The sequence below is a fragment of the Roseovarius indicus genome, assembly GCF_008728195.1.
Lineage (GTDB): Bacteria > Pseudomonadota > Alphaproteobacteria > Rhodobacterales > Rhodobacteraceae > Roseovarius > Roseovarius indicus.
Map to the genome: position 1 here is coordinate 4417207 of NZ_CP031598.1, position 230686 is coordinate 4647892.

180 protein-coding genes, 1 tRNA gene and 2 rRNA genes (1 of these 183 cut by a window edge) are annotated in these 230686 nt (G+C 65.2%); 103 read left to right on the forward strand and 80 right to left on the reverse strand.

Features of this window, described 5'->3' with window-relative positions:
* Positions 1–54 precede the first annotated feature (54 nt).
* The gene (locus RIdsm_RS21340; RefSeq protein ID WP_064261880.1) at positions 55–429 is read right to left on the reverse strand and encodes a cupin domain-containing protein; all 375 of its coding nucleotides are present in this window, start codon (positions 427–429) and stop codon (positions 55–57) included.
* A 168-nt stretch (positions 430–597) separates the two neighbouring features.
* Between RIdsm_RS21340 and RIdsm_RS21345 the strand changes: the two genes are divergently transcribed.
* Both RIdsm_RS21345 and betA read left to right on the forward strand, forming a co-directional pair.
* Complete coding sequence (locus tag RIdsm_RS21345) at positions 598–972, forward strand: cupin domain-containing protein (protein WP_057818318.1); 375 nt, start codon at positions 598–600, stop codon at positions 970–972.
* Complete coding sequence (gene betA / locus RIdsm_RS21350; RefSeq protein ID WP_057818316.1) at positions 969–2681, forward strand: choline dehydrogenase; 1713 nt, start codon at positions 969–971, stop codon at positions 2679–2681. Before RIdsm_RS21345 ends, betA begins: the two co-directional genes overlap by 4 nt.
* On the opposite strand, the gene RIdsm_RS21355 is transcribed toward betA, so the two are convergent.
* The 5 genes from RIdsm_RS21355 to RIdsm_RS21375 all read right to left on the reverse strand — a co-directional run bounded on the left by RIdsm_RS21355 (position 2678) and on the right by RIdsm_RS21375 (position 9547).
* Positions 2678–3871, reverse strand: a complete 1194-nt coding sequence (locus RIdsm_RS21355) for an iron-containing alcohol dehydrogenase (protein ID WP_057818314.1) — start codon at positions 3869–3871, stop codon at positions 2678–2680. The two genes, betA and RIdsm_RS21355, sit on opposite strands and share 4 nt — an antisense overlap.
* 22 nt (positions 3872–3893) lie before the next feature.
* A complete protein-coding gene (locus RIdsm_RS21360; RefSeq protein WP_057818312.1) occupies positions 3894–5330 on the reverse strand; it encodes an amidase in 1437 nt (478 codons plus the stop codon).
* A 12-nt stretch (positions 5331–5342) separates the two neighbouring features.
* A complete protein-coding gene (locus RIdsm_RS21365; RefSeq protein ID WP_057818310.1) occupies positions 5343–7418 on the reverse strand; it encodes an ABC transporter permease in 2076 nt (691 codons plus the stop codon).
* Positions 7415–8482 (reverse strand): quaternary amine ABC transporter ATP-binding protein, encoded by a 1068-nt coding sequence (locus tag RIdsm_RS21370; protein WP_057818309.1) that lies wholly within the window; start codon positions 8480–8482, stop codon positions 7415–7417. Before RIdsm_RS21370 ends, RIdsm_RS21365 begins: the two co-directional genes overlap by 4 nt.
* A 120-nt stretch (positions 8483–8602) precedes the next feature.
* Entirely contained in the window at positions 8603–9547 is a 945-nt protein-coding gene (locus RIdsm_RS21375) for an ABC transporter substrate-binding protein (protein ID WP_057818308.1), read from the reverse strand.
* 412 nt (positions 9548–9959) lie between these two features.
* Here RIdsm_RS21375 and RIdsm_RS21380 point away from each other — a divergent pair, with 412 nt between their 5' ends.
* Together RIdsm_RS21380 and RIdsm_RS21385 are read left to right on the forward strand one after the other, a co-directional pair.
* On the forward strand, positions 9960–10748 hold the full coding sequence (locus tag RIdsm_RS21380; RefSeq protein WP_057818307.1) for an MBL fold metallo-hydrolase: 789 nt from the start codon (positions 9960–9962) through the stop codon (positions 10746–10748).
* Positions 10741–11517 carry an SDR family NAD(P)-dependent oxidoreductase gene (locus RIdsm_RS21385; RefSeq protein ID WP_057818306.1) on the forward strand — a complete coding sequence of 259 codons (777 nt, stop codon included), beginning with the start codon at positions 10741–10743 and terminating at the stop codon, positions 11515–11517. Before RIdsm_RS21380 ends, RIdsm_RS21385 begins: the two co-directional genes overlap by 8 nt.
* 16 nt (positions 11518–11533) lie before the next feature.
* On the opposite strand, the gene RIdsm_RS21390 is transcribed toward RIdsm_RS21385, so the two are convergent.
* The 4 genes from RIdsm_RS21390 to RIdsm_RS21405 form a co-directional block, all read right to left on the reverse strand.
* Positions 11534–12451 carry an alpha/beta hydrolase gene (locus RIdsm_RS21390; protein WP_057818305.1) on the reverse strand — a complete coding sequence of 306 codons (918 nt, stop codon included), beginning with the start codon at positions 12449–12451 and terminating at the stop codon, positions 11534–11536.
* Positions 12448–13374 (reverse strand): DMT family transporter, encoded by a 927-nt coding sequence (locus RIdsm_RS21395; RefSeq protein ID WP_057818303.1) that lies wholly within the window; start codon positions 13372–13374, stop codon positions 12448–12450. Before RIdsm_RS21395 ends, RIdsm_RS21390 begins: the two co-directional genes overlap by 4 nt.
* A gap of 61 nt (positions 13375–13435) precedes the next feature.
* Complete coding sequence (locus RIdsm_RS21400; RefSeq protein WP_057818301.1) at positions 13436–14626, reverse strand: aminomethyl transferase family protein; 1191 nt, start codon at positions 14624–14626, stop codon at positions 13436–13438.
* Positions 14623–15777 (reverse strand): aromatic ring-hydroxylating oxygenase subunit alpha, encoded by a 1155-nt coding sequence (locus RIdsm_RS21405; protein WP_057818299.1) that lies wholly within the window; start codon positions 15775–15777, stop codon positions 14623–14625. The genes RIdsm_RS21400 and RIdsm_RS21405 overlap by 4 nt, the downstream gene beginning before the upstream one ends.
* A gap of 95 nt (positions 15778–15872) precedes the next feature.
* Between RIdsm_RS21405 and RIdsm_RS21410 the strand changes: the two genes are divergently transcribed.
* Positions 15873–16769 carry a LysR substrate-binding domain-containing protein gene (locus RIdsm_RS21410; protein ID WP_057818297.1) on the forward strand — a complete coding sequence of 299 codons (897 nt, stop codon included), beginning with the start codon at positions 15873–15875 and terminating at the stop codon, positions 16767–16769.
* Between the two features lie 76 nt (positions 16770–16845).
* The gene (locus RIdsm_RS21415) at positions 16846–18051 is read left to right on the forward strand and encodes an aromatic ring-hydroxylating oxygenase subunit alpha (RefSeq protein ID WP_057818295.1); all 1206 of its coding nucleotides are present in this window, start codon (positions 16846–16848) and stop codon (positions 18049–18051) included.
* 106 nt (positions 18052–18157) lie between these two features.
* On the opposite strand, the gene RIdsm_RS21420 is transcribed toward RIdsm_RS21415, so the two are convergent.
* Positions 18158–19375 carry an aromatic ring-hydroxylating oxygenase subunit alpha gene (locus RIdsm_RS21420; RefSeq protein ID WP_057818293.1) on the reverse strand — a complete coding sequence of 406 codons (1218 nt, stop codon included), beginning with the start codon at positions 19373–19375 and terminating at the stop codon, positions 18158–18160.
* Between the two features lie 56 nt (positions 19376–19431).
* Positions 19432–20838 carry an aminotransferase gene (locus tag RIdsm_RS21425; protein WP_057818291.1) on the reverse strand — a complete coding sequence of 469 codons (1407 nt, stop codon included), beginning with the start codon at positions 20836–20838 and terminating at the stop codon, positions 19432–19434.
* Positions 20839–21001: 163 nt separating this feature from the next.
* On the opposite strand from RIdsm_RS21425, the gene betI reads away from it, so the two are divergent.
* A complete protein-coding gene (gene betI / locus RIdsm_RS21430; protein WP_057818289.1) occupies positions 21002–21679 on the forward strand; it encodes a transcriptional regulator BetI in 678 nt (225 codons plus the stop codon).
* On the opposite strand, the gene RIdsm_RS21435 is transcribed toward betI, so the two are convergent.
* From RIdsm_RS21435 to RIdsm_RS21485, 11 genes are all read right to left on the reverse strand, one after another.
* Complete coding sequence (locus RIdsm_RS21435; protein ID WP_057818288.1) at positions 21660–22367, reverse strand: DUF5995 family protein; 708 nt, start codon at positions 22365–22367, stop codon at positions 21660–21662. The two genes, betI and RIdsm_RS21435, sit on opposite strands and share 20 nt — an antisense overlap.
* A complete protein-coding gene (locus RIdsm_RS21440; protein ID WP_143100454.1) occupies positions 22364–23287 on the reverse strand; it encodes a carotenoid biosynthesis protein in 924 nt (307 codons plus the stop codon). The genes RIdsm_RS21435 and RIdsm_RS21440 overlap by 4 nt, the downstream gene beginning before the upstream one ends.
* Before the next feature lie 134 nt (positions 23288–23421).
* Positions 23422–24729, reverse strand: coding sequence for a hypothetical protein (locus RIdsm_RS21445; protein ID WP_057818284.1), 1308 nt, complete (start codon positions 24727–24729; stop codon positions 23422–23424).
* An 87-nt stretch (positions 24730–24816) separates the two neighbouring features.
* The gene (locus RIdsm_RS21450; protein ID WP_057818282.1) at positions 24817–25605 is read right to left on the reverse strand and encodes an outer membrane lipoprotein-sorting protein; all 789 of its coding nucleotides are present in this window, start codon (positions 25603–25605) and stop codon (positions 24817–24819) included.
* On the reverse strand, positions 25602–27920 hold the full coding sequence (locus RIdsm_RS21455; protein ID WP_143100452.1) for an efflux RND transporter permease subunit: 2319 nt from the start codon (positions 27918–27920) through the stop codon (positions 25602–25604). Before RIdsm_RS21455 ends, RIdsm_RS21450 begins: the two co-directional genes overlap by 4 nt.
* Positions 27921–28036: 116 nt before the next feature.
* Complete coding sequence (locus RIdsm_RS21460) at positions 28037–29464, reverse strand: C69 family dipeptidase (protein ID WP_057818277.1); 1428 nt, start codon at positions 29462–29464, stop codon at positions 28037–28039.
* 24 nt (positions 29465–29488) lie between these two features.
* Positions 29489–31546 carry a dipeptide ABC transporter ATP-binding protein gene (locus RIdsm_RS21465; RefSeq protein WP_082647451.1) on the reverse strand — a complete coding sequence of 686 codons (2058 nt, stop codon included), beginning with the start codon at positions 31544–31546 and terminating at the stop codon, positions 29489–29491.
* 2 nt (positions 31547–31548) lie between these two features.
* A complete protein-coding gene (locus RIdsm_RS21470) occupies positions 31549–32505 on the reverse strand; it encodes an ABC transporter permease (protein WP_236553357.1) in 957 nt (318 codons plus the stop codon).
* Entirely contained in the window at positions 32486–33430 is a 945-nt protein-coding gene (locus RIdsm_RS21475) for an ABC transporter permease (protein WP_057818275.1), read from the reverse strand. The genes RIdsm_RS21470 and RIdsm_RS21475 overlap by 20 nt, the downstream gene beginning before the upstream one ends.
* 60 nt (positions 33431–33490) lie before the next feature.
* The gene (locus RIdsm_RS21480; protein WP_057818273.1) at positions 33491–35041 is read right to left on the reverse strand and encodes an ABC transporter substrate-binding protein; all 1551 of its coding nucleotides are present in this window, start codon (positions 35039–35041) and stop codon (positions 33491–33493) included.
* Positions 35042–35154: 113 nt separating this feature from the next.
* Complete coding sequence (locus RIdsm_RS21485; protein ID WP_057818271.1) at positions 35155–37170, reverse strand: CocE/NonD family hydrolase; 2016 nt, start codon at positions 37168–37170, stop codon at positions 35155–35157.
* A 141-nt stretch (positions 37171–37311) separates the two neighbouring features.
* Here RIdsm_RS21485 and RIdsm_RS21490 point away from each other — a divergent pair, with 141 nt between their 5' ends.
* A complete protein-coding gene (locus RIdsm_RS21490) occupies positions 37312–38124 on the forward strand; it encodes a helix-turn-helix domain-containing protein (protein WP_057818270.1) in 813 nt (270 codons plus the stop codon).
* A gap of 10 nt (positions 38125–38134) precedes the next feature.
* On the opposite strand, the gene RIdsm_RS21495 is transcribed toward RIdsm_RS21490, so the two are convergent.
* The 5 genes from RIdsm_RS21495 to speA form a co-directional block, all read right to left on the reverse strand.
* Positions 38135–38932 (reverse strand): hypothetical protein, encoded by a 798-nt coding sequence (locus tag RIdsm_RS21495; protein ID WP_151175232.1) that lies wholly within the window; start codon positions 38930–38932, stop codon positions 38135–38137.
* On the reverse strand, positions 38881–39723 hold the full coding sequence (speB, locus tag RIdsm_RS21500) for an agmatinase (protein WP_057818266.1): 843 nt from the start codon (positions 39721–39723) through the stop codon (positions 38881–38883). The genes RIdsm_RS21495 and speB overlap by 52 nt, the downstream gene beginning before the upstream one ends.
* The gene (nspC, locus tag RIdsm_RS21505) at positions 39720–40889 is read right to left on the reverse strand and encodes a carboxynorspermidine decarboxylase (RefSeq protein WP_057818264.1); all 1170 of its coding nucleotides are present in this window, start codon (positions 40887–40889) and stop codon (positions 39720–39722) included. Before nspC ends, speB begins: the two co-directional genes overlap by 4 nt.
* Positions 40890–41100: 211 nt before the next feature.
* Positions 41101–42309, reverse strand: coding sequence for a saccharopine dehydrogenase family protein (locus tag RIdsm_RS21510; RefSeq protein WP_057818262.1), 1209 nt, complete (start codon positions 42307–42309; stop codon positions 41101–41103).
* An 11-nt stretch (positions 42310–42320) separates the two neighbouring features.
* On the reverse strand, positions 42321–44222 hold the full coding sequence (speA, locus tag RIdsm_RS21515) for a biosynthetic arginine decarboxylase (protein WP_057818260.1): 1902 nt from the start codon (positions 44220–44222) through the stop codon (positions 42321–42323).
* Positions 44223–46454: 2232 nt separating this feature from the next.
* On the opposite strand from speA, the gene RIdsm_RS21525 reads away from it, so the two are divergent.
* Positions 46455–47501: a phosphotransferase gene (locus RIdsm_RS21525; protein ID WP_057821222.1), complete on the forward strand. Its 1047-nt coding sequence runs from the start codon at positions 46455–46457 to the stop codon at positions 47499–47501.
* Positions 47495–48718 carry a GNAT family N-acetyltransferase gene (locus RIdsm_RS21530; protein ID WP_057821220.1) on the forward strand — a complete coding sequence of 408 codons (1224 nt, stop codon included), beginning with the start codon at positions 47495–47497 and terminating at the stop codon, positions 48716–48718. Before RIdsm_RS21525 ends, RIdsm_RS21530 begins: the two co-directional genes overlap by 7 nt.
* A 7-nt stretch (positions 48719–48725) precedes the next feature.
* Here the strand turns inward: RIdsm_RS21530 and RIdsm_RS21535 are convergent, their stop codons facing one another.
* A complete protein-coding gene (locus RIdsm_RS21535; RefSeq protein ID WP_074940237.1) occupies positions 48726–50294 on the reverse strand; it encodes an asparagine synthetase B family protein in 1569 nt (522 codons plus the stop codon).
* A 306-nt stretch (positions 50295–50600) separates the two neighbouring features.
* On the opposite strand from RIdsm_RS21535, the gene RIdsm_RS21540 reads away from it, so the two are divergent.
* Both RIdsm_RS21540 and RIdsm_RS21545 read left to right on the forward strand, forming a co-directional pair.
* Positions 50601–51710, forward strand: coding sequence for a glycosyltransferase family protein (locus tag RIdsm_RS21540; RefSeq protein ID WP_057821216.1), 1110 nt, complete (start codon positions 50601–50603; stop codon positions 51708–51710).
* 13 nt (positions 51711–51723) lie between these two features.
* Positions 51724–52692: a glycosyltransferase family 2 protein gene (locus RIdsm_RS21545; RefSeq protein WP_057821214.1), complete on the forward strand. Its 969-nt coding sequence runs from the start codon at positions 51724–51726 to the stop codon at positions 52690–52692.
* Here RIdsm_RS21545 and RIdsm_RS21550 read toward each other — a convergent pair.
* Positions 52689–53456: a WecB/TagA/CpsF family glycosyltransferase gene (locus RIdsm_RS21550; protein WP_057821212.1), complete on the reverse strand. Its 768-nt coding sequence runs from the start codon at positions 53454–53456 to the stop codon at positions 52689–52691. The genes RIdsm_RS21545 and RIdsm_RS21550 overlap by 4 nt on opposite strands.
* A 187-nt stretch (positions 53457–53643) precedes the next feature.
* On the opposite strand from RIdsm_RS21550, the gene RIdsm_RS21555 reads away from it, so the two are divergent.
* The 8 genes from RIdsm_RS21555 to RIdsm_RS21590 all read left to right on the forward strand — a co-directional run bounded on the left by RIdsm_RS21555 (position 53644) and on the right by RIdsm_RS21590 (position 71756).
* Complete coding sequence (locus RIdsm_RS21555) at positions 53644–55086, forward strand: hypothetical protein (RefSeq protein ID WP_057821210.1); 1443 nt, start codon at positions 53644–53646, stop codon at positions 55084–55086.
* A 409-nt stretch (positions 55087–55495) separates the two neighbouring features.
* Complete coding sequence (locus tag RIdsm_RS21560) at positions 55496–61876, forward strand: type I polyketide synthase (protein ID WP_236553401.1); 6381 nt, start codon at positions 55496–55498, stop codon at positions 61874–61876.
* A 5-nt stretch (positions 61877–61881) separates the two neighbouring features.
* Positions 61882–62895: a glycosyltransferase family 2 protein gene (locus RIdsm_RS21565; protein WP_057821206.1), complete on the forward strand. Its 1014-nt coding sequence runs from the start codon at positions 61882–61884 to the stop codon at positions 62893–62895.
* The gene (locus tag RIdsm_RS21570) at positions 62892–67499 is read left to right on the forward strand and encodes a MupA/Atu3671 family FMN-dependent luciferase-like monooxygenase (protein WP_057821204.1); all 4608 of its coding nucleotides are present in this window, start codon (positions 62892–62894) and stop codon (positions 67497–67499) included. Before RIdsm_RS21565 ends, RIdsm_RS21570 begins: the two co-directional genes overlap by 4 nt.
* Positions 67496–68230, forward strand: a complete 735-nt coding sequence (locus RIdsm_RS21575) for a 4'-phosphopantetheinyl transferase family protein (protein WP_074940234.1) — start codon at positions 67496–67498, stop codon at positions 68228–68230. The genes RIdsm_RS21570 and RIdsm_RS21575 overlap by 4 nt, the downstream gene beginning before the upstream one ends.
* A complete protein-coding gene (locus RIdsm_RS21580; RefSeq protein WP_236553400.1) occupies positions 68227–69213 on the forward strand; it encodes a hypothetical protein in 987 nt (328 codons plus the stop codon). The genes RIdsm_RS21575 and RIdsm_RS21580 overlap by 4 nt, the downstream gene beginning before the upstream one ends.
* Positions 69210–70901: a hypothetical protein gene (locus RIdsm_RS21585; protein ID WP_057821200.1), complete on the forward strand. Its 1692-nt coding sequence runs from the start codon at positions 69210–69212 to the stop codon at positions 70899–70901. The genes RIdsm_RS21580 and RIdsm_RS21585 overlap by 4 nt, the downstream gene beginning before the upstream one ends.
* Before the next feature lie 12 nt (positions 70902–70913).
* Positions 70914–71756 carry a glycosyltransferase family 2 protein gene (locus RIdsm_RS21590; protein ID WP_057821198.1) on the forward strand — a complete coding sequence of 281 codons (843 nt, stop codon included), beginning with the start codon at positions 70914–70916 and terminating at the stop codon, positions 71754–71756.
* A 33-nt stretch (positions 71757–71789) separates the two neighbouring features.
* Here the strand turns inward: RIdsm_RS21590 and RIdsm_RS21595 are convergent, their stop codons facing one another.
* Complete coding sequence (locus RIdsm_RS21595) at positions 71790–73001, reverse strand: glycosyltransferase (protein ID WP_057821196.1); 1212 nt, start codon at positions 72999–73001, stop codon at positions 71790–71792.
* A 175-nt stretch (positions 73002–73176) separates the two neighbouring features.
* Here RIdsm_RS21595 and RIdsm_RS21600 point away from each other — a divergent pair, with 175 nt between their 5' ends.
* On the forward strand, positions 73177–74544 hold the full coding sequence (locus RIdsm_RS21600) for an oligosaccharide flippase family protein (protein ID WP_057821194.1): 1368 nt from the start codon (positions 73177–73179) through the stop codon (positions 74542–74544).
* Positions 74545–74548: 4 nt separating this feature from the next.
* On the opposite strand, the gene RIdsm_RS21605 is transcribed toward RIdsm_RS21600, so the two are convergent.
* From RIdsm_RS21605 to RIdsm_RS21615, 3 genes are all read right to left on the reverse strand, one after another.
* Positions 74549–75811, reverse strand: a complete 1263-nt coding sequence (locus RIdsm_RS21605; RefSeq protein ID WP_057821192.1) for a GumC family protein — start codon at positions 75809–75811, stop codon at positions 74549–74551.
* A gap of 70 nt (positions 75812–75881) precedes the next feature.
* Complete coding sequence (locus RIdsm_RS21610) at positions 75882–76757, reverse strand: CpsD/CapB family tyrosine-protein kinase (RefSeq protein ID WP_177228422.1); 876 nt, start codon at positions 76755–76757, stop codon at positions 75882–75884.
* 152 nt (positions 76758–76909) lie between these two features.
* Entirely contained in the window at positions 76910–77578 is a 669-nt protein-coding gene (locus RIdsm_RS21615) for a sugar transferase (protein WP_057821188.1), read from the reverse strand.
* A 742-nt stretch (positions 77579–78320) separates the two neighbouring features.
* Between RIdsm_RS21615 and RIdsm_RS21620 the strand changes: the two genes are divergently transcribed.
* On the forward strand, positions 78321–79604 hold the full coding sequence (locus tag RIdsm_RS21620; RefSeq protein ID WP_057821186.1) for an NAD(P)/FAD-dependent oxidoreductase: 1284 nt from the start codon (positions 78321–78323) through the stop codon (positions 79602–79604).
* Positions 79605–79607: 3 nt separating this feature from the next.
* On the opposite strand, the gene RIdsm_RS21625 is transcribed toward RIdsm_RS21620, so the two are convergent.
* Complete coding sequence (locus tag RIdsm_RS21625; protein ID WP_057821184.1) at positions 79608–80327, reverse strand: haloacid dehalogenase type II; 720 nt, start codon at positions 80325–80327, stop codon at positions 79608–79610.
* Between the two features lie 59 nt (positions 80328–80386).
* A complete protein-coding gene (locus tag RIdsm_RS21630; RefSeq protein ID WP_057821182.1) occupies positions 80387–81268 on the reverse strand; it encodes a LysR family transcriptional regulator in 882 nt (293 codons plus the stop codon).
* Between the two features lie 101 nt (positions 81269–81369).
* Here RIdsm_RS21630 and RIdsm_RS21635 point away from each other — a divergent pair, with 101 nt between their 5' ends.
* The 14 genes from RIdsm_RS21635 to RIdsm_RS21700 all read left to right on the forward strand — a co-directional run bounded on the left by RIdsm_RS21635 (position 81370) and on the right by RIdsm_RS21700 (position 98195).
* Positions 81370–82590 (forward strand): pyridoxal phosphate-dependent aminotransferase, encoded by a 1221-nt coding sequence (locus RIdsm_RS21635; protein ID WP_057821180.1) that lies wholly within the window; start codon positions 81370–81372, stop codon positions 82588–82590.
* 17 nt (positions 82591–82607) lie between these two features.
* Complete coding sequence (locus RIdsm_RS21640; protein ID WP_057821177.1) at positions 82608–84797, forward strand: dehydrogenase E1 component subunit alpha/beta; 2190 nt, start codon at positions 82608–82610, stop codon at positions 84795–84797.
* A complete protein-coding gene (locus RIdsm_RS21645; RefSeq protein ID WP_057821176.1) occupies positions 84794–85837 on the forward strand; it encodes an ACP S-malonyltransferase in 1044 nt (347 codons plus the stop codon). Before RIdsm_RS21640 ends, RIdsm_RS21645 begins: the two co-directional genes overlap by 4 nt.
* Positions 85834–87330 (forward strand): L-piperidine-6-carboxylate dehydrogenase, encoded by a 1497-nt coding sequence (gene amaB / locus RIdsm_RS21650; RefSeq protein WP_057821173.1) that lies wholly within the window; start codon positions 85834–85836, stop codon positions 87328–87330. The genes RIdsm_RS21645 and amaB overlap by 4 nt, the downstream gene beginning before the upstream one ends.
* 394 nt (positions 87331–87724) lie before the next feature.
* Positions 87725–87970, forward strand: a complete 246-nt coding sequence (locus tag RIdsm_RS21655) for a type II toxin-antitoxin system CcdA family antitoxin (protein WP_057821171.1) — start codon at positions 87725–87727, stop codon at positions 87968–87970.
* Positions 87971–87981: 11 nt separating this feature from the next.
* Positions 87982–88281, forward strand: coding sequence for a CcdB family protein (locus RIdsm_RS21660; protein ID WP_057821169.1), 300 nt, complete (start codon positions 87982–87984; stop codon positions 88279–88281).
* Positions 88282–88409: 128 nt separating this feature from the next.
* Positions 88410–90818 (forward strand): GcvT family protein, encoded by a 2409-nt coding sequence (locus RIdsm_RS21665; protein WP_057821167.1) that lies wholly within the window; start codon positions 88410–88412, stop codon positions 90816–90818.
* On the forward strand, positions 90819–92363 hold the full coding sequence (locus RIdsm_RS21670) for a trimethylamine methyltransferase family protein (protein ID WP_057821165.1): 1545 nt from the start codon (positions 90819–90821) through the stop codon (positions 92361–92363).
* Positions 92364–93038: a TetR/AcrR family transcriptional regulator gene (locus RIdsm_RS21675; RefSeq protein WP_057821163.1), complete on the forward strand. Its 675-nt coding sequence runs from the start codon at positions 92364–92366 to the stop codon at positions 93036–93038.
* The gene (locus RIdsm_RS21680; protein WP_057821161.1) at positions 93035–94285 is read left to right on the forward strand and encodes a sarcosine oxidase subunit beta family protein; all 1251 of its coding nucleotides are present in this window, start codon (positions 93035–93037) and stop codon (positions 94283–94285) included. Before RIdsm_RS21675 ends, RIdsm_RS21680 begins: the two co-directional genes overlap by 4 nt.
* A 12-nt stretch (positions 94286–94297) precedes the next feature.
* A complete protein-coding gene (locus RIdsm_RS21685) occupies positions 94298–94564 on the forward strand; it encodes a sarcosine oxidase subunit delta (protein WP_057821158.1) in 267 nt (88 codons plus the stop codon).
* Entirely contained in the window at positions 94561–97341 is a 2781-nt protein-coding gene (locus RIdsm_RS21690) for a 2Fe-2S iron-sulfur cluster-binding protein (RefSeq protein ID WP_057821156.1), read from the forward strand. Before RIdsm_RS21685 ends, RIdsm_RS21690 begins: the two co-directional genes overlap by 4 nt.
* Positions 97334–97642 (forward strand): hypothetical protein, encoded by a 309-nt coding sequence (locus tag RIdsm_RS21695; RefSeq protein WP_057821154.1) that lies wholly within the window; start codon positions 97334–97336, stop codon positions 97640–97642. Before RIdsm_RS21690 ends, RIdsm_RS21695 begins: the two co-directional genes overlap by 8 nt.
* The gene (locus tag RIdsm_RS21700) at positions 97635–98195 is read left to right on the forward strand and encodes a hypothetical protein (RefSeq protein WP_057821152.1); all 561 of its coding nucleotides are present in this window, start codon (positions 97635–97637) and stop codon (positions 98193–98195) included. The genes RIdsm_RS21695 and RIdsm_RS21700 overlap by 8 nt, the downstream gene beginning before the upstream one ends.
* Positions 98196–98789: 594 nt before the next feature.
* Here RIdsm_RS21700 and pcaG read toward each other — a convergent pair.
* Genes pcaG through pcaC form a run of 3 tightly spaced genes read right to left on the reverse strand, consistent with a single transcriptional unit; the run spans position 98790 to position 100521 of the window.
* Complete coding sequence (gene pcaG / locus RIdsm_RS21705; RefSeq protein WP_151175233.1) at positions 98790–99410, reverse strand: protocatechuate 3,4-dioxygenase subunit alpha; 621 nt, start codon at positions 99408–99410, stop codon at positions 98790–98792.
* Positions 99410–100138, reverse strand: coding sequence for a protocatechuate 3,4-dioxygenase subunit beta (gene pcaH / locus RIdsm_RS21710; RefSeq protein WP_057822108.1), 729 nt, complete (start codon positions 100136–100138; stop codon positions 99410–99412). The genes pcaG and pcaH overlap by 1 nt, the downstream gene beginning before the upstream one ends.
* Positions 100135–100521 carry a 4-carboxymuconolactone decarboxylase gene (pcaC, locus tag RIdsm_RS21715; protein ID WP_057822111.1) on the reverse strand — a complete coding sequence of 129 codons (387 nt, stop codon included), beginning with the start codon at positions 100519–100521 and terminating at the stop codon, positions 100135–100137. Before pcaC ends, pcaH begins: the two co-directional genes overlap by 4 nt.
* 206 nt (positions 100522–100727) lie before the next feature.
* On the opposite strand from pcaC, the gene RIdsm_RS21720 reads away from it, so the two are divergent.
* Genes RIdsm_RS21720 through RIdsm_RS21745 form a run of 6 tightly spaced genes read left to right on the forward strand, consistent with a single transcriptional unit; the run spans position 100728 to position 108619 of the window.
* A complete protein-coding gene (locus RIdsm_RS21720; protein ID WP_057820185.1) occupies positions 100728–102818 on the forward strand; it encodes a 3-hydroxyacyl-CoA dehydrogenase NAD-binding domain-containing protein in 2091 nt (696 codons plus the stop codon).
* A gap of 17 nt (positions 102819–102835) precedes the next feature.
* Entirely contained in the window at positions 102836–104014 is a 1179-nt protein-coding gene (locus RIdsm_RS21725) for an acetyl-CoA C-acyltransferase (protein ID WP_057820187.1), read from the forward strand.
* 4 nt (positions 104015–104018) lie between these two features.
* The gene (locus RIdsm_RS21730) at positions 104019–105215 is read left to right on the forward strand and encodes an acyl-CoA dehydrogenase family protein (protein ID WP_057820189.1); all 1197 of its coding nucleotides are present in this window, start codon (positions 104019–104021) and stop codon (positions 105213–105215) included.
* A 2-nt stretch (positions 105216–105217) separates the two neighbouring features.
* Positions 105218–106312 carry an acyl-CoA dehydrogenase family protein gene (locus RIdsm_RS21735; protein ID WP_057820191.1) on the forward strand — a complete coding sequence of 365 codons (1095 nt, stop codon included), beginning with the start codon at positions 105218–105220 and terminating at the stop codon, positions 106310–106312.
* Positions 106266–107849: a class I adenylate-forming enzyme family protein gene (locus RIdsm_RS21740; protein WP_236553384.1), complete on the forward strand. Its 1584-nt coding sequence runs from the start codon at positions 106266–106268 to the stop codon at positions 107847–107849. Before RIdsm_RS21735 ends, RIdsm_RS21740 begins: the two co-directional genes overlap by 47 nt.
* Positions 107846–108619 (forward strand): IclR family transcriptional regulator, encoded by a 774-nt coding sequence (locus RIdsm_RS21745; RefSeq protein ID WP_057820195.1) that lies wholly within the window; start codon positions 107846–107848, stop codon positions 108617–108619. The genes RIdsm_RS21740 and RIdsm_RS21745 overlap by 4 nt, the downstream gene beginning before the upstream one ends.
* 12 nt (positions 108620–108631) lie before the next feature.
* On the opposite strand, the gene RIdsm_RS21750 is transcribed toward RIdsm_RS21745, so the two are convergent.
* The 5 genes from RIdsm_RS21750 to RIdsm_RS21770 form a co-directional block, all read right to left on the reverse strand.
* Positions 108632–110794, reverse strand: a complete 2163-nt coding sequence (locus RIdsm_RS21750) for a histidine kinase N-terminal 7TM domain-containing protein (protein WP_057820197.1) — start codon at positions 110792–110794, stop codon at positions 108632–108634.
* A gap of 46 nt (positions 110795–110840) precedes the next feature.
* Entirely contained in the window at positions 110841–111245 is a 405-nt protein-coding gene (locus RIdsm_RS21755; RefSeq protein WP_057820199.1) for a response regulator, read from the reverse strand.
* 5 nt (positions 111246–111250) lie between these two features.
* Positions 111251–114913, reverse strand: coding sequence for a PAS domain S-box protein (locus RIdsm_RS21760; RefSeq protein ID WP_177228454.1), 3663 nt, complete (start codon positions 114911–114913; stop codon positions 111251–111253).
* A gap of 190 nt (positions 114914–115103) precedes the next feature.
* On the reverse strand, positions 115104–115502 hold the full coding sequence (locus RIdsm_RS21765) for a response regulator (protein ID WP_057820203.1): 399 nt from the start codon (positions 115500–115502) through the stop codon (positions 115104–115106).
* A gap of 55 nt (positions 115503–115557) precedes the next feature.
* Positions 115558–118698: a PAS domain-containing sensor histidine kinase gene (locus RIdsm_RS21770; RefSeq protein WP_160325888.1), complete on the reverse strand. Its 3141-nt coding sequence runs from the start codon at positions 118696–118698 to the stop codon at positions 115558–115560.
* A 458-nt stretch (positions 118699–119156) separates the two neighbouring features.
* Here RIdsm_RS21770 and RIdsm_RS21775 point away from each other — a divergent pair, with 458 nt between their 5' ends.
* The 8 genes from RIdsm_RS21775 to RIdsm_RS21810 all read left to right on the forward strand — a co-directional run bounded on the left by RIdsm_RS21775 (position 119157) and on the right by RIdsm_RS21810 (position 131520).
* A complete protein-coding gene (locus tag RIdsm_RS21775; RefSeq protein WP_057820207.1) occupies positions 119157–120125 on the forward strand; it encodes a response regulator in 969 nt (322 codons plus the stop codon).
* 113 nt (positions 120126–120238) lie between these two features.
* Positions 120239–122230 (forward strand): PAS domain-containing hybrid sensor histidine kinase/response regulator, encoded by a 1992-nt coding sequence (locus RIdsm_RS21780; protein ID WP_160325889.1) that lies wholly within the window; start codon positions 120239–120241, stop codon positions 122228–122230.
* A 133-nt stretch (positions 122231–122363) separates the two neighbouring features.
* On the forward strand, positions 122364–123332 hold the full coding sequence (locus tag RIdsm_RS21785) for a response regulator (protein ID WP_057820211.1): 969 nt from the start codon (positions 122364–122366) through the stop codon (positions 123330–123332).
* Positions 123333–123344: 12 nt separating this feature from the next.
* On the forward strand, positions 123345–123710 hold the full coding sequence (locus RIdsm_RS21790; RefSeq protein ID WP_057820213.1) for an Hpt domain-containing protein: 366 nt from the start codon (positions 123345–123347) through the stop codon (positions 123708–123710).
* Positions 123711–123869: 159 nt separating this feature from the next.
* Positions 123870–126056: a caspase family protein gene (locus RIdsm_RS21795; protein ID WP_057820217.1), complete on the forward strand. Its 2187-nt coding sequence runs from the start codon at positions 123870–123872 to the stop codon at positions 126054–126056.
* A gap of 12 nt (positions 126057–126068) precedes the next feature.
* The gene (locus RIdsm_RS21800; protein WP_074940643.1) at positions 126069–127124 is read left to right on the forward strand and encodes a S1 family serine peptidase; all 1056 of its coding nucleotides are present in this window, start codon (positions 126069–126071) and stop codon (positions 127122–127124) included.
* Between the two features lie 21 nt (positions 127125–127145).
* On the forward strand, positions 127146–128069 hold the full coding sequence (locus RIdsm_RS21805) for a rhodanese-like domain-containing protein (RefSeq protein WP_057820223.1): 924 nt from the start codon (positions 127146–127148) through the stop codon (positions 128067–128069).
* Between the two features lies 1 nt (position 128070).
* Positions 128071–131520: a CHAT domain-containing tetratricopeptide repeat protein gene (locus RIdsm_RS21810; protein ID WP_057820225.1), complete on the forward strand. Its 3450-nt coding sequence runs from the start codon at positions 128071–128073 to the stop codon at positions 131518–131520.
* Here the strand turns inward: RIdsm_RS21810 and gap are convergent.
* The 9 genes from gap to RIdsm_RS21855 form a co-directional block, all read right to left on the reverse strand.
* A complete protein-coding gene (gene gap / locus RIdsm_RS21815; RefSeq protein ID WP_057820227.1) occupies positions 131517–132554 on the reverse strand; it encodes a type I glyceraldehyde-3-phosphate dehydrogenase in 1038 nt (345 codons plus the stop codon). The genes RIdsm_RS21810 and gap overlap by 4 nt on opposite strands.
* Positions 132555–132664: 110 nt before the next feature.
* Positions 132665–134302, reverse strand: a complete 1638-nt coding sequence (locus RIdsm_RS21820) for a dihydroxyacetone kinase subunit DhaK (RefSeq protein ID WP_057820237.1) — start codon at positions 134300–134302, stop codon at positions 132665–132667.
* Between the two features lie 12 nt (positions 134303–134314).
* Positions 134315–135310, reverse strand: a complete 996-nt coding sequence (locus RIdsm_RS21825; protein ID WP_057820241.1) for an ABC transporter ATP-binding protein — start codon at positions 135308–135310, stop codon at positions 134315–134317.
* The gene (locus RIdsm_RS21830) at positions 135303–136400 is read right to left on the reverse strand and encodes an ABC transporter ATP-binding protein (protein ID WP_057820242.1); all 1098 of its coding nucleotides are present in this window, start codon (positions 136398–136400) and stop codon (positions 135303–135305) included. Before RIdsm_RS21830 ends, RIdsm_RS21825 begins: the two co-directional genes overlap by 8 nt.
* A gap of 9 nt (positions 136401–136409) precedes the next feature.
* Complete coding sequence (locus RIdsm_RS21835) at positions 136410–136598, reverse strand: hypothetical protein (RefSeq protein ID WP_057820243.1); 189 nt, start codon at positions 136596–136598, stop codon at positions 136410–136412.
* Complete coding sequence (locus RIdsm_RS21840) at positions 136595–137533, reverse strand: carbohydrate ABC transporter permease (protein WP_057820244.1); 939 nt, start codon at positions 137531–137533, stop codon at positions 136595–136597. Before RIdsm_RS21840 ends, RIdsm_RS21835 begins: the two co-directional genes overlap by 4 nt.
* Entirely contained in the window at positions 137530–138477 is a 948-nt protein-coding gene (locus RIdsm_RS21845) for a carbohydrate ABC transporter permease (protein WP_057820245.1), read from the reverse strand. The genes RIdsm_RS21840 and RIdsm_RS21845 overlap by 4 nt, the downstream gene beginning before the upstream one ends.
* A 112-nt stretch (positions 138478–138589) precedes the next feature.
* Complete coding sequence (locus tag RIdsm_RS21850; protein ID WP_057820246.1) at positions 138590–139912, reverse strand: ABC transporter substrate-binding protein; 1323 nt, start codon at positions 139910–139912, stop codon at positions 138590–138592.
* 294 nt (positions 139913–140206) lie between these two features.
* Positions 140207–141232, reverse strand: coding sequence for a LacI family DNA-binding transcriptional regulator (locus RIdsm_RS21855; RefSeq protein ID WP_074940641.1), 1026 nt, complete (start codon positions 141230–141232; stop codon positions 140207–140209).
* A gap of 175 nt (positions 141233–141407) precedes the next feature.
* Between RIdsm_RS21855 and RIdsm_RS21860 the strand changes: the two genes are divergently transcribed.
* Positions 141408–142775: an aspartate aminotransferase family protein gene (locus RIdsm_RS21860; protein ID WP_057820249.1), complete on the forward strand. Its 1368-nt coding sequence runs from the start codon at positions 141408–141410 to the stop codon at positions 142773–142775.
* Between the two features lie 32 nt (positions 142776–142807).
* Here the strand turns inward: RIdsm_RS21860 and RIdsm_RS21865 are convergent, their stop codons facing one another.
* Positions 142808–143743 carry a MurR/RpiR family transcriptional regulator gene (locus RIdsm_RS21865; RefSeq protein ID WP_074940638.1) on the reverse strand — a complete coding sequence of 312 codons (936 nt, stop codon included), beginning with the start codon at positions 143741–143743 and terminating at the stop codon, positions 142808–142810.
* A gap of 80 nt (positions 143744–143823) precedes the next feature.
* Between RIdsm_RS21865 and RIdsm_RS21870 the strand changes: the two genes are divergently transcribed.
* The 12 genes from RIdsm_RS21870 (at position 143824) to RIdsm_RS21925 (ending at position 156959) form a co-directional block, all read left to right on the forward strand.
* Positions 143824–144945, forward strand: a complete 1122-nt coding sequence (locus RIdsm_RS21870) for an ABC transporter ATP-binding protein (protein WP_082647519.1) — start codon at positions 143824–143826, stop codon at positions 144943–144945.
* Positions 144942–145868, forward strand: coding sequence for an ABC transporter permease (locus RIdsm_RS21875; RefSeq protein WP_057820251.1), 927 nt, complete (start codon positions 144942–144944; stop codon positions 145866–145868). Before RIdsm_RS21870 ends, RIdsm_RS21875 begins: the two co-directional genes overlap by 4 nt.
* 73 nt (positions 145869–145941) lie before the next feature.
* Positions 145942–146718: an ABC transporter permease gene (locus tag RIdsm_RS21880; protein WP_057820352.1), complete on the forward strand. Its 777-nt coding sequence runs from the start codon at positions 145942–145944 to the stop codon at positions 146716–146718.
* 32 nt (positions 146719–146750) lie between these two features.
* The gene (locus tag RIdsm_RS21885) at positions 146751–147782 is read left to right on the forward strand and encodes an ABC transporter substrate-binding protein (protein ID WP_177228453.1); all 1032 of its coding nucleotides are present in this window, start codon (positions 146751–146753) and stop codon (positions 147780–147782) included.
* A gap of 65 nt (positions 147783–147847) precedes the next feature.
* Positions 147848–149083 (forward strand): serine hydrolase domain-containing protein, encoded by a 1236-nt coding sequence (locus RIdsm_RS21890; protein ID WP_057820252.1) that lies wholly within the window; start codon positions 147848–147850, stop codon positions 149081–149083.
* Positions 149084–149109: 26 nt separating this feature from the next.
* On the forward strand, positions 149110–150768 hold the full coding sequence (locus RIdsm_RS21895) for an amidohydrolase (protein ID WP_057820253.1): 1659 nt from the start codon (positions 149110–149112) through the stop codon (positions 150766–150768).
* Between the two features lie 186 nt (positions 150769–150954).
* Positions 150955–153819 carry a monovalent cation/H+ antiporter subunit A gene (locus tag RIdsm_RS21900; RefSeq protein ID WP_057820254.1) on the forward strand — a complete coding sequence of 955 codons (2865 nt, stop codon included), beginning with the start codon at positions 150955–150957 and terminating at the stop codon, positions 153817–153819.
* Position 153820: 1 nt separating this feature from the next.
* Positions 153821–154171, forward strand: coding sequence for a Na+/H+ antiporter subunit C (locus RIdsm_RS21905; RefSeq protein ID WP_057820256.1), 351 nt, complete (start codon positions 153821–153823; stop codon positions 154169–154171).
* A complete protein-coding gene (locus tag RIdsm_RS21910) occupies positions 154168–155823 on the forward strand; it encodes a monovalent cation/H+ antiporter subunit D (RefSeq protein ID WP_057820257.1) in 1656 nt (551 codons plus the stop codon). The genes RIdsm_RS21905 and RIdsm_RS21910 overlap by 4 nt, the downstream gene beginning before the upstream one ends.
* 1 nt (position 155824) lies before the next feature.
* Positions 155825–156328 (forward strand): Na+/H+ antiporter subunit E, encoded by a 504-nt coding sequence (locus tag RIdsm_RS21915; RefSeq protein WP_057820258.1) that lies wholly within the window; start codon positions 155825–155827, stop codon positions 156326–156328.
* Positions 156325–156594 (forward strand): K+/H+ antiporter subunit F, encoded by a 270-nt coding sequence (locus RIdsm_RS21920; protein ID WP_057820259.1) that lies wholly within the window; start codon positions 156325–156327, stop codon positions 156592–156594. The genes RIdsm_RS21915 and RIdsm_RS21920 overlap by 4 nt, the downstream gene beginning before the upstream one ends.
* Positions 156591–156959, forward strand: a complete 369-nt coding sequence (locus tag RIdsm_RS21925) for a Na+/H+ antiporter subunit G (protein WP_057820260.1) — start codon at positions 156591–156593, stop codon at positions 156957–156959. The genes RIdsm_RS21920 and RIdsm_RS21925 overlap by 4 nt, the downstream gene beginning before the upstream one ends.
* 3 nt (positions 156960–156962) lie before the next feature.
* Here RIdsm_RS21925 and RIdsm_RS21930 read toward each other — a convergent pair whose 3' ends face one another.
* The 3 genes from RIdsm_RS21930 to RIdsm_RS21940 all read right to left on the reverse strand — a co-directional run bounded on the left by RIdsm_RS21930 (position 156963) and on the right by RIdsm_RS21940 (position 159836).
* Positions 156963–157664, reverse strand: coding sequence for a GntR family transcriptional regulator (locus tag RIdsm_RS21930; protein ID WP_057820261.1), 702 nt, complete (start codon positions 157662–157664; stop codon positions 156963–156965).
* Complete coding sequence (locus RIdsm_RS21935) at positions 157661–159025, reverse strand: formimidoylglutamate deiminase (RefSeq protein WP_057820262.1); 1365 nt, start codon at positions 159023–159025, stop codon at positions 157661–157663. The genes RIdsm_RS21930 and RIdsm_RS21935 overlap by 4 nt, the downstream gene beginning before the upstream one ends.
* A gap of 79 nt (positions 159026–159104) precedes the next feature.
* Positions 159105–159836, reverse strand: coding sequence for an SOS response-associated peptidase (locus RIdsm_RS21940; RefSeq protein ID WP_235608003.1), 732 nt, complete (start codon positions 159834–159836; stop codon positions 159105–159107).
* Positions 159837–159893: 57 nt separating this feature from the next.
* Here RIdsm_RS21940 and RIdsm_RS21945 point away from each other — a divergent pair, with 57 nt between their 5' ends.
* A complete protein-coding gene (locus RIdsm_RS21945) occupies positions 159894–160877 on the forward strand; it encodes a LysR family transcriptional regulator (protein WP_057820264.1) in 984 nt (327 codons plus the stop codon).
* Here RIdsm_RS21945 and glmS read toward each other — a convergent pair.
* The 3 genes from glmS to RIdsm_RS21960 form a co-directional block, all read right to left on the reverse strand.
* Positions 160868–161350 carry a methylaspartate mutase subunit S gene (gene glmS, locus RIdsm_RS21950; RefSeq protein WP_057820265.1) on the reverse strand — a complete coding sequence of 161 codons (483 nt, stop codon included), beginning with the start codon at positions 161348–161350 and terminating at the stop codon, positions 160868–160870. The genes RIdsm_RS21945 and glmS overlap by 10 nt on opposite strands.
* A gap of 108 nt (positions 161351–161458) precedes the next feature.
* The gene (locus RIdsm_RS21955; RefSeq protein WP_160325891.1) at positions 161459–162133 is read right to left on the reverse strand and encodes a GntR family transcriptional regulator; all 675 of its coding nucleotides are present in this window, start codon (positions 162131–162133) and stop codon (positions 161459–161461) included.
* A 5-nt stretch (positions 162134–162138) separates the two neighbouring features.
* Entirely contained in the window at positions 162139–162921 is a 783-nt protein-coding gene (locus RIdsm_RS21960; protein ID WP_236553385.1) for a maleate cis-trans isomerase family protein, read from the reverse strand.
* A gap of 132 nt (positions 162922–163053) precedes the next feature.
* Here RIdsm_RS21960 and RIdsm_RS21965 point away from each other — a divergent pair, with 132 nt between their 5' ends.
* Together RIdsm_RS21965 and RIdsm_RS21970 are read left to right on the forward strand one after the other, a co-directional pair.
* Positions 163054–164196, forward strand: a complete 1143-nt coding sequence (locus RIdsm_RS21965; RefSeq protein WP_057820267.1) for a M24 family metallopeptidase — start codon at positions 163054–163056, stop codon at positions 164194–164196.
* A 124-nt stretch (positions 164197–164320) separates the two neighbouring features.
* Positions 164321–164974 (forward strand): lipoate--protein ligase family protein, encoded by a 654-nt coding sequence (locus RIdsm_RS21970; RefSeq protein ID WP_057820268.1) that lies wholly within the window; start codon positions 164321–164323, stop codon positions 164972–164974.
* On the opposite strand, the gene RIdsm_RS21975 is transcribed toward RIdsm_RS21970, so the two are convergent.
* The 7 genes from RIdsm_RS21975 to RIdsm_RS22005 form a co-directional block, all read right to left on the reverse strand.
* Entirely contained in the window at positions 164944–165879 is a 936-nt protein-coding gene (locus RIdsm_RS21975; protein WP_057820269.1) for a 3-hydroxyacyl-CoA dehydrogenase NAD-binding domain-containing protein, read from the reverse strand. The genes RIdsm_RS21970 and RIdsm_RS21975 overlap by 31 nt on opposite strands.
* Positions 165880–166620, reverse strand: coding sequence for an SDR family NAD(P)-dependent oxidoreductase (locus RIdsm_RS21980; protein ID WP_057820270.1), 741 nt, complete (start codon positions 166618–166620; stop codon positions 165880–165882). It abuts the gene before it with no gap.
* A gap of 39 nt (positions 166621–166659) precedes the next feature.
* Positions 166660–167469 carry an SDR family NAD(P)-dependent oxidoreductase gene (locus RIdsm_RS21985; RefSeq protein WP_244955844.1) on the reverse strand — a complete coding sequence of 270 codons (810 nt, stop codon included), beginning with the start codon at positions 167467–167469 and terminating at the stop codon, positions 166660–166662.
* A complete protein-coding gene (locus tag RIdsm_RS21990) occupies positions 167466–168605 on the reverse strand; it encodes an aromatic ring-hydroxylating oxygenase subunit alpha (RefSeq protein WP_057820271.1) in 1140 nt (379 codons plus the stop codon). The genes RIdsm_RS21985 and RIdsm_RS21990 overlap by 4 nt, the downstream gene beginning before the upstream one ends.
* A gap of 125 nt (positions 168606–168730) precedes the next feature.
* Positions 168731–169741 (reverse strand): GlxA family transcriptional regulator, encoded by a 1011-nt coding sequence (locus RIdsm_RS21995; protein WP_057820276.1) that lies wholly within the window; start codon positions 169739–169741, stop codon positions 168731–168733.
* A 52-nt stretch (positions 169742–169793) separates the two neighbouring features.
* On the reverse strand, positions 169794–170963 hold the full coding sequence (locus RIdsm_RS22000; RefSeq protein ID WP_057820278.1) for a pyridoxal phosphate-dependent aminotransferase: 1170 nt from the start codon (positions 170961–170963) through the stop codon (positions 169794–169796).
* A gap of 65 nt (positions 170964–171028) precedes the next feature.
* The gene (locus RIdsm_RS22005) at positions 171029–172000 is read right to left on the reverse strand and encodes an NAD(P)H-binding protein (RefSeq protein ID WP_057820280.1); all 972 of its coding nucleotides are present in this window, start codon (positions 171998–172000) and stop codon (positions 171029–171031) included.
* A 286-nt stretch (positions 172001–172286) separates the two neighbouring features.
* On the opposite strand from RIdsm_RS22005, the gene RIdsm_RS22010 reads away from it, so the two are divergent.
* From RIdsm_RS22010 to RIdsm_RS22080, 15 genes are all read left to right on the forward strand, one after another.
* Positions 172287–173021, forward strand: coding sequence for an urease accessory protein UreD (locus RIdsm_RS22010; RefSeq protein WP_236553386.1), 735 nt, complete (start codon positions 172287–172289; stop codon positions 173019–173021).
* A 4-nt stretch (positions 173022–173025) separates the two neighbouring features.
* Positions 173026–173328: an urease subunit gamma gene (locus tag RIdsm_RS22015; RefSeq protein WP_057820282.1), complete on the forward strand. Its 303-nt coding sequence runs from the start codon at positions 173026–173028 to the stop codon at positions 173326–173328.
* An 11-nt stretch (positions 173329–173339) separates the two neighbouring features.
* On the forward strand, positions 173340–173645 hold the full coding sequence (locus tag RIdsm_RS22020) for an urease subunit beta (RefSeq protein WP_057820284.1): 306 nt from the start codon (positions 173340–173342) through the stop codon (positions 173643–173645).
* Positions 173642–173950: a hypothetical protein gene (locus tag RIdsm_RS22025; RefSeq protein ID WP_057820286.1), complete on the forward strand. Its 309-nt coding sequence runs from the start codon at positions 173642–173644 to the stop codon at positions 173948–173950. Before RIdsm_RS22020 ends, RIdsm_RS22025 begins: the two co-directional genes overlap by 4 nt.
* A gap of 6 nt (positions 173951–173956) precedes the next feature.
* Positions 173957–175717 (forward strand): urease subunit alpha, encoded by a 1761-nt coding sequence (gene ureC, locus RIdsm_RS22030; RefSeq protein ID WP_057820288.1) that lies wholly within the window; start codon positions 173957–173959, stop codon positions 175715–175717.
* 63 nt (positions 175718–175780) lie between these two features.
* Positions 175781–176314 (forward strand): urease accessory protein UreE, encoded by a 534-nt coding sequence (gene ureE / locus RIdsm_RS22035; RefSeq protein WP_057820290.1) that lies wholly within the window; start codon positions 175781–175783, stop codon positions 176312–176314.
* Positions 176304–176951, forward strand: coding sequence for an urease accessory protein UreF (locus tag RIdsm_RS22040; protein ID WP_057820293.1), 648 nt, complete (start codon positions 176304–176306; stop codon positions 176949–176951). The genes ureE and RIdsm_RS22040 overlap by 11 nt, the downstream gene beginning before the upstream one ends.
* Positions 176948–177598 carry an urease accessory protein UreG gene (ureG, locus tag RIdsm_RS22045; RefSeq protein WP_057820295.1) on the forward strand — a complete coding sequence of 217 codons (651 nt, stop codon included), beginning with the start codon at positions 176948–176950 and terminating at the stop codon, positions 177596–177598. Before RIdsm_RS22040 ends, ureG begins: the two co-directional genes overlap by 4 nt.
* A gap of 102 nt (positions 177599–177700) precedes the next feature.
* Positions 177701–178744, forward strand: a complete 1044-nt coding sequence (locus tag RIdsm_RS22050; protein ID WP_057820297.1) for an efflux RND transporter periplasmic adaptor subunit — start codon at positions 177701–177703, stop codon at positions 178742–178744.
* 11 nt (positions 178745–178755) lie between these two features.
* A complete protein-coding gene (locus tag RIdsm_RS22055; protein WP_057820300.1) occupies positions 178756–181821 on the forward strand; it encodes an efflux RND transporter permease subunit in 3066 nt (1021 codons plus the stop codon).
* Positions 181822–181931: 110 nt separating this feature from the next.
* Positions 181932–183725 carry an autotransporter assembly complex protein TamA gene (locus RIdsm_RS22060; RefSeq protein ID WP_057820302.1) on the forward strand — a complete coding sequence of 598 codons (1794 nt, stop codon included), beginning with the start codon at positions 181932–181934 and terminating at the stop codon, positions 183723–183725.
* Positions 183725–188056: a translocation/assembly module TamB domain-containing protein gene (locus RIdsm_RS22065; protein WP_057820304.1), complete on the forward strand. Its 4332-nt coding sequence runs from the start codon at positions 183725–183727 to the stop codon at positions 188054–188056. The genes RIdsm_RS22060 and RIdsm_RS22065 overlap by 1 nt, the downstream gene beginning before the upstream one ends.
* A gap of 368 nt (positions 188057–188424) precedes the next feature.
* Positions 188425–188826 (forward strand): hypothetical protein, encoded by a 402-nt coding sequence (locus RIdsm_RS22070; protein WP_057820306.1) that lies wholly within the window; start codon positions 188425–188427, stop codon positions 188824–188826.
* 229 nt (positions 188827–189055) lie between these two features.
* Positions 189056–189730: a hypothetical protein gene (locus tag RIdsm_RS22075; protein ID WP_057820308.1), complete on the forward strand. Its 675-nt coding sequence runs from the start codon at positions 189056–189058 to the stop codon at positions 189728–189730.
* Between the two features lie 25 nt (positions 189731–189755).
* Positions 189756–190184 (forward strand): YybH family protein, encoded by a 429-nt coding sequence (locus RIdsm_RS22080; protein ID WP_057820310.1) that lies wholly within the window; start codon positions 189756–189758, stop codon positions 190182–190184.
* Here the strand turns inward: RIdsm_RS22080 and RIdsm_RS22085 are convergent.
* Positions 190181–190585 (reverse strand): c-type cytochrome, encoded by a 405-nt coding sequence (locus RIdsm_RS22085; RefSeq protein WP_057820313.1) that lies wholly within the window; start codon positions 190583–190585, stop codon positions 190181–190183. The genes RIdsm_RS22080 and RIdsm_RS22085 overlap by 4 nt on opposite strands.
* A gap of 93 nt (positions 190586–190678) precedes the next feature.
* Between RIdsm_RS22085 and RIdsm_RS22090 the strand changes: the two genes are divergently transcribed.
* The gene (locus RIdsm_RS22090; RefSeq protein ID WP_057820315.1) at positions 190679–191341 is read left to right on the forward strand and encodes a DNA-3-methyladenine glycosylase I; all 663 of its coding nucleotides are present in this window, start codon (positions 190679–190681) and stop codon (positions 191339–191341) included.
* 169 nt (positions 191342–191510) lie between these two features.
* Here RIdsm_RS22090 and RIdsm_RS22095 read toward each other — a convergent pair whose 3' ends face one another.
* Complete coding sequence (locus RIdsm_RS22095) at positions 191511–193085, reverse strand: lysine--tRNA ligase (protein WP_057820317.1); 1575 nt, start codon at positions 193083–193085, stop codon at positions 191511–191513.
* Between the two features lie 122 nt (positions 193086–193207).
* Between RIdsm_RS22095 and RIdsm_RS22100 the strand changes: the two genes are divergently transcribed.
* Together RIdsm_RS22100 and RIdsm_RS22105 are read left to right on the forward strand one after the other, a co-directional pair.
* A complete protein-coding gene (locus tag RIdsm_RS22100; RefSeq protein WP_057820320.1) occupies positions 193208–193633 on the forward strand; it encodes a tellurite resistance TerB family protein in 426 nt (141 codons plus the stop codon).
* Between the two features lie 64 nt (positions 193634–193697).
* Positions 193698–193934 (forward strand): Lrp/AsnC family transcriptional regulator, encoded by a 237-nt coding sequence (locus RIdsm_RS22105; protein ID WP_057820322.1) that lies wholly within the window; start codon positions 193698–193700, stop codon positions 193932–193934.
* Between the two features lie 197 nt (positions 193935–194131).
* Here the strand turns inward: RIdsm_RS22105 and ade are convergent, their stop codons facing one another.
* Positions 194132–195826 (reverse strand): adenine deaminase, encoded by a 1695-nt coding sequence (ade, locus tag RIdsm_RS22110; protein ID WP_057820323.1) that lies wholly within the window; start codon positions 195824–195826, stop codon positions 194132–194134.
* 163 nt (positions 195827–195989) lie between these two features.
* Between ade and RIdsm_RS22115 the strand changes: the two genes are divergently transcribed.
* The 4 genes from RIdsm_RS22115 to RIdsm_RS22130 are packed head-to-tail and all read left to right on the forward strand — an operon-like array spanning position 195990 to position 199907.
* On the forward strand, positions 195990–197426 hold the full coding sequence (locus RIdsm_RS22115) for a UbiA family prenyltransferase (RefSeq protein WP_057820324.1): 1437 nt from the start codon (positions 195990–195992) through the stop codon (positions 197424–197426).
* Positions 197423–197854: a GtrA family protein gene (locus RIdsm_RS22120; RefSeq protein ID WP_057820327.1), complete on the forward strand. Its 432-nt coding sequence runs from the start codon at positions 197423–197425 to the stop codon at positions 197852–197854. The genes RIdsm_RS22115 and RIdsm_RS22120 overlap by 4 nt, the downstream gene beginning before the upstream one ends.
* A complete protein-coding gene (locus RIdsm_RS22125; protein WP_057820330.1) occupies positions 197851–199173 on the forward strand; it encodes an FAD-binding oxidoreductase in 1323 nt (440 codons plus the stop codon). Before RIdsm_RS22120 ends, RIdsm_RS22125 begins: the two co-directional genes overlap by 4 nt.
* Complete coding sequence (locus tag RIdsm_RS22130; protein WP_057820331.1) at positions 199170–199907, forward strand: SDR family oxidoreductase; 738 nt, start codon at positions 199170–199172, stop codon at positions 199905–199907. The genes RIdsm_RS22125 and RIdsm_RS22130 overlap by 4 nt, the downstream gene beginning before the upstream one ends.
* Positions 199908–199910: 3 nt before the next feature.
* Here the strand turns inward: RIdsm_RS22130 and RIdsm_RS22135 are convergent, their stop codons facing one another.
* Entirely contained in the window at positions 199911–200975 is a 1065-nt protein-coding gene (locus tag RIdsm_RS22135) for a tetratricopeptide repeat protein (RefSeq protein WP_057820333.1), read from the reverse strand.
* A 340-nt stretch (positions 200976–201315) separates the two neighbouring features.
* Between RIdsm_RS22135 and RIdsm_RS22140 the strand changes: the two genes are divergently transcribed.
* A complete protein-coding gene (locus RIdsm_RS22140; protein WP_177228452.1) occupies positions 201316–202725 on the forward strand; it encodes a hypothetical protein in 1410 nt (469 codons plus the stop codon).
* Positions 202726–202801: 76 nt separating this feature from the next.
* On the opposite strand, the gene RIdsm_RS22145 is transcribed toward RIdsm_RS22140, so the two are convergent.
* The gene (locus RIdsm_RS22145) at positions 202802–203788 is read right to left on the reverse strand and encodes an SUMF1/EgtB/PvdO family nonheme iron enzyme (RefSeq protein WP_057820337.1); all 987 of its coding nucleotides are present in this window, start codon (positions 203786–203788) and stop codon (positions 202802–202804) included.
* 15 nt (positions 203789–203803) lie between these two features.
* Positions 203804–205540 (reverse strand): hypothetical protein, encoded by a 1737-nt coding sequence (locus tag RIdsm_RS22150; RefSeq protein WP_057820359.1) that lies wholly within the window; start codon positions 205538–205540, stop codon positions 203804–203806.
* Between the two features lie 420 nt (positions 205541–205960).
* Here RIdsm_RS22150 and RIdsm_RS22155 point away from each other — a divergent pair, with 420 nt between their 5' ends.
* The 11 genes from RIdsm_RS22155 (at position 205961) to brxC (ending at position 216470) form a co-directional block, all read left to right on the forward strand.
* A complete protein-coding gene (locus tag RIdsm_RS22155; RefSeq protein ID WP_057820361.1) occupies positions 205961–207097 on the forward strand; it encodes a tyrosine-type recombinase/integrase in 1137 nt (378 codons plus the stop codon).
* A 130-nt stretch (positions 207098–207227) separates the two neighbouring features.
* Entirely contained in the window at positions 207228–207440 is a 213-nt protein-coding gene (locus RIdsm_RS22160; RefSeq protein WP_057820339.1) for a helix-turn-helix transcriptional regulator, read from the forward strand.
* Complete coding sequence (locus RIdsm_RS22165) at positions 207437–207955, forward strand: bifunctional DNA primase/polymerase (protein ID WP_057820341.1); 519 nt, start codon at positions 207437–207439, stop codon at positions 207953–207955. Before RIdsm_RS22160 ends, RIdsm_RS22165 begins: the two co-directional genes overlap by 4 nt.
* Entirely contained in the window at positions 207945–209546 is a 1602-nt protein-coding gene (locus RIdsm_RS22170; RefSeq protein ID WP_057820343.1) for a phage/plasmid primase, P4 family, read from the forward strand. Before RIdsm_RS22165 ends, RIdsm_RS22170 begins: the two co-directional genes overlap by 11 nt.
* Positions 209547–209682: 136 nt before the next feature.
* Positions 209683–210180, forward strand: a complete 498-nt coding sequence (locus RIdsm_RS22175; protein WP_143100543.1) for a helix-turn-helix domain-containing protein — start codon at positions 209683–209685, stop codon at positions 210178–210180.
* A gap of 272 nt (positions 210181–210452) precedes the next feature.
* Entirely contained in the window at positions 210453–211214 is a 762-nt protein-coding gene (locus RIdsm_RS22180; protein ID WP_143100542.1) for a hypothetical protein, read from the forward strand.
* A complete protein-coding gene (locus RIdsm_RS30415) occupies positions 211214–211423 on the forward strand; it encodes a hypothetical protein (protein ID WP_057820346.1) in 210 nt (69 codons plus the stop codon). Before RIdsm_RS22180 ends, RIdsm_RS30415 begins: the two co-directional genes overlap by 1 nt.
* Before the next feature lie 120 nt (positions 211424–211543).
* Positions 211544–211744 (forward strand): ribbon-helix-helix protein, CopG family, encoded by a 201-nt coding sequence (locus tag RIdsm_RS22185; RefSeq protein WP_201455598.1) that lies wholly within the window; start codon positions 211544–211546, stop codon positions 211742–211744.
* Between the two features lie 12 nt (positions 211745–211756).
* Positions 211757–212569 carry a hypothetical protein gene (locus RIdsm_RS22190; protein ID WP_057820348.1) on the forward strand — a complete coding sequence of 271 codons (813 nt, stop codon included), beginning with the start codon at positions 211757–211759 and terminating at the stop codon, positions 212567–212569.
* Positions 212556–213101: a hypothetical protein gene (locus RIdsm_RS22195; RefSeq protein ID WP_057820349.1), complete on the forward strand. Its 546-nt coding sequence runs from the start codon at positions 212556–212558 to the stop codon at positions 213099–213101. Before RIdsm_RS22190 ends, RIdsm_RS22195 begins: the two co-directional genes overlap by 14 nt.
* Positions 213102–213110: 9 nt before the next feature.
* Complete coding sequence (brxC, locus tag RIdsm_RS22200; protein ID WP_074940632.1) at positions 213111–216470, forward strand: BREX system P-loop protein BrxC; 3360 nt, start codon at positions 213111–213113, stop codon at positions 216468–216470.
* Positions 216471–216510: 40 nt separating this feature from the next.
* Here brxC and istB (RIdsm_RS22205) read toward each other — a convergent pair whose 3' ends face one another.
* Both istB (RIdsm_RS22205) and istA (RIdsm_RS22210) read right to left on the reverse strand, forming a co-directional pair.
* A complete protein-coding gene (gene istB / locus RIdsm_RS22205; protein WP_057822083.1) occupies positions 216511–217293 on the reverse strand; it encodes an IS21-like element helper ATPase IstB in 783 nt (260 codons plus the stop codon).
* 24 nt (positions 217294–217317) lie between these two features.
* A complete protein-coding gene (gene istA, locus RIdsm_RS22210) occupies positions 217318–218871 on the reverse strand; it encodes an IS21 family transposase (protein ID WP_057822085.1) in 1554 nt (517 codons plus the stop codon).
* A 308-nt stretch (positions 218872–219179) separates the two neighbouring features.
* Between istA (RIdsm_RS22210) and RIdsm_RS22215 the strand changes: the two genes are divergently transcribed.
* The gene (locus RIdsm_RS22215) at positions 219180–222524 is read left to right on the forward strand and encodes an Eco57I restriction-modification methylase domain-containing protein (protein WP_074940845.1); all 3345 of its coding nucleotides are present in this window, start codon (positions 219180–219182) and stop codon (positions 222522–222524) included.
* Complete coding sequence (pglZ, locus tag RIdsm_RS22220) at positions 222521–224098, forward strand: BREX-1 system phosphatase PglZ type B (protein WP_143100595.1); 1578 nt, start codon at positions 222521–222523, stop codon at positions 224096–224098. Before RIdsm_RS22215 ends, pglZ begins: the two co-directional genes overlap by 4 nt.
* A gap of 4 nt (positions 224099–224102) precedes the next feature.
* On the opposite strand, the gene istB (RIdsm_RS22225) is transcribed toward pglZ, so the two are convergent.
* Together istB (RIdsm_RS22225) and istA (RIdsm_RS22230) are read right to left on the reverse strand one after the other, a co-directional pair.
* The gene (gene istB / locus RIdsm_RS22225) at positions 224103–224873 is read right to left on the reverse strand and encodes an IS21-like element helper ATPase IstB (protein ID WP_151175226.1); all 771 of its coding nucleotides are present in this window, start codon (positions 224871–224873) and stop codon (positions 224103–224105) included.
* A 12-nt stretch (positions 224874–224885) separates the two neighbouring features.
* A complete protein-coding gene (gene istA / locus RIdsm_RS22230; RefSeq protein ID WP_151175227.1) occupies positions 224886–226415 on the reverse strand; it encodes an IS21 family transposase in 1530 nt (509 codons plus the stop codon).
* Positions 226416–227412: 997 nt separating this feature from the next.
* Here istA (RIdsm_RS22230) and brxL point away from each other — a divergent pair.
* Positions 227413–229452 (forward strand): protease Lon-related BREX system protein BrxL, encoded by a 2040-nt coding sequence (gene brxL / locus RIdsm_RS22235; RefSeq protein WP_201455599.1) that lies wholly within the window; start codon positions 227413–227415, stop codon positions 229450–229452.
* Between the two features lie 285 nt (positions 229453–229737).
* Here brxL and RIdsm_RS22240 read toward each other — a convergent pair.
* From RIdsm_RS22240 to RIdsm_RS22250, 3 genes are all read right to left on the reverse strand, one after another.
* Positions 229738–229814 (reverse strand) — tRNA-Met (locus RIdsm_RS22240).
* A gap of 79 nt (positions 229815–229893) precedes the next feature.
* Positions 229894–230008 (reverse strand): 5S ribosomal RNA (rrf, locus tag RIdsm_RS22245).
* A gap of 81 nt (positions 230009–230089) precedes the next feature.
* Positions 230090–230686, reverse strand: a 23S ribosomal RNA gene (locus RIdsm_RS22250); it runs 2842 nt beyond the window's last position.

Below are 230686 nucleotides of genomic sequence, written 5' to 3' on the forward strand. Positions count from 1 at the left end.
TGCAATGTCAGGGGCCTCGCACCCCCGGTTCCGGGATGCGGCCGGACCGGATTTTTATCCCGCCATACCCGGCGCTTCCTCCGACGCCTCGGCATATACGGCGATGATACAACCGGTTTCGGTGTGCGAGGTGTGCTCGGTTCCCCCGTCCAGCCAGACCACGTCACCGGTCTTGTAGACGGTGCCGTCATTGTCGATCAGCTCGCCCTCGACAATCAGGAATTCCTCTGCGCCGCCATGGCGGTGCGGGGTCGATCGCGACCCCGGTTCCATGCGGTAGATGTAGAATCCGACATCCCGCTTGGTGTGCGGATTGAGCTTGATATAGGACGTGCCCGCCTCCGGCCCGCCAGTGGTGGTGTAGGGCGTATAGGCCGCGTCGTCGCGGATGTTCGCGGTCTTCCGCTCGCTGGGCTGGATCGGTTTCATGGGCGCTCCTTTGTCTTGCAGACGTGATACCTGCCCTGACTGTACTAAAAGTTTGAGTGAGCGCTCAATATAATTTTTCTCCCGCAACCATCGCCAGACCATGACAGGCCCGTGCGGTTCCCCTAAGCTCCCCCTGACCGGACCAATCACCCAAGGAGGCGGCCGCCGATGATCCGCGCAATCGACCTGACCGACGCCGAAACCCACGCGATCGCTGCCGGGCCACGGCAGATGACGATGAGCAGCCCCGATGTCGCCGCGCCCACAGAATGGGAGAACCTCGTCGTCGACCGCCCCTCTCCCCATGTCCGCGCGGGCACGTGGAAATGCGAGCCCTATACCGACCAGATCACCGATTACGAATTCGACGAGTTCATGTACCTGATCGCCGGGCATATCGAGCTGATCTATCCCGATGGCTCGCGTGACAAGTTCGGGCCGGGTCAGGCATTTCTGCTGCCGCAGGGCTTCACCGGCACGTGGCACCAGCCCGAGACGGTCATCAAGTATTTCGTCATGACCGGCCGGCAGGACACCGCATGAGCGACTACGACTACATCATCGTCGGCGCCGGTTCCGCCGGGTGCGTTCTGGCCAACCGCCTCGGCGAAGACCCCGGCACGCGCATCCTCGTCCTCGAAGCCGGGGGTGACGACCGGTCGCTGATCGTGCGGATGCCCGCCGCGCTCACGATGCCGATGAACACCAAGCGGTTCAACTGGGGCCTCAGCACCGAGCCCGAACCGCATCTCGACGGTCGGCGGGTGAACCTGCCCCGCGGCAAGGGGCTGGGCGGCTCTTCCTCGATCAACGGCATGTGCTGGGTCCGCGGCAACCCGATGGATTACGAACTCTGGGCGGCCCGCGGCGCAACCGGTTGGGGCTGGCGCAGCGTCCTGCCATACTTCCAGCGGCTCGAGAATGCCTCCGACCCCGGCGACCTGCGCGGGCGCGACGGGCCGATCCACGTCACCCGCGGCTCGGAGGCGAACCCGCTCTTCACCGCTTTCGTCGAGGCGGGCGTACAGGCGGGATACGCCCGCAGTGCCAATATGAACGACCGCCAGCACGAAGGGTTCGGCCCGATGGAGATGAACGTCGACAACGGCGTCCGCTGCTCCGCCGCCCGCGCCTATCTCCGCCCTGCCATGGCCCGCGGGAACGTCCGCGTGGTGACCTACGCACAGGCCACGCGCATCCTCTTCGACGGCACACGCGCAACCGGCATCGAGTATCGCCATAACGGCCAGCTCAAGACCGCCACGGCCGGGCGAGAGGTGATCGTCTCCTCCGGCTCCATCATGTCGCCCGCGCTGCTCAAGCGCTCCGGCATCGGCAACCCCGAAGAGCTGAAAGAGGCCGGGATCACGCCGAAACACACCCTCCCCGGCGTTGGCGAAAACCTGATGGACCATCTCGAGGTCTACGTTCAACAGGCCTGCACCCAGCCCATCACCCTCTTCAGCGCCCAGTCGCCTCTCTCCAAGGCCAAGATCGGTCTGGAATGGCTGCTCACCCGTGGCGGCCTCGGCGCCTCGAACCATTTTGAGGCCGGCGCCCATATCCGCAGCCGCGCGGGCATCAGCTATCCCGACCTGCAAATGCACTTCCTGCCCATCGCGATCTCCTACGACGGCAACACGCTGGCCGAAGGCCACGGCTACCAGGTGCATGTCGGCCCGAAACGCTCGAAAAGCCGCGGCTGGGTCCGGCTCGACCCGGCAAACCCCGACGGCCCGCCCAAGGTGCGCTTCAACTACATGAGCCACCCCGACGACTGGACAGAGATGCGCGCCGCCATCCGCTTCACGCGCGAGGTCTTCGCGCAAGCCGCCTTCGCCCCCTACCGCGACGAAGAACTGGCCCCCGGCCCCGACGCCCAATCCGACGACGCGCTCGACGCCTTCATCAAGGAAAAGGTCGAAAGCGCCTACCACCCCTGCGGCACCTGCCGGATGGGCACCGATCCGCTGGCCGTGGTCGACCCAGACTGCCGGGTTCACGGTCTCGAAGCCCTGCGCGTGGTCGACAGCTCGATCATGCCGCAGGCCACGGCCGGCGATCTCAACGCGCCGACGCTGATGCTGGCGGAACGGGCGGCAGACCTCATCCGCGGCCGCGACCCGATGGTCATCGACGACGCGCCCCTTCCCGTCGATCCGGAATGGAAAACCCGTCAGCGCTCGCAGGAAATTTCGCTCGACCTGGCGACATCCGGCGGCACCGACGAAAGCTTTTTCGACCTCGGTTAACCGGGCCGCGCCTGTGTCAGGGCGGCCTCGATCAGCGCTTGGATCTCCGCCTCCGTGGCCTGCCGCGGGTTGGTGGTCGCCGCCACGTCCTGGATGGCCTTCCCGGCAATCCGCGCCGCGCAATCGTCGGGCACGCCGATCTCTTTCAGCGACCGGGGAATGCCCAGCCCGTCGAGAATTCCCTCGACATGGCTAGCGAACTCTTCGCCAGACAACGCCCCAAGCCCCATCGCCTCGGCCATCCGCGCGGGCTTGTCGCCGAGAACGGGCAGGTTGAACCGCACCACCTGCGGCAACACGACCGCATTGGTCAACCCGTGCTGGGTGTCATACTCCGCCCCCACCATGTGCGAGATGGCGTGCACCATGCCCAGCCCCTTCAGGAACGCAATCCCGGCAAGGCACGACCCCGCCAGCATCCCGCCGCGCGCCTCAAGGTTCTCGGGCTCTTCCACCGCCACTGGAAGCCACCGGGCAATCAGCGTCAGCGCCTGCAGGGCCAGCCCGTCGCATAGCGGGTTGAAGCCCGGCACCGAATAGGCCTCGATCGCATGGGTCAGTGCGTCCGCCCCGGTCCACGCCGTCAGGTTGCGCGGCAAGCCGACCGTCAGCGCAGGATCGAGCAGCGCCAGGCTCGGCTTCAACTCCGGATGCCAGACGCACAGCTTCATGCCGCGCCCCACATGGGTCACCATCCCGGTGCTTTCCGTCTCGGCCCCGGTCCCGGCAGTCGTCGGAATGCAGATAAGCGTCGGAAACGCGGGCTGGCCGCGCATGTCCGGCGGCGTCTTGTCGAAATCGAAATCCCACAGGTCAATCTCGTTCGCCGCCGTCAGGCAGACCGACTTGCCGCCATCCATCGCGCTGCCCCCGCCGATGGCGATCACCGCGTCATGCCCGCCCTCGCGAAACATTGCCCGGCCTGCACCGATCTCGTCGTCGCGCGGGTTCGGCGAAACATCCGAGAACACGGCCGAGCCAAGCCCGGCACCTGCAAGAACCTCCTGCAACTGCCCGATGAAGGGCAGGTCACGGCTCCCCCGGTCGGTCACGATCAGCGGGTTTTTCAGCCCCATCGCCGCACAGCGCTCGCCCATCTCGGCCAGCCGGCCCGGGCCATAGGCAATCGGCACCGGAAAGCTCCAGTCCTGTGGGGCAAGCAGGTCGTCTTCGATCGGCGCAACGGTCATTCGGTGGGTCCTTTGCTGAGGGTCATGGAAATTCGGGCGGACGACGGTCACTCCACGGTGCCGCCTCTTCAAGCTGCCGGGCCAGCCGCAGCATCACCGCGTCTTGGCCGACATGGCCCACCATCTGAACTGCCAGCGGCAAGCCGGTGGGAAACTGGTAAAGCGGCATCGACATGGCGGGCTGGCCGGTGACGTTGAAAATCTCCGTGTAGGGCGCAAACCGGAACGAGCGCTCGGCCCAGCCATCGGCATCCCTCTCGATCAGCTCGCTCAGAAGGCCCGTCGGCAAGGGTGGCTCGGTCAGCGCCGGCAACAACAGCACATCCAGATCGTCCATCGCCGACGCGATCTTCCGGCGGATCGCGGTCATCCGCATCCGCGCCTGCACCATGTCGACCGACGAAAGCCGCCTTGCCTGGTCGACCGACCAATGGATCAGCGGCCCAAGCTCGTCCTCCGTGGCCGGGCGGCCAATGGCCGCGGCGCGGGCGTCGACCACGGCCGCTATCTCACTCGCCCAGAAAGGCAGCGAACAATCGAACGGATCGACATCGTCGGGCCAGTGAAACTCGTCCGTCTTGTGCCCAAGCTCTTCCAGCAACGCGCGGGTCTTGGCGACAGCCTCATGCGTCGCCTGGTCCGGCGCATGCCCCGCCGGCGAGCTCACCACCACGCCAACGCGCAATCCCTCCGGCGCCTGTGACAGCGACGCCACCAGGTCATCCGGCACCGCCCGCCACGGCACCGGCTGCCCCGCTTCCGGGGCTGCGGTCGCGGCAAGCATCCCCGCGGAATCCCGCACCGACCGCGATACCACGTGATCGACATTGATCCCGCCCACCAGCGGCCCCATCGGCGACCCGCTGGCAATCACCCCGCCCGACGGCTTGAACCCGAACAGCCCGCAACAGGCCGCCGGCACCCGGATCGACCCGCCGGAATCGCTCGCATGCGCCATCGGCACCATCCCTGCGGCAACTGCGGCCGCCGCCCCGCCGCTCGACCCGCCCGGTGTGCGCGTCAAATCCCACGGGTTGCGCGTCGGCCCGAACAGCTCGGGCTCGCAGACGTAATCCGTGGCAAATTCCGGCGTGTTCGTCCGCCCGGGAATGACCAGCCCCGCCGCCCGCCAGCGCCGCACCAGCGCGCTGTCTTCGGTCGCCACCGGCGCCTCGGCGAAGAAGCGGCACGCATGGGTCGTCCGAAACCCGGCCACGTCGACATTGATGTCCTTGGCCAGAAATGGCACCCCGGCGAAAGGCGCCGCCTTGTCGACGGTCTCCGCCGCCTCCCGCGCCGCCGCATCGTTCCGTGCCACCACGGCGTTGAGCGACGGGTCAAGCCGGTCGATCTCGGCCAGCGCGACATCGAGCAGCTCGGCCCCGCTCACCTCGCCCGACCGCACAAGCGCGGCCAGCCCGGTCGCATCCTGCCTGCGATATTCCTCGGATGTCAGCACCGCATCACCTGCCTACTCGGACGACAGCCCCAGTTCCTTCTGGCGTTTCTGGCTCCACGCCTGCGTCATCCGGTCGGCGATCATGGCGATGATCGCCATGCCTAGCCCGGCCACGATGCCGACACCGAAATCACCGTCGCCCAGCCCGATATACACCCGCTGGCCCAGCCCGTTCGTGCCCACCAGCGCGGCAATCACCAGCATGGCAATCCCGAACATGATCGTCTGGTTCAGACCCAGCATCATCACCGGTAGCGCCAGCGGCAGCTTGACCCGCCACAATAACTGCGACCGCGTACACCCGATCGCCGTCGCCGCCTCGATCACATGCGCGGGAATGCTGCGCAGCCCGTGCTCGGCATAGCGGATCGCCGGCACGATGGCATAGGCCATGATCGCCAGAAGCGCCGTGAACTCGCCGATCTTGAAGATCATCAGGAACGGGATCAGCAACACGAAAAGCGGCATGGTCTGAAGCGTGTCGTTGAACGGGCGCAGCGCGGCAGAGAGCCCGTCGAACTCCGACGCCAGAATCCCCAGCGTCGCCCCGATCGCGAAGGACAGCAGAACCGCCAGCCCGCAAAGGTAGATCGACAGCAACGCCTGCGGCCAGACGCCCGAAACGATGATGAAGCCCAGCCCGATGACCGTACCCAACGCCAGTTTCGGCCCGGCCAGTTGCCAGCTCAGCAACGTCGCCATCGCCAGCAGCGTGAGCCAGGGCAGGCGTGTCAGCCCGAAGTACAGCAACGTCGCGCAAAACGCCACGAACAGCGCCGCGCCGATCCCCTGCCGCCAGGCCGACCACAGAACCAGCGCCACCGCGGCGGCCACATAGGCAAGTTTCAGCGTGGTGGTGAACTCGAACCCCCAGGTGTAGGGCGAGATGGTTTCCGTCAGCCCGATCTTCACCGGCAGCATGACGAAGAAGAACGCCGCGGTCTTGATCATCGAAATCAGGTCGGCGTACTCGACCACGATATAGGTGACCGCATCGTTGAGGTACCGGGCCGGGAAGATCTCCCATGACCGCGGATACTCGTTCAGGAACGGCAGCATCTGCGCAAGCAGCGCGACGCCAACACCCAGCGCCGCCGCGATGATCCACACCCGGTGCCGCGACACGAAACTCTCGTCGAGCACCGGTTCCTTCGGCTCGGCGGTGGCGGCGGCCGCCGTGATCCGGTCCATCACCATCGCCATCAACGCGATCACGATCCCCGCCAGAAGGCTTTCGCCGAACTGCGCCTTGCGCATAGTCGACAGCACCTCCCACCCGATATCGGCCGTTCCGCCGATGATCGATGCGATGATCACCATCGAGAACGCCGCCATCGTCGTCTGGTTCACCCCCAGCAGGATCTGCCGCATCGCGCTCGGCACCCGGACCCGCCAGAAAAGCTGCGGCCCCGTCGCGCCCGACATCAGCCCCGCCTCGATCACCTCCTGCGGCACGCGCCGCAGGCCCAGCATGGTGTTCCGTACCGTTGGCGGGAACGCGTAAAGCACACTCGCGATCAGGCCCACCACCGGGCCGAACCCGAAAAGCAGAAGGATCGGCAACAGATAGGCAAAGGCCGGCACCGTCTGCAGCAAATCCATCGTCGGCCGGATCATCCGTTCCGCCCGTTCGGAATAGAACGCCAAGGTCCCCAGCGCGAAGCCCACGAACACCGCCAGCGGCACCGAAATCGCCACCAGCGCCAGCGAGTTCATCGACTCGTGCCAATAGCCGATCACCACCATGTAAAGCACCGACAAGAACGAAAAGACCGCCAGCTGCCAGCCCGACACGGCAAAGGCCGCAAAGGTCACCAGCGTCAGCGTCACCGACCACGGCAACCAGTTCAGAAACTCGCGCACCGCCGTCATCGGCACGTCAAGCGCGGCGGAAAACGCCCGGAAGAACGGCCCGAACATGTCGACGCACCAGTCCATGAAGCTGTTGAGAAGCGGCGTGATCGGCACGACCCAGTCCTCGGGATAGGCCACCAGCCAGCCGGCCGAACCCTGCACCGCGAGAAACACCAGCGTCAGCGCAATCAGCGCGCACCACGCTAGGGTAAAGGGGCTCTGAAGCTTGCTCACGCCGGCACCTCCGCCCCTCGGTTCGTATCCTGATGCGCCAGCGCCGCGATCACGCTGGAGGAGGTCACCACGCCAAGGACCGAACCATCGCGCATGATGCGGATGCCCTCCTTGTGCGAGGCCAGCAGCGGCAGAAGCTGCTCGACACTGCAATCGCTGTCTTGCTGCGGCATGCTGTCCTGCGGGGAGGCCTCGCGGTCGATGACGTTCTCGGCCTTGAGCACGCGCACCATCGGCACTTCCTCGGTGAACTCCGCCACGTAATCATCCGCCGGGTTCACGATCAACTCGGCCGGGGTACCCATCTGCACCACCATGCCGTCGCGCATGATCATCATCCGGTCGGCGATGCGCAGCGCCTCGAGGAAATCGTGGGTGATGAACACGATGGACTTCTGAAGCGAGCGCTGGATGCGCAGGAACTCGTCCTGCATCTGCCGCCGGATCAGCGGGTCGAGCGCCGAGAACGGCTCGTCGAGGAACCAGATTTCCGGCTCGATCGCCAGCGACCGGGCAATGCCCACCCGCTGTTGCTGACCGCCCGAAAGCTGCCTCGGGAACGCGGTCTCGCGCCCTTCCAGCCCCACAAGCTCGATCACCCGCTGGGCCTTTTCGATCTGTTCCTTGCGCGGAAGGCCCTGCAAAGACAGCGGAAACGCGATGTTGTCGAACACGCTCAAGTGCGGCATCAGACCAAAATTCTGGAACACCATGCCCATCTTGTGCCGGCGGATATCGATCAGGTCCTTGTCGGACTTCTTCAGCAGGTCCTCGCCATCCAGAACCACCTCGCCATGGGTGGCCTCGATCAGCCGCGACAGGCACCGCACGACGGTCGACTTGCCAGAGCCGGAAAGCCCCATGATGACGAAGATCTCGCCCACGTGGACGTCGAAATTCACGTCGGCCGCCGCCGGGATCGCCCCATCGTCGCGCATCCGCTCCGACAACTCGCGCACACCCGTCTTGCCGACCTCCGACTTGAAGTAGGGCGCCGATGAGCCCCTGTAGACTTTCCACAGATGCCTGCACGACAGCTTCACATCGTTTTTCTCGTCGCCCATTGCCCGTAATCTCCCCGCGCGGCTTGTTCCGGTCCGCTTTCAAAAGAACATGGCCCGGCCCAAAGGCCGGGCCATTCTGTCAGGCCCCGCCAGTGGCAGGGCCGGTTCCGACGATACCAATCAGTTCTTGGCCGCTTCCGCCGCCTCGACCCAGGGGGCCCAGGTTTCTTCGTTGGCGTCGACCCATTCCGCGATCACGTCTTCAAGCTCGCGGCCCTTCTGGTCGATTTCGTTCATCAGCGTGTTCTGGGTATCGTTGTCGATCGAGAACGCTTCGAACAGCGCCGCGGCGCCCGGCCAGGTACTGGCGAAATCCTTGTTCGCGACCTTGTCGATGCTGGCCTGCTGGAAGCCGCAGGCATTGCCTTTGCTCTGCCCCGATTCCTCGACGCATTCGCCGTCGGCCTCGTCCCACTCGACCCAGTTGAACTCGTTCTCGGCAAAAAGCCAGTGCGGCTGCCAGAACATCATCAGCATCGGCTTCTCCGCCGCGACGGCCGACTTGATCTCGGCGATCATGGCGCCTTCGCTGCCGCCGGCGACCGGCTCGAACGGAATGTCGATCTGGCCGACCACGTCCTTCGACCGCGTGCCCCAGTCAGCCGGGTAGGTGATCAGCCGTCCCTTGGGAAACGTGTCGGGCGAGGCGAAGGCCTGCGCGCAGTCATAAAGCGCCTCGTAGCTCGGCAGGCCCGGGCACTGCTCTTCCATGTAGGGCGGGTAGATCCAGCCCTCCTGCGGCGTCAGGCCAAGCTGGCCCACGACGACGATATCGCCCGACTCGACGGCCTTGGGATAGATGTCGCCCACGTTGTTCGTCCAGACTTCGGGCTGAACATGCAGGTCACCCTGCGAGATGGCCGCGTATTGCGGCACGGCCCCGGCGGTGACGTATTCGACCGAATAGCCGGCCTTTTCGAACAGCGACCCGAGGATATGGGCCGAGATGTGCTGACCCGTCCATTCGTTGATCGGAATCTTGATCGGATCGCTCGAGTCGGCATAGGCGCTGCCGGCCCCGGCAAGCGCGATACCGGCGGCAAAGAACAGTGACTTCATCTTCATGTCTTGATCTCCCTAGTGGTCTGAAGCAGTTTTTTGTTGTTCTGGCTTTCGCTCATGGGCGTATGGAACCACACATCCCGCAAGTATTCATCCCAAAAATCGTGGAAATTCAGGGGGGCGGCCGGGCCACGCGGGTCAGCGCCCGCTGATTGGGCTGATTGCCGCGATCCCCTTGCGTTACATGGCCAGGGCCGTGCGATACCGTGCGGACCGACCGTGAATTTTTCAGCTTAAAGTGTTGTTCAGCGGGGATTTTCCCGCCTATCGGGAAGCCCGCTTCCTTTCGCCGCACCGGCCCGGACACATGATTCGCGGACCCGCCGCACGGGAGGCCCGACCTAAGTGGTGGCGAAGCCCACGGCCCCGCGCTAGGTTCGCCCGGCAAACCATTCCCGCGGAAAGGATCAATCCGATGGCGCTGCGCGTAGCGAAAGACTGGTATGGCGTCGAAACGCTTGGCGAGGGTGTCTCGCGCATTCACGAAATCCACGTCGCGGACTGGCTGCGCTGCAACATCTGGCACGTGCAGGGCCGCGACCGCGACCTGATCATCGACACCGGCATGGGCCTGCGCCCGCTGGTCGAAGAGGTCGCCCGCCTCGGCGACCGCCCGATCACGGCGATCATGACCCACAGCCATTTTGACCATTCCGCCGGTCTGCACCAGTTCCACGACCGTTGCGGCCACCACACCGAGGCCGAGATCATCGCGCACCCCGACGCCGCCAACACCGTGGCCGACACCGGCTATGTCCGCGCCGAGACCTTCACCGCCCTGCCCTGGGAAGGCTTCAGCCACGATCAGTTCGAGGTGAAGCCCGCCCCCCTGACCCGCCTGCTCGACGAAGGCGACGTGGTCGACCTGGGCGACCGGGCCTTCAAGGTCTTCCACCTGCCCGGCCACTCCCCCGGCTCGATCGCGCTTTACGAGGCCGCGACCGGCCTGCTCTTCAGCGGCGACGTCGTCTATGACGGTGCGCTGATCGACGATCTCTACCATTCGGAGGCCGAGGTTCTGAAAGAGTCGCACGCCCGGTTGCGGGAATTGCCCGTGACCCGCGTCCACGCCGGCCATTTCGAGTCCTTCGGGCAAGACCGCATGATCGAAATCATCGACGAATACCTCGCAGGCGGCCGGCGCGTGGGCGATCCCGACGCATGGATCGCGGGCGAAATGAACAAGGAGTCAAAGAATGGCTGAAGCACCTCAAAGAGTGGCCGTCGTCACCGGCGGGCTGGCCGGGATCGGGCTGTCGATCGCGAAGAAACTGAACGCCGACGGGCACAGGGTGGCCATCGGCGCGCGGCGCGGCGACGACCCGGCCATGCACGAGATGGCGGCGAAAGAAGTCGGGCCGGATACGTTCGTCGCAAAGCTCGACGTCTGCGACGAGACCTCTGTCGAGACCTTCTGCAACGCCGTCGAAACCACATGCGGCCCCATCGACATCCTCGTCAACGCCGCCGGCATCACCATTCACCACACCGTCACCGGCCATGACCTGAAAGCCTGGACCGACGTGATCGACACCAACCTCACCGGCCCGTTCCTGACCACGCGCGCCACCCTGCCGGGCATGATCGAACGCGGCTGGGGCCGCATCGTCAACATCGCCTCGACCGCCGCGAAATCCGCCGTGGCCGACCACCCGGCCTATTGCGCCTCCAAGGCCGGGCTGCTGGGCCTCACCCGCGCCGTCGCGCTGGAAGGCGCGCCGCACGGGGTCAGCTGCGTCTCGGTCAGCCCGACCTGGGTGGAAACCGAAATGCTGCGCAGCAGCGCCGCGATCATGGCGAAGGAACACGGCCACAGCGTCGACGACGAGATCACGGCACTGGCAAAGGCCAACCCCCAGAACCGCCTCGTCCAGCCCGAGGAAATCGCCGCGCTTGTGGCCTTCCTGTGCTCCGATGCCGCGCCGGCCCTGACGATGGAGGACATCTCGGTCAATGCCGGCGCGCATTGGTGAGATGCCGGGCATGTCCTCAGCCCCCGCTCATGTGTCGCGCCAGGTGCGCGCCGCACCGGCTTAGCGATTCCGCGGCCTCGGGTAACTCGTCGTAGAACTCGAAGACGTGCCAAAGCCCGTCATACACATCCAGATCGACCGATACCCCGGCCGCCCGCATCCGTCGGGTCACCTCGATGCTCGGGCTCATCAACAGGTCGCGCGTGCCGGTGGTGACAAGCGTCGGCGGAAACTCCGGCCCGAAGCCCCCGCCAATGGGTGACACGCCCGGCGCCTCGCGCCGCGTCTCTCCCGCATACATCTTCGCGGCGGCCTCGACGAAGGCCAGGTCGAGCGTCGGGTCGCGCCCGTCATTGGCCTGCACGCTGTCCCCGCCATGGGCCAGGTCGCACCACGGCGACAAAAGCACCGCCGCCACCGGCAGGAAAAGACCCTCGGCGCTTGCCCGCTGCATCAGCGCCAGCGCCATGTTGCCGCCCGCGGATTCTCCGGCGATGCCGAACGCCCCCGCCTCACGGCAGAGTACATCATAGACCGCCGCCCCATCCTCGATGGCCGCCGGATAGGGATGTTCGGGCGCCAAACGGTAATCCACCGCCACCACCCGCGCCCCGGAATGACGGCACAGCCCGGCGCTGACGATCAGGTCTTCCCGCGCGCTCCCCGTCACGTAGCCACCGCCGTAGCAGTAAAGCACCGTGCCGATGGGCTCGCCCCCGGGCGGCAGGATATCTAGACAGGGCACACCGCCGATCTCGACCTCCGCCACCGTCACGCCATACCCCGCCACGGCCCGCTCTGACCTCGGCAGGAACTCGTCCTTCGCCATCTTCCGATACGCCCCAACGGTGTCCGGCCCCAGCGGCCCCAGGTCGTCCGGCACCGGCTGTTCCAGAAAGGCGCGCGCCGCCTCACTCATGTAATCGCGGCTCATGCCGTACCCTCCACTTGCGCGCGGCGGCCGCGCCATGTCATCAGCACCGGTTCGATCAAGCCCGCCGACATGATCAGCGGCAAACCGATCATCTCGCGGATGCCGAACCGCTCACCCGACCAGATCGCCGCCGACACCGCGGCCACGACAACCTCGGTCATGAACAGGAACCCCACCACCCCGGGGTTGAGCCGGGTCGGCGCGAAGATCGTGGCAAACCCGCTTGGCAGGATCAGCAGGATCGTGATCGGCAGGAACCAGATCAACACCTTGCCGATGTCGCCCGCCTCGGGCGGCACGACCCGGCCCTGGGCGGTGCCCATCAGCGCAACAACGAGCGATACGATCGCCGCGACCACGAAAAAGTTGACCGTGTGCGTGGCGGCCCGCACGCGCCCCCCGCCGGTCAGGATCAGGGTGCACCCCAACGCCCAGAACATGCCCGAGACCAGCCCGCACCAGTCGCCCGCATTGCGCGGCCACGGTATGCCGGTATCCTGCGCGAAGATCACGGTCATGCCCACGATGCCAAGCCCGATCGCCAGCCAGCGCGACCACGTCATCCGGTCCCCCAGGAACACCCAGCCCAACAGGAAGCCCCAGATCGGCATCAGGTAAAAAAGAAGGATCGCGCGGACGACCTCGGTATAAAGCAGCGAGGCCGCGTAAAGGGCAAAGGCCACACCGCCCAGGATACCCCCCAACAGCGCCCGCCCGCCCCGGGCATAATCAAGCCGAAGAAACCAGATCGCCGGCAGGCTCAGGATCGCGGGCACACCCGTGAACAGCGCCATGGCCCATGCGGCCTCGACCCCGCCCTGTTCGACAATGCGTAGCGGAAGCCAGTAGACGCCCCAGCAGAGCCCCGCGAAAAGCCCCGCGAGCACTGCGATCCTGTCCGATCCGGTTGCCGCGCGGTCCATCCTTGCCGGCCTCCTGTCACCCCGTCGTCCGGGGCGGTTCCATACCGCCCCGTCCCAAGCTTTACGCCGCCCGCTCGGGGATATCCACCAGCTTCCCGCGCGGGATCTCGCAGGCCTTGTCGTAAAGCGGCGTCTCGGCCAGCGTCGCGGCATACATCTTGCCGTCATTGCCCTCGACCAACAGCTCGGTGCCCGGCCCGGCCTCGGCCGTGTCCATCAGCGCATAGCCGATCCCGTGCCCGAGATAGGGCGAGGTCACGCCCGCGGTGACCCGCCCGGCCACTCGGCCGTTCCATTCGACCCGGCCGTTCACGCGCGGCTCGCCCTCGGGGCACAGGATCCCGTGCAGGCGCTGAGCCTTGTCGGCTTTCTCCAACGCCGCCTTGCCGATGAAATCGGCCTTGTCCATGTCGGCGAACCGGCCCAAGCCCACGTCGAAAGGCGTGGTTGTTTCGTCGAAATCCGACCCGGCGTTGAGGATACCCGCCTCGATCCGCCGGATATTCATCGAATCCAGCCCGAACATGCGCAGCCCATGCGGCGCGCCCGCCCGCTCCAGATGCGCCCAAAGCTCGGCCGGGTCGTGATGCGGCTCGGTGTAGAACTCCCAGCCCAGCTCGTTGGTATAGCCGGTGCGGGTGATAAGAACGGTCTGCCCGCCGAAATCCACCCAGGCGCTGCCGAAATAGCCGAAGCGGTCGGGCAGGCCATCCTTCGCCGCCGCCTCGAGAATCTCCATCGCGGCGGGCCCCTGGATCTGGCTGACATTCACCTGGGGGTCGATGATCTTCACATCCATCCCCTTGGCATGCGCCCGGGCCCAGTTGACGAAATCGCCATCCGCCTGCACGTACCAGAACCGGTCCTCGGCCAGCCTTACGAACACCCCGTCCACGATCAGCCCGCCATCGTCAAAACAGGCGATGCCATAGCCACACCGCCCCGGTTTCACCTTCGCGATGTTGTTGATGAAAAGGTAATCCATCAGCTTCTCGGCATCCGGCCCGACAAACTCGATCGGCCATTCGCCGGTATGCAGGCAAGCCGCCTTCGTCCGCAGCAGCCAATACCCTTCGTCGGTCGGCAGGTCGTCCATGCAGACGCACATGAACCGGCGGTTATAGACCGTGTAATGCGGCCCGTGCTTCGCCTCGATGTCATGATAGACATGCCGGCGCATGTTGAAATCCCACCCCGCACCGGGGCGCGAGGTGATCAGGTCACGGGTTTTCCCGTCGCTCGAAGTCATCATTGGTCCGCATCCGGATCAAGATTGGCACCAAGCGCGTCGGCCACCAGTTTCTGGAAATGGTGCACAGCATGCTCGCTCAGCTCGGTCTTGCCGGAATCCACCACGAACCGGCCCTGGTTATACCCGGAAGATTTCAGCCCCTTCTGCACGCTCTCGCACAGGCCGATATCCTCGGGCTGCAGCACGTCGATCTGGTAGTTGATCGCGTCGCGCAGCTGCTGGGTCACCTCGCCATCCTTCACGAACCAATCCTGGTACTCGACGCATTGGTCGGGGGCGGTGGGGTTCATCTGCAACACCGACAGGTTCGCTTCGCCCGGATAGGCCCAGATGGTGAAGTTGGGCCAGACATACCAGCCGGCATAGCCGAAATCGACATCGCCCGGCGTGAAGCTGAACGCGCGGGAATTGACCGAGCGGGGCTTGCCCGCGCACTGGCTGGAATACAGCCCGCAGGTCACTGTGCGATAACTGTCCATGTCCACCAGGTCGACGAAATCCTTGTGCGCCGGGTGGCAGTGATAGCATTCGAGGAAGTTGTCGATCATCACCTTCCAGTTGGCTTTCACGTCATAGCTGTCGCGCTGCGCGAATTGCAGGTCGTCGACCGAAGGCACGAAATGCCGGATTTCCTTTTCGAGGTCGCCCATCTGCTCGGCGAAAGGCGTCGCCCCGGGGTCGAGGTTGACCAGAACGAGCCCGCAGAACACCTCGACCTGCACCGGCCGCAGAGAGAACTCCTCGCGCTTGAAGCCCTTCACCTCTTCCGTGTTCCGCGCCGACTTGAGCGTGCCGTCGAAATCGAACGCCCAGGCGTGATACGGGCAGGTGATGATGTTCTTCTTCCCCGTCCCCGACAGCAGCTCGTGCCCCCGGTGCGGACAGACGTTGTAGAACGCCCGCAACTCGCCCGTGCGGGTGCGCGCCACGAAGATGTTCTGCTCGTGAATGCGCACCGTCAGGAACTGGCCGGGCTCGGCAACCTGGCTCACATGGCCGGCATAGTTCCACGTCTTGTAGAAGATCGCCTCTTTCTCATGCGCCCAGATTTCGGGGTCATGATAAAAACGCGCCGGAAGGGTGTAGGATTCCGCCGGATCGGCGCGAAACGGCGCGTCGCCGGGCATCAGGTTGAGAAGGGGTAGGTTCATCGGTGGCTCCTGCTTCCTTGTCTAGTGACATTAGACAGAATAATCATGGATCCTGACAAACGCTGATTTCTACCGCTCTTGAACAAGCCCTGCTAATGCTACGCCGCAATCTCCCCCCGCTCGACCTGCTCCTCCCGTTCGAGGCCTCCGCCCGGCTGGGCAGTTTCACCCGCGCGGCCGAAGAACTTTCGGTCACCCAGTCGGCCGTCAGCCAGCGCGTGCGCAAGCTGGAAGAGCTGTTGGAAATCAACCTCTTCGAACGCCGCCACCGGGCCATAGAGCTCACCCCGGAAGGCCGCGAACTCCTCAACGGCGTCAAGGTGGCGCTTCAGCACCTCACCTCGGCCACCCACAGCCTGCGCCAGCGCGACACCCGGCGTTTCCTCAAACTCGCCTGCGACACCTCCATCGGCCAGCACTGGCTGCTGCCCCGCATCGCCGCCTTCCTCACCCCCGAATCGCCCTTCGCCATCGACCTCAACGTCAGCGACAGCGAGCAGGAGGTGCTGGGCGCCGACGTGGCCGTGCTGCATGGCGACGGGCAATGGCCGGGCTTCGTGGCGCGCCGGCTCTTCAGCGACCTCGTCTTTCCGGTCTGCTCGCCCGACTACCTGCGCCAGCACCCCATCGCCACGCCGCAGGACCTTCTCACCGCCGAGCTGATCGACCTCGATTACGTCCACTGGAACTGGATGAACTGGGGCATCTGGCTGACCGAAACCGGGCTCGACCCGACAGCGGCGCGCATCCTGATCCGCACCAATTCCTACACGGCGCTTCTCGACGCGGCCAAGGCCGGCATCGGCGTGGCGCTGGGCTGGGGCAACCTGGTCGAAGACGCCCTGACCAGCGGCGCACTCGTCCGCCCCGTGCCGGAAACCGTCGACACCGCCTACGGCTACTACGTCCTGCTTCGCCAGGGCGCCGGCGAAGACGCCCACAAACTCGCCCAACACCTCTTCCGCGCCTCCCGCGCGCCGCGGCCGGAATGACACAAAGCCCTGCCATGAAGGCGTTTGACAAAGATTCTGCTTGAAAATTAGTTTGAGCGCTCATTATAATTTAGACATGCAGAACACATCACAAGATCAATCCCCTCCCAAGAACTGGGACCGTTCGGGTCTACCCGGCTGGGCCTATTTCTCGGACGAACTGCTTGAACTGGAAAAGGAAGAGCTTTTCCGCAAGCACTGGCAGCTGGCCTGTCACGTTTCCGACGTGCCCGAGCCCGGCAACTACATGACCTTCGATGTGGGCGAGGAACGCGCCCTCATCGTGCGCGGGCGCGACAACGTCGTGCGCGCCTTCCACAACCTCTGCCGCCACCGCGGCAGCCGCGTGGTGGCCGACGACAAGGGCACCTGCAAATCGGCGCTCGTCTGCCCCTATCACGGCTGGGTCTACAATCTCGACGGCACCCTGCGCGGCGCGGCACAGCCGAAAAGCTTCCCGCCGCTCGACCCCGTGAAATGGGGGCTGAAGCCGCTCGACATGGAAATCTGGCAGGGCTTCATCTTCGTCCGGTTCAAGGAAAGCGATCAGCCCTCCGTGGCCGATATCCTCGGCCGCTTCGACAAGGAGGTCGAACCCTACGACCTCGCCAACATGATCCCGGCGGAAACGCTGGTCTGGGCCGACGAAACCGAGGTGAACTGGAAAGCCATCCGCGACGTCGACAACGAGGGCTATCACGTCCCCATGGCCCACCCCGCCCTGCAGGACCTCTACGGCAAGGGCTATTTCGACGAGCCGTTCGAGGGCGGCGCCGCCCGCTCCTATGCCCCCTTCAACGAGGGGCCGGGCTCGCTCTGGTCGGTCCGCGCCTACAAATCCACCCTGCCCGAGGCCGACTGGCTGCCGGAAAGCCACCGCACGGCATGGCTCTATTACGGGATCTTCCCCAACACCGTGATCGGCATCTACCCGGACTCGATGATCTTCTACCAGGAATTCCCCGACGGCACCGGCAAGAGCCGCCTGCGCGGCGCGTCCTACAAGTACAAGGACGAAAGCCGCGAGATGCGGCTGGCGCGCTACCTCTCGGGCCGGATTGACCGGATCACCGCCGAGGAAGACCAGATGCTCACCATCTGGTCCTGCGAGGCGGCGCTCTCCTCGGCCTATGACGGGATCATCCTGTCGGATCTCGAATACGGCGTGAAAACCTATCACGACCAGCTGCGGAACCTGTTCCCCGTGCTCACGCTCGACGAACCGCCCGCCCCCGGCACCATGGCCGAGGTCAATGCCGAGATGCTGGCCGAGCGAGACTGAGCCACCCCAAAGCCCAAAAGCAAAGCGCGGCGGCCGATATGGCCCGCCGCGCTTTTTCTTTGCCTACATGCAGACCGGGCGGTGCCGACCGCCCGGCCCCATCAGCCTATTCTGCAAGCGGCGCCCTGCGGCTGGCCCGGCTCGCCGCGCCCTCGCTCTTCGGCGCCTCGCCCAGCTGCTCGCGCACCCATTGCTGGAACAGGAACACCTCGTATTCCTCCTGCATCAGAACGCCATTGTGAAAGGCGCTGGAGCGCATGCCCTTCTGGTTCAGCTCGCTCGCCGCGCCATCCTGCTCCATCACGAGGATACCGAACTGGGTGATCTTGTCGGCGTCGAAATCCGGCCGCGCCAGCGTGTCGGGGTGGAACAGCCACTCCGCCGTCAGCTCCATCGTCTCGGCCGTCTTCGGCGTGATCTTCACCAGCCGCACATAGTCGGCGTGATGCGCGATGAAGACCGAGGGCGTCACCGTCACGTAACGCATCCCGACCTCCACATCCGCATCGGTCAGCCCCGGCAGGCGTCCCTGTGCCTCACCATCCATCGACCACGTCTCGGCCCCCGCGCGCAGCCCGCCCGAGTGGTGCGGCGCCAGGTCCTCGGCATGCTCTGCCCACTCCGGATCATCCCGCCGCGCCATGATCGCCCGGCCATAGATCGGCACCAGCTCGCACAGCTCGGGGTGGATGTTGGGACAGTGCAGGCACTCGTTGTAATTCTCCCAGAAGACCTTCCAGTTGCAGTGCAGCGTCTTGGAATAGACATGCCCCACCCGCAGGTCCTCCAGCGGCCAGTTGGCGACATAGGCGGTCTCGGCCCCGTAAAGCTCGTCGAAGGACGGCGCATCGGGGTCGAGATTGACGAAGACGAACCCGCCCCATTCTTCCACCCGCACCCGGTGCAGCGGATGCTCGGCCCGGTCGAACCCGGCCACCTTCCGCATCGGGCCGGTCGCCCGCAGCCGCCCGGTCAGATCATAGACCCACTGGTGATAGGGGCAGGTGATCATCGCCTTCTTCAGCGTCCCCTCCGCCTGCGGGCAAAGGATCGAGCCGCGATGCCGGCAGGTGTTGAAGAACCCTTGCAGTTCCCCCTCCTGGTCGCGAAGCAGCAGGATGGGCTGCCCCGCCACCTCGAAGGTGCGGAAGGCGCGCGGCCCGTCCAGCGTCTCGGCCCGACAGAGGTAGACCCAGTTTCGCCCCCATATCTCCCGCACTTCGCGCTCGAAATGCGCAGGATCCAGGTACCACGACGCAGGCAGCGATGCCTGCGCGCGCGTGAGACCGTTGAAGCCCTCTTCCAGAACGGCATTGTCCTCCATCGGGCGACCTCCTTTTCAGGGTATGTGTGGTGGGGTGTCCGCGCACGCGGCGCGGGTCAGAGCATTTCGTCCTGCACCTGCTGAACCGCCGTTTCGAGAATGTCGAACATCTGGTCGACCTCGTCCAGCGTGATGATCAGCGGCGGCGAGAAGACGCACTGGTTGATCAGCGGGCGCACGATCAGACCCATGTCCTCGCATTTCTCATCGACGCGGGCCCCGAACTCGGTGTCGATCGCCAGCCGCTTCGACTCGGGCGTGCCCGGGGCGGCGACGCCCTCGACACAGCCGATCAGCCCCACGCCGCGCGTGTCGCCGATGATCTCGTGCCGGCCCAGCGCGTTCAGCCGCTCCTGGAAATGCGGGGTGATCTCGCGCACATGCTCGAGAATGCCCTCGCGCTCGAAAATCTCGATATTCTTCAGCGCCGCGGCGGCACAGACCGGGTGGCCCGAATAGGTATACCCGTTCGAGAACATGATATGCTCGCGGTCATCCGCCGAGATATCGTTCCACAGCCGGTCTGACAGGATCATCGCGCCCATCGGCAGGTAGCCCGAGGTCAGGCCCTTCGCACAGGTGATGATGTCGGGCGTGATGCCGAACACATCCTCGCTGGCGAACCAGTGGCCCAATCGCCCGAAGCCCGTGACCACCTCGTCCGAGATGTAAAGCACGTCATACTTCCGGCAAACCTCCAGCGTCCGCTTGTGATAGCCCGGCGGCGGCACGATCACCCCGCCCGAGGCCAGCACCGGCTCGGCAATGAAGGCGCCCACGTTCTCGGGGCCGGCGTCCAGAATGGCCTGCTCCAGCTCGTTCACCTTGGCATCGCACCAGTCTTCGACGCTCATGCCCTCGGGGCGCACATAGGGGTTCACGTTGCCAATCAGGCGTACCAGCCGGTCCTCGAAATCGAGCCGCGACTTGGTGCGCTCCTTCCCGGTGACCGAGGCCGCCAGGTAGGTCGACCCGTGATAGCCCTTCTCGCGCCCGATGACGATCTTCTTCTCGGGGCGGCCCTTCATGTTGTTGTAGAACTGAACGAACCGGATCGCGCTGTCGACGGCCGACGACCCTCCGGTGGTAAAGAACACGCTGTTCAGGTCGCCCGGCGCCATCTCGGCAATCCGCTTGGCCAGCAGTGCCGACGGCTCCGCCGCAAAGGCCCAGGGCGAGGTATAAGGCAGGCGCATCGTCTGCTCGGCGATTGCATCCGCCATCTCGCGCCGGCCATAGCCGATCTGAACGCACCACATGCCGCCCGGCCCGTCGATGTATTTCTTCCCATCCGGGTCATACAGGTAGATGCCCTCCGCCCGCGCGGCGATGGTCCGGTCGGCGTCGGCGGTGCCGATCGATTCCCAAGGGTGAACGAAATGCTCGTTATCCCATTCCTGAACGGCCTCTGCGGGGATGGCCGCGTTGTGGCCGGGATCTGCGTTGATGGTCTGGTCGGTCATAGGAGTCCATTTCTAGCGGCCTGCGCCGCATTTTCTGCTTGTCCGCACTCTACCCTAATTATTTTGAGCGCTCAATCAAATTTTTTGTCCGATCCGCCCTTCCCCGGGTTGCTGTCCCGCCCCGACCGCGCAATACTAAGGCCATCCGTGAAGGAGAGAGGCCATGGCAGCTCAGGAGGGCGCAACCCGCCCGCGCAAGGAACGCAAGGAAAACGCCGACAAGCGGCGCGGGCAGATCATCGACGCCACCTTCCGCTCGATCGTCAAGAACGGCCTGTCGGGCACCACGCTGGCCAGCGTCTCGAACGAGGCCGGTCTCTCGCAGGGGGTCGCGGTGTTCTACTTTCAGAACAAGCAATCCCTGCTCGGCGCCGCCCTCCGCCATCAATACGACGTGTACCAGGAGGGCTGGCAAAAGGCCGTCGCCGATGCCGGCTCCGACCCCGCAGACCAGATCACCGCCCTCGTCAAATCCGACTTCACACCGGAATCGTGCAACGAGGAAACCCTGATCATCTGGCACGCCTTCTGGGGCGAATCCAAGGCCCGCCCGCTCTATGGCGAGATTTCCAAGTCCTACGAACAGGAACGGGCCCACGCGATGTGCAACGCCTGCGCCGCCCTGCTTCAGGCCGAAGGCCGCCCCGTCACCGGGGCCGACGACATCGCCGCCGGCATCGACGCGATGACAGACGGGCTCTGGCTCGCCATGTACCTCTCAAGCGCCCCGGTCGATTACAAACAGCCCATGCGCCTGGCCGCCATGTACCTCGCCTCGGCCTTCCCGGCCCATGCCGAAACCTTCCGCAAGGGCTTCGGCGTCAAGGCTCCGCAGGCCTGAACGTCTCCACCCGGGCCCGCGCCTCCGGCGTCTCCGCCACAAGCGCCTCACCGTCGTCATAGGCGCGCCGCCGCCAGCCTTCCATCACCGGCACCCAGATGCGCCGCAGCACGATCAGCCCCCGCCCGTAACCTCCCAGCACAGCCCACCGCCAGCCCGATTGCCTCTGCCGGTGCCAGTCGACATAATCAAGCGCCGCCTTGAGAAAGGCCCGCGCCGAAAGCGACCCGACAAACTGTTCCCGGTCGATCACCGGGATCGTCAGGCGCCCCGCCTCGACCTCCCTCAGAACCTGCGCAATCGCGATCCCCAGATCGTGCCGGATATGCGCCCTTGCCCCCAGCGAGATCAGCGCAAGATGCGCCGAGATCGGCGACCGCATCGTCAGCCGCCGCGCCAGCCGGTGATACATCCGCCATTGCCTCGGCACCTGCCGCACGGGCGTCTCGAGATGCCGCAGCACCCCCTCCTCGTAAAGCGCGTAAAACCGCGGGATCACCGCATGGGCAAACTCCGGCGCCTCGCTCTCCGCCAACTCCGCAAGCCAGTGCCGCGTCGTTTGCACATAAAGCCCGGCAAACAGCGAATGCACCCGGCCATTCCGGTCGTCTTCCATGTCAAGAAAGCGCTGCATGTCCGCCTCGATCCGACCAAGGATCGCCTCGGCCCCGCAGCGCTCTGCCGTCATGACGCCTGCCGCCGGCCCGGCGACACCGGCCGCTCGACCGGCACGCCCCGCGGGCGGCACGCGGCCCAGATCCCGCCCAGCGCCAGCGGCACCATCGTCAGCAGGCACACCGTCGCCGCCCCGCTGAACAGCGCATCAACCGCCACATCGCCGCCGTTCACCTGCGCCACAAGCCCCACCGCCGTGCCGGTGAACGGGTTCAGCAGATACTCCCCGGCAAAAGCCGCATAGGCCAGCGGCACCGACAGCCAGAACGCCCGCCCTTCGGGCTCGGCAGGCCATCCCTCCGGCGTCCGGCGCCGCAGGTACACCGCGAAGCTCTGGAACATCAGCCATGTCACCCCGAACCAGCCAAGGTAATTGCTGACCGGCACGCCGAAATGCGGCCCCCCGTCGATCCAGACCCAGCGCTGCTCGACCGTCGAGCGCAGGATATCCATCGACAGGTCCCACGTCACCATCGCCCCCGCCGCCAGCAGCGGCACCGCGAACAGCCCCACCCGGTCCGGCCGCGCGCCCCGCCGGCCAAGCAACAGCGTCGCCAGCGACCACGACAGGTACGCCATCAGGAAATAGGCCGGCAGCACGAAGACCGGCACATGCCACAGGAAGGGCGCCATCACCTCGGTGTAGTGGTACCGCCCGAAGGGAAAGCCCGTCAGAACGCTGACCGTCTCGAAGACCCAGGCGATGACGAACACGATCAGCGTGAACCGCCACAGCGCCTCGCCCCCGTAGCGCCGTCGTCCGTGCAGGATGACGAAGGCGATCATCGCCGTCGCGACCAGCGCCGGCGAATACTCCTTCAGCCACCCGCCGGGCGCCCCCAGCGCATATAATGCGTTGCCGGTCCAAGCAGCGAACGCCAGAAAAAGGAACAACCCGGAACGGCCAGGCGCGCCGCGAAATGCTCTTTTCACAATGTATCCTCCAAGTTCGGCCGCATCCCCACGGTCCGTGCCAAGAGAAAGGTATCAGGTTACCCTACGTCAATTTCAGCCCCCGGTCCATCCTTCGCAGGCCCTGGCCCGCCCGAACGTCCCGGCATCGGGCCTCAGAAGAAGTAGGTGAGTTTCAACTCGTAATAATCGTCCCGCGTCAGCAGTGAGAGCGGGTCGAAAAAGCCACCAAAATCAACCTGCGTGGCCGAAAAACTGATCTGCGTGCTGTCGGTCAGGCGCGACGAGATATCCAGCATGTAGACATCCCCCCCGTTGCCCATGTCAAACAGACCCGACAGCGTGATCGACGACATCAGCCGGTTGTTGAAATCGTAGCGCGCACTGACAAAGACATCGTCGTCGAACACCGTGAACGGCTGCAGGTTCGACCGGTCGTCATAGGTGTATTCCGCCGCCAGCGTCAGCGCGCCGGGCGTGCCGAAGGCCTGGTTGAACCGGTATTCCACCCCCGCAACCCCCAGGAAGTAATCCTCGTTCTGGGCAAAGCGCTGCGCCCCCTCGAACTTCCAGACCCAGTTGCCGGTGGCATAGGCCAGCTCGACACCGACCTGCTCGATCTCCTGGTAATAGGGCACCGCGCCCACGCTCGCGCCCGATAGCAGGAACAGCTGCGTCGGCAACGGCGCGTTCAGAAAGACCTGGCCCGCCAGCGGCAATTGCGACCCGGGCCGCAGCCCCGCATAGCTGGCAAGGATGCTCCGGTTGACCGCGTTACAGGTCGGCACGCTGACCGGGAACCGGCGATTGGCACAACCCGGCAGGAAGACCGGCGTCCGGTCAGTCCCGTTGAAATACGAAACCGCGTAATCCAGCGACCCGTTCCCGATACCCACCGTGTTGGTGTTGCGGAACGCGAAATCGATCTTGTCCGAGGACTTCTCGAAAATGGCCACATCGTCATCCGGCACCACGATGAACCGCGGCCGCGACGAGGTCGTGCCCAGGTCCGGCTCGCGGAAGCCGAACAGCCCGTAGAAACTGAACGTCCCAAGCGCACCGCTCTCGAAGTTCACGTTCACCATCGGCTGACCCAACTTGCGGGTCTCGTCGAACCGGCCGAAATTGTCGTTCTGGTTGATGATGTTGACGGGGTTGTACGACTCCGCCACCCCCCAGAACACGATATCGCTGCCTACCAGAACGCTCCACCGGTCGCCGCCGGTCAGCAGATAGGCCTTCTGGATGTCGACAAGCTCGCTGCCCGTCCGGCTGTCGGCCCGCCCGTAAACCTCGAACTCCGCCTCGGCAAAGCCGAGATCGGTGCGAAACCCGAACCGGCCCTCGGGAATATACGACGTCCCCGACGATGGCTGCCCGAAGAAAAGCCCGTCATCCTCGTAATACCGCGCCGTGAGGCTCAGTTCCCCGCTGAAAGAAAGCTCCTCGGCCTGACCGGGCATACCAACGCCCGCAACACATGCAACCAAACCCAGTAATTTGAGTGATTTGAACATTGTTGTCCCTCCGTTCTCTTTCACGTCCCCGTATCATTGCGTCAGCGCATGCCGACTGAACTCCCTTTCCGATAACCCCACGTTGAAACGATAGTTGGACCAGTTGAGCACCGTGCTCTTGCCCGTCAGGTGGTTGACCATCACCATCCGCGACGGGCGCCAGTACCGGCCCTGGTATTGCCGGTACCCCCCAAATGTCAGTGTCTTCAAAAGCTGCCCGCGACGGTCATAGAACTGCACCGCCTGGTAACGATAGGCGCTGGTGTCGATCCACGCCACCTGCCGGGAATAGCCCGAGCGGTGCTTCGGCACCCGCGAAAGCACGTGGCACGTCCCCTGTCCCGTGGGGCACCCGCCATCGGAAACCCAGGTATGGCTGTAATTGCCCGCCTCCTGGTCGACCATGTCCTCATACGAGAACTCGCTGCCCACGAACGATCCGCTGCGCCCGGCCCCGGTCACCTTCTTCACCCGGCCGACCGACGGCAGGTAAAGCCACTGGTCATCCGCCCGCCCGGCGTAACTATGCGTCAGCAACGAGGTATCGCGGATATCGCCGGGCCATTCGAACTCCAGAATGGTCATCTGCGCCGAACCGCCCCGCCCTTCCCGCGTCTTGGTGGTGAAGCGTCGCTTGCTCTGCTGGCCCCGCGACGTCTTGAGGATCATCTCGCCATCGACAACCAGGTCGCCGAACCCGTCATCCGCCCGGTCGGCCATCTGCGCGATGCGCGTGCCCTTCTGCGCGGCAGTCTCGGCCATGGCGCCGGTCGCCACGACCGCCGCGAAGAGACTTACCAGAATGCAGTGCAAGACCTTCATGACCTGGCCTTTTTCAATACCGCCGGCAAAAGCACCAAGTCCGTCACCAGCGCAAGCGCGACGACGACGGCGCTCAGGCTGCCGATATGCTTGTTAATCGCAAATCCCGATTGTGTCATTATGACAAATCCGCTCATTATGGCAATCGATGTGACCATCAGGGCGGTACCAACCTTCCGGAATGTGTCCCTCAGAGCATCCTCACGCCCCAATCCGGTGCGCAACGCCCGCTGATAGTGCATCAGGACATGCACCGTATCATCGACCACGATCCCGAAGGTCATCGTCGTCACCACGGTCGAGCCAAGGTTCACGTCGCCGTTCAGCCACCCCCAGAACCCGAACCCCAGAAGCGCCGGCAGGACGTTGGGCACAAGGCTCAGCGCCCCGAGCTTCAGGTCGCGCAGCGTCAGCATCAGGATCCCCGACACCAGCACCAGCACGGTCAGCATCCCCCAGATCATCGCCGTGTTGTTGCGCCGCGACAGCTCGGCAAAGGCCACGCCGACACTCACGGCCTTGGTCGCGATCTCGGGCGTATTGGCCTCCATCCACCCCTCGGCCTTCAGCGCGAACCGGTGAATGTCCTGCCCGCTGGCATCTTCCAGCACCGCGATCAGCCGGGTCTTCGTCCGCCCGATATCGAGCATCTGGTTCATGTCCTGCCCGGGCGGCAGCGACAGCTCGTACAGCATCATCGCCTGCGCGTTGGCCTCCTGGCTGTCGGCAATGCGATAGGCGTTGGGGTCGTCGCCCCCCAGCGTCCGGTTCAGCCGCTTCAGCACGTCGGTGATCGAGCCCACGAACACCACCTTCTCCTGCGTCCGCAGCCAGTCGGCGAACCGGTCCGCCTCCCGCAAAAACTCGGGCGAGAACACGCTCTCCCCCTCCGGGCTCTCCAGCGAGAATTGCACCGTCTCCATCCCCGTCAGGTGCCGCTCGATCGCGTCGCTGTCGCGGCGGAACTCGAAGCTTTCGTCGAAATACCTCAGCGGATTGTCGTTGAATCGGATCTGGCTCAACCCCGTCGCCGCCACGGCGATCAGCGCCGCGAAGACGATCAATATCGTGCCGGCCCGCGCCTGCGTGCCCCGCGCCAACGCCTCCAGCCACTTGGCCGGCACCCGCACGGGCCGAAACCGGAAATCCGGGCACCGCTTCATGATCGCCGGCAATATCAGCGCGGTCAGCAACCAGCCCACGATGATCCCGAAGGCCACGATATTGCCCATCTCGGCCAGCGGCGGCGATTCCGAGAAGTTGAGGCACAGGAAACCCGCCGCCGTGGTGATATTGGCCACCGCCACCGCCGCGAGGTTTTCCTCGAAGGCGCCCTGTACCGCCCGGTCGCCCGCCACCCCCGCATTCAGCCGCCGCGTCCAGGACAGCACCAAGTGCACGCAGGACGCCGCCACCAGCACCATCACCGCCAGCGGGCTCGTCGCCGTCGCGGGAATAAGCTCGATACCCGCCCAACCGGCAAACCCCATCGTCGCCAGCGTCCCGCTGAAGGTGATCAGCGCCGTGCCCAGCCACCCCGCGACCGACCCCAGCCCGAGGATCATCAGCAGCGTCACCACCACGAACGCCACCGGGATCAGCGTGAATAAATCCCGCTTCGTCGCCTCGTTGAACGTCAGGTCGCCTATGATCCCGCCGCTCAGCAGGATATCAAGCTCGGGCGCCGCCGCCTGCCAGGCGGCCTTCATCTCCCGCGCCTGCTCGGCGGCGTCGTGCACCACCCCGTCCTGCCCGTTGGGCAGGGCCAAGTTGACATGAATACCCAGCGCCCGCCCGTCTTCCGAAACCAGCCGGTTGACCAGCTCGGGCGAGGCCAGCGCAATCCGCCCGATCCGCTCGGCCGCCGCCGCGTCGATCTCGAGGTCCGGCGGGATCAACTCCTCGACGATGATCTCGTCACCCTGGGCCCGGCTGTGGCTGTAATTCGCCAGCGACTCCACCCGCAGCGCATAGGGCAGCTGCCACGCATCTTCGGTAAACGCCTTCAGCTGCTCCAGCATCTCGGGCGTGAACGCGCTGTCTTCACTCACCAGCGCAAAGAACACCGTGTCCGCATTGGCATAGGTATCCTCCAGCCGCAGCACGGCGTCGATCTCGGGGTTGTCCCCGCCGAAGAAATTGCGATTGTCCGACGCCAGCTCGAGGTTGCGCAGCCCAAGCGCCACCAACCCGATCAGCACCACCCCCAGAAGAAACGCCAGCAGGTCATACCGCACCAGCCAGCGCGCAATAGCCTTGGCCAGCGGATGCGCCCCGCTGTCCTCCATTTCGTCTGGCGGCAAATCTCTCGTCATCAAACCGCGGGCAAAAAAGGGCACCCCGAAACGGGGCTTTCCTATTTGTTGCCCACAGAACCGGCCTTTGGGAAGGGTCTTCCGCAGGTCAGAAGGTCACAGAAGGCCCAGAATGCCTACCAAAGCTGCTCCGGCGCCATCGGCTTGCCCTTGAGATTGAGACGTTCCGCCACCCGAAGCCGCGCCTGCGCCGCATCCGCCAGCGCCACGCAATCGTCCATCGCCACCCGCAGGCAGCGATGGCTGAACTCGCCCATCACCTGCGCGGCAAGCTTCGCCTCGCCCGCCTCGATCAGGATCTCGGCACTCCGCAGCACATCCGGCACCTCCGCGTTGACCTTCGCCTCCAGCGCCCGCCAATGGTCCCAGACCTCCGCCAGGATGCTGTCCTGCGCCTGAAACGCCAGGTGCATCAGCCGCTTGAACTGGTAAACCGCCGAATCCGACGTCTCCACCCCCTGCGGCACGTGCGACACCGTGTCGGGGCTCTTCTCTTCCTTCCGGCAATCCAGGAACCGCGCGCTTTCCCCCGTCGTCAGGTAGCGATGCTGCACATAGGCATCCGGCACCGAGGTCTGCCCCAGGAACACCGGCATCAGCGGCGCCGTCACCGGCCCCACCGCCGCATGCCACATCATCCGCAGCGCATCGTCGCTCGGGTGCACCAGCGGCACAACCTGCCCGTAACCGGCGGTATCCCCCGTCAGCCGTTCCGTCTGGATCGACCAGAGCACATCCTCCAGCGTCACCTTCTCCGGCCGCGCCGCCCGCGCCTTCATCTCGTCCTCGACCCAGGCCACGCCATCCCAGCGCAGCTTGCCGTCGCCATAGATGTCATTCACGTTGAACGGCCCCTCGCCACGCGTGTACCAGCCCAGCTCGACCGCCGTGTCGATGAAATGGGCGGGAAAGCGGAAATCCTCATTCGGCGCGTCGGGGATCTCCCCGATATACCCCGGCCGCGACGCCCGGATGCTGTCCGGCCCCAGCCGCTCGGCACACCAAAGGCCCTTGCCCCCCGCAAACTCGATCACCACCCAGGCCTCCTCCGGATCGGCGATCATGTGGGAATTGCCGCCATAGGTCGAATAGCCATGCTCCGCGATCAACTGGCCGATCAGCTCGACCCCCTCCCGCGCCGTGCGCGCCCGGTCCACAACGATCCGCGCCAGGTCCGAATAATTCGGCCCCGTCTGATCCTTCGGCGTCATCTCGATCAGGTCCTTGCGCGACGGCGACCAGATATCGCGCACGGCGACGCCGCATTCGTTCAGCCCGCCGTTGGTCAGCGGCGCCGGCACGCCAAGGTAGTAGCTATAGCTCACCCGCAGGTTCCGAAGCGTCTCGGCCGCCTGCGGAATCTCGGTCAGGGTCCCCGGCATATCCGCCTGCGGTGTCACCCCCACGGTGATCGTGCTGCCCGCCTCATGCGACTTGCGCGGGTTGATCTCGAGCCAGTGGCTCGACGGCTCGTCCCCATACCCGGCCAGGTAGGCCACCCCGTCAGCGGTCAGATTTCGCCCGATATAGATGCCGTAGCTCATGAAGGTCAGTCCCGAAAAGTTATGTCAGTGAAGCGGAAAGAAGCAGGCGTGGCTGTGCCCGTCGGCCCGGGTCTCGTGCCCCGGCTTTTCGGCCCGGCACCTGTCCTGCGCATAGGGGCAGCGTGTCGCGAAATCGCAGCCCTTGGGCCGGTTGAGAAGGCTCGGCACCTCGCCCTTGACGGCCACATGCGTCAGCCGCTTGTCGGGGTCAGGCTGCGGCACGCCTTCCACCAGCGCCTGCGTATAAGGGTGCAGCGGCTTCGAGAATATCTCCGACGCCCGCCCCTCTTCCACGATCCGGCCCAGATACATGATCGCGATCCGGTCGCTGATATGCCGCACCACCGGAAGGTTATGGGTGATGATGAGATAGCCCAGCCCATGCTCGGCCTGAAGGTCGGCCATCAGGTTCAGCACCTCGCCCTGCACCGATACGTCAAGCCCGGCGGTTGGCTCATCCGCAATGATCAGCTTGGGGTTCAGCGCCAACGCGCGGGCCACGCCCACCCGCCGTGCCTGCCCGCCCGACAATTCATGCGGATAGCGCGTCAGGAACGGCTTCGGCAAGCGCACCATGTCGGCCAGCCGTTCCGCCTCGGCATCCAGGTCGACGCCCTTGACCCCATGCACCTGCAACGGCTCGGTGATCAGCGCCCTGACCGACTTGCGCGGCGAGAGCGAGCCAATCGGATCCTGGAACATCATCGCCATGTCCCGGCGCAGCGGCTTGAACCGCGCCTCGGGCATGTTCCTGATCTCCTGCCCCTCGAACCGCACGGTCCCGCCCTCGGCATGTTGCAGGTTCAGCACCGTCCGCCCCAGCGTCGTCTTGCCCGAGCCGCTTTCGCCCACCAGCCCTACGGTCTCGCCCGGCCTGACCTTGATGCTCACATCAAGCACGGCATCCACGAACGGGTCCTCGATCCCCCGCATCTTCGCCTTGACCGGACCCACCGTCCGGAACCTCACGTTCAGGTCTTCCACCTCCAACAGCGGCGTGCCATCAGGCTCCCGCTTCTCGGCCACCGAACTCTCACCGCTCCGCACGGTCAGCACGTCCAGAGGCGGCGGCCAGTCCGGGTCACGCAACGGCCCCTCAAGCAGGTGACAATTCGCATACCCGCCCGACGCCCGCATCGCCTTGGGCGGCTCGACCGTCCGGCACTCCGGCATCCGCCGCTGACAGCGGCTCGCGAAAATGCACCCCTGCTGCGGCTTCGTCAGGTCCGGAATATCGCCGGGAATAACAGGCAGCTTGCGCGACACGTCGGAAATCCGCGCCGGGTCACACTCCAGCAACGCCCGCGTATAAGGATGCTGCGCATTGTGGAAGATCTCGTGCACCGTGCCGACCTCGACCACCTCGCCCGCATACATCACCACCACGTCGTCACACAGCTCGGCAATCAGCCCGAGATTGTGCGACACCAGCACGATCGTCGCCTCCAGATCGCTCTGCAACTCGCGCAGCAGGTTGATGATCTGCGCCTCCATCGTCACGTCCAGCGCCGTGGTCGGCTCGTCCGCCAGCAACAGCTTCGGCCCGGTCAGAAGCGCCATGGCGATGCCCGCCCGCTGCCGCATCCCGCCCGAGAAATGGTGCGGGTACTGGTCGATCCGGCTTTCCGGGTCCGGTATCCCCACCTTGCGCATCATCTCGACCGCCGCCTTGCGCTTTTCGGCCTTGGTCATGTTCCGCCGCCGGTACAGGATATCGAACATCTGCCGCGCATAGTTCAGCACCGGGATCTGGCTGGTCATCGGGTCCTGGAACACGACCGAGATATCCTCGCCCCGCGTCGCCCGCATCGCCGTCGGCCCCATCCGCAGCATGTCGTCATCCTGAAACAGGATTTCGCCGCCCATCACCTCGGCATTGCCCGCCAGAAGGCCCAGAATCGACCACAGAACCGTGCTCTTCCCCGACCCGCTTTCGCCGACGATCCCCATGATCCGGCCCTTGCTGACCGGGAAGGTGATGTCGCGCAGCGCCTTCACCCGGCCCCGCGCTGTGCGGAAGTCGACCGACAGGTTGCGGATATCGAGAAGGGTTTCGGGGGCGGTGCCCATGTCCCTGGCCATGTTCAGCGTCCTTTGCCCATGCGGGGGTCGAAGACGTCGCGCAGCGCCTCGCCCAGGAAGGTGAAACCCAGCGTCGTCAGGATCAGCGGAATGCCCCCCGCCACCACCATCCACGGCGTGTCGCGGATCACGAGATACCCTTCGTTCAGGATCGTCCCCCAGCTCGCCGTGGGCGGCAGCACGCCCAGCCCGATAAAGCTCAGCCCCGCCTCCACCGTCACCACCACCGGCACGTCCATCGCCGCCAAAATCAGCAGCGGCCCAACCACGTTCGGCATGATGTGATGCATCAGGATCCGCCCCGTCGAGGCGCCGAGCGACCGCTCCGCCATGATGAAATCGGTATTGCGTAGCGTCATCGTCGCCGTCCTTGCCACGCGGGCATATTGCGGAATCGACGTCACGATCACGATGGTCAGCACGATCGCCAGGCTCGGCCCCGTCAGCGCCACCGTGGCCAGCGCCAGAACGATCGTCGGAAACGCCCGCACCGTGTCGAACATCAGCAACAGGAAGTTATCCAGCCACCGCGGCCCATACCCCGCGATCATGCCCAAAATCAGCCCCACCACCAGCGAGATCGACACGCCGATCGCCGCCACCTTCAGCGCCACCCGGCCCCCGTAAAGGATGCGCGAATAGGTATCGCGGCCCAGCTGATCGGTCCCCGCGAAGTGATCCAGCGTCGGGTAGGACAGCCTTGCGGGAATATCCAAGGCGTTGGGGTCATGCGTGGCAAAGAAAGGCGCGAAGATCGCGCTGGCAAAGAACATCACCACCAGCACCAGCCCGATGACCCCCTGCCAGTTGGTCAGGAACATCTTCAGCTTCTCGCGCCGCTCGCGCGACGCGGATTCCCGCATCTCGTCTGCCGAGGCATGCTCGGGCAGGCCGGAACTGTCGAGCGTCGGCTCGCCGACATCCTTGTCGGAGGGGGGCTCAGAGGGATTCGCGGACACGGGGATCAAACCAGGCAATAAGGAGGTCGGACATCAGGACGATGGCGATATACATGGCCGTGGCCACCAGCACCGCGCCCTGCACGACGGGAAAGTTGCGCGCCATGACGGCGTCGTAGATCAGCTTGCCGATACCGGGCCGGGAAAAGATGATCTCGGCAAAGACCGTGGCCGAGATCAGCCCGCCGAACCCCATCCCGATCAGCGTGATCGTCGGCAGGATCGCCACGCGCAGCGCATAGCCGTAAACGATCCGGCGGGGGCGCAGGCCGAACGCCTTCGCCGAGCGGATGTAAGGCTCCGCCATCACCTCCAGCATCGAGGCCCGCACCATCCGGGCAAGATACCCCACCCAGCTCAGCCCCACGGCGAAGGCCGGCAGGATCAGGTGGCTCAGCTGGTCCATCGCATCGCCGGGCTCGCCCGCGCCGATGGCCGGAAGCCAGCGCAGCTCCACCGCGAAAATCAGCAACGCCCAGATCGACACAAGAAAGGACGGCACCGCAATCGTGCCCACCGACATCACCCCGGTGATCCGGTCCAGCCAGCTATTGGGTCTCACCGCCGCAAGGCAGCCCAGCGGCAGCCCCAGCAGCACCGCCCAGCCCATCGAGGCACAGATCAGCGCCAGCGTGAACCCGATCCGGTCGCCCACCACGGCGGTCACGTTCCGGTCGGAAAACACGTCGACCCCAAGGTCGCCGGTCACCGCGTTGCCCACGTAGATCAGGAACTGCCGCCACACCGGCTCGTCCAGGTGCATCTTCGCGGCATAACGCGCGATGGCCTCGGGCGTCGCCCGCGGGCCAAGCGCAATGGTCGCCGGATCGCCCGGGATCAGGTGCAGCAGCGAAAACAGCACCAGCACGACCAGCACGATCACCAGCGCGGACAGGCCGAGCCGTTTGATGAGATAGAAAAGCACGGGAAAATCCCCCAGCCGAGCTGGCCCCGCGCCGCACCGGGCTGCACGGGGCCCTCGACATTACATCTGCTCGAACCGGCGGTAGTTCAGCTCGCCCGACGGCGCGGTGTTGATCTTGATATCCGCACTGTGAAGATAGGATTCTGGCTCATGGTTGATCCAGACATAGGCGCCCGTGTTCTCCATGATCTCCTGCATGCGAAGGTAGATTTCCTCGCGCTTGGCCGTATCGGTCTCGGCGATGCCTTCCTCGTACAGCCGGTCGAACTCCTCGTCCGTCCACCGCTCCCAGTTCCAGATGCCGACCTGGCTCGAAACGAACCACTGGGTCGACTCGTAGGGGTCGGGCGTGGTCGCATAGCGCATCAGCCACAGCTCCAGCTCCTGCCAGGTGTCGCCCTTGCTCTCCATGCCCATTTCCCAGAACGGGCCGCTGTCGACCGGAAGCACCTTTACGGTGATGCCCACGGCCGCCAGGTTCGCCTGGATGATCTGCGCGGTCAGCATCCGCTCCTGCTGGTTCAGCGTCCGCAGCGTCAGCTCCAGCCCCGAAACGCCCGCCTCGTCCAGAAGCGCCTTCGCCTTGGCCGGGTCATAGCTGTAGTTGGTATTCGGCCGCTGGCCCAGAAGACCCGGGCAGACAATGCCGTTCGACTTGGTCGAGGTGCCCGAATAGGCCCCCTGCAGGATCGACTCGACATCGACCGCGTGCTGGATCGCCTGACGCACCTTGAGGTCCTGCAGCTTGGGATGCTCGGTGTTCATGCCCATCCACAGGTACTGAAGCTCGCCCGCCGTGGTGATGCCGGCATTCTCGGGCATGTTCTTGGCATACCGCGCCAGCGTATCCGGGCTCAGCTCGGTACAGTCCATCTCGCCCGCGTCGAACGCCAGCTCCGACGCCTTCACCTCGGTGATGACATGCGCCTCGACCCGCTCGAAGCCCGGCGCCGGGCCGGTCCATTCGGGGTTCAGCTCGAACACCACCCGCTGACCGGGGGTCGCGCTATAGGTGTACGGGCCACAGACCGCCGGGAAATCGATGGTGAACTTGCCACCCGCATCCTTGACCGCCTGTTCACAGACAATCGCCCCCGGGCCGTGGCACAGCGTCACCATGAAGAACGGCGCGAACGGCTTGTTCAGCACGATCGTCCCGGTCAGGTCGCCGGTCACTTCGACATGGTCCATGGCATCGAAATACCCGGCCCAGTCGCTGTCCTTCATCCGCTCATACGAGAACTTGACGTCCGACGCCTTCAGCGTGCCGTACCCGTTCGACCATTGCAGCCCCTCGGCCAGCTCGAAATCGATCCGCGTGGGCTCGCTCTGCTCAAGCTTGGTCACGTAATAGGTCGGCCGCCAGGTGAACGTGTCGCCGTCCTGCACATACTCGGCCAGGAACGGAAGGCACTGCTTCTGCGCTTCCACCTCGCTGCCGCCGACCATGAAGCCCGGGTCGAGCACGTTGTTGTCGCCGTCGATGCGCACGCGCAGCACCTTGCCCATCTCCGCCCGGCCCATGGTGGGCCAGCCGGTCGTCATCGTCGCCGCGCCAATGGCGGCCGTCGAGGCAAGGAAGCCCCGGCGCGAAAGTGTCGGTTTGGTCATTGAGTTCTCCCTGGTAAGGTCTTTTGTTGCGGCAAGTCTAGCCACAGGGCGGTGACGCAATCCATTTCGCACCACTTCGCGAAGTGACGCAGTCAAAGCTTCGCTTGGTGAAGCTACTGGAAATCCCGCGGAATCGTCTCCTCCCAGGTCAGGTCCTCGATCAGCTCGTCGCCCTCCCACGCGCGCATCCGGGCCGAGATCCGGAAATCCTTGGAACAGCAGGTCAGCTTGGTCTTCGTCTCGGTCCGCACGTTCCAGTCGCCGCGCGACAGATCGAAATACCATTCCGTCTCGCCCGTCGTCGTCTCCGGGTCGTCGCCGATCACCGAATACCGCTCGTAGCCCTGCTCGCCCACGATCAGGTCGTTATCGACATAGCGCACCCGGCCGCCGCCATTCGCGATCTGCATCTCGACCTTGCCGGTGCCCGCGTCCTCGACAATGCGGTGGTACACCTCCCCCGGCTCCAGCTGCTCGACCGGATGCGGCGGCGGAAGCTGCGCCGGCGCAAACTCCGCCAGCGCCTCGTCCTGCGCCGAGGGCGTGCGCAGCGGCAGCTCGAGATAACTGCCCTCGGTATGCACCGTCATCGTCACCGCCTCGGGCGCGGTCCAGATCATCGGGAAATAGCTGGTCGACAGCGCCAGCCGCAGCCTGTGGCCCACAGGGAAATTCTGCGCCACATGCTTCATCGGAATGGTGATCTCGTACACCTTGCCCGGCTCCAGCATCTCGGGCGTCTCGTGGCTGTCGCGATGCGTCAGGTTGAACACCCCGAACGAAACCCGTGTCGACGCGCCATCAGGCGCCACGTCACAGATCCGCGCGCCCAGCGTGGCAACCGGTCGGTCGACCGACACCTGCAACACCACGTTGGCATCGCCCGCGAACTCCAGCGGCTCCTCCAACGGCGCGGAGTCAAAACACAGGCTGCCGGAATCCTCGCGCCGCTGGTCGATCGGCGCATCGCCGGGCGTGGAATAGGCACACCAGATGCCCGACCCCATGCCGACCCAAAGCGGCGAATGATGCTCCAGCTTGCCTTGCGCCCCCGGTACCTCCGTCGAAAGCGACCCGTCGGCACCAAGGTGAAACGGCGTCCGCTCGATATTCGGCGAAGGCCAGGATGGCTCCGCCACCCAGCGGCCCGGCCGATCCTTGTACCAGCCCGAGGGCGGCACGCTGTCCTGCATGTAGTGCCGCACCTGCGGTTCCTCCATGATGCCGGTCTCCTGCCCCTTCAGCCAGTGATCCCACCAGCGCAGCTCTTCGCTCAGGAAATCCATCGCCGGCCCGGGCTGCCCGATATGCGGATACCGGTGCGCCCAGGGCCCCACCAAGCCCTTGCTCGGCCCCGGCAAGTTCTCGACCAGCCGATAGACCGACCGGCAATAGCCATCGGCCCAGCCCGAGACCCCGTAAACCGGGATCTGCACCTTCGACCAGTCCTCGCAGATCGAGCCGTGCTTCCAGTAATCGTCCCGCCGCTGATGCTCCAGCCACGTCTTCAGCCACAGCCCGCTGCCCCGCAGCCGCTCGCGCCACATCTCGCGCCAGCTCTCGCCGACGTTCGCCGGGTCCGGCGGCAGGGTGTTCAGCCCGAACATGATCGACGCCCAGCCCAGCTGCTCGGTCAGCATGCAGCCGCCCATGTAGTGAATGTCGTCGGCATAGCGGTCATCGGTCGAACACAGCGTGATGATCGCCTTCAGCGCCGGCGGCTGCAAAGCGGCAATCTGCAACCCGTTGAACCCGCCCCAGGAAATCCCGATCATGCCGACATTGCCGTCGCACCACGGCTGCTCGGCCAGCCACGCGATCGCGTCGCACCCGTCCTGGAGCTCCTGCTCGGTGTACTCGTCCACCATCAGCCCTTCCGAATCCCCCGCCCCGCGCAGGTCGAGCCGCACCACCACGTAGCCATGCGCCGCCAGGTGCGGCTGCATCGTGGCATCCCGCTCGGCCGTCCCGTCGTTCTTGCGATAGGGCAGGTATTCGAGGATCACCGGAACCGGCTGATCCACCGCCGTCTTGGGCCGCCAGATCCGCGCCGCCAGCTTGCAGCCATCGGGCATCGGGATGATCGTATGGGGGATAACCTCGATCTCTTGCGGGTATTCGTTCTTCATCTCTGGCACTCCCTGTCGCGCGCATATACCGGCCCTGGCCGGCCCTTTTTCCGGCCCGAGCCTCTTCGACATCGGACCGTATTCCAATTTCGCGGGGCTTCGTGACTTGACACGTTTCCCACTTCAGTATGCGATAGAGACATGGCTACCGACTTCAGCGCCAATCTCAACCTCCTGTGCAGCTACCAACGCTCCATTGCCGAGGTATGCCGCCGGCTCAATGTGAACCGGCAACAATTCAACCGCTACCTCAATGGGCAATCTCGGCCCTCGCGGCACAACATGCGGCGCATCTGCGATTATTTCGGCGTCACCGAATCCGAAATCCTGGTGGAACACGCGCAGTTCGAGCAGATGATCACCCTGCGCCGCCGCCCCGTCGAACGGACCGAGCTGGAACGCCCGCTCTCGCACCTGCAAACCCTCTACCAGCACTCGCAGGACCTGCAGAAATACGTGGGCTTCTACTACCGCTACTTCTATTCCTTCGGCAACAAGGGCATGGTCTTCCGCACGCTGGCCACCATCTACCGCGCCGAGGGGCGCTATTACTGGAAGAACATCGAAATCCTGCGCGACCAGACCACCGGCCGCACCACCGGGCTCAACAAGTACGAGGGGCTCGTCTTCTTCCTCGCCGACCGCGTCTACATCATGGAATACGAAAGCCTCGAGGTGAACTCGATCACCCAGATGACGCTCTATCCCAGCTACCAGCACCGGCTCGACTGTCTCTATGGCATCCAGACCGGCGGGCCCACCCGCCGCGGCCGCAAACCCGGCGCCTCCCGCGTCGCGCTGGAATTCCTCGGCCGCAACATCGACGTCAAACAGGCCCTCCGCCAGACAGGCCTCTACGACCCCTCCACCGGCGTCCTGCGCGACGACATCGCCAGCGCCATCGTCAACACCATCGACCCCGGTGATTTCGTGCTGGAAATCGAGGCGCCCTGACATACCGCCATCAATCGCACACCCGGTTCTCAGGTCCATGCGCCACGATGATATTGCCCAGCGCCTCCTCCAGCTCCGCAATCGGCGCCTCCCAGTCGGAGGTCGGCTGGTCGACATTCGGCCAGTGCCCGGGCAGGTCCCGCCCGGTGTTGTAAAGTACGCGAAAATGCGACCTGTCCGACAGGACGCCACGCATCACGCAATAATGCGTCTCGCTGTCCTTGCTGTAGGCGGGCAGCCCCTTGGTGCAGTGGATCTTGACGGGATACGCGAACACCTTTTGCTCCTCCAGAAGGTAGGCGAAGCGTCGATCATCCCGGTGCCCGGGCAACTCTCGCAAGCCGGGGCGTCCGCTTGGCTGTGACTCTTCCGTCCAGTCGTCCACGTCGCCCGTGAAATCACCACCGACAATGAGTTGTTCAATCACGTAATCGGAAGCCCTGCCGAGCGGAAGGTCGAAAGTGGATGGTGCGGACGCTTCCGCAAACTCATTGATGGTGAAACCTGTATCCCGAAGCGGCGGGTCGCCCTTCTCCCAGAAAAACCGCCGTGGGTTTTCACGGTCTTCTTCCCGCGTGGAGACGTACTGCTCCTCGACGAAAAGCCCGGGATGCGCCGGAACCGCGAACAGCGTGTCCCCCTTGCAAATCATGACCGTGTCGTAAGACGAAAGGTCATCCGCCACGGCTGGCCCGACGCCAGCGCCCGTCATCATCACCAGCGCCAAGACCCGCCGACTGACCATGAGCCCGCGCCCTAACAGGCCGCCATCAGCCGATAAACGATCTGCGCCGTGGTGAAATCCCACGCCGTGTTCCCGTCCGGCGCCAGTTCCACCACGTCGAACCCCACGCACCTCCGCCCCTTCAGGGCGTGCTCCACCAGGTGCAGCGCCTGGTAATAACCCAGCCCCCCCGGCACCGGCGTGCCCGTCGCGGGCATCAGCGACGGGTCGAGCCCGTCCACGTCGAAGCTCACATACACAAGCTCCGGAAAATCCTCCGGCAGGTCGACCTCGTGCACATTCCCCGTCACCAATTCCTCGGCATCGACGAAGAACACCCCGTTCCGCGCCCGGCTGTCCACCTCCTGCTGGCACAGCGCCCGCACGCCGAACTGCGCGAGCCTGACCCCGTCCTCGGCCAACAGATGCATCACCGAGGCGTGGGAATGCTCCTCCCCCTGGTACGCGATCCGCAAATCCGCGTGCGCGTCGATCTGCACCAGCCCCACCGGCTGGCCCAGCGCCCTTGCCACGCCACTCACCGCGCCATAGCTCAGCGAATGCTCGCCCCCCAGCGTCACCGGCACCCGGCCCGCTTTCACCGCCGCTTCCGTACGTGCCGCCAGCCGCTCCATCACCTCCGGCAACGGTCCCTCGCAATCCACCGGCTCCTCGGTAAAGATCCCGTCCGCGCAAGGCTCCGCAGACCCAACCAACCGCTCCAACTCGTTCGACGCCTCGACAATCGCCGCCGGCCCCCCGGCAGTTCCAGCCCCATAAGACACCGTCCGCTCCAAAGGCACCGGGATCACGCGAAACCGCGCATCCTCTCCTCGCTCCGCCTCGGTCAACTCGCTGTCGAGAAACACGCTCATGACAACCGCCCCCTGAAATCCTCGTAGCCGAACTCGCGGATCATCCGCAGCTCGTCCGTCCGGCTGTCCCACAACGCAATCGCCGGCAGCGGCACGCCGTTGAACGTGTTGGTCTTGACCATCGAGTAATGCGCCTGATCCAGAAACGCGAACCGGTCGCCTACCTTCAGCGGATGCGCCCACGTATACTCCCCGATCACATCACCGGCGAGGCAGGACGGCCCGCCCAACCGGTAGGTCTGCCCGTCCTCGACCTCCCCCATCAGCGCGGGCCGGTAGGGCGCCTCGATCACGTCGGGCATATGACACGTCGCCGAAATATCGGTGATCGCCAGCGGCATCCCGTTCACCGGCAGGTCCAGCACCTCGCCCACCAGTATCCCGGCATCCAGCGCCACCGCCTCGCCCGGTTCAAGGTAGACGTCCACCCCGTAAGTCTCGCGGATATACTTGATGAAATCGACCAAGGTATCCCGGTCATAATCCTCGCGCGAGATATGGTGCCCGCCACCGAAATTCAGCCATTTCAGACCGTTAAGCCACGGCTGCAACCGCGGCTCCACCGCCTCCCACGTGCGCAGCAAGGGCTCGACCCCCTGCTCGCACAGAGTATGCATATGCAGCCCGTCGACGCCCTCCAGCGCCTCGGCATTCAACTGGCTCACCGGCGTTCCCAGCCGCGAACAGGGCGCGCAGGGGTCGTATTTCTCGACCTCACCCTCGGAATGCTCGGGGTTGATCCGCAGGCCCACCTGCCGCCCGGCGGCCTGGCATTTCTCCAGGAACCGCGCCTTCTGCGCCGGGCTGTTGAAGATCACGTGATCCGACAGCGCGATGATCTCGTCGATCTCGCTGTCCTTGTACCCGGCACAGAACGTGGCAACCTCGCCGCCATATTCCTCCCGCCCCAGCCGCGCCTCGTAGATCCCGCTGGCACAGGTGCCGCCCAGATACTGCCGCACCAACGGCGCCAGCGCGAACATCGAGAACGCCTTCAAGGCCGACAGCACATGCGCGCCCGACCGCTCCGACACCTCGGCCAGAACCGACAGGTTCCTTTCCACCGCCGCCGCGTCAACCACGAAACAGGGGCTCGGCACGCGGTTCAGGTCGAAGTCAAGAAACGCCCCGGCTTCCCCGGCCTGTGTCTGCATCATGTCAGGCATGTCGCCCTCCCGTTTTCAAGTGCGGAGCCGCGCATCGACGGGCCGCGGTGCGGCGAACCGACGACAGTGGCTGCCACTTCATGCCCGCCAAGCACATCCAAGCTCACGACGTCGCGCCTACCTCACCAAATCGCCGTGCCGGGGGGCGGCCCGGCGATGCGCGGCGGCCTGCGGCCTTGAATCCGCGCAGCGCGCTTTTTTACGTTCGCCTTCAGAACTCCACCGGCCCGCCAAGCTCATGCACCTGCCACGGCAGCCCGTGCTCGTTCAGCATGTCCATGAAGTCATCGGGGTCGAGCTGCTCCATGTTCCACACCCCCGGCTCGACCCAGTTGCCCTTCAGCACCTGCGCCGCCCCGATCATCGCCGGAACGCCGGTGGTATAGCTCACCGCCTGTGATCCGACCTCGCGGTAACATTCCTCGTGGTCGCAGATATTGTAGATGTAATAGGTCTTCTCGCCGCCTTCCTGCGACTCGCCCGTCGCGATGTCACCGATACAGGCCTTGCCCTTGGTCTGCTCACCCAGATCGCCCGGATCGGGCAGCAACGTCTTCAAAAACTGGATCGGGATGATCTCGACCCCGTTATGCATCACCGGGTCGATCCGGGTCATGCCCACGTTCTCCAGCACCTTGGCATGCATGATGTAGGCATCGCCGAAGGTCATCCAGAACCGCGCCCGCTCGATCTCGGGGAAGTGCTTGGACAGGCTCTCCAGCTCCTCATGATACATCAGGTACATGTTCTTCGGCCCGATGCCGGGGAAATCGAACTCCACCTTGTGCGTCATCGCCGGCGTGAACTTCCACTCGCCGGCTTCCCAGTGCTTGGCCTCCTGCAACACCTCGCGCAGGTTGATCTCGGGATTGAAGTTGGTGGCGAACGCCTGGTCGTTCGAGCCGCCATTGGCATCCAGCACGTCGATCTGCCGGATCGACTTGAGCTTGTGTTTCTTCAGCCACGTGGCAAACACACTCGTCACCCCCGGGTCGAACCCCGAGCCAAGGATCGCCACCAGACCGGCCTCCTTGAACTTGTCCTGGTAGGCCCACTGCCACTTGTATTCGAACTTCGCCTCGTCCTCCGGCTCGTAGTTGGCGGTGTCGAGGTAATGGCACCCGGCCTCGAGGCAGGCATCCATCAGTTTGAGGTCCTGATAGGGCAGCGCAAGGTTCACCAGAAGCTCCGCGCCCGTCTCCTTGATGAGCTTCACCGTCGCCGCCACGTCCATCGCGTCCAGCGCGGCGGTCTTGATCTCGACCCCCACCCGCTCCTTCACGCTCTTGGCGATATCGTCGCATTTCGACTTGGTCCGGCTGGCCAGCGTGATATCCGTGAAGATATCGCTGTTCATCGCCATCTTGTGCACCGCGGCATGGCTGACGCCGCCGGCGCCCACAACTAGCGTCTTGCTCATGGGTCTTCTCCTCAGCCTGAATGTCTCTCGTAATAGGTATAGCCGTTGATCGAGTCGCGATAGGCATCCATCAACAGCTTGCGTTCGCTCGTCTTGACCGTCCCGGCCGATGTCGCCTCGTCCACCATCTTGCGGAAGGCGGCCACGCAATCGTTCGGGTCGAACTCCACCGCGGCCATCACCTCGGCAATCGTGTCGCCCTCCTGCTCGTGCAGAAGGTCGAACCCGCCATCGGGGCGCAGGTCGATCGTCACCACGTTGGTATCGCCGAAGAGGTTGTGCAGATCGCCCAGCGTCTCCTGGTAGGCGCCCACGAAGAACACGCCGAAGTAATAGGGCTTGTCCTCGGGCAGCGAATGCACCGGCAGCGAGGGCGCAATCCCGTCGCCCAGGATGAACCGGTCGATCTTGCCATCGCTGTCACAGGTGATGTCCGAAAGCACCGCCCGCCGGTCGGGCGCCTGGTCATGCATCTGCAAGGGCACGATCGGGTGCAGCTGGTCGATGGCCCACACATCGGGCAACGATTGGAACAGCGAGAAGTTGCAGTGATACACATCCGCGATCTTGTGCAGGTCCTCGCTCAGGTCGCTCTCATCCCCCTGCGCCGCCACGATCCCCTTGATCCGCGACATCAGCGACAGGTAAATCCGCTCGCCCCGTGCCATCTGCCGCAGGTCCACGACACCCCGCCGGAACAGCGCCCGCAGCTCGTCGCGGTAATAAATCGCATCGTTCCAGCATTCCTGCACCCGCTGCGGGCCCAGGTAGCCTGCCACCGCCGCAAGGTCCGAGACGAGGTGGTGATCCTCCTCCTCCGGCTCCGGCGTGTCGGGCGCATCGTACACCGTGCTCTCCATCGCCTCGAAGATCAGCATCGACGACGTCGCCACCAAGGCCCGCCCGCTTTCCGTCACCAGAACCGGATGCTCCAGCCCCGCCTCGTCCATCGCATAGGTCACGGTCTCGACGATGTTGTGGCAGTATTCCTCGACCGTGTAGTTGATCGAATTCTCGCTGGCCTTCTTCTCGCCGGTGTAATCGACGCCAAGACCGCCACCCAGGTCGAGATGCGACAGCGGCGCCCCCTCGGCGGTCAACGCCACGAAATACCGGCACGCCTCGGCCACCGCCCGGCGCACGTCGATCACGTCCGGCACCTGGCTGCCCAGATGCGAATGCTGCAGCTTCAGGCAATGCAGCAGCCCCTCGTCGCGCAGCCGGTCCACGACCCGCAACAACTGGTCCGAATTCATCCCGAACGCCGACCGGTCGCCCGAGCTTTCCTGCCACTTGCCGCCGATCTTCTGGGTCAGCTTCACCCTGACCCCCAGCAGCGGGTCTTCCCCAAGCTCCCGGCTCACCTCGATGACCGTCTCGGCCTCCTTCGGGCTTTCCAGCACGATCACCGTGTTGAACCCCAACCGCCGCGACAGGATCGCCAGCCGCACGAACTCGGCATCCTTCACCCCGTTGCAGACGATCAGCGCCTCTTTCGACAACCGATGCGCCAGCGCGATCACCAGCTCCGGTTTCGACCCGGCCTCCAACCCATACTGATAGGGCTTGCCGAACTCGACGATCCTGTCGATGACCTGCGCCTGCTGGTTCACCTTGATCGGAAAGACACCCCGATAGGGCGCCTTGTAATTCATCCTCGCGATGGCATCGGCAAAGCTCTGGTTGAGATGCTTGATCTCGGCCTCGAGAAACGAGCTCACCCGCAACAGAAGCGGCGCGGCAATCCCCCGCTCGTCGAGATCATGCAGAATACCGGGCAACGGAATCGGCGCCGCCTCGGGATGCGCCGGATCGCATAGCGCGATCTCGCCCTCGGGCGTCACGGTGATCAGCCCCCGGCTCCACCTCTCGACACCATAAATATCCTCGGGAAGGGGACGCGACTGATCCATGAAAGCGGCCTTTCCTGCTATCGGCGGGGTCAGGGCATAGTGCCCAGCGTCGCCCGGCTTATAGGGATAACAGCTAGCCTTTCCAAGCGTCCAGTCACGTTCTCCGCCAAACCGGCGGAATAAAAAGCAGCGGCGGCCATGCCCCTGGCACAGCCGCCGCCGATTGTCTTTCAGCTATGGATCCGCGGATCAGATCATGACGTCATCCATCTCGTCATCCATCTCCATCCGGCCATAGGTGCCGCCACTGCCGTGCTCGGGCATCTCCTGGTTCATCAGGCCCTGCACATCCTCGTCGGACAGCTCCTGCAGATCGTCGTCATGCGGCTGGTAGGGCGGCAGAGACGTCCCGGGGCCGCAATCGTCCCCCTTGGTCCCACCGGTGCCCTTGGTGCCACCAGAACCTTTGGTTCCACCAGACCCCTTAGTTCCACCGGACCCTTTGGTCCCGCCAGAGCCTTTGGTCCCACCAGAACCCTTGGTCCCACCGGACCCCTTGGTTCCACCAGAGCCTTTGGTGCCACCGGACCCCTTAGTTCCACCAGAGCCCTTGGTCCCACCGGAGCCCTTGGTCCCACCAGAACCCTTGGTCCCACCGGACCCCTTGGTCCCGCCAGAGCCTTTGGTTCCACCGGACCCCTTGGTTCCACCAGAACCCTTGGTTCCACCAGAACCCTTGGTCCCACCGGACCCCTTGGTTCCACCAGAACCCTTGGTCCCACCGGACCCCTTGGTCCCACCGGAACCCTTGGTCCCACCAGAGCCTTTGGTCCCACCGGAGCCTTTGGTTCCACCGGACCCCTTGGTTCCGCCGGACCCTTTGGTCCCACCGGACCCCTTGGTTCCACCAGAGCCTTTGGTTCCACCGAATCCCTTGGTTCCACCGGAGCCTTTGGTCCCACCAGAACCCTTGGTCCCGCCAGATCCCTTGGTGCCACCGGTGCCCTTGGTTCCACCAGACCCTTTGGTCCCGCCGGAACCCTTGGTCCCGCCAGAGCCTTTGGTTCCACCGGACCCCTTGGTTCCACCGGACCCCTTGGTCCCACCGGAGCCTTTGGTCCCGCCAGAGCCCTTGGTTCCACCGGACCCCTTGGTCCCACCGGAGCCTTTGGTTCCACCGGAGCCTTTGGTTCCACCGGACCCCTTGGTCCCACCGGACCCCTTGGTTCCGCCGGACCCTTTGGTGCCACCGGACCCCTTGGTTCCACCAGAGCCCTTGGTTCCACCAGAACCCTTGGTCCCGCCGGACCCTTTGGTCCCGCCAGAACCCTTGGTCCCACCGGAACCCTTCGTCCCGCCAGACCCCTTGGTCCCGCCATAACCCTTCGTCCCACCGGACCCTTTCGTCCCGCAGGAGCCTTTCGAGCCGCCGTGCCCTTTCGAGCCACCCCAGCCTTTGGTGCCACCCGAGCCCTTGCTTCCGCCATGGCCCTTGGTGCCGCCGGACCCCTTGCTTCCGCCGTGGCCCTTGGTGCCACCCGAGCCCTTCGTGCCACCCGAGCCCTTGCTCCCGCGGTGGTCATGCCGGTCGTGCTTGTCATGCCGGTCATGCTTGTCGTCCCGGTCGTGTCTGTCGTCCCGGTCGTGCTTGTCGAAGTGGCCCTTCAGGTGCGTGTCATACCACTCGTGCAGCGAATGCCCTTCGACCCCGCCGTTATGGTACGACTTGGTCGAACTCGCCTTCTCGCAGGCCGACCCCTTGCCCGACGTCCCGTAGGAGCCCTTGCCGTGATCGTCCCGCCCGCTTCCGCGGTGATCCCGCCCGCTTCCGCGATGGTCGCGGCCGCTGCCCCGATGGTCGTTGTTCCGATGCGAGCCACGATCGTGCGACCCCCGGTGTGACCGGTATCCGTAAGACATAGTTCCACTCCACTCATACTCGGAACCGCGAAACATCCGTGGCAGATGCAGCCCCCAGGCCAGAACGCGGCGGCCCCTTGGGTTAAACTCGATCGGCTGACGCTACGGCTTCGTCACATTTCCGCCAAACTTCGGGCGCCAATTCGGCACAGTTGACCCAAAACCACGCATTTTCCGGAAACAGTTTCGCCCGATACCGGACCGATTCGAAAAAACCGCGAACAATCGCCCTCCCCCGTCCGGCCGAATCACTTCGAATCGAATTGCCACGGGCTTTCCATAAATCCGCCCTTTTGCGCCGCTACCCCTCTCCGGATCGGGATCACTCCGGCCGCCAATTCCCGGCGGCCCAGCGGCGAGGGACATAGTCGGATGGCGAAGAAAACGCGCAACAAGCGGATGGACAGGGTGGTGGAAAGCGCCGAGCGGGTCTTCCGCGAGAAGGTGAAGAGCATCTCCGCCCCCGGCGGCGAGAACCGCTCCAGCTACCGCCTCCACCTGCCCGGGCGTTCGATCGTGGCCACGCTCCGCCCCACGTTCCAGCGCACCCATCTCGAGGCCTTCACCCTGCGCAAGCTGGCGCCCTTCTGCGACGACATCCCCGAATGCCTCGCCGTCGACGACGTCATCATGTTCCAGTCCGACGTGGGTTCCCGCCGCCTCAACCGCGAAATCATCGCCCGCGATCCCGAAGACCGCCTGTCGCTCGCGGCCGAGGCCGTGGCCTCCATCTTCCGCATCCAGATCGCCGGGCAGAAGGCCGGCCTGCGCGACATCCTCCCCCACCTCGGCCAGAACGACGAATGGATCGAGAATTTCGTCCACTCCGCCGATTTCCTGACCGAGCTCTCCTCCGGCCGCGCCGCCGATATCGACAAGGACCTGCTCTGCGCCCGCGTCGCCACGCCGGCCACCCAGTTCCTCAAGTGGGATTGCCGCTCCGGCAACGCCGCGCTGGGCGACGATGACCGCATGCGCTGGTTCGACTTCGAGTATTCCGGCATCCGCCACGGTGCCGAAGACCTCGCCTGGCTCCTGGGCGACGAGGTCTGGCCGATCGACCCCGACGACATGCTCGCCATCATCACCGACGCCTACGACCCGGCGCTGGGCCACAGCCTCGACGACTACCTCGACTACCTCGCGCTCTACACCACCTTCCACTGCATCCAGCGCCTGCAACTCGTCACCCGCGAATCCGAGAAACGCGGCTGGCAGTCGATGCGCCGCATCCGCAAATACGACGATGCCGGCGTCCACCCCCATTTCGCCGCCCATCTCTGCCGCGTGGGCGCCTTCTTCGCCCATCGCAACACCCTGACCGCCCCCATCGCCCGCGACGTCGAAGAGGCCGAACAGGTCTTCGTCACCCTGCTGCGCGACGGCATGAAGCAGAAAATGATGGAATCCGCATGCTGAAAGACAAAAGCCCCCTGCCCGCCGCCACCCGTCTGCAGGTCGACATCGTCGACACCCCCGACGCGCTCGACGCGCTCGCCCCCGCCTGGCAGCGCCTGCAGGAACGCGACATGGAATCCACCTTCTTCCTGACATGGGAATGGATGGCGCGCGCCTTCCGCCAGAACCCCTGGCGGTGGAGCGTCCTCGTCGTCCGCGACCCGGGCGGCAGCGGCGAGGCGATCTGCATCGTCCCCCTCAAATACCGCACCCACTGGAGCCGCACCCGGCAGGAATTCCAGACCCAGCTCGAAGCCGGCGGCCGGCTGCTCTTCAGCGAATACACCGGTTTCCTCTGCGACCCCGCCCACGAGGAGCTCGGCCTCGCCGCCGCCGCCCGCAAGCTCTCCACCATGCCCTGGTCGCGCCTCACCATGCGCTACGTCGCCCAAAGCCGCCGCGCGCGCATCTTCACCGATCAGCTCGGCGCGCTGGGCTTCGGCGTCCGCTACCGCGATTACCGCATCAACAAGGGCGAGACCGACAACCTCATCAGCCCCCAGGTCGACCTGCCCGAGGATTTCGACACCTACCTCGCCAACCAGGTCAGCGCCAACACCCGCCAGCGCTGCAACAAGATGCGCCGCCGCCACCTCGAAACCGGCGATTACCACTTCACCCATACCGACGACGCCACGTTGGAAGAGGACATCTCCGACCTCCTCGCCCACTGGAAGGTCAAATGGGCCGAGACCAAGGGCGTCACCGCCGCAGACCAGGTCGCCGAGAATTACCGCAACGTCCTCGCCTCCGCCCATGACTGCGACGCGCTCTTCCTGCCCGTCCTCCGCCACGGCGACCGCAAGCTGGGCGCTCTGGGCCACGTGCTCGACCGCCGGAACGGCGTCATGCATTTCATCGTCGCCGGCCGCGACACCACGGCCGAGGAAGCCTTCATCGGCGACGCGCTCCACTTCCACTCCATCGCCTGGGCGATCTCTCAGGGCTTCATCTGCTACGATTTCGGCCACGGCAACGAGCGGTACAAATACAGCTACGGCGCCGAAGACCTGCAAACCCTCTATTTCGAGATCCGCCGCACCGAGCCGGATGACGCGGGCGTGCTCGACGTGCTCTGCCTCGCCGAGGCCCTCAGGCGCACCGAAACCTTCATCCGCGACGGCAAGACCGACCGCGCCGCCCGCGCCTGCGCCCAGCTGTCGGACCTGCTGACCTGAAAAGGCCTCAGCCCTCGTAGCGGTCCGACACCAGCTTCGCCGGCCGCCGCGCCACAAGCTCGGCGGCCAGGTCCAGCAACCGCTGCGCCTTGCCCCGGTCCAGCCCGGCCAGGCAATGCGCATGCAACGCATAGATATCCGCATGGTGCCGGTTCAACTTCTCCGGCGCCGTCACGAAGCGCATCACCTGCCCCATCCGGTCCTCGACGCCCAGCCCGCGCACGATCCGCATCGCGTCGCCAACCCTGCGCACCTTCGCCGACAGCGGCGCGCGCTGCATCGGCGGCTCTGCAAACCCCTCCTGGTAGGGAATGTCCGCCACCTCCGGATAGGCCCGCGCAATGGCGTCGTTGTGCAACTGCTGATCCTTGGTCACGCTGTAGGGCAGCGAGATGCAGAACTCCACGAACTCCGGGTCGAGATAGGGGCAGAACACCTTCCGCGCCGACCCGAGAATCGCCTGCGGCACGAAATTGATCTCACGCCGCGTGCGGTGGAACATCCAGAACATCTGGTAGGGGTCCGGGGCGTCCGCATATTGCGCGATGGCCGGGGCCACGTAATCGCGCACCTCCTCGTCCATCCCCGGCGAATAGATCGGCCCGGCGCCCTTTCCCCAATGGGCCTGCGAGATCACCTTGCCATGCCCGTCCATCATCCCCTGCGCGATGCCCTTCCAGTCGCCGTTCAGCGACAGCCCCATGAACCAGTCGGCGGAATCGTCGGGGTTGGTCAGGATATCGCCGGCGATCCCGTCGAAACTCACCGCATCCCGCCCGAGGAAATAATCGTTGAGCGGCATCATCTGCGAATGCTCGTCGGCGCAAAGCCCCGTCATCACCAGCGCGCGCACCACGTCGGCCAGCCGCGGCCGCGCATAGCCCAGCATCTCGTGGGTCACACCCAGCCGCTCACACAGCGCCCGCGCCGCCATCGCCTCGCGGTTGGGGATCGACCCGTTATGGTGAAACGTGATGCAGCTTTCCGGCCGCCGCCCCTGGTGCAGCACCTCCAGCAGGATATGCCGGCTGTCCCGCCCGCCGCTCAATGGCACGTGAAACGGCCCGTCATGTTCCGCCAGCGCCCGGCCCACGGCACTGCGGAAATGGGTGATCATCCCCTCGACGGCCCCATCCCGGCTGATCTCCTGCGTGCCGGGCATCGTCGCCCCGCTCACCACCTTGGCGGGGCCTTTTCCATCCCATGTCAGCACGCCCCCGGGCGGCAGCGTCTTCACATGCTCCAGCGGCGTGTCGTCGTTGACGAAAATCCCGATCCGGTGAAACACCGCCAACCCGCGCTTGTCCTGCGTCGCGTCGCACCCTTCCGCTACCAGCTTGACCAGCGACGGCGACACCGCCACCACGCCGTCCTTCTCGTACCAGAACAGGTTGAAGAACCCGTACCGGTCGGCCTTCGCCGTCAACCGGCCATCGGTCCAGTCCCACTCGGCCCAGACCGTCGCGGCCTTGCCATGCTCGACCGAGCGCCAACGCCGCGCGCCGCGCACCACCACGTCGTCGCCCTCCCGGCGAAGCATCAGGAAGGGCGGGTCGTCATCAGGCCTTGCGGTCAATTCTCTGCTCCCTCGCGGCAATCTCCGGGTTACGGACCGGCATTCTGGCCGCATGGAACGCAATACTTGCCTTCACGGCAAGAGCGCAATGGACAAACCCCCTCTCGCCGATGCACCAGAGTCACCACACAGACCGATTTTCGCCTTCTTTCTGGCGTCTGCCCATGGTCTCTTGACGCAAACCGAGCAGGAACGACCGATGACCGAGATCCGACGTGCCAACCGCCCCGCCCCCCGGCGGGCCGACGTGCCGCTTGCAGGGCGGCGCGCGCCGTCGTCTCGTGTGCTTGTCCCGGGGGGTGCGCCATGATCGCCTGGCGGGTCCGGCGGAAATTCGAAGCCGCGCTGAACGACCGGCGCCGGCGCGGGTCCTATCGCCGCCCCTTCGATGGCACCACCGCGCGCCGCCTGCTGCTGCTGACCATCGGCGACCGCATCCCGCAAAGCCAGATCTTCCCGTTCCACTACTACGCCTCGGATTTCCGCGAGGCGCTCGACACCGAGATCCGCGAAACCGACATCGCCGATTACGTGGCCGGCCGTTCGACGGCCCCGCGCGACGCCACCACCGTCTGTTTCCAGACCGAGTTCGACATCCCCGAAGACGATCTCGCCCGCATCCTCGCCGTCATCCGCGAGCGAAACCCCGACGCCCGCATCGTCTATCTCGACTGGTTCGCCCCCACCGACCTGCGCATGGCCCACCGCCTGCCTCAGATCGACCTCTACGTCACCAAGCACCTGCTGCGCGACCGCGCCCGCTACGACAAGCCGGTCTATGGCGACACCACCCTGATGGACCATTACGGCCACCACTACGACCTGCCGCACGAGGAAACCCGGTTTCCCATCCCCGACGGGTTCTGGAAAAAGCTCCTCCTCGGCCCGTCCTTCGTCACCGCCGATTTCATGCTGCCCGCCTTCGCCTCCGGCCGCCTGCCCACCGGCCCGCGCCCGACCGACCTGCACGCCCGCATCGCCGTCGGCGGCTCCCCCTGGTACGAGGCCATGCGCGCCGACTGCCTCTCCGCCGCCGAAGGCGTCTCCGGCATCCACACCATCACCGGCACCGGCATCGGCCACCACCAGTTCATCTCCGAGCTCCGGCAAAGCAAGATCTGCTTCAGCCCCTTCGGCTATGGCGAGGTCTGCTGGCGCGACTTCGAAGCCGTCCTCACCGGCGCGGTCCTGCTCAAGCAGGACATGCGCCATGTCGAAACCGCCCCCGACATCTTCATCCCCAACGAAACCTACGTCCCCGTCAAATGGGACCTCTCGGATTTCGAGGAAAAGACCCGCTGGCTGCTCTCCGACACGCAATCCCGCGACCGCATCGCCCGCCAGGCCTTCGAGCGCCTCCACGACTACGCCAACTCCGGCCGCTTCGCCGCCCAGATGGCCCCCCTGGTGACCTGAGGGAGCGGCGCCCATGACCTCCTCCCCCATCGCCGCCATCGTCATCGGCCGCAACGAGGGCGCCCGCCTCGAGGCCTGCCTCGCCTCCCTAAAGGGCGCCTCCCCCATCATCTATGTCGATTCCGGCTCCACCGACGGCAGCGCCGAGCACGCCCGCTCCGTCGGCGCCCATGTCATCGACCTCGACACCTCCCAGCCCTTCACCGCCGCCCGTGCCCGCAATGCCGGGCTCGCCGCCCTCGACCGCTCCGAAACCCGCCTTGTCCAGCTCGTCGACGGCGACTGCATCGTCGAACCGGGCTGGCTCACCACCGCCACCGCCTACCTCGACACCCACCCCGACACCGCCATCGCCTGCGGCCGCCGGCGCGAGGACCACCCCGAAACCTCCGTCTACAACCGCCTCTGCGATATCGAGTGGAACACGCCCCCGGGCGACGCGCTGGCCTGTGGCGGCGATATCCTCGCCCGCCTCGACGCGCTCGACGACGCCGGCCTCTACCGCGACGACCTCATCGCCGGCGAGGAGCCCGAGCTTTGCGTCCGCCTCCGCCAGCTTGGCTGGAAAATCCACCGCCTGGATACCCCCATGACCCGCCACGACGCCCGCATGACAAAACTCGGCCAATGGTGGAAACGCACCCGCCGCGCCGGCCATGCCTTCGCCGAGGGCGCCCACCTGCATGGCGCCCCGCCCGAACGCCACTGGGTCGGCGAAACCCGCCGCGCCCTGCTCTGGGGCGCCGCGCTCCCCCTCGCCATCCTCATCGCGGCCCTCATCCACCCGGCCGCCCTGCTGGCCACCCTCATCTACCCGTTACAAGTCGCCCGCCTGGCCGCCCGCCGCGGCCTCACCTCGCGCGCCGCATGGGAATGGGCTTTCTTCACCGTCCTTGGAAAATTCGCCGAGGCCCAGGGCGCCCTGCAATTCCACCTGGGCCGCCTCGTCAACCGCCGCAGCACCCTCATCGAGTACCGCTAGTGCTGCGCCCCGCCCGACATACGCCTGCGCAACGCCCCCACAACCAGCCGCGGCAGGATCGCGATGCACTTGGCATAGCGCGGCCCGAGCCGCCGCACATCGCCCAGCGCGCGCCACACCCATTCCATCGCCAGCCGCCGCACCCACACGGGCGCCCGTTTCTGACGACCGGAAATGAAATCGAGCCCCGCGCCGATCGACACGAACCCCACGCCCGGCGCCAGCTCGCGGCCCCTCGCCGCCAGCCGCTCCTGCTTCGGCGCCCCAAGCGCAAGAAAGCACAGGCCCACGCCCCTGGCCTCCAGCCGTGCCAAAATCTCGGCCGCGCCCGCCCCGTCAGGGTCGAACCCCATCGGCGGCGCGCACCGTTCGACAACCTGCAACCCGGGAAACGCGGCCTCAAGCTCATCGCCCGCGGCCCGCAACGTCTCGTCATCACTGCCCACGAACGCCACCGGCACCCCCGCCCCGGCCGCCATCCGGCACAGGGGCCGGATCAGATCCGACCCGGGCAACAGCTCCACCGGCTCACCGGCCAGCCGCGACAGCCACACGATCGGGTTGCCATCGGCCACCACCATGTCCTGCCGCGCATAGGCCCGGGCAAAAGCCGCGTCAGACCGCATCTTCACCAGGTGGTCGAGGTTGAGCGTCGCCAGCGCGAACCCCTCCCGCGCCGCCAAACGCTGCTCGACAGCCTCCGACAGCTCCGCGAAATCACGCAGGCTGACCCGGATCACCTGACCGCCAATCGTAAACTGCAAGAAGGATGACCCCGCTTTCGGAACACTTGACACCTGATAGACGCTTCAACCTATATCGGGAAAGCCATTTCGGGCCACCGGCAAAACCGCCGCGGCCCCGGCGCAGGCCACCCCGCGCACCGGCCTTGCCGGCAAAATCATCGTCACAGGAGTCATCCGGCCAGACACGGCGGAGCAACACACCCTGATGCCCAACGCATTCGCATATCTCATGCTGATGATCTGGCCCGTCGCCTGCGTGGTGATGTTCCGCCGGATGGGCATCGAACGCGCCATCATCTGGAGCATCCTCGGCGGCTACCTCCTGCTGCCGCCCCGCGCGGTCTTCGACCTGCCGCTGGTGCCCGATTTCAACAAGACCTCGATCCCCAACCTCTGCGCGCTGGCCTGCTGCCTCTGGGTCGCCAAGCGCCGCGTGCCGATCTGGCCGGAAAGCCGGACCATGAAGATCCTGCTGATCCTCTTCCTCGCCGGCACCATCCCCACCGTCCTGACCAACACCGACCCGATCCTGTTCTACTCGGTGTTCAACGCCGAACCGGTCTCCTTCGTGACCGGCGGCCTGCCCGGGCTGCGGGTGCTGGACGTGCTCTCCATCGCCTCGAACCAGGCGATCACGCTCATCCCCTTCGTGCTCGGCCGCGCCTTCCTGTGCAACCGCACCGGCCTGCGCGAACTGATCCTCGCGCTCTGCGTCGGCGGGCTGGCCTATTCCCTGCCGGCCCTGCTCGAAATCCGGCTCAGCCCCCAGATCAACATCTGGGTCTACGGCTTCTTCCAGCACGATTTCGGCCAGATGATGCGCCAGGGCGGCTTCCGCCCCATCGTCTTCCTGCCGCACGGGCTGTGGATGGCCTTCTTCTTCATGACAGCCGCCGCCGCCGCCGCCGTCCTCTTCCGCACCGCCGATCACAAGGCCCGGCCCCGGCTGCTGGCGGCCACGGCCTACCTCTTCATCGTCCTCATCCTCTGCAAAAGCCTCGGGCCGCTGACCTACGGCCTTGCCGTCGTGCCGGCGATCCTGCTCGCCACGCCCCACACGCAGATCCGCATCGCCGTGCTCTTCGCCGGCATCGCCGTGCTCTACCCGGTGCTGCGCGATTACGGCCTCATCCCCCTCGAGCGCATCCTCGGCTGGGCCGAGGCGATCAACCCGGACCGCGCCCAATCGCTTGCCTACCGCTTCGAGAACGAGGAACTCCTTCTGGAACGCGCGCACGAGAAATGGCTCTTCGGCTGGGGCGGCTGGGGCCGCAACCTCGTCCGCGACCTGACCACGGGCGAGATCATCTCGATCCCCGACGGCGAATGGATCATCGTCTTCGGCACCTTCGGCTGGCTCGGCTATCTCAGCAAGATGGGGCTGCTCGCCATGCCGATCGTCCTTCTGCTGGCCCGGGCCCGCAAGGCGGCGGATCTGCGCATCGTCGCGGCGCTGGCCCTGATCCTCGCGATCACCCTGATCGACATGCTGGTGAACGCCATCCTCACCCCCTACACTTGGCTCATCGCCGGGGCGGTGCTCGGCTTCGCCGAGAACCCCCGCACCCGCGAGGCAGAGGCAGAGGCCGGCGAAGACGCGCCGCCAAAGCCGGGCAAACCCTCGCCGCCCAAGCCCCTGATGTGCTGAACCGCGCCGCCGGAACCGACCGGCGCACCGACGTAATACCGACAAAATACCGACGTTATACCGACGTTGGAAAACGCCGCCCGATCAGGCTCCGTTTTGACCCCGCGACAAGAATCACCGGACCCTGCCCCGACTCGCTGGACTGATTGTCCAAAATCTGAGAACAATTTGGAACCGAATAGGAAATTGTAGCCCCCAAACCCCTTTTCGACCCTGGGTTGTTAAACTTTTTGATTAAGTTTTTCAGATAGTTAGATGAAAATTCTATCGGGGTCCGAACATGTTTGTAGGCGGCTCCGTGCTGCAAATGCGAAAAGCTTGATGGGGGCGAAGCTGGACTTCGCACAGGACGAGTATGGTTGATAAACGAGTAAATGCGAACGGAAGCGGGGACATAGCGATCGTCGGCATGGCACTGAAGGTGCCGGGCGCGCTAACTCTTTCCGATTACTGGAAAAATCTCTCCGCCGGCACCGAGAGCATCGAGCGGCTGGACGAGGAGTCCCTGAAGGCCGCCGGCGAACGCCCCGACCTCATTTCCGACCGCAACTACGTCCCCGCCACCGCCCGCCTCGACGGCTACGACCAGTTCGACGCCGAGTTCTTCGGCTTCGGCCCCAAAGACGCCGCCATCCTCGACCCGCAACACCGCAAGTTCCTCGAAGTGGCGTGGGAAGCGATGGAGCAGTCAGGCCACTTCCCGGGCCGTAAAACAAGGGATATCGGCGTTTTCGCGGGCTGCGGCATGGGCAGCTATTTCTACTTCAACATCTGCTCCAACCCCGACCTCGTCGACGACGTGGGCATGTTCCTCCTGCGCCATACCGGCAACGACAAGGACTTCATGACCACCCGCGTCAGCCACGTGTTCGACCTCAAGGGGCCCAGCGTCAACATCCAGACCGCCTGCTCCACCTCGCTGGTCGCCGTCCACTACGCCTGCGAGGCCCTGCGCTCGGGCCAATGCGACATGGCGCTCGCCGGCGGCTCGACCATCGAACTGCCCCAGGGCCGCGGTTACCTCTTCAAGGAAAACGAAATTCTCTCCCCCGACGGCCACTGCCACGCCTTCGACCACCGCGCCAAGGGCACCGTCTTCGGCAGCGGCGCGGGCGTGGTGGCGCTGCGCCGGCTTGAGGATGCCATCGCCGATGGCGACCATATCTGGGCCGTGGTGAAAGGCTCCGCCATCAACAACGACGGCGCCGCCAAGGCCGGCTACCTCGCCCCCAGCGTCGACGGGCAGGCCGCCGCCGTCTCCCGCGCCATCGACACCGCCGGCGTCTCCGCCGACTCCATCGGCTATGTCGAATGCCACGGCACCGGCACCTATCTCGGTGACCCGATCGAGGTCGCCGCGCTGACCGAGGCCTACCGGAAAACCACAGACAAATCAGGCTTCTGCCGCATCGGCTCGGTCAAAACCAATATCGGCCACCTCGACACCGCCGCCGGCGTGGCCTCGCTCATCAAGACCAGCCTCGCACTGCATCACAAGGCGATGCCGCCCAGCCTGAGCTTCGAGAAGCCCAACCCCACGATCGATTTCGAAACCAGCCCGTTCCGCGTGAACGACAGCCTCACGCAATGGCCCGAAGGCCCCACACCCCGCCGCGCCGGGGTCAACTCGCTCGGCGTCGGCGGGACCAACGCCCATGCCATCCTCGAGGAAGCGCCCGAACGCGCCGCCTCGGAAGAAGGCGACTGGCCCTTCCACGTGCTCTGCGTTTCCGGCAAGGGCAAAGCCGCCCTCGACGCCAACACCAAGGCCCTCGCCGCCCACCTCCGCGCCCATCCCGAGCAACCGCTCGAAGACGTGGCGCACACCCTGAAAACCGGCCGCCAGGCCTTCGACGACCGCCGCGTCGTCGTCGCCGAAACCCACGAGGAAGCGGCCGCCCTGCTGGAAGAGGGCAACCCCCACCGCGTCTTCACCCATAAAAAGCTGGGCGAGAAACCCGACACCGTCTTCATGTTCCCCGGTGGCGGCGCGCAATACGCCGGCATGGCCCGCGACCTCTACGAGACCGAGCCGGAATTCGCCGAATGGATGGATCGCGGCCTCGATCACCTCTCGGGCAAGCTCGACTACGATATCCGCGCCATCTGGCTCCCCGAGCCGGGCGACATGGACGCCGCCAACGAGACCCTCAAGAAGCCCTCGGTCCAGCTTCCGCTGATCATGATCGTCGAATTCGCGCTGGCGAAGCTCTGGATCTCCTGGGGCATCAAGCCCGCCGCCCTGATCGGGCACTCCATGGGCGAGAATACCGCCGCCGCTCTGTCCGGCGTCATGAGCTTCGAGAACTGCATCGACCTCGTCCTCCTGCGCGGGCGCCTCTTCGACACGGTCGCCCCCGGCGGCATGCTCAGCGTCTCGCTGCCCGCATCGCAGGTGCAGGAGATCATCGGCGACACCCTCGATATCGCCTCCATCAACGCTCCCGACCTCTGCGCCGTCACCGGCCCGCAGGATCGGCTCGACCGGCTTCAGGCCGAGCTTGAAGCGAAAGACATCGACTGCCAGCGCATCAACATCGACATCGCGGCCCATTCCCGCATGCTCGACCCGATCCTGCCCGAGTTCCGCGCCTTCCTGCAAAGCCTCGACCTGCAGGCGCCCGAAATCCCCTTCATTTCCAACCGCACGGGCGATTGGATCACCGAAGACGAGGCCACCGACCCCGACTACTGGACAGGCCAGCTACGCAACTGCGTCCACTTCGCCGACGGCATCACCACCCTCGCCGCGAAACGCGACCGCGTGTTTTTCGAGGTCGGCCCCGGCCGCGCCCTCAGCTCGCTCGCGCAGATGAGCGACGCCGTGGAGCCCGGCCAGGTTCTCAGCGCCCTGCGCCACCCCGACGACGCCATCGCCGACGACAAATTCCTCCTTGGCGTGATCGGCCGCTTCTGGGCCACCGGCATCGAGGCCGATTGGAGCCAGATCTGGGGCGAGGCCCGGCGCAACCACGTGATCCTGCCCACCTACGCCTTCCAGACCAGCCGCTATTTCATCGAACCCGGCAAGGCCCGCCACGCAGACGCAGCCCCCGACCTGACCCGAAGCGACGATATCGCCGAGTGGGGCTTCCGCCCCGTCTGGCAGCCCCGCTATGCCGACTGTGACGCCGAGACCCTGACCAATTGCGGCGCCGAAAAGCCGCAACAATGGCTCATCTTCGCCGATGACGCGGGCCTCGCCGACAGCGCCGCCGCCCGGCTGACCGCCGCCGGCCACACCGTCACCACGGTCCGCCCCGGCGACAGCTTCGCCCGCCTCGCCGACGACAGCTACCGCCTCGCCCCCGACCAGGGGCCCGACGGCTATGCCCAGCTCTTCCGCGCGCTCGCCGCCGAAAACCGCCTGCCAACCCGGATCGTCCACGCCTGGCTGGTCACCGACAAGGAAACCTTCCGCCCCGGCAGCAACTTCTTCACCCGCAACATGGAGCACGGCTTCCACAGCCTGATGCACCTTGCACAAGCCATTGAAAGCGTCGACCGGCCCGATGAGATGCACCTCACCGTGCTCACCACCGGCGCGGCACAGGTCCGCGACGAAGGCCTGCCCTACCCGGAGAAAGCCGCCATCGCCGGCCCCGCGGGCGTGATCCCGAAAGAGCTTCCGGGCGTCACCGTGGCGACCGTCGACATCGCCCTGCCCACGCCGGCCCCGTCGCGCCGCCGCAAACCCGCGCCGGTCGCGTTCCCCACCGAGCAACTTCTCGAAGACCTCCTCGCCGAGCCCGCCAACACCGTCGCCGCCATCCGCGACGGCCGCCGGTTCGAGCAGGTGTGGAAAGCCGCGGACCTGCCCGTCACTTCCGAGAAAACCGCCTTCCGCGACAACGGCACCTACCTCATCACCGGCGGCATGGGCGGCATCGGCCTGACCGTCGCCCGCGACCTCGCCAAAACCCACGGCGCCAATATCGTGCTGCTCTCCCGCAGCGCCCTGCCTCCGCGCCACCAGTGGCAGCCCCTCGTCGACACCATGCCCGCGTCGAACCCGGTCGTCACCCGCATCACCGCGGTGCGCGAAATCGAAGCCCTCGGCGGCGCTGTCCGTGTCGAGGTGGCCGATGTCTGCGACATCGAGCAGATGCGTGAGGCCGTGATGCGCGCCAAGGCCGATTTCGGCGCGATCAACGGCGTCCTCCACGCCGCCGGCCTGATCGACGACGCCCCCCTCCTGGGCAAGACCACCTTCGACGTCGAGCATGTGCTTGCGCCGAAACTGCACGGCCTGCGCGTCCTCGACAGCCTGTTCGAGAAAGACGAGCTCGACCTCATGGTCCTCTTCTCCTCGACCAGCACGATCACGAAACCGGAAGGCCAGATCGACTACATCGCCGCCAACGAATTCCTGAACGCCTTCGCCAAGTCCCGGCAAACCGGCAAGACCCGCGTGCTCGCCGTCGACTGGGGCGTCTGGAACACCGTCGGCATGGCCGCCACCGCCGTGGCCGAGCGCAACGCGGAAGGCGCGGCACCCGACTGGCAGCCCGCCCCCCAACCGCTTCTGACCGAAACCGCCCAGCACGCCGGAGACCGGCTCGGCCGCCTGACCCTCGACGCCGAAAACGACTGGATCGTCAACGAACACCGCATGTCCACCGGCGCGGCCGTTATGCCCGGCACCGGCTTCGTGGAACTGGCGATGGAATCCTACCTCGCCTCGGGCGGCACCCTGCCGGTCGAACTGCGCGACATGGTCTTCCTCCGCCCCCTCGACGTGCCCGAGGCCGCGCCCCGCGACGTGGAAACCCGCCTTACGCCCGCGGGCTCCGACATGGCATTCGAAATCCGCAGCGCCTGCCTCGCCGATGGCCGCGAAGGCATGGTGCTGAACGCCAGCGGCACGCTCGGCGCGGTCGACGAGGTCGCCGACACCGTCGATATCTGCGCCCTCTCGGCCCGCTGCACCACCGTTCTGACCCAGCATGACGCCAGCGGTTTCGTCTCCCCGCAGGAGGCCCACCTGAATTTCGGCCCGCGCTGGCGCGTCGTGCAGGATGCCAAGACCGGCTCCGGCGAAGGGCTCGCCCGGCTGGTTCTGCCACAGGCTTTCCAGGCCGACCTGAACGAAGGCTACGTCCTCCACCCCGCCATGCTCGACCTTGCCACCGGCTGGGCGATGGACTTGATCGACGGATATTCCGGCAACCGCCTCTGGGTGCCGGTCTCCTATGGCTCGGTCCGCGTCTTCCGCCCGATGCCCGGCGAGGTGTTCAGCTGGGTCCAGGTTCGCGCCGACAGCGACTGGGAAACCGGCATGGCCGGCTTCGACGTCGTGATCTGCGACACCGACGGCACCATCATCGCCGATATCACCGACTTCCAGATGCAGCGCCTCACCGGCGACGTGGCCCTCGGCGGCACCACCGTCACCGCCAAGGACGATGTCCGCTTCCCCGAAGACCAATCCGCCCGCGAGCTTTCGCCCTCCGAGGCCCAGATGCAGCACATGGTGGCCCTCGGCATCCGGCCCGACGAGGGCGCCGAGGCCCTGCGCCGTGCGCTCGCCCGCCCCGAGGCCCAGATCGCCATTTCGCCGGTGAACCTGACCACGCTGGTGCAACTGGCCGAGGCACGCGACGAGGCGAAGGAAAAGCAATCCTTCGACCGCCCCGAGCTTGCCTCCGACTACGCGGCCCCCGAAACGGCCACGCAGATCAAGCTGGCCGAGATCTGGGAAAACCTGCTCGGCGTCAAACAGATCGGCATCGAAGACAGCTTCTTCGACCTCGGCGGCCACTCCCTCCTCGCCGTCCGCCTCTTCGCGGCGGTCAAGCGCGAATACGGCGTGCAATTCCCCATCTCGGTGCTCTTCGAGGCGCCCACCATCTCCGGCCTCGCCGCGATGCTGGACGCGCGCACCGGCGGCACACCCGAAGCCGGCGCAGCCCCCGAGGCCGTACAGCCCACCGCCTTCCGCTACGCCGTGCCGCTCAACGGCGCGAAGGTCGAAAAACGCATGCCCTTCTTCATCGTGGCCGGCATGTTCGGCAACGTGCTCAACCTCCGCCATCTTGCGCTGAGCATGGAAGATCGCCCGGTCTACGGCTTGCAGGCCCGCGGCCTGATCGGCAACGAGGCGCCCCACGAGACCGTCGAAGAGGCCGCCGCCGACTACATCGCCGAGATGCTGACCATCCAGCCCGAAGGCCCCTACATGATCGGCGGCTTCTCGGGCGGCGGCATCACCGCCTACGAGATCGCCCGCCAGCTGAAAGCAGCCGGACACGAGGTCGCCATGCTCGTCATGCTCGACACGCCCCTGCCCGTGCGCCCGTCGCTCAAACCTGCCGACAAGGCGCTGATGAAGCTGCACGACATCCGCCGTAAGGGCCCCGGCTACCTGCTCGAATGGGCCAGGAACCGCTGGGCCTGGGAGAAAACCAAGCGCGTCCAGGCCCAGGGCGACGCGCCCGCCGAAGACGCCGGCAACTTCAACAACCGCCAGATCGAGATGGCCTTCCGCGGCGCCGTCGCCCGCTATGACCTCGCCCCGTGGGATGGCCCGCTCGTGCTCTTCCGCCCGCCGCTCGACCGGCACTGGAAGGTCACCGGTGGCAACTTCGTCAGCCACGAGCGCGAATACGTCTTCGCCGACAACCAGTGGACACCCTGGGCCCCCGCCCTGCAGGTCATCGAGGTGCCCGGCGACCATGACAGCATGGTTCTCATGCCCAATGTCAGCGTGCTGGCCAAGCACCTCAACAGCCTCGTCCGGAACGTCGAGCACACAAGCGCCCGCTCCGACCAGCGGACGGCAGCGGAGTAACGGCCATGCATGACCCGTCTGTCCTCACCATCATCCTCAACTTCCGCACCCCCGAGCTGACCCTGAAGGCGCTCGACGCCGCGGTGCGCGAGATGGAGGGCATCCGTGGCGAAATCCTCGTGGTCGACAACGGCTCCGGCGACGATTCCTGCGAGGTCATCACCAAGGCCATCGAAACCCGCGGCCTCGGCAAGAACAACCGCGTGCGCTTCAAGGCCTCGGCCCGCAACGGCGGCTTCGGCGCGGGCAACAATTTCGGCATGCACGCGGGCCTCTCCGACGGCTCGCAGCCCGATTTCTACTACATCCTGAATTCCGACGCCTTCCCGCAGAAGGGCTCGATCCGCAACCTGCTGAAATTCATGGTGGAAAACCGCAAGGCCGGCATCGCCGGCAGCGCGATCCGCGGCGTCGACGACGAACCCCACCAGACCGCCTTCCGCTTCCCCACCATCGCGGGCGAGTTCGAAGGCGCGGTGCGCACCGGCATCTTCACCCGGCTCCTGCGCAACTCGGTCGTCCCCCTCCCCCTGCCGGAGGAAACCGTCCGCGTCGACTGGGTCGCCGGGGCCTCGGCCCTGATGCGCCGCCGGATGCTCGACGAGATCGGCCTCTTCGACGAGACCTTCTTCCTCTATTTCGAGGAAACCGACCTCTGCCTGCGCGCCGCCCGCGCCGGGTGGGAAACCTGGTACGTGCGCAACAGCGAGGTCCTGCACGAAGGCTCCTCCTCGACCGGCATGAAACTCTGGAAGCGCACGCCGAAATACTGGTTCGATTCCCGTCTTCACTATTTCACCAAGAACCACGGCCGCGCCTATGCCGCCGGTGCCACGTTGGCGCGGGTGACAGGCGCGCTGCTGTGGCGGACCCGCGCGATCCTGTCGAACCGGTCCTTCGGCGATCCGCCGCATTTCCTGCGCGATCTCGTCACCCATTTTGCCGGCAACATCCGCCGGCGCCCCGATCACCTCGCGGCCACCCCGATGACCAAGCCCCTTGCGGAGGAGTCGAAATGACCCGGTTTACCAGTGCACTTGTTGGCGAAGAAACTCTCCTGATCGGCTGCGGCGACCAGCTGCTCGACCACGGCCACGGCATCGCCGCCGTGGTCTCGACCAACCCCCATGTGATCGGCTGGGCGGCCTCGCACGGCCTGCCCGTACACGACACCGTCGCCGGCCTGCGCGCGGGCGCGGGCTTCGACTGGCTCTTCAGCATCGCCAACCTCTCGGTCATCCCCGATGACGTGCTGGCCCTGCCCGCGAAGGGCGCGATCAACTTCCACGACGGCCCGCTGCCGCGCATGGCCGGGCTCAACACGCCCGTCTGGGCGCTGCTCAACGGCGAAACCGACCACGGCATCAGCTGGCACGTGATGGAAGCCGGCATCGACAAGGGCGACCTGCTGGTCACCCGCGAGATCGCCATCGCCGAAGACGACACCGCCCATTCGCTCAACTCGAAATGCTACGCCGCCGGCCTCGACAGCTTCGCCGAACTCCTCGGCCAGATCGAGACCGACACGCTGGCCCCCCGCCCGCAGGATTTCACCACCCGCAGCTATTTCGCAGGCTCGAAGCGCCCCCGCGCCGCAGCCGCCATCGACGTGGCGCAACCCGCAGCCCAAACCGCCGCCATGATCCGCGCGCTCGATTTCGGCGGCTACTGGAACCCGCTCGCCCTGCCGCGCCTGCTGACCGCCAAAGGTCCCCTCTTCCCCCGCAGTGCCACCGTCGTTCCGGCACAAGCCGACACCCAGCCCGGCCAGGTCCTCGAGGCCACCGACGACAGCCTGACCATCGCCACAACCGACGGCGCCCTGCGCCTCGCCTCGCTGCTCGACACCGAGGGCAAACCCGCCACCCCGCGCGCCCTGTTCGAGGCCGGGGAAACCCTCCCCGCCCTCGCGGCCGACACCGCGGACCAGCTCACCGCCACCGCCGAACGCCTCGCCCGGCATCAGCGCCACTGGCGCGCCCGCCTGACCGAGATGACCCCGGTGCAGGTCCCGCTCGCCCGCCCCGCCGGGAAAACAGCCGACTGGGTCGTCGAAGACGTGGCCCTCCCCGCCGGGCTTGACCGCGCAACCGCGCTGACCGTCCTCGCCGCCTGGGCCCTGCAAGGCATGGGCCAGCGCGCGGGCGACATCGCCTACGCCCCCGCCAGCCTCAAGCGCGACGCCCGCACGCCGTCGATCACCGCCCCGTGGATGCCGCTCCGCCTCGAGGCCACCGACGCCACCACGCTCGCCGAGGCCATCGCCGCCGTCACCGGGGAAATCGCAACCGCCGACGGCAAACCGGGCTTCCCCGACGATCTCGCCCTGCGCGACCCGGCCCTCGGCACGCTGCAAACCCCTGCCATCGCCATCAGCGACGGCCCCTCCACCATCCCCGGCGCCGTCATCGTTGCTGCGCTCGACCCCAGCGGCACCTGCCACCTGCATATCGACCGCGCCCGCCTCGACGACGCCGCGATCAGCCTGCTGACGGAACGCCTCTCGGCCATGCTGACCCGCGCCGCCAACTGCGTGCCCGACACCTTCACCATGCAGGCGCTCTGCACCCTGCCGAAATCCGAGCGCATCCTGCAACTGACCACCTGGAACGCCACCGAGGCCCAATACGACCCGGCCCTCACCATCCACCGCGCCTTCGAGCGCCAGGCGGAACAAACCCCCGACGCAACGGCGCTGGTCTTCGAGGATACCGAGCTCACCTATGCCGAGCTCAACGCCCGCGCCAACCGCGCCGCACAGGCCCTGCAAGACGCCGGCGTCGGCCGCAACGTCAACGTGGGCCTCTGCCTGCGCCGCTCGCCCGACCTGCTGATCGGCGCGCTGGCCATCCTGAAAGCGGGCGGCGCCTATGTCCCGCTCGACCCCGATCACCCGGCCGACCGCCTTGCCCATATCATGGGCGACAGCGGCGCACGCGTCCTGCTGGCCCACGGGCCCACGCAAGGCAACCTGCCCGAGACCGACGCCAAGCTCATCCTGCTCGACCATGTCGACCAGACCGGCGACGCGCCCAATGTCGACGGCGGCAGCGGGCCCGACGACCTCGCCTACCTGATCTACACCTCCGGCTCGACCGGCAAGCCCAAGGGCGTGATGGTCGAACACCGCAACGTCGCCAACTTCTTCCGCGGCATGGATGACTGCGTCGACCGCACCGCCGGCAACGTCTGGCTGGCCGTCACCTCGATCTCCTTCGACATCTCGGTGCTGGAACTCTTCTACACCCTCGCCCGCGGCTTCAAGGTCGTGGTCACCGGCTCGGAAAACCGCGCCGCCGTCTCGAACGGCCCGATCGCCGCCTCGGGCGAGCCGATGGATTTCTCGGTCTATTTCTGGGGCAACGACGATGGCCCCGGCCCGAAGAAATACCAACTCCTCCTCGACGCCGCCCGCTTTGCCGATGCCAACGGCTTCGCCGCCGTCTGGACGCCTGAGCGCCATTTCCACGCCTTCGGCGGCCCCTACCCGAACCCCTCGGTTTCCGGCGCGGCCATCGCCGCCGTCACCCAGAACATCTCGGTCCGCGCAGGCAGCATCGTCGCGCCCCTGCACCACCCGGCCCGCATCGCCGAAGACTGGGCGATGATCGACAACCTCACCAACGGCCGCGCAGGCCTCGCCTTCGCCTCGGGCTGGCATCCGGATGACTTCGTCCTCCGCCCCGAGAACACGCCGCCCAACAACAAGCCGGCGCTCTACGACACCATGAACAAGGCCCGCGCCCTCTGGCGCGGCGAGGCGGTCGACTTCCCGACCCAATCGGGCGACATGCTGCCCGTCAAGACCCTGCCCCGCCCCGTCTCGGAAGAGCTCGAATGCTGGGTCACCACCGCCGGCAATCCGCAAACCTGGCGCGAGGCCGGCGAACAGGGCGCGCATATCCTCACCCACCTCCTCGGCCAGTCGATCGACGAGGTCGCCGAGAAGATCACCATCTATCACGACGCCCTGCGCGGCGCCGGCCATGACCCGGCCGACTTCAAGGTCACGGTGATGCTGCACAGCTACATCTCCGACAGCCGCGAACACGCCCGCGAGGTCGCCCGCGACCCGATGAAAAACTACCTGCGCAGTGCCGCGGGCCTGATCAAGCAATACGCCTGGGCCTTCCCCGCCTTCAAACGCCCCGAAGGCGTGAAATCGCCCTTCGAGATGGACCTCGGCACATTGGGCGAGGACGAACTCGAAGCCATCCTCGACTTCGCCTTCGAGCGCTACTTCGAAGACTCGGGCCTCTTCGGCACCGTCGCCGACGGCGTCGCCCGCGCCGAACAGATGAAGCGCATCGGCGTCACCGAAATCGCCTGCCTCGTCGATTACGGCATCGCGCCCGAGATGGTGCTGGAAGGCCTCGAGCTCATCAAACAGGTGATGGACGCCTCCAACGCCCCGGCCACGCTTGCCGATGACGACTTCTCGCTCGCGGCCCAGATCATCCGCCATGACGTCACCCACCTGCAATGCACGCCCAGCATGGCGCGCATCCTGACGCAGAACGACGAGGCGCGCATGGCCCTGCGCCATGTCCGGCAGCTCCTGATCGGCGGCGAGGCCTTCCCGGCCGATCTCGCCCAGGACCTGCGCAGCGCCTCCTCGGCCCGGATCGACAACATGTACGGGCCCACGGAAACCACCGTCTGGTCGGCGCATCAACGGGTTCAGCCCGGCGCGCACGGCCACACCGTGCCCATCGGCCAGCCCATCGCCAACACCCAGGTCTACATCCTCGACGACACCGGCGCCCCGGCCCCGGTCGGCGTCGCGGGCGAGCTCTGCATCGGTGGCGATGGCGTCACCCGCGGCTACTGGCGCCGCGACGAGCTGACCGCCGACCGCTTCGTGCCCGACCCATTCGCCGGCGGCACGGCCCGCATGTACCGCACCGGCGACCTCGCCCGCTGGACAGCCTCCGGCACGCTCGACTTCCTCGGCCGCGACGACTTCCAGGTGAAGATCCGCGGCCAGCGGATCGAACTGGGCGAAATCGAAGAGGCCATGAAACAACTGCCCGGCGTCACCGAGGCGGTCGTCGTGCCCCTCCAATCCGCCACCGGCGACACCCGCCTTGCGGGCTACTTCACCGGCACCGCCGCCGAAGACAGCCTCCGCGCCCACCTCAAGGCCGAACTGCCCGACGCGATGGTCCCCGCCGACCTGATGCAGCTCGAAATCATGCCCTTGACGCCCAACAAGAAAATCGACCGCAAATCCCTGCCAGAGCCGGTGCGCAAGGCGAAACCCGCCAAACCCCGCACCGCCACACAGGCCTCTGCGCTGGAAAGCAAGATCGCCGATATCTGGTCGACCGTTCTCGGCGTCCAGCAGATCGCCCCCGAAGACAGCTTCTTCGACCTCGGCGGTCACTCCCTGCTGGCGGTTCAGGCTCATCGCGACATCCGCAAGGCGCTCGATGCACCGACCCTGTCGATCACCGATATCTTCCGCTTCCCGGTGCTGCGCGACCTCGCCAAACACCTCGAAGGCTCGGGCAACACCCCCGAACCGGAGGCCCCCGAGACCGAAGAGGCCAGCGAAGCCCGCGCCGCCACCATGTCGAAACGCCGCGCCATGCGCGCCGGCCGCGAGCGTCAGATGTCATGAGCATGCACACACCGATCCTGTCGTCGGATGCTCTCGAGCAGGACATCCTGACACTCTTCATGCCGGTGGTCTCGGTGGCCGTAACCGACCCCGCGACCGAGCACGAGGCACTCTTCGACGACGAGGCCCCGACCGTCGCGAAAGCCACCGACAAGCGCCGGCGCGAATTCTCGGCCGGACGCGCGGCCGCGCGTCGGGCGATGCACCAGATGGGCCTGCCCGCCATGCCCCTGCCCGCCGACGACACCCGCGCCCCGGTCTGGCCCGACGACGTCACCGGCAGTATCAGCCATAACGACCAGGTCTGCATCGCCGTCGTGGCCGATGCCCGCAGCGTGCCCGCCATCGGCATCGACATCGAAGAAGCCCGCCCGCTCGAACCCGAGCTCTTCCCCGATATCTGCACCCTGCCCGAACGCGCCTGGCTTTCCAGCCAGCCCGAGCAGGACCGCGGGATGCTGGCCAAGCTGATCTTCAGCGCCAAGGAATGCACCTACAAGTGCCAGTTCACCCTCAGCCGTACCTTCCTTGAATTCCACGACCTCGAAATCACCGCCGATCGCGATTGCGGCCAGTTCGAAGCCACCTTCCTGCGCACCGTCCCCGGCTTCGCCAGTGGCGCGCGGCTCTACGGGCGCTATGTCGTGACGCAGGGCCACATCATAACCGCCATCTCCGCCGAACGGCACACCACCCCCGCCGTGCAGGAACGGCGCGTGTCCTTCTGGTGACCACGCCGGCAACCGGGTTTCAGACGATGTTCGACCGCACGACCCTCCTACTCGGATTGGCCGTTCTCGTGGCCGCCACCGTCACCCTCTGGGTGGTGCTGTCGCGGCCTGCCCTCACGCCCGAGAAACTGCGCGCCGCCTATGCCGACCCGGCCCCGGCCCCGCCGGCCCACGGGCTGCGCGTCTTCCACCTCGGCCACAGCCTCGTCGGCCGTGACATGCCGGCCATGCTGGCCCAGCTGGCGGGCGACAAGCACCGCTACGAAAGCCAGCTCGGCTGGGGCACCTCCCTGAAAGAGCATTACGAGCCCTCCGAAACCATCAACGGCTTCGAGCAGGAAAACGACCACCCCCGCTTCCGCCCCGCGCGCGAGGCGATCGGCTCGGGCGACTATGACGCCGTCGTGCTGACCGAGATGGTCGAAATCCGCGACGCCATAAAGTACCACGACAGCAGCAAATACGTCGCCCGCTGGGCCAGCCTCGCGCGCGAGGCCAACCCCCAGACCCGCCTTTACCTCTACGAGACCTGGCACAAGCTCGACGACCCCGACGGCTGGCTCGACCGGCTCGATGCCGACCTCGACCGCTACTGGATCGGCGAACTCCTGCAACAGGATTTCACCCGCAACATTCCCGAACGCCCGGTCTACCTGATCCCCGCCGGCCAGGTCATGGCCCGCTTCGTCCGCAAGGTGGAAGACACTGGCGGCATCGGCGACATCACCTCCCGCGAAGACCTCTTCCAGCGCAAGGACAGCGGCGAGATCGACCCGATCCACATCAACGATCTCGGCGCCTACCTCGTCGCCCTCACCCATTACGCCGTCCTCTACCAGACATCGCCCGTGGGCCTGCGCCACGAGCTCGCCCGCGCCGACGGCACCGAGGCCCGGGCGCCGTCAGAGGCCACCGCCCGCCTCATGCAACAGGTCGTCTGGGACGTGGTCCGCGCCCGCCCCGAAACCGGAGTCCCCCGATGATCCGCCTCCTCGCCCTCGTCGCCCTGCTCCTCACCGGCACAGCCCCGGCCCTCGCCCAGTCCGACACGCGCGCCTTCCCCCTCGCCATCAACCTCGCCGAGGTCAACGACTGGAGCGCCGAGCAACCCTTCATCGACGTGTTCAAGACCGCCCGCCGCTGGATCGGCCACAAGCCCGGCCAATGGGGCGGCCTCGACTATCACGACCTCGAAGACCGCGGCCTGCTCGATGCAAACGGCTGGCCCACCTCCGTGCCCGGCGACCTCGGCTCCATCGGCACCCTCATCCTCACCGACCTGCCCGCCGATGCCGACATCTACGCCGGCCGCTACGTCCTCAGCTTCGAGGGCGAGGGCATCGTCGAGGTGGCCGGCGCCGTCCGCAACGTCCGCTACGGCGACGGCCGCGTCGCCTTCGACTTCCAGCCACAGACCGGCGGCACGGTCCTGGTGAAGATCCAGCGCTCCGACCCGATGAAAACCGGCGATTATATCCGCAACATCTCGGTCGTCCGCGAAGACCATCTCGACGCCCATCGGAACGGCGCGATCTTCAACCCCCTCTGGCTCGACCACATGGCAGGCTTCAAGGTCCTCCGTTTCATGGACTGGATGGTCACCAACGATTCCGACCAGCAAGGCTGGGAGAACCGCCCGAAGCCCTCCGACTTCTCCTACACCCGCCACGGCATCCCCGCCGAAATCATGGTCCGCCTCGCCAACGAGCTGGGCGCCGACCCGTGGTTCTGCATGCCGCATCTCAGCGACGAGACCTACCAGCGCAACTTTGCCGAGCTGGTCGAGGCCGGGCTCGACCCCGCGCTGAAAGCCTATGTCGAATACTCCAACGAGGTCTGGAACTGGCAATTCCTGCAAGCCGAATGGACCGAGGCCCAGGCGCAGGAGCGCTGGGGCCAGCGCTACAAGGGGCAGGACTATTACGGCATGAAAACCGCCCAGATGGCACAGATCTGGTCCGACGTGTTCGCCGCCGACCGCGACCGCCTCGTCACCGTCATCGCCACCCAGACCGGCTGGCTGAGCCTCGAACGCTCCATCCTCGAAGCCCCCCTCTGGGTCGCCGAGGGCAACGAGCCGCCCCACAGCTTCGCCGACGCCTATGCCATCACCGGCTATTTCGGCTCCTATCTCGGCCGCGACGAGATGCGCGACATCACCCTTGAGAAGATCGCCGAAAGCACCGCCGCCGCCGAGGCTGACGCCCGCGACCAGGGGCTCACCGGCGAGGCGCTCACCGCCCATGTCGCCGCCCACCGCTTCGACGCGGCCACCGACTGGGCCATCGACGCCCTCCTCGATTCCAGGCAATACGGCGAGGAATTCGACGGGCTTGACCGCGCCGCCGGCACGTTCTTCACCTACCAGGCCGAGATCGCCCGCGAATACGGCCTCGACCTCATCGTCTACGAGGGCGGCACCCACATCGTCGGCGTGGGCCAGCAGGTCGGCGACGAAACCCTCGCCGCCTTCTTCACCCACCTCAACTACACCCCCGAACTCGCCACCCTTTACCGCCAGCTCTTCGAGAAATGGGCCGAGGTCAGCGACGGGCCCTTCGCCCTCTTCAACGACGTGAGCGTTCCCACCAAGTGGGGCAGCTGGGGCCACCTCCGCCACTTGGGCGATACCGACAATCCCCGCTGGCAGGTCGTCGAAGAGTTCAAGTAGACTGGCCCCGACATGAACACCGCCCCCCGTCCCAAGGCCACGGTCATCATCCCGGCCAATAACGAGGCCGCCTATATCGGCGCCTGTCTCGACAAGGTCCTGTCGTCAGCCAGTGATATTCCCTTCGAGACCATCGTCGTCGCCAATGCCTGCACCGACACCACGGTCGATATCGCCCACGAGATCGAAGGCCATTCCCAGAACCCTGCCCGCCCGATCCGCGTGATCGCCACCGAAACGGGCGGCAAGCTTAACGCCCTGCAATTGGGCGACGACGCGGCCCGCGCCGACATACGCATCTATCTCGACGCCGATGTTTCGGTCAGCCGCGCCCTGATCCCCGCGATCATCGCCGCGCTCGAGACCGGGGCCCCCCGCTACGCCAGCGGCACCCCCGAAATCGCCCCGGCCCAAAGCCCCGTCACCCGCGCCTACGCCCGTTTCTGGCAGAAGCTGCCCTTCGTCTCGAACGGCGTGCCGGGCTTCGGCCTCTTCGCCGTCAACGCCCCCGGCCGCGCCCGCTGGCAAGCATGGCCCGACATCATCTCCGACGACACCTTCGCCCGCCTCAACTTCGCGCCCTCGGAGCGGGTCAGGGTTCCCGAAACCTACCGCTGGCCGATGATCGAGGGCCTCTCCGGCCTGATCCGCGTCCGCCGCCGACAAGATCGCGGCGTGGCCGAGATCGGCCGGAAATTCCCCCACCTCCTGCAAAACGCCGACCCGGGCGCCACCTCCGGCACGCAGAAGCTGCGGGCCATCCTGCGCGACCCGCTGGGCTTCCTCGTCTACGGCTTCATCGCCCTCTGCGTCCGCATCCCCGTCGGCACCTCGACCTGGGCCCGCGGCCGGTAAGCGAGCCGGCCCGGCGTCTCACCGTCAGGCAACCTATCCCCGATCCACCGCCGCCCGGAAATGCCCGGCCAGCTTCTCCGCCTCGCGGTACATGTCATGCCGCTCCAGAACCCTTGCCCGCCCGGCACGCCCCAACGCGGCCCGTTCCTCCGCCGACATCGCCTCCAACGCCAGCACAGCCTCCGCCAGCGCCGCGTCATCCCCCGCCGGCACCAGCCAGCCGGTCACGCCCTCCTGCACCAGCTCCGGTATCCCCGCGACGTAGGTGGAAATCACCGGCCGCCCGGCCGCCATCGCCTCCATGATCACCATCGGCAGCCCCTCGGCAAAGCTCGGCAGCACCAGCGCATGACACCCCGCCAGCGCGTCCCTGACCTCGTCCTCGGCCTGCCACCCGGCCAGCGTCACGTGATCCCCAAGCCCCCGCTCGGAAATCTCCGCCTCCAACGCCCCGCGCAACTCCCCGTCGCCAATCAGCGTCAGCCTCGCCTCCGGCACCTCCCCGACAACCCGGCTCATCACCGGCATCAAGATCAGCTGCCCCTTCTGCTCCGACAACCGTCCGATATTCACCAGTCGCAAGCCCTTGTCCGGCATCTCGCCCGGCTCCGGAAACATCTCCGGGTCGATCCCGCAATGCACCACCTTCACGCCGCTCCACGCGGTATGCGGCAGCCACCGGCACAGCTGGCTCCGGCCGTAGGAACTGACCGCCACGGTAAATGCGGCCTCCTCCATCTTCCGCGCCAGCGACAGCGAATGCACCGCATCGAACTCCTCCGGCCCGTGCACCGTGAAACTGTAAGACGGCCCGCCCAGAACACGCACAAGCATCGCCACCGCAGCCGCATTCGTGCCGAAATGCGCATGCATATGCTCCACGCCCCCGGCTTGCACCAGCCTCAGCACATGGCACGCCTCGACGAGGTAAATCAGATGCCGCACCCGCCCCAGCGGTGACACCGCCGCCAGCCCCATTGCCGCCTTCCACGCCGCGGCAAACGTCCCCGGCCGCCCCACCAGCGCCCGCAGCAGCGACAGCAGCAACGCCACCTTCCCCGCCTCCAGCACATAGCTCGTCCGCCCCAGCTCCTCGCGGTCCTGCGGGTCCTTCAACGGCAGGTCGCTCCGTCGCATCGCGATCCGGTCGACCGACAGGCCCAGCCGCTCAAGCCCCTTCAGCTCGCGCCGGATGAAGCTTTGCGACGGCTGGGGATAGGTATTGAGAATATAAGCGATTTTCACGTGGGACACCGGGCAGAGAGCACTCGGCCTCCACGCTACAAGCGCCGCCACGTCAAGGAAAGTGCGACCGCAAAGGCATAGGCCACACGTGCCGCACCCGTGTGCAATTGACCACGCTACCGCCTGCGCCTAGCGTGCAGACAGGCATAACAGGCACCCGGACACCCCCGACAACATGAAGCGCGTCACCCAAGCATTCCGCGGCTCTCACCTGACCGCCCGGATCCTGCGCAGCACGTCCTGGGTGGTGGTGGGGTATGGCGGGGCACAGGCCATCCGCCTCGGCTCGAACCTGATCCTCACCCGCATCCTCTTCCCCGAGGCCTTCGGCATCATGGCGCTCGTCACCATGGTGACAGTGGGCCTGATGATGTTCTCCGACGTGGGCATCGGCCCGGCCCTCGCCCGAAGCCCGCGCGGCGACGACCCCGAATTCCTCAACACCGCCTGGTCCCTGCAGGTGATGCGAGGCTTTGGCCTCTGGCTGGTCACGCTGGCGCTGGCCTACCCCTTTGCCCAACTCTACGAGCACCCCGAACTGGCGCTCTACCTGCCCGTCGCGGGGCTGTCGCTCATCCTCACCGGGTTCTTCCCCACACGGATGGAGCTGGCCCGCCGCCACCTCCAGATGGGCCGCGCCACGATGCTCGACCTTATCAGCCAGCTCCTCGGCCTCGCCCTCATGGTGGCCCTCGCCCTCTGGACGCGCTCCGTCTTCGCCCTCGTCCTCGGCGCGGTGTTCACCAACCTCATCAAGCTCGTCGTCATGTGGGTCGGCCTGCCCGGCCGCCGCGACCGCTTCCAGATCGAGAAACCGGCGCTTCTGGAACTCGTGAGCTTCGGCAAATGGATCTTCCTCGGCACCGCCTTCGGCTTCATCAGCACCCAGGGCGACAAGGCCGTGCTCGGCAAGCTCCTCAGCCTCGAAACGCTGGGCATCTACAATATCGGCTTCTTCCTCGCCAGCTTCGCCATGGCCCTCGGCCAGTCGGTGGCGCAAGACCTGCTGATCCCGGTCTACCGCAACAAGCCCCCCTCGGAATCCGCCGAGAACCGCCGGAAACTCCAGCGCATGCGCTTCCTGCTCACCGGCGGGCTCTGCGCCCTGCTGCTGCTGATGGCCTATGTCGGCCCACCGCTGGTCGAATTCCTTTACGACGACCGCTACCTCGCGGCCGGTCCCATCGTCACCATCATGGCCTGCGGTTTCATCCCCAAGATCATCGGCATGAGCTACGATCAGGCGGCGCTCGCGGCGGGCGACTCGCGCCGGGTGTTCTTCCTCACCGGCACCCGCTCGACGCTGCAGATGATCATGCTCTTCCTCGGCCTCTACTATTTCGGCCTGCTGGGCGGGGTTGCGTCCTACGGCATCGCCATGCTGATCGCGCATCCCCTGCTCGTGGCGCTCGCGATCCGCCACCAGGCATGGGATCCGCTGCACGACCTCGTCAGCTTCACGCTGGCCGGCCTTTTGGCGGCAGGCGCCATCGCGCTCCACTGGGACGCGCTGCAGACCATCTCCTCGGCGCCGGTCGGCTGACGCCTCAGAACGCCCGCCTGCGCCCCCGGAACGCCCGCATCAGAAGCGTCCGGCCCCGGCTGCGCGGCGCCTCGGGAATGACGGCCACCGGCGCAAAGCCAAGGTCGCGTTCCATCACCGCGGCACTGCGCACCACCGGGTTCATCAGGTCAAGCAGGAACGCGATACCCAGCGCCGCCATCAGGCTGGCAAACGCGCCCATCACCGCCATCTTGGTGCGCGACGGGGTCGACGGGTAATCGGGCCACGAGGCCGGCTCCAGCACGCTCAGATGCTCCGACTGGCCTTCCGATTCCAGCTGAAACCCGATCTCGGCGGCCTTGCGGCTTTCGCTGACGCTGGCCAGCTCTTCCTGCATCGTGGTCAGTTCGCGGGTCAGCCGGGTCAGCTGCGCCTGCAGGGCCGGGTCGACCTCGCTGGCGGCCGACACGGTGTTCAGGCTTTCGGTCAGGTAATCGCGCTGCTCGGTCAGGTCGTTCAGGCGCGCCACGTCCTCGGCCCGCTCGCGCTCTTCCAGCCGGGTCAGGTTGCCGTTACCGGCATCCCGCTCCAACTGGCGCTGCAGCACGATCATCTGCCGCTCGACCGAAAGGATCTCGGCCCTCAGCGCCTCGATCTCGCGCTCTTGCGAGGCCCGCAGCCCGCCCTCGGGCATGTCGTTCTGCCGACGGAAATTCGCCAGGCTTTCTTCCATGTCGGCCACCTGCGCCTCGAGCTTGCTCTGCCGCAGGGTGAAGAACGACAACGTTTCCTCGGCCCGTTCCAGCCGCTTGTTCCGGCTCAGGTCGACCGTCCGCCGCGTCACTTCCTCGGCCAGCGCCTGCGCGCTTTCCCGGTCGCCCCAGGTGGCGGTCACCCGGACAAGGGAAATGGCGCCGTCGCCGGACGTCCCGGTCCGCGCCGCGGCCACGCCCGACACGCTCAGCGAATGGCGCAGCACCGAGACCTTTTCACTGTCCGGCAGGCCGGCCAGCTCGTCCAGAACACCCACAGAGGCCGCCACGTCGAGGATCGCGTCATGCGACATCACCCGCTGCTCGACGATCTGCAACTGCCGCGCATCCGCCCCCGAAACCGTCGGCGGCGCCAGCTCGTTGGCCACCTTGGCGTCTTCCACCTGAAGCACCGCCTGCGAGGTATACTGGTGCGTCTGCGACATCGCGAAAAGCAGCGTGGCGAGACAGCCAAGCAGGGCCAACCGCACGATCAGCCAGAAACGGCGCCGCATCATGTCGCGAAGTTCTTCAATCCAATCCGAAAAGGTCATGAGAGACGTCCTAACCTGTAACCAAGAAAACCATTACCACACAAACCGGCGCAGCGCGCGCCGGCCCGTATCACCGTCTACGCGCTTTCTTGCGCGGCAGACGCCCCCGGTTCAGTACCACGCCCAGCAACGGTGCGCGACCGTCAAGCATCTTCTGGCATTGGGCGATATCCTGCGCCACCGTCTTGGTGCCGTCCACCACCAGCAGAACACCGTCGACCTGCGGCAGGAAGGCCATCACGTCGTCGTATTCCAGCATCGGTGGCGTATCGCACAGGATCACATCCGGCGTCAGCGCGCCGGTAATCTCGTCAAGCACATCCGCCGTGCTCTGGCTCTGCAACAGCTCGGCCGGGTTCGGCGGCACCTCGGAATTCAGCCCCACGGCAAGGTTGTCGCCGTAGCGCTCGAGATAATCGCAATAGGACACCTTCCCGCGCAGCAGGTCGGCCATGCTCTGCACCGGCTTGTGGCCCAGCGCATCGCCCAGCCCCGGCGCCCGCTGGTTGAGATCCAGCAGAACCGTGGTCACATCGGGGATTGCCGCCATGCTCAGCGCAAGGTTCAGCGTGGTGTAGGTGGTGCCGCAGCCCGAGGTCGGCGAGGTCACGGCGACCCGGCCGATCCCGTGCGACTTCATCGTCTGCAAAAGCTGGGTGCGCAGCCCGTCGGTGGCATGCTTGACCCTCTCGGACTGGCCGCGCAGCTTTTGCGCAGCCGACTGATGGCCGCGCCAAGCGGGCTTCAGAATCTGCCACGAGCCAAGCTCGAGAAGGTCCGTTCCGGTCTGGGTCATCGGTTCGTCGTCAGCCTCGAATTCATCCTCCGGCACGGCGGCAGAGGGCCGGGCAGACGCGCCCTGGCCCGGCAAAACCACCGGCTCGGCACCAGCCCCCACGGCTGCGGCACCAAGCAGAGAATGCTTCAGCTTCCGGTCGAACGGCAAGTCCGCATCGGACCCGCGGCCGGAACCGGGTTTCAGTTCGCCTGTCGGGCCGTCAGATTTTGCCCAGTCAAACGACACCTCGTACCTCTCAAACATATTCTATCCATTCTGCACGGCCCGACCCCTCGGGCACGCCCCCACCCCTTTTTATCTCAATGGCCGGTCCGTCTCAGAACCACGCCGATCGTCTTCCACAACACCTTGGCATCCCGCGGCAGCGACATCTCGGCGTCATAGGCCGCGTCGTAATGCGCCCGGTCCGCGAACGAGCTTTCGTTGCGCCGGTCGATCTGCCAGTAGCCGGTGATCCCCGGCCGCACGGCGAAATAGTGGCGCGGATCACCGTAAAGCGACAGCTGGTCGGGCATCATCGGGCGCGGGCCGACAAGGCTCATCTCGCCCTTCAGCACGTTCCACAGCTGCGGCAGCTCGTCCATCGAGGTCCGCCGCAGCATCGCGCCCACCTTGGTGATGCGCGGATCGTTCTTCAGCTTCTGCGACACGTCCCATTCGCGTTTCAGCTCGGGGTCGGTCGCCAGGACCGCCTGCAGCTTCTTGTCCGCATCCCGGACCATCGTCCGCAGCTTGAGAATCGAGAACCGCTCGCCGTTCAGCCCAAGACGCGCCTGGCGATAGAACGGGTTTCCGCCTTCGACGAACAGCAGCAACGCCGCAATCCCGACGATCGGCAGGTAGACCGGCAGCAGCGCCAGCACGAGCAGGATATCGAGAACCCGCTTGCCGACCGTCCGGTAGACCGATCCACGACGCGGCACATCGACGACGGTAACAGCGGCAGACCGGGCGGAACTACGGGTCATGGCCGACTGCGGCGCCCGTTTCACCGGAAGCGGGGTGTTCGCCGGAATTCCGCGAAAAGCTACCGGCCCGCGCCGACTGGGGGCCGGCGGATTCACGTTCAGATTAGCCATGTGATATCCCCAACTGATTACTCGTTCACACTCGCAGGGAAACGAAACTCAGCGGATCGACTTCAGGCCCGCCAGGCCGCGTATCCAGACACACACACTCACCACCCCCGGGCCGCTGATCACAGCCCGGCCAAAACTCACCAACTTGGGTGGCAGTCCCTTTTAAGGCGAATTTCCGCCTTTAACTTGACACAATTCAAATTACCGGAACGAGGTAAATCTTAAACTTCGTAGACGGAAACAGATTGTTTCGCATTCCGGCAAGGCCATTCGCAAATACCTGATTTTGTTGTATTTAATATCCTGAGTTGAGCCCCAATTTCGGCCATTTCCCGCCACTCACCCCCTGAAACAGGGTGTCGCACGCGAGGATAATTAACGAAATATGTCCCGATTGTGCATGATGGCCCCAAACCTGCCACATTTCGTTTGCCCGATTCCCGCCCCACCCCAGATCTGCCCCCTCAACCCAAGGCCGACACCCCGCGTGCCAGGCTCTCGCATCACGCGAGCCCCGCCCGGTTTTGTCTCATATCCGAATAACTGGCCATTCCGTCGCACGCCCCTTGCAGACGGTGGCGAATGACCACTAGAACCCGGGGGCATCCTCCTTTCGACGAAGGGATCCACCTTGACCTCGAACACCAAGACAAACCTGTGGCGGTCCAGCGCCGGGGAAACCGTGTCGGGCCCCCGCTTCGACAGCGATGGCGAGGCAGACCTCGCGATCATCGGCGGCGGGTTCACCGGCTGCGCCGCCGCGCTCGACGCGGCACGGCGCGGCGCCTCGGTGGCGGTGTTCGAGGCCGACACGGTCGGCCATGGCGGTTCGGGCCGCAATGTCGGGCTGGTCAATGCCGGCCTCTGGTCTCCGCCCGACGACATCATCGCCCATGCCGGCGAAGCCGACGGCATGCGCCTGATGACCGCCCTCGCCGCAGGGCCGGCCACCGTCTTCGACATCATCGACCGCGAGGGCATCGACTGCGAAGCCACCCGCGCCGGCACCCTCCACCTCGCCCATGCCCCCTCCGGCCTCGACGACCTGCGCGATCGCTTCCGGCAGGGCAACCGCCTCGGCGCGCCGATCCAGCTGCTCGATGCGGAGGAAACCGCCCGCCGCACCGGTACCGCCCGCTTCCACGGCGCCCTGTGGGATCCGCGCGCCGGCACCATCCAGCCCCTCGCCTATTGCCGCGGCCTCGCCCGCGCCGCCATCGAAGCCGGCGCCCGCGTGCACGAGAACACCCCCGTCACCCGCATCAGCCGCGACAGCGACACCTGGGTGATCGAGGCGGGCGGCCACACGCTCCGCGCCCGGCACCTGCTGCTGGCCACCAACGCCTATCACCGCGACATCAAGGGCGCCGGGGCACCGGGCTACGTGCCCGTCTGCTACAGCCAGTTCGCCACCGCCCCCCTGCCCGAAAACCTGCGCGAAAAGATCCTGCCGGGCGGCGAGGGCTGCTGGGACACGGCGCTCGTCATGTCCTCCTTCCGGATGGACAAGGCCGGCCGCATGATCGTCGGCGGCATCGGCGACGCCACCGGCCCCGCCAGCCCGATCCACGCCGCCTGGGCCCGCCGCAAGCTGCGCGAGGTCTTCCCCGACCTCGCCGACCAGCCCTTCGAACATGCCTGGAGCGGCCGCATCGCCATGACCAGCGATCACCTTCCCAAGGTCGTCTCCTTCGGGCCCAACGCGCTGGCGGTCTTCGGCTATTCCGGCCGCGGCATCGCGCCCGGCACGGTCTTCGGCACCGCCGCCGCCAAGGCGCTGCTCACCGACGACCCATCGCACCTGCCCCTGCCGGTCATCTCCGGCCATGCCGAACGCTTCACCACGATCCGGCAGGCCTATTACGAAACCGGCGCGGCGCTCACGCACCTCACCAAGCCGCTGCCCTTCAGCTAGGCCTCAGCCCAGCTCGGCCTTATGGGCGCGCACCATGTCGGCCATGCTGTTGAACCGGAAACCATAGCTCGGCATCTCGCCCGGGTTCATCGTCGCGCCGAACCCTTCCTTGTCGTGCCGCCGGTAGATCCAGCAATTCGCCAGCCCGTACTTGTTCGCCGACTGGTGGTCGTGGAACATGCTCTCCGCCGTATGAAGGATATCGCCCTTGCCGTATCCCTGCCGCGCCAGCGTCTCGAGCATATAGTCGAAATTCCGGTCGGCGGGCTTGTAGCTCCCCACATCCTCGGCCGTGTACACCCCGTCGAAATGCACCCCCAGCCGCGCGTTCGAGCCCGAAAAGCTCAGGTTGTCGGTGTTGGTCAGCACCACCAGCTTGTAATGCTGCTTGAGGTAAGCCAGTGCCTCCCGGCTATCGTCAAACGCCGGCCAATGCCGGACCGAGGTGCCGTAAGCCGCGCATTCCTCCCAGGTCACCTCGACACCCCACTCCTCGGCCAGCCGCCGATAGACCACCGCCAGCAGGTCGTAATACTTCTTCGACGGCGTCCACCGCTGCGTGGTCGACTCGTAATAGGCATGCGCTTCCAAAATATCGTCGCGCGACAAATGCCGGCTCACCTTGTCGGTCAAGGGCTTCAACCCCGTGACCATCCCGCTTTCCCAGTCGATCAGCGTGCCATAGACATCAAAGGTCAAAACCTTGAAATCGCTCAGCTTCATGTCCTATCCCCTTCATTCCCTCGCGCCATGCATCCGCCAAATCGCCCCAAAGCGCAACCTCACAAGATCCCGCGCAGCCAGCCGGTGAACTTCTCCAGCGGCGGCCGCACCGCCGCCTCCGACGGCCAGACAAGGTAATACTGCCCCTCCACAAGGCTCGCCTCGCCATAAGGCACCACCAGCGTCTGCCGCTCCAGCTCCACCTCCGCCAGGTAATCCGGCAACAGCGCCACCCCCATCTCGTGCACCGCCGCCTGCGTCATCGTCGCGAACTGGTCGACCAGCATCCCCGTCACGCTGCCCCCCTCGACGCCATGCGCGGCGAACCACTGCTCCCACGCCCCCGGCCGTGTCTCCAGCTGCAACAACGGCAACCCCAGCAAATCCTCCGCGCTCCCCAGCGGCTCCGGCGCCAACCGGGGCGAACACACCGGCACCACCCGCTCCTCGCGAATGGGCAGGTACTCCACATCCTGCCAGTCCCGCCCCCCGAAATGGATCGCCGCGTCGAAACTCTCCTGCCCGAAATCGAACGGCGCCAGCCGCGTCGACAGGTTCACCGTCACCTCCGGATGCGCCCTTGCGAAATCCTGCAGTTTCGGCGCCAGCCAATGCATCCCGAAGGCCGGCAAGATCGCCAGGTTCAGCCCGCCCCCCGTCGGGTTCGCCTTCAGCTCCAGCGACGCATGCGCCAGGTCCCGCAGGTATTTCCGCACCTTTCGGCAATAATCCTCCGCCGCCGGCGTCAGCTGCAACCGCGTCCCCCGCCGCTGCACGATCGTCGTGCCAAGCTGCCCCTCCAGCACCTTCAACTGCCGGCTCACCGCACTATGGGTCAGCGACAACTCCTCCGCCGCCGCGCTGGCACTCCCCAGCCGGTCCACCGCCTCCAAGGCCAGAAGCGAACTGATCGAGGGCAGAAAGCGGCGCGGCGTCAGCATTGTGAGTTTTGCTCCAGGTTATGTCAGCTAGTTTCGCTTTTCCTTTCCCAAGATTCCACCCAAATTGCGCGCAAACGCGTCAAACAGGGCCCCACACCACCATGACGAAAGCGAACAGTTCCGCCGCCCACCGCCCGGCCACCCGCCTCTCGGGCATCGCCCTGTCCGAAATCGTGCAAATCTCCGAACGCGCCCGCCAGATGCGCGCCGAGGGCCGCGACGTCATCGCCCTCAGCACCGGCGAGCCCGATTTCCCCACCCCGCCCGAGGTCATCGAGGCCGCCCACCAGGCGGCCCTCGCCGGCCAGACCCGCTACACCCCCACCGCCGGCACGCCCGACCTGCGCGCCGAGGTCGCCCGCCAGGCCGGCGCCGAGCCCGCCAACGTCATCATCTCCACCGGCGCCAAGCAGGTGCTGGCGAACACCATGCTCGCCACCCTCAACCCCGGCGACGAAGTCATCATGCCCGCCCCCTTCTGGACGAGCTATGCCGACATCGTGCGCATGGCCGGCGGCACGCCCGTCGTCCTGCCCTGCCCGCTCTCGCAGAACTTCAAACTCACGCCGGAACAACTGGGCGACGCCATCACGCCCCAAACCCGCTGGCTGATGCTCAACTCGCCCTCCAACCCCTCCGGCGCCATCTACTCGGCCGAGGAATACGCCCAACTGGCAGACATCCTCGACGCCCACCCCCATGTCTGGGTCGTCGCCGACGAGATCTACGAGCACCTCAGCTACACCCCCTTCACCAGCTTCGCCGACGCCGCGCCGCATCTCCGCGACCGCACCATCATCGTCAACGGCGTCTCGAAAGCCTGGTCCATGACCGGCTGGCGCATCGGCTGGGGCATCGGCCCGGCCGAGCTGATCCGCGACATGACCTCCGTGCAGGGGCAAATCACCTCCGGCGCCTCCTCCGTCTCACAGGCCGCCGCCCTCGCCGCCCTGCAATCCGACCGCCAGATCCTCGAAGACCGCCGCGCCACCTTCCTCGCCCGCCGCGACGCCACCATCGACGGCCTCAACGCCATCCCCGGCCTCACCTGCCCGGCCCCCGACGGCGCCTTCTACGCCTTCCCCGATTGCTCCGAACTCATCGAAGGCAGGTTCGACAACGACGCCGCCCTCTGCCAATGGCTGCTCGAGGAAACCGGCGTCGCCCTCGTCCCCGGCCGCGCCTTCGGCATGCCGGGCCACGTGCGCCTCTCCTTCGCCTACGCCGAATCCCAGATCCGCGAGGCGCTCACCCGCATGGAAACCGCCATCGACCGGTTGACGTCCGCCCCCTCCGCGGCCTTCGCTGACCACACCGGATAAACCGCAAGAGGCCCCCGATGGACAGAGCCCAGATCGTACATGACAACTTCCTCCGCCGCGTGGCCGCAGGCGACCTCCCCGCAGGCGCCCCCCCGGCCGACGGCCTGAGCCCCACCGAGGCCGTCTCCCTCTTCCGCTCGCAATGCCTCTCCCGCGCCCTCGACCGCCACAGCCGCGCGATGCAGAAGGCCGGCCAGGGCTACTACACCATTGGCTCCTCGGGCCACGAAGGCATGGCCGCCATCGCCGCCGCCACGCGCCCCACCGATCCGGCCTTCCTCCACTACCGCGACGCCGCCTTCCAGATCGCCCGCGCCGCCCAGGTTCCCGGCCAGACCACCACCTGGGACATGCTCCTCTCCTTCGCCTGCTCCGCCGAAGACCCGATTTCCGGCGGCCGCCACAAGGTGCTGGGCTCCAAGGCCCTCAACATCCCCCCGCAAACCTCCACCATCGCCAGCCACCTGCCCAAGGCCGTCGGCGCCGCCTACGCCATCGGCCTCGCCAAACGCCGCCCGCCCGAACACCGCCAGTATGCCGAGGACGCCATCGCCATCTGCTCTTTCGGCGACGCGTCGGCCAACCACTCCACCGCGCAGGGCGCCTTCAACACCGCGGGCTGGACCGCCTACCAGTCCATCCCCTTGCCCCTCCTCTTCGTCTGCGAAGACAACGGCATCGGCATCTCGGTCAAAACCCCCAAAGGCTGGATCGCCGCCAACTTCGCCCACCGCCCGGGCCTCAAGTATTTCCCCTGCGACGGTCTCGACATTTTCGACACCTACCGCGCGGCCCAGGAAGCGGCCCATTATGTCCGCACCCGCCGCAAACCCGCCTTCCTGCATGTCCGCACCGTCCGCCTCTACGGCCACGCCGGCGCCGACATGCCCACCACCTACATGCCGAAAGCCGAGGTCGAGGCCGAGGAGGCGAACGACCCCCTCCTCCACTCCGTCCGCCTGCTCTCCCAATCCGGCGCGCTGGAGCCGCAACAAGCGCTCGACATCTACAACGACACCTGCACCCGCGTGGAACGCGTGGCGGAAGAGGCCGTCACTCGCCCGCGCCTCAAAACCGCCTCCGACGTCATGGCCAGCCTCATCCCCCCGGCGCGCCCCTGCCAACCCACCAACGGCCCCGACGCCGCCACCCGCGAAGCCGCCCTCGGCCCTGACCTCAAGGCACAGTCCGAGCCGCAGATCATGTCCCGCCTCATCAACTGGGCGCTCACCGACCTGATGCTCGAACACGGCGAAATCGTCATGATGGGCGAGGATGTGGGCCGCAAGGGCGGCGTCTATGGCGTCACGCAAAAGCTCATCACCCGCTTCGGCCCCGACCGCGTGATCGACAGCCTGCTCGACGAGCAATCCATCCTCGGCCTCGCCATCGGCATGGCCCAGAACGGCTTCACCCCGATCCCGGAAATCCAGTTCCTCGCCTACCTCCACAACGCCGAGGACCAGATCAGGGGCGAGGCCGCCACCCTGCCCTTCTTCTCCAACGGCCAGTTCACCAACCCGATGGTGATCCGCATCGCCGGGCTGGGCTACCAGAAGGGCTTCGGCGGGCATTTCCACAACGACAACTCCGTCGCCGTCATCCGCGACATCCCCGGCGTCATCCTCGCCTGCCCCTCCAACGGCGCCGATGCCGCGAAGATGCTCCGCGAATGCGTCCGCCTCGCCCGCGAGGAACAGCGCGTGGTCGTCTTCCTCGAACCCATCGCCCTCTACCCCATGCGCGACCTGCATGACGAGAAGGATGGCGGCTGGATGACCACCTATCCCGAGCGTGGCGAAACGCTGCCTCTCGGCTCCGTCGGTCAACATGGCGAGGGCACCGACGTCGCCATCGTCAGCTTCGCCAACGGCCACTACCTCTCCCGACAGGCCGCCAAGCGCCTCGAAGAAGACGGCATCACTACCCGCACCATCGACCTCCGCTGGCTTTCCCCCCTGCCGGAAGAGGCGCTGCTCGACGTCATCAAAGGCGCCAAACGCGTCCTCATCGTGGACGAAACCCGCCGCACCGGCGGCATCGCCGAGGCGCTGATGGCCCTGATCTCGGAAAAAACCGACCTCCCCCACGCCCGCCTGACGGCCGAAGACAGCTTCATCGCCACCGGCCCCGCCTACGCCGCCACCATGCCCTCGGCCGACAGCATCGTGGAAGCCGCCACGAACCTTGTGAGGGCCAAGTCATGAAAACAGCCGTCATCATCTGCCCCGGCCGCGGCACCTACAACAAACCCGAACTCGGCTACCTCTCCCGCCACTTCCCAGACGCCGGCCTCCTCGCCAAATTCGACGCCATCCGCGAGAACGCCGACCAAAAGCCGCTGACAGCCCTCGACGGCGCCGCCCGTTTCTCGCCCTCCGAGTTCACCCGCGGCGATAACGCCGCCGGCCTGATCTACGCCGCCACGCTGGGCGACTTCTTGTCGATCAACCCCGAAGAAATCCGCCCCGTCGCCGTCACCGGCAACTCCATGGGCTGGTACTCCGCGCTCGCCTGCGGCGGCGCCACCACGCCCGAGAACGGCTTCCAGATCGCCAACACCATGGGCACCCTCATGCACGAGGCCCTGATCGGCGGCCAGCTCGTCTATCCCTTCCTCGGCGACGACTGGCACCCCGACCCCGCCCGCAAAGCCGAGCTTCTCCAACAGGTCGCCGACATAAACACCCGCGACGACCACACACTCGCCCTCTCCATCGACTTGGGCGGCATGCTCGTCCTCGCCGGCGACACCAACGGCCTGAAAGCCTTCGAACAAGCCGTCCCGAAAATCGACGACCGCTTCCCGATGCGCCTCAAGGGCCACGCCGCCTTCCACACCCATCTGCAACGCCCCGTCGCCGAAAAGGGCCGCGCCGCCCTGCCGCACTCCCTCTTCACCCAACCCGGCCTCCCCCTCATCGACGGCCGCGGCGCCATCTGGTGGCCCGGCGCCACCGACACCACGGCCCTCCACGACTACACGCTCGGCCACCAGGTCACCGAGACCTACGACTTCACCCGCGCCATCACCGTTGCCGCGAGAGAATTCGCCCCCGACCTCTTCATCGTCACCGGCCCCGGCACCACCTTGGGCGGAGCAGTGGCGCAATCGCTGGTCCTCGCCAACTGGCGCGGGATCGGCAGCAAACAGGACTTCACCAAACACCAGAACGCCACGCCCCTTCTGGCCGGCATGGGCCATGCCGACCAGCGCGCGTGGGTCACGAAAGGAGACGCCAAATGAACCACCACGACGCCCTCACCGCCGCCGGCCTCACCGACGCCGAAATCACCGGCGGCACCCTCTCCGTCCGCTCCCCCATCGACGGGGCCGAGGTGGCGAAGATCCACGAAACCCCGGCCGACAAGATGCCCGAGGTGATCGAGCGCGCCCAAAAGGCGTTCAAGCAATGGCGCACCGTCCCCGCCCCGCAACGCGGCGAGCTTGTCCGCCTCCTCGGCGAAGAGCTTCGCAACGCCAAGGAAGAACTCGGCGCCATCGTCACGCTCGAGGCCGGCAAGATCACCTCCGAAGGCCTCGGCGAAGTGCAGGAGATGATCGACATCTGCGATTTCGCCGTCGGCCTCTCGCGCCAGCTCTACGGCCTCACCATCGCGTCGGAACGCCCCGGCCACCGCATGTCGGAAACCTGGCACCCGATGGGCCCCTGCGGCGTCATCACCGCCTTCAACTTCCCCGTCGCACCATGGTCCTGGAACGCGGCCCTCGCCCTTGTCTGCGGCGACCCGGTAATCTGGAAGCCCTCCGAGAAGACGCCGCTCACAGCCCTCGTCACCCAGCGCATCTTCGACCGCGCACTTGCCCGCTTCGGCGCCGACGCCCCGGCCGACCTGCTGCAAGTCGTCATCGGCGGCGCCGACATCGGCGAAGCCCTCGTCAACAGCCGCGACGTGCCCGTCCTCTCGGCCACCGGCTCCACCCGCATGGGCGCCATCGTCGGGCCCAAGGTGCAGGCCCGCTTCGGCCGCCCGATCATGGAGCTCGGCGGCAACAACGCCATGATCGTCGCCCCCTCCGCCGATCTCGACATGGCCGTCCGCGCCATCGTCTTCTCGGCCGTCGGCACCGCCGGCCAGCGCTGCACCTCGCTCCGCCGCCTGATCGTGCACCACTCCATCCGCGAGGAGCTGACCGAGAAGCTGAAACAGGCCTACGCCTCCCTCACCATCGGCGACCCGCGCACCGAGGGCACCCTTGTCGGCCCGCTGATCGACGAGACCGCCCGCAAGGAAATGGCCTCCGCCCTCAAATCGGCCGAGGCCGAGGGCGGCACCGTCCATGGCGGCGGCGATGCCAAGGGCGTCGAGGGCGGCGTCTACGTCTCCCCGGCTCTGGTCGAAATGCCCCGCCAGACCGAAACCGTGCAGACCGAGACCTTCGCCCCGATCCTCTACGTCATGGGCTACGACACCCTCGAAGAGGCCATCGAGCTGCAGAACGACGTCCCCCAGGGCCTCTCCTCCTGCATCTTCACCCTGAACGTGCGCGAGGCGGAAACCTTCCTCTCGGCCGTGGGCTCCGACTGCGGCATCGCCAACGTCAATATCGGCCCCTCCGGCGCCGAGATCGGCGGCGCGTTCGGCGGCGAGAAGGAAACCGGCGGCGGCCGCGAAAGCGGCTCGGACGCCTGGAAAGGCTACATGCGCCGCCAGACCTCGACGGTGAACTACTCGTCCGAATTGCCGCTGGCGCAGGGCGTGAAGTTCGACATCTGAGGGGGTGTGGATGGAACAGTGATCCATCCGTCAGAACCGCCAAACCATCTGATGAACCCCGGCCAAAGGTCGGGGTTCTTCAATTGGGGCCTTTCACGATTCCACCGGCAACCACCAAGCCGGGCAGCGTCCGACCGCGGGTGGGCGCACCAACGCCAGAGTTGGTTGATTTATCGCGCAGCCCACATCCGACGATGGCTCTGCATGGCTCCGTCGCAAAAGCGCCCGCCCGGGGGGCGGTCGGGCGCTGCCCGGCGGCGAGCCCTTGGCTCGCCTTGATTCCGGGCTTTGAGAATCCTCTCCGCACCAGCGCCAGCACCACGCAATTGCATCGCATCATGTGTTGCACTATGTGTAGCACAATACCCTGCAGTGCACACACCCTGAGGACCCTATGCCTTCTCCCCTGAACATCCGCGATATCGGCCAGGATCGGAAAGCCGCCCTCGAAGCCGAAGCCAAGGAAAAGGGCACCTCCATCTCGAACCTCGTCCGCGACTGGATCGACGCGGGCATCGCCAAGGCCCGCGCCGATCGCGAGCGCGCCGCATGGATCGCCTCCGCCCGCCAAGGCATTGCCGACGAAGCCCGCCACCTCGACGAAAACGGTCCCACCCTCGCGCGGTTCAGGAAGCTCTAGCCAGGCACGCGATGACACAGGCAACGATCCATCGCCTGCACGGTGGCGGCGAGCTTGTCTGCCGCATTCAGACCGACCTCGGCATCGAAACGCCCTACATCCTCTGCGCCCCGATCCTCCCGCGCTCGGACTGGGGCGCCTTGGTGCCGAAACTGCACATTCCCTTCCACCTCGACGACAGACCGCACGTCATCCTGATGTCGCAGATGGTCGCCCTACCCGCGGCCCAGATCGGCCCGGCCATCGGCGATGCATCGGCCTGCCGCGACGACATCGTCGCCGCCGTCGACCTTCTGGTCTCCGGTTTTTAGAGAAAGCCATCCCCCAAAAACCTCCCCCTAGACAAACCTGTCCAATCATGCTCTCACCATTGGACAGAACTGTATAGAACCCCTCCGCGAGTCGCTGCACCGCGGCGGAGCAGCACAGGGAGCGTGCCATGAAATCTCACTACCGCGTCGTTGTCATCGGCGGGGGCGTCGTCGGCGCCTCCGTGCTCTACCACCTTGCGAAAGAAGGCTGGTCCGATGTCTGCCTGATCGAACGCTCCGTCCTCACCGCCGGGTCAAGCTGGCACGCCGCCGGCGGCTTCCACGCCCTCAACGCCGACCCCAACATCGCCGGCCTCCAGGCCTACACCATCGACCTCCTCTCCGAGATCGAGAAGGAATCCGGCCAGTCCGTCGGCATGCACATGACCGGCGGCATGACACTGGCGGGCACCCCCGACCGCTGGGAATGGCTGCAATCGGCCTACCGCACCTTCCAGTCGATCGGCATCGAAGACGTGCACCTCATCACCCCGGAAGAAGCCGGCGAGCTCTGCCCGATCATGTCCACCCACGGCATCCTCGGCGGCATGTGGGCCGAGCGCGAGGGCTATATCGACACCACCGGCACCGTCCACGCCTATGCGGGCGCCGCCAAGAAACGCGGCGCGCAGGTGATCGAGCACAACCGCGTCCTCGAACTGAACCAGACCGCCGAGGGCTGGGAGGTCGTCACCGAAAAAGGCACCATCACCTGCGAACACGTGGTCAACGCCGCCGGTCTCTGGGCCAAGCAGGTCGGCCGCATGGCCGGCATCGAACTCCCCGTCTCGCCGCTCAACCACCACTACCTCATCACCGACACCATCCCCGAGATCGCGGCGCTGGACAAGGAAATGCCCCTCGTCGTCGACCTCGAAGGCTTCACCTACATGCGGCAGGATCAGAAGGGCCTGCTCCTTGGCATCTACGAGATCGACCACCAGCACTGGATGATGGACGGCGCCCCGTGGGAATACGGCTTCGAGCTGCAACAGGAAGACCCCGACCGCATCGAGAACGAGCTGACGTTGGGCTTCCAACGCTACCCCGTCCTGCAGGAGGCCGGCATCAAGTCCTGGGTCAACGGCGCCTTCACCTTCTCGCCCGACGGCAACCCCCTCGTCGGGCCCGTCCGCGGCAAGCCCGGCTACTGGTGCGCCTGCGCCGTCATGGCGGGCTTCCTCCAAGGCGGCGGCGTCGGCAAGTCGCTGGCGGAATGGATCGTCCACGGCGAGCCGGAAGCGGATGTCTTCGGCATGGATGTCGCCCGCTACGGCGATTTCGCCGAGAACAAGGAATTCATCCGCCAGACCACGGGCCAGTTCTACACCCGCCGCTTCGTGATGACCTATCCCAACGAACAGCTCCCCGCCGGCCGGCCCCTGAAAATGGCCCCCGCCTATTCCGACATGACAGCCGCCGGCGCCCGCTGGGGCGCAAGCTGGGGGCTGGAACTCCCCCTCTACTTCGCCCCGTCCGAGGATTTCGAGGAAAAACCCACCCTCAAACGCTCCAATGCCTTCCCCCTCGTCGCCGAGGAATGCAAGGCCGTGCGCGAAACCGCCGGCCTCCTCGACATCTCCGGCTTCTCCCGGTTCGAGGTCACGGGCCCCGGCGCCGAGGCGTGGCTCGACCACCTCCTCGCCTCCAAACTCCCCGCCCCGGGCCGCGCCAAACTCGCCCCCATGCTGGCCCCCGATGGCCGCCTCAAGGGTGACCTCACCGTCTTCAACTGGGGCGACGGCACGTGGTGGATCATGGGCTCCTATTACCTGCGCGAATGGCACATGCGCTGGTTCCACGACCACATGGGCGACGGCGTCACCGTCCGCGATATCTCCGACGCCACCGTGGGCTTCGGCGTCTCCGGTCCCAACGCCCGCAAGATTGTCGAGAAACTCACCGACGGGCCCATCGCCGAGCTGCCCTTCATGGGCTGCGGCACCTTCGATATCGGCCTTTACCGCTGCAAGGTCGGCCGCCTCTCCGTCGCCGGGGAACTCGGCTACGAGATCCACTGTTCCGCCGCCGAACATATCGGCCTCCGCCGCATCCTCCTCGAAGCCGGCGCCGATCTCGGCCTCCGCGAAGTGGGCTTCAACGCCCTCCTCAGCCTGCGCCTCGAAAAATCCTTCGGCATCTGGAGCGCCGAATTCACCCAGGGCTACACCCCCGCCCAGACCGGCATGGACCGCTGGATCGCCTGGGACAAACCCGACTTCATCGGCAAGGAAGCGGCCCAGGCCGAGCGCGACAGCGGCGGCCCCTCCACCCACATCGTCACCATCGAAATCGACGCTGCCGACGCCGACGCCTCCGGCTTCGAACCCGTCTGGCAGAACGGCAAACGCGTGGGCTTCGTCACCTCCGGCGGCTACGGCCACACCACCGGCAAATCCCTCGCCATGGCCATGCTCGACCAATCGGCCACAACCGAAGGCACCCAACTCACCGTCCACATCGTCGGCGCCGAACGCCCGGCAAAAGTCATCGCCCCCTCCCCCTACGACCCCTCCGGCAAAGCCATGAGGGCCTAGATGGAACAGGAATCCCGAGGCCGCACCTCCCGCCGTCGCCGTTCACGCGACGGCGGCGACACCCCGCAGCGCCAGACCAACTACCGCCAGCTCCGCAACCCCTTCCCGCAGATGCCCGTCTTCTCCGACGACCAGATCGCCGCGATGCACGACACCGCCCTGCAAATGCTCGAAGAACTCGGCATCAAGGTCCTCCTCCCCGAGGCCCGGAAAATCTTCGCCAATGCCGGCGCCCGCGTCGACGAGAGTACCCAAATGGTCTACCTCGGCCGCGATATCATCGCCGAGGCCCTCTCCACCGCCCCCAGATCCATCACCGCCCGCGCCGCCACGCGCGAGCGGGACCTCCTCCTAGAACTCGGCTCCCTCACCTTCCAATGCGGCGCCGGCGCCCCCCACGCCACCGATCTCGAACGCGGCCGCCGCCCCGGCTCGGGCCGCGACTTCCGCGAATTCGTCCAGATCGTGCAGCATTTCGACGTCCTGCACCTCATGCCCCCAGTGGTCGAACCGCAGGACATCGAAACCAACATCCGCCACTACTTCACGATGGAGGCCCAGCTTACCCTCTCCGACAAGCTGCCCTTCGTCTTCTCCCGCGGCACGCCGCAAGTCACCGAAAGCTTCGAACTCCTGCGCGACTTCCGCGGCCTCACAGACGACGACTTCCAGTCAGACCCCCACTGCTACACCATCATCAACACCAACAGCCCCCGCGTCCTCGACACACCCATGGCCCAGGGCCTCATCGACTTCGCCAAACACCGCCAACTCTCCATCGTCACCCCCTTCACCCTGATGGGCGCCATGGCCCCCATCACCGTCGCCGGCGCCGTCACCCTCTCTCACGCCGAAGCCCTCGCCGCCATCGCGCTCACGCAAATGACCAACCCCGGCGCGCCGGTCATGTACGGCACCTTCACCTCCAACGTCGACATGAAGTCCGGCGCCCCGGCCTTCGGCACGCCCGAACATTTCAAGGCCTCGCTCGCTGCCGGCCAGATGGCCCGCCTCCTCGGCCTGCCCTGGCGCTGCGCCGGCGGCTCGGCGGCCAACGTCAACGACGCGCAGGCCGCCAATGAAAGCCAGTTCGCCCTCTGGGGCTGCCTCATGGCCGGGGCCACCACGATCATCCACGCCGCGGGCTGGCTCGAAGGCGGGCTCACCGTCTCCTACGAAAAGATCATCACCGACATGGAAGTCCTGCAGATGGTGGCCGAGATGTGCGCCCCCACCGCCGCAGGCCCCGACGAAATCGCCCTCGACGCCCACCGCGAAGTCATGCCGTCGGGCCACTTCTTCGGATGCGCCCACACCATGGCCCGCTATCAAACCGAATTCTACCAGCCCCTCGTCGCTGACTGGTCGAACTTCGGCTCCTGGACGGAGAACGGCAGCCGCACCGCCAGCGAACGCGCCACCGATATCTGGAAAAAGATCCTGCGCGACGACGTGCGCCCGCCGCTCGACGAGGCTAAGGTCGAGGCGATGCACCGCGACATCGCCAAACGCACCGCCGCCGGCGGCGCCCCGCCGGAGAGTTGAATGAGCAAGCGAGAGCACCCGATCCTGCACCGCGACGACCCCGCCAAGGAACCGCTCGTCGGCCATATCAAGGTCACCCGTGACGACTGGCTCAACGTCGCCCGCGACGTGCTGGTCAGCGACGGCGTGGCCGAGGTCAAGGTCCTGGCCCTCGGCCAGCGGCTCGACGTCTCCCGCTCCAGCTTCTACTGGTATTTCAAAAGCCGCAAACACCTGCTCGAGGCGCTGCTCGACGACTGGGAAGCCCGCAACACCCGCACCATCGTCGCCCAGTGCGAACTTCCCGCGGATACGATCGGCGAGGCCGTCGGCAACTTCTTCAAATGCTTCCTCAACCCCGACCTCTTCGACCGCGGGCTCGACTTCGCCGTGCGCGAATGGTCCCGCCGCGACGGCGCCGTCCGCCAGCGCATCGACCAGGCCGACCGGGAACGCCTTGCCGCCGTCACCCAGATGTTCGAACGCCACGGCTTCACCCCCTACGAGGCCGACGTCCGCGCCCGCATCCTCTATTACATGCAGCTGGGCTACCACGCCCTCGACGTGCGCGAACCGATGCAGGCCCGCTGCGACCGGCTGGCGGGCTACCTCAAGGGCTTCACCGGGCAGGAGGCCTCCGACGAGGTGCTCGCGACCATGATCGCCTACGCCAAGGAACAGGACGGCAAACAGTGACCCGCTACTCCGCCTTCACCCTCTTCCGCGAAGGTCTGCGCGGCCACAAGGGCTGGTCAAAAGCGTGGCGCTCTCCCGAACCCAAACCCGAATACGACGCCATCGTCATCGGCGGCGGCGGGCATGGGTTGGCCACCGCCTATTACCTCGCGAAGAACCACAAGATCACCAACGTGGCCGTGCTCGAAAAAGGCTGGCTCGGCGGCGGCAACACCGGCCGCAACACCACCGTGATCCGCTCGAACTACTTCTACCCCGAAAGCGCGGCGCTCTACGATTTCGGCGTGAAGCTCTACGAGGGGCTCTCGCGCGACCTCAACTACAACATCATGTTCTCGCAACGCGGCATGATCGTCACCGCCCATTCCGAACACGACATGGAAATGGCCGCCCGCCAGACCAACGCCATGCGCCTCAATGGCGTCGATGCCGAACTGCTCGACCGCGACCAGGTGCTCAAGCGCATCCCGCTGGCCAACACCCGCCCCGACTGCCGCCACCCGATCCACGGCGGCGTTCTCCAGCCCCGCGCCGGCACCGGGCGCCACGACGCGGTCGCCTGGGGCCTCGCCCGTGCCGCCGACGCAAGCGGCGTCGACATCATCCAGAACTGCGAGGTGCAGGGCTTCATCACCGAGGCCGGCCGCTGCGTCGGCGTCGAAACCTCCCGCGGCCCGATCCGCGCGGGCGTGATCGGCGCCGCCACCGCCGGCCACTCCTCCGTCATCGCCCAGATGGCGGGCCTCCAGCTCCCCATCAACAGCTACGCGCTTCAGGCCTTCGTCTCCGAACCCCTCAAACCGGTGATGGACACCGTCTGGCTCGCCCCGCCCTTCGGCACCTATTTCAGCCAGTCCGACAAGGGCGGCCTCGTCATCGGCGGCGGGCTCGACCGCGTCCCCTCCTACGGCCAGCGCGGCAACCTGCCCATGCAGGAAACCGTGCTCGCGGGCCTCGCCGAAATGGTCCCGGCGCTCGCCAAGGTCAAACTCCTGCGCCACTGGGCCGGCATCGTCGACGTCACCCCCGACAGCTCGCCCATCATCGGTCCCTCCGGCCTCGACGGGCTCTACCTCAACTGCGGCTGGGGCACTGGCGGCTTCAAATCCATCCCCGTCGGCGGCTGGCTCCTCGCCCACCTCATGGCCACCGGCCGGCACGACCCCCTCAGCCAGCCCTTCGACCTCACCCGCTTCCCCACGGGCCGCCTCATCGACGAAGGCGCCGCCTCGGGCATCGCGCATTAGGAAGGCCACCCCATGCAGATCTTCACCTGCCCCTTCTGCGGCCCCCGCGACGAGCGTGAATTCCACTTCGCCGCCGAGGCCGGCAAGACCCGCCCCGACACGACCCAACAGATCGACGCAGAAACCTGGGCCACCTACCTCCACGCCCAGCGCAACGACAAGGGCCGCACAAGCGAAGTCTGGATGCACCTCCCCTGCAGCGAACTCTTCCTCATGGAACGCGACAGCACCACCATGGAGGTCTTCTCCTCCCAACCCCTCCGGAAAGAGCCGCAATGACCCTCCGCCTCCCCACCGGCGGCCGCATCGACCGCTCCAAACCGCTGAACTTCACCTTCGACGGCAAACCCTACACAGGTTACCAGGGCGACACCCTCGCCTCCGCCCTGCTGGCCAGCGGCACCCGCATCCTCGGCCGCAGCTTCAAGTACCACCGCCCCCGCGGCCTCTGGGGCGCCTGGGTCGACGAGCCCAACGCCATCATGACCGTCACCCTCGATGGCCACGAATTCCCCAACTGCCTCGCCACCACCACCTACCTGCAGGACGGCATGGAAGCCCGCGCAGTCAACGCATGGCCCTCCGCCGGCTTCGACCTCAAGGGCGGGCTCGACCTCTTCCACCGCTGGTTCGCGGCAGGCTTCTACTACAAGACCTTCATGTGGCCCGACTGGCACCTCTTCGAGCCGATGATCCGCCGCATGGCCGGCCTGGGCCACGTCTCCCCCGACCATCTCGAAACCTACACCTCCGACCAGACCCACGACCGCTGCGACACCCTCGTCATCGGCGGCGGCCCCGCCGGTCTCGCTGCCGCGGAAGCGGCCGCCCAAGCCGGCCAGAACACCCTCCTCGTCGAAGACCACGCCGACCTCGGCGGTACCGCCCACCAACTCCCCCAGATCGACGCCATCCCCACAGCCGACTGGATCGCCCAACGCCAATCCTCCATCGAAGCGGCAGGCGGCCGCATCCTCACCCACACCACCGCCTTCGGCATCTACGACCACAACCTCGTCGGCCTCGCCCAGAACGGCCCCTTCGGCACCGCCCCCCGCCTCATCCGCCTGCGCGCCACCCGCATCATCCTCGCCACCGGCGCCATCGACCGCCCGCTCACCTTTGCCAACAACGACCGCCCCGGCATCATGGCCGTCGCGGCCGCCGCCGAGTACCTCGCCCGCTACGCCACCCTCCCCGGCCGCCAGATCGCCCTCCTCGCCAACACCCCCCAAGCCGACACCCTGGCCGAAACTCTCACCCAGGCCGGCGCCACGATCACCCACATCGACCCCGCCCAAAGCCCCCTCAGCGCCCGCGGCGGCAAAAACCTAACCGCCCTGCAAGCCGGCGACCGAACCCACCCCGCCGACACCATCCTCGCCTCCGGCGGCCTCACCCCGCTCGTCCACCTCTGGCGCCACGCCGGGGGCTCGCTCGACTGGTGCGAGCACCGCAACGCCTTCCTCCCCGGCACCCCACCCGACAACATGACAGCCACCGGCGCCGCCAACGGCACCTTCGACACCGACGCAGCCCTCGAACACGCCCGCGCCACAGGCCAAAACACCCCCACCAAACGCCCCGACCCGAAACACCAGATCACCCCCCACTGGCCCACCCCGGGAAGCAAAGGCCGCCAGTGGATCGACTTCCAGCACGACGTCACCCTCAAGGATGTCGAACTCGCCGCCCGCGAAAACTACACCTCGGTCGAACACCTGAAACGCTACACCACCCTCGGCATGGCCTCCGACCAGGGCAAGACCTCCAACATGCCCGGCCTCGCCGCCATGGCCGCGATCCAGGGCCGCCCCATCCCCGAGATCGGCACCACCACCTTCCGCCCGCCCTTCGTCCCCGTGCCCATCGAGATGTACCACGGCGCCCACACCAAGCAGCTCTGGAACCCTCTCAAACGCCTCGCTCTCGAACCCCAACACCGCGCCGCCGGCGCCGCCTTGGGCGACTACGGCGGCTGGCTCCGCCCCGGCTGGTACGGCGAAGGCTCCCCCGAAACCCAAGCCCAATCCGAAGCCCTGATGGCCCGCCAAACCGCCGCCATCTTCGACGCCGCCCCCCTGGGCAAGATCGAGGTCATGGGCCCCGACGCCGAGGCCTTCGTCAACTTCATCTACTACAACACCATCGCCACCCTGAAGCCGGGCAAGATCCGTTATGGCTTCATGCTCACCGAGGGCGGCGCCGTCTTCGACGACGGCGTCATCGCCCGGCTCGACGCGAACCGCTTCGTCATCTCCTGCTCCTCCAGCCATGTCGACTCTGTCCGCACCCACCTCGAAGCCTGGCGGCAGGACGGCAACGACCCCGACCGCATCTTCATCCACGACACGACCCAGCACTGGGCCACCCTCACCGTCACCGGCCCCAAGGCCCGCGCCATCCTCGACACGCTCGGCCTCGACACCGACCTCCCCCACATGTCCCTCCACGAAACCACGTGGAACGACACCCCCCTCCGCCTCGCAAGGGTCAGCTTCACCGGCGACACCAGCTTCGAACTCTCCCTCCGCGCCACCCAAGCCCCGGCCCTCTGGAACGCCCTGCTCGACGCCGCAAAACCCCTCGACGCCGGCCCCATCGGTGTCGAAGCCCTCTCCATCCTCCGCGCCGAGAAAGGCTTCCTCATGATCGGCAAGGACACGGACGGCGAAACCATGCCCCACGACCTCGGCTTCGCCGCCCCGCGCCTGAAGAAATCCACCCCCTTCGTGGGTGACCGCAGCCTGCACACCGACAAAGCCAACGCCCCCGACCGCAAACACCTCGTCGGCCTCACCGCCCCATCCGGCGCACCGCCACTCCCCACCGGCGCCCACCTCGTGACCGACGACGCCACCCCGCGCTCCCTCGGCTACGTCACCTCCAGCTACCAAAGCCCCACCCTCGGCCGCCCCATCGCCCTCGCCCTCTTGGAAAACGGCACAAACCGCATGGGTAACACGATCACCGCCTGGCACCTCGGCGAAACCCGACAGGCCACCGTCACCACCCCCTGCGCCCTCGACCCGGAAGGAGACCGCCTCGATGCGTGACGAGATCGCCGTACCGGGCAGGGCCGACCGCAGTCGCAAACCCGGCCATACCGCAGCCTTGTCGGCCCAGCTGCGCGGTCCGAACACCGCCCGCACCCGCCATGTCGGAACCTGCACATGCACCACGAAAGGGGGCGCCTCGATGCGTGACACCACACGCCTCCAGGGGAAAGCCGATACCGGTTACGACCTTGGCCACACCACACCCCGCGCGACCTGCCGGCGCGGCCCCGGCACCGCCCACGGCCCCAATGTCACGACCCGCCCACGCACCACAGACGGAGACCGCCCCGATGCGTGACGACACCGCCCTCTGGGATGCCCCCCGCGACCCGGCCGAGCCTATCGACCTCGGCCCGGCCAGGCTGACCCCGGTGCACCTCACCCGCCAGACCCTCGTCTCCGGCCCGAATGTCCTCAGCCAAACCGACCTCCCCCTCGTCGACTGGCCCGGCGCGGCCCCCTCCGGCCCCTACGCCGTCACCCTCCGCCGCGACCGCCTGCTGCTGGTGAACGCCCCCGAAACCCCCGACGGCTGGAACGACGCCACCCGACAGGCCAGCTCCGACGTCACCGACGCCTACACCGTCTTCGACCTGACCGGCGATGCCCTCCCCCTCCTCCGGCGCGGTGCCGAAATCACCCCCGACATCCCCTCCCGCTCCACGGCACGCCTCCTCTTCGGCTTGGGCGTCTTCCTCTACCGCATGGAAGACGCCAAGACCTACCGCCTCCACGTCCCCCGCGCCCACGCCGAAGCCCTCGTCACACATTTCGAGAAAGCAGCCTCACACCTGAATTCGGGGTCCCGCGCCCCGGGCCCTGTTCTGGGGCCTCTCACCATGCGCTCGTAGGGTGGGTAAAAACCACCTGCGCTCCACCGCGGAACAAGTGCCCGCGCCCCACCAAACCCAAACTTCCCGGGCCTAACTCGGGGACTTTTATGCCCCCATCACCAAGCCGGGTGAGCGCCGGCCCGTGGGTAGGCGCCGCTACGCGCGTGAAAGGCACTTTATCTCGCCAAGTACATCCATCCTCTGAAACGTCACGCCCGGCCTCAAAAGCGCCTGCCCGACGGGACGGGCCGGCGCTCGCCCGGCGGCCTACGGCCTTGACTCCGGGCGAGTGCCAACCTCACCCGTAGGGTGGGTGAAACCCACCTGCACCCCACCGCGGAACAAGTGCCAGCGAACCACTTAACCCAACCCACCCCCGGCCCCTGACCCGGAGCCTCGCGCCGGTCTCCCCACCACGTTAACGACCCAAACACCCGCGCCCGCCGGTGCCCCGCACCGACGTAATACCGACAAAATACCGACGTTATACCGACGTCGAAATCTCGCCCGTTCGCCCCGTTAACCGTCGCCCGCCGGACGCCGTAGGGTGGGTGAAACCCACCTCTCTCCGACGCACCGTAGGGTGGGTAAAACCCACCACCCCCGACCCCCTCAAATATCGAAGAACACCGTCTCGCCATCCCCCTGCAGACGGATATCGAACCGGTAGACGACCTTCCCGTCCCGCTCCGCCCGCTCGGCCACAAGCGTCTGCCGCCGCACCTCCCATTCCACCAGCCCCATCACCGGGTCCGCCGCGTTGGCCTCCGCCTCGTCCGAGAAGTAAATCCTTGTATTCAAACCAACATTCACCCCCCGCGCCACGATCCACAGGTTGATATGCGGCGCCATCATCTTTCCGTTCCGCCCCATCACCGGCCCGGGCTTGACGGTGTCGAACCCCCACTCGCCCGTCTCGAAATCCGTGATCACCCGGCCCCAGCCACGAAACCCCTCCTCGACCTCGCCGGGATGCTCCGGATGCGCATAGACGCCCTCGGCATTCGCCTGCCACGCCTCCAGCAGCACGTCCTTGACCGGGCTCCCGGTGCCGTCGATCACAACCCCCTCGACCCGGATCCGCTCCCCCCCGGCATTCGGCCCGGCGATGTCCCAACCCAGCTCCCGCTCGTAGATATCGAACCCCGCCGCCCCCGGCGCCAGCCCGATATGGACGTATGGCCCGGCCGTCTGCGACGCGGTTTCCTTAAGATAATCAAGCTTTTGCGGCATCAGTTCCCCTCCAGCCGGTTTTCGAACAGCGTCGACCGCCGCCCGCGCAGCACGATGTCGAACTTGTAGGCGATCGTGTCGAGCGGGATCGTCGCGTTCAGGTCGAGCGGCGCGATCAGCTGGTCGATCGCCGCCGGGTCGGGGATGGTCTGCACGATCGGGCATTTCGCGATCAGCGGATCCCCCTCGAAATACATCTGCGTGATCAGCCTTTGCGAAAACGAGCTGCCGAAAACCGAGATGTGAATATGCGCCGGCCGCCAGTTGTTCACCCAGTTCCGCCAGGGGTAGGCCCCGGGCTTCACCGTGCGAAAGAAGTAATACCCGTTCTCGTCGCTCAGCGTCCGCCCGCAGCCCCCGAAATTGGGGTCGACCGGGGCAAGGTACATGTCCTTCTTGTGCCGGTACCGCCCGCCCGCATTGGCCTGCCAGATCTCGACCAGCGTGTTCGGCACCGGCCGCGCATTCTCGTCCAGAACCCGCCCGTGAACGATGATCCGCTCGCCGATCGGGCTTTCTCCGGCCTGGGCGTAGTTGGTCAGCAGGTCGTTGTCGCCCGGGTCGATATCGTTGTGGCCAAAGACAGGCCCGGTGATCTCGCTCGCCGATTGCTCGAGGCTGATCAACGAATAGCGCGGCGAGCGCGCCACGGATGTCTTGTACCCCTGCGCCAGCGCCGGCGGATGCCACTCCCGGTCGCGCTGGTAATATTCGGCTGGCTTGGTCATCGGCTCTCCTCCGCCTCCATCTCGGCAAATACTGACTTGGCGATCTTCAGCGCGTGGTTCGCCTTCGGCACACCCGCATAGACCGCCACGTGCTGAAACGCCTCCGCCACGTCGCGCGCGCTCGCCCCGGTGCGGGCGGTCGCGCGGATATGCATCGGGATCTCCTCGAAATTCCCCGTCGCCGCCAGCAATGCCAGCGTCAGCATCGACCGCTCCCGCAGGCTGATCGCGTCGCTGGCCCAGACGGTGCCCCAGGCACCTTCGGTGATCATCTCTTGAAACGGCGCGTCCAGCGGCGTCTTCGCCGCCTCCGCCCGGTCCACATGCGCCTCGCCCAATACCCGGCGACGCACCGCCATCCCGGCATCGTGTTTTGCTGACATGCTCCCGCCTCCCGCGCTGATGGCCAAGTTTCGCCCGCCACTATGACAGCGCGGCGGGAGACTTGAAAACGTCTTTCTCAGTGTCATCATTGCCGGGCGAAAGGGATGACACAAAATTCCACTATGCAAAATTCATTTTCGTATTTTGAAATTCCGCCCCGGGTGCGCTAAGACCCCGACAACAGGATTCGAAAGGGAGAGGCACGGTGGAAGACCCCGTAACCATCACGCGCGAGGCGAACATCGCGATCGTCGAAGTCAACAATCCCCCGGTCAACGCGGCCTCGCACGCGGTCCGGCTGGGCCTTCAGCTCAACGTGAAAGAGGCCGAGGCCAACCCCGAGGTCGAAGCCATCCTCATCTGCTGCGCCGGGCGCACCTTCATCGCCGGCGCGGACATCAAGGAATTCGGCAAACCGCCGCAAGACCCCAGCCTGCCCGACCTCGTCAACCAGATCGAGGCCTCGACCAAGCCGGTCATCGTCGCCATCCACGGCACCGCCCTCGGCGGCGGGCTCGAGGTGGCGATGGGCGGGCATTACCGCGTGGCGCTGACCTCCGCCAAGATGGGCTTGCCGGAGGTCAATCTCGGCATCCTCCCCGGCGCCGGCGGCACGCAGCGCCTGCCCCGCCTGATCCCCGTGGCCAAGGCCGCCGAGATGATCACCTCCGCCGGCATGATCAGCGCGAAGGAAGGCCACGAGCTCGGCCTGATCGACCGGCTTGACGAGGGCGACGACCCCCGCGCCGCCGGCCTCGCTTATGCGAAAGACCTCCTCGCCGAAGGCGCCGGCCCCAGCCGCACCTCCGACAATGCCGCGAAGGACGCCGACGCCGTCGATTTCGACGCCCTCCGCGCCAAGGTGAAGAAATCCGCCCGCGGCATCATGGCCCCGGTCAAGGCGCTCGACGCCGTCGAGGGGGCCACAACCATGCCCTTCGCCGAAGGCCTCAAGAACGAGCGCGCCCTCTTCACCGAGCTTCTCGAGTCCGACCAGCGCGCCGCCCTCATCCATGCCTTCTTCGCCGAGCGCTCGGTCGCCAAGGTCAAGGAGATCGAAGGCGTCGCCCCCCGCCCGACAGACAAGATCGGCGTGGTCGGCGGCGGCACCATGGGCGCGGGCATCGCCACCTCCGCCCTGCTCGCCGGCATCGACGTGACCCTGGCCGAGCGCGATGACGACGCCGCGAACAAGGCCCGCGCCACGGTCGAGAAGAACCTCGCCGGTGCCGTTAAACGCGGCAAGCTCGCGCAGGCCAAACACGACGCCATCCTCGCCAATGCCTTCCGCACCACCACCGATTACGCAGATTTCGGTGAGCGCGACCTGGTGATCGAGGCCGTCTTCGAAAGCATGGAGGTCAAGCGCGAGGTCTTCGGCCAGCTCGACGCCGTCTGCAAACCCGGCGCGGTTCTGGCCACCAACACCTCCTATCTCGACATCAACGAAATCGCCGCGGCCACCAAGCGCCCCGGCGACGTTTTGGGCCTGCACTTCTTCTCGCCGGCCCACGTGATGAAGCTGCTCGAGGTCGTCGTCGCCGACCAGACCGATCCGACGGTCACCGCCACCGGCTTCGCCCTCGGCAAGAAGATGAAGAAGATCGCCGTGCGCGCCGGTGTCTGCGACGGGTTCATCGGCAACCGCATCCTGTCGCATTACCAGAAGGCCAATTTCGCCACCGTCCTGGCCGGCGCCAGCCCCTTCGACGTCGACCGCGCGCTCACCAATTTCGGCCTCGCCATGGGGCCCTTTGCCGTCAGCGACCTCGCCGGCCTCGATATCGGCTGGGCCAACCGCAAGCGCCTTGCCGAAACGCGCGACCCGCGCGAAACCTACGCGGCATTCGCCGACAAGCTCTGCGAACAGGGCCATTTCGGGCGCAAGACCGGCAAGGGCTTCTACATCTACGAAGAGGGCGAAAAGCCGCAACCCAACCCCGAGGTCGAAGAGATAATCGCCGCCGAACGGGCCGAGAAAGGCATCACCCCGCGCCAGATTTCCGACGAGGAAATCGTCGACCGCTACATGGCCGCCATGGTCAACGAGGCCGCCCGCGTCGTCGGCGACGGCATCGCCCAGCGCCCGTCGGATGTCGATGTGGTCCTGCTCAACGGCTACGGCTTCCCGCGCTGGCGCGGCGGCCCGATGCACTATGCCGACACCGTCGGATTGGCCAAGATCCTCAACGATATCGGCGTGCTGCAGAAGGAGGATGATTTTCTCTGGCAACCCGCGCCGCTGCTGAAACAACTCGTCGAAGAAGACAGGAATTTTGCCAGCCTGAACGGCTGAGAAGGAGAAAACCTCAGATGAAACAGGCTGTTATCGTATCGACCGCCCGCACCGGGCTCGCCAAGTCCTATCGCGGCGCCTTCAACGAAACCCACGGCGCCACCATGGCGGGCCACGCCATCGAGCACGCGGTTAAGCGATCGAAAGTCGAGCCGGCGCTCATCGAAGACGCCTTCATCGGCTGCGGCTACCCCGAAGGCTGGACAGGCGCCAACATCGCCCGCCAGTCGGTCATCCGCGCGGGCCTTCCGGTCACCGTCGCGGCGGCCACCGTCAACCGTTTCTGCTCGTCGGGCCTTCAGGCCCTTTCGATGGCCAGCAACGCCATCACCCAGAACGGCGCGCCCGCCGCCATCGCCGGCGGTGTCGAAAGCATCAGCCAGATGCCCCCCACCCGCCCCCCGCAAGCCCGCGAGAAATGGCTGGAAGAGCACAAGCCCGACATCTACCTCTCGATGATCCAGACTGCCGACATCGTCGCCAAACGCTACAACATCAGCCGCGAGGCGCAGGATGAACTGGCCCTCGAAAGCCAGATGCGCACCGCCGCCGCACAGGAGGCGGGGCGGCTGGATGACGAGATCGTACCGATCACCGTCACGCAAGCCTTCAAGGACAAGGAAACCGGCGAGGTCACCCGCAAGGAGGTCACCTTCGGAATGGATGACTGCAACCGCCCCAACACCACGCTGGAAGGGCTGGCCAAACTGCAACCGGTGCAGGGCGAGGGCAACTTCGTCACCGCCGGCAACGCCTCGCAGCTCTCCGACGGCGCCTCCGCCCTCGTCGTGATGGATGCGGACCTCGCCGAAAAGCAAGGCCTTGAGCCCATGGGCGCCCTCAAGGGCTTCGTCACCGCCGGCTGCGAGCCCGACGAGATGGGCATCGGCCCGGTCTTCGCCGTGCCCCGCCTGCTGGAACGGCACGGGCTGAAGGTCGAGGATATCGACCTGTGGGAACTCAACGAAGCCTTCGCCAGCCAGGCCCTCTACTGCCGCGACCGGCTCGGCATCGACCCGGCGATCTGCAACGTCAACGGCGGCTCCATCTCCATCGGCCACCCCTTCGGCATGACCGGCGCCCGCATGGCCGGCCACCTGCTCATCGAAGGCAAGCGCCGCGGCGCGAAACTCGGCGTCGTCACCATGTGCATCGGCGGCGGCATGGGCGCGGCCGGCCTCTTCGAGATCTACTGATCCGATGGATCTCAGCTTCACCCAGGCCGAACAGGATTTCCAGCAGGAGGTGCGCGATTTCCTCGCCACCTCCCTGCCGCACGACCTGTCCGAAAAGGTCCGCCTCAACAAGCGGCTGGGCAAGGACGACTACCAGCGCTGGCACGCCATCCTGAACGACAAGGGCTGGCTCGCCCCGGGCTGGCCCGTAGAGCACGGCGGCGCTGGGTGGAGCCCGGTCCAGAAACACATCTTCGAAGACGAGGCCTGCCTCGCCCACGCCCCCCGCACCGTGCCCTTCGGCATCACCATGCTGGCGCCCGTCCTGCTCGCCTTCGGAACCGAGGCACAGGTCGCCCGCTACCTCCCCCGCATCCTCAGCGGCGAAGACTGGTGGTGCCAGGGCTATTCCGAACCCGGCGCCGGCTCCGACCTCGCCTCGCTCAAGACCCGCGCCGTGCGCGACGGCGACCACTACATCGTCAATGGCCAGAAGACCTGGACGACCCTTGGCCAGCATGCCAACAAGATCTTCTGCCTCGTCCGCACCGACCCCGACGCCAAGAAACAGGAGGGCATCTCCTTCCTGCTGATCGACATGGACACCCCCGGCGTCACCCTCCGCCCCATCACCCTGATCGACGGGCAGCCGGAGGTAAACGAGGTCTTCTTCGACGACGTGCGCGTGCCGGCCGAAAACCTCGTCGGCGAGGAAAACAAGGGCTGGACCTACGCCAAGTACCTCCTCACCCACGAGCGCACCAACATCGCGGGCGTCGGCTTCTCCAACGCGGCGCTCGCCACCGTCAAGCGCGTCGCCTCCGAGGTCACCTCGGGCGGCAAGCCGCTGGCGCAAAACCCCTTCTTCGCCGCCCGCCTCGCGCAGGTGGAAATCGACCTGATGGCCATGGCCACCACCAACCTCCGCATTCTCGCCGCCGCCGAAGCAGGCCGCGCGCCGGGCCCCGAAAGCTCCATGCTGAAACTCAAGGGCACCATCATCCGGCAGGAACTCACCTCCCTCCTCCGCCGCGCCCTCGGCCCCCACGCCTTGCCGCATCAGCCCGATTTCCTCGACGGCGGCGACAACGCCGAAACGCTTGGCCACGAACAGGCCCCCGGCGCCGCGGCCAACTACTTCAACATGCGCAAGCTCTCGATCTTCGGCGGCTCGAACGAAATCCAGCGCACGATCGTCGCCAAATCCGTGCTGGGGGGCTGACGATGGATTTCACCCTCTCCGACGAACGCCGCATGCTGCAGGACAGCCTCTCGCGCTACCTCGCCGACCACCTCGACCACGAGCGCCGCCGCAAAACCCTCGACAGCGGCGCGCCCTACAACGCCGACCTCTACAAGGGCCTCGCCGATCTCGGCACCCTCGCCGCCCTCTTCCCCGAAGAGGCGGGCGGCTTCGGCGGCACCGGCCCCGACCTCGCCCTCGTCTTCGAGACCCTTGGCCGCGCCGGCACGCTGGAGCCGTTCCTCCCCGCCGCCCTCGCCGCGCCGCTTCTAACCGATCACGCCGACCTCGTGGAACAGGTCATCGCCGGCGAAAGCATCGTCACCCTCGCCCATACCGAGCCCGACGCCCGCTACGACCTCGCCGACGTGACCCTCTCGGCGAAACCCACCCTGAACGGCACCAAAACCAACGTTCTCTTCGGCGCGCAGGCGACACACCTCATCGTCTCCGCCCGCGAATCCGGCGACCGGCTCGACCCCGAGGGCATCTCCCTCTTCCTCGTCCCCACCGACGCCCCCGGCCTCACCATCACGCCCCTCACCAATGTCGACGGCACCGCCTCGGCCCAGATCGCCTTCACCGACACCCCGGCCGAAACCCGCCTCGGCGAACCGGCCCAGGGCCACGCCCTCCTCGAAACCGCCACCGCCCACGCCATCCTTGCGCTGTCCGCCGAAACCCTCGGCGCCATGGAGGCCGCCAAGGACCTAACCCTCGCCTACCTGCAAGAACGCCAGCAATTCGGTCGCCCCATCGGCACGTTCCAGGCCCTGCAACACCGCCTCGCCGACATGCTGACCGAGATCGAACAGGCCCGCTCGGCCGTGCTAAACCTCGCCGGCCATCTCGACGCCCCCCGCGACATCCGCGAACGCCATGTGAGCGCCACCAAGAACCTCGTCGGCCGCGTCGCCGCGCTGGTGGCCGAGGAAGCCGTCCAGATGCATGGCGGCATCGGTATGACCGAGGAATACGAGCTGTCCCACCACGCCCGCCGCCTCGTCATGGCCGACCACCTTTTCGGCGATGTCGACCACCACCTCGAACGCTTCATTCACCTGTCGGGCGGGTAACGTGATGACGGGCCGGGTGCATGATCTCCTCCTCGCCGCCGCCCGTGCCCGGCCCGATGCGCTGGCCATCATCGAAAACGACACGCGCCACGTCACCTGGGCCGACCTCGCGGAACACGCCGCCGAGGCCGCCGACCACCTGCACGAGGCCGGCGTCGGCCCGGGCGACCGCATCCTCCTGATCTTCGAGAACTCCGTAGAGGCCGTCGCCTTCCTCTTCGCCACAAGCCTGCTCGACGCCACCGCCGTGGTCGTCAACGCCCGCCTCACCAAGCCGGAAATCGACCGCACCATCGCCCATTGCGAGCCGCGCGCCGTCATGCTCTCCACCTCCGTGTCCGACAACGCCCGCAGCCACGCCGAAACCCTCGGCGCGCAGGACATCACCGGCAGCTTCGGCCAAGCCGCCCTGCTCTCCCTCCCCGATGCCCAGCCCGACGAGCCACATGACGACCCGGCGGAACAGACGGCCATGCTCCTCTACACCTCCGGCACCACCGGCGCGCCCAAGGCCGCGATGATGACCCACACCAACCTCATCTCCGCCGGCCGCGCCGCCGCGGATCAGCGCGACATGACAGCCGAGGACGTGACCTATCTCGTCCTGCCCCTCAGCCATATCTTCGGCACCGTCATCCTGATGGCCGTCGCTGACCGGCAAAGCGCCTGCCGCCTCGAAACCGCCTTCTCGGCCGAACGCCTCTACGACGCCCTTCAACAGGACATCACCATCCTCCCCGCCGTCCCGCAGATGCACGCCCACCTCTTCCACTACACGGAAGCCAACAATCTCCCGCCCTACTCGGGCAACCGCCTCAAATACGTCTCCTCCGGCGGCGCTCCGCTCGACCCCACGTGGAAGCGCAAGGCCGAAGCCTTCTATGGCGCTGCCATGCAGAACGGCTATGGCCTGACCGAAACCGGCGCCGGGGTCTGCGCCACCAAGAACGCCATCGGCGACCCGGATATCAGCGTCGGCCGCGCCATGGGCCAATGCACCCTCAGCCTCGACATGACAGCCCCCGGCGCCACGCCCGCCGAAGGCATCGGCGAAATTCTCATCGGCGGCCCGCAGGTGATGAAAGGCTACTTCCGTGACCCCGACCAGACGGCGCAGGCCCTCACCGCCGATGGCTGGTTCCGCAGCGGCGATCTCGGCCGCTTCGACGCCGAAGGCCGCCTGCATATCTCCGGCCGCAGCAAGGAATTCATCATCCGCTCCGGCTTCAACGTCTACCCGCCCGAAATCGAAGCCACCCTCACCGACCACCCCGACGTCATCATGGCCGGCGTCGTCGGCCGCGCGATCGAAGGCAACGAAGAAGTCCTCGCCTTCGTCGCCACCCGCGACAACAGCACGGTGACCGAGGCCGAGCTCATGGCCTTCGCCGAAACCCGCCTCGCCCCCTACAAGCGCCCCGCCCGCATCATCGTGACCCACTCCCTGCCCGCCGCCGCCACAGGCAAGATCCTCAAGTCAAAGCTGATCGACAGTTTCGCCGACGCCCTCGCCACCCCGCCGGAGGCCAGCCAATGACCGACACCTCCGACCGCCGCTTCGCCACCACCCTCGCCCGCGGCCTCAGCATCCTGCGGGCCTTCCGACCCACCGACAGCGGCCTTGGCAACCAGGACATTTCCGAACGCACCGGCATCCCCCGGCCCACCGTCTCGCGCCTGACCTTCACGCTTTGCGCCCTGGGCTACCTCACCCACGGCCGCAAGCACGACAAGTACCGCCTCGGCCCCGCGGCGCTGGCCCTGGGCAACATCGCCGCGGCCTCCTTCTCCTTCGTGGAAAGCGCCGGGCCCGAGATGCAGAAACTCGCCAATGACACCGGCACCCTGATCGGCATCGCCATCCATGACAGCGGCCGCATGCTGCTCACCAAGACATGGCGCCCCGTCGACTCCGCCTCGATCTGGCTGGAAGTGGGCTACCGGCTGCCGATGCTCACCTCCTCGACCGGCCGGGCCTATCTCAGCGCGGTCACCGATACCGAGTTCGACCAGCTCGCCGCCATCCTGACCGAAGAGGGCGAAACCGCCGCCCATACGCTCGCCCCGCTGCGGCAGGAAGCCATCGCCGACGTGCAGGGCTCGGGCTTCGCCCATGTCCCCCGCGACCGGCACTATTCGAGCAACATCAACAGCGTCGCCGTGCCCTACCGCCCGCATGAATTCGGAAGCCCGGTGGTGTTCTTCAGCGGCGCCACCTACGACGAGGTGGCCACCGACGACTTTCGCGCCACCATCGGCCCGGCGCTCGCCCGGGCGGTCGCCGGCCTGCGCGACCGCGCGCTCTAGGCCCGCCGTCGGTCAGCCCTGAAGCGACGGCAGCGTCACGGTGATCTTCGTGCCCTTGCCGGGTTCCGTCTCCGTCTCGATACGGCCCTGCATCAGCTCCACCAGCCGCGCCACCACGGCCAGCCCAAGCCCGGTGCCGCCATGCCGCCGCGTGCGGCTTTCGTCGGCCTGCGTGAAGGGCTTGAACACCCGGTCGAGATCTTCGTCGCAGATGCCCGCGCCGGTATCCTCGACGCACAGCTCAAGTGCCCCGTCCCGGGTCAGCGTCATGGTCACGGTCACGTGGCCCCGGGCGGTGAACTTGATCGCATTGCCGATCAGGTGCTGGCCGATCTGCAGGATCCGCTTCGGATCGCCGGTCAGCACCGTGTCGCCATCGCCCGAGATATAGAGCTCGAAATCGAGCCCCTTGTCCTCGGCCTTCGCGGAAAACTGGCTGTCCAGCCGCTCGGCCAGCCCGTTCGGCGTGAACGCTTCGCGCGCCAGCGTGATTGTCTCGGTCTCGAGCTTCGCCATGTCCAGCAGGTCCTCGAGAATCCCGACCAGTCCCTCGCCCGATTCCCGCAGCACCTGCAGGTGACGGCGCTGCTCCTCGTTCAGGTCGGTATGGCTCAGCAATTCGGCCATGCCCAGCACCCCGTTCAGCGGCGTCCGGATCTCGTGGCTCATGTTCGACAGGAACTGCGTCTTCGCCGCATTCGCGGCCTCGGCCCGATCGCGCGCCTGGCGCAGGAAATCCGCCGCCGCTTCCTGCGCGGTCACGTCGCTCACGCTGCACACCACCTGCATGCCTTCCGGCATCTTCACCGGCACGGCATTGACCGACAGCACCCGTCGCTCGCCATTCGGCAGGATCAGCGCGTGACGCATGTCGGTGACCTTCTCACCGGTGCGCAGCACAATGGAAACGGGAAGGTCCTCGGCGGCCATCGGCCTGCCGTCCAGCGTCTCGTTGCGCCAATCCTCATCCCGGTACCCGCGCGAGGTGATCTCGGAAGAGGAAAGCCCGGTGATCTTCTCCGCCTCGGGGTTGGCATAGACGATGTCGCCGGTCTCGCTGATCAGGAAAATGCCGATCTCGCTGTTCTCCATCAGCGATTGCAGCCGGTCGCGCTCGGTCTCGAGCCGCCGCGACAGGTCCAGCATCTCGGTCGTGTCCCGCAACGTCAGCACCCAGCCCATCGTCAGCCGGCCAATGTGAAGCGGGCGGAAGATCGGCACCATCCGCATATCGTAATACCGGTCGTTCAGCCGGATGATCCGAGGCTCAAGCGTGCTGTCCCGGCCCAGGTTCTCCTCGAGATACTCCCAGATCGGTCCGACCCCGCGCATCGACGCGCCCTCGCGCGTCAGATCCGCCCCCAGCAACGCCGTCGCCGGCTCGTTCGCCCCCCAGACGATGCCGTCGGTATCCAAAACGATGATCCCGTCCGAGTTCGACAGGAACAGAACCTCCTTGCCGATGCTGTCGAGGTTCAGCACCCGGCTGACGATCAGCAGCCAGACGAACAGCGTGACCACGGCGGAAAACAGGAACGGCGTCGGGTCGAACCCGAAGATCGTGATGTCATAGACCAGGTAGCCGATATTGCCCGCCACCGGCACGATCGTGACCACGAACAGCGCCCGGAAGAATGGCCGGTACATCCGCTTCGCCTGGTTCGACGCATAGCCGAGAATACCCACCGCCGCCGCCAGGAACACGTAAAGCACCGCCGCGCAGACATAGAACAACGGCCCATGGTCGAAATCCGCCGACAATCGCCCGTCGATGACCTCGAGCGACGTGCCCGCCCCGTAGAACAGGCCGTGCCACGCGTTCGTCCCGGTCACGGCCATGACACCGACCAGAACGGCCAGGATCAGCGCCTTCACCCGCGGGTCGCGATCGCTTCGGACCGAGAAGGAGTAATTGTAGAGAAAGAAGAACCACGTCACCGGCACCGTGGCGATGGCGGGCCAGGCCGCTGACGCCCAGAAGGTCTTGGTCTTCAGCGTGGTCGACTGAATCTCCATCCCGGCGCTGACCAGCCACCAGAACATCGCCGCGCAGGTCAGGATCAGGAACGGCTTGCCGTTGAAGAACGTCCGCCCCCCCAGAAAGAGGATGCAGAAGATCATCAACGCCGCGTTGATCACGACAATAAGCGTAGGGGCGTGCGCGAGATCGATCAAGAGACGTGGACTTTCCGGAAGTAAGAGCCGCGGTGACGGCGATCCGTCATTGCAGGGCGAGACGCCGACTGACCCATTTTATCAGGCCCGAGGCGTCAATCGGCTTGGGCATGTAAAGGCTCGCTTCTGCCAATTGCAGGCTGCCTTCCCTCACATGGTCAAGCTCCGCCGTGGTCAGGATCATCGGCGACTCGCGGTTCGGCGATGCGCCCGTACGCAGGCAGCGGATGATGCGATCGCCCTTGATCGGCTCCATGTTGCGATCGAAGATCAGCAAGTCGAACCGCTGCGACAGGGCCATCACCAGCGCCTGGTGCCCGTCTGCGACCATGGTGAACTCGACTTGGCCGACCGCACTCAGCACATCCGAAATGATGCTGCGCGCAATCTCGTCGTCGTCGGCCAGCAGAACCTTTGCCGCACCCTCTCCCGATCTCGCCGGTGTAGACATTACGTTCATGGCTCCTCCGCCGGAATGAAGGCATCGAGCAGCTCGAGCAACTCCCGCTGCCGGAACGGTTTGGACAGGAAGCTGTCGAACCCCGCGACGATGTAATCGGCAATCTGCTGCGGCATGGCGTTGGCGGTCGCCGCCACCGCCGGCGCGGGCTCCAGACCCGCCTCTTTCTCAAGCCGGCGGATCTCGTCGAGACAGGCCATGCCGTCCATCTCGGGCATGGAAATGTCGATCATCAGGATGTCGAAGGGCGCCCCCTCACAGGCCTCCTGCGCGGCTTTCCAGATCTCGATCGCATCGCGCCCGTCCCTGGCTTCCTCGATCTCGATGCCACTGCTGCCCAGCATGGTGGTGATCACGAGCCGGTTGGTGGAACTGTCGTCCGCCACAAGCGCACGGCGGCCCGGATAGCTGTCACGCACCGGCCGCACTTCCGGCGCGGCCTCGTCGCCGGCCTCGGCGGGCTGCGGCAGCGCCACCTCCTCCAGCGGCAGCGTCACCCGGAAGGTCGTGCCGTGGCCCGGTGTGCTGGTGACGTCGATCTCGCCGCCCATCAGCCGCGTCATGTCGCGCACCACCGCAAGGCCCAGGCCCGTGCCGCCATAGCGCGCGGAAATATCCGCCCCCGCCTGCCGGAACGCCTGGAAGATATTCTTCAGTTGCTCGTCGGTCATGCCGATCCCGGAATCGGTGACCTCGAAGATCAGCGGCTTGTTCTTCCGCGCCGACAGTTTCAGCGTCACCTCGCCGTCGGCGGTGAACTTCATCGCGTTGTTCAGCAGGTTGTGCAGCACCTGCTTCAGGCGGTGCTCGTCGCCGCTGCGGCCCGCCCCTGCGCCGGGGCTGACCAGCAGGCGGAATCCGATGCCCTTGCTTTCGGCCAGCGTGCTGTAGATCTCGGCCACTTCCTCGACCATCTTCAGCGGGCTGAACGGCGACGACACGATTTCCAGCTCGCCCGCCTCGATCTTCGACATGTCGAGGATGTTGTTCAGGATCCGCAGCAACAGCTCGCCCGAGTTGCGGATCGTATTGATCATCTTGTGCTGCCGCTCGGTCTCGAGCGTCGGCGCCAGCAGGTCGGCGATGCCCAGCACCCCGTTCAGCGGCGTCCGGATCTCGTGGCTCATATTGGCAAGGAACATGCTCTTGGCATCGCTCGCCGCCAGCGCCTTGAGCCGCTCGTTGTAAAGCTCGGTCACGTCCGAGCCGACCCCGCGATAGCCGCTGAACTCGCCGGTTATCAGGTCATAGAAGGGCGCAGCGGACAGCCGGAACCAGACCTGTGAACCGTCGGTGTTGCGTGACGACAGGATATGGTTCGAAAATCCTTCCCGCGCGTCCAGCGCGTCCTGCACCACCTTCCACGCCGCCACGTCGGACTCGGCGGGCTGCCCGCCGGGCAGCAGCGCCGACAGGCTCTTGCCATCGAGTTCGGCTGGGTCCTGCCCGGTGATGGTCTGGAAGGTATCCGACAGGAAACTGTGATTGAGGTCGGCGTCCAGTTCGAAGAACCAGTCGCTCGAAATCGCCGCCACGTCGTAGAAGCGGCGCACGGCCGTATCCCGCTCCTGCAGCGCGCGCATCAGGTCCGCGTTCGACTGCCGCAACGCGGCCTCGGATTCCTTGCGCGCGGAAATGTCGATCAGCACACCCGAGATACGCATCGTCCGGCCCTCGGCATCGCGCGACGTGATCCGCCCGCGCATCTCGACCCAGACATACTGCCCGCCGGCGTGTTTCATCCGGAACTCGCGGCGCACATGGTTGCGCTGCCCGCTCAGCAGCATCTCGAAATTCTGCAGCACCTGCGCCCGCTGGTCGGGGTCGACAAGCTCGAAATGCGACATCACCGTCTTGCCCGACACCGCCTCCCGTCCGCGCCCGAGGATCGCGGCATAGCGATCGTTGGTGATCACCTGGTCGACGCCACGGCGCCATTCCCACGTGCCCACCTGCGCGCCCTCGATGATCTCGGCAAGCCGCTCCTCGGCGCGCTTCAGCTCGGTAATGTCGATCCGCATTCCGACCCAGCCCCCATCGAGGGTCGGCTCCTCCATGATCCGGACGCTCCGACCGCTCAGAAGGTTCTCGGTAATGGAGGACTGCCGCTCGTCGCGCCGCGCCAGCCGCTCGGCAATCCAGGTCTCCTCGCACCCCACGGCATCGGCGTATTCGCCGTGCTCGACCCCGTACCGAAGCAGCTCCTCGTAGCCCACGCCCGGCTCCATCGCGGCGGCGGAGCGCGGATAGAACTCGCGGTACTTGTCGTTGAAGATCACCAGCTTGTCGTCACGGTCGTAATAGGCAAACGCATCCGGCAGCGCCGAAAGCGCGTTCTCCAACAGCCAGCGCGACCGTTCGGCATCCTGCTCGGCGGTCTTCATCGCGGTAATGTCGGTCGCCACGTGCACCAGAATGCCGTCCGCGCCTTCCTCGTCGATCTCGGCGCTGATGTTGAGATCGATCCAGTATTCCTCGCCGTCGCGGGTCGCGTTGAGGATCTCGCCGCGGAACGGCTTGCCCACCTCGATCGCCTCGCCGATCTGGCGCGCGATGTCCGGGTCGCTGTTGTCGCTGCGGGTAAACTCCAGAAGCGACCGGCCCGCCATCTCCTCCAGCGCGTAGCCGGACCGCTCGATGAACGCCCGGTTCGCCCACATGACGTTGCCGGTCCGGTCGGTGATGATGACGTGGTTCGTCATCAGCTCGGCCACCTTGCTCAACCGCTCCAGCCGGTTGCGCGCCTGCGCGTCATGGGTCACGTCGCGGATCACGGCGACGAACCGGAAATCGGGGTCGCCCGGCCGGCCGCTCGCCGCCACCGTCGCCTCGTGAATCTCCACCTTTCCCACGTCATAACGCTCGAACCGGCGCGCCTGCGACACGCCGTTCTCCTCGGCCTCATCCATGCAGCGGTCGAGGATCTTCGAAATGTAGTCCGGCAGCACATCGGCCGGCGTCTTGCCCGCCCGCCGCTCCATCGGCACGATCATCATGTCCGAGGGCCCGGCCGAAATGCCGGTATAGCGACGCTGGGCATCCAGTTCGAAGAACAGCTCCGGCAAGGTACGGAACAGCGCCTTGAACCGGTTCGTGGTCAGCCGAAGCGCCTCTTCGGCGCGTTCCCGGGCGACATCGGCCTCGATCCGGCGGATCGTCACCCAGATGATGTCGGCCACGGCCTTCAGCAATTCGATCGTGGGCTCTGCAAAGGGCGTGGCGATACGGGTGTTGTCGAACCCGATGAACCCGCCAAGCTCGCCGTCATGCATGAAGGGCACAACGAGAAGCGCCTTGATATCCTGATCCTTCAGCGTCCGGCTCAGTTCGCCGTCATGGTCCCAGTTATCGACATCGGGAAGGTGAATATGGGCGCCCGCCAGAAGGTCGTCCATCCACGGCTCGAGAATCTCGACCGGAAGGTCCTTGTTGTCCTCGATCGCCGGGCGTGTCGTGTCGGCCACCCACTCGTGGGTATTGTCGAGCCGCCCCTCGGGCGTGACGCGGAAAATATAGCACCGGTCAGCGCCGGCAATCGCGCCGACCCGTTCGATCCCCTGCTCCAGAAGGGCATCAAGATCATCGGGCGTCGCACGCACGAGATCGGCAAGAAGCCTCGTGACGAACGCCTGATCTTTCACTGCTCGCGAATGGGTCATGTCCATTCGAACTCTCCGGAAAACCTTGGCCTGCGAAGCACCATACAAATACGGCATCTTTAAGGATGCTCTTGGTTTGAAATCTGTTTTCGCGCCCGGTTCGTGGCCCTATTTGCGCGTCTCTAGCACGCGCGTAACACGCGCGTCGAGGCGCCAAAATCCAGCTGGGCCAAACCGTCGCACAGAGGACTCACCCCGCCGTGCCGCCCCCGGTTTCCGACCAGATCGCGCGCAGCTCGTCGGCCAGCGTCATCGGGTCGAACGGCTTGGACAGAACCTTGACGGCCCCCAGCCCCATCAGCCGGTCGACCTCCTTGCCGTGCACCTTCGCCGTCAGGAAGACGGCCGGTGCCGAGGCGAGGCTGTCCAACGACTTGAGCGCAGACATCGTCATCGGACCATCCATGTCCGGCATCATGACGTCCAGCAGCAAGAGCTGCGGACCAAATGCCTCTGCGGCCGCAACCGCCTCTTCCCCTGAAGAGAAACCGCGCACTGAAAGACCCCCCACAGTCGACAGGGCCACGTCGATCAGATCGCGGATGGCCGGGTCGTCGTCAACAAACAAGACCCTTTCCAGCTCGCTCATGTCACTTCCTCTGGTTTGCATCCCGGCGTCACCCATTATGGGACACAATTGCGTGTCAGGCATGTTCAAATGCTCCTGTCACGTCAAATCCCGTTTCGCAGAGTGGAAATTCAACCCAAAAACGCGCGCCCTCGCCTTCGCGAGACGCAAAACCAACACGTCCACCCATCTGGTTCGCCAGTTCCTTCGATATTGCAAGACCGAGCCCGGAACCACCGCTTTTCCGCGTGTCCGACGCATCGGTCTGTGAAAACTTCTCAAAGATTGCCCCGTGAAACTTCTCGGGGATCCCGCGACCCCGGTCGCTCACGACGATACGTACCGCTCCGGGGATATTCTCTACGGTAATCGTCACTGTCTGGCCTTCTGCCGAGAACTTGACCGCATTCGAGATGTAGTTGGTCAGGATTTGTGCGGCCCGGTCATGGTCGACCGAAACCTGCACCTCGGGCACCGTGCCCGCGATAGCCAGCCGCACGCCGAACCGCTCGGCATATCCCTGGTTGATGTCGACCGAGTGCCGCACCAGCGTGTCCAGCGGGCTCGGCGCGACCTCCAGCGTCAACTTGCCCGCGGTAAGCCGTTCGAGATCGAGGATCTCGTCGATCAGCCCGCCCAGCCGCTTGCTGTTGGCCATGGCCGCCTCGACGATCTTGTCGCCCTTCTCGTCCAACTTGCCAAACACGCCATTCCGGACAAGCGACAGCGTCCCCGAAATCGAGGTCAGCGGCGTCCGAAGCTCGTGGCTGACCGTCGCGATGAACTCCGCCTGCATCCGCGCCACCCGCCGCTTCTCGGTGATGTCGCGGATGATGGCGATGAAGACCTTCTCACCCCGCGTCTCCACCTCCGAAACCGCGAACGACACCGGGAAGGCCTCGCCGTTCCGGCGCAGCGCCACCGTCTCGCGCACCTGCCCCAGAAGCTCCGACGCTTTGGGCGACAGGTACTCCGCCATGAACCCGCCTTCGAGGCCCGTCGTGCCTTCCGGGAACAACGCCTTCACATCGCGCCCGATCACATCCTCGGCCGGATAGCCGAACATGCTTTCCGAGGCGCGGTTGAACGACTGGATCGCCCCCTTGCGGTCCAGCGTGATGATACTGTCGGCCACGTTGTCCAGCACCGCCGCGTTGCGCTTGGCGGCGTTGCGCAGCGCCTCGGCCGCGCGGCGGTCTTCGGTCACGTCGAGATTGACGCCGATCATCCTGACCGCCCGCCCCTGCTCATCCCGCGAAACCCGCGCCACCGAGCGGAAGACCCGCGCGCCCTTCTCGGGGTTGTAGATGCGGAATTCCGAGGCAAACGGTTCGCCGTCGCCGTCCAGCGCCGCCTGCACTTCCTTGGTCACCCGCGCCCGGTCTTCCGGATGCACCAGGTCGGGCCACGCATCCATCGTCTGGTTGAACGCCCGCGGCGACAGCCCGTAAAGCCGGAAATTCTCGTTGCTCCATTCGACCTTGCCGGCCTGCGGGTCGTAGGCCCAGATGCCGATCTGCGCCACTTCCGTCGCAAGCCGCACCCGCTCGAGCGATTCCCTCAGCATCTGCGAGGTCTTCCGCCGGTCGGTGATGTCGGTCATGATCGCGATGAAGCCGGCGTGGCGCCCGCTCGAATCCCATATCGGGTTGCAATGCACCTCGGCCCAGTACGGACGCCGCACCTTGCCGTAACAAACGACCTCCACGTCGAACCCCTCGATCCGGCTCAGCGCATCCCGCATCTGGGCCACCACCTCCGGGTCCGAGTCCGGGCCAAGGAACACCCGCCCGGGCCGCTGGCCCACCACCTCGTCCAGCGTATAGCCCGACATCTCGGTGAACGCGTCGTTGATCCACTCGATCCGCGCGTCCACATCGGTGATCAGCACCGAGTTCGTGGTCTGCCGGGCCACCTGCGACATCCGGTCAAGCTCGCGGGTCCGGTCCTGAACCCGCTCCTCGAGCGTTTTCTGCACCGCCTTCTGCGACCGGAAGCTCTCGCCCAGCTTCGCCGACATGTCGCGAAGCGATCCCGACAGGGTCTCGTACTCGGCGACATTGCTGGTGGGGAACATCACGTCGGGGTCATCGCCCGACATGATCGACCGGCTCAGCCCGTCACTGATCCGCGCCAGCCGCCGGATCGGGGCGCCAAGCCATTCGCTCAGCACCTTGGCAACGATCATCGCCAGCCCGATGGCAAGCGCCAGCACCACCATGTTCCAGCGCCCGCCCGATTCGAGATGCGCCATCATCGAGTCGGCCGACAGTTCCACGATCAGGTCCCGCCCCGCGGCGTCGCCCTCCAGCGGCGCGCGCAGGAAATAGCGGCCCTGCCGCGCCCGCACCATCGCCGGCATGTCACCCGTCGGGTTCCAGAGCATCAGCCCGTCGTCATGCGGTGTCATCTCGCCCGGCCGGCTCAGGCTGACCATCGACCCGATCAGCACCTCGCTCTCCCCGTCCGGCCCCACCAGCCCGATACCGATATCCGGCCGCCGCGGCAGGTCGTGCGCCATGTTCGCCATGAACAGCGCGATGTCGCTTTCGTAGGCCGCCTCCATCTCCGACGGCGCGCGCCCCTCCGCCAGTTCCTGCCGCGACCACCCGGCCAGCAGCGAGACCAGCGACTCCACATGCTCCATCGCCTGCCGGTATTCGCGCCGGCTTTCCAGAACCGTCATGCCCGCAGCCGACACGCTTGCCACCAGCACCAGGACATAGAAGACCAGCGAATGGAACGAGGCCCGCGGCCCGGGCTTGAACCCCTCCGGCAACCACCGCCGCACCGCGATCAGCAACAGCCCCGCGACCACCGCGTTGAAGACACCGTTCGTCGCCTGTTTCAGCGCGACCAGCCCGGCCGACACGCCGTCCATCTGCATCAGGCCGGAATAGAACACCAGAACCATGGGGCAGCCGGCAAAGATCCAGAACAGCGCATCCGCCATGGCGATGTTCGAAATCCGCCGCGACAGCGCATAGACCGCCGCCGCCTCGGCCGTAAACACGACAAGCGCATAGGGGTGCCCCCAGGCATAGACCGTGAAACACGACCCCATCAGCGCCACCACGCACCCGCCGGCCAGCCCGAACAGGCGCACCGCGATCAGGGCGAAGACCGAACCGAAGATGAACGAGATCGGGCCGAACAGCGTGACGTTGACCGCGTTGCCGGCATACGCCAGCCCCGACAGCAGCAACAAGCCGGCCACTCTCTGGATTACACTTGGTCCGGATGCCACGAATGATACTCCGAAAGGTTACACGTAGCTGAACTGCCTGCGGGTTCGGTAACGTGGCCCCTTGACATGCTCGTCGCTGGACTTCCAGAGATGTCTGGCTGAGAGGCTATTTCAGGGTCAATATGTTGCCGATACAAAACATTCACGTTTGAAACATGTGACGGAAAGGCCCTCACACGCAAACGTCGAATGTTAAGGAATGCTTAACACTTTTTAATTGTGCATTCAGGCCACACCCCTCCTTACCTTACGGCAAGAAACCACAAGCACCTGACGGCAAGAAACCACAAGCTCAAAAAAGGTGCCCGTTTCCTGCCGCATTTCGGCCAGAAAGAACAAACAGAATACTCAAATCTGCCACACCCTAACCGAAATTTCGGTGCAATTTTCGTAAAAAAACAACCAAAGGGTAAAGAACGAGGGCGCCGGTGATACGGATTCTGAGCATTGAAGACGATCTGATCATGCAGGACATGATCGCAGCCACCCTGGAAGCCAAGGGTGGCTACCGGGTCGACTTTGCCGACACGGGCGCGCAGGGCCTGACCATGCTGTCGGAAGGTCTGCGCAAGTTCGATTGCCTGCTGATCGACGTCAACCTGCCCGACATGACCGGCATCGGGTTCCTCGAAAACGCCCGCGCCCTGCGCGGCTACGACGAGACGCCGATGATCGTGGTCACCAAAAGCGACGACGAGACGACCATCGTCGATGCCTTCTGCGCCGGGGCCACCGACTTTCTGGCAAAGCCGTTCATCCCGTCCGAACTGATCGCCCGGCTCAGCGTTGCCCAGCCTCAGACGCGCCAGCGCTCCCACGACGTTCCCGCGCCCCGGCGCCAGACATTGCCTGCCGTGGCCGGCGTCACCGCACCATCCTATCGCAGCAGCGACGTCTTCCTGAACTTCCTGCACAGCCTCGATCCCGGGCAGGTGCGCAAGACGACCCTGATCGCGGTCGACCACCTCGCCGCCCATGACATGGCGGCCGCCCACAGGGATCCCGAGAATGTCGTGGCCGCCGTCGTCAACGCCATGAGCTTCGTCTTCGACGGCCAGCTGGTGATCTGCACCTCGATGACCGAGCACCAGGTCGTTGCCGCCCTGTCCGCCCGCCCGTCGGAGACGCCGCTGATGCTGACCCACCAGCTTGTCGAGCGGATCCAGGTCACCCACCGGAACGCCGGCGGCTGGACACCGGGCATCGTCGTCGGCAATCCGATCACGCCGTCGATGTTCTTTGCCGATGAACCGCTGCGCCTGCTCGAACGGGCGCTTCTCAGTGTCGAGCGCCGTCGCCGTGCGGTGGAATCGGACCGGAACGTAGAGAACGGGCTGCCAATCGGCGGGCGAGCCGGCATGAGGGGGCGTATCCGCACGGCTGACGACTTCGCCTGAAAGGCCGGACCGGATTATGAGATTTGTAATTGGTGAAAAAGATGGTATCGAGTTTAATCAGTGACGTTACGTCAAGAAGATTAACCGCGACACGCGGACCAAGGCTTAAGACGGTGGAGAGCAGTTTAGAGGGCAATACCTCCAGGGCCGATGAGGGCACCGTGGCGCGCGAAGCGTTGTCGGGTTCCGAGGACATCGGGCCTGCGGCGCTCGTGGCCACCCACACGTCCGATGTCACCCTCGTCTCCGACAACACCGGTCGCATCGTCTGGGCCAACGGCGCGTTCGAACAGCTGACAGGCTACAGCGAGGCGGAATATATCGGCCAGAAGCCCGGCGACCTGCTGCAGGGCCCCGAAACCGATCCGGCCACCGTCCGGCTGGTCAGCCGCAAGCTCGCCGTCCATGAACCCGTCGACGTCGAAATCCTCAACTACACCAAGTCCGGCGAGCGATTCTGGCTCAACATGCTGATCAACCCGGTCTTCGGCCCCGATGGCAGGCTGACCAACTTCATCGCAATCCAGCAGGACATCACCCGCCACAAGCTCACCGAGGTCGAACTTCAGCGCAGCCGAGACCAGCTGCGCATGGCGCTCGACTACGGCGCCCTGCCCATCTGGGATCTCGAGCTTGGCACCGGCCATTGCGAGTTCTCCGATAATTTCGCGCCCCTGCTCGGAGGCACCCCCGGGGAGGGCGGCCAGTTCAACTTCGAATGGCTGATGCAGCGGTCCCACCCGACCGAGCGGCGCGGGCTGCGCCGCGCCATGCTGCGCCACGCCGCCGGCGAGGATCTCGACGTGACCTGCCGCATGCGCCAGATCGACGGCACCTGGATGTGGCTGCGCCTGCGCGGCCGCATCGTGCTCGACGAAACCGGCTTCCCGGTGCGCAGTCTCGGCGTCGTCAGCGACATCACCAAGATCCAGTCCGAACGTGTCCGGGCCGAGGAACGCGACCGCCGCAAATCCGAGGCGCTGGCCCACACCACGCATGAAATCCGCAATCTTCTCAACGGCATATCCGGCACGACCCAGGTCCTGCTCTGGTCCGACCTGTCCGAAGAACACGCCAACCTCGCCAACCGGATCCGGAAGAACTGCGACATCCTGCACGAGCTGGTGAACCACACGCTCGACCTCTCCCGCATCGAGGCCGGCCTGCTCACGCTTCACCCCGAACCCTTCGTCGTCTCCGGCCTCGTCGACGAGGTGCGCGACACCCTGATCGACCAGGCCGAGAACAAGGGCCTGCAACTCGTGGGCTGCACCGGCCCCGGCGTGCCCCGCCGCGTCATGGGCGACCGCGGCCGCCTCCGCCAGGTGCTCATCAACCTCACCGGCAACGCCGTCAAGTTCTCGACCGACGGGCAGGTCTGCGTCTGTGCCGACATCACGCCCGCCGGCGACATCTCCTTCACGGTGCGCGACGACGGCCCCGGCATCCCCGAGGCCGACCAGCCGCACCTGTTCGAACGTTTCCGCCAGGTCGATGACGGCCGCAGCGGCGAACGCGAGGGCTCGGGCCTCGGCCTGGCCATCTGCGCCGAGCTGGTCCGCCTGATGGGCGGCTCGATCGCGGTCGAAAGCAGCCCCGGCAACGGCGCCACCTTCCGCATCGTGCTTCCCCTCGAACGGGTCGAAAGCGACGACGCCGCCGAAACGACCTCCGACACCGACCGCCCCGAGGAAATCCTCGACATCGCCATGGGCGATGCCCGGGTCCTGCTGGCCGAGGATGACGAGATCTCACGCGGCGTCATCACCGAGATGCTGGCCCTGATGGGCATCACCAACCTGCGCGCGGTCGACAGCGGCGACATCGCCGTCGGCGCCGCCAGCCAGGAACGCTACGACCTGATGATGTTCGACCAGAACCTCCTCGGCATGAAGGGCGCCACAGCCGTCCACACCATCCGCAACGGCGCCGGCCCCAACCGCCGCACCCCCGCCCTGCTGATGAGCGGCAATGTCAACGATCTGCCCGACAACATGCCGGGCAACGTCTCTGTCCTCTCCAAGCCCTTGGAATGGCAGAAACTTATCCGTCTGGTCAGCGATCTGGTGACCGGAACGGAGCCCGTCGAAGACAAGAGCGCCTGACCAAGCGAAACCCCGCCGAAACCTGCAACCCTGACGGTGCAATGCCACGAAAAGGCCCAAATTGCGCCCTCAATATGAGCGACGGGTCACTAAACTCTTAAGAGATTGCCCCCGTTCACGAAATGGAACCAGTATGATGAGAATTCTTGCCGTTGACGATGATCCCGTATTTCGCGAGATCCTCGAGTCCTACATGGACAGGCTGGGCTATTCAGACGTGACCTACGCCGTGTCGGGCCCCGACGCGCTTCAGAACATCCAGAAGGCACAGCAGCCGTTCGACTGCTTCCTCTGCGACATCGAGATGCCCGGCATGAACGGCATCGAGCTGGTGCGCAACATCCGCTCGACCGAAGCCGGCAAGCGCGCGCCCGTGGTGATGATCACCTCGATGGGCGACCGCGAAAGCGTCGACGGCGCCTTCCAGGCCGGCGCCATCGACTACCTGTCCAAGCCGCTCGACATCAACCAGCTCCGCGGCCGCCTCAGCGCGGTCGACCGGATCGTCCGTGAAAGCCGCCGCTTCGAGTCGATGAAGGCGATGCTGCGCGACCACGACGCCATCGAGCAGGGCATGCGCGATTTCGACGAGCCGGTGGCGCTCAACGATGTCGACGGGGTGATGCACTACGTCGCCGTCAAGAACTACCTCGAAACCGTCGGCCGCCTGCGGATGATGAACCACGCCGCCATGTGCCTGCACATCCGCAACGCCGAGAAACTCTTCGGCCTGATGACCCGCACCGCCTTCATGGACATGCTGGGCGACGTGGCCGAAACCGCCCATGGCGAGCTGCAGACCATGCACCACATGTTCGCCTATGCCGGCTCGGGCGACTTCGTCGTGCTCCTCCCCCGTCTTGCGGCGATCGATCCGGGCGAATTCGAAGCGCTTGTCAACGTCGCGCTCGACCAGTTCTACGATCAGCTCGACGAGCCCGACGTGATGCGTCCGGTCGTGACCTGCGGCCCGGTCGTGCGCCCGTCGCTCCTGCAGTTCGGCGACCCGGTGAACATGCTCGAGAAGGCCCGCTCGCTGGCCCAGTTCCCCCTGCCGCACAAGACACAGGTCAAATCAATCCTTCAATCCGCCAGAGCATAAACGGGAGCAGTCATGACACAGGCACAGATGCAGGATCTCGATCAGATCATGGCCCAGAGGCTGGCCAAGACGCGCGATCTTTTCCTCAAGATTTTGTCCGAACGCGACCGCGAAATCGTCGACGCCCGCCGCAAGGTCGAACAGGACGAAGCGCCGATCGACCGCGGCATGGCCGAGATCCGCTCGGTCTATCACCGGATCGCCGGGTCGGCCGGCTCGCTGGGCTTTGCCGAGTTCGGCGATCTCGCCTCGACTTTCGAGGCCACGATCGACAGCCTGCGCGAAGCGCGCCGCACGGACGACACCGGCTGGGCCGCCGTCGTCCGCGATTCCGAGATCTTCCGGGCCCGCATCGCAGAGATCCTGGAACGCCGCTGATCACCGGCATTTCACGCAGATTTGAGTAAATGGCATCGATCCCGGCCCGCCAGACGCGTGGGCCGGGTTATTTTTTACTATGCGAAATCACTAACTCGGGCTTACTGTTGAGTCTGGTTTAACCGCATGCATCGCGACTCCCGGGGAGGATGACACTTGATGCGCGGCCTGTTGGTGGTTTTGATCTTCGGTATTTTCCTGTCTGCGCCTCAGCGCGCGGTATCGGAAACTCGCGCCCTTCTGATCGGCGTCTCCGACTATGACGATAGCGCCGGTGTGGCCGACCTCAAGGGCCCGGCCAACGACGTCCGCCTTCTGAGCACAACCCTGCGCAACCGCGGCATCGACGACCTCATCGTGCTGGCCGACGGCGTAGAGGGCGGCGCACGCCCGACCCGCGCCGCGATCCTCGATGCCTTCGCCGCGCTCGCGGCCTCCGCGCAGGACGGCGATTTCATCTACATTCATCTCAGCGGCCACGGCACCCGGCAGGCCGACCGCAACGGCGACGAAACAGACGGCCTCGACGAGGTCTTCCTGCCCGCCGACACCGCCCGCGCCGAGGCCGGCGCCGGCGCGATCCCCAATGCCATCACCGACGACGAGATCGGCGCGGCGCTCCATGCCATCCGCATGACCGGCGCCGATGTCTGGTTCGTTCTCGACAGCTGTCATTCCGGCTCCGGCACCCGCGCGGCCACACCCGGCACCGTGGCCCGCTTCGTCGATCCGGCCACGCTGGGTGTCTCCGTCACCCCCGCTCACCAGGTCGAGGACGCCACCGACCCGGCCGAGGGGCCCGAACCGCCGGGCGGCTTCCTCGCCTTCTACGCCGCCCAGTCCACCGAACTGGCCCGCGAGGTGAACTTCGCCGAGGCCGAGGGCGGCGACGACTGGTACGGCCTCTTCACCTCCACGCTCGCCGCCCGGCTTCAGGACGACGCGGCGCTCAGCTTCCGCCAACTCTTCCAGGCGGTGCTCTCCGACATGAACGCCGGCCACGTGCCGGGCGCGGCCCGGCTTCAGACACCGCTCTGGGAAGGCAACCTGATCGACGCCGCCGTCTTTGGCGGGCGCGACACCTCCGGCATCCGCCGCTTTGCAGTGACCGACGACAGCGTCGCCGCCGGCATGGTTCACGGGCTGGCCGAGGGCACGTTGCTGGGGCTCGTCGCCGACGCGGCCGATCCGGCCGACGCGGTGATCGGCTTCGCCCAGGTCGAAGACCCCGACGCGGCCGAGGCCTTCCTCCGCCCGGTCTCGGCCGACTGCACGCCGCGGGCCAATGCGCTCTGCGCCATCGAAGGCGCCCTGCCCGCCGAGACCCGCTTCGCCCAGGTCATCGCCCACCCGGTCGACCTCACCATCGCCCTCGCCCGCCCCCGCGACCTTGCAACCGGCACCCCGCTCGGCGACGACGACCCGCTGGTCCGGGCCCTCGCCGAGGCCGTCACCGCCACGTCCGACGGCACCGGGCCCGGCGTCACCCTCGCCGACACCGACGCCGATATCGACGTGCTTGCCGCCGATGGCGCGCTCTGGTTCGGCCTGCCCGCCCAGGCCGGCGAAAGCCCGGCGGGCCTCACCTGGCATCCGGATGACGGCCCCGAGCTCTCCGCCGTGCTCGCCCGCATCGCCAAGGCCGAAACCCTGGCCCGCATGCTCGAAAACCTCTCCGGCTCAGGCTCGCTCCTGAACCCGAGCCCGATCAACGTCGAAACCCTGCTCCAGCCCGCCCCGATCGAGGCGCTGGCCGAGCCGGGCAGCGACGTTTCGCCCCGCCGCGAATGCCGCGCAGCCTACCGCGCCGCCAGCCAGACCGCGCCCGTCGCCCTCGACAGTGGCGCCAGGCTCAAGCAATGCGACGGCCTCGCCTTCCGCGCCCAAGGCGCCACCGGCGATACGTTCGACGTCAACCGCGTGCATGTCGACGCCCAGTTCTGCGTCCACGCCGCCCACGAACGGATCACCGGCAACCGCAACGCGCTCGCCCTCGGCCCCGAGATGACCATCTGCTCCGACTGCCCGGGCGGCTATTCCGCCGGCACCGAACGGCTTTTCGTCGTGGTCACCGAGGCGCGCGACAACACCGAATCTCTCAATCTCGAAGGGCTCGTCGAAACCTGCGACGCCAGCCCGACACGGGGCGCGGCCACCGATCCGCGCGCCTTTCTCGAAGACCTGGCCAAGCGCGGGGACACGCGCGGCGCCTTTGGCGGACTTGGCTCCGCCGGCATCTGGGTCGAGGCATGGACCTGGCAAGTACTGCCGCGCCGCGAAGCGTTTCTGCGCGCGGGGCGGCCCATCAAGCAACCGGAACGCGTGGGGACGCAACAGGATTACTAAAGGGAGACTACAATGAAATTTCTTACTGCAAGCGCCACGGCATTGTCCGTGCTCTGCCTGATCGCACCGCCTGTGGCGGCTCAGGAATCGGCCTTTTCAAAAGTGGCCGTGCCCGCAACGGGAAGCGGCACCTCGGTCGCCAAATACGTCGTCAAGGAACGCGCCAAGGCCGAGAACCTCGGCGGCGAGGCCGCCTCTCGCATCTACGGCGGCCGCGCCGCCCAGGATGGCGCCTGGCCACACCAGGTCTCGCTTCACCTGGTCGAACGGCTCGACGGCTCGACAGAAGGGCTCTACGGCTCGCAATTCTGCGGCGGCTCTATCATCGCCCGCCAATGGGTGCTCACCGCGGCCCACTGCATCGCCGATGACGAGGGGCGCGCCGTCGACCCGGCCACCATCGCGGTGAAATCCGGCGCCACCGATCTCGGCGAGGGCGACCTGCGCGCCGTCGCAAGCGTGATCGTCCACGAGAACTACGACCCGAGCACCGGCGATGCCGATATCGGTCTGATCCAGCTCACCGAACCCATTGCCGACAGCTCCGGCCCGGTCGCGGCCATTCCGGTTCAGACCAACTCGACACAGCTGCCCGACGGCCCGGCCGTGGTCATCGGCTGGGGGATGATGGAAGAAAACAAGTTCCCCGTCGACCTGATGGAAACCGATATCGACATCGTCTCCAACGCCACCTGCAACAAGGGCATGGCCGAGGTGTCTCAACGCGACCTGGGGGCCTTCCTCTTCGTCATCGGCACCGAGAACCGCATCCCGATGGACCGCCTCGAAGAGGCCTATTCCATCATCCTCAACAACTGGGGCGACGCGCTCACCAACAACATGATCTGCGCCGGCGTGCCCAGCGGCAAGCGCACCTCCTGCAACGGCGACAGCGGCGGCCCGCTGATGATCAAGGAACCCGACGGCGACTGGCTTCAGGTCGGCATCGTCAGCTGGGGCCGCAAGCCTCTCGGCTCGAACGAACCCTGCGGGCATGAAAACCTCTACTCTGTCTACACCCGGGTCTCGAACTACTTCGACTGGATCGCAAGCCACGTGCGCGGCTGAGGCGCGACAAGGAGAAACCGAATGACCCTTATGACACGCACCGCGACCAGTGCGGCGCTGGCGGCGCTTCTCAGCGCCCCGGCGTTCGCCGAAGACAGCTTCGGCGGCAGCTTCGACGACGGGTTCGAGCAACCCGCCGCCGAGGCGTCGTCGGATTCCAAGGAACCAGAGCCGAATTACGGCACCGACACCCAGGCGCAGGCGGGCACCCAGCCCGCCGCCGATGACGGGTTCGGCGGCAGCTTCGGCCCGGCCAGCGAAACCACGACCGACAGCGGCACCACGGGCACCACCGCCGAGACGGCAGACAGCACGGCCCAGGATGGCGATTTCGATCCCGACTTCTCGATCACCGGCACCGGAACCGGCACCGAAGAGACGACCGAGACCGCCATGCCGGAAACCCAGCCCGAGCCACAGCCTGAACCGCAGCCCGAGGCACAGCCCGAGACCAACCAGCAGGCACAGGCCATCACGGTCGACCCGCAGATCCTCACCTTCGAAAGCCGCGACTACGGCGTGCCGCCCACAGGCAACCTTCGCAATGGCGGCATGCATGCGCCCACGCCCACCATGGTGCCCGGCGCCTCCGTGGTCTCGACCGAGGGTCTGGCCAACGCCATGGCCAGCGGGCTCGACATGATCATCATCGACGTGCTCGGGCAGCAATACTCCCTGCCCAGCGCCTACATGATCCCCGAGATGTCCTCGCCCGGCTCCTACCAGGACCGCATTCAGCAGCAGACGGGCCAGTTCCTGGCACAGGTCACCGGCCAGGTCGCCGACTACCCGATCATTCTCTACTGCTCCGATCCGCAATGCTGGCTCAGCTATAACGCGACCCTGCGGGTGGTGGCAGCCGGCTATACCAACGTCTACTGGTATCGCGGCGGCATCACGGCGTGGCAGATGGCGGGCTTCCCGGTCTATCCGTCCGGATACTGACATGCGGCGCGCGGCCCTGGGGTTCGCTCTCGCCGCGGGCCTTTTCCTTGCCCATGCGGCCCCGGCGCAGGACAGCACCGCCGATATCGGCGCCCTGAACGGGGCGACGATGGAAGCGCTGAACGCGGGCGACACACCGCTCGCCGTGGAACGCGCCCGCGCCGCTGTCGAAGCGGCGCGGGCCGCCGACACCCCCGACCCGCTGGCCTATGCCTACGCCCTCAACAACCTCGGCTATGCCCTCGCGCTCGCCGGTGATGCCCAGGCCGGCGCGCAGCTCGACGAAGCCATCGCCTTCGCCGAGCAAGCCGGCCTCACCGGTTCCGACCCGTGGTATCTCGCCGCCTCGAACCGCGCGAATGTCCACCTCATGCAGGGCGACATCCCCGCAGCCGAGGCGCTGGTCGACCGCATCCTTGGCGCCGGCCGTGGCACGCCCGACCACGGTCGCGCCCTCGGCATCGCCGCCTCGGTTCATTTCGCCGCCGGACAATACATCGCCTCCATCGAATTCCTAGAAGAACTCCTCGCCGTCGAACCCGAGCTTCTGCGCCCGCTCTACGGCACGATCTACACCACCTACGCCCAGACGCAGGAAGCGATGGAACAGGCCGGCCGCACCGATGAGGCCATCGCCCTCATCACCGGGCGCATCGCCGTCCTCCGCCGCTTCATGCCGGAAGAGGTCGAGGGTATCCAGAACCTGCTGTCGCAGAAATTCTTCCTCCTCCACCAGGCCGAACGCTATGGCCCCGCCGCCGACGCCCTGCGCGCATGGGGCGCCGCCGCGCCGCTCTCCGAAGACGAGCTGGCCTATGTCAACGAGATGGCGACCCTGACCCTCACCGCAACACAGGCCGCCAGCTACACCGAACTGCGCGAGGTGCAGCTCGACTATGCCCAGCTTGCCGTGGCCTATGCCGAACTGACCGGCATCGAGAACGACCCCCGCCTCGGCCTCGCCCTGCGCGAGGTGGCCCATGCCCAGACCAATCTCGGCCTCCACCAGGAGGCCGCCCAGACCCTCCGCCGCGCCGCCCGCGTGCTCGAGGCGACCGAGGAGGGCCGCAAGAGCCTGCACCTCATCCTCGACGACCTCGCCGCCAACGCGTGGCAACGCAATGACCTGTCGCTCTCCGAACGGCTCTACGACCAGTCCGAGCGTGCCTACAGCATCGCCCTCGACCAGGGCGCGGAACCGCTCACCCCCATCGACCTCGCCATCAGCGCCACCAACCGGGCCCGCCTGATGACCGACATGGGCCGCCCGCAGGATGCGCTCGACCTCACCGAAGAAGCACTGACGCAATACCGACAAAATACCGACGTTATACCGACGTGGAATACACGGGCCGAAATGGCCCGCATCCACGCCGCCGCGGCCGTGGCGCTCGGCGATCTCGGGCAGCCGGAACAGGCCCTCGACCGCCTCGAACAGGCCCTCTCCATCGCCCGCGAGGCCTATCCGGAAAACCACCCCGACCTTGCCACCGCCCTGACCAACGCCGCCGACTTTCTCTTCGTTCAAGGCAATAAAACAAGGGCTGTCAGCCTTTTGGAAGAGGCCATCGCCATCAACGACGCCGCCCTGCCCCACGCCCTGCCCATGGCCGTCGACGCCCAGCTGAAACTGGCGCTCTTTCACGTCTCCGAGGGCAATCTCGACGCCGCCACCCCCCTCCTCCGCGATATCGCAGAGGCCCGGAAATCCCCGCTCTACCGCGCGCAACTCCCTGAATCTATTCAAGATTTCGAGATCCTCGCCTGGTCCCTCCTCGCCCGCTCCGGCACGGCACCGCCCGACCCCGCCACGATCGACGAGGCCCTCTCCGCCCTGCAATGGACCCAGGTCACCCGCTCGGCCGAAGCCCTCGCCATGATGGAAGCCCGCCTCGCCGCCGACGACCCCCTGCAAGCCGTCTGGCTCCGCCGCCGCCAGGACCTCCGCGAAGCCCACACCCGCGAAACCTCCGCCCTCCTCACCGCCTACGGCGAAGGCGCCGACCGGTCCACGCTCCGGGCCTTTGATACAAGGCTCAACACGCTCGAGCGCGACCTGCAGACCGTCGAAACCAGGCTCTCCGGCCTGGGCCTTGAAACCGCCGGCCTCACTGGCGTCCAACCCTTGCAAGTCTCTGAAATTCAATCCCTTCTCAAGCCCGACGAGGTGCTCCTCACCTTCCTTCTGCCCGGCCTGCGCCCCGACATGGTCGCCGCCCTCGACGGCTCTTCCAACCAGACCATCGCCATCAGCCGCGGCGCCATCCGCGTGGCCCCCATCCCCGACGACAGCCGCCGCAGCCTCAACGACAGGATCACCGCCTTCCGCTGCCAGATCGCCGTCAGCGACCCCGGCTGCGCCACCTTCGGCACCACCGGCCTTCGCGGCGCCATGCTGGCCGAACAGGAGGAAGACACCCGCGGGTTTGACGCCGAAGGGGCATTCCGCCTCTACCGAGACCTCTTCGGCGGCGTAAGCGGCATGCTGACCGGCAAGGACCACCTGATAATCGCCCCGCCCGCAGACTTGTTACGCCTGCCTTTTCAAGCACTTGTCGCCGACACACAGGGCGGGCCGAACGGGTCGCCCGACTGGCTCATTCGCCACCACGCGATCTCGGTCCTGCCTTCGATCAGCAGCCTCCGGGGCCTTCGGAACCACCCGCTCCCCCGCGGCAAGGGGCTTGGCCGCTACCTCGGGATCGGCGACCCGGTCATCGGCACCAGCGGCCCGGTCGATTGCGCCACCGTCCGCATGGCCGCCCTCCGCGCCGCCCCGCCCGACACGCCCGACCTGATGGATAACGACACCGGCACTCCCCTCGCCCGCCCGGCCGTGCTGCGCTCGCTGCCCCGCCTGCCGGACTCGGCCTGCGAAGTCGAGGCCATCGGCCGCGTCTTCGGCGGGTCCGCTTCGCTCTTCACCGGCCCGCAAGCCACGGAAACGAAAGTCAAACTCCTCGACGCCTCGGCCCAGCTCGCCCAATACGACGTGATCGTCTTCGCCACCCACGGCCTGACGGCGGGCGAGGCCGGCGCCCGAGCGCCCGGCCTTGTCCTAACCCCGCCCGACACGCCCACGGCAGAAGATGACGGCCTGCTCACCGCCGCCGAGATTGCCACGCTCGGCCTCAAGGCCAGCCTCGTCGTCCTCTCCGCCTGCAACACCGCCGCGGGCGAGGATGCCAACGCCGAGGGCCTTTCCGGCCTCGCCCGAGCGTTCTTCCACGCCGGCGGCTCCTCGCTCCTCGTAACCCATTGGTCTGTCTATTCTTCCGCCGCGGTCGAGGTCTCCACCGGCCTCTTCCGCACGCTTCAGGACGAGCCCGACCTCAGCCATGCAGAAGCGCTGCGCCGCTCGGTCCTCGCCATCCTCGACGACCCCGCGCAGGATCCGCTGCGCACGCATCCGTCCTACTGGGCCCCCTTCGCCATCGTCGGCCTGCGCTAACCCGCCAACCTTTGCTCGCCCACCGGCAAGCCAAGCCGCCGCGCAATCCACGCGCCCGTGTCGAGCATCCGGTTCGAGAACCCCCATTCGTTGTCATACCACGACAGCACCCGCACCATGCCGCCCTCGGTCACCCGCGTCTGCCCGGGGCAGAAGACCGAGGAATGGGAATCGTGGTTGAAATCGCTCGACACCAGCGGCGCATCATTCACCGCAAGGATCCCCTGCAACGGCCCTGATCCGGCCGCCTGCCGGATCGCTTCGTTCACCTCGTCTGCCGTCGCGTTCCGCCTGGGCATGAAGGTCAGATCGACCACCGAGACATTCGGCGTCGGCACCCGGATCGCCGCGCCATCCAGCCGCCCGGCCAGGTGCGGCAGCACCAGCCCCACGGCCCGCGCCGCCCCGGTCGACGTCGGGATCATCGACAGCGCCGCCCCCCGTGCCCGGTAGAGATCCTTGTGCGCCGCATCCAGCACCGGCTGATCGCCGGTATAGCTGTGCACGGTGGTCATGTAGCCGGTCTCGATCCCGAAGGCGTCGTCCAGCACCTTGGCCACCGGAGCCAGGCAGTTCGTCGTGCAGGAGGCGTTGGAAATGACCGTGTCACCGGCGCTCAGGCTCTGGTGATTCACCCCGTAAACGATGGTCTTGTCCGCCCCGTCCGCCGGGGCCGAGACCAGAACCCGGCCCGACCCATTCCGCAAATGCCGCGCCGCCTTGTCCCGCGCGGTGAAGACCCCGGTGCACTCCAGCGCCACGTCCACGTCGGACCACGGCAGATCCTCCGGCGCCCGCTCGGCGGTGACGCGAATACGCCGGCCGCCGACGATCAGGTCGCCCCCCTCCACCGAAACATCCTCAGCCAACCGGCCATGCACGCTGTCGTATTTCAGAAGATGCGCGCTGGTCTCGATCGGGGCGAGGTCGTTGATCGCGACGATCTCGATATCGTCGCGCCCCGACTCGACCCACGCCCGAAGAACACAGCGGCCGATCCGGCCGAACCCGTTGATGGCAAGCTTGGCAGTCATGGCAAAGGCTCCCTGTTACTGATTTTTCGATTTATGATAGCGCTAACATATCCGGTCGGAAATTACCACCGGCCCGACCATTTTTCCGGCCGGACCCGTGGCAACCCGGATCAGGAGGCCAGTTCGTCGACCCGTGAGAGATGCTCGAACAACCGCGCCACCGCCTCGGCGCCCGGGTCGTTATGCCCCGCAAGGCTCTCAGCCGAGACGTAGCTCGCCCGCCCGGCCCGCGCGCGGGTGATCTCCGCCGTGGCATCCGCGCCCTTCCTCGCCGCCTCCGCCGCCGCCGCCAGCCCGTCGGGCAACGCCTCCAGTGCGGGCAGCAGCGCGTCGATCATCGTCCGGTCGCCGGGGCTCGCCCCACCCACCTGCTGCACCCGGTCGAGACCCGATTTCAAAGCGCCAATGGCATCCTTCCCGCTGGCCGAGGCATCTCCCGCTGCCGCAAAGAAGATCGCCAGCAACACCCCCGACGAGCCTCCCATCGTCTGGCTCAGTTCCAGCCCGATGGCCCGGTACAGCTGCGTCTGGTCCGCCAAAGGCAACCGGTCGAGCGACCCGATCAGCGCCCGCGACGCGGTGGCCAGCGTACTGCCCGTATCCCCATCCCCCGACTTCGCATCCAGCGCATTCAGCGCATCCTGCTCCCCGATCAGAAGGTTGCAGCACCGTTCCACGAACGCACGCGTCGCCTCGTGCGACGACGGGATCGGCTTGATCGGCGTCAGCCCGTCCGGCAGGTCGAGCACCGCGACCTCGCCGATCATGTGACAGCCCGGCCAGGCCCACGGCGCCACCGGCGCCAGGAGCGCCGCCTCATCCGCCTTCGACACCGGGTAGACCGAGATCGAGAACCCCCGCATATCCAGCGAGGTCATCATCGGCGCCGGCCCGATCAGCCAGCGCAGCTGGTCTCCGATCCGCGAGCGCGTCAGCTCCTCGGCCAGCACCCCCATCTCCAGCGGCGTCGTCGCCCCGAGGTTATTGAGCAAAGCCACGTGCGGCCCGCTCCCCAGATGCGGCGCCAGCCTGTCGATCACCATCGAGATCGCCTCCCGCGCCGTGGTGAAGGGCACCTGCTCGATCCCCGCCTCGCCATGAATGCCCAGCCCCAGCTCGGCCTTGCCCGGCCCGATCCGGTCTTCCTTGGGCGAGCCGGGCACGGTGCAGGTATCGAGCGACATGCCGATCGACACCGCCCCCTTGATCACTCGCTCCGCCGCCTCGGTCACGGCGTCGAGGTCGGCGCCCTGTTCGGCCAGCGCGCCTGCAATCTTGTGCACGAACAGCGTCCCTGCCACCCCGCGCGCCTGCGGCAGGTCGGGAAGGGCCACGTCATCGTCGACGATCACCATGTTCACCTTCAGCCCCTGCGCCCGTGCCCGCTCCGCCGCTAGCCCGAAATTCAGCCGGTCGCCGGTATAGTTCTTCACGATCAGCAGGCACCCCGCCTTGCCCGTCACCGACAGGATCCCCGCCAGCACCGCATCGACCGAGGGGGAGGCGAAGACCTCCCCGCACACCGCCGCCGTCAGCATCCCTTGCCCGACGAACCCCGCATGGCTCGGCTCGTGCCCCGATCCGCCGCCCGACACCAGCGCCACTTTCGAGCGGTCCCAGTCGGTGCGCACCACCACCTTGATATGCGGATACCCGTCCAGCCTTGCCAGCCGCCCGCCCGCGATGCGCAGATGGCCGTCGATCGCTTCGGTGACGACCGTTTCCTTTTCGTTGATGAACTGCTTCATGGGTCAGTCTCCTTAAGCGATCCGCGCGCCGGCGGCGTCGAAGTAAAGGGCGTTGCGGGGTTGAATGGCCACGGTGTCCCCGGGCTCGAGGTCGGTATGCGGGTCGGTCAGCGTCACGATGTCATGCCCGTCAAGCTGCAGATGCAGACGCGTCTGATCCCCCAGCCGCTCGACCCGCGACACGGTCGAGGGCTTGCCCTCGCCATGCGCGATATGCTCGGGGCGAAGGCCGATGGTCTTCGCCTCCGTGGGCGCCCCGCCGAAAACGCCGGCGGGCAGCGCGTTGATACGTGGCAGACCCAGCCGACCGGCCACGTAAAGGCTCACCGGGTCCTCGTAAATCTCACGCGGGCTGCCGAACTGCACAAGGCGGCCTTCATCGAGAACGCCCACATGCGTCGCCATCGTCATCGCTTCGATCTGGTCATGCGTCACGTAGAGCATCGTCGCCCCCAGGCTCGCCTGGATGCGCTTCAACTCGACCCGCAGATCGGCCCGCAGCTTGGCATCGAGCGACGACAACGGCTCGTCCATCAGGTAGATCGACGGGTCCCGCACCAGCGCCCGGCCGATCGACACCCGCTGCATCTCGCCCCCCGACAGCTCCGTCGCCTTGTTGTCGAGCTTGTGGGGGATGCTCAGCACCTCCGCCACCTCGCGGATCTTCCGCGCGATCTCGTCTTCAGGCGTTTTCAGGATCGGCGAGCGCAAGGGAAAGGCGAGGTTCTCGCGCACCGTCATATGCGGGTAAAGCGAGTATTGCTGAAACACCATCGCCACGTCCCGCTGTGCCGGCGTCTCGTTCACCACCGACCGCCCATCGATGCGGATATCCCCGGCATCCGGCCGCTCCAGCCCCGAAATCAGCCGCAGCGTCGTGGTCTTCCCCGCCCCGGTGGGGCCCAGCAGCACCACGAAGGCGCCGTCGCTCACCGTCATGGTCAGGTTGTCGACCGCCAGCGTCGAGCCATAGCTCATCGATACGTTTTCCAGCAGCACGTCAGACATGCGACAGCACCCCCTCGTTCAGGTCCGAGCGAATGGCCCGCCCCGCCTGCGTATCGAACAGCGTCACCGTCCGGCCATTGAAATCGAGCCCCACGCTCTCGCCCACCCGCGCCGGCTGCTCCGACCCGATCCGCGCCTTTACCTCGCCGTTATGGGTTTTCATCGTCACGATCTGGGTAGTGCCGAGGTATTCCGTCGCGATCACCTCGCCGCGATAGCCCGAGGCATCGGACAGCCGCACATGCTCGGGCCGCACCCCATAGATCATGTCCCCGTCAAACGGCTCCCGTAGCGCCGGAATATGCAGCGTCTCGTGATGCAGCGTCACGCTGGTCGCCCCGACCTCAAGGCTATCGTGGAACTTGAGGAAATTCATTGAGGGCGACCCGATGAACTCGGCCACGAAGCGGCTGGCGGGCTTGTCGTAGATATCCTGCGGCGTGCCGAACTGTTCGATCACCCCGTGGTTCATCACCACGATCTTGTCGCCCATCTGCATCGCTTCCAGCTGGTCATGGGTCACGTAAACCGTGGTCGCCCCCATCCTGTCATGCAGGTTCCGCAGCTCCTCCGCCATATGCTCCCGGAACTCGGCATCGAGGGCACCCAAAGGCTCGTCCATCAGGAAGCACTTCGGGTTCCGCACGATCGCCCGGCCCAGCGCCACGCGCTGCCGGTCGCCGCCCGACAAGCCCCCCACCGGCCGGTCGAGGATCTTCTCGATCCCCAGGATCCGCGCCGCCTCCGCCACCTTCTCGCGCACCTGCGCCCGCGGCATCCCCTGGCTCACCAGCGGATAGCTGATGTTCTTGCGCACGTTCATATGCGGGTAGAGCGCGAACATCTGGAAGACGAAGGCAATGTCCCGCTGGCTCGCCGGCTTCTGACCCACCTCCTCGCCGTCGATGTAAATCTCGCCCGACGTCGGAAGCTCCAGCCCCGCGATCATCCGCAAGGTCGTGGTCTTGCCGCATCCCGACGGCCCCAACAGCATGAAGAACTCCCCGTCCTCGATCCGGAAGGAAGAGGATTTGACGGCGGTGAAGTCGCCGAAGTCCTTGCGCACATTCTGAATGACGATCTCTGCCATGCGCGCCTCCTATTCCGGGAAATGGCTGACGACGATGAACATCACCGTCCCCGTCAGCGTGATGATGAAGGAATAGGTGAAGGCCCACAGGATGAACGGCTGCATCAGCATCACCACGCCCAGCGCGATGAGCGCCGAGGCAACCATCTCCCAAGGACCGCGGCGCAGCCGCAGCAAACCGTTGACGAAAGCACTCATTTCCGAACCGCTCCGAAGGTGATCCCGCGCAGCAGGTGCTTGCGCAGCAGGATGGTGAAAACCATGACCGGGACAAGGAAGATGGTCGCGCCGGCCGCGACGGCAGGCCAATCCTGCCCGCCCACGCCGATGATCGTGGGGATGAAGGGCGGCGCCGTCTGTGCCGTGCCGGAAGTCAGCAGAACCGCGAAGGCATACTCGTTCCACGAAAAGATCAGGCAGAAAATCGCGGTCGAGGCGATGCCTGTCGCCGCCTGCGGCAGCACCACTTTGTAGAAGGCCTGGAACCGCGTGTACCCGTCGATCAGGGCGGCCTCTTCGTATTCCCGCGGGATCTCGTCGATGAACCCTTTCAGCAACCAGACCGACAAGGACAGGTTCACCGCCGTGTAAAGCAGGATCATCCCGGCATGGGTGTCCGACAGGCCCAGTGTCCGGAACATCAGGAAGATCGGAATGGCAATCGCGATCGGCGGCATCATCCGCGTCGACAGGATGAAGAACAGCAGGTCATCCTTGAGCGGGATGCGATAGCGCGAAAACGCATAGGCCGCGAGCGTGCCGAGAAAGACCGACAGGAAGGTCGAGCCGAACCCGATGATCACCGAGTTCATGAACCGCTCGCCAAACCGCGACGGCCCGGCGATCACCATCCCCTTGTCGTGCACGACCTCTTCGTACCACGTCGTCGGCGGATTCTCTTGAAGGTATTCCGGGCTTTGCCGCATCTGCGTGGTGAAGAGGTTCACGTAGCCTTCCAGCGACGGCTCGAAGACAACCTTGGGCGGATAGGCAATGGAATCCGGCGAGCTCTTGAAGCCCGTCGCAAGGATCCACAACAAGGGCATCAACGTGATCAGCGCGTAGCCGATGACAAGCACGCCCGCGACCCATTTCTGCCGGCCGGAGGCTTCGGTGATCGAGTAGCTGCTCATCTTTCCTTCACCTTGTTCAGCGCCTTCACGTAGATCGAGGCCAGCCCGAACACCGTCACGAAAAGGATGATCGCGTAGGCCGAGGAAAACCCGGTCCGCCACTTCTCGAACGCCTCGCGCTTGAGGTCGATCGACGTCAGCGTCGTGGTGTTCCCCGGCCCGCCCCCGGTCAGCTGCACCACCAGGTCGAACATCTTGAAGTTCTCGATCCCCCGGAACAGCACCGCCAGCATCAGGAACGGCAGCACCATCGGCACCGTGATCGTCCAGAACTGCCGCCATTTCGACGCCCGGTCACACTCCGCCGCCTCGTAGATCGTGTCTGGTATCGACCTCAGCCCCGCCAGGCAGATCAACATCACGAAGGGCGTCCACATCCACGTGTCCACGATCACGATCGCCCAGGGTGCCAGCGCCACCTCGCCGATCATCGAGAAACTCGCCGGGTCCGCCCCGGTGAAGAACGCCACCACGTAATTGAAAAGCCCGATCTGAGGCTGGTACAGGAACGTCCAGAAGTTCCCCACCACGGCGGGCGACAGCATCATCGGGAAAACGATGATCGTCGTCCAAAGATCGTTTCCCTTGAACTTCTTGTTGATCAGCCACGCCAGCGTGAACCCGATCAGAACCTGGAAGACGATCGTCCATATCAGGAAATGCGCCGTTGCCTGCATCGTCAGCCAGATATCGCTGTCGGTCAGGATGCGCTCGTAATTCCGCAGCCCGATCCACTTCACCTCGGCATTCGGCCGGTTCGCCCGGAAATTGGTAAAGCTCAGCCGGATCGTCCAGATCAGCGGGAAGATATTCACCGCCAGCAACAGGAACACCGTCGGCGCCACGAAGAGCCACGCGATGGTTCGGTCGGACAACCCCCTGATACGGCGCGCAACTTTCTTGGGCGTGGCGCTGGCGGCCCGATCCATGACCGTCTCGGACATGAGACTTCCTTCCCGGTATTGCTTTGGCGTTGCGCGGGGCCAAAATCGGCCAGATGGCCTCGCGCGAGAGTGAACCTGCCGCCCAGGGAGACAGGCGGCAGATCAGCCCGGATCAGATCTTGCCTTCATCCTCGAAGACTTCGGTCCAATCCTCGACCAGCGCATCAAGCGCCTCCTGCGCCGTGCCCTCGCCGGCGATCACGTAGCTGTGCACGTGGTCCTGCATGGCCAGAAGCAGCGAGGCATAGGCCGGCTCCGCCCAGAAATCCTTCACGATCGCCATCGAGTCGAGGAAGGTCTGCGCATAGGGCTGGCTGGTCGCGAAACCCGGGTCCTCGACCACGGCTTTCAGAGCCGAATACCCGCCAAGCTCCCACCATTTCGACTGGATCTCGGGTTGCGCGAACCACTTGATATACTCAAGCGCCGCGTCCTGGCTGTCGGAATAGGACACAACCGAGATCCCCTGCCCGCCAAGCTGGGCGAAATGCCCACCCGGGCCCTTCGGGTTGGGGAAATAGCCCGACTTGTCGCCGCCCACGTTCGGGTCGGCGTTCACGCCCGGCCAGATGAAGGCAAAGTTCATCTGCAGCGCCACCTGCCCCGACTTGTAGGCGTCGATATTGGCCGACATGTACCAGTCGGACGAGCCCGGCGGCGTGCAGCAATCGTACAGCGCCTTGTAATACTCCAGCCCTTCCGCCGCCTCGGGCGAATTCACGTAGCCTTCCAGCTCATAGGGGTTCTCCGGATTGCCGTATTCGAACCCGTAATTGTAAAGCGCGTTGGTCACGCCCATGGTGATCCCTTCCGAGCCCCGCTCGGTATAGATCGCCGCGCCATACACCGTCTTCCCGTCGATCTCGCGGCCCTGGAAGAACTCCGCGATATCCTTCAGCTCGGCCAGCGTTTCCGGCGCCTTCAGGTCACGGCCATAGGTCTCCTTGAACTCGGCCTGGTGCTCGGGCATCTCGAACCAGTCCTTGCGATAGGTCCACCCCACCACGTCGCCAAAGGCCGGCAGCGCCCAGTAATTGGGCGTGCCCTTCGGCCATTCCGAATAGCCGGTCACGGTCGCCGGAATGAAATCGTCCATGCTGATCCCTTCGGCCTCGAAGAAATCGTTCAGCTTCACGTAATGCCCGGCCTCGGCGCCCAGCCCGATCCACTGGCTGTCCCCGATCATCAGGTCGCACAGCTTCCCGCCCGAATTCAGCTCGTTCAGCATCCGGTCGGCAAAGTTGGGCCACGGCACGAACTCGAAGCTCATCGAGTGGCCCGACTCGGCCTCGAAATCCTTCGACAGTTCGATCAGGGCGTTCGCCGGGTCCCACGCGGCCCAGCACAGCGTCAATTCATCGGCCTGCGCGCCACTTGCGGCAAAGCCGGTGGCCGCTGTCAGGGCAGCAGCCGACATTAATTGCGTCGTCTTCATTGATTGTCTCCTCCCGTTGGTCGACGCGCTCATCAACGCGTCGCGCCTCCGCGGTATGGGTCGGGAGGCAGGGAAAAGGTAAATGAGGAACGTACCTCATGTCTAGGAATTTCTGAGGTACGTTCCTCCACTCGCCCAATTTCCGGGCAAATGCGCGCAATTCGCAGGCAAGGGCCCTCGCGGCCCAATTTTTCTCTCACTCGGAATATTGTGCTGAATTCCAGTGACTTACGCTAGGTAAGGCGCGGTCGTTCAGCCCCGGGCAACCCCACCGGCCCGACCACCCGAAATTGCTCAGTAAAGGTTCTCGCGCAGGACGATTTCGATCCGAATCCGCTCCTGCGCCTCGAAAATCGACTGCGAGTCGCAGAACGCCCGCAGCACCCGCAAGGCACTCCGGACAAGGTGCCCCACGTTCTGCGTGATCACCGCTGCCAGCTCGTTCTGCTGCAACGCCTCCCGCGTCTTCGGGGTCAGCTCATGCGCGATCACGATAAGGTCGCCGGCCCGCCCCGCATCGCGCAACGCATCGAGAAGCGGCACGTTCCCAAGCCCCATCGAATAGAGCCCCACCACCCCTGGCCTGTTCTCGACCACGTCGGCGATCACGCTCTCCATCCGCGCCGGGTCGTCATAGGTCTCGATCGACGGCAGCACCACCATTTCGGGGAAGTCGCTTTTCATCACCTCGTCGAAGCCTAGCCGCCGCTCGAGGCTGTCCCGCGACCGCATCGAATTGGTCACGACCAGCACCTCGCCACGCCCCCCGGCAAACCGCCCCATCAACAGGGCAGCGGTCCGCCCGGCCGACAAGTTGTTGATACCAATAAAGTAATCGCGCTTCGAGTTCGGCAAGTCGGTAGCCAGGGCCACCACGGCAAGCCCTGCCTCCTTGAGCCGCGCGATGGCGTCACGCACCTGCGGCGTCTCCGGCGCCATGATCGCCACGCCATCCAGCCGATCGGTATCGAGCGACCGCAAGCTCCGCACGATGGCATGCGGGTCATTCGCCGGCACGCTCACCGTCCGCAACACCACCCGGTCGGCGATTTGCGAGGCATAAGCCTCCTTCAGCGCCGCCTTCAGCGTCTCTGTAAATTGGCTCGGCCCCTCTGGTAGGACGAAGACGAACCGGTATTGCCGCTGCCGCGCAAGGTTGGCGGCATAGGTGTCGCGGACGTAGCCCAACCGCTCGACAGCGGCGTTCACCTTTGCAATGGTTTTCTCACGCACGCCGGGCCGCGCATTCAGCACACGGTCGACGGTGGCAAGGCTGACGCCCGCCTCCTTGGCGATGTCGTGTACCGTGGGTTTGCTCATCGGCCCCTCCATGGCCAACAAGGTTAGCCGGGCGCCTGAGGTACGTCAATCAAAGCCACGCCCCGCCTCATCCACTCACACCAGCTTTTGATCAAATTACCGATTTCCTTTCCCCGCGTCATCTGACAGAGTTTCGCCAATCCAGAAATCTCCACCACTCAACACGGAACAGAAGATGACACTCGCCCCCAATTCGCCCGAAGCCCGCGATATCGCCTACCACTTCCACTCCTACACCGACGCCATGGCGCATGCCGAGCAGGGCCCGCAGATCATCGAACACGGCGAGGGGGTTTTCGTCTTCGACAACCACGGCAAACGCTACGTCGAGGCGATGGCCGGCCTGTGGAGCGTCGGCGTCGGCTTCGGCGAAGACCGGCTTGTCGCAGCCGCGGCCGAGCAGATGAAGAAGCTGCCCTACTACCACAACTTCGCCCACCGCGCGCACCCCGCCGCCATCGACCTGGCCGAGAAGCTGGTCACGATGGCGCCCGTGCCGATGTCGAAGGTGTTCTACACGAACTCCGGCTCCGAGGCGAACGACACCGTCATCAAGATGCTGTGGTACCGCTCCAACGCCCTCGGCAAGCCCGAAAAGAAAAAGATCATCTCGCGCAATCGCGGCTATCACGGCGTCACCATCGCCTCGGCCAGCCTCACGGGCCTGCCCAACAACCACCGCTCCTTCGACCTGCCCCTGCCCGGCATCCTGCACACCACTTGCCCGCATTACTGGAAAGAGGGCCGCGACGGTGAAAGCGAGGAAGACTTCGCCACCCGCTGCGCCGAAGATCTCGACGCGATGATCCAGGCGGAAGGCCCCGACACCATCGCCGCCTTCATCGGCGAGCCGGTGATGGGCGCCGGCGGCGTGGTCGTACCGCCGGCCACCTACTGGGAAAAGATCCAGGCGGTGCTGGCGAAATACGACATCCTGCTGATTGCCGACGAGGTCATCAACGGCTTCGGCCGCACCGGCAACATGTTCGGCTGCGAAACCTACGGCATCAAGCCCGATGCGATCGTCATGTCGAAACAGATCACCTCCAGCTACGTGCCCTTCTCGGCCATCCTGCTGAATGACCGTTTCTACGAACCGATCGCCGAGGAAAGCGGCCGCATCGGCGTTCTGGGCCACGGCTACACCGGCGCGGGCCACCCGGTCGGCGCGGCCGTCGCGCTTGAAAACATCAAGATCATCGAGGAACGCGACCTCGTGACCAAATCCGCCGAGAACGGCGCCTATTTCCGCGAGAAGCTGTCCCAGTTCGCCCGCCATCCGATGGTGGGCGAGGTGCGCGGCGTCGGCCTGATCGCGGCGGTCGAGTTGGTGCACCCCGAACTCGGCGACACGCTTCCCGCAGGCAAGCTGGGCGCGGCCATGAACAAGCTGCTCTTCGAACGCGGCGTGATTTCCCGCGCGATGATGGATGCGATGGCCTTCTGCCCGCCGATGATCATCGAGCGGGAGGAAATCGACCTGATCGTCGACGCCTTCGCCGATGCGCTGACGGAACTGGAAAAGATGGATTTCGCCGCCTGACCCCGGCAACGTGGCAAATGGCCGGGCCGGGCTTACGCCTTCGGCCCGGCGTATTTCCCCTTCCAGAGGGGCCGGCGCCGGCGCGGTGTCTTTCTCGAGTAATACCGCATATCCCCGGCGATCTGGGCCCAGTGATCCAGCCGCGCGGCGGTGGCAACCGGGTCGCGCTCGGCCACGGCCTGCGCCAGCAACGACAACAGCGTCGCCAGCGGCCCGGTCGATTCAATCGTCAGGTCGGTCGAAATCCGCGCCGTCAGCACGTGATCGGTATGCGCCTTGGCCCACTGGTTCAGCTCATCCGTCAGGATCACGATCTCGAACCCCGATTTCCGCGCCAGCGCCGCCACCGTCTCGGCCTCGCGCCCGTAGGGCACGATATCGACCAGCACCAGCACACGTTTCCGATCCCGCCCCTTCGGCGGAATCAGCTCGGCAAGACAGCCGTCATGCGTCGCGGCATAGCGCACGTTGTCGCGATAGGTGGAGAGCCTGCGGGTAAAATCCTCGACATGGCCGCGCAACATCTGGAACCCGGCCACGACCACGTCATCGGCGCCGTGGATCAGGTCGACCGCCTCGCGCCACCGGTCATCGGCCACCAACTCTGCCAGTGCCAGCACCGCCTCGGCCTCGCGCTTGAGGAATTCCCCGATCGACCCATCGAGCAGATGTTCATTACGGTCTTTCAGATCGATCGCATCCAGCGCATCGTCCTCGCGCAACGTCCGCTTCAACGCCGCAAGCCCCTGGAACCCCAGTTTCCGAAGCAGACGACTCACCGTCATCTGGCTGACGCCCGCCTCCTGAGCCAGCGCCGCGCCGGTGTCGAGCAACAGCAGACTGCCTCTTGCTTTCATGCAGGACGCCGCCCGCCGTTCGGCCGACGACAGGCTGTCCCACACATCTTCGATGCGTTTCTCCAGCGATGCCGCAGGTGCGAAAGTTGATGTTGCCGTGGGACCAGTCATGTTATTATCATAACAGTATCGCGATTCGATAAATAAATACCACAAACAATGTCGCGGCGAAAAATAAACAGGGACAGGGAATGACCAGCGATACCGCAAAGGCCCCCAAAGACTCCGACGCCCGGCGTAGCATGATTTCCGCCCGGGCACTGACAAAAACCTTCGGCCAGGGCGAGACGGCGGTCACCGCGCTCGACCATGTCGACATCGATATCCGCGAGAACGAGTTCTTCACGCTGCTCGGCCCCTCGGGCTGCGGCAAGACCACTCTTCTGCGCCTCATCGCCGGGTTCGAACTGCCCACCAGCGGCACGATCGAGCTTGACGGGCAAGACATCACGGCCCTGCCCCCGCATGTGCGGCCCGTGAACACCGTCTTCCAGAACTACGCGCTCTTCCCGCACATGACCGTCTCCGAAAACATCGGCTTCGGCCTCAAGATGCTGGGCAAGCCCTCGGGCGAAATCGATGCCCGCGTGAAACAGATGCTCTCACTCGTCCAGCTCGAGGCGATGGCGAACCGCCGCACCGATCAACTCTCCGGCGGACAGCAACAGCGCGTCGCACTCGCCCGCGCCCTCGCCCCCGCGCCCAAGGTGCTTCTGCTCGACGAACCGCTCGCGGCGCTCGACCTCAAGCTGCGCAAGAACATGCAGATCGAGCTGAAAAGCCTTCAGGCCGAGACCGGCATCACCTTCATCTTCGTCACCCACGACCAGGAAGAAGCGCTGACCATGTCCGACCGGATCGCGGTCATGCGCGACGGCCAGATCCTGCAGATCGGCACGCCCAAGGAAATCTACGACAAGCCGACCCACCGCTTCGTGGCCGACTTCATCGGCGACATCAACATTCTCGAGGCGGAGGTCGAAGGCACCGAGGGCAACCAGACCCGCGTCCGCCTGAAGGACGGCACCACCATGCTGGCCCGCTCCACCGGCGACGCAGAAACGCAAGGCCATTGCGCGGTCGCCCTGCGCCCCGAAAGCATTCGCGTCGCACAGGCCGGAGAGACCCCGGCGCTTCAGGGACAGCTCGAAAACCTCGTTTACATGGGCTCGGCCCACAACCTGCATCTCCGGCTCGGCTCGGGCGAGGAACTGGTCGTCCGCCACGGCGGCTCGACCGAGGGGATGGACCTTTCGCAGGGCGCCAAAATCGGCGTCGTCATCGCGTCGGGCGGCGCGCGGGTGCTGGCATGAGCGCGACCACCCTCACGGCGGCCGAGCAGGAATCGCGCCGCAAGCGCCGCCAGACCCGCCGCGCCCTGCTGGCCCCGGCGCTGCTCATCATCCTCAGCATCTCCATCCTGCCGCTCGGCATCACGGCCGTCTATTCCTTCCTGACGCCCGGTACCTATGGTGGCGTGATCTGGGATTTCACCCCCAACGCCTATATCCAGTTCCTGTTCGAGCGGGACATCTTCGACGGCACCCTCCAGTTCAGTGACTCCTACCTGACCATCTACATGCGCTCGATCGGGCTGGCCTTCGGCGCCACCATCGGCGCCCTGCTCATCGGCTTCCCCACGGCTTACTTCATCGCCACCAAGCCACGCGAACAGCGTAACTTCTGGCTCTTCCTGATCACCCTGCCGTTCTGGACCAACCTGCTCATCCGCACGTACGCGATGCTGCTGATCCTGCGCGACGAGGGGCTCATCAACCTGGGCCTCATGGGCATCGGCGTGATCGATCAGCCGCTGTCGATCCTCTACACCGATACCGCCGTGTTCATCGGCCTGATCTACACCTACCTGCCCTTCATGGTGCTGCCGCTCTACGCTAGCCTCGAAAAGCTCGACTTCCGGCTGGTCGAGGCGGGCTACGACCTCTACGCCAACCGCTTCCGGGTGCTGCGCCATATCATCGCCCCGATCGCCAAGCCCGGCATCATCGCCGGCTGCATCCTCGTCTTCATCCCCGGCCTCGGCGCCTACATCACCCCGGCCCTGCTGGGCGGCGGCAAGCAGCTGATGATCGGCAACATGATCGCCATCCAGTTCGGCTCGTCGCGCAACTGGCCCTTCGGCTCGGCCGCCGCGCTGATCCTGATGGCGCTCGTGGTCATCGCCCTGCTGATCTATGCCCGCGCCGCCACGAAGGGAGGACGCGCCCATGGCTGACACCCCTCCCCTCGCTGCCGGCGCCACGGCCCAGTCGGGCCGCCGCAAAATCCGCGCCCGCGATCTCAAGGCGATGCCCGGCTTCAAGACCGTCGGATGGGCCTGCGTCTTCGCACTCTACATGCCGCTGATCGTGTTGATCGTCTTCTCCTTCAACGACAACCGCTCTGTGGTGAAGTGGACGGAGTTCTCCCTGCGCTGGTACGCCGCCGCATTGGAAAACGAAGGCACCCGCAACGCCGCCTGGATGTCGGTCAAGGTGGCGGCAGTCGCGACCTTCTTCTCGACCATCGCCGCCACGATGGCCGCGCTGGCCACCACCCGCACCACAGCCTTCCGCGGGCAGGGGCTGGTCTACGGCATCATCAACCAGCCGCTGATGATCCCCGAGATCGTGACCGCCATCTCGACCCTGTCGCTCTTCTCGCTGATCAAGCAGCTGACTGGCATCACCGGCGTGGGCTACCTGATGGCGGCGCATACCGCTTTCTGCATCCCCTTCGCCTACATGCCCATCCGCGCCCGGCTCGAAGACATGACCCTAACGCTCGAACAGGCCGGCGCCGACCTCTATGCCACCCCGTGGCAGACCTTCCGTCACATCACCCTGCCCCTGCTGATGCCCGGCATCCTGGCCGGGGCCATGCTGGCCTTCGTCGTCTCTCTCGACGACGTGATCATCACGCTGATGGTGGCGGGCCCGGGCGAGACCACCTTGCCCATCTACATCCTCGGCGCCCTGCGCCGGGGTATCACGCCCGAGATCAACGCGGTCTCCACCATCCTTGTCGGGGTGTCGGTGCTGCTCGTGCTCGTGCTCTTCCTCGTCCAGGGGAAAATGAAGAAGTAACCAAAAACCAAACCAACCGGAGGTATCAACCAATGACAACAACACTGAAGGCCCTCACGGCCGCCACGGCGCTGGCGCTCGTCGGCGGTGCGGCCCTCGCCGAGGGCGAGCTCAACATCTACAACTGGGGCAACTACACCAACCCCGAAATGATCGAGAAGTTCGAGGAAGAATATGACGTCACCGTCAACCTCGACAGCTACGACTCGAACGAAACCATGCTGGCCAAGGTTCAGGCCGGCAACACCGGCTATGACGTGGTCATGCCCGGCGATTACATGGTCAAGGTCATGATCGGCGAAGGTCTCCTGGCCGAGGTGAAGCCCAACGAAATGGAGAACTTCGAGAACGTCGACCCGAAATGGGTCGATGTCTGGTGGGACGAAGGCCGCAACTACTCGATCCCCTACCAGTGGGGCACCACCGCCTTCACCGTAGACACGGCGGTCTATGACGGTGACATCAACACCCTCGCCCTGCTGTTCGATCCGCCTGAAGTGCTTCAGGGCCGGATCAACATGCTCAACGACATGAACGACGTCATCAACGCCGGCCTGCGCTACCTCGGCTATGGCCGCTGCAACGGCAACGAAGAGGAAATGCGCGAAGTGCTCGAGCTGCTGCTCGCCGCGAAAGAGCATTGGCGCACGATGGACTACTCGACCATCGAAAAGCTGACCTCGGGCGATGTCGACCTGTCGCAAAACTGGAACGGCGCCGCCATGCGCGCCCGGATGCAGCGCCCGACGCTGCAATACGCCTACCCCAAGGAAGGCTTCACCGGCTGGATGGACAACGTCGCCGTCCTGGCCGACGCGCCGAACATGGAGAACGCCAAGCTCTTCATCAACTTCATGATGGACCCGGAAAACGCGGCGATGACCTCGAACTTCGCCCGCTACGCCAACGGCATCCTAGGTTCCGAGGAATTCATGGATGAAGAAATGCTGACCGCGCCCGAAATCGTCATGCCGGACGACGCCCCGGCCCCCGACTTCGTGCAGCCCTGCCCGCAGGAAGTGGTCGACCTCTACAACAAGGTCTGGACGCGTCTGAAGCAGTAACGCTGTCCACCGGGGCGCGCGGCCCGTCCGCGCGCCCCAACTTCAAGGCAATCCGAGGAAAAATCATGACGGCCCGACCCACGCCCCCCGCACCCGCAGGCGTGCCTCTGACGGCGCGTGCCCAGGGCATCATGCAGGGCTTCCCCCCGCCCCCCGACAAGCGCCCTTCCCTCCTCAACTGGGACCTCCCGCCCTACAACCGGTGGAGCTTCCAAAACATGCACCGCCTGTTTCCCACGGCGGATGTCTTCCGCGGCACCGGCCCGGAAAGCGACCTGCGCGACGACCCGGCCGATCTCGACAACACCCCCGTCACCGTTGAAAGCGGCGACACGCTCGACCTCTCCCATTTCCTCCAGACGGCCTATGCCGACGGCATTCTCGTCATGCATCGCGGCCGCGCCGTCTATGAACGCTATTTCAACGACATGGCCCCCCACAGCCTGCACCTGTCGCAATCGGTTGCGAAATCCGTCACCGCGCTGGCCGCTGGCGCGCTCTGGGGCAATGGCCTGCTCGACCTCGACGCGCCGCTCGCCGACTTCATCCCCGAGCTGAAGGACAGCGGCTATGCCGACGCCACGCTCGATCATGTGCTCGACATGCGTTCCGGCGTTCGTTTCACCGAAGATTACAACACCCCCGGCAGCGACATGACGCAGATCGACATCGCCTCGGGCTGGCGCCCCGCCGACCCGGCCAAGGGCCGCCCCACGATCCGCGAGGTCATCCTCTCCCTGCCGAAAATCCGCCCCCACGGCGGCGACTTCGACTATCGCTCGATCGAAACCGACATGGTCGCCTGGGTGATGGAACGGGTCACGGGCGACGATCTCGCCTCGCTTCTCAGCGCCCGAATCTGGCAGCATATCGGCGCCAGCCGCGATGCCAATTTCACCGTCGACGAAGACGCCACGGCGCTGGCCGACGGGGGCTTCAACGCCACCCTGCGCGACTATGCCCGCCTCGGCCAGCTTGTCCTCGACGGCGGCCGCGCGGGCGACAGCCAGCTTGTTCCGCAGGCATGGATCGACCAGATGCGCACCGGCGATCCCGCCATCTTCGGCCCGCCCTGGTCCGACAACTTCCCCAACGGCGCCTATCGCCGCTTCTGGTGGATCCGCGATGCCGATCGCGGCGATATCTGCGCCCGCGGCGTCTTCGGCCAGTTCATCTATGTCGACCCGGACAGCGACCTCGTGATCGCCCTTGTCTCAAGCTGGCCCGACTACCTGATCAGCGACTACACCCGCAACACCATGCGCGCCTTCGACGCCATCCGCGACGCGCTCGGCGCCTGACGACAGACGATAAAGGGAGGGATGACATGACAGCCGATCTCATCATCACCGGGGGCAAGATCCTCACGATGGAGGGCGACCGGCCCCGCGCCGAGGCCATCGCCATCAACAGCGGCTATATCGACGCCATCGGCGATGCCGCCGATATCGAGGCACTCGCCGGCCCGGACACGCAGTGGATCGACGCCAACGGCGCCACCGTCCTGCCCGGCTTCATCGAAAGCCACATGCACCTGCTGATCGGCGGCTGCGAATTGCTGAACATTCAGCTCGACGGCGCCAGCGAACCCGCCGAAATCCGCAAGCACGTCCGCGCCTATGCGTCCGAGCATCCCGACCTGCCGCTCATCATGGCACAGGCCCCCGATTACGCCGTCTTCGCCGACAGCCCCCCGCGCGAGGTGCTCGATGCCATGCTCCGCGACCGCCCGCTGGCGATGATGGCCCATGACCACCACACCGTCTGGGCCAACACCATCGCGCTCGAGCAGGCCGGCCTCATCAACGGTCTCGAAACCTCCCCCGGCCACGAGGTGGTGATGGGCGACGACGGTCTCGCCAACGGCGCCCTGCTCGAACCCGAGGCCTATAGCCCCGTCCTCCGCCTCGCCGGACAGGAACGGGTTGGCCTCGGCCTCAACACCGGCCGCAACCCCGACCCGTGGCCCACCGAAGACGAGCGCGAGGAAGACCTCAAGCACCTCAAGCGCGGCCTCGACCACGCCGCCCGCCACGGCATCACCTCCATCGTCAACATGGACGGCAACCCTTACCTGCTCGAGCTGCTCTCAGAACTTCGCTCGCGGGGCGAGCTTCAGGTGCGCGTCCGCGTCCCCTTCCATTTCGTCCCCGACATGGAGGTGGCCGACCTCGAGACCGCCAAGGCGATGCACGAAAAATGGAACGACGACTGGCTCGCCTCCGGTTTCGTCAAGTTCTTCATGGACGGCGTCATCGACAGCCGCACCGCCTTCATGAAGAACGACTACCCCGGCCAACCGGGCTATCGCTCACACGGCCGCTTCGAGGCCGACCGTTTCGCCGACCTCGCCACGCGGGTCGACGCGATGGGCCTGCAGATCGCCGTCCACTCCATCGGCGACGCCGCCACCCAGCGCGTGCTCGACGGCTACGCCGCCGCCCGCAAGGCCAACGGCGACACCGGCCCGCGCCACCGCATCGAACATCTCGAACTGGTCGCGCCCGAAGATTTCGAGCGCATCGGCGCCATGCGCATCACCGCCTCGATCCAGCCGCCCCACGCGCCGGGCACCTGCGGCCTGCCTCTCGAGCCGACGCTGACCAATATCGGCCGCGACCGCTGGGAGGACGCCTTCGCCTGGCAACGCCTTGCCCAGGCCGGCGCTCCCATCGCGCTCGCCTCCGACTGGCCGGTCTCCGACATCTCGATCATCCGCGGCCTCCACGCCGCCACCACCCGAGACGCCTGGACAGACGACGTCCCGAACCACCGCTTCACCCTGAACGAGGCGCTCGCGGGCTACACCATCGGCGGCGCCTGGGCCGAGGGAACCGACACGAAGAAAGGTTCGCTCGCCAAGGGCAAGCTGGCCGATGTCGTCGTCCTCGACCGGGATATCGAAGCCATCCCGCTCGACGAGCTCGACAAGACCCAAATCGCCGCGACAATCTGCGGCGGCAAGGTCAGCTTCAGGGCCGGCTGACGGCAACAAACACAGGGAATCGCCCGATCCGGGCTGGCCACGCCAGCCCGTGCGCCAGCGCGCATTTCGGGTTGATCCCGCCGTAAACCTCTGGAAAACCGGACTCTCCGACCAATCTTTTGATTGGGGGCTTTCATCAGGGAATGACCCGTATATTGTCGGTTAGACCTATTGGGACAGGTGAAGATGTCGTTATTTCTGATTGTCGCACTTCCATTCCTGGGCGCGCTTCTGCCCGGGCTGATGATCCGCGCCGGGCGTCAGGCGTGCGGCCTGGTCACCTTCCTCGTGACGCTGACCGCCTTTCTCGGGCTGATGACCCACCTGCCCACGGTGATGGCCGGCGAAACGGTGACCGCGCGGCTCGACTGGATGCCGTCCCTCGGGCTCAACTTCAATCTCTTCGTCGACGGGCTGGGCCTGTTCTTCGCGTCCCTGATCCTCGGCATCGGCCTGCTGATCATCACGTATGCCCGCTTCTACCTCTCGCGCGACGACAACATGGGCGAGTTCTACACCTACCTCCTGCTCTTCCAGGGTGCGATGGTGGGCATCGTCCTGTGCGACAACATCCTGATGTTGCTCATTTTCTGGGAGCTGACCTCGCTCTCCTCCTTCCTGCTGATCGGCTATTGGAAACACCTCCCCGAAGGCCGGCAGGGCGCACGCATGGCTTTGGCCGTCACCGGTATGGGCGGACTCGCGATGATCGGTGGCATGCTCCTGCTGGGCAATATCGCCGGTAGCTACGACCTCACCGTCATCCTTCAGCACCGCGAGGAAATCCAGGCCTCACCCTACTACATGCCGGCGCTGATCCTGATCCTGCTGGGCTGCTTCACCAAGTCGGCACAGTTCCCCTTCCACTTCTGGCTGCCGCACGCCATGGCCGCGCCCACGCCCGTTTCGGCCTACCTGCACTCGGCCACCATGGTAAAGGCCGGCATCTTCCTGATGGCCCGCCTCTGGCCGGTGCTTTCCGGCACCGATGCGTGGTTCATCCTCGTCACCGGTGCGGGGTTGGTGACCATGGTGATCGGCGCCATCGTGGCGCTCTTCAAGAACGACCTGAAGGCGCTTCTGGCCTTCTCGACCGTCTCGCATCTCGGCCTCATCACCATGCTGCTGGGCACCGGCACCCCCTTCGGCGCCATGGCGGCGGTGTTCCACATCCTCAACCACGCCACCTTCAAGGCGGCGCTCTTCATGTCCGCCGGCATCATCGACCACGAGGCCGGCACCCGCGACATCACCCTGCTGGGCGGCCTGCGCAAGCTGATGCCGGTCACCTTCGTGATCGCCACCATCGCCTCGCTCTCGATGGCGGGCATCCCCTTCCTAAACGGCTTCCTGTCGAAGGAAATGATGCTCGAGGAAACCACGCACACCACGCTCTTCGGCAACCCGATGCTGGTGCCAGTGCTGGCCACGATCGGCGCGCTCTTCTCGGCGGCCTATTGCTTCCGCTTCATCGCCCACACCTTCCTCGGCCCCGAGCGGGATGACTACCCCGGCCACCCGCATGATCCGGGCTTCGGCATGTGGGGCCCGCCGGCGCTGCTCGTCATCCTCGTGGTCGCCATCGGCGTCGCGCCCTTCCTCGCCGAGCCGCTGGTCAAGACCGTCACCGCCGCCGTCCTCGGCGGTGCAGCCGAACTGCCCGATGCCCACCTGAAAATCTGGCACGGGGTCACCCCGGCGCTCTGGATGTCGGTCATCGCGGTCGCGGGCGGCATCATCCTGCTGCTGATGTTCAAGCCGCTCTCCCGCGCCTGGGCCGCCGCCGGCCCGCCCTTCGCCAAGTCCATCTACGACGGGATCATCGCCATGCTGGTCAGCATTGCCCAGGTGATCACGGGGCGGCTGCATGACGGCTCGCTCACCCGCTACGCGGCGATCTTCACGGTGACCGTCGTCGCGGTCACCGCGCACGCCTGGATGTCCGGCACCGTCAGCCCGCCCAGCCGCGAGGGTCTGTCGATCGAACCCGTGCCGATGACCGCGTGGATCCTGCTCGTAACAGCCACCGCCGTGCTGCTGCGCTATCACCGCAACCGCTTCCTCGCCCTGATCCTGATGGGGGTCGTGGGCCTCGTCGTGTCGATGGCCTTCGCCTATCTCAGCGCGCCCGACCTTGCCCTGACCCAGCTTTCAGTCGAGGTGGTCACCATCATCCTGCTGCTGCTGGCGCTCAACTTCCTGCCGCGGCACACACCGGTGGAAAGCACGGCAGGGCGCCGCCTGCGCGACGGGGTGATCTCGGTCGGCGCCGGTGTCGGCGCGGCGGCGCTCATCTACACCATGATGCTGCGCGACTTCGTCGAACCGTCGATCTCGGGCTACCACCTCGAGAACTCCTACAAGGGTGGCGGCGGCACCAACGTCGTCAACGTGATCCTGGTCGACTTCCGTGGCTTCGACACGTTCGGCGAGATCATCGTGCTCGGCATCGCGGCCCTGATCATCTACGCCATCACCGAGGCGCTGCTCTCGGGGCCGGTCCGCGCCCGCCTGCTCAACCGACCCGTAGAGGACGTGGCCGGCGACGCGCACCCGATGATGATGGTCGTCGTCACCCGCGTGATGATGCCCGTCATCCTGCTGGTCGGCGTCTACATCTTCCTGCGCGGCCACAACGAACCGGGCGGCGGCTTCATCGCCGGGCTGGTCGTGGCCATCGGCGTGGTGATGCAATACATGGCCTCGGGCTTCGCCTGGGCCTCGGCCCGGCAGCGGTATCCCTATCACGGCATCATCGGCACCGGCGTGCTGGTGGCCGGGCTTACCGGCATCGGCGCCTGGTTCTTCGGCGCCGAATTCCTCACCTCGGCCTTCGGCTACTTCCGCATTCCGCCGTTCCAGGAATTCGAACTGGCCACCGCCATGGGCTTCGACCTTGGCGTGTTCCTCTGCGTCGTGGGCGCGGTGATGCTGTCTCTGGAAAGCTTCTCGCGCCTTGCCCGCCGCAGCGATACCGAGGTCAGCGAATACGCCATGGATATCGACCCGTCGCGCGACGACGCACCGCAAACCACCGGAAAGGAGGGCTGAGATGGAACTGCTTCTTGCAAGCGCCGTCGGCGTTCTCACCGCAGCGGGGGTCTACCTCGTCCTGCGCCTGCGCACCTTCCCGGTGATCGTGGGCACCGCCTTCCTGTCCTACGCGGTCAACGTCTTCCTCTTTGCCTCGGGCCGCCTCGCGGTGCACCTGCCGCCGGTCCTGAGCGACGATGCCACCGCCTACACCGACCCGCTGCCACAGGCGCTGGTGCTGACGGCGATCGTGATTTCCTTCGGGATGACGGCCGTCGTGGTGATGGTGGCGCTCGGCGCCTATCTCAGCTCCGAGGACGACCATATCGACGACCAGCCGCAAGCCGGTGACGAGGGGGCGCAGTCATGAGCCACTGGATCATCCTGCCCATCGTCCTGCCCGCCATGATGGCGGCCTTCATCGTGCTCGTCGTCCGGCATCACGCCGTGCTCCAGCGGGTCTTCTCGCTCGCCGGAACGCTGGCCGTTCTCACCGTCGCCACCGGGCTGGTGATGGCCACCTGGGACGGTACGATCATCCTTTACCAGCTCGGCGACTGGGCGGCGCCCTTCGGTATCGTGCTGGTGGCCGACCGGCTGTCGACACTCTTCGTCTTCCTCACGTCCCTGCTCGCGGTCTTCGTGCAACTCTATGCCATAGGCTCCAAATGGGACATGCGCGGCCGGCATTTCTACGCGCTTTTCCAGTTCCAGCTGATGGGCATCATCGGCGCCTTCCTCACCGGCGACGCCTTCAATCTCTTCGTTTTCTTCGAGGTACTGCTGATCGCCTCCTACGGGCTGATGATCCATTCCGGCGGGTCCGAACGCTTCCGCGCGGGCGTGCAATACGTTGTCTTCAACCTGCTCGGCTCGACGCTCTTCCTCTTCGCCCTCGGCACCATTTACGCCGAGACCGGCACGCTGAACATGGCCGACCTCGCACAGCGCATCGCCGCCGCCCCGCCCGAATATACCTCGGGCATCCGCGCGGCCTCCGTCATGCTGCTGATGGTCTTCGCGGTGAAGGCGGCAATCCTGCCCCTGCATTTCTGGCTGCCTGCGGCCTATGCCAACGCCCCGGCGCCCGTCGCCGCGCTCTTCGCCATCATGACCAAGGTGGGCGCCTACGCGATCATCAGGTTCTACACGCTGGTCTTCCCGCCCGACCTCGAGATCACGCAGGGTCTCTTCGACACGTGGCTGATGCCCGCGGCGCTCGTCACCCTCTTCCTCGGCATGCTGGGCGTGCTCGGCGCACGCCGGCTCGACAGGCTGGTGGCCTTCGCGGTGATCGGCTCGATGGGCATGCTGATGGCCGCCGTCTCGGTCTTCACGCCACAGGGCATCGCCGCAGCCCTCTTCTACGCCATCCACTCCACCCTGGCGACGGCGGCGCTCTTCCTACTGGTCGACGTCGTCCGCGAACGGCGCGAGCGCAACCTGCTGACCTTCGACCTTGCCCCGCCCATCGCCGGCGGCGCGCTGGTGGCGGGCATGTTCTTCGCCGCGGCCATCGCCATGGCGGGCCTGCCGCCGCTCTCGGGGTTCATCGGCAAGCTGCTGATCCTCGACGCCGCCATGAGCGACGCGCGCATGGCCTGGGTCTGGGCCATCGTTCTCGGCATGAGCCTCATCGCCGTCATCGGCTTCGCCCGCGCCGGCAGCACGATCTTCTGGAAGGCCCACGCCTCGGAAGCGGCCTATGACGAGGGTCCGCCGCCCGCAGACGAGCAAACACTGCAACCGCTCCCGGCCCTGCCGATGGTCGCGATCGGCGGCATCCTCGCGACGCTGGTCGCAGTCACCGTCTTTGCCGGGCCGCTGCAACGGCACCTGACCGCCACGGCCGAACAGCTCTTCGCACCCGGGCCCTATATCTCCACCGTGCTGGAAACGCCCGGCAAGGAAATTTCCTACAAGGGCCACGGCGAGGACGACCACGGAGAAGAGAGCAAGGCGAGAGACTCACACGACGCCGACGACAGCCACGGCGACGCACAAGAAGAGGAGGGGCACTGACATGGCCAGCCGCCTGACCCGACGCATCTTTCCGCATCCGCTGCTGACCCTGCTGCTCACCCTCGTCTGGTGCCTCCTGATCAACACGCCAAGTTCCGGCGCCGTTGCCTTCGGCCTGATCCTCGGCATCCTGATCCCGATCCTCACGGCCCCCTACTGGCCAAAACGCCCGGTGATGCAGAAACCCTACCGGATGGTCAGTTACATCCTCATCGTGGTCTGGGACATCATCGTCGCCAACGTGCAGGTCGCGCTGATCGTCCTCTTCAAGAGCAACGCGAAGATGCAGCCCAACTGGGTCTGCATCCCGCTTGACCTGCGCACGCCCGAGGCCATCGCCATCCTCGCCGGCACCATCACCCTGACCCCGGGCACCGTCTCGGCCGACCTCTCGGACGAAGGGCATTCCCTTCTGGTCCACGCGCTCGACGCCCCCGACCCGGCCGCGGTGCGCGAAGAGATCAAGGAACGCTACGAACGCCGCCTGAAGGAGATTTTCGAATGATCACCTACGCCCTCTATTTCGGCTTCGCCGCGGTCGGGCTGTCGCAGGTCCTGGCCCTCTGGCGCCTGCTCATCGGCCCGGGTTCGGGCGACCGCGTACTGGCGCTCGACACCATTTCCGTGAACGCCGTGGCGTTGATCGTGCTCTACGGCATCCTCACCCGGACACAGGTCTATTACGAGGCCGCCCTGCTCATCGCCATGCTGGGCTTCGTCTCGACCGTCGCCTACGCGCGCTTCATCCTGCGCCGGGATGTGATCGAATGATGGAAGCGGCCGAAATCCTCGTCAGCGCCCTGATCGTGATCGGATCGGTGTTCATCCTCGTGGGCTCCTACGGGCTCCTGAAGCTCGACAGCCCCATGTCGCGCCTGCATGCGCCCACCAAGGCCGGAACGCTGGGTGTCGGCAGCACGCTCGCCGCCTCGATGGCCTATGCCTTCATCTGGGGCGAGGGCTCGATGCACGAGCTGCTGATCATGGGCTTCCTCTTCGTCACGGCGCCCGTCTCGGCCATGTTCATCGCCAAGGTCGCCATCCATCGCCGCCGCGTCGCCGAAGAACCGCCCCAGCCCCCCGAAGACAGCACCTGGGCCACCCAGGCGACCCCGGCCACCGAGGAACAGGGCTGACGCTCAGATACTGGTTTCCATCCGGTAGCCCGGCCGGAAATACTGCCTGACCCCGGTGATCGACCGGTCATTGTCCCATGTCACCCGGTCGATCACGAAGATCGCCGCGCCCGGCTCGCAACCAAGGACACCGGCGACCTCATCGCTGGCATTACTTGCGAAAAAGCCGATATCGCCCTCGGTGTAGGGCGCGTTGGTCAGCAGCCATTCATTGGCGCTGACCGTCTCGAACCCCTCCGCCGCCGCAGCGGGCACCGTCGAAAGATTGATCCACCGGTCCTCGAAAACGAACGGTGCGCCATCCGCCGTCTGCACCGAGGTTACCCTGACGAACCGGTCCCCCGCCCGCGCCTTCATCCGCCGCGAAAGCTCCTCCGGCGGCACGCCGTCGCGATACATGAGCCGCTCGTAGCCATAGCTCTGCCCCCGGTCCTCGATTTCCTTCCGGATCATCGGGATGTTCAGCGTCGCCTTCCGCACCGGATGCAAGGCCACCCGTGTGCCCGCCTTGCGCCGCCGCTCCAAAAGGCCCGCATCCGACAGGTTCCGCAGCGCCCGGTTCACCGTCGCCCGGGCACAGCCGAACTCCTCCGCGAGGTCCTGCTCGTTGGGAATCATCTCGCCCGGCGCCCAGATCCGCGCATGGATGCGCCGGCGCACCTCGTCCTGCACCGCCTGCCAGTTCTTGAACGCCGCTTCGGTCACAGCGCCGCGCTCAGCTTGGCCATCGTCGCCGCATACCGGTCGCGAATCTCGGCATGTTTCACATGCCGCCCGCCCTCGACCACGGGCCGCCCGGCCGCCCACACGCGCGACACCATCCGGTCATCACCCGCAAAGATGTAGGCGTCTAGGATCGCATCCCCCTCACGCCCCTGCAAATCCACCGCCTTGCCATCAAGCGCCAGCAGATCGCCCCAGCTTCCCTCGGCAATGCCCCCGGTCCCACGGCCCGCAGCCTGCGCGCCACCATCGACCATCGCCTCGAATACCCGCCGCCCCGTCGACTTTTCCCCGGACGCCAGCGCCGCCCGCGACCGGTCCCGCAGCCGCTGGGAATATTCCAGCGTCCGTAGCTCCTCGGTCAGCGAAATCCTGATATTGCTGTCCGACCCGATGGCGATCTTGCCGCCGGCATCGAACCACCGCACCCCGTCGAAGATCCCGTCGCCAAGGCTGCTCTCGGTGATCGGGCACAGCCCCGCCACGGCCCCGGTCGCGGCCAGGCCCTCCGTTTCGTGCGGCTGCATCTGCGTGCAGTGGATCATGCACCACCGCCCATCTACGTCGGCCTGATCCAGAACCCATTCCACCGGCCGCTTGCCCCAGGCCGCCTCGACCTCCTCGACCTCGGCCACCTGCTCGGCCAGGTGCATGTGCACCGGCCCCTCTCCGGCCAGCTTCGCGGTCCCGGCAAGATCCTCCCGGCCCACGGCCCGCAAGCTATGCGGCGCAACGCCCAGCACGCTATCACCCGGCAATCCGGCAAGCGCCTTGCCCGCCCCCTCGTGCAGCCGCGCAAACCGCTCCGGATCGTTCCCGAACCTGATCTGCCCCGGCCCCAACTCCCGCTTGTCACAGCCGCCATACTGGTAATGCACCGGCAACAGCGTCAGCCCGATCCCGGTTTCCGCCGCCGCGGCGGCGATCCGTCCACTCATCTCGGCAAGGGCATCATAGGGCACCCCGCCCGGCTGGTGATGCAGGTAGTGGAACTCGACATTCGTCCCGTATCCCGCCTCCAGCATCTCCATCTGCACGAACGCCGCGATCGCCTCGACATGATCAGGTGTCAGCTGATCGAGGAACCGGAACATAAGCTGCCGCCACGTCCAGAAACTGTCGCTCCCGCTCGGGCCGCGCCGCTCGGTCAGGCCCGCCATCGCCCGCTGAAACGCGTGGCTATGCGCATTGACCGGCGCTGGCAGCAATATCTCGACCCGTTCGCCACTGGCCGGCTGCCCGGCCGTGACGCTGGCAATACGCCCCGCCGCGTCAAGCTCCACCGCCACGTCCCGCTGCCAGCCCTCGGCCGTCAGGGCCTGTTTCGACCAAATCGTCGGCATGTCTGCGCCTGTCCTGTCCTTGGATAATATGTGCAGACATATTATCAGACGCGCCACCGTTGACAAGAGCCCGCTGCAATCACCCCGCCGGGTCTTCCTTCACCCCTTCGCCCTGCCGCACGATCCGCATCTTCTCCGCCGGAAAGGGGCGCATCAACTGCGCCGCCTCGTCAGATGACCCGGTCAGCCACGTCTCGTAATCCTCCGGGTCGAGGATCACCGGCATCCGGTCGGGATGCACCGGCTTGACCAGCTCGTTCGGCGTGGTGGTGATCATCGTATGCGTCTCGATTTCCACCATCTCGCCTCGGTACTCGCCCCGAAACCCCCGCCACATCCCGGCAAAGGCGAAGGGCGGCCGCGCCTCCGGGTCGTCGGCATCCATCCCGAACCAGTAATATGTCGCCGGGTTACGCCCCTTCGCCTCGCAGAACGACGTGCCCGGGATCAGGCACCGCCGCTCCTCGAAACTGGCCCGCCAGAAACTCGAACTCCGCACCTTGTCGTCGCGCGCATTGTTCACCGCCTTCGGCATGATCGGCTTGCCCGTCTTCTTCGACACCTGCGGCAGCAGGAACCCCCAATGCATCGACACCAGCTCCCGCCGGCCGCCCTCGCCCGGCCGAACCACCGGCGCGCTGTATCGCGGGTAGATCGCCGGCAGCGGCGCAAAATTGCCCAGCCCGTCAAGCTCGGCGGCGACATCGAACAACTGGCGCATCGCCTGTTGGGTCGTCATGTTGGAATGCAGGTTGCACATGCGCCCGATGCTAGCACCGCCGCCCGGCCCGGCAAGCCCGGATGATGCCATTCGGCGCCACCCCTGACCGATAAGTTTTTTTGAACTCACCGGCAGGATCCGTTATTGATGGTTGCGCAACCGCAAGAGAGCACGCCCGCCATGCCGAAAGACGGCTCCAGGATCACCCTGCGCCAGCTCGAGATCTTTCTTGCTGCCGTCGAGAACCGCAGCTTCGCCGCCGCGGCCGACAGGCTGTCGCTGTCCGCCCCCGCCGTCTCCATGCAGATGAGCAAGCTGGGCGAGGAACTCGGCGCCGTCCTCTTCGAAAAAGACGGCCGCTCGATCCAGCCCACCGATATCGCCCACGCCCTCGTGCCTTACGCCCGCGAAATGACAACGACCCTGTCCGAAGCGGTCGAAACGGTGAAATCCATGCAAGGCGAGCTCGACAACCGCCTGCGCGTTGCCATGGTATCGACCGCCCGCAACTTCGGCCCGCAACTGCTGCAGGAGTTCCAGAAAACCCATCCCGGGATCGACCTGCAGATCACCATCGCCAACCGCCGCGGGGTGATCGACGCCCTCGAAAGCGGCCAGGCCGACATCGCCCTCATGGGCCGCCCGCCCCGCCGCATCGAAGTGACGGCGCATCAGTTCGCCCGCCATCCCTACGTGCTTATCAGCCACCCGGACCACCCGCTCGCCCGTTTCCGGCACATCCGCCGCGCCGACCTCACGGCCCACCGCTTCCTCGTGCGCGAAGCCGGCTCCGGCACCCGAATGGTGCATGAACACTACTTCCTCAGCGAAGGCCTCGCCCTGCCACAGGCCCAGGAAATGGACAGCAACGCCAATATCAAGCAGGCGGTGATGGCCAACATGGGCCTTGCCTTCATCTCGGCGCACACCATCGCGCTCGAGCACGAAGCCGGCAAGCTCACCATCCTGGACGCCGAAGGCATGCCGGAATGGCGCGACTGGTTCGTGCTCTATCCGAAAGACGCCAAGCTGGGCGCCGCCGGCCGACAGTTCCGCGACCACATCAGGGCCAAGGGCCCGGCCTTCATGCAAGACTTCTTCGGCGACGCTCTCGCGCTGGATCAGTCGTAATTCGCCACCGCCGGTGCCACGCCAAAGGCGCCGGCCCCGTAAAGGTGCGCGCCCGGCCGGCGCAGATCGATATCGTCCCGCAGCTTCGCCGCAATCCGCGATACGTTCGTGCGCGGCGGAAACACCCGGTCGAACCCGTTTGCAAGAAACAGCGCCTCGGCCTCGTCCCAGGCCCCCTTGGCGGCAAGGAACCCGCCACCGAGATACAGCAGCACGTCGCTTACGCCGTTGGCCGCACAGGTTTCACGCAAAGACTTGCACTCCGTCTCCGCCACCCCGTCGGCGCAGGAGACGAGAATCGCATCCGCCCCCGTTTCAATCGCCGCCCTGACAAGGTCGGTCCGGCTGCCGCAGCACCCGATATTCTCAACGTCGAACCCGTGGTCGGTCAGAACCTGCGCCATCACGCAATTGCCAACCGTCTGCTGCTCCGCCCCGATAACCCCGAGGACGATCCTGTATGTCGAAGGCATGTTTGCCTGTCCATGTTGCCTGCTCACTGCAGCGACCGGTAGAAAACCTCGCAGCGCTGGTCAACTGCCCTTATCTGGGTGCAGGCTCACTTCAGCTTGATTTACCAATCAATGGGCGATTTCCGGCTCATCCTCCGCAGTGGCAAACCCGGCCTCCACCCGGCGCGCGGCCATCGCGGTATGGTTCTCCTGCATGTTCGCCACCGCCCGCATGTCGCCCTGCTCCAGCCAGAACACCGTCTCCCGAACCTCCCGCTCCAGCAGGGTGAACTCCCGTTCCGGCGCCTCGGCATAAAGCGCGAACCAGAACGGCGCGACCTTGAAGTAATAGAGGTCGTGCAGCCCCCGCAGTTCCCGGTTCTCGATCAGCGCGTTGACGATCTCGTGCCGCTCCTCGTTGAACTGCCAGAAAGCCCTCGGCCCCGGCGGCACGGGCACACCCGCGATCCGATCATGCAATGCCCGCATCATGCCGGCCGCCTCCGGCGGGCATGGCCCCGTCGCCAGCGCGCCGATCAGCCCCGCCAGCTTGATCCTCAACTGGTAGATATCGGCCAGCGTGTCCGGGTCCCCCGCCGTCACCAGCGTGCCCACCCCGTTGCGCGTCTCCACCAGCCCGAACGCCGCCAACTGGTGCAGCGCCTGCCGCACCGGCGTCCGGCTCACCCCGAATTCCTTCGCCAACTCGACCTCGCGCAGAACCGCGCCAAAGGGCAGCTCCAGCGTACAGATCCGCTCCCTGACCACCCGGAAAATCGCGGCAGCGCCGGTGATCTCGGCCACGTCCTTCAATGCTCGCGCAAAAGCCGGCCCAGCCCCTCCAGCCGGTCCTGCACCCCGGCCAGCCGAAGCACATCCCACAGCATCGCCTGGTTGGAACAGATCGCGGGCTTGCCCAGCGCCTGCTCGATCCGGTCGATCACGTCGATACTGCGCAACGCCCCGCAACTCAGCAGCACCGTATCGGCCTCCGGATGGTCGATCGCCCGCGCGTAATCCATCAGGTACTCGGGCGAGACCCGGATCATCTCGGTGTCGTAATTCAATCCCATCCCGTGCGCCCGCAGCACCTCGAACCCGGCGTCTTCGAGGTACCGCACCATCCGCGCGTTCAACTCCGGCACGTAAGGCGAGCCCAGCACGATCTTCGCCGCTCCCATCGCCGCCAGCGCCTTGCGCACCGCGCCCGCCAGGGTCGAGGCCACGGCCCCCTTGGCGCCCTTCTCCAGCTCGGAACAGGCCACCGCCTCGCCCACAGCCACGGTCCCCGAGGTACAGCCCAGCGTCACCACGTCCAGCCCGTCATCCGGCAAGATCCGCCCCGCCGCCGCGGCCAACGACTGCTTCAACTGCGCAAGGCTGTCCGAGGTGATATCCCGCGGCATCGGCGCCCGGCTGAAATACGCCCCCACCCCCGGCGGCATGTATTTCAGCATATCCTCCTCGATCGTCTGTTCGTTGGGGATCAGCACGAACCCGATCTTCGCCCGCGCATTGCGCCCCTCGTCAAATCGCACCTCGTCAAGAATCGCCGCCCTTGCGGCCTCGGTCATCGGATCAGCGGTATTCATTTCGGCATCTCCCTCCGGAATGGGTCGCATATGTATACATCACCCGTCGATTCCGCACAAACCCGTTGCCGCAATGACTAATACCCTCCAACCTGTATACAGCTCGACCCGATTCCCCTGAAGGAGCCCGCCATGCACTCGAACCCCTTCACCGATGCCGAACTGGCCCGCCGCGTCGCCGCCACCCGCACGGAAATGGCCAAACGCGGCCTCGACATGGCCCTCTTCAGCTCGCCCGAGAACATCTTCTACCTCATCGGTCTCGACCACTGGGGCTACTTCGCGCCCCACATCCTCCTCGTCCCGGCCCAGGGCGACCTCACCCTCATCACCCGCCAGATGGAACAGGTCGTCATCCGCAACCAGGTCCGCAACGCCACCTTCATCGGCCACACCGATTCCGAGACGGCCGCCGACGTCGCGGTGAAACACCTGAACGGCCAATGCGGGGGCCTTACCCTCGGCCTCGAAAACTGGTCCTCCGGCCTCGCCTACGGCATGGGCCACCAACTCACCAACCAGATCGATGCCGGGGAATGGCAAGACATCACCGGCATGCTCGACCTCATGCGCCTCGTCAAATCGCCCGAGGAAATCGTCTTCATGCGCGCCGCCGCCAAGGCGGCCGACGCCGGCACCCAGGCCGCCATCGACGCCGTCCACGATGGCGCCCTCGAAACCGAGGTCGCCGCCGAATGCCTCGCCGCCATGACCCGCGCCGGCGGCACGCCCCCGGGCTTCGGCCCCTTCCTCCGCCCCGCCGCCCGTATGGCCGAGGAACACACAAGCTGGGGCGACGGCGAACACCACCAGACCGTCTTTCTCGAGGTCGCCGGCTGCGTCGCCCGCTACAACGCGCCGATGGGCCGGCTCGTCCATATCGGCTACATCTCCGAGGAAGATCAGCAGATGGCCGAGCTCAGCATCCGCGCCTTCCACGCCACGCTCGACGCCCTCAAACCCGGCGTCACCGCACGCGATGTCTACAACGGCTGGCAATCCGTGGTCGACGCGGCGGGCCTGCCCACCTACCGCCGCCACCACTGCGGCTACCTCGTCGGCATCGGCTTCCCGCCGTCGTGGACAGGCGGCCCCCGCGTCACCGGCCTCCGCCACGATTCCGACCTCGAGATGAAGGTCGGCATGACCTTTCACCTCATGTCATGGTTCACCGAAACCGGCCGCGGCAACTATTTCGTCTCGAACACCGTTCTCCTCGGCCCCGAGGGCGCCGAAGTCCTCAACGACACCCATTTCGGCCCCCACGTCAAATGACCTTGCCTTGACCTCTGACCGGCCCCCGACTTAACTGGCGCCCCGCCGGTCACCGCCAAGGACATACGCCCTGCCGCTCGCCCCGATCCTCTTCGACACCGCCGATGACGGCCTCGCCGCCGAAATGGCCATGCTCTCGGCCGTGGCCTCCGGCGACACCCGCCGCGCCGCCTTCTTCTGGTCCGTCGCCGCCCCCTGCCTCGTCCTCCCCGACCGCTACGCGCGCTCCGAAACCTACCCGCAAGCCGCACGCACCTGCGCCGCCGCAGGCTGGCCCGTCACCACCCGCAAGACCGGCGGCGGCATCACCCCGCAAGGGCCGGGCGTCCTCAACGTCGCGCTCGCCTTCACCGTCGCCCCGCCGAAAGGCCGCGACATCCGTGGCAGCTATGCCGAAATCACCGACCCGCTCACCGAAGCCTTCGCATCCCTCGGCATCGCCTCCTCCGCCCAGCCCGTCGAAGGCAGCTTCTGCGACGGCGACTACAACCTCGCCGTCGCGGGCCGCAAGATCGTCGGCACGGCCCAGCGCTGGCGCGGCAACACCTGCCTCGCCCACGCGCTTATCCTCATCGATATCGACCTCGCCCCCGCCGTGACAGCCGTCCAGCAGCTCGCCACCGCCCTCGGCCACGACACCCGCTTCGCCCTCGACGTCCACAGCCGCCTCGCCGACCTCGCCGCGCACCCGGACACCCTCACCGAAGACCTGAACGCCGCCCTGCACAAGGCCCTGGCAAACCGCGCCTACGCCGACTGGACCCCCGCAAGCGCCTGACGCATCGCCAGTATCATCGCATCCCGCCGCGCGCTCAGCTCCTCCACCGACTGCCCCGCATTGGCCTCCTCCAGCCCCTCGACCAGCAGCGCAACCGTCGCCTCATCCAGCACCGGCTCGCCCATATCCTGCCACCAACCGTTGAACGTCTCGGCAAAGTGGTCGCAGAACGCCTGCAACCCGCCCACCCCGGCGCCCAGACCGAACAACGCCGTCGGCCCCATCGCCGCCCAGCGCAGCCCCGGCCCGGCGCTCATCGCCTTGTCCACGTCGCCCACGCTCGCCACGCCGCTCTGCACAAGGTGAATGGCCTCGCGCCACACCGCCGCCTGCAACCGGTTCGCCACATGCCCCGGCACCTCGCGCTTCACCCGGATCGTCACCTTCCCGACATCGGCGTAAAACGCCTCCGCCGCCTCCAGTACGCCAGCCTCGGTCCGCTCGTTCGCCATCAGCTCGACCAGCGGTATCAGGTGCGGCGGGTTGAACGGATGCCCGAGAATGAACCGCCCCGGCGACTGCCACCCCGCCTGCATCTGCCCCAGTGTCAGCCCCGACGCCGAGCTCGCCACAACCGCCCCCGGCGCCAGCACCGGCTCGATCTCGGCAAAGGTCGCATGCTTCACCGCCACCCGCTCCGGCACGTTCTCCTGCACGAACCCGGCGCCCTCGACGGCCTCCGCCGCCGAGCCATGAAACGTCACCCGCCCCGGGTCCCCCCGCTCCGTCAGCCCCAGCGCCTCCATCGTCGGCCACGCCCGCTCGACATAGGCCCGCATCGCCGTCTCGGCCCCCTCGACAGGGTCGTAAACGGCCACCGACCGCCCCGACGCCAGGAACAACGCCGTCCAGCTCGCCCCGATCACTCCCGCGCCCAGCACGGCGCATTGCGTCATATCATTCATTCAGAACATCCCCGGATTGAGGGGGGAGGCCGCGGTCATCCCCCCGTCGATCGTAAACAACTGCCCGCTGGCGAACCCCGCCGCGTCCGAGGCGAGCCACACCGCCATCGCGGCAATATCGCCGGGCTCCCCGAACCGCCGCACCGGATGCCGCGCAATCGCGTCCCGCCTTGCCGCCTTCGGATCATCCGCAAGGTCGAACCCCGCCTCCAGCATCCCCGTATTGATCCACCCCGGACAGATCGCGTTGCACCGAATTCTCGGCCCATGATCCACCGCGATCGACCGTGTCAACCCATGCACGAAAGCCTTCGACGCATTGTAAAGCGCCATCGACGGATCGGCCTGATGCCCCGAAATCGACCCGATATTGATAATCGATCCCCCCTCCCGCATCACCGGAATCGCCGCCCGGCAGAGATTGAACACTCCTCGGCAATTCGCCCCGATCACGAGATCCCAATCCGCATCCGTGCTATCGACAACCGTCTTCTCCACCTGCACGCCCGCATTGTTCACCAGCACGTCCAACGCCCCGCAGGCCTCCACCAGCGCCGCCGCCTGCGCCGGGTCCGACACATCCGCCTGAACCCAGCCACAGCCCTCCGGCAAATCCCCCGGATCACCCCCGCGCCCACAGGTCACCACCTCGGCGCCTTCCCTCAGGAACGCCTCGACGATCGCACGCCCGATCCCCTGCCGCCCGCCCGTCACCAGCGCCCTTTTCCCCTCAAGCCGCATCCCGTTCTCCCGACCGAACTTTCACCGTTCCCGAAATACTCATATCCTCATCTGCTGAACCTGCGCCGACAAGCCCCCATCCAGCACCCATAACTGCCCGCTCGCATAGCGCGCCTCGTCACTGGCCAGCCACGTCACCAGGTTGGCAATATCCTCCGGCGTCCCATAGGTCCGCAGCGGATGCACATCCCGCACCGCCTGCTGCAACTCCCCGATGCTCTTGCCGCCCCCGCCCGACCCCTCGCCGGTAAAGAAACTCTGCAACATCGGCGTGTCGATGTAGCCGGGACAGACCGCATTCACCCGGATCCCCTCCGGCCCGTGATCGCAGGCCATCGCCCGGGTCAGCGCATGCACCGCCCCCTTGGTCGCACAATAGGCGGCCAGCCCCGGATCGGCGATGAACCCGTCATACGATCCGAAATTGATGATCGACGCGCTCACCCCGCCCTCCGCCGCCTTCCGCATCAAGGGCAACGCATGTTTCGACGTCAGGAACGTCCCCGTCACGTTCACGGCAAAAGACCGGTTCCACTCCCCCAGGTTCGTCTCCTCGATCGTCTTCTCGATCTCGATCCCGGCCGCATTAACCAGCACGTCCAGCCGCCCCTGCTCCTCGGCCACCCGCGCCATCGCGGCCGTCACACAATCCTCATCCGACACATCGACCCGAACAAAGCGAGACGCGCCGTCAGGCGCGGCGAGCGACCCCGCCTCTGACAGATCCGCCGCGTAAACCACCGCCCCTTCCGCCTCGAACCGCGCACAGATCGCCCGTCCGATCCCCCCGCGCCCGCCGGTCACCAACGCCACCTTGCCCTCAAGCCTGCCCATTTCGACCACCCTCACCCGATCGCCTTCTCATAAGCCTCCAGCATCAGCCCGTGGAAATGATGCACCGCATGCTCCGACTTCCCCGACCCGCTCGGGTCGTTCACGATCCGCCCTTGCGTGAAGGCCGGCGTGCTCATCCCCCGCTGCACGCTCTCGACCAGCCCGATATCCTCCACCTGCAACACCTCGTCGAGATACCGGATCGCATCCAGCTCCATCGAATCCGGCTCCGGCGTCTCGAGGAAGAAATCATAGGTCTCCAGCGTCCGGTCCGGCCCCGCCGGAATGATATTGAGAACGATCATGCTCGACCGCCCCGGATAGCGCATCAGGCAGGTCGTCGGCCAAAGCCACCACACCGCATGGGTCCGCACCGTGGCGTTCGACACGTCATAGGCGCTGTTCGCCCCCTGCCCCGCATCCGCCATGTGGCTCGAATAGATCCCGTAGGTGGTCACCTTGTAGGTATCCATATCCACGAGGTCGCAGAAATCCTTGTGCGCGGTCGGGCAGTGGTAACACTCGAGGAAATTGTCGACCACGTTCTTCCAGTTCGACCTGATGTCATAGGTCAGCCGGTGCCCGAAGGTCAGATCCGCGATATCCGGTGCCCAGTGGCGGATCTCGGTGCCAAGGTTCCCCGACTGCACATGCAACGGCGCGGCGTGAGGGTCGAGATTGACAAAAACGAAGCCACAGAACTCTTCCACCTGCACGTCATCAAGGCAGATCTCCCCCGTCTCGAAATCCTCCAGATGCTCCGTCTCCGGCGCCCGCACCAACTGCCCGTCCAGCTTGTAAACCCACGCGTGATAGGGGCACATGATCCGGCTCGCCTGCCCCTCGCCCCGCAGCAATTCATGCGCCCGGTGCTTGCACACGTTGTAGAAGGCCCGCAGCACCCCCTCCCGGTCTCGCACCACCGCAACCGGCCGCTCGGCAATGCTCACCGTCACATAAGACCCCGGCTCCCGCAGCTTCTCGACATGACACACCCACTGCCACGTCTTCGCGATCACCGCCTGCAAATCGGCCTTGTACCACCCGGCCTCCGTATAGGCATCGGCGTGCAGCGACAGCGACTTCCCCGAATCCTCGGAATACCCCGTGCGGATGCGTTCGAAATCGGCACGGTTCGGCATGTCGGTCATGGCTCGGCCCTCCAGCTCGCTGGCAGGCCACACGCGACTCGGGGCCCGCCTCTCCCCAACAGCATCACCCCCAAACGCCGGTCAGATTTAAACCAAACCCGCCGTCAACTTGACCAAACCAGACATCACACCGTCTTGCGATGCATCGGCCACGCCCGGAACTCGAACGGCACCCGCCCCTCGATCCGGTCCTGCCTTGGCGGCAACCCGAACCGCGCCCGATAGGCCCGCGAAAAATGCACCTGGCTCGCGAACCCCGACGCCAGAGCCACCTGGCTCAACGCCATCTCCGTCTGCGTCACCAGCCCCCGTGCCCGGTCCAGCCGGATATCCCGGTAATACGCCGCCGGCGCCTTCTTCACGTAACGACGAAACAGCCGGTCCAACTGCCGGTGCGAAATCTCCATCCGCTCGCAGATCTCCGAAATCGACAGCGGGTCTTCCAGGTGCTTCTCCATCAGCGCAATCGCCCGCCGCACGTTCCGCGGCGCGGTGTTCCCCAGCGGCTCCAGCGGGTCCGCATTCTGCTGGCTCCCCGGCGGCCGCACGCTCTGGTGAAACAGGTACCGCGCCGCCCGGTTCGCCAGCGCATCGCCATGCGTCCCCCGCAGGATGTTCAGCGCGAAATCCGTCGCCGCACTGCCACCGCTGCAACTGATCCGGTTGCCGTCATAAACGAACAGGTCTTCCGTCACCTCGATCTCCGGGTACATCTCGCCGAACGCATCGATATGCTCGTAATGCACCGTCGCCCGCCGCCCCTTGAGCAGCCCCGCCTCGGCAAGAATGAACGCCCCCGTATCCAGCGCCGCCATCGTCGCCCCGGCCCTGGCCCAGCGCCACAAGGCCGCCTGCAACTGCGCCGATCTATGCGCCTCCGGCGTCCAACTCGACGACACCGCCACGATATCCCGCCTTTGCCCCGCGATCTCCGCCAAGGGCCGCGTCCCGATCACCATGCCGTTGCTCGCCGCGCAGTCCCCACCCGCCTCCGACACCACGTCCCAGCGGAACAGGATCTGCCCGTTCAGGTAATTCGCCACGCGAAACGGGTCGATGAACCCCACCGTCGCGGCAAGGTTGAAATGCGGCGTCACCAGAACGGCAAGCTGCACCGGGGTGCGGGGCGCGGGCATAGGTCCACTTTCGGCCAGAACACGTCCAGCCCAGTTAAGTCGGCATCACCGGCTAAAGCAATTCTCCGATCCGCCGGATCGCCTCGCGAATGTTCTCCGTGCTGTTGGCATAAGAGAACCGCAAATACCCCTCGCCGAACTTGCCGAAGGAGGTTCCCGCAATCGCCGCCACCCCGGCCTCCTCGAGAATCCGGTCCTGCGCCTCGCGACTGGTCATCCCCGTCCCCTCGATATTCGGAAACGCATAGAAGGCCCCCGCCGCATCGGCACAGCGCACCCCCGGCAACCCGTTCAGCGCCTCGACGATCACCTGCCGCCGTTCATCGAACTCCGCCACCATCTCCCGAACCGCGTCCTGCGGCCCGTTCAGCGCGGCGATCCCCGCAAACTGCGTCGCCGCGTTCACACAGGAATGGTCGTTGATGCACAGCCGCGTCACGTGATCCACCGCCGCCTCGGGCCACACCGCATAGCCCAGCCGCCAGCCCGTCATGGCATAGGTCTTCGACCACCCGTCCAGCATGATCAGCCGGTCGCGGATCTCGGGATACTGCAACAGGCTCACATGTTCCCGCCCGCCATAGAGCATGTTGGAATAGATCTCGTCCGACATCACCGCCACCTGCGGATGGTCGGCCAGTCCCGCGACCAGCTTGTCGATCTCCTCCTTCTGCGTCACACCGCCCGTGGGATTCGCCGGGCTGTTGATGATGATCAGCCGCGTCTTCGGCGTGATCTGCCCCAGCACCGCCTCGGCGGAAAACGCAAACCCGTTCTCCTCCTTCAGCTCGATCGGCACCGGCGTCGCCCCGCTGTACCTGATCACGCTCTCGTAGATCGGAAAGCCCGGATTCGGATACATGATCTCCGCCCCCGGCTCGCCGAACATCAGCACGGCAAAGAACATCGTCGGCTTGCCCCCCGGCACCGCGACCACGTGATCGGGGTTCACCTCGACCCCGTGCCGCCGGTGCAGATCCGCCGCCACCGCCTCGCGCAGCTCCGGCAGGCCATTGGCCGGCGTATACCCGTGATGCCCGTCGCGCAGCGCCTTGATCCCTGCCTCGACGATATGCTCCGGCGTCCGGAAATCCGGCTGCCCGATCCCGAGATTGATGATATCGCGCCCCTCGGCCGCCATCTTCCCGGCTTTCGCCAGCACCGTGAAGGCCGACTCCGTCCCCAGACGAGAGAGGTTTTCGGCAAACTGCAACTCAGCCATGCGGATGATCCCTTTCCTTCGAACTGGCCCCCAGTCCTACCGCAAACCCCGCCCGGCGAACACGGTCAAAAAACCGCGTGATCCCCCCGGTCAACGCTCACCTCGGCCCGCACCAGCCGCTCGTAGAAATCAAACAACGTCTCCTCCCCGTATTCCGGCGTCTGCTCGGCCGAATACCGCCCGGCGGCCGCATCCCACACCAGCATCGACTCCGTCGCATAATACCGCCCGATCCGCGCCAGCTCCGCCTTGGCCCGCATCCGGGCCGACACGCGGCCGGCCAGAGACAACCCGCCCACAATCGCATCCATCATCCCCACCGGCACATGCTTGAACCGCGACGTCTTGCCCGTAAGCTCGAACAGCTTCTCCCCCATCTCCACCGGCGTCATCGCCGGCCCCGGTCCGCCAATCGGCAGCACCCGGTCAAATCTGTCAGGCTCCATAAGACACCCGGCGATATAACGCCCCAGATCCCCGTCACTGATCGGCTTGCACGCCGTCAGCCGCCCATCCCCGAACAACAGAAAGGGCTTCCCCGCCCTGACCCTCTCCACCTGCCCTGAGAGCGACTTGAAATACGCCGTCGGCCGCACGATCGAATAGCCCATCCCGCTCCCCGCCAAAGCCTCCTCGAACGCCAGCTTCGCACGCTGAAACTCCAGCTTCGGCTTCTGCACGCAGATCGCCGACAGCAGCACGAACCGCCCGATCCCCGCCGCCTGCGCTGCCGCCAACACTTCCATATGCGCCGCGTAATCCACCGCCCAGGCATCCTCCGGCGCCCCGGTCCGCGACGCCATGCACGACACCACCGCATCGAACCGCTCGCCGCAAAGGCCCTCCCGCGCAAACGCCCCGGGCTCATGCAAATCCCCCACGCGCACCAAAGGCCCCACCGCCTTCGACCCCGGCCGCACGAAGCACACCACCTCGTGCCCCGCCTCCTGCAACGCAGACAGCACGGCCCGCCCGATCGTCCCGGTCGCGCCCAGCAGCAGCACCCGCTGCCCCGATCTCTCCGCAAGTTCCTCCATGCCCCCGACCCTAGGCACCCGCGCCGCATTCCAGAAGCCCAAATCCAATGCCCACAAATCAGGCGCGCCGCCCATTATTTGCGCACCTGCGCCGAGGTAACCCGACACACTCCCCCAGAATCTTGCCGCCCGACCACCACCCGTGATCCGATCCAAACGAACACCACGCAAAATCTCTGGGGGGAGAACCGTCATCACGCTGCATCCGGCCCATGTTCTGCCGCCCGTCCTCCCGCGGGCTAGGGGCGAGATCGCCCTCTCGACCAAGCCGGTCGCCGGGCGCAGCGTGCTCGACACCCTCCGCCAGTCCGGCGCCTACAAGGCGCTCTTCCCCCGGCCAGAACACAGCCTGCAAGCCATCCTCGTCAACACCTCCGGCGGCGTCACCGGGGGCGACCGCTTCCACGTTACCGCCCATATTGGCGCCGACACCCATACCACCCTCACGACCCAGGCCGCCGAACGCGCCTACCGCGCGAGCCCTGGCGAAACCGGCCACATGCGCACCCGGCTGACCGTGTGGGAAAACGCCACCCTCCACTGGCTCCCGCAGGAACTCATCCTCTACAATGGCTGCGCCCTCGACCGCCGGCTGGAAATCGACCTCGCCCCTACCGCCCGCCTGCTGATGGCCGAACCAATCCTCTTCGGCCGCACCGCGATGGGCGAAACCCTCACAGATGCCACCTTCCGCGACCGCATAAGCATCACGCGGCAAGGCCAGCCCCTTTACCTCGACGGTGTCTCCCTCACCGGCGATCTCGCCGCCCGCCTTGCCCGCGCCTCCTCGGGCAACGGCGCGGCGGCGATGGTATCCCTCCTCTACGTCGCCCCCGACGCCGAGGCCCATCTCGACCCGCTCCGCGCACTCCTGCCCGCAACCGGCGGTGCCTCCCTACTCGCGCCCGACATGCTCACCCTGCGCCTCGTGGCCCCCGATGGCCACGCGCTCCGCACCCACCTCCTGCCCGCGCTCGACCGGCTCAGCCGCGGCGCCCTCCCCACATCCTGGAGACTGTGAAAAGATGAACCTGACCCCCCGGGAAAAAGACAAGCTGCTGGTCGCCATGGCCGCCGAGATCGCCCGAAAACGGCTGGCGCGCGGCGTCAAGCTCAACCACCCCGAGGCCATAGCGCTGATCACCGACACCGTCGTCGAAGGCGCCCGCGACGGCCGTTCCGTCGCCGACATGATGGAAGCGGGAGCCCAGGTCATCACCCGCGATCAATGCATGGAAGGCATCCCCGAGATGATCCACGAGGTCCAGGTCGAGGCCACCTTCCCCGACGGCACCAAGCTCGTCACCGTCCACAACCCGATCCGCTGAAAGGCCCGCCCATGACCCCCGGAGAGCTCTTTCCCGCCAAAGGCACCCTGACCCTCAACGCCGACGCGAGGCCCATCATCCTCATGGTCGCCAATACCGGCGACCGCCCCGTGCAGGTCGGCAGCCACTACCACTTCGCCGAGGCCAACTCCGCCCTCGATTTCGACCGCGACGCCGCCCGCGGCATGCGCCTCGACATCGCCGCCGGCACCGCCGTCCGCTTCGAACCCGGCCAGCGCCGCGAGGTCAGCCTGATCCCGGTCTCCGGCGCCCGCCGCATCTTCGGCTTCAACCAGCACGTCATGGGGGACCTGTGAAACCCGTCTTCGCCAACCCCTTCGCGCTGCTCACGCTCCAGACACAGGCCACCCTCATGGCGATGGAGGCCGGCGCGGTCATCTGGATGCGGATGATGGGCATGGCCGGCCTGTGGTCGGTCCGCCCCTCCGAAAACGCCCGCATGGTCACCGAAAAACAGAAAGCCTTCACCGAGGCCGGCACCCGCCTGATGCTCGGCACGATGAAGGGTCAGACCACCCTGAGCCACGCGCTCAGGCCGATCCGCCGCACCACCAAATCGAATGTCACCCGCCTGACAAGGCGCGGCCCGAAAAGGAAATAGCCGCCCATGCCCGCCACAATCTCCCGCGCCTCCTACGCCGCCATGTTCGGCCCCACCGTCGGCGACCGTCTCCGCCTCGCCGACACCGACCTCATCATCGAGGTCGAGCGTGACCTCATCGCCGAACGCGCCGGCGCGGCGGCCACCGGCGGCTCCGGCCGGAACACCCTCACCTACGGCGAAGAGGTCAAGTTCGGCGGCGGCAAGGTCATCCGCGACGGCATGGGCCAGTCCCAGGCCACCCGCGCCGAGGGCGCCGTCGACACCGTCATCACCAACGCCCTCATCGTCGACCATACCGGCATCATCAAGGCCGACGTGGGCCTCAAGGATGGCCGCATCGCCGCCATCGGCAAGGCCGGCAACCCCGACACCCAGCCCGGCGTCGACATCGTCGTCGGCCCCGGCACCGAGGCCATCGCGGGCGAGGGCCGCATCCTCACCGCCGGCGGCTTCGACAGCCACATCCACTTCATCTGCCCCCAGCAGATCGAGGACGCCCTGCACTCCGGCCTCACCACCATGTTGGGCGGCGGCACCGGCCCGGCCCACGGCACGCTCGCCACCACCTGCACGCCCGGCCCCTGGCATATCGGCCGCATGCTGCAGGCCGCCGACGCCTTCCCGATGAACCTCGCCTTCGCCGGCAAGGGCAACGCCTCCCTGCCCGCCGCTTTGGAAGAACAGGTCAACGCCGGCGCCTGCGCCCTCAAGCTGCACGAAGACTGGGGCACCACCCCCGGCGCGATCGATTGCTGCCTCTCCGTCGCCGACGCGCTCGACGTGCAGGTGATGATCCACACCGACACGCTCAACGAATCCGGTTTCGTCGAGAACACCGTCAAGGCCATGAAGGGCCGCACCATCCACGCCTTCCACACCGAAGGCGCGGGCGGCGGCCACGCCCCCGACATCATCCGCATCTGCGGGGAGGACCACGTGCTGCCCTCCTCCACCAACCCCACGCGCCCCTTCACCGTCAACACGCTGGAAGAGCATCTCGACATGCTCATGGTCTGCCACCACCTCGACAAGTCCATCCCCGAGGACGTGGCCTTCGCCGAAAGCCGTATCCGCCGCGAAACCATCGCGGCCGAGGACATCCTCCACGACATGGGCGCCTTCTCGATCATCGCCTCCGACAGCCAGGCCATGGGCCGCGTGGGCGAGGTCATCATCCGCACATGGCAGACCGCCGACAAGATGAAGAAGCAACGCGGCCGCCTGTCGGAAGAAACCGGCGACAACGACAATTTCCGCGTCCGCCGTTACGTCGCGAAATACACCATCAACCCCGCCATCGCCCACGGCCTCTCGCACGAGATCGGTAGCGTGGAGCCCGGCAAGCGCGCCGACCTCGTCCTCTGGAACCCCGCCTTCTTCGGTGTGAAACCGGAGATGGTCCTGATCGGCGGGACCATCGCCTGCGCCCAGATGGGCGACCCCAACGCCTCGATCCCCACGCCCCAGCCGGTCTATTCTCGACCCATGTTCGGCGCCTATGGCCGCTCGGTCGAACGCTCCGCCGTGACCTTCGTCTCCGAGGCGGCACAATCCGAGGGCATCGGCAAGGCGCTCGGCCTCGCCAAAGACACGCTCGCCGTCCGCAACACCCGCGGCATCGGCAAGAAAGACCTGATCCTCAACGACGCCACCCCGGAAATCGACGTGAACCCCGAAACCTACGAAGTCCGCGCCGACGGCGAGCTTCTCACCTGCGAGCCCGCCGAGACCCTGCCCATGGCCCAGCGCTACTTCCTGTTCTGAAAAGAGAGCCAAGCCAATGACCCAAAAGCCACGCTCCCACCCCCTCACCCGAAAGGCCACCGCATGACCGACCTGCCCCTCGCCCAGACCGTCCGCCGCGCCGGGGAATGGCGCGGCGTGGCCGAGATCGTCACCCTCGACTACGACACCCGCTTCCTGCGCCGCAAACGCCTTGCCACCGACACCGGCCGCCCCTTCGTGGTCGACCTCGAAAAGACCACCTCCCTCGAGGACGGCGACGCGCTGGAACTCGATGACGGCTCCCGCGTGGTCATCCGTGCCGCCGAGGAAGACGTGCTCGTCGTCACCGGCAAAAGCATCCCGCGCCTTGCCTGGCATATCGGCAACCGCCACACCCCCTGCCAGATCGACACCGACCGCCTGCTCATCCAGCGCGACCCGGTGATCCGCCGGATGCTCGAACAGCTCGGCGCCACCATCGAGGAAGCCCGCCACGCCTTCACCCCCGAGGGCGGCGCCTATGGCCACGGCCGCACCCATTCCCACGACCACAGCCACAGCCACAGCCACAGTCCCGACAAGTTCCACGAGCACGACGCCGAACACGACCCCGACGAGACCGTCGATGCAGGCTGACCCCCGCCTTCTCACCCTCATGCAATGGCTCTCGCCCGCCTACCCGCTGGGCAGCTTCGCCTTCTCCCACGGGCTCGAAAGCGCCATCCGCGCGGGCTGGGTCCATGACGCGCAATCCCTTGAAGACTGGCTCGCCGACCTGCTGACAGACGGCTCCGGCCGAAACGACGCCGTCCTCCTCCGCCTCGCCCACGCCGCCCCCTCGCCGCAGGCCCTCGACGACATCAACGCCACCGCCCGCGCCCTTTCCGCCTCCGCCGAACGCCTCCGCGAGGCCGAGCGCCAGGGCAAAGCCTTCGCCCGCGTCACCAGCCCGGTCTGGTCCATCGACCTGCCCGACCTTCTCCTGCCCGTCGCCGTCGGCCGCGCCGCGGGGCTCCTGTCGCTCGACCCCGACATCACCACCATGCTCTACCTGCAGGGCTTCGCCTCCAACCTCACCTCCGCCGCCCAGCGCCTCATGCCCTTGGGCCAGACGCAAGCCCAGCGCACGCTCTCCCGCCTCGCCCCCCTCTGCCAAAGCCTCGTCACCGAAACCGCCAACGCCACCGCGGCCGACCTCCACAGCAACACCTTCCTTTCCGACATCGCCGCGATGACCCACGAAACCCTGCAACCAAGGCTCTTCCAGTCATGACACGCATGAACGGCCCCCTCCGCATCGGCATCGGCGGCCCCGTCGGCGCCGGCAAGACCACCCTCACCGCACGCCTCGCCGAGCTGATGAAAGAAACCTGGTCCATCGGCGTCATCACCAACGACATCTACACCCAGGAAGACGCCGAGGCGCTCATGCGGATGCAGATCCTCCCCTCCGACCGCGTCCTCGGCGTCGAAACCGGCGGCTGCCCCCACACGGCGATCCGCGAAGACGCCTCCATCAACCTCGCCGCCGTGGCCGAGATGCAGCAACGCCACCCCGACCTCGAAGTCGTCCTCATCGAATCCGGCGGCGACAACCTGTCGGCCACCTTCAGCCCCGAACTGGCCGACCTTACCCTCTACGTCATCGACGTCGCCGCGGGCGAGGAGATCCCCCGCAAGGGCGGCCCCGCCATCACCCGTTCCGACCTGCTGGTGATCAACAAGACCGACCTCGCCCCCCATGTCGGCGCCTCGCTCGAAATCATGGCCCGCGACGCCGCCAGAATGCGCGGCTCCCGCCCCGTCCTCTTCACCGCCTTGCGCCACCACGAGGGGCAAAAAGCGGTGCTCGATGCCATTTGCGACTTGTCTGGCCTCTCCCCCGCTCCACCTCTGTCGCAAAGTCATTCTTCCAACTGAGCCGTTCCCGCCGTACAATCCAGAGTGGGAAAGGCGTGCGCGGACACCCGTGCGCCGGAAGACCGACGCGAACACGATCCACCGGGATTCGGGGGGACACTCATGCAACGATTCCTGACGGCCTTGCTCATGGCCGCGGCCCTGCCGGCCATGGCCCCGGCACAGGAGGGCGAAACGCCCCGCCTTGCCAAGCTGGTCACCGTCGACGCCGGCGATTCCGCCGTCACCCGCAAGTTCTTCGGCCACGTCGCCGCCAAGGAAACCGTCGATCTGGCGTTTCAGGTCGGCGGCCAGGTGGTCAAGCTGCCGGTGGTCGAAGGCAACCCGATCGACGAGGGCGACCTCGTAGCCCAGCTCGACCTCGAACCCTTCGAGCTCTCCCTCGAACAGGCCCGCGTCGAGAAGCAACAGGCCGACCGCACCCTCGACCGTCTCCGCAAACTGGAAGGCAACGCCGTCAGCCAGGTCTCCGTCGAAGACGCCGAGACCCAGGCCAACCTCGCCGCCATCGCCGTCCGCAACGCCGAACGCTCCCTCGACGAAGCCACGCTAGAGGCCCCCTTCGACGGTCTCGTCGCCCGCCGCATGGTCGCCAATTTCGCCTCCGTCGCCGCAGGAAGCCCGGTCGTCCGCCTGCATGACATGTCCGAACTCCGCGTCGAGATCGACGTGCCGGAAGTCCTCTTTCAGCAGGCCGGCCGCGACCCCGATCTCGACCTCTGGGCCACCTTCCCCGCCTCCGACGAACGCTTCCCCCTCACCGTGCGCGAATTCAACGCCGAAACCTCCGATATCGGCCAGACCTTCCGCATCACGCTCGCCATGCAGCCGCCCGAAAACCTGATCGTCCTGCCCGGCTCCTCGGTCGAGGTCTCGGCCACGCTGCGCAGGCCGGGCACCTTCATCACCATTCCGAAAACCGCCGTCGTCACCGGCAATGACGGCTCCCCCTATGTCATGGTCTTCACCCCGGAAGGCGCCGATCAGGGCAGCGTCACCCGCGCCCCCGTCTCCGTCGAGCCCACCAATACCGGCAATGTCCGCGTCACCGAAGGGCTGGAAGAAGGGCAGGAAATCGTCGCCAGCGGCGCCGCCGACCTGAAAGACGGCGACACCGTCTCCCGCTTCGCCGGCTTCCCGGAATAGGGGCTCGCGGCATGAACATCGCCACCCTCTCCATCGCCCGACCCATCTACGTCTGGATCCTGGTCCTCACCTGTCTGCTGGGCGGCCTCTGGGGGTTCGCCACCGTCGGCCGGCTCGAAGATCCCTCCTTCACCATCAAGACCGCGGTGGTCATCACCCAATACCCCGGCGCCAGCGCCATGCAGGTCTCGCGCGAGGTCTCCGAGCCGCTCGAATCCGAGATCCAGAAGATGGGCGAGGTCGACGAGATTCGCTCGGTCAACCAGCCCGGCCTGTCGCGCATCACCGTCGACATGAAGGATATCTACGGCGGCGACGAACTGCCCGAGATATGGACCAAGCTGCGCACCCGCGTCAGCGACGCCCGCCTGCCCGAAGGCACCTCTCAGCCCTTCGTCAACGACAGCTACGGCGACGTCTTCGGCATCTACTACGCCATCACCGCCCCGGGCTATTCCGACCGCGAGATCTACGAGCTTTCCCGCTTCCTCCGCCGCGAGCTTCTCACCGTCGACGGCGTCGCCGACGTCGATGTCTCCGGCGTCCCGCAGGAGGTGGTCTATGTCGAACCCGACCTGGTGCAATCGACCAACCAGAACGTGCCCCCCGGCGCCATCCAGCAGGCCATCGCCAACGCCGACAGCGTCACCGAGGGCGGCACGCTCGACACCGAAACCGGCCGCATCCTGATACAAGGCCCGGAAGGCAGCGACACCGTCTCCGAAATCGCCGGCCTCACCGTGGGCGTCAACGGCGAGGTGCTGAACCTCTTCGACTTCTCCGACGTCTACCGCGCCCGCGAGAAAGACCCCGACATCCTGATCCGCCACAACGGGCAGGAAGCCTTCACCGTCGGCGTCGCCGGCATCAGCTCCGAGAATATCGTCGACGTCGGCAAACGCGCCGACGCCAAGCTGGCGGAACTGGGCCCGCAACTGCCGATGGGCATCGATATCCACCCGATCTACCAGCAGCACGAGGTGGTCGAGGAGGCCTCCAACGACTTCCTCACCAACCTCGCCATGTCGGTCTCCATCGTGGTCATCGTGCTGGCGCTCTTCATGGGCTGGCGCGCGGCGGTCGTGGTGGGGTCCACCCTGCTGCTCACCGTGGTCGGCACGCTCTTCTTCATGGGGCTCTTCTCGATCGAGATGGAACGCATCTCGCTCGGCGCGCTCATCATCGCCATGGGCATGCTGGTCGACAACGCCATCGTCGTCGCGGAAGGCATGCAGATGACCATGCTGCGCGGCAAATCCTCCCACGAAGCCGCCGAAGAGGCCGCGGGTCAAACCCAGATCCCCCTCCTGGGCGCCACCGTCATCGGCATCATGGCCTTTGCCGGCATCGGCCTCAGCCCCGACGCCACCGGCGAATTCCTCTTCTCGCTCTTCGCGGTGATCGGCATATCGCTGCTGCTCTCGTGGCTGCTCGCGCTCACCGTCACGCCGCTGCTCGGCCACTACTTCTTCAAGCGCGGCAGCGGCGAAGGCGAAGCGGGCTCCTACAACGGTTTCATCTTCCGGGCCTATGCAGGCCTCCTGCGTGCCTGCCTCCGGCTCTGGTGGCTGGTCATTCCCGGCCTCGTCGCCATCACCGTGATCTGCTTCATGCTCTTCGGCCAGATCAAGCAACAGTTCTTCCCCGACAGCAACACGCCCCTCTTCTTCGTCCACTACAAGCTCGAACAGGGCGCCTCGATCCACGAAACATCCGAAGACCTGCGCGTCATGGAAGACTGGCTTTCGCAACAGGACGAGGTCGTCTCCACCACCGCCTATGCGGGCCAGGGCGCCATCCGCTTCATGCTCACCTACCAGGCCGAAGACCCGAACCCCTCCTACGGCCACATCATCGTCCGGACCGAAACCATCGACACCATCGCCGCGCTCATCGACCGGATGGAAGGCTTCATGGCCACCACCCTTCCCGAAGGGGAATTCCGCGCCAAGCGCCTCGCCTTCGGCCCCGGCGGCGGCAACCCGATCGAGGCCCGCTTCTCCGGCTCCGACCCGGCCGTCCTGCGCGACCTCGCCGACCGGGCCGCCGAACGGCTGACCGCGGCCTCCGACAACATCGTCGCCCCCCGCATCGACTGGCGCGAACAGGAACTCGTCCTGCGCCCGATCTACGCCACCGACCGCGCACAGGAGGCCGGCATCAACCGTGACGACGTCACCGGCATTCTGCGCTTCGCCACCGACGGCATACAGGCCGGCGTCTACCGCGAGGGCGAACGCCAGATCCCGATCATCCTGCGCGCCGACCCCGAAGACGACCTCGCCCTCACCGATTTCGTCATCTACTCCGAAAGCGCCCAGGCCTTCATGCCCTTCGAACAGATGACCAACGGCCTGCGCTTCGACCCGCAGAACACCCTCCTGAAACGCCGCGACCGCGTGCTCACCATCACCGTCGGCGCCGACATCGCCCCGGGCCTCACCGCCGCGCAGGTGCAATCCGAGGTGACGCAAACCATCGAGGAGATGGAACTCCCCTCCGGCTACCAGATGGAATGGGGCGGCGAGCTCGAAAGCTCCTCCCAGGCCCAGGAAAGCCTCGGCCGCCAGCTCCCGCTCAGCCTGATCGTCATGGTCACCATCTCGGTGCTGCTCTTCAACGCCATCCGCCAGCCGCTCATCATCTGGCTGCTGGTGCCGATGTCCGTCAACGGCGTCAGCCTCGCGCTTCTGGGCACCGGCATGCCCTTCACCTTCACGGCGCTGCTCGGGTTGCTCTCGCTCTCGGGGATGCTCATCAAGAACGGCATCGTCCTCGTCGACCAGATCGACCTCGACCGCCGCGACAATCCCGAGACCACCCTGAAGGATTCGATCGTCAACGCCTCGGTCTCGCGTCTCCGGCCCGTGGTGCTGGCGGCGGCCACCACCATCCTCGGCATGATCCCGCTGATATGGGATGCGTTCTTCCAGTCGATGGCGGTCACCATCATGGGCGGGCTCGCCTTCGCCTCGGTCCTGACCCTCGTCGCGGCCCCGGTCTTTTATTACGTGTTCTTCATCCGCGCCGACCGGAAATCGCCCACGACCGAGACGACAACACCTTCCCCGGCGTAAGACCCCGGCGGCGGGCAAAAAATATACCATATTTGTCAACGTCAACAGGATTGTGTGGTCGATCCCGGAAGAACTTGCGATATATTGAAACGGACAGTGGAGATTCACGTTTGGTTTCAACCCGCCGCATCGCAAGCAGCCTGCTTTTACTCGCCCTTCTGGGCACCGCCCGCATCGCCGGCGCGGCCGAGGTCTTCATCCAGCTTCCCGCCAGCGCCACCGGCCTTGACGGGCAGCTGCGCGATGCCTCGATCAGCGTAAAGACCGTCGAGGAAGAGGGCGTCACCACCCAGGACATCCTCGCCGCCGCCCGCGCCGATTACGCCCGCATGGTCGGCGCCCTCTACGAGGTCGGCCGCTACGGCGGCGTGGTCAGCATCAAGGTCGACGGTCGCGAGGCGGCCGACATATCGCCGCTCGCCACCCCCAGCCAGATCCGCCAGATCGTGATCCAGGTGCAACCCGGCCCGCTCTTCCGCTTCTCCACCACCCGCATCGCGCCGATCGCCCCGGAAACCGAGCTGCCCGAGGGCTTCCGCCCCGGCGCCACCGCCTATTCCGCCGTCGTCGGCGAAGCCGTCGACGCCTCCGTCGAAACCTGGCGCAACCGCGGCCACGCCAAGGTCGCCATCGCCGACCAGCGCATCACCGCCAACCACGCCGGCGCCCGCCTCTCGGCCGAGATCACGCTGGCCCCTGGCCCCCGCCTCACCTTCGGCGACCTCGTCGTCACCCGCCAGGGCGCCGTCCGCCCCGACCGCATCCGCGATATCGCCGGCCTGCCCACCGGCAAGGTCTATTCCCCCGAAGAGGTCCGCAAGGCTTCCCGCCGCCTGCGCCGCACCGGCGCCTTCTCCTCCGTCGTGCTGGAAGACGCCGAGAACATCGGCCCCGGCAACACGCTCGACATCAACGCCACGCTCGCCGACGCCAAGCCGCGCCGCTTCGGCTTCGGCGCCGAGATCTCCTCGCTCGAAGGGCTCACCCTCTCGGGCTTCTGGCTCCACCGCAACCTGCTCGGCGGCGCCGAACGCCTCCGCATCGAGGGCGAGGTCAGCGGCATCGGCGGCGATTCCGGCGGGATGGATTACATCTTCTCCACCCGCTTCGACCGCCCGGCCACCTTCAACCCCGACACCGACCTCTACCTCAGCGCCCGCGCGCAGGAACTCGACGAGCCCGACTTCCGCGAACGCAGCATCCGCGTCGGCGGCGGCTTCCTGCACCGCTTCTCCGACGAGCTGACGGGCGAGATCGGCGTCGCCTACCAGTTCACCGACATCAACGACGATCTCGGCTCGCGCACGCTGGAACATTTCCTCCTGCCCGCCAGCCTCGAATACGACACCCGCGACGTCGAACTGAACGCCAAGAAAGGCGTCTACGCCAATCTCGAGCTGACCCCCTTCGTCGGCCTCGACAATGACAGCCTCGGCGCCCGGCTCTATTTCGACGCCCGCCAGTACCTCACCTTCGGCAAGACCGACGGCCTCACCTTCGCCACCCGCGCCCAGTTCGGCTCGGTCAGCGGCGCCGGCATCGCCCAGGTGCCGCCCGACATGCTGTTCTACTCCGGCGGCGCGGGAACCGTGCGCGGCCAGTCCTACAAGGATCTCGCCGTCAATCTCGGCCCCGGCTTGCGCATCGGCGGCCGCTCCTTCGCCGCCGTCTCGGCCGAACTCCGCGCCCGGGTGAAAGACAAGTGGTCGGTCGTGGGCTTCGCCGACGCCGGCTTCGTCGGCCGCGACAGTTTCTGGGACAACGGCTCGTCGCATTACGGCGCCGGCGTCGGCGTCCGCTACGACACCGGCCTCGGCCCCATCCGCGTCGACCTCGCCACCCCGCTCGGCAGCAATGCCGGCGAAAATGTCGAACTCTATATCGGGATAGGACAGGCATTCTGATGCGCCTCCTCCGCCTCATCGCGCTCGTCACCCTCACCGCCCTGCCCGCCGCGGCACAGGAAGAAAACGAAGCCGACAAGACCTACCTCGAAGGCTGGATCGAAGAGGCGCTCTCGGGCGCCGGCCGCTCGGTCACCATCACCGGCTTCCGCGGCGCGCTCTCGTCGAACGCCACGCTCGACCGGATGACCATCTCCGACGAAGACGGCGTCTGGCTGACCATGGAAGACGCCACGCTCGTCTGGTCCCGCGCCGCGCTCCTGCGCGGCGAGGTCGACGTCACTGAACTCTCCGCCGCCGTCATCGACATCGCCCGCCTCCCCGAAGGCGGCGAGGACGTCACGCCCGAGGATTCCGAGGCCAAGGCCTTCGCCCTCCCCGAACTGCCCGTCTCCGTCTCCATCGACGAGCTCAAGGCCGAAGAGGTCCGCCTCGGCGCCCCGATCCTGGGCGAGGCCGCCACCATGTCGGTCGAGGCCACCATCCAGCTCGCCGATGGCGCCGGCACCGCCCAGCTCGCCATCGAACGCACCGACCGGCCCGACCAGATCACCCTCGACGCCGCCTTCGACAACGAAAGCCGCGTCCTCGCCATCGATCTCGACTTCGACGAGGGCGAAGGCGGCATGGTCTCCAACCTCCTCAACGTCCCCGGCGAACCCGCCATGCGCCTCCAGGTGCAGGGCGAGGCGCCGCTCTCCGATTTCGAAGCCCAGATCGCCCTTTCCTCCGACGGTACCCGCCGGTTCGGCGGCGCGCTGCAGATCGGCGCCCTCGACGCCGACAACGAAGAAGCCGGCTATGCCTTCTCCACCGATCTCTCCGGCGACCTCCGCCAGCTCTTCACCCCCGACCTGCACCCGTTCTTCGGTGAAAACGCCTCGCTGCGCGTCTCCGGCCAGACCTATGCCGATGGCAGCCTGAACCTCGACACGCTCTCGCTCGACGCCGGCGGCATGGAACTCACCGGCAACCTCGCCCTCGACCCCGAGGGCTGGCCGCGCGAATTCAACCTCGACGGCCGCGTCGCCGGCGAAGGCCGCCTGCGCCTGCCGATCTCCGAACCGGCCACCTCCATCTCGTCGGGCCGGATCGTCGCCCGCTACAACGCCTCCGAAGGCGATGCCTGGCGCGCCGACATCTCGGTCGACGGGCTCGAACGCGACGGGCTCACCGTCGGCAGCGCCACGATCGACGGCACCGGCACCATCACCCGCGGCGACGCGCAAAGCCTCACCGCCGATCTCGACTTCACAGCCGAAGACGTCGACCACGAGAACGAAAACCTTGCCCGCGCCATCGGCGCCGCCCCCGGGGGCACGCTGCGCCTCACCTACCGCCCCGACACGCCGGTGCAGGTCGAAACCCTCGAGGTTGCCAGCGGCGACGCCACCCTCACCGCCAACGGCGAACTCGACGGCCTGTCCGACGGCTTCCCCGTCTCCGGCACCGCCACCCTGCAAGCCGACGACCTCCGCCGCTTCGCCGGCGTGGCCGGGCGCGACCTTGCCGGCTCCGCCAACCTCAAGGTGGAAGGCGAGGGCACCCTCCTCGGCGGCGCCTTCGACATCGACCTCTCCGCCGCCACGCAAGATCTCGAAACCGGCACCGAGCGGCTCGACCCGCTCCTGCGCGGCCGCTCCACCCTCGACATCGCCGCCCGCCGCACCGAAGAGGGTACCTTCATCGACCGCCTCGTCATCGACAACCCCTCCGTCGATGCCGAAGCCGAGGCCCGCCTCAGCGCCGAAAGCGGCGCGCTCACCCTCAAGGGCGCGGTACAGGACATCGCTCTCGTCGACTCCCGCGTCTCCGGCCCCGCCACCATCGACACCGCCATGGGCTGGCAGGCCGACGGGCAGGTCACCGTCTCCCGCCTCCTCCTCGAAGCAGTCGACGCCACCCTCACCGCCGAGGGCAGCGCGAATATCGAGAACGACACCCTCCCCTTCGACGGCCGCCTCACCCTGCAGGCCGCCGACCTCTCCCGCCTCGCCGACCTCGCCGACCGCCCCCTCGACGGCGCCGTCGACCTCAGCGTCACCGGCACCGGCACCATCCGCAAATCTGGCGGCGACACCCAGGCCGACCCCGAGGCCCGAGGCGTCGAAGCCATCATCGCCCAGGTTGAAGCCCTCCTCGGCGACCGCTTCGAAATCGACCTCACCGCCACCTCGCAAGACCTCGAAACCGGCATCGACCGGCTCGACCCCATCCTGCGCGGCGAGGCCCGCGTCGAAATCGAAACCAGCCGCACCGAAGACGGCACCGCCGTCGACCGCCTGTACATCGACAGCGACGCGCTCACCGCCGAGGCCGACGCGCAACTCCAGCCCGAAACCGCCTCCCTCGCCCTCAAGGCCCGGCTCGACAATCTTGGCCGCGTCGAGCCCACCCTCTCGGGCCCCGCCAACATCGACACGGGGCTGACATGGCAGGCCGATGACGGCCAGGTCACCATCTCCCGCCTCTCCCTCGACGCGCTCGACGCCCGCCTCTCGACCGAGGGCACCATCGGCACCGGCAACCCCGACCTCCCCGTCAACGGCCAGCTCTCGCTCGACGCGCAGGACCTCTCCCGCCTCGCCGGCCTCGTGGGCCAGCCCCTCACCGGCACCATCGACCTCGACGTCGCCGGCTCCGGCAAGATCCGCGGCCGCAGCGCCGACGCCGAAATCTCGCTCGACGCCACGGGCTTCCGCTCCGGCATCGCCGAGATCGACCGCATCCTCGGCTCCGACATCACCCTCGACACGAAGCTCGCCTACGGCGACAGCACCCCCTTCGTCGAAACCCTCGAACTCACCGCCGCCCGCCTCTCGGCCTCCGCCTCCAGCGCGGCCCCGGGCGAGCCCGTCACCATCTCCGCCCGCCTCGCCGACCTCGGCCTGCTGGCGCCCGGCATCAACGGCCCGGCCACGCTCGACGGCCGCGTGACCATCCTCGACAGCCGCGGCGAAGACCTCGACGTCAACCTCGACTTCAACGGGCCCGGCGGCGTCGGCGCCCGGATCGCCGGCCGGATCAACGACCTCGGCCAGACCGTCTCGCTGTCGATCAACGGCAACGCCCCCCTGGCACTCGCCAACAGCTTCATCCAGCCCCGCTCGATCGAAGGCCCAGCCCGCTTCGACCTCCGCGTCGAGGGCCGGCCCAGCCTCCAGGCCCTCTCCGGCCAGGCCTCCATCAACAACGCCCGCGTCTCCCTCCCCGGGCTCGCCACGGCCATCGAAGGGCTCACCGGCACCGTCAACCTCTCCGGCGGCCGCGCCACGGCTGACATCACCGGCAACACCGGCACCGGCGGCAATTTCCGCGTCACCGGGCCCGTCACCCTCTCCGCCCCCTTCAACGCCCAGCTCGAAACCCGCCTCAACGGCCTCCGCGTCATCGACCCCTCGCTGTTCGAAACCACCGTCGACGGCCGCATCACCCTCAACGGGCCGCTCACCGGCGGGGCGCGCATCGGCGGCGCGGTCATGCTCGGCCGCACCGAGATCCAGGTCCCCTCCGGCGGCAGCTCCGCCCCCGGCACCATCCCCGACCTGCGTCACGTCAACGAACCCGCCGCGGTCAACCGCACCCGCCGCCGCGCCGGCATGGTCGAAACCGGCGGCCGCAGCGGCCCTGCCGCCGCCTTCCCCCTCGACCTCGTGATCAACGCACCGAACCAGGTCTTCGTCCGCGGCCGCGGCCTCGACGCCGAACTGGGCGGCGCCATCCGCCTCGGCGGCACCACCGCCAACGTCAACGCCAGCGGCACGTTCGAGCTGATCCGCGGCCGGATGGACATCCTCACCAAGCGCCTCGACCTCACCGAGGGCCTGATCGACCTGCGCGGCGCGCTCGACCCCTACGTGCGCTTCGTCGCCCGTACCGAATCCGACGACATGACCATCGACATCATCCTCGAAGGTCTCGCCTCCAACCCCTCGGTCAGCTTCACCTCCTCCCCCGACCTCCCGCAGGAGGAAATCCTCGCCCAGCTCCTCTTCGGGCGCAGCTTCACCTCCATGTCGGCCTTCCAGGCGGCCCAGCTGGTGAGCGCGGTCGCCACCCTCTCGGGGCGCGGCTCGGGCGGGCTGACGGGGCGCCTGCGCGGCGCGCTCGGGCTCAGCGATTTCGACGTCACCACCACCGACTCCGGCGCCACCCAGTTCAGCGCGGGCACCTATATCTCCGAGAACATCTACTCCGAGTTCACCGCCGACAGCGACGGCAACAACGAGGTCAACCTCAACCTCGACCTCTCCTCCTCGGTCACGGTCAAGGGCAGCGCCAGCAGCACCGGCGACACCGGCCTCGGGATCTTCTACGAGAAGGATTACTGAGCCAGGCGCCCCCTGCCGTAGGGTGGGTGCCAACCCACCTGCGCCACCCACACGGACGCACCATCTCAACACTGCCACCGCGCGGAATCAAGGCGCGCCAAGGGCGCGCCGCCGCGCGATCGCCCGCTGCCCTCTCGGCAATTGCCCCGCAATCCCCGAGAGAGAGACCGCCCCCGGGCTGGCGATTGATCGACGTGCGCACTCCGCCTTTAGGTCGTCCTGACACGGCACCATAAAGTGCCCCACATTCCCGTCGGATCGCCACCCCACGGTCTGGCCCTCGCGCGGCTCACACCTCCTCAACCCTTGAATACCCCCTCTCCGGGCGTCACATATCTCCTATCCCGCTCCCCAATGCCCCAACTCCCATGCCCCTCCCCAAGCTCCCCCTCCTCCTCGTCCTCCTCGCCGTCACCGCCGCCTGTTCCCCGCGCCAGTCCTGCATCTACCGCGCCACCGGCGAGTTCCGCACGCTCGAGCACGACATCAAGGAAACCCGGGAGGCCCTCCGCCGCGGCTATCGCATCGAGCGGCGCACCGTCCCCCGCACCGTCTTCGGCATCTGCTACGCGCGCGACCCGGCCACGATGAAGCCCATCCCCTACACCTGCCGCGACACCGTCTTCGAAACCGAGACCTACCGCGTGCCCATCAACCGCGCCCGCGAGGCCCGCAACCTCGCCGAGTACGAGGCCGCCCTCCCCGCCGCCCGCGCCCGGGCCGCGGCCGGCACCCGCCAATGCGAGGCGACCTACCCCGAAGAAGACTGACCGCCGCCGCCCGAACGGCCCCGTTGCGCGCGGCCACCCACCGCGCGCCGCGTTAACCCGGCCCGGCACCGTCCAAAACACCGACGTAATACCGACGTTATACCGACGCGATACCGAACGCCGATTTCCCAGCAAAACCGGCCCATTAACCCTGATTCGCCTGCCCTCAACGCACCGGCCCGGAATCTTCCCCCTACCCGCCTCGTTAAACCCTTGCTAACGTCCGCCCATGCGTTGGTTCATCCTCCTCTCCTGTCTCCTCCTCCTCTCCTGCGGCCGTCCCCTGACGCCGGCGGAAAAGAGCTTTGCCAAGCAGATGCACGGCGACTCACTCCAGGTCTCCCGCATCCGCTTCAACAACGGCGCCCTGATCGGCAAGACCACGTATTTACGGCAGAAAAGGCCCCGCCTGACCTGCCGCGAGCGCATCCTGCCCGAGCCCACGAGCAAGACCGTCACCGTCTCCCCGGCGGCCTTCGTTCTCTTCAACAACGTGTTCTTTTCGCGCGACTGGTACGACGACGATTACTTCCCCGACTACCCCGAGCGGATGAACCTCGTGAACGCCATGCTCTTCGCCCACGAGATCACCCATGTCTGGCAATGGCAGAACCGCGCGCAAACGGGCTACACCCCCCTCCGCTCCGCCTCCGAACACTCCCGCTCCGACGACCCCTACCTCTTCGACATCGCCACCAGCGCCGACTTCCTCGACTACGGTTTCGAGCAACAGGCCTCCATCGTCGAGGAATACGTCTGCTGCGCCACGCTCGACCCCGAAGCGCCCCGCACCAAGCGCATGGCCTCCATGCTCCGCGGCGCCTTCCCGATGGGCAAGCTGCATATCCCCGAAAAGGTGCGAATCCCCTGGAAAGACGCGGAAATCGAGAACATCTGCCGCTGACCGCCACGGGCAAAAGGAGACCCCGATGAAGCACATCCTTCCGGCCCTGATCCTGCTGCTCTTCAGCCTTCCGGCCACGGCCCAGGACAACCCGATCGTGGCCCGGATGCAGGCCTTCCAGGCCGCCTTCAACGCCGGCAACGCCGAGGCGGTGGCGGGCTTCTACACCGAGAACGCCGCCCTCTTCCCGCCCCGCTCAGGCAACGTGGTCGGCCGCGCCGCCATCACCGCCCATTACGCCCAGGCCTTCCAAGCCGGCGTTGGCGGGCTGCAACTCGACATTCTCGAAATCCGCCAGCACGGGCCCGACACCGCGATCGAGATCGGCGAAACCATGGTCGAGGCCGGCGCCCAGCGCATCCATGGCCGCTACCTGCATGTCTGGGCCCGCGAAGGCGCAACCTGGCGCCTCAGCCGCGACATCTTCAACGTGATCGGCACCTCGCCGCGTTAGCCCTCGTCCTGGATGCTCTCCAGGTAGACCATCAGCGCCGCCAGCGGCCGCGGAGTCGGCGTCAGCACCCCGTCGCCCGTGTCCACCGGCACCGTCTCCCCTTCCAGCAGCAGGCCGAATTCCGGCATGTCCTGCCCGGGCTGCGCGGCGCGCTCATACCCGTCGATCACGCTCAACACATGGGCGGTGGGAAACTGGCCGTTCCGGTCCAGTCGGGTCAGGTCCGCCGGCCGCGGGTCATAGGTGCTGGCCCACGGCCCGTCGCCCTTGCCCGACACCCCGTGACACTGCACGCAGTTTTCCATGTAAAGCGCCTGCCCTTCCGACGGCTGCGGCATCGACGGCGCGGCACAGGCCACGGCCACGCCCCCCAACAGCCCAAGGATAATCCAACGTGTCATGCCTGCCTCCTTTATCCGGTTCGTGCCGGGTATTGTCAGTTGCCCCTGTTCTAGTCCGGCGGCAAACTCCACGTCAACGAGGGGGAAAAGCCCATGCGCAGCTTCGACGAGATTTTCACCATCGCCGCCGAACGGAAAGGTGGGCCCGACGCGCTCGAGGCGCTGCTCGAAACGCCCAGGACACCCGCCGAACTGGCCGCCATCCCCGAAGATCGCTGGCTCGCCCAGTTCACCAAGTCGATCTTCCAGGCCGGCTTCAACTGGAAGGTCATCGAAAACAAGTGGGCGGGGTTCGAAACCGCCTTCGACGGGTTCGACGTGGGCCGCTGCGCCTTCATGGACGACGACAAATTCGACGCCCTCGTCGACGACAAAAGCATCGTCCGCAACCCCATCAAGATCGCCACGGTCCGCGACAATGCCGCCTTCCTGCTTGACCTCCGCGACGAGGGCGGGGCGGGCCGCGTGCTGGGCGGCTGGCCGTCTGAGGATTACGCAGCCCTCCTCGACATGCTCAAGAAACGCGGCTCCCATCTCGGCGGCAATGCCGGGCAATACGCCATGCGCTTCATGGGCCGCGACAGCTATATCATGTCCCGCGACGTGGTGGCCCGCCTCGTGGCGGAAGGGATCATCGACAAGCAGCCCAGCTCGAAAACCGCGATGAAAGCGGTCCAGGCGGCCTTCAACACCTGGATGGAGCAATCCGGCCGTTCCCTCACCGAAATCAGCCGCGTGCTCGCCATGTCCGTCTGATTGGGGGCCAGCCCCGTCGCCATTGTCTCTCGGACCAATGGCGCGACAATGACGACCCCCGGGATACTTATCCCCAAGAAGAAGCAGGCACGCGCCCGCCCTTCATCTTGCCAAAAATACTCCCGCCGGAGGCATCCGACAGACCGGCCGGACGCCTCCGCCAGCGGGATCAGACGAACTTGCCCGCCAGCGCGTCGTCGATCAGCGTCACGGTCTCATCGACGCCATAGAGCGCGATGAACCCGCCGAAACGCGGACCCTGGGACGCCCCCAGAAGCACCTCGTAGATCGCCTTGAACCAGTCGCGCAGCGGGTCGAACCGGTCGCGCCCGACGGCATAGACCACCGATTGCAGCGCCTCGTCCTCGACCGGCCCGTCATAGGCGGCAAGCTGATCACGCAGTTCGACCAGCGCCTCGCGTTCGGCCTCCGTCGGCGCGCGGTAGGTCTTCGCCGGCGCCACGAAATCCTCGTAATACTTCACCGCGAAGCCCGCGGCCGCATCGAGGTCCGGGTGCGTCTCGGGGCTGGCATCGGGCGCGTAGCGGCGGATGAAGCCCCAGAGCTGATCCTTGTCATGTGCCGACGCGACCGAGGCGAGGTTCAGCAGCATCGCGAAGGGCACCACCATCCGGCTTTCCGGTACGTCGCCGTTGTGGATGTGATAGACCGGGTTCGCCACCTGCTGCGCCGCATCCTGTCCCGGATAGGCGCGCAGCTGCTGGTGATACTCGTCCACCGCCCGCGGGATCACGTCGAAATACAGCCGCTTCGCCGTCTTGGGCTTCTGGTACATGAAATACGACAGGCTCTCGGTCGAGGCATAGCTCAGCCATTCGTCGATCGAGATGCCATTGCCCGACGACTTGGAGATCTTCTGCCCGTTATCGTCGAGGAACAGCTCGTAGGTGAAATGCTCCGGCGCCTTCCAGCCGAGGATCTCGCAGATCCGGTCATAGATCGGCGTGTTGGTCGAATGGTCCTTGCCATACATCTCGAAATCGACCCCCAGCGCCGCCCAGCGCGCGCCGAAATCGGGTTTCCACTGTAGCTTCACGTTGCCGCCGGTCACCGGCAGGGTCCATTCCTTCCCGTCCTCGTCGTCGAAGGTGATCGTGCCGTCCTTGGCGTTCACCTCCTTCATCGGCACGTAAAGCACGCGGCCGGTCTCGGGATGCAGCGGCAGGAAGATCGAATAGGTCTGCTGCCGCTCCTCGCGCAGGCTCTTCAGCATCACCTTCATCACGTCGTCATACCGCTCGGCGGCGCGCAGCAGCACCTCGTCGAACCGGCCCGAATTGTAGAACTCGGTGGCCGAAATGAACTCGTACTCGAACCCGAACGTGTCGAGGAACCGCCGCAGCATGGCGTTGTTGTGATCGCCGAAACTGTCATGCGTGCCGAACGGATCGGGCACCGATGTGAGCGGCTTCTGAAGATGCTCCTTCAGCATCTCCTGGTTCGGCACGTTGCCCGGCACCTTGCGCATCCCGTCAAGGTCATCCGAAAAACAGATCAGCTTGGTCGGGATGTCCGAGATCAACTCGAACGCCCGCCGGATCATCGTCGTGCGCAGCACCTCGCCGAACGTACCGATATGCGGCAGCCCGCTCGGGCCATAGCCCGTCTCGAACAGCACGTACCCCTTCTCGGGCGGTGCCTTTTCATACCGTTTGAGAACGCGGCGCGCTTCTTCAAAAGGCCAGGCTTTCGATGAGAGGGCGGCGTCGCGCATCTCTGACATTGGGAATCTCCGGTTCATAAGCGTCGCGTATGCCTATACGCGAAAGTCGCTCGGCTTCCTATTGCCGCCAGCGGAGACAGTCAATATTCTGCGCCGCAACAAGACCCCGGAAAGGACAGCCCGTGTCACAGCAAATTCCTCATCCCCTCACCCCGCAGGATTGCCTCGTCGCTGTGATGATCGCGGTGTCGGCCTCCGACGAGGATATCCGCACCGCCGAGCTGGTGACGATCGAAGCGCTCGTGAACAACCTGCCGATCTTCGCCACCTACGATCTCGACCGGATGAAGCTCATGTCGCAGATGGTGTTCGAGCTGTTCTCCGAGGAAGACGGGCTCGACGCGCTCTTTGGCCTCATTCGCGACAACCTGCCCGAGCGGCTGTTCGAAACCGCCTATGCGCTGTCCTGCGACGTGGCCGCCGCCGATGGCGCCCTGACGGAAAGCGAGCTGCGCCTGCTCGAGGAAATCCGCTTCGAGCTCGATCTCGACCGCCTCCATGCCGCCGCCATCGAACGCGGCGCCCGGGCGCGGCACATGACGATCTGAGCCCGCCCGTTTTCTTTCCCGCCGATTTGCGTTTAACTGAAACAGACACACCGGAGGTGACCACATGCGCTGCGTCTTCGTGAACATCCGCTGCAAGCCGGGCACGTCCTATCGCGTGGCCGAGGAGATCGCCCTGCGCGAAATCCATTCCGAGCTCTACTCGACCTCGGGGCCCTTCGACCTGCTGCTCAAGCTCTACGTCCCCGAACCGGAGGATGTGGGCCACTACATCAACGAGCACCTGCTCGACATCGAAGGCATCGAGCGGACAGAGACGACCCTGACCTTCAAGGCATTCTGAGAAGCGGTCCGGGCGGTGGGTTGGCACCCACCCTACGAAATTCGGGGCGATCATGACCTCACGCCCCGGGCTTGACCCCGGGCCTCCGGTGGGCCGGAACGGATGTGGTATGGCGCCGACGTTGCGTAGGGTGGGTGCCAACCCACCACGCCGGTCCCCCGCATTAACCCGTTCTCCATGCTTTGCGCCGATACCCCCTATGCGATGATCTCGAACTTCGTCACGTCGACCATCCCCCGGTCGGTGATCTTAAGGGCGGGAATCACCGGCAGCGCCAGAAACGCAAGCTGCAGGAAAGGTTCTGTTAAGGTCACGCCAAGGCTCTTGGCCGCGTCGCGAAGCTCGACAAGCCGGTCGCGCACGTCCTCGAACGGCTCGAGGCTCATCAACCCCGCCACCGGCAGAGCCAGTTCGGCCAGCACCTCGCCCCCACACGTCACCACGAACCCGCCTTCCAGCTCGCTCAGCCGGTTCGCGGCCAGCGCCATGTCACCATAATCCATGCCCACGCAGACGATGTTGTGATGGTCATGACAGACGGTCGAGGCGATGGCCCCTTTCTTCAGCTCGAACCCCCTGACAAAGCCCGTGGCAATGTTGCCGTTCTTGCCATGCCGCTCGACCACCGCGATCCGCGCCAAATCACGGGCGGCATCGGGCCGCTTGTCGCCATCGGCAATGGCAATAGCCTCGTGCAGATGCTCCGTCAGGATCTTTCCTTCAAGGATTCCAATCACATCCGTGTCTTCGCGGTTTCCGGTCGCCCGAAAGTCCTCGGCCCGCACCTTCGGCGCATTGACCGACCCGCGCCCCACCGGCGCGATCTCCTCGCGCGCCGCAAAGGCCGCATCATCCGCCACCACGCCGCCACACAGCACCAGCCGCGCATCGCAGGCCTCGAGCGAGCCCAGCGCCACGATATCCGCCCGATACCCCGGAGCCACCAGCCCCCGATCCTTCAGCCCGAACGCCTCCGCCCCGGAAAGCGACGCCGCCCGGTAGGCCGCCAGCGGCGAACAGCCCAGCCGGATCAGCTCGCGGATCATGTAATCGAGATGCCCGTGCTCGGCGATATCCAAGGGGTTCCGGTCATCGGTGCACAGGCACATGTAAGGCGCGGTCACCTCCGTCAGAACCGGCTGCAACGCATGCAGATCCTTGCTGACCGACCCTTCCCTTATCAGCACCCGCATCCCCTTGCGCAGCTTCTCCAGCGCCTCCTCGGCGCTGGTCGCCTCATGCTCCGTCCGGATGCCGGCCGCGCAATAGGCATTCAGATCCCGGCCCGACAAGAGCGGGCAATGCCCATCCACATGCCCGCCCTCGAAGAGGTGCAGCTTGGCCATCGCCCCCGGGTCACGATGAATGACGCCCGGATAATTCATGAACTCCGCCAGCCCGATCCCCGACGGATGCCCCATCAGCGGCGCCAGGTCCTCAGCCTCGATCTGCGCACCGGCGGTCTCCATATCCGTCGACGGCACGCAGGACGACAACTGCACCCGGATATCCATCACCGTCCGTTCGCTGGCCTGCTGGAAATACCGGATGCCATCCGGCCCGATCACGTTGGCAATCTCGTGCGGGTCGCAGATCGCCGTGGTCACCCCCCGCGGCGCAACGCAGCGGTCGAACTCGAACGGCGTCACCAGCGAGCTTTCGATATGCAGATGCGTGTCGATGAACCCCGGCACCAGTACCAGGCCACTGACGTCGATCACCTCGTGCCCCTCGTAATCCTCGCCGATCCCGACAATCCGGTCGCCACAGATCGCCACGTCGCCCTTCACGCGCGTCCCGGTCACCAGGTCGAACACCTCGCCCCCGCGCAACACCTTGTCCGCCGGTTCGTCCCCGCGCCCCTGCGCGATGCGTGTCTCAAGATCGGCCATATCCGCTGCTCCCTTCTTTTTCCCAAGTCTGCCCGTTTCGACCCGCCCCGCCAATGGCGCATTTTTCCAACGGTTCCCCCCTTTGCCACCGGTCCCGCCTTCCGTGGCGAAAGCCCGCGTGCTAGGGTCCCGCAAAACATTACTATGCGGGCAAAAAATCGGGATGACAGCCAAAGACAGGCGGGACGAGATGCCGGTCCTCGTGGTGGACCTCGACGGAACGCTGATCCGATCCGACTCGCTGTATGAAACCTTCTGGGCCGGCATGTCGGAAGACTGGGGCACTGCCCTGTCGGCCCTCTCCGCCCTCACCAACGGCCGCGCGGCGCTCAAACGCTCCATGGCGGGCCGCACGGTGCTCGAACCCGAACACCTTCCCTACAACCAGGTCGTGCTCGACTACATCCGCGACTGGCGCGAAGCCGGCGGGCAGGCCGTCCTTGTCACCGCCGCCGACCAGAGCATCGCCACGTCCATCGCCACCCATCTCGGGCTGTTCGACGAGGCGCACGGCTCCGATGGCGAACACAACCTCAAGGGCGAGGCCAAGGCCCGCTTCCTCGAAGAGCGGTTCGGCCCGCAGGGCTTTGCCTATATCGGCGACAGCAAGGCCGACCTCCCCGTCTGGAAAGCCGCCGCCAAGGCCATCTCGGTCGACGCCCCTCCGGCATTGCAACGGCAGGTCACGGCCCTCGGCAACGAAAGCGAACACCTCGCAAGCGGCGTGAAACCCGGCTATCTCGCGGCCCTCCGCCCGCACCAGTGGCTTAAGAACGTGCTCGTCTTCGTGCCCCTCTTCGCGGCCCAGTCCTTCACCGGGATGCACGTGATCCACGCCATCCTGGCCTTCATCGCCTTCAGCCTCGTCAGTTCCAGCGGTTATGTCCTCAACGACCTGATGGACCTGCGCGCCGATCGCGCCCACCCCCGCAAATGCAAACGCCCCCTCGCCGCGGGCCGCGTGCCGATCGCCCATGGCACGATGATGGTGCCGCTGCTGCTGCTCGCCGGGCTGTTGGTCGCGATGCTCGGCGGGCCGGCGCTGCTGGGTGTGATCTTCGGGTATTTCGTGCTGACAACGATCTACTCGACCTGGCTCAAACAACGCGCGGTCGCCGATATCGGCACCCTTGCGGGCCTCTACACCCTGCGTATCATCGCCGGCAGCGTCGCCACCGGCCTCGACCTGACGGTGTGGCTGCTGGCCTTTTCGATGTTCTTCTTCTTCGCCCTGGCCGCGGTCAAGCGGCTGGCCGAACTGGTCGACCTCGAAAAACGGGGGATCGGAACGGCCAAGCGGCGCGGCTATTACGTCGATGACGCGCCCCTCATCTCACAGATGACCACGGCCTCGGGCTATATCTCGGTGCTGGTCCTCGCGCTCTACATCAACACCTTCGCCGTGCAGGAACTCTATACCGCGCCCTGGATCCTCTGGGGCATCTGCCTCGTGCTGATGTACTGGATCAGCCGGGTCGTGCTGGTCACCCATCGCGGCAAGATGGAGGATGACCCCATCGTCTACGCCATCCGCGACCGCACCAGCCTTGTCTGCATCCTGCTCGTCGTGGCCTTCGCCGTCGCGGCCTCGGTGCTTTGAGCCGCGCGGCCCTCATCCTGCGCTATGCCGGGTTCGCGGTGATCGCGGTGCTTGTGAACCTCGCCACCCAGCGCCTCGTCCTCGGCATCGGCTGGCCCATGCCGGGCCTCGGTCTTGCCGTGGCCATCGCGGCCGGAACGCTCACCGGGCTGGTGGTGAAATACGTGCTCGACAAGCGCTGGATCTTCTACGACGTCGAAGGCGGGCTCGCCAATCACGGCCGGAAATTCGCGCTCTACACCACGATGGGGCTGGTCACCACGGCCATCTTCTGGGGCACGGAAACCCTGTTCTGGTGGCTCTGGCACACCGACGCCATGCGCGAACTCGGCGCGGTCATCGGCCTGACCATCGGCTATGTCACCAAGTACCAGCTCGACAAACGCTTCGTCTTCGCCCCACGGCACAGGGCGGAGGCCGCGGAATGAAGCTCGGCGGCTGGGGCCGCTACCCGGTGACCGACTGCACGGTCACCGCCCCGCGCACACCCGACGCACTGGCCGAGGCGCGCACCTCCGGCCCGCTCATCGCCCGCGGCAACGGCCGGGCCTATGGCGACAGCGCGCTGAACGAAGACAACACCGTCTCGATGCGCCATTTCAACCGCATCATCGCCTTCGACGAGGTCACGGGCCAGCTCACGGCCGAGGCCGGCGTGATGCTGGGCGACGTGATTGACGCCTTCCTGCCGCGCGGCTGGTTCCCGGCGGTCACGCCCGGCACGAAATACGTCACGCTGGGCGGCATGGCGGCCGCGGATGTGCACGGCAAGAACCACCATATCGACGGCGGCTTCGGCAATTACATCGACTGGCTCGATCTCATGGGGCCGGATGGCACCGTCACCCGTGCGTCACGCAACGAGAACGCCGATCTCTTCGACTGGACGGTCGGCGGCATGGGCCTGACCGGCGTGATCCTTCGTATGGCCCTCCGTCTGCGCCGGGTCGAAACCGGCTGGATCCGCCAGCGGGCGCAGGCGGCGCCCAACCTCGCCGCCGCGATGGAGGCGTTCGAGGCCGCCCAGGATGCGCCCTACTCCGTCGCCTGGATCGACTGCCTCAGCACCGGCGACGCGCTCGGCCGTTCGATCATCATGCTCGGCGAACACGCCCCGCTCGACCGCCTGCCCACGCGCTTCCGCCAGATCCCCTTCGGCCCCCCGCCCCGCAAGAAGAGGAAGATCCCCTTCAACCTGCCGGGCTTTGCCCTCAACAAATGGACGGTCAGCGCCTTCAACGCCGCCTATTACCGCCTGAACGCCCGCAAGACCGGCACCACCTACGTGCCGTGGGATACCTATTTCTACCCGCTCGACAGCATTCTCGGCTGGAACCGCATCTATGGCCGCCGCGGCTTCGTGCAGTTCCAGTGCGTCCTGCCCGATGACGCCGCGCGCGCCGGGCTCGAAAAACTGCTCCGCACCATCGCCCATGCCGGCCAGGGCTCCTTCCTCGCCGTGCTCAAGAAGCTGGGCCCCGAGGGCGGCCGCCTCTCCTTCCCCATGCCCGGCTACACGCTGGCGCTCGATTTTCCCGTTTCCGACAAGGTGCTTACGCTCATGGATCAACTAGACCGGATCACGCTCGACCACGGCGGGCGGTTCTACCTCGCCAAGGATGCGCGGCTCTCCTCCGACATCCTGCACGCGGCCGACCCCCGCGCCGACGCCTTCGCCGCCATGCGCCGCGACACCGGCGCCGACACCGCCTTCGCCTCGCTGCAATCGGAAAGGCTGGGGCTATGAGCGGCGGCGCGGTCCTGATCCTCGGCGCACGCTCCGATATCGGCATGGCCATTGCCCGCGCCTATGCCGCCGACGGCCATGCGATCCAGCTCGCCGCCCGCAAGGCCGACACGCTGGAAACCGAGCGCAACGACATCGCCCTGCGCCACGGCGTCGACGTCACCCTGCACGAGCTCGACGCGCTCGACTATGACAGCCACGACGCCTTCCTCGACAGCCTCCCAGCCCTGCCCGAAATCGCGGTCTGCGCCGTGGGCTACATGGGCGAGCAGTCGGACAACGAACACGACATGGCCGCCGCCCGCCTGGTGATGCGCTCGAATTTCGAAGGGCCTGCCAACCTGCTGGCGCTCCTCGCCAATCGCTTCGAGACCCGCGGCTCCGGCACGCTCATCGGCATCAGTTCCGTCGCCGGCGACCGCGGCCGCGCCACCAACTACGTCTACGGCTCGGCCAAGGCCGGCTTCACCGCCTTCCTCTCGGGCCTCCGCAACCGGCTGGCCAAAGAGGGCGTGCACGTCATGACCGTCAAACCCGGCTTCGTCGCCACGAAAATGACCGAGGGCATGGACCTGCCCGAAAAGCTGACCGCCGACCCCGACAAGCTCGCCCGCTCGGTGGTGCGCGCCGCGGGGATGCGGCGCAACATCATCTACGTCAAACCCATCTGGGCGCTGGTAATGCTGATCATCCGCAACATCCCCGAGGCGATCTTCAAGAAGCTCAGTATCTGACCATCACTGCTGCGCCAGCCGCGCCGCGGCCCCCAGCGTGCCCCGGCCCACCATCGCATCGAGCGCGCCTGTATAAAGGCCCCGTTCCTGCAGGATCGTCTGGAAGTTCAGGGCGGTCTCCCTGTCCCAGCGCGGCGTATAGCCGTTCACGGTGCCCCGCAACTCATCCACGCGCAGGTTCCCGGTCTCCAGCGCGGCAATGTAAAGCTCGGCGGCACGCACCGGATCATACGGCACCCCGTCACCCTGCTCGTACATGAAACCAAGCTCGTTCATCGCCTGCGCATCGCCATTCTCGGCGGCGCTCTGCACCCATTTCAGCCTGACCTCGGGGTCGTCGAACATCCCGTCGCCCTCGTAGAACGCCTTCAGCGCCTTCTGCGCCTCGGCGCTGCCCTGTGCTGCGGCCTTCTCGTAAAGCTCCGCCGCCTTGATCGGGTCGGGCAGGTCCAGCTCCCGCGCAAGACTGCCCGGAATGCTCTGCGGCTTCATGTAAAGCTCGGCCAGCCGGAACTGCGAAAAGTGATACCCCGCATCTGCCGAGGCCGTCAGCAGCTCGATCATCCTGTCGAAATCCTGCGGCACGCCCCGGCCAAGCTGGTACATGATCGCCAGCGTCGACATGGCCGGCACGTCGCCGCCATCCACGGCCTTCTGGTATTCGGCCACCGCCCGCCGGTGATCCTCGCGCACCGGACCGATCCCGAAATTGTAGTAATCGCCCAGCTTGGTGTGCGCCGCGGCAACGCCCTTTTCGCCCGCCATGCCGAACACCTCGAGCGCCCGCTCATGCACGCCCTCGCGCTGCATGATCACCGCAAGATGGAACATGGCACCCGGGTCGGGCTCCGCCCCGATGACGGCGGCCTCGCAATGCGGGCGGGCGGTGCCCAGCGTGCTGAAATAGGCGTTCAGCGCCTCGCGGCTCACCGGCGCCCCGGCATCCGGCACCCCGGCGATCTCGGCGCACTCCTCGGCCGCGGCAGACTGAGCGAACCCCGTCGCAGGCAAGGCCACCCCTCCGGCCAACGCCATCCCCGCCACGAGGCCAAGCTTCAAATACCGCATATCAATGTCCTTTTCTCAACCCCGGCCACAAACGCGCGGCCACCCTGTATCTTTCGATCAAATTGCCAGCCCCGCGGTCAAAAAGCTACTGGTCTTTGCCGCGCATATTGTTCTCGCAGCAGCAACAATGCAGCCGCCGCAAGCCGGCTATTCACAAGCAACACACCAGCGCCGGCAAATGGCCGCAAAGCCTTGCTATGATGGGCGGGATCCTGCCGTTTGACGCGGCGTCGGGACAGCAACGTTGACCACTTTATTGAAGCATCAATTAATCGCTTCTAAGGGACAGTGCATGATTACCGAATCTGCAAACGAGCTGAATAAAGACATGTCGAGCGGCTTGCCCCGTCGCGCTGCGCCCAAGGGTGCGGTCATCGTGGGCGCCTATCTCGTCGGCATGACCGCCATCGCTGCCAGCGCCTACACGCTGCGCAACGAGGTTCTCAGCGCACCCGAAATCGTCACCGAAATCACCGACAGCCTGCCGCTGCCCGAAGACCTCGCCGGTCTCGGCGTCAGCCCGCAACTCGGCGTGGCCGCGCGCCCGGCCACCGCGCCCGAGGCGCCGAAAATGGCCTCGCTCACCACGCCCGAAACGGCGTTGAGCGATGATCTCTTCTCGCCGCTGTCTCGCATCTTCATCGGCAAACCCGCCGTCACCCCGCCCGAGCGTCCGCTCGCCTCGGGCCCCGACCTCGATATCGAGCTTGTCCCGGAAGAGACCGACATCGCCGAACCGCTGGAAATCGACCCGGTCGACCCCACGGAACCCGGGATCGTCACAGCCTCCCTGCGCCCGCAACTGCGGCCGCAGACGCTCGACACCGAGCCGGCAGATGCCACGTCCGACCTCCGGCTTGCCAGCCTGTCGCCCTCGCAGATGCAGGAGCTCCTGCAGCCCGAGTCGCCTGCGGCCGCGCCGGCCACCCCGCGTATCTCCAACAGCTCGGGAAAATGCCCCAGCCGCCTGTCGCGTGACCTTCCCCGCCGCTCGGGAAGTGCCCGTGGCGCGAAATCCGTCCTCGCCAGCGTCCAGAACGTCGATGGCGTCAAGCGCGACCAGACCGTTCTGCGCGAGATCCTGAGCGGCAACATGCCCGGCTTCCTCCGCCATCTGGCCCCGGTCAATGTCAGCGGAAAGGCGGCCGACGGCAGCAATGTCCAGATCACGCTTTGCGTAACCCCCGATTACCTCGCCCTGGGCAGCGATCGCGACTATGTGCGCGTGCCCCTCGGCCTGCGCGCGGCCACGCGTATCGGGGAAGAATTCAACATGATCCTGCCGACCCCCCGCATGGTCGACATGATCTATCGCCAGGCCGACCTGCGCCTCTCGCCGCGGCCGATGTCGCCGGGCCCGCAGATGACCTCGACCAACTACTTCATGCGCCACAACGCCACCGTCGAGGCGCAACGCCAATCGGCCGGCGCGGCACCGGGCACGCTGATCTCGGGCCACAAGAAAGACGTGGTTCTGACCACCCGCCTGGCCTCCAACCGCGGTCGCGTCGCGATCTACGGCTGGCACCAGCGCAACGGTCAACCGATCCAGCCGCTCAGCACGGTGCACGGCGCAGGCTATGCCGATTACAGCCACGGCGTTCGTCTGGTCAGCCGCACGGCCTTCCTCAACGGTCAGTCGGTCGACCTGCGCACCCTGATGGCCGATCCGCGCTATGCCGGCCTGCTCAGCAGCGAGGGCCCGATTTCGGGGCCGGGCCTGCGGATGGCAGCCCTGGCGTCCAACTGACGCGGCTCACCTGATATCAAACGAAAAAGGCGCCCCACGGGGCGCCTTTACGTTTCGTTAACCGGTTAACAAACCGTCACTTCACCGTCTTGAAGCAACGGAAGCCAAGATGGTAATTCCGGTGGCTGTTCGACGCCATCACCCGGCCGCCATGCCAATAGGGCGCGCGCCAGCGGCTCCAATGCGTATGGGCCCGGACGGTATCCCAGATGAACCAGCTGCCCTTCATCTCGGTCACGCCCAGCTTGCGGCTGCCCCGGCTCGACATCTCGTCAGGCGACAGCGGCAGGTTCATGTGCTCGGCCGCGTTCCCGTCAATGTCGTAGACACCCAGCGGGCTCTTGCAGGCCGGAAAGCTGCCGGCGGGATAGGTGTTCGACCCGCAACCGGTAAAGCTGCCGCCGTTGCAGCCGGCATTCTTGAAGCTGCCCGTCGCGCAAACACCCGCGCGCCACTGCGGCCCGATCGAATAACGGGCGGTGGACTGATACTTCGCATTATGCGCCGCCCGCGCGGCCTGAACGCTGCGCCCGAAGAAATAATCCGGCGGGGTCAGCGCCCCGTGCGAGGCCCCTTCCCATTCATGCGCATCGCCGATCCGCTTGCCCTCGGCCCAGCACAGCTCGGCCGCCTCGTTCGCCTGCACCCATGTCACCGGGTACATGCCCGGTACGTTGGGATACTCGAACATGTCGGCACAAACCTTGGCATCTGCCGGGCTCTCCGTCGCCGGGTCGTAGAGCGGCGCCATGAAAGGCTCGCCACAGATCCGCTCGAACTCGGCATTGCGATAATAGGTCTTCGGATCCTGCCCCAGCTTCGCGGCCAGTTGCTCCGGGGTCAGCGGGTGACGCGTCACCGACGGGTTGCCCTGCCCCATGTACCGCGATCCGGCAAAGATCGACCGGATCTTCTGCATTTCCGCCCCGCTCAGGCCCCGCGCGGCCTGCATCTCACGGAACATCTTCTCGTTGTTCTCCTGAAGCGTCTGCGCCTGAGCGGGCAACACCCCGATCATCGCCAGAAGTCCGGCCGCAACAACGGCCCTCGAACGTCTCAGCATGCTCTCTCCCCGTCCTTACTTTCTAAGCAGGTAAACAAAATCACGGTTGTCGGAGAACCCGACGAAACGGGCAATCGGGTGGCCGTCGCTGCCGCGCGCATCCACGGCCGACATGCCGTTGACAAGGTGATGCGGCACAACGCGCCCCTCTTCGTTGGTATAGAGCGCCATGTAGGTGTGCTCCTGCGAGTTCATGTCGAGCAGCATCGCGTGCTCGCAGCCATAGGCTTGGAATGTCCGCGCCTGCGCCGAAGGCGTCGCGGTCGAGAAATAGGCGTAAATCAGGAACTTGCGGCCATTCACCTCTTTCATGCAGGCCCCGCCCCGCAGCGTCCGCAGGTCAGCCTCGGCCGAACCTGACCAGTTCCCGCCCAGCCAGCTTGTCACCTGGTCGCCCGGTACGCCGTTCTCGATCAGCGGCACACCGTTCTGGCGCGCAAAACGCACCCGCGGCAAAAGCTCCCGATCGGCCTCTGTCCAGGTCCGCATGTGGATCGATCCGTCATCCAGCACGAAAAGCGTCGACAGGCCCGGATGAAGCTTGCTGAAGATCACTCCGTTCGCCAGGAAACCATAATGGTGCCCATAGTTGGTAAAGGCCTTGTCACCGGCCCGCCAGGCACCGTGATCCCGCTTGAACCCGCCGGCAAACGTCGCCGCCACCCGGTCCGTCAAAGACGGGCTCAACATGCCGGTCCGCACCACCGGGGCAGACGTATTGAACCCGTCCGGCCCAGGAAGTTGCCAGTTCTTGCCCGAACCGCTCGGCCGCGGCGACCAGTTGAGACGCGGATGGTCGGTGCCCACCTCGTAACCCAGCTCGAACTGAGACAGGTCGAAAGCCACCAGGTACACGTCGGCCCGGCTTTCGATGCCATCCAGCCAATGAGTCTCGCCCTTCCGGTTCAAGATATCCGGGTGAATCATTCCGGGCTGCATGGCACTGGCGTAAATGCCGGCCGCGTCCTTCACGGCATACCAGCTGCCCGCCTGCATCCCGCCTTCGGCACCATCCAGCTCGAAGCCGAAATAGGCGCGGAAAACAGGGTATTGCGACAGGTTCGCCTTGCCGAGCGAGGCCGCAACCTCGCCGGAATCGCCGCCCGCGATCACGTCACCCGACACCATGTAGGCGTCTTCGTAGAACGACCCCTTGATGATGCCGACGATGCTTTCGCCAAAGATCACGTTGTCGCGCAGAAACTCTGCCACTGCTTCACGGTTGCTTCGCGACCCGCGCACCTCGTTGCGCACGAACACGCGGTCACCACAGATCGGCGCATAGGGCAGACCCGAGTTGGCCGCCTTGTCCAATTCCGAATTGCGGCCGCTCCACGGGGTGCAGCGTTCCACGACACCGTTGTTTTCAAAGACCAGGGCCGGCGTGTCCGTCGTCCGGAGGGAAACCGTGGTCTCCTCCGGGTCGGTCATTTCCAGGTGGTAGGTGACCGTCTTCGTATGCCGGGCCACAGTCTTGATATCCAGCAGGAACCACGTATTGAACGCCGGGTTCAACGAGGTCAGCGTGTATTCCGTGCCATCCTCGTCCTGCGTATGCGCCGACCGTCGGAAGGGCTGAATTTCCCTGATCGACTTTGGTCGGTCGGCCTCATATTCCCGCCACTGCGCCTCGAGCAGCGCACCGTCAGCCGACTCGAGATCCGTCGCTTCGGCATGCGGAGCCGAGCCCAGCGACACCGCGACAACTGTCGCGCCGGCGACAGTTTTCCACAAATCTTTAAGTTTAAACACCAAGTCATCCCCTGCAATTGCCCGAAATCTGGGCGTTTGCGTTTCCCCGGAGGGCCCCGAAAATGCGAGTGATGCCCCCCCAAGGCACACCATACGCCCTCATGCTATTGCGAGAGGGCCGGTTTCTCAAGATGTTGATGCAGGACTGAGAATTTCGAAATCGGATGTTGCCGGGCTGCGTCTCCGTCACGTCCGCCCAGAACAGCAAAAAGCCGCCCCAAAGGGCGGCTGAATTTGGTTGCGGGAGCAGGATTTGAACCTGCGACCTTCAGGTTATGAGCCTGCGTGTCGAAATCTCGCTTTCCTCAAAAAATCCATTATTTTCAATCGATTTCTGGAAATCAATCCGGAAATACATTGACCTAAAGAGTCACGTCACGCCATATGTGTCCGACTATAGCCGGACACAGAGCGGACACAATGCCGAACATTACCGAGACCTATACCAAGCGGGCTGATGCGCCAGAAAAGGGCAACAAAATTCATTACGATGACGCCATCAAGGGCTTCGGCCTTCGCATCACCAAGGCCGGGGCTAAGTCGTTCGTCCTGAATTACTCCATCAACCGCCGTGAGCGCCGGATGACAATCGGAAGCTATCCAGCTTGGACCGCCGCTGCCGCTCGCGAGGAAGCCAAGCGACTTAGGCGCCGGATCGATCAAGGCGAGGACCCTCTTGAAGAACAGAACCAACGCAGGGCGGCACCGAATGTTTCCGACCTCTGGTCTGAGTATGAGCGCGTCCACCTGCCGACGCTGTCCGAACGAAGCCAGACGGATCAACGCAGCATGTGGTCGAAATACATCCTGCCCGAACTTCAGTCGGTTCAGGTTCGAGAGCTCTCCAGCAACCATGTCGATCGCCTGCATGCCCGAGTAAGCGCGGCTGGCACCACCCGTGCGAACCGAGTGCTCGAGGTCTTCAGGAAAGCCCTTAACCTGGCAATTCGCTGGGGTTGGATCGAAAAGAACCCTGCCGACGGTTTTCGCCGGAATGCGGAGCACTCGCGCGAGAGGTATCTGACGCCCGCAGAGTACGAGCGGGTATTTGACGCCCTCGACCGGATGCAAAATCAGCGGGCCGCCAACGCGATCCGCCTTCTTATCCTCACCGGTGCGCGACGGGGGGAAGTGCTGCCGCTGGAGTGGAATGACCTCGACCTTGACCAGGGCCTTTGGAACCGCCCGCCTCATAAGAGCAAGGACCGAAAGCGGAAGCGGATTCCGCTGTCGAATGAAGCTCTGGTTCTCTTGAAAACCATGGAGGAAAACGCGATTAGCCGCTATCTCTTCCCCACGTCGACCGGCACCCATATGCCGGATTTGAACCGTCCTTGGACCTGGCTCAAGAAAGAGACCGGCTTGCACGACCTGCGCGTCCATGACCTACGACATTCCTTCGCATCCGTTCTGATCTCTGGCGGCGTCCCCCTCGAGACGATTGGCAAGCTTCTGGGCCACTCTCAGCACCAAACCACCCTGCGCTACGCCCACCTTATGGACGATCCGCTGCGACGGGCTGCAAACTCTTTTTCCGCCTCTTCTGTCAACGCGTGACTTCGGGAAATCGACCCCATTTCCCGAAATGTAACTCATTGAAGTTGCTTGTAATTTCCCGAAGTCGGGTCTACCGAAATCGGCACAAACTGCTATCTATCTCCTCATCCACAGTCATAAGAGGAAATAGATGGATACCAACAACGCACACCTGAAACCCGCCGAAGTAGCCGCCCTTTTGGGCGTCTCTTTGCGTACGCTCAACCGCTGGCATGCGCTGCGTGTCGGCCCTGCCCGCTGCAAGGTCGGCCGGACGGTCCTGTACCGAAAGAAGGCTATCGAAAACTGGCTGGCACAGAATGAAACTCAGCCGACCCGCTCGTTCGAAGGAGTTGCCCAATGACGATGCTTGGCCATGCTCTCGAATATACTTCGCTCGGCTGGGCCGTTCTGCCGCTCCATTGGATCGAGAGCGGTCTGTGCTCCTGTGGAAACCAGACCTGCAACTCTGCGGGCAAGCACCCCCTCGTAGCAGGTGGCTCCAAGATCGCCACGACCGATCCGAAGACCATCACTGATTGGTGGACTAGCTACCCCAGCGCCAACATTGGCATTGCGACAGGTTCTGTATCCGGCCTTATCGTGGTCGATGTGGATGCTGGCCCTAATAAGTCGGGCTACTCTAGCTTGGCCGCGTTGGAAGCCGAGCACGGGGAAATCCCCCGGGACCACTGCGTCACCACTGGCAGCGGCGGCTTGCATATCTACCTGTCCGCACCTCAGGCCGAAATCCGCAATAGCGCGAGCAAGCTCGCCGAACACATCGATATTCGCGGAGAAGGTGGCTACGTCGTCGCTCCCCCCTCTCATCACCTATCCGGCAACCGCTACACTTGGGAAAACGCAAATGCTCACTAATATCCAACTCCCCGAAACCCCCGAATGGCTGGTCACTGCCCTGACCCGGCCGACCCCTGCAAACTCAAACCACGCCCCTGCCAACTTCATGTCCGAAGGTCGGCGCAACACTAACCTGACGAGTTTGGCCGGTTTTCTCAGGCGTCGGGGCTTTGATGCCCGCGGCATCTTTGAGCAGCTTCAGGCATTCAATCTGAACAGTTCAGATCCACTCGATGCAGGGGAAGTCGCGTCAATCGCAAACAGTGTGTCTCGGAATTATCAGTCAGACGCCAAGGGTGAGCTGCACGACCTTCCAGTATCCAGGATTGTCGCGGAAGATATTGCACATTTCTGCAAATACATCCCCGAGACCGGCTGGCGCGTCTTCGACGGGCGGTACTGGAAGCACGATCTCAGCGGTATCTATGCGAGGGAACGCATCAAGTGCCAACTGGCGGCACTTGTCGAAGCTGTCAAGGCGGGGGGCGACATCGAAGCAGTCCGTGACGCCCGCAAATATCTGTCCAATACGAGGATCAATGGGGTCACGTCTTTGATCATGAGCGATCCGAACATTGTGTCCGATCACACCGACTTCGACAGCCGCCCGTCGCTATTGAACTTGCAGAGCGGAACGCTCGACCTGGAAACTGGGCAGTTGATGCACCACGAGGCAACGGACCTTCTGTCCAAGATCGCCAACGTCGAATACGATCCCGAAGCAGACTGCCCGCACTTCAAACAGGTGCTCTCCTGGGCCCTTTCGCCCGAACAGGCAGCATTACTGCTTCGTTATCTCGGCTATGCACTTCTCGGTGCTCCCCGGGAACAGGTGTTTGCGATCCTCTACGGCGCGGGTGCGAACGGGAAGTCGACGCTGATCAACGCGGTCAGCCACCTCTTGGGGGACTATGCGGCAAATGTCGAACCGGCCACGTTGATCAAACAGAAATCGGACAAGGTCCGTAGCGACGTCGCCCGGCTGCAAGGTGTACACCTTGCAGTAACCTCTGAGCTCGCGACCGGCGAAATCCTCGATGCGCCGTTGGTCAAGCGATTCACGGGTGATGACAAGATCACCGCCCGCGCTCTCTACAGCGCGGAGATCGAATACAAGGCCAAGTTTGCCCTGGTTATGACGACCAATGCGCTGCCGGTAATTGATGGCGGTGATCCCGCTCTTGCGCGCCGGTTGGTCCTCTTGCCTTTCAATAATGTTGTGTCTGAAGAAGATCGCGTTCCCGATCTTCCTCGGAAGCTCGAAGCCGAGGCACCTGGCATTCTCAACCTGCTTTTGGAGGGCCTGCGGGAATATCGGGAGATCGGCCTGGCGCTGCCTGGTGACCTCAAGGCAGAGGTGGCTAAGTTCGTCGTATCTTCCGACATGGTTGCCACGTTTCTTCAGGATGAGACGGAAGCGGTCGCAGATGGAGCAGTCGGTGCAAAGGCCCTGTACAACCACTACCGGACCTCGTGTGGGATGAGTGGCATCCGGGCTCTCAGCATGCCCCAATTTCGCCAGGAAATGCTGAAGAAGGGTTATGTCACCAAGCGGTCGCGCGACGGACAGGCCTGGCAGGGGCTGCGGCTGCGGCGGCCGCACCTGTAAGAGAAGGAGGTGTGTAGGTGATGTAGTTTCTTTCCCTAACTTTCCCAATAGAGGGAAAAATAGAAAAGTTAGGAATAGAGCTACACCACCTACACCTCGTCCGCCGCAGCCTTTTTTTGGCAAAACCGAGGTAATTATGAACGGAAATCCGTCCGCCAAGCTCTTCAAAGAACCCGCCAATTGGCCGCTTATTCCGCCCTGGTGGCTAGTATCCTCCACTGACGCCGCCGCCCTGTTGAATATTAAGCCTGCGACCCTGCACAGTTGGCGAGCTCGAGGTCAGGACCCCAAGCCTTACCCGCCTATGTATCTGCGGCCGACCCAGGGCCGCCCGCTCTACTATCAGTACGGCGCCCTCCGGGCTTGGGCTGCCAACACGATCGGGATGGCCTATCAGTTTGAAGACCAATGCACCGACTTCTTCCGAGAAGTCAGTCCGATTGTATCAGACGTCAATGGTAATCTTCAGCACCGTATTGATGTTTTCGAGCGACGATTCGCAGCCGACCGAAAGCGTATCCTCAAAGACGAAACGCCTGCTTGGATCCCTATTGAACGCATTCATGACCTTGATGTGTACCATTCGAGGCAGCCGAGGCGAAAGGGACCGAACTATTTGTCGGCCGTTCAGTAACTTCGGATTGGCAACTTTGCGAGGCGATCCCGCCAGCTGGCACCGCCGCATGAGTCGCGCAGCGCCGGTCCCAGAATGGAGCAAGTCAAAGGCTCAATTGGCCAAACTCCAAACGCTTTCTGATCTACTGTCGGCGACTGAGGCAGAATGATAGTTGTAAAGGCGGCCGGATTGATCGCTCTATCGCGTTACCACAGTTCGCCTGATAAAGTAAGCTCCGCAACCGCCACGACAAGCAAACTAAAGCACTTGGAAAAGAGAGTCCCGCCAAAGTGAACAGAGCAGACATATCTCGCGCAACTAAAGATGCATATGAACGCCTCGAACATCAATTTCCCAAAATATCAACGATGCCTCGCGACCCACGAGGACTTCCCATACCAGCAAATGTCGCTGCGAACCCAGGCAATGGGAAATCTATCTTTGCGGTAATCGATCTTAACAAGCAAATCGATCTCTTTTGCTCAAAAAGATGTGCGGTCACTGGTACAGTGCTCGATCCGACAGATGTGTGGTTCGTTACCACTTCGGACTCTGCGCTTGTTCCCTTTGGTCTTTTTTTGGACGCTCCGATGTGTGGTGAAGCTAAAGACTTTACCCTGCAGGTTTGCCCATATTTTGGTATCAGTGGTTACTCTCGAATATCAGATGACCAAGCTAAGGCTATGGTATCCGGTCGAAACACGCTAATCAGTGGGAACGACAAAAGTTTACCGTCTGAGTTTTTGGCGGTCAGGGTCAATGGATTTACAGTGGTGCCAACTAGCCAAGGCCTGCATTTCCTACCAGATCGCCACTACTCGAGGATAGAGTGGTGGGTCGGCCGGACCTGCAAGAGGGTGGTGGAAGGTCCTGAAGTCAGAGTGGAAATTGCGAAAGGTATTCAAGATGGACTGTCAAAGCTGGCGGCGGGCCAGTGGCCACAGTGGGCAAAGCAGTCTCTCGACGGCAGCCTGATAGATTGTTGGCCTTGGGAAGAACCTAGAGCTGCGGAAACTCTGTTTCATAAAGCGAAGGAGCTTAACGGAGAGTAATGGCGGTCGCGGACTTGGGTGACGGTGGTTGCACGATCGTGCTCGACATAATGTGCGCAAGTCCTAGTGCTCCCATCGCCAAATTGGTCGAGCGCTTAGGTATTGCGCCGTCCAACATGCCCCGCATACAGCGCCTGACGCTGCTAGCCGCAGTCATTGTCTTTGCTTTCCTGCACGGAAAGCAAAGACCTGAGGTGACGCTGGCGTGACTACTGAATAGCGTGCCAGCTCCCTGGGTAGTGCCGCGGATCGAAAAAGCCGATCAACTGCACCACTCTGTTGAACATTGATGCACTCATGCCTAGTGTTAAGCAACGATGGGAGCTTCAATGGCCGACCGACCCCTGAAAGCAACCAGGCTGTCCGTAAGCTTGGAAGAGCGCGATCATAATATTTTGGCTGAAATCGCAGCCGAAAATGACGCTTCGATTTCCTGGGTCATCCGGAAAGCAATCCGTCAGTTCGTCGACGAATATCAAGCTGGCCATCCACATGTAGAGCCAGCAAAGCGTGGCGAACAACGAAATTGAAAAGAGAGCAGTATGGAAGACGGACTCGGCGCCTGGTTCAACGAAAACAAGACGGAACAACAGCTCTCTAGTTTTGGATTTCGCACGTCTGGCGGCGGTGCTCACCAATCCAAGACAATGATGCTTCCCGAAGTCGAAAGCCTGCTTTCGTCTGGCACCACAAGCGCCGATAGCCTCAAGATCGCGGCAATTGACGACAACGTCATGGGCAAGTCGACCGCGAATACACGGCGACTGACCTATCGCCATCTATGTTCCCTCTATGGCTTCAACGACCAGCCCCCCATAACGAAGGTAATGATGGGTTTGTGGCCCCTGGATCGCGAGGGACACGCCCTATTCACGCTTCTGGTGGCCTTAGCACGAGACCCCTTGCTTCGAGACACAGCCAAGGTGGTTCTTGAAACGCCGGTTGGACAAGCTTTGGAGCGACCCAACTTCGAGGACGCGCTGTCGTCCGCTCATCCTGATCGCTTCAGCTACAAGATGGTCCGTTCCATGGCACAGAACTGCGCTTCGACATGGACACACAGCGGCCACCTCAACGGCCGCGCGAAGAAGACCCGCCAGCGTGTCAGCGCAACACCGCATGCCACTACGCTTGCAGCCCTTTGCGCTACTGCAGCCGGCTATGGTGGGCCTGCAATCCTCGGGTCAGTCTGGATGAAGGCCCTCGATCTTTCGCCAGAACAAGCCTTGGATCAAATGCGACGGGCCGAAAGCCTAGGGCTAGCCCGAGTCCGGTCTGCCGGAGACGTGACGGAAATCTCGGTTCGTCAGCCATTGTCTTCAACTCTGGGAGTGTCAGAGCTTGAACACGTTTGACGAAATCCTTGCCGCCTACACGAAGCAGGTGAACCTTCCGTGGGTTTCAGACACACCGCCCGCCGGTCGGGTTTGGATCGTTTGGTTCGACAAGTCCATGCAACGCCGCTTCTCCGGAAGGATTGGGGAATTCGAGCACGCGACGCAAAAAGCCGGACACGGCTGGAAGCTCTTGGACTTGGCTCCATGGTTCGGAAACTGGATCGCGAAGCATGAGCTGTTTGAAGGTCTGGTTGAGCAACCAAATGAAATTCGTGGTCTCCTCCCCGACATCGAAGATGCTCTCGTAGAAGAGATCGGTATGGCTTTGACCGAATGCTCGGCGAACGATGTGCTCGCAGTTGATGGATGTGGCGCCCTCTTTGGCGTCGCCCGCGTTTCAACTCTGATTAGCCGTGTCGCAAGCGCAGTGCCCGGCCGCTTGCTGGTAGGCTTCCCCGGCAAGCACTCAGCCGGCGTGTACCGACTTCTAGATGCGCGTGATGGCTGGAACTACCACGCTGTCCCGATTCCCGCAGACCCCTCTGTTTGAGAAATGAGCATGCTGAACAAAGACACGTTTCATACCGATCCCGCCCAGTACCAACTAGCAAACCAGGGCGTAGCGAAGATCTCCGTTCCACCGGCCCCAGAGGCTATGGACACTCTACGAGGTGAGCTGTCGACGTTCGTTTGCGACGGTGCCTATGCCGATGGCCTTGCACGCATTCTGGAAGGTTACCTTGGCTCTATTGGGAAGGGGAGCGGTGCACCCGCCGTATGGATATCCGGCTTCTACGGGTCTGGTAAATCGCACATGGCCAGCATGCTCGCCGCGCTCTGGACCAACTTGGAGTTCGAAGACGGAGCTACGGCTGAAGGTCTGATTCCACACATTCCGCCCGAAGTTGCGGCGCCCCTAAAAGAGCTCAGGATCGCGGCTAAAAGGTCTGGTGGAGTGGTCGCTGCAGGTGACACGCTTGGTACAGGCGCTTCTGACCCAGCTGAAGCAACACTGGGGATCATCCTCAGAGCGGTTGGACTCCCCAGCGATCTACGTGCTGCGCAAGTTGCCCTTTGGCTCGACAATCTAGAAATCCTTGAGACTGTTCGCGCAGAGCTTGGAGAGAAGTTCCAAAGCGATATTCGCAACTTCATCCTCTCGCCGCGCTTTGCCGACGCTGTTCTTAAGGCCAAGCCGGAGCTCGCCTCGTCTCCAAAAGAATTGCGCGAGCTTCTAAAGACGCAGTTTCCAGAGCCACCGCCGGTCACCGTCGACCTCTTGGAGACTGTTGCAAGGCAAGCTTTGATGCTTGGCCGGAAGGAACTTCCGTTGACCCTGGTGGTTCTGGATGAAGTTCAGCAGTTCATTCGCCAGGACCCGAGCCTGACGCTCAAAATACAGACAATTGCCGAGCGTCTGGCCGGTCGATTTGATGGTCGCCTTTTGCTTGTTGCTACAGGGCAGCAGGCCCTAAGCGACGTGCCCAACCTACAGAAGCTGCTCGACCGGTTTCCAACCCAAATCGCACTTGGTGAGGCCGATGTTGATGCGGTCATTCGAAAAACAGTACTGCGCAAAAAGAGTGGTGTCGAAAAGGACATCAAGCACATGCTCGATGCCAATGCTGGTGAGATCAGCCGCCAACTCAATGGCAGCCGTCTGGCTCACACTGTGCAGGACGATCCCGATGCTATCCTTGATTGGCCCCTTCTTCCCGCCCGGCGCCGCGTCTGGGAGAGTATTCTGCGGGAATTGGACAGGACTGGTCTCGGCGGAACGCTCCGTGGCCAACTCAGAACGACGCTCGACGCGGCGAAGACCTATGGGGACAAGCCCCTGGGTCATGCAGTTCCTGTCGACTTCCTTTACGGCCGGTTCGCCACGGAGGCCTACAACGCCGGTCTCTTGCCAGGCGAGACACGAAACCGGATCGAAGCACTCAAGGGTGGAAGCGAAGAAGAGCGCCTTAAAGCCCGGATTCTGATGTTGGTCTACATGCTGGGTCGCATTGCGCCTGAGGCGGACAGACACGGGGTGCGCTCAAAGCCTGAAACAATAGCTGATCTATTGATCATCAATCTGGCTGGCGAAGACGAGTTGCGCCGAAAGGTGCCTGAATTGCTTCAAGAGCTGCAAGCCGATGGCGCGGTTATCGAAGTCGAAGGCGAATGGCGCCTGCAGACAAAAGAAAGCGCTGACTGGGAGGCTGCATACAGGACTGAGGAGAAGACACTCCTAGCAGACCAATCCTCCTTGAGCCGAACCCGGGGCGATCTTCTCAGCAACGCGATTGATACGGCCTTGGCAGGCGCTGCGAGCGTCCCACATGGCGCCAGCAAGGAGACGCGACGAATCCACCGCCTGCAACCTGGTGACAAGGAGCCGAGCGATGGGATCGCGCTGAGACTCCACAATGGATGGAGCGAAGACCTCACTCAGATCGAAAAGGAAATCGCAGCGGCCCCATCTTCTGACCCGACGGTTCACCTGCTCATTTCGCGGCATCCTTCACGCGACAGCGAACTCACGAACGCGCTCACAACATGGAAGGCAGCAGAACAAGTCCTCCAACTACGTGGCCTCCCTCAAACCGATGCTGGCCGCGAAGCCCAGTCGGCCATGCGGTCGCGTTCGAACAAAGCTCAGAATGCAGCAAAGGAAATCATTGCTGAGGTTGTGGCGCAAGCGCGGGTCATTCAAGCTGGCGGGAAGGTTGTGACTGGAGCCCCTGCCGATGCGGTCAAAGCAGCAGCGATCAATGCCCTTGCGCGTCTCTATCCACAGTTTCCGGACGGCGATCATGCCGGATGGGGCAAAGTGCGCGATAGGGCGGTCCGAAAAGACCCGGACGCTATGCAGGCAGTGGATCATTCTGGTGCCCCTGAAAGCCACCCGGTTTGCAAAGCAATCATCGCTGATCTAGGATCAGGTCGAAAGGGTTCCGACCTTCGAACGAAGTTCACTGGTGTGCCATACGGTTGGTCTCAAGATGCTGTGGACGGCGCTCTGATCGTCTTGGCAAACGCTGGCCTGCTTCGCGTGACCGGTGACGATGGCAAGCCTGCATCCTTGCCAGACATCCCGCGCCAAAAAATCGGCACTTGCACGTTCCGGTCTGAGACGACCGTGATCACGATCCACCAGCGGATGGCTGTACGAGGCCTGCTAAACGACACAGGCATCCCGTATGAGAATAACCAGGAGCAGCTTGCACTTTCAGCACTTCTTGACCGGCTTCGCGCGGCCGCAGCGGAATCTGGGAGCGATGCACCGGCCCCAGAAGCGGACACGGTTCCAAACCTCGCCTCGTACAAGAGCCTTTCGGGCAACGACCTTCTAGCTGCCCTGGCAGCAGACGCCGCCGATCTGCGCGAGAAGCTGAAGGATTGGAAGAAAGCCAAGCAGGTTATTTCGGAGAGAGTGCCTAATTGGCGCTTGGCAGAACGCCTTGTTGGTTTGGGCGCCAAAGACCAGGAAAGCGACCTTGAGAGTATTCGCACGGGTCGCCGTCTATTGGCTGATCCGGATCCGGTTCCGCCGTTGATTTCCGCTGCTGCGGATACTCTGCGTGCTAGGCTCAATGCCATCTATCAGGCTTGGGAGAAAGCTTGGGACAGCGGTGAGGAACGGCTCGCTAACGATCCAACGTGGAAGAAGCTGTCTCCTGAACAGAAGCGAGCTATCCGAGAAGAAAACGGCCTGCTCCAAGCAACAAAACCGGCCGTCGACACTCCGCAGGCGATTTCGGAAGCTTTGAGCGCAAGGGGGCTTTCCGAATGGGAGAGCATGGTGAAAGCGCTGCCGACGCGTGTCGATGATGCGCTCGCCTCTGCTGCTGCTGAGCTCGAGCCCAAAGCCTGCGGATTTCAGAATTACCGGACAGCGATTACGCTAATTCCCGGACAGCCATTTCAGTAATTCCCGGACAGTTCGGGCGCGGCTGATCCTCTGCCTGTGGTCATGTTTCGGTTTGCATCGTTTCTGTGTTTTCGGCGTGGGTCAAGTTTCTGTTTTGATCTGCTCTTCGCATGCTGTCTCCCTTGAGGTCGATGCGGTGTGCGTTGTGGACGATCCGGTCGAGGATGGCGTCGGCGATTGTTGGTTCGCCGATCATGTCATGCCAGCCCGAGACGGGCAGCTGGGCGGTGATGATGGTGGAGCGCCGCTGATAGCGCTCCTCGAACAGCTCGAGCAGGTCGAGCCTCTGCTGATCGGTCAGTCCGTGGGCCCCCCAGTCATCGAGAATGAGCAGTTGGACGCGGGCCAGTTTGTCGACCAGCTTTGGGAACCGCCCGTCGAGGCGGGCCATGGCCATGTCCTCGAAGAGCCGCGGCATGCGGACATAGAGGACGGAGTGATCGAGCCGGGCCGCTTGATGGCCGAAGGCGCAAGCCAGCCAGGTTTTGCCCGTGCCGGTCTGGCCGGTGAGGATAATCTGCTCCTTTGCCTTGATCCACGCGCCCTGTGCCAATGCGAGAACCTGACGGCGGTCGAGGCCGCGGCTTGCGGTGAAGTTGACGTCTTCAATACAGGCGTCCGGGAAGCGCATCTTGGCGTTACGCAGCCGGTTGGCGAAGCGTTTGTCGGCCCTCGTCGAGGCTTCCCGATCAAGCATGAGCCCGAGCCATTCATTGCGATCGAGGGCTTGGCCCGGATCCTGGTCGGCGAGCGCCTTCCAGGCGTCGGCCATGCCTGTCAGGCCGAGCGCGGCCATCTGTTCGAGGGTGGGATGTGTCAGCATGTGATGATCCTTCTGTGCTGAGGGTTACTGGTAGTAGCCGGCGCCACGGATGTTGTCGTGGAGGGGTGTCGCGGTGATCGGGTCTGGCGGTTCCGGGGCCCGATCCAGTCCGGTGATCAGGATGGAGCGCACCGAGGTATAGTTGACGGTTCCGACCGTCAGGGCGCGTTCGCAGGCGGCCTCCAGCCTGTCCGCCCCGAACTGCCGCTGCAGGCCGAGTACGCCGAGGGCCGATCGATACCCCTGTTCGGGATGCGGCCTGTCGCGCATCAGACGTTCAACGAGCACGGCCGTGTGATAGCCGGTGCGGGCGGCCCGGCGGATGAGGCTTTCCGGCGTCATGCCGCCATGGCGCTGATGAGCCTTTGGCATATGTTCCTTGATGGTGGTGTGGCCGCCCCGGGGGCCGCGGCGGCGATGCACGGCCACCTGCTGGGTGTTGTGGAAGATCTCGATCATGCGGTGGGTCAGGCGCACATCGACCTGCCGGCCGATCAAGCGGTGCGGCACGGAATAGAAGCTATGGAGCACCTCGATATGGTAGTCGGGATGCACCTTGGCCTGCTTCCATTCCGCGTACTCGAACGGCGTGTCGGGCAAGGGTCTCAGTGCGGCGCGTTCGATCTCTTCGAAAAGCTCCTGCCGCGAACGCCCCACCCGACGCATGGTCCGCGCATTGAGATCCTCGAGCAACTCGGCCATGGCCACGTTGAGCGCCTCGATGGAAAAGAATTGCCGGTTGCGCAGCCGGGCCAGGATCCAGCGCTCCACGATCAGCACTGCGCCCTCGACCTTGCCCTTGTCGCGGGGTTTGCGCGGCCGCGTGGGCAATACGGTCGTGTCGTAATGCGCCGCCATGTCGGAGAAGGTCTTGGTCACCGACGGCTCGAACCAGAGCGGCTTGGCCACGGCCGCCTTGAGATTGTCGCACACGATCGCCTTGGGCACCCCGCCGAAGAACTTCAGCGCGCGGACCTGGGCCTCGATCCAGTCAGGCAGCTTCTGGCTGAGGCTCGCCCATGCGAATGTATAGTTGGATGCGCCGAGTACGGCGACGAAGATCTGGGCGCGGTGCTCCTGACCTGTCGCGGGGTCGATCACCGGGATGGTATGGCCCGCATAGTCGGTCTGCATCACCGCGCCGGCCTCATGGCGGTTGCGATAGCGAGGGCTGATCCGGTTCTCGAATGCCCTGTAGTGCTCGCAGAACCAGGTGTAGCCATAGCCGTCGGGATGCGCCGCCCGGTATTCCTCCCAGAGCAACGCCAGCGTCACGCCCTTGCGCTTCATCTCCGCGGCCATCTTCGGCCAGTCCGGTTCGGTCAGATCCCGGGGTGGGCGGCCAACGCGCTGGAACAGGACCTGCTTCAGCGTCACATCGCCATCCCGGCCCGGAGGAAGAGGCCAGCAACTCAGCCCCGCTTCCCGGGCCCGGTTCAGGTAGGTCGCCACCGTCGTCTTGCTGAGCTTCAGACGCGCGGCAACCTCACGCGCCGAAAGCCCTTGTTCATGCGTCAAACGCAGTATCGTTCGTATGTCTTGCACGGTCGTGCGCCTCGCTCGCTTCCGTCTCGGCATGATCCCTCCCGGTCCTGTTCAAGACCGGCAGAATGCCGTGACGGCGCAGGCGATGACCAACCGTCCCCGAGCCTCCCCGGAGCTGTCCGGGAATTAGCGAAATCCCTGTCCGGGATTTACCGAAACGCTTGTCCGGGAATTACTGAAATCCGTGTCCGGGAATTTGCGAAACCCGCAAAGCCCACACTGTTCAGCTGCCCGGCGCTTTGGTGAAGTCGGAAGCCGACTTGGACGAGTGGCTCCAAAAGGTCCGTGAAAAGGTTGCTGAAGGTCTGCAGAACGGCCCAGTGATTCCGAAGGTTTGATGCATGCGTGAACGTTATCTGCCATCCATTCTTCGACGCACGCTGGAGCGGTTAATCAAGGACGCCCGCATAGTTGCGGAGGAAGGCGCACGAGATGCAATTCGGCGCTTGGGCGTCGCCGAAGGCAAGGCCCCGTCCTACCTTTCCGAAGAGGAGAAGGAGCTTCGGCGTCGTCTGCGTGCACATGCACGCGCACTTGGTGATGCCTTCGATCGCACTAACGATACCCAAGAGACCAAGCATTTGATCGAAGCCACCGCCTACGCCCATTGGCATCGGATGCTTTTCGCACGGTTTCTGGCGGAACGTGGCCTGTTACGAAACCCCGAGTACGATGTCCCCGTTACTTTGGAAGACTGCCGGGAACTGGCCGAAGCTGAGGGGCTGACTGACTCTTGGACGATAGCTGAGAGATATGCGGCGCAGATGCTACCTGCTGTCTTCCGGGTCGATGATCCGGTTCTCGCGTTGGAAATCGATCCGGTTCACACGCAGAAGCTGCAGAAGTTGGTGACCGGACTGGATGCCGAAGTTTTTGAAGCAGAGGATAGCCTTGGCTGGACCTACCAGTTCTGGCGGGCTGCAGAGAAGGATGCGGTCAATGCCTCGGGTGTGAAGATCGGTGCTGACGAGCTACCGGCCGTCACGCAGCTGTTCACAGAGCCGTACATGGTTCGCTTCTTGCTGCATAATACTCTGGGAGCGTGGTGGGCTGGGAAGGTCTTGGCCAGTAATTCGACGTTGGCCGAAACCGCTGTGGACGAGGATGAGCTACGATCTGCCTGCGCACTGCCGGATTACGCCTTTGACATGTTGCGGTTCGTTCGTGACGGCGAAGACGGACCGTGGAGGCCAGCAGCTGGTACATTCCCAGGTTGGCCAACAGAAGCCAAAGATATCACGGTGCTCGACCCGTGCTGTGGATCGGGACATTTTCTGACTGAAGCGCTAGCGATAATAGCAGCGCTGAGGAAAGCTGAAGAAGGCCTCCCACCTTCCGATGCCGTGGCAGCAACTTTGACAGAAAACTTGTATGGGTTGGAGATCGACGGTCGCTGCGTGCAAATTGCGGCTTTTGCCGTAGCACTTTCCGCCTGGCGCATAGGAGGTTGGCAGAAGCTTCCACGGCCCCACATTGCATGGGTTGGTGCACCGCCGCCATTGCCAAAGCGGGAGTTTGTTGCATTAGGAGATGAGGACAGTGAACTTGAATACGCCCTTGCAGCACTTCATGATTTGTTTGCGCAGGCTCCCGTACTCGGAACGTTACTTGAGCCGACTGGCGGCGACCTCTTCGAGTCGGAAAAACTGCGAGAAGTCGAACGCCTTCTCAACCCATTGCTTGAAAGAGCTCGAAAGGCAGAACCTGAGAACGTTGAAGGGGTAATTGCAGCACGCGGTATGTCTGATGCTGCAGGACTGCTCCATAGGCGATACGTTCTGCAGGCAACGAACGTTCCTTTCCTTGGTAAGGGTAAGCAAGGGGAGCAAATCCAGAGTTACCTCGATCGATTTTATAGCCGTTCGAAAAGTGATCTTGCGACAGCGATGATAGAACGAATGCTTCGTCTATCATTGGAGGGTGGAACCGTGAGCGCCGTTAGCCCACAGAACTGGTGGACGATAGGCGCCTACAAAAATTTGAGAAATTCACTTCTCGCGAACCATTCACTTTGTTTTATGGCTGCACTGGGCGACAATAGTTTTCAAACGCCGATGTATTTTATGAACATCGGGCTCTCAATTGTCTCAAGCGCGAAACCGACAAACTCTACTGAGTTCTGCGGAATAGACGTGTCCAAAGGGAAGGACGATAAAGAGAAATCAGAGCTTCTCATCGATGTCTCCCCAAACAGGCTGATCCAGCTTCAGCAATTGAAGAACCCAGATGCTCGAATAACGACTAAAGTCATGAGCTCAACGGCGCTTTTGTCTAAGTATGCTGATGCCTATGTTGGATTTCAAAATGGAGACTCGCCTCGCTGGATCAGGCAATTCTGGGAACCAGGTTCTCTGAATCCTAGATGGACGCATTTCCAGATGACTTCCGAAAGGACGACAGAGTTCAATGGCCGAACTTCCGTATTATTATGGGAACATGGAGAAGGCGATTTGTCACGAAGCGAGCAGGCGTTTGTAAAAGGGCGCGAAGCTTGGGAAAAACGCGGCGTAATTATCCGTCACATGGGTCATTTACCTGCAGGCTTGTATTTCGGTGACCTCTACGATCAATCCAGTGCAGTCATCGTGCCAAAAGATGATCGCGACCTTTCAGCTATTTGGGCGTTTTGCTCTTCGGACGAATTTAACAACGAAGTGCGTGAAATTGACAAGTCGCTCAAAGTTACAAACTCAACGTTGGTTAAGGTGCCATTCGACATTGACCAATGGAGGGCGAAGGCAAAAGAACAACCCGAACTTCCAGATCCATACTCGGAAGATCCGACACAATGGATCTTCCATGGGCACCCTGCGAACTCAAACGCAGGGACCACTCTAAGTGTTGCGCTATCGCGCCTCTGCGGCTTCCGGTGGCCGACTGAAAGCGACAGTAGCATTCGCCTCTCTGATAGAGCACAACACTGGGTGAAGCTTGCCGCCGCACTACCCAACGGCGACAACGATGGCCTTCTTGGGGTAGCCGCAGTTGCTGGGGAGAAGCCTCTGGCTGACCGCCTGAGAGCCTATCTCGCAATTTCTTTCGGTGCTGAGTGGTCATACGACCTAGAGCGTCGTCTGGTAGCCGAAGCCGATGAGACTTTGGACAAGAAGGCCGCTCGCGATGGCTCACTAGAGGCTTGGGTCCGCGACCGCGCTTTCCGTCAACACTGCGCGCTGTTCGGACAACGACCATTCATATGGCACATTTCAGACGGGCTAAAGGACGGTTTTTCGGTGTTCGTGCATTACCATCGCTTTGACCAAGCCAACCTGCGCAAGCTCACTTACACCCTGCTTGGCGACTGGCTCGCCCGCGCCAAGGCGGAGGGGAACACACTTCGATTTGAGAAGGGTCGTGAACTGCAGCAAAAGCTGGAAGCGATCCTGGAAGGTGAAAAGCCCTACGATATCTTCGTGCGTTGGAAGCCCCTTGCCCAGCAACCGCTTGGATGGGAGCCCGATCTGGACGATGGTGTCCGGCAAAACATCCGCCCTTTCATTTTGGCGGGTGTGCTTACACACAAGCTCGACAAGATCCTCAAGGACAAGGACCGAGGAAAGGATGTTTCATCCGCGCCTTGGTATGATGCTTTCAAAGGCGAGCGCCGGAACGATCATCACACTACCCTCGCCGAGAAGCGGGCTGCGCGAGAAGCTGCAGCGAAACGCTCGGAGCAGTCCAGGTGACAACCCCACTGGACGCCCTTATCGCCGCTCTTCACGAAGCAGCAAGCTACAACGCCTCGGCAGAGGCGGCGCCAGTTGCTGTTGTTTGGTGCGATGCGGGCAGGGATTTCGCGCCTCTGATCCCAGCTTTGAGGGAGCGTCTTCCGGAGCTGTTGACGTTAGGCGACTTTGAACCCGAGGCGCGCACCGGGCCAGCAGTGTGGATTCGTGCAGCTACCGTGGGTGCGGTCGAAGGTGTCGGTTGGCCAGAAGGCACCACGCCGATCATCTACATACCGGGTGTCGCGCGCGAGACCCTCAAGGGCGCAGAAGACTGTCCAAAACTCCTCCAACCACTGGTTTGGTATACCGTTGCCGGTACGTACTTTGGCCACGTGAACGGCAAGGACTGGACGCTTCGGGGGTTCCTGTCCGCAGAACGCGGACCATTGAAACTCGAAATACCCGATGATTCCGCGACGCGAGCCGCACTTTCACATGCAGCTGTTCGCCTCTGCACCAGGTCGGTCGATGAAATTCGCGGAAAGCGCTGGGATTCAGATCAGTTGAATGCGCTTCTCGCCCCTGACCTGGCCGCCGACATGCTGGATTGGATTGATGGCTCTTTGTCGGATGAGGTCGATGCAGCACGGTTCAATGCTTTTGCCAGTATCGCGAAGAAAGAGCTGAGGTTCGACCCTTCCAAGCTCTCCAAACAGGATGCCGTGAAGCGCCTGGCGAAACGCGAAAGCAAGTGGGCGCAAGTTTGGGCGCGTTTCGAAGGGTCGACAGGGTATGCTCAGGTGGTCGACCACTTGGGCTTCGAAGAACCCGCCTCGCTCTTTGACCATTCGGGCAACCGAGAGGTCTACCCAAAGCTAAACGCGAAGGGAGAGAAGGAACTTAGAGACGCGCTCCAAAGCCTATCCGAACTCTCGTTTGATGAGGCCCGCGCAAAGGTTCAGGGCCTCGAGGAAGAACACGCCTGGCGACGCAGTACAGTCTGGGCGCGTCGTGGAGAGGCGCCATTAGCAAATGCCTTAGAACATCTCGCAGCTTTGGCGACTGTGGCCTCTTTGCCCACACATGATGGCAGTGCACTTGCAGAGGCATATGCCAATACCGGATGGAATGCCGATTGTTCCGCGATGTCCGCAATTGCGAGCGCCCCAAGAGAGCTGGATCGCATTTCTGTCGCCACCGCTCTGCGGGCCATATATCTGCCCTGGCTCGACGAAGGCGCTGTTGCCCTCCAGGAACTCGTGCGCAATGGCAAGGTGAAGTTCTCGCAGCCGGAGGCAATAGGCCCTGATGTGACGACTGTCCTGTTCGTCGATGGTCTCCGGATGGACGTTGGCCAACAGCTTGTCCAAATGCTTCGAAAAGACGGGTTAAAGCCGGAACTAGATTGGATCTGGTCAGGCTTTCCGACAGTGACAGCAACCTGCAAGCCGCTCGTAACACCGGTGGCTGAGGTACTTAAAGGTCCAGCCTGCGCATTCCGGGCTTCGCGGACAGCCATTCCAACGGCACGCGGACAGTCATTCCGGGGTGCGCGGACAAAGTTCGCGCGGGATGCTGAGCGTTTGATTTGACATCTCAGGTGTCGGTTTGTTCGTCAACGGTTTTGGTCGCGGGGGCATCGCGGGTCTTGCGCATCGACGGGCCATCGAGAGGCAATCTGTGCGCATTGTGGATCAGGCGATCCAGGATAGCGTCCGCGAAAGTCGGTTCGTCGATGATGTTGTGCCAGGCATCGACCGGCAGCTGGCTTGTGACCAGCGTTGCGCCGGACCCGTATCGATCCTCGATGATTTCCATCATATCCCGGCGCTGTGGCGCGGTCATGCGTTCCGGCCCCCAGTCGTCGAGAATGAGCAAGTCCGCTTTGACAAGCTGGCGGAACATGCGTGGGAAGCGTCCATCGTCATGCGCCAGTTGCAGTTCCGAAAACAGCCTCGGCAGGCGCTTGTAGATCACGGTGGCGTTGTCGCGGCAGGCTCTTTGTCCCAAGGCGCAGGCCAACCAAGTTTTGCCGACCCCACAGGGGCCGGTGATCAGCAGGTTGCGCTTTTCCTTGATCCATCGGCCAGCGGCGAGCTGTTGGAACAAAGCCTTGTCGAGGCGGCGCGCGGCGCGGAAATCGACATCTTCGACGCAAGCGCCACCGTGACGAAGCTTGGCGGCGCGCAGCCGGGACTGGAACCGCTTGGTCGTGCGGTTCGCCACCTCCCGGTCGATCAGGAGGCCGAGCCATTCGGCATGGCCCATGTCGGCGGCGCTGTCCTGGGATTGCAGTTCGGTGAAAGCGTCCGCCATGCCGTCCAGCTTGAGCTGGCGCAGCAGGTCGTGGGTTGGATGATCAAGCATGTGTATCCTTTCTCAGTGGAAATAATCGGCGCCGCGAATGTTGGGGTGGGTGATCGCCGGTTCCTCTGCGGGCCGATCCGGGGCCCGGCGATATCTCTTGTTCTTCAGGATGGATTGCAGGGAGCCGTAGGAATGGGCGCCGATGGTGAGCGCGTAATTTGCGGCCGCTTCAAACTCGGTTGCCGCGTATCCCTTGGACAACCGCAGGATGCCCAGGCAGGCGCGGAACCCCTGCACGGGGTGTTTGCGTTCGCGCATGATGACCTCGACGAGGGATGCCGTGTTGGGGCCGACCTTGGACGCCCACCGGCACAGGCGCTCCGGGGTCCAATCGGCATAGGCTCGGTGATTGGACGGCATGTGATCCATCACCGTAGTGTGCTTGCGGTTGCCCGATGTCCGGACATGCGAGGCAACGCGCTGATCTTTATGGAATATCTCGATAGTCCGACTGGTGATGCGCGCCCAGACCTCGGCCTTCAGCAGGGTGTGGGGCACCGAGTAATAATGCCGGTCGATCTCGACGTGGTAGTCGAGCCCCACCTTGCGGCAGCGCCATTCCGCGAACTCGTATGGCTCCAGCGGAAGCGGCTGGAGGGCGTGGCGTTCGATCTGTTCGAACAGCTCCCGGCGGCTGGCCCCGAGATGACGGGTGCGCCGGTTGTTGAAGCGCTCCAGAAGCTCCCGGATCGCCGCGTTCAACTCCGCCAACGAGGAAAAGCGCCGGTTCCGCAGCCGCGCATGGATCCACCTCTGCGCGAGCTGCACGGCCACCTCGACTGTGGCCTTGTCGCGAGGCTTGCGCGGGCGGGCCGGGATGATGGCGGTGTCGTAATGTGCCGCCATGTCGGCGTAGCTGCGATTGATTTGTGGATCGTGGAAGCAGGCCTTGGTGACCCCGGATTTGAGATTGTCCGAGACCACCGTCGTGGGCACGCCGCCCAAGAATGCGAAGGTTCGCGTGTGACTGCCGATCCAGTCGGACAGGCCTTGTGTCCAGGTGGCTTCGGCATAGGTCAGGTTCGACGCGCCGAGGGCTGCGACAAAGAACTCGGCCTGGCGCACCTCACCAGTCTCGGGGTCCACTATCTCGAAGGTTTGCCCGGCGTAGTCCACGTAAAGCGCTTCGCCCGCCACATGATGCTGGCGCATCACCGGGGCCAGCCTGCCCTCCCAGCGGCGGTAAAGCTCGCAAAAACGGCTGTAGCCATAGCCCTTGGGATGCGCCTCCCGGTATTCCTCCCAGAGCAGCGACAGGGTCACTCCGGGCCTGCGCAACTCGCTATGCACATGCGCCCAGTCCGGCTTCGGGTAGGTGGTAGCTGCATCTGGCGGTGGGACCGGGAACAACAACGCTTCCAGCGCAGCATCCGTCAGATCATCCGGCAGCGGCCAGGACAAACCCGCCCGCGCCGCCCGGCCGACATACTCGCTGACCGACGTACGGCCGACGCCGATGCTGTCGCCAACCTCCCGGGTCGTCAGGCCGCTTGCGCGCAGCCTCAAGGCTTCTCTGATCTTCCTCATCGGCAATCTCGCCATTGGGTCCCTCCCGCTCTCAAAAGAGCGAAAGGCTACCCGCCACGTGATTGCTCAGCACCCCGCCAAAGGGCTCCGCGATCTTGTCCGCGAACCCCGGAATCTTGTCCGCGCTAAATCGGAATGCTTGTCCGCGTCAGATTGGAATCCTTGTCCGCGCTACCCCGGTGCGCGCATCCAGCCACCACAATCGACGTTTTGCCAATCACGCCAGACGACAAACCGGCAAACAAACCGAACTTGTTCAAGCTCTTGAATGCAAACGGTTGGGAGACGGATACAGCGCTTCTACCTGACCAAAGGCTTTGGACGGAGACCGGTCGGTTCGATGAGGAAGGGCATGCGCTTGGGGCGAGGTTGGCCGAGCGACTGGGACAGAGTGTGAGGGACGTTGCGGACGCGGTGTCCAGTCTCGTCAGATCAGGACGAGATGTCCGCATCGTCACGGATCACGGTTGGCTCTTGATGCCGGGGAACTTACCGCACGCCGCTCTAGACCCTGGTCTAGTAGAACCAAGCGGAAAACGGACGCGTTGTGCGCTAGTCAAACCAAAGGCGACTACATCGTACATGCAGGTCCCGTGGACCTGGAACTCGGACATCTCAATCGCAGCCGCCACCGGGGCTCGGGTCTTCTACGCCGGATGCGAATATGCCCATGGTGGGATTAGTCCGCAGGAATGTGTCCTGCCGGTCATCTTGGTCACCGGAAACAAAGTACGCAGTGAGGTCTCAATTTCGAAGGCGCAATGGGAGGGCTTCCGTCTGAGGCTAGAGGTAGCAGGCGGTGCCGACCTTGAAGCTGACCTTAGACTCGGCTCTGAGACGAGTGGCCCGAGCCTGATCAAGGGTGCCCGCGTCTTGGATGACAACGGGCGGACCTCGTTTCTCGTAAGTGACGAACATGAGGGTGAAACGGCCTGCTTGGTAATCCTTGATGACAACGGACATGTCGTAAGCCAACGCGTTACGACAGTTGGAGGGGAATAGCGTGGTGACGATGGATACACTGGACCGCAAGGCGGCCGAAGCCTTCCCAGCCCACATTGTGCGAAAGGACCTCGTCAGGCGGTTTCGCGGACAATTTCCTGTCCCAACTTACGTGGTCGAATTCATGCTGGGCCGCTACTGCGCGAGCACCGAGCCGACCGAGATCGAAGAAGGCCTTCAGATGGTGCAAGCGCAACTGTCTGATAGAACCGTTCGAGCTGGCGAGGAGGAACTCTTCAAAGCTCGCGCCAGAGATCGCGGCTTAGTCCGGATTATTGACATCATTACTGCTAGGTTGGACGCGAAGACCGACAGCTATCTGGTGTCTCTCCCCAGTCTTCGACTGAACGACGTCAGAGTCGCCGACAAGGTCGTTCAAGATCACGAACGTATGTTGACTGGCGGCTTCTATGCCGAAGTCGAGCTTGGCTACGATGCCAGCATTGCTCAAGAGAAAGGGGGGCGACCCTTTGAGATACTGAGTCTTCGGGAAATTCAACTCTCGACCCGAGACATACTGGACAAGATTTCATCCGGACGCGCGTCACTCTCAACGGAGGAGTGGAAAGCGTGTCTATTAAGAAGCGTTGGACTTGAGCCAGAAAAGCTTAACGAGAGAGCAAGGGATGCGATGTTCCTTCGAATGGTTCCCTTCGTTGAGGCCAACTATAACATGGTTGAACTGGGGCCGCGTGGGACTGGCAAGAGCCACCTCTATCAGCAGGTTTCACCCTATGCGCATCTAGTTTCGGGTGGCAAAGCCACTGTCGCGCGCATGTTTGTAAACATGTCGAACGGCCAACGTGGGCTTGTCTGCCAGTACGACGTCGTCTGTTTTGACGAGGTCTCTGGTATCTCCTTCGATCAGAAGGACGGCGTCAACATCATGAAAGGGTACATGGAATCGGGTGAATTCTCTCGAGGCCGGGAAAGCATCCGGGCCGAAGGCAGTATCGTCATGGTTGGCAACTTCGATGTCGATGTTCAACATCAGCAAAGGGTCGGACATCTATTCGGTCCTATGCCGCCAGAGATGCGCAATGACACGGCATTCATGGACCGCATTCACTGTTACCTACCTGGCTGGGACGTGCCCAAGGTTAGCAAGGAACTATTCACAGACCACTTTGGATTAGTCAGTGATGTCTTGGCTGAGTGTTTTTCGCGCCTGAGGGCGCAAAGTCGGATCGACAAGCTCTCAGGCCGCGTGCACTTCGGCGGCGCTCTGTCCGGCCGGGATCAGAATGCTGTCAACAAGACCGTATCTGGTCTTCTTAAGTTACTGTATCCTGACCCTACTTCACCAATCCCGGATGATGACCTGGAGTGGGCGGTTCGTCTCGCCCTTGAAGTGCGCCGTCGCGTTAAAGAGCAGCAGAAACGCATTGGGTCTGCGGAGTTCCGTAATACACAATTCAGCTATGTTATGGGCTTGGATGGAGTAGAGAAATTTGTCTCTACTCCTGAGCTTCAGAGCGAAAACAGCATTGGTGCTGATCCGCTCCCTGCAGGCCAGGTTTGGACGATCAGTCCCGGTGGACAAGATGAAGGGACGGGCCTCTTTCGGATAGAGGTCAACGAAAGCTCTGGCAGCGGCGTCAAGATTTTAAATCAATCACCGCCAGGACCATTCAAGGAAAGCGTTCGTATCGCGGAGCAGAATCTTTACGCCCATGCGCGCGAACTGGTGGGCGAGCGGAAACCGCGCGAGCACGAGTTCTCCATCCAACTGCGAGCCTTCGATGCTGCAAGGAACGGTTCGGATGTCGGAATCCCAGTTCTGATGGGGCTATGCTCGGCACTTCTCGGCAAGCCGATAAAAGGCGGGCTAGTAATTTCTGGAGGAATCACCCTCGGCGGTTCTCTTGAACCAGTTCACAATCCCATTGATCTGATAGAGCTCGCAATGGAGAAAGGTGCCGAAGCAGTTCTCCTGCCGATCTCTAGCCGCCGTGCTCTAATCGATTTGTCGGACGATGTAGCGACCAAGGTGCAGGTCTTGTTCTACGCGGATGCTGCAGACGCTCTACGGAAGTGTGTTCACGATTGAAGCTGAACAGCGAGTGCTTGGCGAAACCGATCGCCACAGGGATTCGAATTGTAACGTGTTTCATGAACGTTGATTGAACCAAAATGAACCGCCTGAATTTCTCAAATTTTCCTGTGACTGAATCTCTGGGGGCGGCGCGGATCTGGGAGGCTAGACCCATAAAAAAGGTGTACCGGGTTCGGTTGGGCAAGCTCCGGGCAGCATGGAAACTGCTGCACTTTCGGACACCTGCCGGACACAAACAAAAAGGCCCCGAGCGTTTTGTTGCTCTGAGGCCTTTTTTATTGGTTGCGGGAGCAGGATTTGAACCTGCGACCTTCAGGTTATGAGCCTGACGAGCTACCAGACTGCTCCATCCCGCGCCATTGCGTTGGACCGCCCCGATTTGTCTGGAATGTGAGGCGGCATCGTCAGAGAGATACCAATCAAGGGTCTTACTAGGTTTGGCGGCGACCTACTCTCCCACGTCTTGAGACGCAGTACCATCGGCGCTAAGGCACTTAACGGCCGGGTTCGGGATGGGACCGGGTGTTTTGCTCTTGCTATGACCACCAAACCAAGAAAAACCCTTGAAACTCCAAGTCAGTACACTTCGGTGTATGCTTTCGGTCCAGCCAAAGTCTGGCTTTTACTGGATCAAATCAAGCCTATCGGACAATTAGTACCGGTCAACTGAACGCGTTGCCGCGCTTACATCTCCGGCCTATCGACGTGGTCGTCTACCACGGTCCTCAGGGATACCTTGTTTTGAGGGGGGCTTCCCGCTTAGATGCCTTCAGCGGTTATCCTGTCCGATCATAGCTACCCTGCACTGCTGCTGGCGCAACAACAGGTCCACCAGTGGATCGTTCACCCCGGTCCTCTCGTACTAGGGGCAACTCCTCTCAAGTATCCTACACCCACGGCAGATAGGGACCGAACTGTCTCACGACGTTCTAAACCCAGCTCACGTACCTCTTTAAACGGCGAACAGCCGTACCCTTGGGACCTGCTCCAGCCCCAGGATGAGATGAGCCGACATCGAGGTGCCAAACACTGCCGTCGATATGGACTCTTGGGCAGTATCAGCCTGTTATCCCCGGCGTACCTTTTATCCGTTGAGCGATGGCCCTTCCACTCGGGACCACCGGATCACTATGGCCGTCTTTCGACTCTGCTCGACTTGTCAGTCTCGCAGTCAGGCTGGCTTCTGCCATTACACTCAACGAGCGATTTCCGACCGCTCTGAGCCAAC

Excerpts from the sequence above, each read along its gene's own strand:
- RIdsm_RS21340 (WP_064261880.1), bottom strand. The coding sequence starts at position 429 with ATGAAACCGATCCAGCCCAGCGAGCGGAAGACCGCGAACATCCGCGAC.
- RIdsm_RS21345 (WP_057818318.1), top strand. The coding sequence starts at position 598 with ATGATCCGCGCAATCGACCTGACCGACGCCGAAACCCACGCGATCGCT.
- betA (WP_057818316.1), top strand. The coding sequence starts at position 969 with ATGAGCGACTACGACTACATCATCGTCGGCGCCGGTTCCGCCGGGTGC.
- RIdsm_RS21355 (WP_057818314.1), bottom strand. The coding sequence starts at position 3,871 with ATGACCGTTGCGCCGATCGAAGACGACCTGCTTGCCCCACAGGACTGG.
- RIdsm_RS21370 (WP_057818309.1), bottom strand. The coding sequence starts at position 8,482 with ATGGGCGACGAGAAAAACGATGTGAAGCTGTCGTGCAGGCATCTGTGG.
- RIdsm_RS21375 (WP_057818308.1), bottom strand. The coding sequence starts at position 9,547 with ATGAAGATGAAGTCACTGTTCTTTGCCGCCGGTATCGCGCTTGCCGGG.
- RIdsm_RS21380 (WP_057818307.1), top strand. The coding sequence starts at position 9,960 with ATGGCGCTGCGCGTAGCGAAAGACTGGTATGGCGTCGAAACGCTTGGC.
- RIdsm_RS21385 (WP_057818306.1), top strand. The coding sequence starts at position 10,741 with ATGGCTGAAGCACCTCAAAGAGTGGCCGTCGTCACCGGCGGGCTGGCC.
- RIdsm_RS21390 (WP_057818305.1), bottom strand. The coding sequence starts at position 12,451 with ATGAGCCGCGATTACATGAGTGAGGCGGCGCGCGCCTTTCTGGAACAG.
- RIdsm_RS21395 (WP_057818303.1), bottom strand. The coding sequence starts at position 13,374 with ATGGACCGCGCGGCAACCGGATCGGACAGGATCGCAGTGCTCGCGGGG.
- RIdsm_RS21400 (WP_057818301.1), bottom strand. The coding sequence starts at position 14,626 with ATGATGACTTCGAGCGACGGGAAAACCCGTGACCTGATCACCTCGCGC.
- RIdsm_RS21405 (WP_057818299.1), bottom strand. The coding sequence starts at position 15,777 with ATGAACCTACCCCTTCTCAACCTGATGCCCGGCGACGCGCCGTTTCGC.
- RIdsm_RS21410 (WP_057818297.1), top strand. The coding sequence starts at position 15,873 with ATGCTACGCCGCAATCTCCCCCCGCTCGACCTGCTCCTCCCGTTCGAG.
- RIdsm_RS21415 (WP_057818295.1), top strand. The coding sequence starts at position 16,846 with ATGCAGAACACATCACAAGATCAATCCCCTCCCAAGAACTGGGACCGT.
- RIdsm_RS21420 (WP_057818293.1), bottom strand. The coding sequence starts at position 19,375 with ATGGAGGACAATGCCGTTCTGGAAGAGGGCTTCAACGGTCTCACGCGC.
- RIdsm_RS21425 (WP_057818291.1), bottom strand. The coding sequence starts at position 20,838 with ATGACCGACCAGACCATCAACGCAGATCCCGGCCACAACGCGGCCATC.
- betI (WP_057818289.1), top strand. The coding sequence starts at position 21,002 with ATGGCAGCTCAGGAGGGCGCAACCCGCCCGCGCAAGGAACGCAAGGAA.
- RIdsm_RS21435 (WP_057818288.1), bottom strand. The coding sequence starts at position 22,367 with ATGACGGCAGAGCGCTGCGGGGCCGAGGCGATCCTTGGTCGGATCGAG.
- RIdsm_RS21445 (WP_057818284.1), bottom strand. The coding sequence starts at position 24,729 with ATGCCCGGTCAGGCCGAGGAGCTTTCTTTCAGCGGGGAACTGAGCCTC.
- RIdsm_RS21450 (WP_057818282.1), bottom strand. The coding sequence starts at position 25,605 with ATGAAGGTCTTGCACTGCATTCTGGTAAGTCTCTTCGCGGCGGTCGTG.
- RIdsm_RS21455 (WP_143100452.1), bottom strand. The coding sequence starts at position 27,920 with ATGACGAGAGATTTGCCGCCAGACGAAATGGAGGACAGCGGGGCGCAT.
- RIdsm_RS21460 (WP_057818277.1), bottom strand. The coding sequence starts at position 29,464 with ATGAGCTACGGCATCTATATCGGGCGAAATCTGACCGCTGACGGGGTG.
- RIdsm_RS21465 (WP_082647451.1), bottom strand. The coding sequence starts at position 31,546 with ATGGCCAGGGACATGGGCACCGCCCCCGAAACCCTTCTCGATATCCGC.
- RIdsm_RS21480 (WP_057818273.1), bottom strand. The coding sequence starts at position 35,041 with ATGACCAAACCGACACTTTCGCGCCGGGGCTTCCTTGCCTCGACGGCC.
- RIdsm_RS21485 (WP_057818271.1), bottom strand. The coding sequence starts at position 37,170 with ATGAAGAACGAATACCCGCAAGAGATCGAGGTTATCCCCCATACGATC.
- RIdsm_RS21490 (WP_057818270.1), top strand. The coding sequence starts at position 37,312 with ATGGCTACCGACTTCAGCGCCAATCTCAACCTCCTGTGCAGCTACCAA.
- speB (WP_057818266.1), bottom strand. The coding sequence starts at position 39,723 with ATGAGCGTGTTTCTCGACAGCGAGTTGACCGAGGCGGAGCGAGGAGAG.
- nspC (WP_057818264.1), bottom strand. The coding sequence starts at position 40,889 with ATGCCTGACATGATGCAGACACAGGCCGGGGAAGCCGGGGCGTTTCTT.
- RIdsm_RS21510 (WP_057818262.1), bottom strand. The coding sequence starts at position 42,309 with ATGAGCAAGACGCTAGTTGTGGGCGCCGGCGGCGTCAGCCATGCCGCG.
- speA (WP_057818260.1), bottom strand. The coding sequence starts at position 44,222 with ATGGATCAGTCGCGTCCCCTTCCCGAGGATATTTATGGTGTCGAGAGG.
- RIdsm_RS21525 (WP_057821222.1), top strand. The coding sequence starts at position 46,455 with ATGGCGAAGAAAACGCGCAACAAGCGGATGGACAGGGTGGTGGAAAGC.
- RIdsm_RS21530 (WP_057821220.1), top strand. The coding sequence starts at position 47,495 with ATGCTGAAAGACAAAAGCCCCCTGCCCGCCGCCACCCGTCTGCAGGTC.
- RIdsm_RS21540 (WP_057821216.1), top strand. The coding sequence starts at position 50,601 with ATGATCGCCTGGCGGGTCCGGCGGAAATTCGAAGCCGCGCTGAACGAC.
- RIdsm_RS21545 (WP_057821214.1), top strand. The coding sequence starts at position 51,724 with ATGACCTCCTCCCCCATCGCCGCCATCGTCATCGGCCGCAACGAGGGC.
- RIdsm_RS21555 (WP_057821210.1), top strand. The coding sequence starts at position 53,644 with ATGCCCAACGCATTCGCATATCTCATGCTGATGATCTGGCCCGTCGCC.
- RIdsm_RS21560 (WP_236553401.1), top strand. The coding sequence starts at position 55,496 with ATGGCACTGAAGGTGCCGGGCGCGCTAACTCTTTCCGATTACTGGAAA.
- RIdsm_RS21565 (WP_057821206.1), top strand. The coding sequence starts at position 61,882 with ATGCATGACCCGTCTGTCCTCACCATCATCCTCAACTTCCGCACCCCC.
- RIdsm_RS21570 (WP_057821204.1), top strand. The coding sequence starts at position 62,892 with ATGACCCGGTTTACCAGTGCACTTGTTGGCGAAGAAACTCTCCTGATC.
- RIdsm_RS21575 (WP_074940234.1), top strand. The coding sequence starts at position 67,496 with ATGAGCATGCACACACCGATCCTGTCGTCGGATGCTCTCGAGCAGGAC.
- RIdsm_RS21585 (WP_057821200.1), top strand. The coding sequence starts at position 69,210 with ATGATCCGCCTCCTCGCCCTCGTCGCCCTGCTCCTCACCGGCACAGCC.
- RIdsm_RS21590 (WP_057821198.1), top strand. The coding sequence starts at position 70,914 with ATGAACACCGCCCCCCGTCCCAAGGCCACGGTCATCATCCCGGCCAAT.
- RIdsm_RS21600 (WP_057821194.1), top strand. The coding sequence starts at position 73,177 with ATGAAGCGCGTCACCCAAGCATTCCGCGGCTCTCACCTGACCGCCCGG.
- RIdsm_RS21605 (WP_057821192.1), bottom strand. The coding sequence starts at position 75,811 with ATGACCTTTTCGGATTGGATTGAAGAACTTCGCGACATGATGCGGCGC.
- RIdsm_RS21615 (WP_057821188.1), bottom strand. The coding sequence starts at position 77,578 with ATGACCCGTAGTTCCGCCCGGTCTGCCGCTGTTACCGTCGTCGATGTG.
- RIdsm_RS21625 (WP_057821184.1), bottom strand. The coding sequence starts at position 80,327 with ATGAAGCTGAGCGATTTCAAGGTTTTGACCTTTGATGTCTATGGCACG.
- RIdsm_RS21630 (WP_057821182.1), bottom strand. The coding sequence starts at position 81,268 with ATGCTGACGCCGCGCCGCTTTCTGCCCTCGATCAGTTCGCTTCTGGCC.
- RIdsm_RS21635 (WP_057821180.1), top strand. The coding sequence starts at position 81,370 with ATGACGAAAGCGAACAGTTCCGCCGCCCACCGCCCGGCCACCCGCCTC.
- RIdsm_RS21640 (WP_057821177.1), top strand. The coding sequence starts at position 82,608 with ATGGACAGAGCCCAGATCGTACATGACAACTTCCTCCGCCGCGTGGCC.
- RIdsm_RS21645 (WP_057821176.1), top strand. The coding sequence starts at position 84,794 with ATGAAAACAGCCGTCATCATCTGCCCCGGCCGCGGCACCTACAACAAA.
- amaB (WP_057821173.1), top strand. The coding sequence starts at position 85,834 with ATGAACCACCACGACGCCCTCACCGCCGCCGGCCTCACCGACGCCGAA.
- RIdsm_RS21655 (WP_057821171.1), top strand. The coding sequence starts at position 87,725 with ATGCCTTCTCCCCTGAACATCCGCGATATCGGCCAGGATCGGAAAGCC.
- RIdsm_RS21660 (WP_057821169.1), top strand. The coding sequence starts at position 87,982 with ATGACACAGGCAACGATCCATCGCCTGCACGGTGGCGGCGAGCTTGTC.
- RIdsm_RS21665 (WP_057821167.1), top strand. The coding sequence starts at position 88,410 with ATGAAATCTCACTACCGCGTCGTTGTCATCGGCGGGGGCGTCGTCGGC.
- RIdsm_RS21670 (WP_057821165.1), top strand. The coding sequence starts at position 90,819 with ATGGAACAGGAATCCCGAGGCCGCACCTCCCGCCGTCGCCGTTCACGC.
- RIdsm_RS21675 (WP_057821163.1), top strand. The coding sequence starts at position 92,364 with ATGAGCAAGCGAGAGCACCCGATCCTGCACCGCGACGACCCCGCCAAG.
- RIdsm_RS21685 (WP_057821158.1), top strand. The coding sequence starts at position 94,298 with ATGCAGATCTTCACCTGCCCCTTCTGCGGCCCCCGCGACGAGCGTGAA.
- RIdsm_RS21690 (WP_057821156.1), top strand. The coding sequence starts at position 94,561 with ATGACCCTCCGCCTCCCCACCGGCGGCCGCATCGACCGCTCCAAACCG.
- RIdsm_RS21695 (WP_057821154.1), top strand. The coding sequence starts at position 97,334 with ATGCGTGACGAGATCGCCGTACCGGGCAGGGCCGACCGCAGTCGCAAA.
- RIdsm_RS21700 (WP_057821152.1), top strand. The coding sequence starts at position 97,635 with ATGCGTGACGACACCGCCCTCTGGGATGCCCCCCGCGACCCGGCCGAG.
- pcaG (WP_151175233.1), bottom strand. The coding sequence starts at position 99,410 with ATGCCGCAAAAGCTTGATTATCTTAAGGAAACCGCGTCGCAGACGGCC.
- pcaH (WP_057822108.1), bottom strand. The coding sequence starts at position 100,138 with ATGACCAAGCCAGCCGAATATTACCAGCGCGACCGGGAGTGGCATCCG.
- pcaC (WP_057822111.1), bottom strand. The coding sequence starts at position 100,521 with ATGTCAGCAAAACACGATGCCGGGATGGCGGTGCGTCGCCGGGTATTG.
- RIdsm_RS21725 (WP_057820187.1), top strand. The coding sequence starts at position 102,836 with ATGAAACAGGCTGTTATCGTATCGACCGCCCGCACCGGGCTCGCCAAG.
- RIdsm_RS21730 (WP_057820189.1), top strand. The coding sequence starts at position 104,019 with ATGGATCTCAGCTTCACCCAGGCCGAACAGGATTTCCAGCAGGAGGTG.
- RIdsm_RS21735 (WP_057820191.1), top strand. The coding sequence starts at position 105,218 with ATGGATTTCACCCTCTCCGACGAACGCCGCATGCTGCAGGACAGCCTC.
- RIdsm_RS21740 (WP_236553384.1), top strand. The coding sequence starts at position 106,266 with ATGTCGACCACCACCTCGAACGCTTCATTCACCTGTCGGGCGGGTAAC.
- RIdsm_RS21745 (WP_057820195.1), top strand. The coding sequence starts at position 107,846 with ATGACCGACACCTCCGACCGCCGCTTCGCCACCACCCTCGCCCGCGGC.
- RIdsm_RS21755 (WP_057820199.1), bottom strand. The coding sequence starts at position 111,245 with ATGTCTACACCGGCGAGATCGGGAGAGGGTGCGGCAAAGGTTCTGCTG.
- RIdsm_RS21760 (WP_177228454.1), bottom strand. The coding sequence starts at position 114,913 with ATGACCCATTCGCGAGCAGTGAAAGATCAGGCGTTCGTCACGAGGCTT.
- RIdsm_RS21765 (WP_057820203.1), bottom strand. The coding sequence starts at position 115,502 with ATGAGCGAGCTGGAAAGGGTCTTGTTTGTTGACGACGACCCGGCCATC.
- RIdsm_RS21785 (WP_057820211.1), top strand. The coding sequence starts at position 122,364 with ATGATGAGAATTCTTGCCGTTGACGATGATCCCGTATTTCGCGAGATC.
- RIdsm_RS21790 (WP_057820213.1), top strand. The coding sequence starts at position 123,345 with ATGACACAGGCACAGATGCAGGATCTCGATCAGATCATGGCCCAGAGG.
- RIdsm_RS21795 (WP_057820217.1), top strand. The coding sequence starts at position 123,870 with ATGCGCGGCCTGTTGGTGGTTTTGATCTTCGGTATTTTCCTGTCTGCG.
- RIdsm_RS21800 (WP_074940643.1), top strand. The coding sequence starts at position 126,069 with ATGAAATTTCTTACTGCAAGCGCCACGGCATTGTCCGTGCTCTGCCTG.
- RIdsm_RS21805 (WP_057820223.1), top strand. The coding sequence starts at position 127,146 with ATGACCCTTATGACACGCACCGCGACCAGTGCGGCGCTGGCGGCGCTT.
- RIdsm_RS21810 (WP_057820225.1), top strand. The coding sequence starts at position 128,071 with ATGCGGCGCGCGGCCCTGGGGTTCGCTCTCGCCGCGGGCCTTTTCCTT.
- gap (WP_057820227.1), bottom strand. The coding sequence starts at position 132,554 with ATGACTGCCAAGCTTGCCATCAACGGGTTCGGCCGGATCGGCCGCTGT.
- RIdsm_RS21820 (WP_057820237.1), bottom strand. The coding sequence starts at position 134,302 with ATGAAGCAGTTCATCAACGAAAAGGAAACGGTCGTCACCGAAGCGATC.
- RIdsm_RS21825 (WP_057820241.1), bottom strand. The coding sequence starts at position 135,310 with ATGTCTGACGTGCTGCTGGAAAACGTATCGATGAGCTATGGCTCGACG.
- RIdsm_RS21830 (WP_057820242.1), bottom strand. The coding sequence starts at position 136,400 with ATGGCAGAGATCGTCATTCAGAATGTGCGCAAGGACTTCGGCGACTTC.
- RIdsm_RS21835 (WP_057820243.1), bottom strand. The coding sequence starts at position 136,598 with ATGAGTGCTTTCGTCAACGGTTTGCTGCGGCTGCGCCGCGGTCCTTGG.
- RIdsm_RS21840 (WP_057820244.1), bottom strand. The coding sequence starts at position 137,533 with ATGAGCAGCTACTCGATCACCGAAGCCTCCGGCCGGCAGAAATGGGTC.
- RIdsm_RS21845 (WP_057820245.1), bottom strand. The coding sequence starts at position 138,477 with ATGTCCGAGACGGTCATGGATCGGGCCGCCAGCGCCACGCCCAAGAAA.
- RIdsm_RS21850 (WP_057820246.1), bottom strand. The coding sequence starts at position 139,912 with ATGAAGACGACGCAATTAATGTCGGCTGCTGCCCTGACAGCGGCCACC.
- RIdsm_RS21855 (WP_074940641.1), bottom strand. The coding sequence starts at position 141,232 with ATGAGCAAACCCACGGTACACGACATCGCCAAGGAGGCGGGCGTCAGC.
- RIdsm_RS21860 (WP_057820249.1), top strand. The coding sequence starts at position 141,408 with ATGACACTCGCCCCCAATTCGCCCGAAGCCCGCGATATCGCCTACCAC.
- RIdsm_RS21865 (WP_074940638.1), bottom strand. The coding sequence starts at position 143,743 with ATGACTGGTCCCACGGCAACATCAACTTTCGCACCTGCGGCATCGCTG.
- RIdsm_RS21870 (WP_082647519.1), top strand. The coding sequence starts at position 143,824 with ATGACCAGCGATACCGCAAAGGCCCCCAAAGACTCCGACGCCCGGCGT.
- RIdsm_RS21875 (WP_057820251.1), top strand. The coding sequence starts at position 144,942 with ATGAGCGCGACCACCCTCACGGCGGCCGAGCAGGAATCGCGCCGCAAG.
- RIdsm_RS21880 (WP_057820352.1), top strand. The coding sequence starts at position 145,942 with ATGCCCGGCTTCAAGACCGTCGGATGGGCCTGCGTCTTCGCACTCTAC.
- RIdsm_RS21885 (WP_177228453.1), top strand. The coding sequence starts at position 146,751 with ATGACAACAACACTGAAGGCCCTCACGGCCGCCACGGCGCTGGCGCTC.
- RIdsm_RS21890 (WP_057820252.1), top strand. The coding sequence starts at position 147,848 with ATGACGGCCCGACCCACGCCCCCCGCACCCGCAGGCGTGCCTCTGACG.
- RIdsm_RS21895 (WP_057820253.1), top strand. The coding sequence starts at position 149,110 with ATGACAGCCGATCTCATCATCACCGGGGGCAAGATCCTCACGATGGAG.
- RIdsm_RS21900 (WP_057820254.1), top strand. The coding sequence starts at position 150,955 with ATGTCGTTATTTCTGATTGTCGCACTTCCATTCCTGGGCGCGCTTCTG.
- RIdsm_RS21905 (WP_057820256.1), top strand. The coding sequence starts at position 153,821 with ATGGAACTGCTTCTTGCAAGCGCCGTCGGCGTTCTCACCGCAGCGGGG.
- RIdsm_RS21910 (WP_057820257.1), top strand. The coding sequence starts at position 154,168 with ATGAGCCACTGGATCATCCTGCCCATCGTCCTGCCCGCCATGATGGCG.
- RIdsm_RS21915 (WP_057820258.1), top strand. The coding sequence starts at position 155,825 with ATGGCCAGCCGCCTGACCCGACGCATCTTTCCGCATCCGCTGCTGACC.
- RIdsm_RS21920 (WP_057820259.1), top strand. The coding sequence starts at position 156,325 with ATGATCACCTACGCCCTCTATTTCGGCTTCGCCGCGGTCGGGCTGTCG.
- RIdsm_RS21925 (WP_057820260.1), top strand. The coding sequence starts at position 156,591 with ATGATGGAAGCGGCCGAAATCCTCGTCAGCGCCCTGATCGTGATCGGA.
- RIdsm_RS21935 (WP_057820262.1), bottom strand. The coding sequence starts at position 159,025 with ATGCCGACGATTTGGTCGAAACAGGCCCTGACGGCCGAGGGCTGGCAG.
- RIdsm_RS21940 (WP_235608003.1), bottom strand. The coding sequence starts at position 159,836 with ATGGCATCATCCGGGCTTGCCGGGCCGGGCGGCGGTGCTAGCATCGGG.
- RIdsm_RS21945 (WP_057820264.1), top strand. The coding sequence starts at position 159,894 with ATGGTTGCGCAACCGCAAGAGAGCACGCCCGCCATGCCGAAAGACGGC.
- glmS (WP_057820265.1), bottom strand. The coding sequence starts at position 161,350 with ATGCCTTCGACATACAGGATCGTCCTCGGGGTTATCGGGGCGGAGCAG.
- RIdsm_RS21960 (WP_236553385.1), bottom strand. The coding sequence starts at position 162,921 with ATGAATACCGCTGATCCGATGACCGAGGCCGCAAGGGCGGCGATTCTT.
- RIdsm_RS21965 (WP_057820267.1), top strand. The coding sequence starts at position 163,054 with ATGCACTCGAACCCCTTCACCGATGCCGAACTGGCCCGCCGCGTCGCC.
- RIdsm_RS21970 (WP_057820268.1), top strand. The coding sequence starts at position 164,321 with ATGGCCATGCTCTCGGCCGTGGCCTCCGGCGACACCCGCCGCGCCGCC.
- RIdsm_RS21975 (WP_057820269.1), bottom strand. The coding sequence starts at position 165,879 with ATGAATGATATGACGCAATGCGCCGTGCTGGGCGCGGGAGTGATCGGG.
- RIdsm_RS21980 (WP_057820270.1), bottom strand. The coding sequence starts at position 166,620 with ATGCGGCTTGAGGGGAAAAGGGCGCTGGTGACGGGCGGGCGGCAGGGG.
- RIdsm_RS21990 (WP_057820271.1), bottom strand. The coding sequence starts at position 168,605 with ATGACCGACATGCCGAACCGTGCCGATTTCGAACGCATCCGCACGGGG.
- RIdsm_RS21995 (WP_057820276.1), bottom strand. The coding sequence starts at position 169,741 with ATGCCCGCGCCCCGCACCCCGGTGCAGCTTGCCGTTCTGGTGACGCCG.
- RIdsm_RS22000 (WP_057820278.1), bottom strand. The coding sequence starts at position 170,963 with ATGGCTGAGTTGCAGTTTGCCGAAAACCTCTCTCGTCTGGGGACGGAG.
- RIdsm_RS22005 (WP_057820280.1), bottom strand. The coding sequence starts at position 172,000 with ATGGAGGAACTTGCGGAGAGATCGGGGCAGCGGGTGCTGCTGCTGGGC.
- RIdsm_RS22015 (WP_057820282.1), top strand. The coding sequence starts at position 173,026 with ATGAACCTGACCCCCCGGGAAAAAGACAAGCTGCTGGTCGCCATGGCC.
- RIdsm_RS22020 (WP_057820284.1), top strand. The coding sequence starts at position 173,340 with ATGACCCCCGGAGAGCTCTTTCCCGCCAAAGGCACCCTGACCCTCAAC.
- ureC (WP_057820288.1), top strand. The coding sequence starts at position 173,957 with ATGCCCGCCACAATCTCCCGCGCCTCCTACGCCGCCATGTTCGGCCCC.
- ureE (WP_057820290.1), top strand. The coding sequence starts at position 175,781 with ATGACCGACCTGCCCCTCGCCCAGACCGTCCGCCGCGCCGGGGAATGG.
- RIdsm_RS22040 (WP_057820293.1), top strand. The coding sequence starts at position 176,304 with ATGCAGGCTGACCCCCGCCTTCTCACCCTCATGCAATGGCTCTCGCCC.
- ureG (WP_057820295.1), top strand. The coding sequence starts at position 176,948 with ATGACACGCATGAACGGCCCCCTCCGCATCGGCATCGGCGGCCCCGTC.
- RIdsm_RS22050 (WP_057820297.1), top strand. The coding sequence starts at position 177,701 with ATGCAACGATTCCTGACGGCCTTGCTCATGGCCGCGGCCCTGCCGGCC.
- RIdsm_RS22055 (WP_057820300.1), top strand. The coding sequence starts at position 178,756 with ATGAACATCGCCACCCTCTCCATCGCCCGACCCATCTACGTCTGGATC.
- RIdsm_RS22065 (WP_057820304.1), top strand. The coding sequence starts at position 183,725 with ATGCGCCTCCTCCGCCTCATCGCGCTCGTCACCCTCACCGCCCTGCCC.
- RIdsm_RS22070 (WP_057820306.1), top strand. The coding sequence starts at position 188,425 with ATGCCCCTCCCCAAGCTCCCCCTCCTCCTCGTCCTCCTCGCCGTCACC.
- RIdsm_RS22075 (WP_057820308.1), top strand. The coding sequence starts at position 189,056 with ATGCGTTGGTTCATCCTCCTCTCCTGTCTCCTCCTCCTCTCCTGCGGC.
- RIdsm_RS22080 (WP_057820310.1), top strand. The coding sequence starts at position 189,756 with ATGAAGCACATCCTTCCGGCCCTGATCCTGCTGCTCTTCAGCCTTCCG.
- RIdsm_RS22085 (WP_057820313.1), bottom strand. The coding sequence starts at position 190,585 with ATGACACGTTGGATTATCCTTGGGCTGTTGGGGGGCGTGGCCGTGGCC.
- RIdsm_RS22090 (WP_057820315.1), top strand. The coding sequence starts at position 190,679 with ATGCGCAGCTTCGACGAGATTTTCACCATCGCCGCCGAACGGAAAGGT.
- RIdsm_RS22095 (WP_057820317.1), bottom strand. The coding sequence starts at position 193,085 with ATGTCAGAGATGCGCGACGCCGCCCTCTCATCGAAAGCCTGGCCTTTT.
- RIdsm_RS22105 (WP_057820322.1), top strand. The coding sequence starts at position 193,698 with ATGCGCTGCGTCTTCGTGAACATCCGCTGCAAGCCGGGCACGTCCTAT.
- ade (WP_057820323.1), bottom strand. The coding sequence starts at position 195,826 with ATGGCCGATCTTGAGACACGCATCGCGCAGGGGCGCGGGGACGAACCG.
- RIdsm_RS22115 (WP_057820324.1), top strand. The coding sequence starts at position 195,990 with ATGACAGCCAAAGACAGGCGGGACGAGATGCCGGTCCTCGTGGTGGAC.
- RIdsm_RS22125 (WP_057820330.1), top strand. The coding sequence starts at position 197,851 with ATGAAGCTCGGCGGCTGGGGCCGCTACCCGGTGACCGACTGCACGGTC.
- RIdsm_RS22130 (WP_057820331.1), top strand. The coding sequence starts at position 199,170 with ATGAGCGGCGGCGCGGTCCTGATCCTCGGCGCACGCTCCGATATCGGC.
- RIdsm_RS22135 (WP_057820333.1), bottom strand. The coding sequence starts at position 200,975 with ATGCGGTATTTGAAGCTTGGCCTCGTGGCGGGGATGGCGTTGGCCGGA.
- RIdsm_RS22145 (WP_057820337.1), bottom strand. The coding sequence starts at position 203,788 with ATGCTGAGACGTTCGAGGGCCGTTGTTGCGGCCGGACTTCTGGCGATG.
- RIdsm_RS22155 (WP_057820361.1), top strand. The coding sequence starts at position 205,961 with ATGCCGAACATTACCGAGACCTATACCAAGCGGGCTGATGCGCCAGAA.
- RIdsm_RS22160 (WP_057820339.1), top strand. The coding sequence starts at position 207,228 with ATGGATACCAACAACGCACACCTGAAACCCGCCGAAGTAGCCGCCCTT.
- RIdsm_RS22165 (WP_057820341.1), top strand. The coding sequence starts at position 207,437 with ATGACGATGCTTGGCCATGCTCTCGAATATACTTCGCTCGGCTGGGCC.
- RIdsm_RS22170 (WP_057820343.1), top strand. The coding sequence starts at position 207,945 with ATGCTCACTAATATCCAACTCCCCGAAACCCCCGAATGGCTGGTCACT.
- RIdsm_RS22175 (WP_143100543.1), top strand. The coding sequence starts at position 209,683 with ATGAACGGAAATCCGTCCGCCAAGCTCTTCAAAGAACCCGCCAATTGG.
- RIdsm_RS30415 (WP_057820346.1), top strand. The coding sequence starts at position 211,214 with ATGGCGGTCGCGGACTTGGGTGACGGTGGTTGCACGATCGTGCTCGAC.
- RIdsm_RS22185 (WP_201455598.1), top strand. The coding sequence starts at position 211,544 with ATGGCCGACCGACCCCTGAAAGCAACCAGGCTGTCCGTAAGCTTGGAA.
- RIdsm_RS22190 (WP_057820348.1), top strand. The coding sequence starts at position 211,757 with ATGGAAGACGGACTCGGCGCCTGGTTCAACGAAAACAAGACGGAACAA.
- brxC (WP_074940632.1), top strand. The coding sequence starts at position 213,111 with ATGCTGAACAAAGACACGTTTCATACCGATCCCGCCCAGTACCAACTA.
- istB (WP_057822083.1), bottom strand. The coding sequence starts at position 217,293 with ATGCTGACACATCCCACCCTCGAACAGATGGCCGCGCTCGGCCTGACA.
- istA (WP_057822085.1), bottom strand. The coding sequence starts at position 218,871 with ATGCCGAGACGGAAGCGAGCGAGGCGCACGACCGTGCAAGACATACGA.
- RIdsm_RS22215 (WP_074940845.1), top strand. The coding sequence starts at position 219,180 with ATGCGTGAACGTTATCTGCCATCCATTCTTCGACGCACGCTGGAGCGG.
- istB (WP_151175226.1), bottom strand. The coding sequence starts at position 224,873 with ATGCTTGATCATCCAACCCACGACCTGCTGCGCCAGCTCAAGCTGGAC.
- istA (WP_151175227.1), bottom strand. The coding sequence starts at position 226,415 with ATGGCGAGATTGCCGATGAGGAAGATCAGAGAAGCCTTGAGGCTGCGC.
- brxL (WP_201455599.1), top strand. The coding sequence starts at position 227,413 with ATGGATACACTGGACCGCAAGGCGGCCGAAGCCTTCCCAGCCCACATT.